Origin of the sequence: Mesorhizobium sp. B2-2-3, assembly GCF_006442405.1 — a bacterium.
Taxonomy (GTDB): Bacteria; Pseudomonadota; Alphaproteobacteria; order Rhizobiales; family Rhizobiaceae; genus Mesorhizobium.
This window is the reverse complement of record NZ_VFWC01000004.1, coordinates 228,882-433,806: the sequence shown is the minus strand read 5'-3', so window position 1 is coordinate 433,806 and position 204,925 is coordinate 228,882. Positions and strand designations below refer to the sequence as shown.

Below are 204,925 nucleotides of genomic sequence, written 5' to 3'. Positions count from 1 at the left end.
AATCCGTTGAGCTTTTTGGGAGCCTACGCCGTTCGGGACGAGGGGGTCGCAGGTTCAAATCCTGCCACTCCGACCAGAAAAACAAAGCGATACGCGTGTTTGTTGTTCCCGCTGCAGCGGCTCGATGTTTGATCGTCGCCTGCTCCAATTCATCGCTTTACGCAATTCCGGACGGAAAAAACCGCTGCGCAGTTTTCCTGGAATTGCTTTAGCTGACGCGTTCTATGAGTTCGATTGCCGCTTTTGTGACGTCGGCAGCGTCAAGCCGTTGAACGCAATAAACGCCCCCTGCATTGCCCGCCTTGCAGAGGCCCGGCGCTATGCACTTGCATGGCATCGGAGGCTGTAACGTACGGCTGGGAACGCCAAGGGGCCCCCAGATGTCGGGTTGGGTCAGACCGAACAGGCCAACGACGGGCGTTTTCATGGCCGCGGCCAGGTGCATGGGTCCGCTCTCGTTGCCAAGGAAGATCAGGGCCTCGCCCAGCAGGGGCAAAAGGGTGGTCAGGGGTGCCTGGCCAACGAGATTCACGATCGGCGATGTTGCCGCATCCAACACCTTGCCTGCGATACCTGCCTCGTCCGGACCGCCAACGATGACCGCCCGGAGACCCTTTCGACGGTAAATCTCTCCCAGGACCGAAGCGAAACGATCCGGCTGCCAGCAACGGCCTGGGAAACTGGCGCCGGCATGGACGGCGACAAACGACTTCGTTTCCAGTTCGTGTCGGGCAAGCAGCTGCTTTGCCTGGCGCGAACCGGATTCGGTTGGCTTGAGGGACGGAATAGGATCGGTCACAGGAATGCCAAGGGCAAACAGCGGCGAAAGGTACCGATGCAGATAATGCTCACCGCCATGGCCGTATGTGGCGGCAAAGATGTTGGCGCTTTGGCGCTCCCAGAATTTCAGGGGCTGCTCCGATGGAACATAGCCTACGCGAAAAGGCGCCTTGACGAAGCGCATCACAAGCCGTGATGTCTTGGAGTCGGACAGATCGATGATAAGATCATACTCCGACTTCCTCAGATCGTGCAGGAGCCTGGACATTCCGGACATGCGCTCGAAAGGGGAGCCGCGCATTTTGCCGCGATCGAGCGAAACCACGCTGTCGGCGATGCCTTGCTCCAGAACGAATTTCGCCAGCGCCGCCTGGCATAGCATGGTGATCGTCGCGTTCGGAAACTCTGCCCGCAGATGCCTGACCAGAACCGAGGTTAGAACGACATCCCCGATAAACTTCGTCTGATTTATGAGTATTGATTGTACGTTGCCAGCCTTCGGCAGCGCCTTTGCCGGCTCTTTTGAATTCTTGATCCAACTTTTCATGGAATGACTATTCCATTTCAGCCAAAAAGAATCCAAAATTTTCGACAAACGATCGATGTAGGCAATAGCCGCGCAATGACAAGCTCGTTCTGTCCGCTGATATAGGATATCGCCTCAGCCATCAACCAACCAGGAATATTTGTCAACGCAGATGGGGCTCGCAGGCTCTCTTTCAAGGGTTCCGCCGAGGTCGAACTCGTGTCCGTCGTGAATGTGAATGACCCCGGTTCGTTTCGGCGTACGCACGCATGCGGACATATCGGAGGGTGGCCATGGTCGCTTACGCTGGAGTAAGGTCGTGGACATGAAATTGCATTCGACCCCCAGCAGGCCGTTCATCCCCGTGCTCCTCCTCGCCCTTGTCGGAGGCTGCGCGTCGACCAGCGGATCGATCGATCCGGCGAATTACGACAAGATGACATGCGCCGAACTGAACAGCGCCATAGGCGAAGCCGCCAAAGGCATCTCGCAGACAGCCATCACGCGGGGCAAGGTCGCCAGCACCAGTGTTCCGAGATGGCTGCTGGGCGGCTCAAGCGTCAAGGCCGCCGTCGCCAATCGCGAAACGACCAGGATCGATCGGCTGAAGCAGCAGCAAGCGGCCATGGCCGCGGCCAGGGCGCGCAAATGCCCAGGGCTGGCGAATTGAGCTGAGGCGCCGCTGCCGGGCTCGCCTCACGCACTCAAACGAAACCGCGTGACATCGATTGCGGCGCTCATCAGCGTCTGCGTGTAGCCGGCCTGCGGATTGCTGAAAATGTCTTCCGTCGGCCCTTCCTCGACGATCTTGCCCTGCTTCATGACGATGATGTAGTCGGCCATGGCGCGCACCACGGCGAGATCGTGGCTGATGAACAGATAGGACAGCTCATGATCGGCCTGCAGCTTGCGCAGCAGTTCGACAATCTGTTTCTGCACCGAACGGTCGAGCGCCGAGGTCGGCTCGTCCAGCACCACCAGCTTGGGTTTGAGGATCATGGCGCGGGCAATTGCGATGCGCTGACGCTGGCCGCCTGAGAATTCGTGCGGATAGCGATTGCGCGAGTTGGGATCGAGGCCAACTTCGCGCAGCGCCTCGACGGCGCGCTGGTCGCGCTGCTTGCCCGAGAGGTTCGGTTCATGCACCAGCAGCCCTTCGGTAATGACCTGGCCGATGGTCATGCGTGGCGATAGCGAACCGAACGGATCCTGGAAGACCAGCTGCAATTGGCGCCGCAGCGGCCGCATCGTCTGGCGGTCGGCGGTCGAGATATCGCGGTCGCCGAAGCGGATCACGCCATCGCTCGGCAACAGCCGCAGCAAAGCGCGGCCAAGCGTCGATTTTCCAGAGCCTGATTCGCCGACGATGCCGATCGTCTGATTGCGCCTCAGCCTGATCGAGATGCGGTCGACGGCGCGCAGCATCAGCGGTTCGCCGGCCAGAAAGCCGCCGCCGATGCGGAAGGTGACCTCGACGTTTCTGCCTTCGAGCAGGACGGGCGCATTGGCCGGCGGCGGCGCCTTGGTCCCGGTCGGCTCGGCCGCCAGAAGCATCTTGGTGTAGGCATGCTGAGGACTGGCGAAGATGGCTTGCGCGTCCCCCTCCTCCACCACCTCACCGGAGCGCATGACATAGACCCGGTCGGCAAAGCGCCGGACGATGCCGAGATCGTGTGTGATGAAGACGATCGCCATGCCGAGCTTGCGCTGCAGCTCAGCCAGAAGCATGAGGATCTGCGCCTGGATGGTGACGTCGAGCGCAGTCGTCGGTTCGTCGGCAATCAGGATGTCGGGATCGTTTGCCAACGCCATGGCGATCATGACGCGCTGGCGCTGGCCACCCGACATTTCGTGCGGATAGGATTTCATGCGCCGTTCGGGATCGGGAATATGCACCAGCCTGAGCAGGTTGAGCGCCTCCTCGCGCGCTTGCGCCGCATTCAAGCCCCGGTGCCGGCGGATCGGTTCGATCAGCTGGTTGCCGATCGAATAGAGCGGATCGAGCGAGGTCATCGGCTCCTGGAAGATCATGCTGATCTTGCGGCCGCGGACCTTGTTCAGCTCGGATTTGCTTAGCGTCAGAAGATTGCGGCCGCGATAATCGACGCTGCCGGTGGCTTCTCCATTGGAGGCCAGCAGGCTCATCGCCGCCATCATCGTCTGGCTTTTGCCTGAGCCGGATTCGCCGACCACGGCGACGGTTTCGCCCGCCTTGACGTGGATGTTGATGCCTTTCACCGCCTCGACCGCGCCGTCGAGGGTGCGGAAGCGCACGCGAAGATCTTTTACGCTGAGGATGGTCTCTGCTGCGTCCATCTTAGCGGTCCTTGGGGTCGAGCGCATCGCGCAGGCCGTCGCCGACGAAGTTCAGGGCGAACAAGGTGGAGACCAGGAAGAAGGCAGGGAACAGAAGCAGCCAGTTTGCAGTGCCGATGTTCTTGGCGCCGACCGAGATCAGCACGCCCCAGCTGGTCATCGGCTCCTGAATGCCGAGCCCGAGGAACGACAGAAAACTCTCCAGGATAATGACCTGCGGCACCAGCAGCGTCATGTAGATCACCACCGGCCCGAGCAGGTTGGGAATGACGTGGCGCAAAAGGATGCCGCGCTGGCCGACGCCCATGGCCTCTGCCGCCTGGACATATTCCTGGCGGCGGATGGACAGCGCCTGGCCGCGCACGATGCGGGCCATGTCGAGCCACAGCACGGCGCCGACCGCCAGGAACATCAGCACGAAGTTGCGGCCGAAGAACACCACCAGCATGATGACGAAGAAGATGAAGGGCAGCGAATAAAGCACGTCGACGATGCGCATCATCACCTCGTCTACCCTGCCTCCGGCAAAGCCGGCAGTGGCGCCGTAGAGCACGCCGATGGCCACGGCCACGACGCCGGCGAGCAGACCGATGGCCAGCGAGACACGCCCGGCCATCAGCGTCCGCGACAACAGATCACGGCCGGTGTTGTCGGTGCCGAAAAGAAAATATTGCTGCTTGACCGAGGCGCTCATCGTCGCTTCGAGGCCGTCAGGCGACTTGCTTTCGATCCTGGTGTCGTCGAAGGCGTCGGACCGGTCGAGATAGCGGATGTTGCGGTCGTCGATCGCCTTGCTGGAGGTGACGGTGACGAAGACGCGATTGCCGTCCTGGCGCCAGTCCTTGATGTCGACACGCATGCGCTTGATCGCCTCATTAAGCGCGGTCTCGATCATGTCCGCCTTCGGATAGGCCGACAGGCTCGGCGGCGTACGCACATAATCACCATAGATGGTGGTGTATTGGTGCGGCACGAACCAGGGCCCGAACACGCTGATCACGGCGATCAGGATCAGATAGTAGAGGCTGAACATGGCAGCGCGGTTGGCCTTGAGGCGCGCCCAGGCATCGCCCCACAGCGAACGGCCGACGACCGGTGCGGCGATCGCGATATCAGTCATAGCGCACCCTCGGATCGACGACGGCGTACATGACGTCGACGATCAGGTTGAAGACGATGGTGAAGATGGCGATGACCACCACCGTCCCCATCACCAGCGTGTAGTCGCGGTTGAGCGCGGCATCGACGAAGTAGCGCCCGACGCCGGGAATGGAGAAGATCGTCTCGACGATGATCGAGCCGGTGAGCAGGGCGGCGGCAGCCGGACCGGTGAAGGAGACGATCGGCAGGACGGCGCCGCGCAGCGCGTGCTTGACCACCACCGACCAGTCGGACAGGCCGAGCGCGCGCGCCGTGCGGATGTGATGCGAGCGCAGCGATTCGATCATCGAGCCGCGCATCAGGCGGGCGACGATGGCGATCTGCGGCAGGGCAAGCGTCAGCACGGGACCGATCTTGTTGATAAGCGCGCCATCGCCCCAGCCGCCGATCGGCAATAGCTTCCAGGTCAATCCGAACACGAGCTGGATAATCGGCGCGATGACGAAGGTCGGGATGGTGCTGCCCGCGGTTGCCAGCGCAATCACCGTGTAGTCGCCAAGTTTGTTCTGGTTGAGCGCCGCAATGGTACCGAGCACGCTGCCGAGCAGCAGCGCCAAGATCAGCGCGGAGGCGCCGAGCTGAATGGAAATAGGCAAGCCCTTCGCGAAAAGCTCGGTGACGGTAAAGTCCGGCATATTGTAGCTCGGGCCGAAATTGCCGCGCAGGAGATTGCCGAGATAGTGGACATATTGCAGCCAGAGCGGGTCGGCGAGCCCGAACTGGGCTTCAAGATTGGCCCTGATCTCGGGGCTCAGGCCCCGCTCCTGGTTGAACGGGCCGCCCGGTGCGACGCGCATCAGGAAGAACGCCAAGGTCACGATGACGAATAGCGTTGGAATGGCGGTCAGAAGCCGCCTGAAAATGTAGCGTAGCATCGGCGGTGCCCTGCTTCGGCCAGGGTGATGGGCATCCAACCGGACGCCCGCAGCGCTCTGGCACCTCTCATCTTCGCACCATGGCCTGCGAAAATCGATTTCGACTTTCGGGCCCCATGCGACGACAGCTCGACCCGCCGTCCTGAACGGGCGGCGGGTCGATCAAGGTTTTCAATCCTTGGAGATGAAGCGGGACGGATGCACGTCCATGACGTTGTCGACGAAGCCATGGAGCTTCGGGGAAACGATATCGTGGTAGCTATAGTAGAGAAGCGGGATCTGGCCGACGTCGTCGACGAGGATACGCTCGGCGGCGGCGAGTTCCTTCATGCGCTCTTCCGGCTTGCCGCCGGCGGCGGCCGCCTTGTCCATGGCCGCCTCATATTGCGGGCTGTCATAGACCGAATAGTTGTTGCCGCTGGCCTTGCGCGAGATGCCCAGGAAGGTTTCGGGATCCTTGTAGTCGGCAATCCAGGCGGCGCGCGCAACGTCATAGTCACCCCTCTGCTCGAGGAAGGAGTAGTGGGTCTTGGTGTCGGTGTTGAGCAGCGTGACGTCGACGCCGAGCGGCTTCAGCTGTTCCTGGATGGCGACCGCAGTATTCTTGTGGTTCTCCGAGGTGTTGTATCGGATCTCCATCTTCAGCGGATGCTCCGGCGTGTAACCGAGTTTCTCGAGTATCTTCTTGGCTGCGTCCTCGCGGTCGATCTGCGACATGTCGGCATATTTGGCCATCGCCGGCGTGTAGCCCTCGATGCCCGGAGGGACCATCGAATAGCCTGGCAGCATTGAATTCTGCCAGACCTTTTCGGCAATGAAATCGCGGTCGATGGCCATCGAGATGGCATTGCGCAGCTCGACATTGTCCCAGGGCTTCTTGTCGGTCTTGATCGCGTAGTAATAGGTGCCGAGATACGGCCCCACCTTGATCTGATCACCGAACTTGGCCTTGAGGTCGGCGAGCTGCTCGGTCGGTAGATCGTCGTAGCTGTCGAGTTCGCCGGCCTCGAAGCGCTTCATCGCCGAGGAGCGATCCTCTGTCGGGATGTAGTTGACGACGTCGATCTTGACGCTTCCGGCATCCCAGAATTTCGGATTCTTGACCAGTTTCATATGATCGTTGGGAACCCACTCGGCCAGCGTATAGGCGCCGTTGGAAACGAGATTGCCCGGCTTGATCCAGTCGGCGCCGAGCTTGTCCATGGACGCCTTGTTGACCGGATAGGTCGCCTGGTGGGTCAGCATTTCGAGGAAATATGGCGTCGGCGCCTTCAGCGTCACTTCAAGGGTGGTCGCGTCGATGGCCTTGACGCCCATGTCCTCGGGCTTGCCCTTCTTGGTGTTGACTTCCTCGGCGTTCTTGACGGGATAGAGCATCGAGGCATATTCGGCGGCCGTCGCCGGGTCTTCGAGGCGGCGGAAAGCGAAGACGAAGTCTTCGGCCGTCACCGGGCTGCCGTCGGACCACTGGCCGTCCTTCCTGAGCTTGAAGGTGTAAACGGTACCGTCATCCGACACCGTCCAGCTCTCGGCGGCGCCGGGGATGACGTTGGCCTTCTCGTCCTGCATCACCAGACCTTGGAACAGGTCGCGCAAGACGTTGGCTTCATAAACCGTCGAGGTCTTATGCGGATCAACCGACTCGGATTCGGCAGCAGTGCCTCTGTTGTAGACGACCTCGGCAAAGGCCGGCGTGTAGAATGTTCCGGCGGCCAGCGCCATGGTTGTGGCGAATGCCGTCGCCTTCAGCATGTTTTTCAGCATGAAGTTTCTCCCTGTCGGCGCTGCCAACGGCGCGCCTTTGTGTGTTGACGCCCCGGGACCGATGTCTGGCCCCTTTGAGCGCGCCGCCGGTTCCCTCCGTCGGCTGGTGGCAGGAGACTAGACAGGCGGCAAGCTCTTTTCAACCGAGTACTGATTGACCCTAAGTCAATAGCCAGGAATCAAAGAAGCCGCGGCTAAATTAGCGTAGCTTTTCAATCATACACACTTCCAGGTTGCGCCTAGAGTTTTCGCTTTTTGCATGCGAACTTTGGCATGCTCGGCGGCATGGTTCAGAACCTCATTCGCCGGATCCAGGGGCGCCGATTCCAGACAGACACTTCGGCAACTTCGGCGGTTGAGTTCGCTCTGCTATCACCGATATTCATCCTTCTCCTGCTCGGAATGGTTGCATACGGTATCTATTTCGGCGCGGCCAATTCAATACAGCAGATCGCGGCGGACGCCGCCCGGACGGCCATCTCGGGGCTGAACCAGACCGAGCGGCAGACGCTCGTGGCCTCGTTTCTCGCCAATAACGCCGGTGGATATCCCTTCGTCGACGCCAGCAAGCTGACTTATCGGGCCAATGACAGCACGGCGGACGGCAATCAGTTCGTGGTGTCGATCCAGTACGATGCCCGAAACCTGCCGATCTGGAATCTCTTTCCGGGCATAGCCATGCCGGGTACCACGATCAAACGCCAATCAACGATCAGGGTGGGGGGCATCTGAATGCTGCTCAGTTCGCGCTTGAAGATCCGCAGGCTTGCACGCCTGATGCTTGGTGACCAACGAGCGAATTTCACGGTGATGACGGCGTTGAGCGCGCCGGTCGCGCTGGCGCTGGCAGCAGTGGCGATCGACGAGGCCTCCATTTACACCGAGCGCCGAGAAGCACAGGCGATGGTCGACCTGGCAGCGATCACCGCGGCTTCGAACATCAACAACGTCCAGACCGCGGTCTTGACCACGCTCACCGACAACGGGATGCCAGGTGTCGTCGTTCAGGGCTCGGGTCAAACCATTCCCGCGGCGGTGGGCAAAACCGTCGTGACGGTCACGCGGGGCCGATATGCAGGGGCATCCTCGGTCAATGTGGATCAACGCTTCCAAGCAGGCGTAACCCCTTACAACGCGGTTCATGTGACCCTGCGCAAGATCCCCAACCGCTATTTCGCAAGCTCGCTGATCCCAACGCCCATCATTGGCACCGAAGCCACCGCCAGCATGACGCCACAGGCCACTTTCTCGGTCGGATCGAGGTTGCTCAGCGTCAATACCAGCAACAGCCCCATCCTCAACGCGCTTCTCGGCGGCCTTCTAGGCGGCAACATCTCGCTCAGCGTCATGGACTACAACGGATTGATCTCCGCCGATGTCAGCGTGCTTTCCTTCGTCGATGCCCTGGCGGTGCAATTGAACCTGACGGGCGTGACCTATTCGGACGTTCTGGCCTCAAAGGCTGCAGTCGGCCAGATCGCCACCGCCATGGCCAATGTTCCCGGGCTCGGCAACACGGCCAAGGTCGCCTTGCAAACCATGGCAAGCAAATCGACTAACACGGTCAAGATTCCGCTCAGCCATCTCATCGACCTCGGCCCCCTCGGCAGACTTGGCCTCGGGCAGAGGCCAGCCGGCCTTGGCGTTGACGCCAGCGCGATGGGAATGCTGATGGCCGCCGCCGAACTGGCAAACGGTTCGAAGCAGATCGACCTCGGTCTCAGCACCGGCATACCGGGGGTGCTGTCGAGCACGCTCGCCATCGCCTTCGGCGAACCGCCGCAATCCTCGCCATGGCTGAAGGTTGGCGAAGTCGGCACCATTGTGCGGACGGCCCAGACCCGTATCAAGCTGGTGGTGAAGATCGGAGCCGGCAACAGCAATGTCGGAGGCGGTATCACCCTGGTGTCGTTCAGTCTGCCTCTGCATGTCGAAGTCGCCTATGCCGAGGCCAAGCTCACCGACATAAGTTGTCCGACAGGCCCCAGCAGCATCAAGGTGACCATCGCCACCCGTCCCGGTATCGTCGAAGGGCATCTCGGCGACAGCAGCAGCGCCGGCTTTGCCGATTTCACCAACAAGGAGACGTTTTCCAACACGGAAATCGCGAGCGTGAAACTTCTGATCATCCCGGTGCTGTCGGTGGTGGGCTCAGCGGCGTTCGACATGGCCAACAACACGCTAACGACGTTGACTTTCAACAAGGCCGATATCGATGCCAAGACGATAAGGACCGCTTACACCCAAAATTTTACCCAGTCGTTGACTACGTCGCTGGTCAGCGATTTGTCGCTGACGGCGAATTTACTCGGTCTGCCGCTGCTGAATCTGAACACGCTGATCGCAACCGTAAGCCCGCCAGTGGTGGCACTTCTGAACAGCGTAACAGCTCCGGTCGACACGTTGCTTACCAATCTGCTCGGAGCTCTTGGCGTGCGTCTCGGTGAAGCCGACGTCCGGGTCACCGGCGCAACGTGCGGACGTGCCGTGCTTGTCCAGTAAGATGGCCGGCACGCGCTGATCTAGGCAAGGTGTCCAAGAAAGCATCCGAGTGTCGGCAGCAAAAGCACGGCTTCTCCGGCGAGCGAGGCATCGCCGCCAAGTTTCGCAACCGCTCCTAAGTCTTGCGGCAGCGGCCAATTGGCCGGTTCCCCGGCGAAATTGAAGGCACAAAGCAGCCTCTCATCGCCATGCTCGCGGACAAAGGCCAGCACGTCGCCTTCGGCGTCGAGAAAGCGGATCGAACCGCCGACCAGCGCCGGATGCCGCTTGCGCAAAGCGAGTGCCGAACGGTAGGCGGAAAGTACCGATTGCTCATCGCCGCTCTGTACATCGACCGCGCGAGCGCGATGGCTTTCCGGCACCGGCAGCCAGGGTTTACCGGTGGAGAAGCCCGCATTATCGGCGCCGGACTCCCAGACCATGGGCGTGCGGCAGCCATCCCTTCCCTTCACACCGGGCCAGAAGCGGATGCCTACCGGATCGCGCAGGTCCTCATAGGCAAGTTCCGCCTCCGGCAAACCGAGTTCCTCGCCCTGGTAGAGGCAGATCGAGCCACGCAGGCAAGAGAGCAGCATGATCGAGAATTTGGCCACCACGTCAGGATCGCCGCCCGGCCGCGTCCAGCGGCTGACATGACGCATGACGTCATGGTTGGAAAACGCCCAGCAGACCCAGCCATCTACGACAGCGTTTTCGAAAGCCTCGACACAGCCGCGCACATGCGCCGCCGAAAATTGCGGGCCAAGCAGATCGAAGGTGTAGCACATCTGCAGCTTGTCGCCGCCGGAGGTGTAGGCGGCCAGCGTCTGTAGGGAGCGCCCCTCATCACCGATTTCGCCGACGGCGGCGCGATCCCCGTACTCGTCGAGCAGCGCCCGAAAGCGCCGCAGGAACGCTAGATTTTCCGGCTGCGTCTTGTCGAACAGGTGCTCCTGGTAGAGGTAGGTGTTGGTCTCGGTGTTGGTGCCTGCAACGCTCGACGCCAAGGGCGGGTTGCTGCGCAGCCAGCGGTCGTGGACGTAGTAGTTGACGGTGTCCAGCCGGAAGCCGTCGACGCCGCGCTCCAACCAGAACCGCACTGTATCCAGAAGCGCGTCCTGGACCTCCGGGTTGTGAAAGTTGAGATCCGGCTGCGAAGCGAGGAAATTGTGCAGATAGTACTGCCGGCGGGTCGCATCCCATTCCCACGAGGGGCCGCCGAAGACCGACAGCCAGTTGTTGGGCACACCACCATCCGGTCTGGCGTCGGCCCACACGTACCAATCGGCCTTTGGATTGTCGCGGCTGGCGCGGCTTTCGACGAACCATTCGTGCCTGTCGGAGGAGTGCGACAGCACCTGGTCGATGATGATTTTCAGGCCAAGCCGGTGCGCTTCGGCAACCAGTGTATCGAAATCCTCCAACGTGCCGAACATCGGATCGACGTCGCAATAATCCGACACGTCGTAGCCCATATCGGCCATCGGCGACTTGAAGAAAGGCGACAGCCAGACGGCATCGGCGCCGAGCGAGGCAATGTGGGCGAGCCTTGATGTGATGCCGGCGAGATCGCCGCTGCCGTCGCCGGTCGTGTCCTGGAAGGAACGCGGGTAGACCTGGTAAATGACGCAACCGCGCCACCAGTCGGCCGCTCGCTCGGCATTGTCGTCAGTCATCACGACCCTTTCCCTGTCTGGGCCCTTCCGTCCTGCGCTCGATCATGAAATTCACGCTGCGGCCCGGCAGCGCGCGAGAAAGATCAACTGCTTGCGCTTCGATGGCGGGATGCCATCGGAATCCGTCTCGCGCGGGCAATGTGAAGATGCATTGGCGGCGATCGCCATTGACCATGACGGCAAGCCGGCCATCCACGCCGCCGAGCAGCATGACGAGGCGATGCCGGGCGGGATCGTTCCACTCCGCCTCGCCGAGCAGCGCCCCCGTCTCGGTGAGCCAGGCGACGTCGGCAGTGTCCGACCCGGCCAGCGGCTGGCCGGTGAGGAAATCTGTATTAGAGAGCGCCGGCACCGCGCGGCGCAAGGCGGCCAGTGCACGCGCGTAGCCTTCCAGCGCCTGGTCACGCCCCTTCCAGTCGAGCCAGGTGATGTTGTTGTCCTGCGCATAAGCGTTGTTATTGCCTTGCTGGCTGCGGCTGAATTCGTCGCCGGCCGTCAGCATGATCGTGCCGCGCGAGGCGAACAGCGTGGCGAGCAGCGCACACTGGTCGCTGAAGCGCGCCTTCGCGATTGCCGCGTCGTCCGTCGCGCCCTCGACGCCGTTGTTCCAGGACAGGTTCTCGTTGTGGCCATCGCGATTTTGCTCACCATTGGCCTCGTTATGCTTCTCCTCATAAGCAACGATGTCGGCCAGCGTCATGCCGTCATGGGCCGCGATGAAATTCACCGTGCGGCTGGCGGGCTGGCCGCCCCTGCCGAAAATATCGGACGAACCGGCAAGTCGTGTCGCCAGCGTACCAACCATGCCGGCATCGCCGCGCCAGAAGCGCCTGGCATCGTCGCGATAACGATCGTTCCATTCCAGGAAGCGGGAGGGGAAGTTGCCGAGCTGATAGCCATCGAGACCGATGTCCCAGGGCTCGGCGATCAACACACGGCCGGCCAACAGCGCATCCTCGCGCATCGCCTCCAGCAACGGCGCTTGCGCTTCGAATGTGCCGTTGACGCGCCCCAGCACCGGCGCCAGGTCGAAACGAAAACCGTCGACGCCGGCATGGCGGACAAAATGGCGAAGCGTGTCGAGCACCATTTCCCGCACCGCCGGGTGATCGCCGGCGACCGTGTTGCCGGTACCAGTATCATTGACCTGCCTGCCATCCGGCTGGTGCCGGTAATAAGCCTGATTGTCGAGGCCGCGCAGCGACAATGTCGGACCGAGCCTGTCACTTTCGCCCGTGTGGTTGAAGACAAGGTCGAGAATGGTGCCGATGCCGGCCGCACGCAGCGCGGCAACGGTATCGCGCAATTCGGCCAGGCCGCCAGGGGCCAGGCGCGGGTCTAGTGCCATGAAGGTGACAGGGTTATAACCCCAGGCGTTGCTCAACCCGAGCGGCGGCAGATGCCGCTCGTCGATCGATGCCGTCACCGGCATCAGCTCGACGGCGGAGACGCCGAGCCTTCGCAGGTGCTCGACGATAGCCGGATGAGCAAGCGCGGCGGTCGTGCCGCGCTGTTTTTCCGGCACATCCGGATGCAGCTTGGTGAAGGCGCGCACCGGCACTTCGTAGATCAGGCCGCCCGGACGGAACAGCGGCGGCGGCACAGGCACAGCCGTGAGCAAGGCTTTCGCCACCGCCTTGGGCATCAGCGGCGCGGTGTCGGCACCTTCGTTGCGTCGCGCGGCGAGACGCCAGTGATAGGCATAGGGCCGATCGATCTCGACGGCGTAGGGATCGGTCAGCAGCTTGTCGGGGTCGAACCAAAATCCGCGCTCGGGCGCGTAATCGCCATCGGCGCGAAAGCCGTAGCGGGTGCCCTCGCCAAGGCCGGAGACGAAGAGGGCATGCACGCTGTCGCCTTCCGGTTTCAGCTCCAGCCTGTCGAGTTCGCGCTCACCCTGCTCATCGAAGATCGACACCCAGAGGCGGCGCGCCGACGAGGACCAGGCGGCAAAGCGGATGCCGTCGGGGGTGATGGTGGCGCCTGATGAGGTCATCGGCGCGTCCTCCACCCTCCCCCTTGTGGGAAGGGTCGCGAACGAAGTGAGCGGGGTGGGGGCTGACGCCGGCAAAGCCCTCTACGAGCACCCCCACCCCGACCCGCTACGCGGATCGACCCTCCCCACAAGGGGGAGGGTGAAGCCACCGCCACGCTCAAGTAATCACGCTCGGCTTGTCGCGGCCGGTGTGGCTCCTGATTCCCGCGATGTCATCCGCTGCCGCGATCAGATCGGCGAGCGCCTTCTGCGTATCGAGATCGTGCCTGGCCTTGTCCGGCTCGTAGCGCTCGATGTAGACGCGCAAGGTGGCGCCCGAGGTGCCCGTGCCGGAAAGCCGGAAGACGACGCGCGAGCCGCCTTCGAACAGCACCCTGATGCCTTGATGCTCGCTCACCGAACCGTCGACCGGATCGTGATAGGTGAAGTCGTCGGCATTGGCGATCTTCAGGCCGCGCACGCTGGTGCCCGGCAGCGAGCCAAGCTTTGCGCGCAGTTCATCGACCAGCGCATTGGCGCGCCCGCTCTCGACTTCCTCGTAATCATGGCGCGAATAATAGTTTCGGCCGTAGGTCGCCCAGTGCTCGGTGACGATCTGCTTACAGCTCTCGCCGCGCGCGGCGAGGATGTTGAGCCACAAAAGCACGGCCCACAGGCCGTCCTTCTCGCGCACATGGTTGGAGCCGGTGCCCGCACTTTCCTCGCCGCAGATCGTCGCCATGCCGGCGTCGAGCAAATTGCCGAAGAATTTCCAGCCGGTCGGCGTCTCATACATGCCAATGCCGAGTTTTTCGGCGACGCGGTCGGCGGCCCCACTGGTCGGCATCGAGCGCGCAATGCCCTTCAGGCCTTCCTTGTAGCCCGGCGCCAGGCGGGCGTTGGCGGCAAGCATGGCGACAGAATCCGACGGGGTGACGAAAATGCCCTTGCCGATGATCAAATTGCGGTCGCCGTCACCGTCGGAAGCGGCACCGAAATCCGGGGCGTCCGGTCCCATCATCTCGTCATAGAGATGTTTGGCATGGACCAGGTTCGGATCCGGATGGTGGCCGCCGAAATCCGGCAGCGGCTTGAAGTTGCGGCAGGTGCCGTCGGGCGCGCCAAGCCGGTGTTCGAGGATCTCCTTGGCGTAGGGGCCGGTCACCGCGTGCATGGCGTCGAAGCGCATGCGAAAGCCCGACTTGAACAGTTTGCGCAGCGCGTCGAAATCGAACAGGCTTTCCATCAGCTCGGCATAGTCGACGACCGGATCGATGATCTCGACCGTCATGCCGGCGGCCTTGACCGTGCCGATCGCGTCGATGTCGATCGGATCGATGTCGACGGTCTTGAAGCTGGAGATCGCCTTGGTCCTGGCGAAGATCGCATCGGTCAGCTTTTCCGGCGCCGGGCCGCCATTGCCGGCATTGTACTTGATGCCGAAATCCTCGTGCGGGCCGCCCGGATTGTGGCTGGCCGACAGGATGATGCCGCCGAACGTCTTGTATTTGCGGATGACATGCGAAGCGGCCGGCGTCGACAAGATGCCGCCCTGCCCGACCATCACCTTGCCAAACCCGTTGGCGGCGGCCATGGCGATGGCCTTCTGGATGACCTCGCGATTGTAGAAGCGGCCGTCGCCGCCGATCACCAGGGTCTCGCCCTTGAACCCGTCCAGCGCGTCGAAGATCGACTGGATGAAGTTCTCGGCATAGTGCTCCTGCTGGAATACAGGCACCTTCTTGCGCAGCCCCGAAGTGCCGGGCTTCTGGTCGGAATAGGGTTTGGTGGGAACGGTGCGTATCATGCTTCAAGCAACCCTTTTCGAAAGCAGCAGGCGATAGAGTTCAACGTATTTGTCAGCGCTTCGGTCCCAGGACAGGTCGGTCTTCATGCCCTGGCGCTGGATGGCCTCGAAGATCGCGGGGCTGGCATGGGCCTCGGCCAGGCGGCGGATGGCATGAAGCAGCGCGCCGCCGTCGCTGGGCGCGAACTGGAACCCGGTCGCCACGCCGGCGGCAATCGCCGCCTCGTTGGCGTCGATGATGGTGTCGGCGAGCCCCCCGGTGCGGGCGACCACCGGCACGCAGCCATAGCGCAGGCCATAAAGCTGCGTCAGTCCACAAGGCTCGAAGCGCGACGGGATGACGATGGCGTCGCAGCCGCCCTGCATGACGTGAGACAGGCCTTCGTCATACCCCACGACGACGCCTATGCGGCCGCGGTGGCGTGCGGCGGCGGCGAGCAGCGCGCCTTCGAGGCCGGCATCGCCCGAACCCAGAATAGCCAACCGCGCGCCCGTCGCAACGATGCCGTCGACCGCCGTCGCCAGTATGTCCATGCCCTTCTGCCAGGTCAGGCGGCTAACGACGCAGACGATCGGGCTACCGTCGCGATCGAGCCCGAAACGGCCCTCGACAGCGGCCCTGTTGGGCGCGCGCGCCTTGAGCGAGGCGGCTGTATAGTTCGACACCAGATGCTTGTCGGTCTCCGGGTTCCAGATGGCGGTGTCGATGCCGTTGACGATGCCATAGAGATCGCTGGAGCGCATGTTGATCAGGCCGTCGAGACCCATGCCGAATTCCGGTGAGCGGATTTCCTGCGCATAGGTCGGGCTGACGGTGGTGATTGCCCAGGCAGCCTGCAGGCCGGCCTTGAGGAAGCCGACGCCGCCATAATATTCCACGCCGTCAAGCGCCATCGCCGCCGTCGGCAGTCCGAGTTCGCCGAAGATGCCGGCGCCGAACTGCCCCTGGAAGGCGAGGTTGTGGACAGTCATCATCGACGGTGTGCCGACCGCCTTGCCATAGCGCATATAGGCCAGCGTCATCGCCGACTGCCAGTCATGGGCATGCACGATATCGGGCATGTAACCGGAGATGGCACCGCCGGCGATGTCGGCGCCGGCTTGGCTGAGCGCTGCGAAACGGCGCCAATTGTCCGGCCAATCGGCACCCGCGGCATTGCCATAAGGACCGCCGGGACGATCGAACAGATGCGGCGCATCGAGCACGAAAAGATCGAGCCCGGCAAGCTGGACAGAATGGACCGAAGCCTTGCCGCCCTGCAGCAGCGGATACTTGTAGACAGACTTTTTCTTCTTGAAGGCGTCCATCACCATGGGAAAACCGGGAATAAGCGTGCGCATCGTCACGCCTTTGGCGGCCAGCGCGACGGGCAGCGCGCCGGTCACATCGGCAAGCCCGCCGGTCTTGATCAGCGGAAAGATCTCTGGCGTGACCGACAGAACCTGCATGCGCTTACCGAACCGCTCCTGGTGCATGTAGCCCAAACCGTGCAGCGGTTCTGGGGCAAGGACATGCACAAACCACCCTAAAGTGACAGCTTGTTGATCAACCCGATCGGATTGACAACTTGTTGATCAAACTGATCAGGTTGACAACTTGTTGATCATGTCCTGCGTGATCAGGCAGATGCCCTTTTCCGAAACGCGGAAGCGCTTGGCGTCGAGCACGGGATCCTCACCGACCACCAGCCCTTCCGGTATCCTTACACCGTGGTCGATGACGACGCGCTTCAACGTTGCGTTCCGGCCGACATGGACGTCGGGCAGCATGACGACTTCTTCCAGCGTCGAATAGGAATTGATGCGCGCGCCGGTGAAAATCAGGCTTTTCCTGAGCGTCGCGCCCGAGACGATGCAGTCGCCCGATACCAGCGAGGACACGGCCGAACCGCGCCGTCCATCCTCGTCATGCACGAACTTCGCCGGCGGCTTCAACTCGGCATAGGTCCAGATCGGCCAGTCGCGATCGTAGAGGTCGAGTTCGGGCGTCACGTCGGTCAGGTCGATATTGGCTTCCCAATAGGCATCGACGGTGCCGACATCGCGCCAGTAGGCCTCATTTTCCGCGGTCGAGCGCACGCAGGACTTGGCGAAGCGGTGGGCGATCGCCTTACCGTGCTCGACGATATAGGGGATGATGTCCTTGCCGAAGTCGCGGCTTGAACCGGGCTCGGCCGCATCGCGGCGCAGCTGCTCCATCAGGAACTTGGTCTTGAACACGTAGATGCCCATCGAGGCCAGGGCAAACTCCGGTTTGTCTGGAATGCCGGGAGGGTCGGCCGGCTTTTCGACGAAGGCGATGATGTTGTCCTTGGCATCGACATGCATGACGCCGAAGCCCGTGGCCTCCATGCGCGGCACTTCGAGGCAGCCGACGGTGACATCGGCGCCGGCGTCGACATGCTGGCGCAGCATCAGCTCGTAGTCCATCTTGTAGATGTGATCGCCGGCGAGGATGACCATGTATTCGGGGCCATAGGCCTCGATGATGTCGATGTTCTGGTAGACCGCGTCGGCCGTGCCTTCATACCACTGGGTTTCCGACACGCGCTGGCTGGCCGGCAGGATATCGAAGCTTTCGTTTCGTTCGGGCCGCAGGAAGTTCCAGCCGCGCTGCAAATGGCGGATCAGCGAATGCGCCTTGTATTGGGTTGCAACCCCAAGGCGGCGGATGCCGGAGTTGAGGGCGTTGGAGAGCGCGAAATCGATGATGCGCGTCTTGCCGCCGAAATAGACCGCCGGCTTGGCGCGCCGGTCGGTCAGTTCCTTGAGGCGGCTGCCGCGCCCGCCGGCCAGCACATAGGCCATGGCGTCGCGGGCCAGCGGCTGGGTTCGTTTCGAGTTTGCCATTTTCTACCCTCCCAAGTTACCCGGTCTCGACATGGCTTGTTCCGCGACCAGTTCAAGCATGATCGTCGACAGCGGCGGCAAGAGCATCGTTGCGGAGATGCCCCCTTCCTCCGCCCGCGCTTCGACGGCGCCGCCATTGCCCTTGCCGGATCCGCCATATTCGGAAGCGTCCGTGTTGATGATCTCGCGCCATGTGCCGGCTTTCGGCAGCGGGACGCGGTAGTTGTCGCGCGGCACCGGCGTGAAATTGGAGATGATCGCGACCGGATTGCCTCCCGGCGCGCTGCGCAGCCAGGCGAAGACGGAATTCTGGCTGTCGTCGACGATCAGCCAGGAAAAGCCTTCCGGCTCGCAGTCGCGGCCGTGCAGGGCCGGTCGCGAGCGGTAGAGATAGTTGAGGTCGCGCACCACCTGCCAGACACCGCGATGCGAGCGGAAATCGAGAAGATTCCAGTCGAGCGCGCGCGCCTCGCTCCATTCGCGGCGCTGCGCGAACTCCTGGCCCATGAACAGCAGCTTCTTGCCGGGGTAGCCCCACATGAAAGCGTAGTAGGCGCGCAATGTCGCGAATTTCTGCCAGTCGTCGCCGGCCATCTTGCCAAGCAGCGTGCCTTTGCCGTGCACGACCTCGTCATGCGAGAGCGGCAGCACGAAATTCTCCGAGAAGGCATAGACCAGGCCGAAGGTAAGGTCGTTGTGGTGGTGTTTGCGGAAGATCGGCTCCTTGGAGAAATACTCCAGCGTGTCGTGCATGAAGCCCATGTTCCACTTGAAGCCGAAGCCCAGCCCGCCTTCATGGACCGGAGCCGAGACCTTCGGCCACGAGGTCGATTCCTCGGCGATGGTCATGACGCCCGGATGGTGGCCGTAGAGCTCCTTGTTCATCTTCTGCAGGAAGCTGACCGCCTCGAGGTTCTCGCGGCCGCCCTTCTCGTTAGGAATCCATTCGCCTGCCTTGCGCGAATAATCGAGGTAGAGCATCGAGGCGACCGCGTCGACGCGCAGGCCGTCGACATGATATTTTTCGGCCCAGAACAACGCGTTGTTGACCAGGAACGACACCACCTCGCGGCGGCCGAAATTGTAGATCGCGGTGTTCCAGTCGGGATGAAAGCCCTGGCGCGGATCGGCATGCTCGTAGAGCGCAGTGCCGTCGAAATGGACAAGGCCGTGCTCGTCGACCGGAAAATGCGCCGGCACCCAGTCGAGGATGACGCCGACGCCGGCACGGTGGGCGCCGTCGACAAAGCGGGCAAAGCCGGCCGGGTCGCCAAAGCGCGCCGATGGCGCATAGAGGCCTGTCGTCTGGTAGCCCCAGGAGGGATCATAGGGATGTTCGGAGATCGGCATGAACTCGATGTGGGTGAAGCCGGTCTCGACGACATAGGGGATCAGCCGGTCGGCCAGTTCATCCCATGACAGAAACGTTCCATCGTCGCGAAGCTGCCAGGAGCCGGCATGGACCTCGTAGATGGAGATGGCCTCGCGCCGGGGATCGGCATTGCGCCAGAAACTGCGATGCGCCTCGTCGCCCCATTGATGGGCGGGCGACGCAGCGGTCACCGACGCGGTCGCCGGGCGCAGTTCGGACTTGAAGGCAAACGGATCGGCCTTCAGCGGCAATCTCACGCCATCGGGGCCGATGATCTCGTACTTGTAGGGCCTGCCGGCGCCGATATCGGGGATGAATACCTCCCAGATGCCGGTGTCGCGGCGGTCGCGCATCGAATGGCGGCGGCCGTCCCAGTCGTTGAAATCGCCGACCACCGAGACGCGCCTTGCATTGGGGGCCCAGACGGCGAAATGCACTCCGGTGGCGCCTTCGTGCTCGATGACATGCGCGCCGAGCTTGTCGAACAGCCTCAGATGCGAGCCCTCGGCAATGTAGTAATCGTCCATCGGACCGAGCACCGGGCCAAAAGAATAGGGATCCGTCAACCACCAGTCGCCCCCGGCATTCCTGGCGTGATAGCGCAATGGCTGGCGCTTCTTGATCGACAGCTTGCCTTCGAAAAAGCCGCCATCGTCACGCCTGGACAGTTCACCAGCAATCATGCCGGTCAGCGTATAGGCGGTGACGAACTCCGCATGCGGAACGAAACAGCGGGCAAACAGGTTCTTGCCCACCTCATGGACGCCGAGGACCGCAAACGGATTGCCGTGCGTGCCGGCGACAATCGCCGCGACATCGCTGGCCGGGGCCGATCCGTCCGGCCCGCTTGTCGCAGCGGTCGCGCGCGGTTTCCTCATCGGGCAGTGTCCCTCCCCGGGCACCAAATGTTTGTTTTAAGGTATAAATTCGGCGTTTGAACTCACACCCCGGACTACATCGTTCGTGGCCTCATGCAATCACATCAGGCAGGTACGTTCCAGATGTCTTTCGCGTATTGGCGGATCGTGCGATCGGAAGAGAACCAGCCGACGCGCGCGACGTTGCGGATTGCCCTGGCGTACCAGTCCGGACTGTTGCGCCAGACGGCGTCGACGTCTCGCTGGCAAGTGGCATAGGCGTCGAAATCCGCCGCGACCATGAACCAGTCGCTGTCGTAGAGACCATTGATGAGATCGCGGTAGCGGTTGGGATCATCGGGCGAAAAGACGCCCGATGAAACGGCCGCGAGCGCCTGCGACAGTTCGGGCGATGCCTTGATGACGCCACGCGGATCGTAGCCATTGTTGCGGCGCTCGGCGACCTCCGCCGTGGTCAGGCCGAAGATGAAGATGTTGTCGTCGCCGACGCACTCCTTGATTTCGACATTGGCGCCGTCGAGCGTGCCAATGGTCAGCGCGCCGTTCAGCGCGAACTTCATGTTGCCGGTGCCCGAAGCCTCCATGCCGGCGGTCGATATCTGCTCGGAGAGGTCGGCGGCCGGCATCATGATCTCGGCGAGGCTGACATTGTAGTTCGGCACGAACACCACCTTGAGCAAGCCGCGAACGGCCGGATCGCGGTTGATGACCCTGGCAACGTCGTTGGCCAGTTTGATGATCAGCTTGGCATTGTGGTAGCTGGGCGCCGCCTTGCCGCCGAAGAATTTCACGCGCGGCATCCAGTCGCGCTCCGGGTGCGAGCGGATCTGGTCGTAGAGCGCGACCGCCTCGAGGATGTTCAGGAGTTGGCGCTTGTATTCGTGGATGCGCTTGACCTGGATGTCGAACAGCGCCGAGGGATCAAGCCTGATACCGAGCCGGTCGGCGACGAGATTGGCCAACTTCACCTTGTTCTGCCGCTTCACGCCGGCGAATTTTTCGCGGAAAGCGGTATCGTCGGCAAAGGCATCGAGCCCCTTGATGGCCTCGATGTCATCCAGGAAGCGGTCGCCGATCGCCTCGCGGGCGAGTGCGGTCAGACCTGGGTTGCACTGGATCAGCCAGCGCCGCGGCGTGATGCCGTTGGTCTTGTTGTTGATGCGGTCGGGGTAGAGCGTGTGCAGGTCGGCGAATACCGTTTCCTTCATCAGCTCGGTATGCAGCGCCGAGACGCCGTTGATCGAATGCGAACCGACGAAGGCGAGATTGCCCATGCGCACGCGGCGGTCGCCATTCTCCTGGATCAGCGAGATGCGGCTGATCTGCTCGCCGGAGAACTGATTGGTGGCGCGCGCCTCGAGCAGCACCTGCGCGTTGATGGCGTAGACGATCTGCATATGGCGCGGCAAAAGCCGCTCGAACAGCGGCACCGGCCAGCTTTCCAGCGCCTCCGGCAGCAGCGTGTGGTTGGTATAGCCGAAGGTGCGTTTGGTGGTGTCCCAGGCCCGGTCGAAATCCATGCCGTGGACGTCCATCAGGAGGCGCATCAGCTCCGGCACGGCGATCGCCGGATGGGTGTCGTTGAGGTGGATTGCCGCCTTGTCGGGCAGCGACTTCAGGTCGCCATATTGGCTGAGATGCCGCTGCACGATGTCCTGCAAAGAGGCGGTGGAGAAAAAATATTCCTGCCGCAGCCTGAGTTCCTGCCCTGCCATGTGGGAATCGGCGGGATAGAGTACGCGCGACAGCGCGTCGGCCTTGTTGCTTTCGGCGAGTGCGCCGATGTGGTCGCCAGCATTGAACTTGTCGAGCAGAATCGGATCGACCGGCATGCCCGACCAAAGCCGCAAGGTGTTGACGCGGTTCCCCCGCCAGCCCACGACGGGTGTGTCGTAGGCGACGGCCAGCACATGCTCGGTCGGCTTCCAGACATGGCGTTCCAGCCGGCCATCCCTGGTGGTGACCGATTCCACCGAGCCGCCGAACCCGACCTCGAACGACCGTTCGCGGCGTTCGAACTCCCAGGGATTGCCGTGATCGAGCCAGGTCTCGGGCAATTCCACCTGCCAGCCGTCATGGATCTCCTGGCGGAACATGCCGTTGGCGTAGCGGATACCGTAGCCATGCGCGGGAATATCGACGGTGGCCATGCTTTCCATGAAGCAGGCGGCGAGCCGGCCGAGGCCGCCATTGCCAAGTGCTGCATCCGGCTCAAGCGTGGCGATGAGGTCGAGTTCCACACCCAGCGACGACAACGCCTCGCGCATGTTCTCCATCAGGCCGAGATTGGAGAAGGCGTCACGCATCAGGCGGCCGATGAGGAACTCCAGCGAGAGGTAATAGACGCGCTTTTCTTGCTGGGCGTAGGCCTCTTTCGTCGCCTGCATCCAGCGATCGACGATGCGGTCGCGCACGACCTTGATCGAGGCGGTCAGCCAATCGTACTGGGTGGCGACGGTGGTGTCCTTGCCGACCCTGTATTTGAGGGCCATCAAGACTTCCCTTGCGAGCGTCTTGGGGTCGGGATTTTCAAGCAGTGGCGGGAGGGGGTCGGATGTCATCGTGCGCGTCATGCTGCCTCTCGTGCGGTTGCCACGATCATACCGGCTTTCATCATTCATCCCAGCCCATGCTACCGCATTGCAGCAAACGTTCAATCGATTTAAGTAAGCCCGAGGCGACTTACCCAGCGGCAATTTGGCAGTTCAGGCCGCCAGCGCCGCCTCCGGCGGCGTCTTTGCCCCAGTCATGAAGGCGACGGCATCGGACATTGTATGTTGTTTTGGATCGATGACGCACAGCCGACGACCCAGCCGATGGATGTGGATGCGGTCTGCCACTTCGAAGACATGCGGCATGTTGTGCGAGATCAGCACGATCGGCAGGCCCCGCTTCTTCACGTCGAGGATGAGTTCCAGCACGCGGCGGCTTTCCTTGACGCCAAGTGCTGCCGTCGGCTCGTCCATGATGACCATCTTGGAGCCGAAAGCGGCGGCGCGCGCCACTGCCACGCCCTGGCGCTGGCCGCCCGACAGCGTCTCCACCGCCTGGCTGATGTTCTGGATGGTCATCAGGCCGAGTTCAGTCAGCTTGTCGCGGGCGCGCTTTTCCATCGCCGGACGGTCGAGCATGCGAAGCCATTGGCCGACAAAGCCGGGCTTGCGGATCTCGCGGCCGAGAAACATGTTGTCGGCGATCGACAGCGCCGGCGACAGCGCCAGGTTCTGGTAGACGGTCTCGATGCCGGCTTCGCGGGCCTCCATGGGCGATTTGAAGGCGACCGGTTTGCCCTCAAGCCGGATTTCGCCTTCATCGGGCACCACAGCGCCTGAAATCGCCTTGATGAGCGACGACTTGCCGGCGCCGTTGTCACCGATAACAGCGAGGATTTCGCCGGGGTAGAGGTCGAAATCGGCATTGTCCAAGGCGGTGACGCGGCCGTAGCGCTTGACCAGTCCACGAGCGGTGAGGATAGGGTCCTGGGTCATGCCGAAACCTTTCTGATCCATTGATCGACCGCCACGGCGCCGATGATCAGCACGCCGGTGAGCAGCACCTTCCATTGCGGATCGGCGCCCAGCATGTTGAGGCCCATGGAGACGACACCGACGATCATCGCGCCGAACAGCGTGCCGAGGATCGAGCCGCGGCCGCCGAAAAGAGAAATACCGCCGATCACCGTGGCGGTGATCGCCTGCAGATTGTAGTCGGTCACGGCGGCCGACGGCGAGATCGACCCATTGCGACCGATGGAGACCCAGGCGGCGAAAGCGGCGATCAGCCCGGCCAGGGTATAGACCGTCATGAGCACCTTCTTGGTCTGGATACCCGACAGTTTCGCCGCCTCCTGGTCGTCGCCGACAGCGTAGACATGGCGGCCCCATGCCGTGTGATTGAGCACGTACCAAAGGAGCAGCACGAGCGCGACCATCGCAATCACGCCGGCCGTCAGCACAGCGGTGCCGACCTTGAAGCTGAGCGCGAACAGATGCAGCAGCGGTGCCTGAACGTCGACGTCGGTGTCGCGGATCGTCTCATTGGCCGAATAAATGAAGTTCGTCGCCATGACGATGTTCCAGGTGCCGAGTGTCACGATGAATGGCGGCAGTTTCATGTAGGCGACAAGCACCCCGTTGAGCAGCCCGCAGGCAGCACCCGCGGCAAGTCCGATCGCTACGGCAAGGACGCTCGGCAGGCCGTAGCTGACGGCGCAATTGCCCATGATCACGGCCGAAATCACCATGATGACGCCAATCGAAAGGTCGATGCCGGCGGTGAGGATGACCAGGGTCTGGGCGGCACCCAGAATGCCGACGATGGCGATCTGCTGCAGGATCAGCGTCAGCGTGTAGGACGAGAAGAAACGCCCGCCAATGGTGAGGCCGAACACGATGATCGCCAGGACCAGAACGATCAGCGGCACCGCGGCCGGCGTCGAATGCAGAAAATGCTGGATGCGTCTGACCGCCGATTTATGCTCGTCAAACGCGGCAACGCTCGTGTCGCTGCCTGAGAGAACCTTCTCGAATTCCTGAGCTTGAGACATGTTTCCTCCCCGTAGGGTATCAGCCACGCGGCGACACCCGTCCACGCCTTTCCGGTCTCCTGCCGGGATTGTTCGCGGTCACGCGACCATCGTCCACCCGAAGCGGCCGGGGATCAAGTCCGGCCGCTCCGTTTTTCGTTGCCAGTCAGACCGGCATCAGCCCCAGCACTTGGCGAGGCCTTCCTTGGTGTCGATGGACTTCACGCCATTGGCCGGCTTGTCGGTCACCAGATTGACGCCGGTGTCGAAGAAGTTCTTGCCTTCGGTCGGCTTCGGCTTGGTGCCGTCCTTGGCGAAGTTGGCGATGGCCTCGATGCCGAGCGCCGCCATCTGCAGCGGATATTGCTGCGATGTCGCGCCGATGACGCCTTCGGCCACCGACTTCACGCCGGGGCAGCCGCCATCAACGGAGACGATCAGCACCTGGCTTTCCAGGCCGACGGCCTTGAGCGCCTGATAGGCGCCGACCGCGGCCGGCTCGTTGATGGTGTGGATGACGTTGATGGTGTTGTCCTTCTGCAGAAGGTTCTCCATCGCCTTGCGGCCGCCCTCCTCATTGCCGTTGGTGACGTCATGGCCGACGATGCGCGCGTCATCCTCGTCGCCGATCTTGTTAGGATCCTTCACGTCGATGCCGTAGCCCATCATGAAGCCCTGGTCGCGCAGCACGTCCACGGTCGGTTGCGAGGGGGTCAGGTCGAGAAAGCCGATCTTGGCGTCCTTGGCCTTGTCGCCGAGCGTCGCGGCGGCCCAGGCGCCGATCAGCTTGCCGGCCTCCAAATTGTCGGTGGCAAAGGTCGCGTCGGCGGCGTCGATCGGATCGAGCGGCGTGTCGAGCGCGATCACCAGCAGGCCGGCGTCACGCGCCTTCTTCACGGTCGGCACGATGCCCTTGGTGTCGGACGCGGTAATGAGGATGCCCTTGGCGCCGTCGGCGATGCAGCTCTCGATCGCCGCGACCTGGCTTTCGCTGTCGCCGTCGATCTTGCCGGCATAAGTCTTGAGGTCGACACCAAGCTCCTTGGCCTTGGCGGTCGCACCCTCCTTCATCTTGACAAAGAAGGGATTGGTGTCGGTCTTGGTGATCAGGCAGGCGCCGACACCGGCCGCGGATGCGGACGAGGCGAATGCCATCAGGCCCAGAGCGGCCGCCGCAAAAACGGTGGACTTCAACAGTTTTGTATTGGTCACGATTTTCCTCCCAGTGGAACATTCCGGATGCCGGCCAACCGGCATCCGTACGGCATCCAAGCAACCTCTCCCGGTGGGGATGCCTGCCTCAAATGACACCAGACCAATCTCTCTGTCAATAATTAAATCACTCTTATTTATTATTGACAGCCTTGCGCCGTTCGCACATTCTGTTCCAAAAGCCTCGAGGGGAAATGACGGGAGGAACAGGGGTGGAGACGGCCACTGCCAGGCATGGTTCGCCCGAGGCGAATGAGAGCCTTATTCACCGTGGTACCAACCAGAGCGGCATGCGGGACCACAATGAGCGGCTGGTGCTGTCGCTGGTGCGCCAGCATGGCAGCCTGGCGAAGTCCGACATCGCCCGCATGACCGGACTGTCGGCGCAAACCGTCTCCGTCATCATGCGCGAGCTCGAGGAGGAAAGCCTGCTGCTGCGGCAGGCGCCGCTGCGCGGCAAGATCGGCCAGCCCTCCATCCCCATGGCGCTCAATCCCGAAGGCGCGTTCTTCATCGGCCTGAAGATCGGCCGCCGCAGCGCCGAACTCGTGCTGATCGATTTCCTCGGCAATGTACGTTCGATGCTGCAGCATTCCTACCGCTACCCTGCCCCGCGCGAGACGGTGGAATTCGTCACATCAGGCATGAAGAAGATGCGTGGCGAGCTTTCGCCCGCGCAGGACAAACGCATAGCGGGGCTCGGCATCGCCATGCCTTTCGAGCTCTGGAACTGGGCCGATACCGCCGGCGCGCCGCGCGACGTCATGGACGAATGGCGCCATCGCGATATCCGCGCCGACATCCAGGCGCAATGCGATTTTCCGGTCTATCTGCAGAACGACGCCACTTCGGCCTGCGGCGCGGAACTGGTCTTCGGCCAGGCAGGCGCCCCGCGTGATTTCGTCTATTTCTATATCGGCGCCTTTGCCGGCGGCGGCATCGTCCTCAACGGACGGCTCTTTGGCGGCCCGACCGGCAACGCCGGCGCGCTGGGCTCCATGCCGGTGCCCGGACCGGAGGGAAAGCCGACCCAATTGATCGACGTGGCCTCGATCGCCATGCTCGAAAAAGCGCTCAATGCGCGTGGCGTCGAGGCGTCGCATCTGTGGACGTCGCCCGACGACTGGGGCGAGATCGGCGCCGAGCTCGACGACTGGATCACAAACGCCTCGCGGGCGCTCGCTTATGCCATAGTCGCGGCGTCGTCCGTCATCGACTTCGAGGCGGCGGTGATCGACGGCTGGATGCCGACGCAGGTGCGCCGCAGGCTGGTCGACGCCGTCATCGCAACCATCGACACGATCGATGCCGAGGGATTGAAACTGCCAAACGTCCGCGAAGGCACCGTCGGTATTCACGCGCGCGCTCTCGGGGGCGCCAGCCTGCCACTATCCGAGCGCTTCCTGATCGGTTCGACGACGATTTCCAGGAGCATCTGAATGCTGATCGGAATTCCGGCGCTGCTCGGTCCGGAGCTTCTGGCGATCCTGCGTGCGATGGGGCATGGCGACGAAATCGCCCTGGTCGATGGAAACTACCCGGCCGAAGAGCAGGCAAAGCGGCTGGTGCGGGCCGACGGCCACCATCTCATTCCGGTGCTGGACGCCATATTGAGCGTGCTGCCCGTCGATGACGTCGTGCCGGAGGCGCTGTTTCGCGCCTCGGCCAAGGGCGACCCCTCGCTCGCCGATCCCGTGCATCATGAAATCGAAGTGCTGTGTGCAAAACGCGCGCCCGGGCGCAAGGTGGTTGCGCTGGCCGGCGCCGACTTCTATGCACGCGTCAGGGCCGCGCACGCCATCGTCGCGACCAGCGAACCCAGGCTCTACGCCAACATCATCATCCGCAAGGGCGTGATCCATCCGCCGGAGACGACAAGACAATGATCCTTTGCTGCGGCGAGGCCCTGATCGATATGCTGCCGCGCACGACGACGGAGGGAGAACGGGCCTTCGCACCCTATGTCGGCGGCGCGGTGTTCAACACCGCCATTGCGCTCGGCCGGCTGGGCGCTCCTGCCAGCTTCTTCTCGGGCCTGTCGTCGGACCTGTTCGGCGGCCAGCTCCGCGAAGCGCTCGGGGCGAGCAAGGTCAGTTCCACCTATGCGCACACTTCGCCCCGGCCGACGACGCTCGCCTTCGTGCGGCTGAACGATGGCCAGGCAACCTACACTTTCTACGACGAGAACACCGCCGGGCGCATGCTGACCGGCGAGGATCTGCCGCAACTTGGTCCGGAGATCGAGGCCATGCTGTTCGGCGCCATCAGCCTTATTTCGGACCCGGCGGGGGCCGCCTACGAGGAATTGATGAAGCGCGAGCATGGTCGTCGCGTCATGATGCTCGACCCCAACATCCGGCCGAACTTCATCCCGGACAAGGCAAAGCATCTGAAGCGTATCCGCGAGATGATGGCGATGGCCGATATCGTGAAACTCTCGGATGAAGATCTTCACTGGTTCGACGAAGCCGGCTCGCACGAGGACGTCGTGCGCAACTGGCTCGACCGCGGACCCAAGCTGATCGTCGTCACCCATGGCAGCGAAGGCGCCGTCGGCTACACCAGGGACCACACGGTCAGCGTAACGCCGCAAAAAGTCGAGGTGGTCGATACGGTCGGCGCCGGTGATACGTTCAATGCCGGCATCCTCGCCTCGCTGCATGAGCAGGGCCGGCTAACGAAAGCGGCGATTTCAGGCCTTTCCGAGGACGCCATCCGTGCGGCCCTGACACTCGGCGCCAAAGCGGCGGCGGTGACGGTATCGCGGGCCGGCGCCAATCCGCCCTGGCGCCATGAGATCGCCTGAGTGGCGCGCCATAGGAAACGAATCCAAATTAACAGGTTCCTTGGAACCTTCGCCGGCGCGCTGTTGATGAGGCAGTAAAGAAAACCCGCCTGTGCGGCGGGTCCTTGGCGCAACTCAGCACCATAGGCAGATATGTAGCATAGTTGCCTTCACCCCGTCAAGAAAAAATTCCTATCTTCGGATAGTTGCCGCACTGCGGACTGGCCGTTCTCAGGCCTTGGCTGACCCAAGTTCGGGCCGTGGTAAGGCCCAACATGGATTGAGCCGGCCGATCACTTTATGTTTAGCAGGGTCGACTCTGGGGTTATAAGGCCGTAATTGCGCCGCACGAATCCCGGATTTCCGGCGTCCGGCTGACCGACACCGAAAAATGCGGTAACAGACTGCCACGACCGGGCAATTTGTCGCTCCGCGCGCCCGGCTTTCTCGGCAGGCGCAATTCTGATACCAGCGGGTCGAGGCCAGACCGCCCGGTTAAAATCGTTTGAGGACGACATGCAGTTCATCGATCTTGGCGCACAGCGCGAACGAATCCGCGACCGGCTGAAGGCCGCGATCGACCATGTCGTCGAGGACGGCCGCTATATCCTCGGTCCCCAGGTAGCCGAATTCGAGAAAAAGCTCGCCGCCTATGTCGGCGTCAAGCACGTCGTGGCCTGCGCCAACGGCACCGACGCACTGCTTTTGCCGCTGTTCGCCGCCGGGATCGGCCCGGGCGATGCCGTGTTCGTTCCGAGCTTCACCTTTGCCGCCACGGCGGAAGTGGTGGCGCTGGCCAAGGCCGAGCCGGTTTTCGTCGACGTCGATCCCAAGACCTACAACATCGACATCGCCAGCCTCGAGGCGGCGATCACGATGATCAAGAAAGAAGGCCGGCTGAAGCCCAGGGCGATCATTCCGGTCGACCTCTTCGGCCTTGCCGCCGACTACGATGCCATCATGGCGATCGCCCACCGAGAAGGCCTGATGGTGATCGAGGATGCCGCCCAATCGATGGGCGGTTCGGCGGACGGCAAGATGTGCGGGTCGTTCGGCACGGTCGGCTCGACCAGTTTCTATCCGGCGAAGCCGCTCGGCTGCTACGGCGACGGCGGAGCGATGTTCACCAACGACGACGCCTTGGCCGACAAGCTGCGCTCCTTCGCCTTCCACGGCAAGGGCGAGACGCAATATGACAACATCCGGGTCGGCATCAATTCACGGCTCGACACGCTGCAGGCCGCGATCCTGATCGAAAAGCTCGCCATTCTCGAGGACGAGATGGTTGCCCGGCAAATGGTGGCGAACCGTTATGCCGAAGGGCTTGCTGATGTCGTCACGGCAGCCCGCAACCTGGACGGCAGCCGCTCGGCCTGGGCGCAATACGCCATCGAGACGCCCAAGCGCGACGGGCTGAAGGCGCATCTCGGCGAAAAAGGCATTCCGTCGGTCATCTACTATGTGAAGCCGCTGCACGAGCAGATCGCCTATCGCGACTATCCGAGAACGCCGACCGGCCTTGCCGTATCCGAGCAATTGCCCAAGCGCATCCTGTGCCTGCCGATGCATCCCTATCTCAGCGAAGCCGATCAGGACCGGATCATCGAGACGATCCGCAACTATATCGGATCGAACTCGGCGCAGGCCGCGGCCGAGTAACCAGCCGGCTTCAGGCGGAGCTTGCCCCTGCCCTGCCGCTGGCGATGAAATGCGGATTGGCAAAATCCGCATCGCCGCCCTGGTCTCGCTTGCCATACATCAAGGGCTGTCCATCCAACGTGCGCGTGATGCCGCCCGCGGCGCGCAGCACGGCATCGCCGGCTGCGGTATCCCACTCCATGGTACGACCGAAGCGCGGATAAATGTCCGCCTCGCCATTGGCGACCAGACAGAATTTCAGCGACGAGCCGACAGAGACGATCTCGGCGATGCCTAGGTCACGAATATAGGCTTCGGTTTCGGGCGTGTTGTGGGAGCGGCTCGCAACCACCGCCAGCGGCGTCGCAGCCGCCCTCACCGAAATCGGCCGGCGAGAGACGATGCGGAAGTCGCCATCTATTTCGAGGAATTCCGCCTTGCCCGGCAGCCCGGAAAAGAACCGGCCCGTGCAGGGCGCGAAAACGACGCCGACTTCCGGCACGCCGTGGCGGACAAGCGCGATGTTGACGGTGAAATCGGTGCGGCGATTGACGAATTCCTTGGTGCCGTCCAGCGGATCGATCAGGAAGAAAGCCCCGTCCAGGTCCGGCGGCACGATGCCGGCGGATGCTTCCTCCTCGGCCACGCAGGGAATGTCGGGAAAGGCCGCACGCAATCCGGCCAGAATGATCTTCTCGCTCTCGCGGTCCGCCTCGGTCACCGGCGAGGAATCTGATTTCTGGTCGACCGCGCAGCCGGCGTGGAACACACGCATGACCTCGCGGCCGGCCGCCAAAGCGAGCCCCTCGAAAATTTCGAGCATCGACCTGTAGTCAGATGCCGCCGCCATTGTCGTATTGGTCTTCGGCAATGTCACGCTCGTTCAGCCAGTGTTCCAGGGCATCTACCATCTCCTCGGCCGATTTGCCGAGCGTCTTCAGATGGATTTCCGGTTTTTCCGGCGCTTCGTAAGGCGAGTCGACACCGGTGAAATTCTTGATCTCGCCATTGAGCGCGCGGGCGTAGAGGCCTTTCGGGTCACGCCTGGCGCATTCCTCGAACGGCGTGTCGACGAACACTTCGACGAACTCGCCTTCGGCCATCAATTCGCGGGCCATGCGCCGCTCGGCGCTGAAGGGCGAAATGAAGGAAACGATGACGATCAGCCCTGCATCGGCCATGAGGCGGGCCACTTCGGCGACGCGGCGGATGTTTTCGACGCGGTCGGCGTCGGTAAAGCCGAGATCGCGGTTGAGGCCGTGGCGGACATTGTCGCCGTCGAGAATGTAGGTATGGCGCCCGGAGGCAAACAGCTTCTTCTCGAACAGGTTGGCGATGGTCGATTTGCCCGAGCCCGACAGCCCGGTGAACCAGAACACGGCGGGCCGCTGGTTCTTGATGTCGGCACGTACCCGCTTGCCGACATCGAGCGATTGCCAATGGATGTTCTCGGCACGGCGCAGCGAATGCAGGATCATGCCGGCGCCGACCGTGGCGTTGCTGATGCGGTCGATCAGGATGAACGCGCCGGTTGTACGGTTCTCGGCGAAGGTGTCGAAAGCGATCGGCGTGCGCGTCGAGATGTTGCAGATGCCCACTTCGTTCATCTCGAGCGACTTGGCAGCTTCACGGGCAAAGTCATTGACATTGACCCGGTATTTCAGGTCGGTGACGGTAGCGCTGGTCTGGTCGGTCTCGGTGCGCAGGATATAGGAGCGGCCCGGCAGCAGCGCATGTTCGTCGAACCAGACGATGTTGGCGGCGAACTGGTCGGCGACCTGCGGGCGTGCCGCAGGCGCCACCAGCATGTTGCCCCGGGAAATCTCGACCTCGTCATCGAGGACAAGCGTGATGGCCTGGCCGGCAACCGCCTGGGCGAGGTCGCCACCCTGCGCGACGATGCGCCTGACGCGGGAGGATTTGCCCGATTTGGCGACGACGACCTCGTCGCCTTGCGAGATCGCGCCCGAGGCGATCGTTCCGGCGAAGCCGCGAAAATCGAGATTGGGGCGGTTGACGTACTGCACCGGAAAACGGAACGGTAACTCGGCCGCGGCCTCGTCGACCGAAACGGTTTCGAGATGTTCGATCAGCGTCGGGCCGGAATACCATTCCATCCTGTCGGAGCGGCCGGTGACGTTGTCGCCGTAGCGCGCCGACATCGGGATCGGCACGATGGTCTCAAAGCCGAGATCGCGCGAAAACTGCTGATAGTCCTGCGTGATCCGGTCGAAGACCGCCTTATCGAAATCGACGAGATCGATCTTGTTGACGGCCAGCACGATATGGCGGATGCCGAGCAGCGAGGCGATGATCGAGTGGCGCCTGGTCTGGCGCAGCACGCCTTGCCGCGCATCGATCAGCACGATTGCCAGGTCGGCGGTGGACGCGCCGGTCGCCATGTTACGCGTGTACTGCTCGTGGCCGGGCGTGTCGGCGACAATGAATTTGCGCTTTGGCGTGGCGAAGAAGCGATAGGCGACGTCGATGGTGATGCCTTGCTCGCGCTCGGCTTCGAGACCGTCGACCAGCAGTGCGAAATCGATGTCGTCGCCGGTCGTGCCGTGCTTGCGCGAATCGCGTTCGAGCGCGGCAAGCTGGTCCTCGAAAATCTGCTTGGTGTCGGAGAGCAGACGGCCGATCAGCGTCGACTTGCCATCGTCGACGGAGCCGCAGGTGAGGAAGCGCAGCAGCGACTTCTTCTCCTGCGCCGCCAGATAATCGCGGACGCCGTCGGTAGGTGCGAGGCTCTTTGCCATGATGTGGCGCATGGTCAGAAATACCCCTCGCGCTTCTTCTTTTCCATCGAGCCGGCTTCGTCCCGGTCGATCAGGCGGCCCTGCCGTTCGGAGGTGCGCGCGGTCAGCATCTCGCCGACGATAGCTTCCAGCGTGTCTGCTTCCGATTCGATGGCGCCGGTCAGCGGGTAGCAGCCGAGCGTGCGGAAGCGCACCAGCCGATTCTCGATCGCCTCACCGGGGCGCAATTTCATGCGATCGTCGTCCTTGAGGATGAGCATGCCATCGCGTTCCACGACCGGCCGCTGCTTGGCGAAATAGAGCGGCACGATCGGGATGTTCTCCTGCAGGATGTACTGCCAGATGTCGAGCTCGGTCCAGTTGGACAGCGGAAAGACGCGGATCGATTCACCCGTGGCGATGCGGGTGTTGAAGATCTTCCACATTTCGGGACGCTGGTTCTTCGGATCCCAGACATGCTGGGCGTTGCGGAAGGAAAAGATGCGCTCCTTGGCGCGCGATTTTTCCTCGTCGCGGCGGGCGCCGCCAAAGGCGGCATCGAAACCGTATTTGTCGAGCGCCTGGCGCAGCGCCACGGTCTTCATCACATGGGTGTGCGTGTTCGAGCCATGATCGAAGGGATTGATGTTGTCGCGCACGCCATCCTGGTTGACGTGAACCAGGAGATCGAAACCGAGTTTTTGCGCCATCTGATCGCGAAAGGCGATCATCTCGCGAAATTTCCAGGTTGTGTCGACATGAAGGAACGGAAAGGGCGGCTTGGCGGGATAGAATGCCTTCATCGCCAGGTGCATCAGCACGGACGAATCCTTGCCTACGGAATAGAGCATGACCGGCTTGGCGAAGGCGGCCGCGACTTCACGGAATATGTGGATTGACTCGGCCTCAAGCCGCTGCAGGTGCGTAAGCGCTGTTGTCATGGCCTGTCTAGCGTTCTCTCGTGCCTTCCGACAGAAGACCTGGCATCAAATCATCGGGCTTCCCGCCCGGTTCAAGCTTGCTTCTGGACAATGTTATTCTTGCGGGCGTTCTAGCAGATCGCCGCTGCCCAGAACAATGCAAGACGCGCCTGGCAAGGAGTGGTTCGGGAATGAATTTTCCATCCATGCGTCAAAATGCGGAAATTCCTGCTTGTCACGCCGGCGGCTGAGAAAATGCGGGGGAAAAAATTGCTTGATGAAAAGCACGCAGTCTTCGCCGCGCCCAAATCCGATCGTCTGCCAGCGACTACCGATTTTCGGTGGCAATCGGCCTTGATGCACTTTCAGAAAAAGACCCAAGCCGCTATACCGGCCCCTGAAAGCGGGCAGATGCACGATGCGACACGGGCAATTTCGGCAGGGCTATGTTCGCCGCCGTCAGACAATCCGCCGTGTGAAGCGTCCGAGAATGGTGAGCCGCCCTTGAGCCAGCTTTCATCGATAAGACGGCAGTTCTCGCCCGCGCGGATCAATATCTATTTTTCCATCGCTTGCTTCTTTTTTCCACCGGTCCTGGGGTCTGTGGTGAGCTTCGTGTTCAACGGCGGCGGCCTGTGGTCGGTTCTTTTGATCGCCTCGAAAAAGAGGCGCTTCAACATCGACCGGGCGATGATGGCGCTCACGATCGCGATCTATGCCTATTGCGCGGCAAATCTCCTGGCTTCGCTCGCCAATAACGCAATTGTCAGGGATGCGCCGCATCTGATCCCGCTCGTCACCTTCCTGTTTTTCCCCCTCTCCTATTCAACCTGGAGCATTACGCAGAAAACAACCCTTGTCCGGATCATAATCCTCAGCAGCATGGCCGCCTGTTTCGTCGCGCTGCTGTTGGCGATCATCCAGCAATATTGGATCGGGATGAGGGCGGAGGGCGGAGCGGGAAATGCGATCGTGTTCGCCACGGTCGTCTGCCTTGCAGTGATGGCCTGCGTGGCCGGTGCCCTGTCGGGCATCGAAAGGCACAAGAGTGCGCTGATCTGCGCAGCGCTCGGCGGAACGATCGCCATCATCTATTCCGGCACGCGTATCATCTGGCTGGCGCTGCTGATTTCCGGCATTGCCGTGCTGTTGATCAACCAGCATTGGCTGAAAGGGAAGAATGCCGTCCGTCTGCTGCTTCTGATGGCGGCGATCGGCGTCGCGGTCGCCGCTATCGGATTCCATACGATATCCGACAGATTTGATTTTCTGCGCTCTGATTGGGACGCGCTTGGGGCGCACGGCAATTCCGACACCTCGCTTGGAATACGTGTTGCCCTCTGGGACATCGGCCTGAAGGCATTTCGCGACATGCCCTTGTTCGGACACGGAGTGGGCGCCAACCAGCTCTTGATCCGGCAGGGCTTCCAGGACCTGTTCGCGAAAACGGCAGGTTTCAATCATTTTCACAATGGTTTCCTGACGGCATTGGTACAGGCGGGCATCCTGGGCGCCGTGACTTTGGCGGCGATCTTTGTCGTCGCCGGCAGAAACGCCGCCCTGGTCCTGCGCAACAGCGCCGACCCGATCGAGCGCTTTGGCGCCACCATGGTCGTCGTCATGGTGATCACCTACCTGACGGCTGGGATGACAGGCATCCTGATCGGCCAAGACATCCTGGATTCGGTGTTCATGGTCTTCCTGGTATCCGGGACCTATCTTGCGTCGGGACGTCAGGCCCCGTTGCCGGAAGAGATGCCGCTTCCGCCAGTCACGCAATAGCGGCTCCGGGCAAGGCAATGAAGGTCTTGGTCACAGGCGCATCGGGCTTCATCGGACGCCTTGTCGTGCAAAGGCTTTGCGAGGCAGGGGTGGAGGTTCGCCTCGCCTCGCGCTACCCAGAAAGGCTCGCTTCGGGCAGCGACATCGTTGGCTTGCCGCGTTTCGATGCGCCGGCCAAGGACTTCCTTGCCGTCACCCGTGACATTACAGACGTCGTTCATTGCGCCGGGCTGAACAATGATCACGGCGGTGCCACCGAAGCCGACTACCGAGCGGCCAACGCGGAATTGAGCGCGCGGCTGGCGCATGCGGCTGCCACGCAGGCAAGCGGACGCTTCATCCAACTGTCATCGGTTCGGGCCGTGATCTGCGCCCGCGTCAGCGCAACGATCGACGAGCATACGGTCCCCGATCCGCAATGCGCCTACGGGCGCTCGAAACGCGAAGGCGAGATCAGGGTCCTGGACGCCTATGCATCGCACGGCCGCGCCGACGCCGCCGTGCTGCGCCTGCCTGCCGCCTACGCAAGCGGCATGAAGGGCAATCTGGCAATGCTGATGCGCCTGGCCGGTACGGGCCTGCCGCTGCCGACAGGTATTCTGACAGGAACCCGCTCGCTGGTGTCGGCCGACGCAGCGGCGCAAGCCGTGCGGCATTTGTTGGCTCATCCGGGGCCGCTTAGCCCTGCCTATATAGCCAGCGATGTGCCTCCGGTGTCGGTGGCAGCCGTCGTAAGCGCCTTCCGTAAGGGACTTGGGCGGCCGGTGCGCCTGGCTGCCGTACCGGCCAGCCTGATGCGGATGGCCGCGGTGGCGCTAGGCAAGCGGGCGTTTTGGGAAAGCATGACGGCGACACAGATATGCGACCCTTCCCTGCTCGTCTCGCAGGGCTGGCTGCCGGAAACAGCGACGCTTGATCGTCTAAGCGAAATCGCGGCGCGCAGCAGGCAAGCTCAACCTGGATAAATCGTCGCAAGCAGGATGCGAAGATCAAGGCCGATCGACGCGACCTTGAGATAGTCGGCATCGGTTTCGGCCAATAGGGCCGGGTCCGACATGTCGATGCCCTTGACCTGAGCCAGGCCGGTGATGCCGGGAAGCGCCGATGAAACGCCCAGCCGTCGGCGGCACTCGATCAGCTCGGTTTGCGTCGGCAGACAGGGACGCGGTCCGACCAAGCTCATCTCGCCCTTCAGAACATTCCAGAACTGCGGCAGCTCATCGAGCTTGAACTTCCGCAGGGTCTTTCCGGCCGGCGTCACGGCATTCGCCGGCGCCTCGTGCGAAGGCAAGGATGGCGTGCCGACATACATCGTGCGCAATTTGTGACAGCGAAAGAGCACGCCATCGCGGCCAACCCGCGTTTGAGAAAAGATGGCCGGACCGGGCGACGATATACGAACAGCCAGGACAGCGAGCGCCAGGACTGGGGACGTGACCAGCAGCAGCAGCGCCGCGCCGGCAAGATCGAAGATTTGCTTGGCTGTCTTCATGAACCGCCGATAGTGCTCGTTGCCAAAACCAAAGACGAAAATACGAATCCGCTCGACGTAGCATGAGGCTATCGCTCGACCAAGCTCGACCCCTCGCCTGCTCGGATGCGCCCGCAGAGGAATGCCAGCCAGCGCCCCAGGGTCCCGAAGGTCCGCCGATAAATGCCGCTCTTGCGCAGATTGCTCAAGCGCCGAAGAAGGCCAGGGTCTGTTGAAGCATCAGTTCGCCTGCCCGGCCGCTTTCGGGATCACGGCCTCAGGCACGTCCCCTCTTACCTTCTTGGTATGGTCAAGACCTGCAAGCACCGCGAGCGAGGATGCCTTGTCCTGGCTCTTCACGGATTGCTGCAGGGCCGCAAGCGCCGCCTGGACATCGGACCATTCCGCGACATCGGTGCTCAGGCCAAAAATCTTGGAAATGCCGAGTTCGACCAGCTCCTCATCCTCACCATGCAACGTTTCATGGAGTTTTTCACCGGGCCGGATTCCGGTGAAGCGAATGGGGATGTCCGTGTATGGGCTTTTTCCGGACATGCGGATCATCGTCTCGGCAACTTCGAGGATCGGCACCGGTTTGCCCATGTCGAGCATGTAGACGGCGTAGTCGTCGCCGGCTTTCCGCGAGGCGGCATCGGCAGCCGACATGATGACGAGGTCGACGGCTTCGGCCACGGTCATGAAATAGCGCGTCATGCGCCGGTCGGTTATGGTGACCGGACCTCCGGCCTCGATCTGCGCCTGGAATATGGTTGCGACCGAGCCATTGCTGCCAAAGACATTGCCGAACCGAACGGCTATGAACTTGGTGGCGGGGCGCCGCGCGCCGGGCTCGCCGGCGGGCGTTTCATGCAAGGCGCTGACGATCTGTTCGGCCGCCCGCTTCGTCAGGCCCAGCACGGATGTCGGGTCCACGGCCTTGTCGCTCGAAACAAGCACGAATTGCTTGACGCCGCATTTGGCGGCAACCTCGGCACAGACAAGCGTTCCGAAGACATTGGTCTGGATGGCCGAATCCCAGTTTTCCTCGAGCAAAGGCACATGCTTCAGTGCCGCGGCGTGGAAAACGATGTCCGGCTTGAACTCGGTGACGACACGCGTCATCTGGCGCCGGTCGGCGACATCGACAATGCGGACCTTGAGGCGGTCATGGTCCTTCTCTTCGACGTATTGGCTCAACTGGAAAATGCCGAACTCGGAATTGTCGGCAACCAGCACCGCCTCCGCGCCCAGTTCCAGTGACCTCTTGACCAGGGTGCGGCCGATGGAACCGGCGCCGCCGGTGACCAGGACGCGCTTGCCGCCGACGAAGGCCCCGATGCGTTCGATGTCGGACGGAACCGTGGGGCGGCGCAGGATCGTTTCCATCTCGACCTCGTCGAGAACGAGCTTTCCCTCCTGGCCGAGCTGCGAAAGCCCCGAGAACTGCACCACCGCTATGTCGCCTTGCCGGGCAACACGGACGAGCTCCGAATACTCCTCGATCTCATGTTCGGCGCCGCTGCCGAAAATCAGCAGGTCCAGGCTTGTCGTACCCTTGGCGTATTCTTCCAGCACCTCGATCAGGCGGGGGCGGGTGGCCACGACGGGAACGCCCTGGATCCGAGTGCCCTGCGGAACACCGTGCTCAATCGCCATAATCCCTGCAATTGAATACTCTACAGGCTGCGTCGTGCGCGTGAAACGGATGATTACGTCGGCCTCGCTCAGCTTGCCGACAAACACCGCTCTCTTGGTCGAAGCCTTGCCGCGACTCAGAATGCGCCAGCTCGCGCCGTCGCGAAAGAACCGGTAGAAAATCCGGGGCGCCGAGATGATCGTGAAAGAAACCAGGAAGAAGACGATGAACTGGCGCTCATTGAGGCCCGCCACCGGCTGAAAGGAACGAACAAAAAGCGAAACACAGTAAAGGACGATGGTCAGTATTGCGCAGCCCTTCAGGATGTTGAAGAAATCCGGCGTCGAGGCGAAGCGCCACACAGTATTGTAGAGGCCGCAATATCTGAATAACAGATGACTAAGAATAATGATGCTCGCCCAGCAAGCGAAACCCGCTGGAGAGAACGCTTCGAACGACAGCCTCGACTGCGATAAAGTCAGGCTAAGCGCCACCGCCACCAAAACCATGGCGATGTCTTGAATCATGATGATGGCGCGACGCATTGTGGGCCGGAGTCCGGGTACAGCTTCTACATAGGATTTCATCGGACGGTACTGAACTCCAGGCGCGAAGACTTCAATACTAAAGTGGCTCTAGAGCGAATACCATCCGTCACCGGCGGCTTCTTTTTAGTACCAAATCTTCGGCCCCCGCCGCGTGTATCGCATAGCGTGGACTTGAAATCATCGCCAGAGATTTTTTCATAGGTTGGCGGGTGAAGAGAAAGTCCGTTTGATCAAGATCTTGCACATCAACTGCAAAGAGCCCTAGAGTCCGACAGCAACTCAGGATAGAGAGAGGGGTCGGCCGGAGAGGTCAATCCTTGACTACTCTTTGCCCTGGTGCGGTCTGCTCTCGACCTATGGCCTATGGTTCCGCAGATATCAAGCGGTTCGAGAATGCCGGCAGCGCGATCGTGAGGCCATCGCTCGGTCCTTGACGCCAGACGGCTCTCACCCTGTCGACGCGGCTGGGAATGCAGTGTGGATAGCTGGAAGGAAAGGTGAACCGCCCGAAGCGATTTTGCGGTTGACAGCCAAGTCTGCTGCAATATGACGGTCTTCCCTTTACCAGCCAAAGCGAAGTGATGAAGTTTGGATCAAGTGGCCTGCGAGGGTTGGCTTCAGAATTAGTCGGGAAACCCAGCGGCCTTTATACGGAGGCTTTCGCTTGGCGTCTCGTTGCCGATGGGGTCCGATCGAAGGCCAAGGTGTTCGTTGGTCGCGACTTGCGCGATAGCAGTCCGACGATCGCCGCCAACTGCATGGCTGCCTTGGCGGCAAGTGGGTTTCAACCGATCGATTGCGGTGCCATTCCAACGCCAGCCTTGGCGTTGTATGCCGGGCAGCATGACGCAGCGGCGCTCATGGTTACGGGTTCGCACATCCCTGCGGACCGCAATGGCATCAAGTTCTATAGCCCGCGGGGCGAGATCACCAAGGCCGATGAAGCCGCTATGGCACACTATGCTGCCGAACGGCTAGACGCCTATTGCCCCCCGCCGCCAATAGGTACGGCTTTGCCGGGGCATCACGACAATGCGATCGCCGCCTATCGCGCGCGCGCTGATGACATCTTGGAGCCTGGGTCCCTTTCGGGCCTGAGGCTCGGCGTCTATCAGCACAGTTCGGTCGCGGCGGATCTTCTGGTGGAGGTTCTCCGATCCTTTGGCGCAGATGTGACACCTGTCGGGAAATCGGAGACCTTCGTACCCGTCGATACCGAAGCCGTTGACGAAACCACAATTGCAAAGTTCAAGGGTTGGGCGCGAGAATTCCACCTCGACGCCATCGTGTCGACCGATGCCGATGCTGATCGGCCACTGATTGCCGACGAGAATGGTGACCTGTTTCGCGGCGACCTGATCGGCCTCGCCACGGCTCTGTTCCTGCGGGCTGACATCGTGGTGACGCCCGTGACTTCCAATTCAGGTATTTCGAAAGCCTTCGGTTTTACGGTTCTGAGAACGAAGGTCGGATCTCCTTTCGTCGTCGAAGCCATGGAAGCCTCACACCACCCCGGGAAAATCGTTGTGGGCTTTGAAGCCAATGGTGGCGTTCTCTTGGGGTCGGACTGTTCGCTACACGGCAAGACATTGACGGCATTGCCGACACGGGATTCACTGCTCCCCATCCTGGCTGTCCTCGGGATGGTCGCATCGACAAGAAAATCGCTGTCAGGTCTGCGCGCGTTGTGGAATCTTCCGGCCTGTGCAAGCGAACGCCTTGAGAATTTTCCAGTGGAGAGTTCGCGCAGCTTGATGCGTCGGCTCGCGGATCGGCCTGCACTGCAGCGGTTTCTGGCCCCGTTCGGGACTGTTGCTGAAGTTGACGAGACCGACGGCCTAAGGACACAAATGCTGACTGGCGAGATCATCCATCTGCGGCCGTCCGGCAACGCGCCTGAACTTCGCTGTTATTCGGAGGCAGCAGACCCAGGCAGAGCGAGAGCGATTGTGGCGCTGACGCTCGACAGGGCGCGGGCAATCGCATCCACAAACGAAGCAGAGGTCATTTCATGAAAGTGGTTCCCGTCATCATCAGCGGTGGAGCCGGATCGCGACTATGGCCTGCCTCAAGGCAATCGCACCCCAAGCCTTTTCTTAAAGTGGCGGACGGGCATTCGCTTATTCAGCACACAGTGCTGCGCGCCGCGTCGATTGAGGGCGTGGTGGAACTCGTGGCTGTAACGTCCGGGGACCACCTTTTCCTCACGAAGGACGACTTCGACGAACTGGATTCGGTTGTGTTGCCACGTACGTTTCTGCTCGAGCCGGAAGGCCGGGATACGGCCGCTGCCGTGGCGGCAGCCACTGTCCATACCAAGGCAACGCAGGGCCCTGATGCGATTCTATGCGTCTTCCCGGCCGATCACATGATTGGCAACTTGCCTGCGTTTCTAGACGTTATGGGCCGGGCCATCGAATACGCAAAACTGGGGCGGATTGCCACATTGGGCATCAGCCCGACCAGACCGGACACGGCATTCGGCTACATCGAAGCCGATGGTGAGAAAGTCGTCCGTTTCGTTGAAAAACCGGATCTCGACACAGCCAAGGCCTATGTCGCCTCCAAACGCTTCTTCTGGAACGCGGGGATATTCTGCTTCAGCGCGCAACGCATGCTCGACGAGATGGCTTTGCATTGCCCCGAAGTGATCCAGGCGGTTTCCGACAGTTATGAGAACGGCCGATTCAGTCAAGGCGAAGGCTTTGCCAAAATCGAACTCGCGCCCGAGCATTTTGGCTCCGCTCCGCGTATCTCTCTCGATCATGCGGTTATGGAGAAGGCGAACAATCTTGCCGTGGTTCCTTGCGACATGGGTTGGAACGACATCGGATCTTGGAACGCAATGGCCGATTTGATCGCTCCTGACGAAAGCGGCAACAGGCTGCGCGGCGATGTTCATATGGTCGACACCACCGGCAGCTATGTAAGTTCCGACAAGCGCGTCATCGGCACGGTCGGGGTCAGCGATCTGGTGATCGTGGATTCTCCCGACGCATTGCTTGTCGCCTCCCGCGATCGCGTTCAGGACGTCAAGAAGTTGTTCGAGGGCCTCAAGGCTTCCGGGCATGAGGCACATTTGGTCCACAGCACCGTACATAGACCGTGGGGCACCTATACGGTTCTGGAGGAAGGCGAGCGCTTCAAAATCAAACGCATCGAGGTGAAACCCGGCAGACGTTTGAGCCTGCAAATGCACTACCATCGCTCCGAGCACTGGGTCGTGGTCAGCGGGTCCGCGAAAATAGTCAACGGCGACCAGGAGCTGTTCCTGGCGACAAACGAGTCGACCTACATCCCCTGCGGTCATAAACACAGGCTGGAGAACCCGGGCCGGATTGACCTGGTGATCATTGAAGTGCAAAGCGGCGATTATCTCGGCGAGGACGATATCGTGCGTTTTGACGACGTATACGGCCGCGCCTGACAATCCATTGGCTCACGGTGCTGGGCGACCAATCACCGGATAAACCGAGAACATCGATGAAAAAGACAGCTTTGATTACCGGCATCACCGGGCAGGACGGCGCCTACCTGGCGGAGCTTCTGCTTGCCAAAGGGTATGAGGTTCACGGACTTGCACGGCGTTCAAGCACTGCCGATGTGAACACCACGCGCCTGAAGTGGCTCGGCATCGAGAAAGACGTTCGGATCGTGGACGGAAACCTCACGGATTTGTCCGGTCTGGTTAGAACAATGCGCGATGTGAAGCCGGATGAAGTCTACAATCTTGCCGCCCAGTCTTTCGTCAAGTCATCGTGGCAGCAGCCGATCCTGACGGGCAACGTTACCGGCATAGGCGTGACCAATGTTCTTGAGGCAATCCGCCTGGAATCGCCGGAGGCCCGTTTCTATCAGGCATCATCCTCGGAAATGTACGGCCTTATCCAGGAGCCGATGCAATCGGAAACCACACCTTTCTACCCCCGTTCCCCTTATGCGGTGGCGAAGCTCTATGGTCACTGGATTACGGTCAATTATCGCGAAAGTTTCGGCCTGCATGCCTCAAGCGGCATCCTGTTCAATCATGAATCTCCGCTTCGCGGCATCGAGTTCGTCACCCGCAAAGTCACGGATGCGGTCGCGCGCATCAAGAAAGGCATGGCAAAGGAATTGCGTCTCGGCAACATCGACGCCAAGCGTGACTGGGGTCATTCCAAGGACTATGTCCGCGCCATGTGGCTGATGGTACAGCAGGACCAGCCGGACGATTACGTGGTCGCGACAGGCAGGACGACAACTGTGCGCGACATGTGCCGTATCGCATTCGACCATGTTGGGCTCAAGATGGATGACCATCTTGTGATCGATCCCGACCTATTCAGACCGGCCGAAGTCGAAATTCTGCTCGGAAATCCCGCCAAGGCAAAGCAGAAGCTGGGATGGGAGGCGACGACCTCGCTGGAAGCAATGATCTGCGAAATGGTGGACGCGGACCTCGACCGCCTTACCAACCCGCCGAGCCGCGGGTAATCGGAAAGCCCTCTTTGCCAACATGATCGGCACGTTGACGCATCGCATCCTGATAACCGGGGCCAGTGGGTTCGTCGGCACGACACTCTTGCAGTTGCTGGAGCGGGAGCACGGTTCCTGCGAGGTTTTTGCTTTTGGTCACGGCGAAGGGCAAAACCCGATCGATCTGCTGGACCAGGACGCGGTCGACACGGCCGTCCAGAAGGTACAGCCCACCGCGCTTATCCATCTGGCAGCAGTCGCCGCCCCTTCCGATGCACGCAATGCGCCGCGACATGCCTGGAACGTCAATGTTACAGGCACGATGAATCTTGCCGATTCCGTGATGCGCCACGCGCCACAGGCACGGTTCGTTTACGTTGGCAGCTCGGAAGCGTACGGCGCTTCCTTCCAAAGCGCCCGCGGCCCGGTGACGGAGAGTGCCCCGCTTCGGCCAATGACGATCTATGGCGCTACCAAGGCAGCAGCAGATCTGATGATCGGTCAAATGGCCTATGACGGCCTGCGCGCCATCCGCTTTCGCCCGTTCAACCATACCGGCCCGGGCCAGTCCGATGCCTACGTTGTCTCCGCCTTCGCACGCCAAATTGCAGAGATCATATCGGGCAAGAACAAGCCGGTCATTCATGTCGGCAATCTTGAAGCCGAGCGCGACTTCCTCGATGTTCGCGACGTGGTGCGCGCCTATGCGAGCGCCGCGACGATGGATTTGGATGACGGACCGGACCATGTCTACAACATCGCATCCGGGCAGCCCCGAAGAATCCACGACATATTGGATATGCTTGTCGCACAGGCAGGCATCGATATCGAAGTGCATACAGACCCCGAAAAATTTCGCCCAAACGATATCTCCTCGGCATGGGGTGATGCCTCAAAGGCACGCGACAAGCTGAATTGGAGTCCTCTAGTGCCATTCGAGCAGACACTCAGCGACGTTTTGGGGTATTGGCACCGGATATGTAGCGCGCGTTGACTGCGAGACGCGCGCAAAGGATTGATCACATGTTCCGAAGCCTATGGCAGTACCGCCATTTCATCATGTCCTCCATCAGAGGCGACCTAAAAGGGCGTTTCGTGCGGTCGCGCCTGGGCGGCCTGTGGTTCATCCTTCACCCGCTTGCGCAGGCAGTCATCTTCTCGATCGTTCTCTCGGAAGTTCTCAAGGCACGGCTTCCGGACACAGACAGTCCCGCCGCCTACCCGATCTATCTCCTGTCGGGCATGGCCGCATGGACGCTGTTCAGCGAGATTCTCATGCGCAGCATGACCGTCTTCATCGAGCAGGCGCCCGTGATGAAGAAGATTGCCTTTCCGCGTTTGTGCCTTCCCGTGATCGTCGGGGGCACGGCGCTGATCAATCACCTGCTGCTGCTCATCGCGCTCTTTATCATCTTCATTTTCCTCGGGCATATTCCGGGCCGTGCTTTGGTCTTGCTGCCGATTGGGATCATCTTGATTGCGGCGATCGGCTTCGGCCTTGGCGTGATCCTAGGCGTGATGAACGTGTTCATTCGAGATGTTGCGCAGATTATGATGATAGTGCTGCAGCTCTGGTACTGGCTGACGCCGATCGTGTATCCGGCTAACGTACTGCCGGAAGAATACAGCTTTATACTCCGGCTGAACCCGATCACCCCGATTGTGGCGCTGTATCAGGACGCACTGCTGTTCAACAAATGGCCAAGTCCTGAAGGCCTCATCATGCCGGCGGTTCTGGGATTTGTGAGTATGGCCTTCGCTATGATCTTCTTTCGGCGTGCAAGCCCCGAACTGGTCGACGTGCTATAAATCATGACCCTGCTTTCCGTCAGCCATCTGTCGAAGCGCTATGCAAACTATGCAAGCAACCTGGAAAGGTTTGCGGCGTGGTTCGGCGCGCCAATCAAGCCAACCGAGGAATTCTGGCCGGTAAGGGACATTTCCTTTTCCCTGGCGGCCGGAGAGGCACTCGGCCTGATCGGTCAGAACGGTGCCGGCAAGAGCACGCTTCTGAAGCTGATCACTGGGACGGTGCGGCCGACCGAAGGCACCACAAGTGTTGGTGGCCGCATCAGCGCCATCCTTGAACTCGGGCTCGGCTTCAACCCCGAGTTTACCGGGCGGCAGAACGCCTATCATGCCGGCGGATTAATGGGCCTTTCGCAAGTGCGCCTAGCCGAACTCATGCCGCATATTGAGGACTTTGCCGAGATCGGTGACTTCTTCGACCAGCCGCTGCGAACCTATTCGAGCGGCATGCAGGCGCGCCTGGCCTTTGCGCTAGCCACCGCGGAGCGACCGGAAGTGCTGATCGTCGACGAGGTGCTTTCGGTTGGCGACAGCTATTTCCAGCATAAGAGCTTCGACCGGATACGAAGCTTCAGGGCGGCGGGCACCTCGATCATTCTGGTTACCCACGGCTTGGGTGATGTCAGATCATTGTGCGATCGGGTGATTTTGCTGGACAAGGGCCAGGTGCTAAAGGACGGGCCACCCGACGAAGTCGTCGACTATTACAACGCTTTGATCGCAACCAAGGAGAACGCGAAGCTGACCATCGAGCAGCGGCGGGAAAAGGACAATTGGCTCTACAGCAGGAGCGGAACCAAGGCGGCCGCGGTGGAATCGGTCGCGCTGATTGACGGGGAAAGTGGGGAGCCGATCAAGGCCGCCGTTTCAGGACAAGACATGACAATTCGACTGCGGATAGTCGCGAAAGAGGATATTCCGGAACTTGTCATAGGGTTTATGCTAAAAGACCGCGGCGGCCACACTGTTTGGGGGACCAACACCTGGCATACAGGCCAGGTGCTTTCAAGCATTGCAGCCGGCGACAAGATCGACTGCAATCTGCGCCTTGTCTGCGCTCTTGGCCAGGGTTCCTACGGGCTTTCCGTTTCGCTCCATACAGGAGACGTTCACATCGATAACAATTTCGACTGGATCGAAAATGTCGAAGTTTTCGACGTCATCAATTTAGACCGTCCGTTCTTTGTTGGGACGAGCCGCCTCCAACACGCGTTCGACATCGTCAGATGAAAAAGAGCTTCGATGATCTGTACAAGGCCTTCGAAGACCGTTTCCGCGGTTCAAGGGAGCTCGTCAAGGACCGGCTCAGGATTTACCTACCCTTGCTAGCACAGGTGCCACGACAGGGCGAAGGGCCGAATCTAGCGATTGATCTTGGCTGCGGGCGTGGTGAATGGCTCGAAATACTTACGGAAGCTGGCTTTAACGCCGCGGGCGTGGACTTGAACAGAGGCATGGCGCGAGAGGCATTTGAACATGGGCTAAAGATCGAACTACACGACGCTATAGACTATCTAAAAGGACAACCAGACGATAGCGCGATCGTCATTTCGGCCTTCCATATGGTTGAGCATGTGCCGACGGAATATCTGATCGAGTTGCTCGATGAATGCCACCGGGTGATGGCGAAGGACGGTCTGCTTATTCTGGAAACCCCCAATCCAGAAAATGTCTCGGTCGGCGCGCACACCTTCCATCTCGATCCGACGCATAAGAGCCCCCTGCCCCCGAGTCTTTTGGAATTTCTGGTGGAGCAGGCTGGGTTCCCGGAAACCGCGATCCTGAGGCTGAACGGTGAGCCGATGATCGAAGCGGGGCCGATCGAGCGTGGCATCCATGTTATGTTCGACATGGCGCGAGATTACGCATGCCTAGCAAGAAAGCAAAATGGGGAGTCGAATAAAGAAATAGAATTACTTGGCGACTTCGTACAGGTCGCCTCGCAGCAAGCGCCTAACGATATGGCGAAAATAAAAGGCTGGCTTCACTCTGCTGACAACGAAATTGCCAGCAACCGTAGTACGGTTAGATCACAAATATTGCCCCAAATCGACCAGCTCCATCAGTTGATCGCATCCCTCACCGCGCAGTTGAATTCGACTCAAAAGGACACCGCGGAATTTCGAGGCACTATCGCCTTTCTTACGCAACAAATAGAGATGAACCACACCGAAATTTCCCTACTTCAAACGAAACTTTCTAGAATTGAATCCACGATTCTTCAAAAATTATTTAGGTGGGCATCGGCTTTGTTTTCTACGTCCGCCAAATAGGAATAGCCCACTGAAAACCTCAGGATCGACTTCGTGACAGCCGTTATGTCAAAATCTGCAACGACCAACTCCAAACCCGCCTCCACTTCACCTTCGCGGAGCCGCATTCTTGTTGATCTCAGCACCAGCTGGCGTCACCGGTCTTCTCCTCCAGTCGGTATAATTCGATGCGAACATGAGGTGGCGAGACATTTCCTATCCGAGTCTCCGGAGAATGTCATTTTTGGCTATTTTTCCGACGAAACTCAAGAATATAGCCAAATACCGCAAGAAACCGTCATACAGATGATCACGAACTCGGCCTCTTCGGGCAGTTCGTCGACATCCGGCAGAGACACTCCAAGCGAACAGAATTTGGATCACGATTCTTCTTCCGCTAAATCTTACGCCAAAACTTTCATGGCCGGGTTGTTGTTCGCAAATTATATGGTTGGACGAACCCTTGGCTTCAACAACTGGCGCCTCAAAGGAGCAACACGGGCTAAGCAATACGTGGCCGACCATCATGACGAAATTGATTTTGACACGTTGGGTAGATTAGCCAAATTCTGGACCTCTGGTCCTACTGTCGACCTGAAGGCACCCCTTGCCGGCCTTCGCATGACCTTGGTTCACAGCGCTCCTCCGCCCGGCTCATTGCCGGTACCGATGGATACCATCCGCGCGATACTATTGCCCGGAGTTTTCTGGGAGGGAAGCAAGGCGAAATGGCTTTGGAAAATAAAGTCACAGAAAAATATTCAAGTAAGTCTGCTTTTGTTCGATCTCATTCCGATTGTGGTTCGCCAGTTCTCGGAATCCGGAGCCGCCCAGAATTTTGCCGCGTGCCTCCACTATCTGCTTTGGGCTTGCGACCATTTCTTCTGCATCTCCGACAGCACGGCTTACGATCTCCGACGGTATGCTGATGCATGTGGCTACCCTCCGATTCCAGTCAGCAAAGCACAGATTTGCAGACTAGGGCCCGCGCGGTTTGTGCACGAGGCAACCTCTGATTTGGTTGAATATCCACGCATTTTTGGCTCACAGAGAATCGAGCCGGGGAGGTTTGTACTCTTTGTTAGTACGATTGAGTCGCGGAAAAACCATGACTTCGCGTACCATTTGTGGCGGCGCCTGGCACTGAAGCACGGCGCCAAGCTATTTCCTCTCGTTTTTGCCGGCAAGCAGGGTTGGGACACCGAGAGTCTCATGAGGAAAATCTCTCAGGATCCGGCCATCGACGGGCGTCATATCGTCCATTTCGACAATGTTAGCGATGACCAGTTGCGTTGGCTGTACACAAATTGCGCATTTACAATCTTTCCCTCTCACTACGAGGGTTTCGGCATGACCGTGGCTGAGAGCCTAGCTTTTGGAAAGCCGTGTATTGCATCAAAAGGGTCGTCCATAGAAGAGGCCGGCCAAGGGCTTGCAGATCATATCGATACGCTTGACGGAATTGGGTGGATTGAGGCGATTGAAAAGTATATGTTTGACAAAAATTCTCTAGAGACCAAAATTGACCAAATTAAGGTCAGCTACAAGCCTTATACTTGGGACGAATTTACGACGCCGATCGTTCGACACATGCTTCATACTTCGGATACCACGTCGATTAATGATTTCAATATTCGATAGTATCCAAGGAAGATACCATGAATTATGATATTTCATACATCGGCGTATATCCTATCAGCAAACCGTATCACGGCGGGCAACGAAGAGTTAGAGCATTTGTTGATGCGCTGATTGATAGCGGCATGCGAGTTGATTACGTGCCGATATTCTCCGCTGTTTCTTACCCCGAACATGACAGAGGTGAAAGCGAGTTTGCCTTCGGCAGAGAGTCGCATGCGGCGCTCGTTTCCGACGGACGAAAGTTGGATCTTCATGCGCACTCGATATTCGGTCTGGAGCCATCGTATAAAGAGAATCTCTTGGCGAGGATTAGGCGGTGCTCGCCGAAGGTAATCATTTTTGAACAACCTTGGCATGCAGCTTTGCTAGCAGACCTTAGAGAATACGGCCTAGAGGATGCGAAGATTGTCTATTCGAGCCAGAATGTTGAATCGCAGCTTATGGCTTCTGCCTTCGATCGAAGCGAATCGGAGAGGTTGGAGCGTGAGCTAGTCGAGGCATCGGACCTGGTAGTTGCTTGCACGGAACACGATGCCAAGGTCTACGCAGAGTGGGGAGCGAAGAAGATTTGCGTATTCGGCAACGGACACATCCGTCGCAACGCATCCGAAAGTTTATTGCGCTCTTGGCGGCACGAACTTAAATACCGGAAAGTTGCAGTCTTTACCGGTAGTGCGCACCCGCCAAATGCAGAAGGTTTCTTTGAATTGTTCCTTCCTGCTCCGGGATGCATTCCCCCTGACGCTAGGCTCGTGGTTGTAGGGGGAGTCTGCGACCTCATTACTTCATCGCCGCTATACGGATCGAATCGTTCGATATTTACTGAGACGACAATGCTCATCGGACGTCAGGAAGAGGATGCGCTGAACGCGCTATTCGAGTTAGCCGAAGTTGTCGTGTTGCCGGTAACCTCTGGTGGCGGGTCTAATTTGAAAACAGCCGAGGCGCTTCTTTCTTTAAAGCCAATCGTCGGCACCTCTAAAAGTTTCGTGGGGTTTGAGGATTACAGGTCGTTGGATGGCGTTACAATTACAGACGACCCTACTAAATTCAAACGTGCCGTTAGAGATATATTTTTGTTCGGAGAAAAATCTAAGAGACGTTTCGAAGATGTGTGTAATTTGACCTGGGAAAATGTTTTGCGTGATTACCCTTCCTACATAAAGGAACTTTTAGCCTGATTTACACACTGCTGATCTGATACTTCTTCGAAGTTCAGCTGCGCCGATGAAAAATAGCCATTGAAAGGCGGCAGAGCTTGACGTTTAGGGAACAACGTATTGGCGCTGGTAGCCCTCGCCCTGACAGGCCCATCGCTTGCCACTCAAGCCGCCACAGACAAGACCATGAGCGTAAGCTCCTGCTGGAAATTTTGGGCGCTATGGAGCCTGTCGTTTTTGTGACGAGAACGAGTTGCGCGCGCGATTGGGTGGCGTTATTCAAAAGAACGATATAGGTGGAGACTAACGTGTCAGACGCGTCTGCAAAAATCCGGCCGGAATTGTTTCATTATAAGAAGCTAAATTTAGGGTGTGGCTGGGATATCCGCGAGGGCTTCCTCAATGTTGACCTTCACGATTTTCACAAGCCGGACTATGTTGCCGATATTCTGGATCTGCATGAACTGCCGAGCGATCACTACAACGTGATTGTCGCGCAGGACGTACTTGAGCACATCGAACGAGCAAAGCAGGTGCCGGCCCTCAAAGAATGGGCAAGGCTCTTATCTGCCCATGGGCGCCTGAAGGTTCGACTCCCGAGCCTTTTCGACATGTTTCGGACAGGCACCGGATCGGGATGGTTCTCAGCCCAAGCGCATGCGCACTTGGTCAATATGGTCTACGGCACCCAAGCGTATAATGGCGACTACCATCTCGCCGGACATACCGCCTTGACCCTGGTGGACGCCGGAAAACAAGTGAGCTTGGTGATAAGCCAGGCTGCAATCAAGGATGGCTGGCTGTTCGACGTCGAGTTCGCCAGGAACACCGAGGAACTGTCCAAGGAAGAATTTGTTCACAACGTATATTTCGAGGAACTCGGCCGCCCGGTCGATCCGTCCGGCTTCAAGATGAGTCTGGACATCTTGGCCCGCAAGAGCCGCGACGCGCTTGTGGCGATCATCCGCGACTCTGCCGAGTGGAAGGCCCTTCGGACGTAGCTCTCGGCAATTTCCATATGTGTTGCCGCGCTTCACAGCTGAAGACAAGGCTCCTCAGGGTTGGTTAAGCAGATTGCTGCGATACCCAAACCAAGAGTGCGAGGATCGCCTGACACTCCGGCATCCTTTGGGGATCTGGCGTCAGGAATGAAGAATTCAATGTCCACGGTGCCAAGCCCTGGCGGCAACTCAAGCCGCTCTATCTTGCGTGACGACTGAGCAGTAAATTGCCAATCGTCTGACCTTTTGCCGTTGACGGTAATTTCGATCCTCTGACCTGCTAGGTTGCCGCCCACGAACCCTTGGGCATCAAATTCAAGAACTTTGCGTTCATCGTCGTCAGGAAGTTGGTAATGAAGGGTGGCGTGCTTGCCTGCCGTCCAGCGGCCCCACGTCTCGATGCCAGACCATCCGTTGCCACACACAGCGTTAGGATCGGAGAACTTGAATGGTGATGACAAAGCAAGGGGAACTCCGTCCTTGCAGAGATGAGCCGCGGCGAGCGCAGAGAGCCTGTCGCTGGGCAGACTGAGCAGATTGGGCTTAAGCCGGATAAAGGAGAAATTATCGGCGCGTGTGAGATCCACCATTCCCGACGATCGAAGTTCATCTATATAAGGCTGCATTTCGTCGAAGTACTCTTCAGCATGCGGCCATTCATGTGCCGCCCATAGGAGATCTATATAAGGTATCGCTACGACATCGGCGTCTTTTTGTGTGAGCAGCCAAAGAACTTTTCTCCCAAAATCGGGGCCAGTCTTACCGATCTCAAACGCAAGCATCGTATCAGGCCAACCCTGCATCGCGGTGGTGAGGTTCTTATCACCGCCAATGTTATACGCGTTAACATCTAATCTGCTCGCCATGTAATTCACGAAGAAGTCGTTTCGAAATGGCAGAAAAGCAACTTTTTCCGCCGGCCGAAAGATAGGCTTCAGACTCTCAACATAGCTATCGATTGCCGCGATCTCCTGCCGAGAGTGGGCATTGGCAACAATGATCGCGCGCGTCGGGACGTTGAAGGCAATTCCAGCCAATATGATTGCAATGGTAATGCCAGACTGCACACGATGGCTTGCCACATGTAGTGCGAGCAATGCCCACGATCCAAACAAGCCAAGCGCCACCCATCGGTAACTGGCGCGCATGTTATTAAACCCGGGCAAATATATGGAGAGGAATTCGGTCCCGGTCCGCCATGGCGCATACTGAAGTGGCATCAACATACTATCAGCGCCGTCCGGCTTCATTACATTCAATTTGAATGACGGACCTAAGGCCATATAAAAGCCACAGAGACCGACAAGCAGGAAAGCGACTTTCAGTCTGGCATCAAATGACTTCGTCATCGCCGAATAAATCCCGGCTACGATCAACATTAAGGCAAACGAGTCGCTAAACACAGACCGGTCACCGAAATAGTTATTCTCCAGGCGGGCCGCGCCGAACCCAAGTAAATCAGCAATCCAAACAATTCCCTTTGCTGGAACAAAAAAGAATTCTATATTTGACCCAAACGCCCTGAATAGAGATAAATCGTCCCTCTCGAAACTCGCCTTCCCAATATAACTAACGTATAATAAATATGAAATTGCGAATGACAACGCAATTGTCGGGGTGCATCTATACAACAGTTCACGGCGATCCGTCGGATTAAGTGCAAACTCAGCCGACAGCAGCACTGCCGTTCCCGTCGCGAACATCATGAAGCTATAACCGTCCATGAAGACGGCAGAAAGGGCGGCCGCAAAGAACAGAATGGATGAAGGCAAATCACGCCGGTAGCGCACCAGCCGCAATGCGGCATAAAAATAAAAAGGCAGAAGCGCCATCCCAAGGGACACCATGGAATATTCCGCGTGCTGCCAGATGACCGGCAGAGTGAGCCACAACAAGGCGCACAGCAAGGAAATCCCACGTTTGGCGCCAATAAGGCGCACAAACCTGTACGCGCCATAAAATGCGACAGTGAGCCACATCGCGAATGCCAGCGAATATGCGTCGGCCGGAGGGACGCCGATCTTCAGGAAGAATGCGGTTGGCAAGGCCGCAGCAAGTCCAAATGAGATCGCCGCGGGGTCCGGCATGCCAAAATTTGTCGCGTAAATCGAAAAGCCATTTGCAAAGGATTGCGCGAAGCCCAGCGTCCAGACAGCTTGACCAGTTGTGGGCACCATCAACCCAGGGAGAGCTCCATTTACAAGCAAGCCGATAAAAAGAGCGATCGCAGCGAGCAGGCTGAAGCCGACTTTGTAAGAAATGGTCCCATCAGTCTCGTTCATTGGTCGTCCCATACAGTCGACCGGCGATCAGCCCGCCAACAAAAAATAGAAGATCGCCCAGGACGGTGATCATTCGTCCGATCACCACCGCCAGGAGAATGATCGAGCTGGGGCTGAGCCCGTCGAGCAGAAAGAGCAGAACAGCTTCCCTGACGCCGATGCCTGCCGGCGCGCCTGGGGTTAAAAGTCCCGCAAGCCAGGCAATTACATATGCACCGGCTATGGCCGGATAGAGGCGAAGGTCGCTCGAACCACCGGCAAGGCTGTAGGCGGCAACGAAGATCGCGCCAGAAACAGCAAGATAAGAGGCATAGAACGCCGCTGACCTCGCGAGAGTCGATCCGAACAACCACCCTGTCAGCAGGAGAAGTGCTGCAGCAAGAATAAAGAATAAGGGTAAGCTAGTGGTCCAACCAACGTCTAGAAACACGAATGGTGACACGAGGGGGACAAACAAAATCGTAGACGCCGCGATTATCAGCAATTCCAAAACGGACGACTTTGCAAGCGGCGCGTTGCTGATACCGGCGGCGATCCCCAATGCCTGTCTGCCGACCAGTTGGAAAACATTACCTGGAACGTATTTCCCCAGTTGTGAAGTGGCGTAAGCCCACACTGCCCAACGAAATGGTCGCTCTACACCAACATAAACAAGAATTTCTCGCCAACCGGAAGCAAGTAGAATACTCGAAATTCCTGATATAAATGAGAGAGATATTAGAAATACTATATCCAGCGTGTCAAAGTTTCGGAAACTTATTTCACTCCCATACAATATTATCTTATTAAAAACGAAAAGCAGAGCCAGGAACGCCAAGAAGAACCCAAGCGCTTTAATATTATCTCTAACAAACCTGTCTATTGTTTTATAGATCATCATGCGTGAACGAGAACACCTGATTCGCTCCAAAAAGAAAGCGTCGGTAGGTAACCATCTTTAAACCTACCGAGCGTCCAGCATCCGACAGCTTCTTTTTATCCAACAGGTCTTCATGCTCTTCGTTCGCACTTCGACTGAAAACACCGATTCGAGAACCTACCCAATGGACCCAATCCATTGAGGGATGAGGCGTCGTACAGACAATTCGTGCCGCTGGGACACGCACTAGGTTCGACTTCAAAGTCGCCAAGAAAGTGCGAGGATCCTTTACGTGCTCGATTACCGCCAAAGCAGCAATGGTGTCGAACACCTCCACGGCCAGATGTTCCGCCTGGACAAATTTATGCGAAGGATATTTCTTTCTAGCAGCCGCGATCGATACCGGATCCAGGTCGATCCCTACATAGTTCCGGCTGTCAACAAGCTCCGCCAACGCACCATTGCCACAACCGACGTCCAATACGCGGCCTTTTATGTATTCTCTAACAGCGACAATTCGCTGCCGCTTCAAGAATGGGGAAAGCACTCCCTCGGTCGCTTGGTCAGCCAATTTCTATACCTTGGATGTTTTTCACAATGCAAAAAGGTACCGGTTCAGCCCGAACCCTGCATAAGGACGGACTGGCACTATCATTTTGCCTTCCTAGAGCGGCAATGAAGCATCGTCCAGGGCAATGGCGACAGAACCTCAACCACCTCGAAGAACCGCGACACCAGCGAAACGAAGCCGCGCTGCGACCAGTGCTGCAGATGGCCCGGTGTGTTTCCCAGGGCAGATACGTATTTTCCGCGCGCCAGGTTGAGTGCACGCCAAAGCGGCTCCCGAGGCACGCTGAGTATCAGGTCCGATCTTGCAATGCGCTGCAGTGCCTGCAAAGCCTTTTGCGGCTCCTCGAGGTGCTCCATCACCTCGCAACACACGATAAGATCGGCGCCATCTTGTTCGGGCATCACCTCGTAGATGCTGCGTACCTCAAAACGCTCGGGATCCATACCGCGCCCGCGGGCTTCTTCCTTTGCCATTCCGATAACCTGCGTGGAGAAATCGGTACCCCGCGCATCGATGGCCTGGTCAAGCCAGCGCATGACCCAATAGCCCTCTCCACATCCGACCTCGTGGATGGTGGTGGGGCTGACCTTTGCCACCAGGCCGGACAGGGCACCGTCGAATCCTGCGACCATCCGACGTGCGATCAGGTTCCGCGTGCCGTATTTGTCATAGGTGTTGCCTATGACGATGCCGTCCTCTGCCTGTCCGCCAGCTACCTTCATCCGTTCAGCCTGCTTTCCTGCCGCTTTGGGCGCAGTCGCGCGATCTCTCCTGGCGTGGCGCGCTGCGTATAGCGGATGTCTTCGAGAAGCTTGCGGTTGGCCGCTATCACATCGGCCAGAAAGGCGACCAGAAGTGCCTGGAAGCCCATCGACATGAGCGCACCCGCCAGGATCACCGACTGTATGTGGCCGCTACCTCCGTCAAACAGAAAGAAATAAAGAAAACGCAGGCCGATCAGAAAACCAACGCCGAAAAGAATGGCCGCGACCGTGCCGAAGAACCGGGCCGGCTGGTAGATAACGAAAATACGGATGATCGTGAAAATCGAGCGCTTCAGATAAGACGGAATGCTCTTCACCAGCCTCGACGGCCGCAGGTCGCCGTTGACGCGGACCGGCACCGAAACCACGCGCATATTCTTGCGACCGGCCTGAATGATGGTTTCCAGCGTGTAGGTGTAGTTGTTGAACACGGCGAGACGCTGGGCCGCGTTTCGCGAGATGGCGCGAAATCCGCTTGGGGCGTCCTGGACATCGGTGCCGCTGCTGACGCGAACCACCCAGCTGCCAATCTTCTGCAGAAGCTTCTTGACCGGCGAGAAATGCTCTATCTCCGATATCGGTCGGGCCCCGATGACCATATCCGCACGCCCTTGCAGAACCGGCCGGGTCAACGCCGGCAGGTCGGCCGCGTTATACTGATTGTCGGCATCGGTGTTGACGATGACATCCGCGCCCCGCGCGAGGCAGGCTTCAATGCCAGTCATGAAAGCATAGGCGAGACCGCGATTGCTGGTATGGCGCACAATGTGGTCGACGCCGTTTTCCTCGGCAACCCTCACCGTCTCGTCGCTGCTTCCATCGTCGATGATCAACCATTCGACGCAGTCAAAACCAGCAACGGTCCGCGGCAGATCATTCAGCGCTATCGCGAGCGTTTCCGCCTCGTTATAGCAAGGGATCTGGATAATCAGCTTTGGCAGCGGCGTACTCTCGAATTGGGACCCTGATACCCATGCATCTACCATTCTCAGACTGAGGCGCAAGCGGTTTTCCCCTGGCAGAAACCTCACCCACTATTGAGCAACGGAGTCGGCGAAATGTGTATTGGCGTTTTTTCATAATGAGTTGTCGCCTGATCGCTCCTCGAAGCGTTGTCTCTGCTACCACCGCAAAAATGTCCGGAATCCTTTGCCCAATTCGCTGCTCAATTCGCTTCCGGAGAGAAGATTGAGAATCGGGATCGATGGCAGGAATTTAGGATCGGCCTCCGACGGAATTGGGCGGTTCGTCCACAATGCCGTGAAAGCGCTGACGGCCCTCGGCGCTGATGTCTTTCTGTACGCACCGGGCAAGATCAATGCAGACTACGATATTCCGCATGGCGTTTCCGTGCGGACCGCCAACTTCAAGGGTTCTGTTGCCCGAACCTATTGGGGACAGGCCGTGGTGCCCTCCTGGGCCGCGCGCGACAAAGTAGAGATCTTCTGGGGCCCATCGCACCGCCTGCCCTTCCTGCTCGACCGCCACATCGGGCGGGTGGTCACCATCCATGACCTCGTCTGGTTGCACGCTGCGCAGACCATGCGAACCCGGACTTGGGTGGGTGATCGCCTGCTGATGAAGCCGGCGTTGAAGACCGCTGATGTCGTGGTCGCGGATTCGATGGCCACCGCCACTGCCTTGACGAACGAATTCCCCTGGCTGAAATCGCCGATCAAGACAGTTGCCCCCGGTACGGTGGCATTGCCGCCGCACGGTGATGTTGGGAGCCTGGAACCGCTCGGCATCGTCAAGCCCTATGCGCTTTTTGTCGGCACAATCGAGCCACGCAAGAACCTCAGCAACCTGATAAAGGCCTACGGTCTGTTGCCGGCCACTGTCCAATCCGGCTGCGACCTGGTCGTGGTCGGCGCGAAGGGCTGGAAACAAACGGGCTTGGCCGACCAGGTCCGCAGTAGCGGCCTCGAGACAAATATCAAATTTACCGGTTTCGTCGACGACGCGACGCTCGCCACGATCTATGCGAATTGCCTGTTTCTCGTGATGCCATCGCTTTATGAGGGGTTTGGTTTTCCGATCGTCGAGGCCCAATCTTTCGGCAAGCCAGTGCTGACGTCGAACACCTCGTCAATGCCCGAAGTCGCGGGGAACAATGCCGTGCTCGTCGATCCGAAGAATCCCTCGGCAATTGCTGATGCATTTCACCGGCTCTGTGTCGATGCGAAATTTCGAGACCGGATCGCTGCGGACGCGAAGAAAAATGCCGCGCGTTTCACCTGGGAGAATTACGCCAAGGGTATGCTTCAGATTTTTGAACTGGCCATCGAGCGAAGACGGAAGACCAACATTTGAAAGTGCTGCATTTCTTCAAGACATACTGGCCCGATACCTTTGGCGGGGTGGAGCGGACGATACACGCCATCGCTCAAAGCACCGCCAGCCACGGCATCGAAACCGAAGTGCTCTCGTTGAGCCGTGCTCCGAACGAGAACACGCAGCATCTCGACGGGCACATGGCCCGGAAAGCCAGGCTGGATTTCGAACTGGCGTCGACCGGGTTTTCGCTCGAGGTCTTTCGGAAGTTCGGGGCGCTCGCCGGGAAAGCCGACCTCATACACTACCATTTCCCATGGCCATTCATGGACATGGTGCATTTTCAATCCCGTCATGGCAAACCGACCGTCGTCACCTACCATTCCGACATCGTCAAACAGAGGCTTTTGCTGCCTCTTTATCGGCCGCTGATGCTGCGCTTCCTCAGGGATGTGGACGCTATCGTCGCGACATCTCCGGACTATTTGAAATCGAGCCCCGTTCTCAGAGCCTTGGAGGGCAAATCGGCGATCATCCCAATCGGCATCAATGAAACCGATTATCCCACGCCGACCGAAGCCGACAACAGATGGTGCCAAGCGGCGGTGACGGAGCCTTTCGTGCTCTTCGTCGGCGTCTTGCGCTACTACAAGGGGCTGGACGTGCTGATTCAGGCGGCCGACAAAGTCAGGTGCAAGATCGTTATTGCCGGATCAGGGCCTATCGAAGAGCGCCTGAAGCTTCAGGCCAAGACGTTGCGTCGCAACAATGTGATATTCCTCGGCGAGGTGGCCGAGCGGCACAAGATGGCGCTCCTCCACAACTGCCTGGGGTTCGTTTTTCCGTCAAACCAGAGGTCGGAAGCCTACGGGCTTTCTCTCGTCGAGGCTGCGATGTGCGGTAAACCGATGATCTCCTGCGAGATCGGAACGGGAACAAGTTATGTGAACAAAGCCGGCGAGACCGGGTTGGTCGTACCGCCTTCCGATCCAGCACGCCTTGCCGAAGCCATCAACCAGGTCGTCGATTCGCCGGTCGAGGCAGCGAACTGGGGGCGAGCTGCTCGCGATCGCTACGTTCGCCTCTTTACAGCTGACAGGATGGGAAAAACATACGCCGATCTCTATCACCAACTCGATAACCGCCGACGCTGAATACGGTTTCGCACTGTGGCAGCCGGTGAATCCCCGCGATTTGTTGGTTGTTGATGCAGTCAAATCCCCGTCAGGTCACCTGCTCAGGAGACGACGGACCACCTCTCGCGCCGATTTCTGCAGTACCGGCGCACTCCATCCAAACACGGAGGCAAACTTCGCGCTCGACAGCCGGGAATTGACGGGGCGGCGCGCCTTGGTCGGATAGTCCGTCGCAGCAATATCGCGCACCCGCGCGGAGGGGCCACCGAGCCCACCGCTTATGTCCAGGATATGGCGGGCGAAGCCGCTCCAGTTGGTCTCGCCCGTGCCGGCCAGATGATAGATGCCCCACGCGGCGAAATCCTCGTTGCGGTGCAGCCGTGCTGCCGCATGCAGGATCGCGTCAGCGATATCAAGCGCGGAAGTGGGATTTCCCCATTGGTCGGCCACAACCGGTATCTCGTCGCGGTCGCTGGCCAGCCTCAGCATGGTTTTGGCGAAATTCTTGCCGAACGGGCTGTAGACCCACGCCGTGCGCAAGATCAGGTGGCGCGAATTGGCTGATGCCACCGCCTGTTCGCCGGCAAGCTTGGAGGCGCCGTAGACGCCAATCGGCGCGGTCGCGTCGGTTTCCAGATAGGGACCGTCCTTGGTGCCGTCGAAGACATAGTCGGTCGACAGATGGATGACGGGCACGCCGAGCCGAGCCGCCGCCTGCGCCACCTCGCCGGCGCCGGCGGCGTTCACCGCAAAGGCGAGCTCAGGTTCGTCCTCGGCCTGGTCCACCGCCGTGTAGGCGGCTGCCGACACGACGACATCGGGCATGGCGGCCGCTATGGCGTCGATCACGGTCCCGGGCCGCGCGAGGTCAAGTTGCGGCCGGCCGATGGCGATGATCTCGACGCCTTCGCGCCCGCGCCCAGCCCCCAGAAGGCTTGCCGCGACCTGGCCCTCGCGTCCGGTGACAGCGAGCCTCACACGGCCGCCTTGCGGGCTTCGCCCAGCCTTTCGCCGGCATAGCGCTGTTCGCGGATCGGTCCCCACCACCATTTGTTGTCCAGGTACCAGTCGACCGTCCTTGCCAGGCCGCTGTCGAAATTCTCCCTCGGCGCCCAGCCGAGGTCGCGGCCGATCTTGGAGGCGTCGATGGCGTAGCGGCGATCATGGCCGGGACGGTCGGTGACGAAAGAGATCAGGTCGCGATGGCTTTTGCCGCCGGCCCGGGGGCGCCTGGCGTCGAGCAGATCGCAGATCGTCTCGACGACACCCAGATTGGTGCGTTCCGAATTGCCGCCGACATTGTAGCTCTCGCCCGGCTGCCCCTTGGTGGCGATCAGTTCCAGCGCGCGCGCATGGTCCTCGACGAACAGCCAGTCACGCACATTGGCGCCGGCGCCGTAGACCGGCAGCGGCTTCTCGTCGAGAGCGTTGAGGATGACCAGCGGGATCAGCTTTTCGGGAAAATGGTAGGGCCCGTAATTGTTCGAACAGTTGGACAGCACCACCGGCAGGCCATAGGTCTCGTGCCAGGCGCGCACCAGATGGTCGGAGGCCGCCTTGGAGGCGGAATAGGGCGAAGACGGCGCGTAAGGCGTCTCTTCCACGAACATGCCACCATCGAAGGGCAGGTCGCCGAACACCTCGTCGGTCGAGACGTGATGGAAGCGGAAACGGCCCTTCCTGTCGTCGGAAAGGCCGCGCCAGTACTCCAGCGCTGCGTTGAGTATCCGGTAGGTGCCGACGATGTTGGTCTCGATGAAGGCGCCCGGCCCATCGATCGAGCGGTCGACATGGCTCTCGGCGGCGAGGTTCATGACGATGTCGATATCGCCGCGGCGCAATATGTCGAGCACCGCCCGCTCGTCGCAGATGTCGGCCTGGGCGAAGCTGTAATTTCGTGCATTTTCGATCGGCCGCAGCGAGGCCAGGTTGCCGGCATAGGTCAGCTTGTCGAGATTGGTCACCCGGTAGGCCGGGTTGGTGCACAGATGCCGGCACACCGCCGAACCGATGAAGCCGGCCCCGCCCGTCACCAGAAAATTCATGCCGCTATCCCCGTGCATCTGGCAATGTTCATCAGGCAAACACCTCGGCGGCGGCGAGCAGCGGCGCCTTGAGGTCCTTGTCAGAAAGCTGGAAGCCGCCAGCCGGCGGCGGCCATTCGATGCCGATGGCCGGATCGTCGAAACGGATCGAGCGGTCGTGTTCGGGCGAATAGGTGTCGGTCACCTTGTACAGCACCTCGGTATGGGGCACGAGCGTCATGAAGCCGTGGGCGAAGCCCTTGGGCACCAGGATCTGGTTGCCCTTCTCGGCCGAGACCTCGAGGGCAACCCATTTTCCGAATGTCGGCGAGGAGCGGCGGATATCGACCGCGACATCCAGGACGCTGCCTCTGACAACGCGCAGCAGCTTGTCCTGGGCACGTGGCGGCAACTGATAGTGCAGCCCCCTGACGACACCGGCCGCGGCGGAATAGGAGTGATTGTCCTGGACGAAGGCGAGTTCGAGGCCGGCCTCGGCGAAGCGTGCGGCGTTCCAGGTTTCGGTGAAGTAGCCACGGGCATCGCCGTGCCGCTTCGGAATGATTTCGAGCAGACCTTCGATGCCAAGGGGTCTCACCTCCAGCATCTAGTCCTCCGACAACTCGACCACCCGGCGGCGCAGATAGGCGGCATATTCATTTTTTCCCAATCGGGTTGCGCGCTGCAACACTTCGTCAGCCCGCAGCCAGCCCTGTTCGAAGGCGATTTCCTCCGGACAGGCGACCTTGATGCCTTGGCGACGTTCGATTGTACGCACGAACGAAGAAGCATCATCCAGGCTGTCATGAGTGCCGGTATCGAGCCAGGCATAACCGCGCCCCAACCTATGCACCTGCAACTGGCCACGCTCGAGGTAGGCATTGTTGACCGCCGTGATTTCGAGCTCGCCTCGAGCCGAGGGCCGAATCCTTGAGGCGATATCGACAACCTGGTTGTCGTAGAAATAAAGGCCGGTGACGGCCCAGTTGGATTTCGGCTTCTGTGGTTTTTCCTCAATCGTGAGCGCGGTTCCAGTGGTCTTGTCGAAGGACACCACGCCATAGCGCTCCGGATCCTCGACATGGTAGGCGAACACCGAAGCGCCGCTTTCGCGCGATGCCGCGGTGCGGCAAAGCTTGGACAATCCGTCGCCAAAATAGATGTTGTCGCCCAGTATCATCGAAACGCTGTCCGCGCCGATGAAATCGCGGCCGATAATGAACGCTTCCGCAAGCCCGTTGGGCTGCGGCTGCTCGGCGTAGGACAACTCAAGCCCGAATTCCGATCCATCGCCCAACAGCTCGCGGAAAACCGGCAGGTCCCGCGGCGTGGATATGACCAGAATCTCTCGAATCCCCGCAAGCATCAAAACGCTCAGCGGGTAATAGATCATCGGTTTGTCGTATACCGGGAGGATTTGCTTGGAGACCGCCAACGTTAGCGGATAAAGGCGCGTTCCACTGCCCCCAGCAAGGATAATTCCTTTCAAGAAACTCTCCTTGACATGCCTAAGTCCCCTCCCCTGACACAAGCCGCCCGTGCTTAGGTTTCATGCCGTGGCTTGTCAATCTGGTGCCCGACGAAGGGGCCGAGCGAGTGTCCCCGGCCCCCGCCAACCGCCCTTGCCTTGCCGGGCCCGAGGTCCTGGCCGGGACAAGCAGATCGTCTTCATCGTGATGGCCTATCTCGCCCATCTCGCGCCTTTGGTTCAGCCGCTCGGCAAAACCCTTGTGAAAGACGATCGCATTCAAATAGGCAAACGTCATCGCGAGTGCTGCGGTTCGCAAGGGATAGTCGACAAGAGAGTGAACGAGCAAAAACGACACCGACAGAAATGCAGCCTTCTGTAACGGCTCCCGGCGAATCCGGACCGACGAGGCGAAAAGCAATATGGCATACACAATCATTAACAAAACGACCGGTATGCCGCCCTCAAGTGCCAATTCGAGGTAGTCATTGTGGGCATGATTTACATAAGTTCTGAAAATCATTCCGGCTTTTTCGTATATCTGATAAACCTTCGGAAAGCTGCCGAAACCAACGCCAGTCACCCAGTTCTCTTTCATTCCTTCGATCGTGGTGCGAGCAAACTCCGCCCTGCCGAAAGCCGGATCGACCACTTTCGCATCGATCTTCGCCCATGCGCCGATCGTGTAGACGGAAAGCCCGATGAAAACCGCAAGAATGCCATATCCGCCCGCCCTTGAGCGAGCGGACAGGAAGACAACTGATATCGCGGTGATCACCAGTCCGATCAGAATGCCGGCGCGCGAGCCGGCTGCCAGAAGAAGCAGCAAGAGCATCGTCAGCCCAAGCGATCCGGACAGAAAATGTCCACGGAACAAGCCATAATAGACCACGAATGGGATGGAGACGAAGAGCAAGGCCGAAAAGTGATTTTGATTGGCAAACAGGCCCGCATTGATCGTAAACGGCAGCAATCCTTCTATGGCGACGGTATCGGAGAGCGAATACTGGATCGCCGCGGCCAGGCCATTGCAGATGACGCCCATGAAAAAGAAGGGAACAAGGCCGTAGACCTCCTCGGTGCGCAGGCGGGTGACGCCGAGGAAAAATGCCGCGGCGGCGGCGAAATACAACATGCACTCGATCGTGCGCCCGACGCCGACGCTGACGAAGCGCGATTGCGTTTCACCATCCAGCCAGGGTCTGACAAGCAGCACCTCGGGCCGCAACCCGTCCAGCAAGGCCCCGGGCAGCGGAACGATCTGGAAGCAGAACACGGCTAGGCCGAGAGCAATCAGCCACAAGATCGCCCGGGGAATTGTTTGTCCGCTGGGCCGCGACAGGATGGCCGCGGCCGAGAGAATCGCCGCGATCTCGATCAGCGTTTCGGTGTAGAGGCTGCTCGCGGTGCCGCCGCCAATCAGCAGGGACAGGAAAAGAACCGACCCAAGCAGGTATTTGTCCCACTGCCCGGGCTGCCGTGACCGTGCTCTCACGACGACACCCTCTCGATGCTCAATCTGTGCATGACCAGCGTGCCGACGTATCGAAACCGCCAGCTCTCGGCAATTGCGGCTGTTTCCAGCCTCAGCAACTGTATCGGACACGCAGCCGGTCCGACGATGAAATCCAGGCCCAGGCTTCGCCGGTTGAATGTGCCTTCCGGTATGTTGAAGCGCGCTATCTCGCTTGACGGGTCCGCGCATCTGACGGACCAGAACAGCTGCTTTGGCAGTTTGAGATTTGTTGCGGACACGGTCATGGACATCCGGTAAGAACCGGGGGGCAATTCGACATATTGCTGAAGCGCAGCGTTCTTGACCGGCGTGTTTAGAAATCGAACCGTCGCCCCGCTGTTGCTGTCGCTTTCACTTTCACCCGCGCCCTGCGATCCGGCAAAGGTGATCTCCAGCCCAGATCGGTCGTGTATCACCCAGTCGAACGGCTTGCCGCTGAAGAGCGGCTCGAAGCCGCCATTGAAGATATAGCCGCCCAGCTTCCGCTCCCGATCGGACAGGCTGAAAAGAAACAGCCGATAGGCCGGGCCATAGTCCTTCTGCTTGATGTAACCGGTGATAACGGCGGACAATTCGCTGGATTTCGGGGGCGCATCCGTGCGTCCGAGATCGAGCAGCAGCTGGTTTGCAGGTCCCAGGCTTTGCGGGTTCTGGCCAAGGGCGAGAAAAAGCTTACCACGCCACGGCGCCTCTGCCTCCAGGGCTGCCAGCACGGCCTGATAGCCGTCGGAATTGGAAAGGATGGCAGGCCAGCCTGGGGCGATGGCCGAAAACTGGTCTGGCCACCGGCGCAGCAAGGTGTCGATCTCGCCCACGGCCCTCGCCAGATCGCCTGCCGCGATCGAGCGATCGATGGACCTCTGCAGCGCATGGATTTCAGTCTTGGACAGTTTTCGCGCCTGGTCGAAAAGTTCGAAAGCCTGGGCCTGTTCGCCTTGCCGATATCTGATCTCACCGATCAGGCTGTAGAGACGGGCGTCCGCGACATTGAAGCGAAGCGCATTCTTGGCCTTGGCGGCCAAGGCGCCGAGATCGGCGCTTGTTTCGTTCAGCTCGCCGGCAATTTCGTCTATCAAGGCATCTGCGTTCAGCGGGTCCAGTGCCAGAGACACGCTCGGCGTTTCCTCCTCAAGGAGCCGACTTAGCCCGATCGACGAAGCCATCAACACCAGAACGGAGGCGACGAACCAAACGCTTGAACGCAGGAGATTTTGCATGAGAGGGCTGGCCTGCTCCGTCATCGACTTTGCCCTCAATCTTCGGCGTGCCCGCGCCATGTTCGTAATATTGGTAGTTCATGTATTTATAGGCGTAGTTGTAGTCGAACTTGTTCACCGCGAATTTCGACATTGCCGCCCCGATCACGTTCGCTCCGGCTGCGCGCAGGCGTTTCAGCGCCGTCTTGGCCGCCTTGCGCGTCACCTGGTTCGTGGAAATGACCACCAGTGTGCCCTCGGCAAGCCGGCTGAGAATGGGCGCATCGGACAGGCCGACGATCGGCGGAGCGTCGATGATGACGAGATCGAAACGCTTGCCGAGATTGGTGACGATCAGCGCCATCTTCGGCGATGAAAGCAGATCCGCAGGGTTGGGCGGGATCGTTCCGGACGTCAGCACGGTCACGTTGGGATATTTGGTCGTCCTGAATATGCCCGCCACATCTTCCTTGCGCACGGTATTCGTCAGGAGATTGCTCAACCCGATCGTGTTGTCGAGACCGAACAGCCGATGAAGATTCGGTTTGCGCAGATCGCCGTCGATAAGCAAGACCTTCGCACCGAGGGCGGCGAAATCCTGGCCGAGCTTGAACGAGGTCGTCGACTTGCCTTCGGAAGGCTCGGAGCTGGTCACCAGCAGCGAACGCGGCGCGCCCTCCGCGCCGGAGAATTGCAGCGACGTTCGCAGCGAACGATAAGCTTCCGATAGCCCGGACTTCTGGTCGGCGATGCTGGCCGTCAGTTCGCGGTCATCGACGAGCGGCAGGATACCGAGCATGGCCAGCCCCAGCTCCCTTTCGACCTGCTCGGGGTTGGTGAAGGTGTTGTTCAGCAACTCGATGATGTAGATGATCGATGCAGTGAGAGCCATGAACAGCGCTAGCGCGATCGCCAGATTGATGATCAGGCGCGGAGAATAGGGACTTACGGGCAGGGTCGCGAAATCGACGATGGCTGCGCTTTGCGTCTTGAGCTCGGAGCTGACGCCTACTTCATTCAGCTTGGTGATGAGGCTGTCATATTGCGACCGGTTGGAATCGACCTCGCGCTTGAGGATGGTGTATTTTATATTTTTGTCATTGAAGACAACCTGCTGCTTTTCCATCTCGGCGAGCTTGGATTTGAGGTCGGCTTCCTTGTTCTGCGCTTCCTGGTACTTCAGGCGCAGCGAATCGGTTATCGCCAGGACGCCGTTGTTATAGAGCCGCGTCAGCTCCTTGATCTGCGACTGGAGTTGCTGCATCTCCGGAAAGCCAGGCTTCAGAATGCTCAGTTTCTGCTGATATTGGCTCTTGAGGTCCGCGAGTTTTTCGCTGAGTTTTTGTAAGCCATCACTCTCCAGAACCGGCGACAGGCTGGAGCCTCGCCCCTTGTCTATCTGGTCCACGACGCGACCGGCATCAAGACGATCCTGGATAGCGGTAGCGAGCGCTGTGTTCAGCGCCTCGATGTTCGATCCGATCAGCGATTTGTCGTCGCCGGTGACGGTGATGCCGGCATCCTTCGCATAGGTGACAAGCTCCTCCTCGGACTTCTGCAGCTTCTGCTTGACCTGCAGGACCTGTTCCTGGATGAACTGTCTCGCCAGATCGGACGTCTCGCTGGTCTGGTCGAGACGTTGATCGATAAAACTCTGCGCGACCTGGTTGGCGACGTCGCTTGCGTATCTGGGCTTCTGGTCGATGAAGGTGATCGACAGCAAGCTGGTGTTGGTCACAAGGTTGACCGTCAGATCCTTCAGAACGCGCTTGATCGCCATTGCCTCTCGCTCTTCGGGGGTCTTTTCCTGGATCGAAGGCGATTTGGAAATTCCGAATGCACGGTAGAGGATGTTGCTGAGCGAGAAGCTCGGGGTTGGGAATAGGAAATCCGGTTTTTCGGAGAGCCCCAACTGAAACACGACGCGCTGGGCCAGCGCACGGCTCTTCAGTTTCTCGCGAGCGGTCAGAAACGCGCGTAAGTCGCTGTTTTCGGAAACCACTTCGATGTCCTGAAAAACCTTTGCCGAAGGGACCAGGACTTCCAGCTGTGTCGTTGCCTGATATTTCGGCGTCTGCATCATTGTCACTATGATACCGGCAACTAGGCCAGCCACCGCCATCATGACAATCAGCCAGCGATATTGCACGACATAGAAAAGCAGCTTGAGCGGATTGAATCTCTCGTCGTGAGCGGCATAGTCTCGACCGTAAGGACTATAATTCTGCGCCCCGTCATAATAGAGGTCCGCGGACAAAGCCTGGCCATGTCGAGGACCGGCGATTTGGGGCTGCCTGTTGCGATCGAGCATGCGCGAGGTGATCCTGGTTGTCCGTACCCTGGCCGGCCAGGCCTCCCTTACGGAATGACCGCAATTCGGGCCGCGCTCGACGCGAGGCCCAGGGCATCCTTCAAATTGTTCATTGCGATTTTCGACTTCGAAGCGAAAACCACGACCACGTCGCCGCCATAGATACGCGGGTTGCGATTCTTGCCGGCGCGGATTTCCTCGACATTGTAGTTTGCGACCAGCTTGTTTTGACCGACATTGCGGTAGACGAAGACCTTGCCGGCATCGCCGATGGCGTTGAAGCCTCCGGCAAGGGCGATCGCATCCAGCAAGGAGGCGCTGCTGGACACCGGATAGATGCCGGCCCTGTTGACCTCACCGTCGACCGTGATGCGCTGGCCTATCGATTCCTTGACGAAAATTGTGACATCCGGCGATTGCAGATATTTTGCGCCATAGGCTGTCTCGATATCCTTTTCGAGCTGGCGGACCGTCTTGCCGGCCGCTGTCATCGTCCCGATAAGCGGAAGGGAAATCTGGCCGCCGGCATCCACCTGAACCGTCCTGTTCAGGTTGTCGACCTGGAATACGCTGACTTCGAGTACATCGTTGGCAGACAGCGGCTGCTCGCTGCCGTTTTGTGTATTCTGCGGTGCCGGCAGATCCGTCACCATCCGTAGCGCGCCGCCCCCGGCAAGCGCCGTTGAGGACGATGTCGGCTGCAGCGCATCGACAGAGCTCGTGGACGATGATGAACTGCTCGCGCAAGCAGAGAGGGCGAGCAATACAAGCAGTGCCGGCATTCCCACGCCACTTCCCCCGAGATCGAGAATGCCCATTACAGAGCCCCACTCTTGAACAGCTTGGGCAGTCCATCGAAATGGCCCGCACAGCTGGCTCCCGGCTTCTTCGCTCGTTTTTCCAATGGCGTGAGCAACTGGTTCTGCACTATCGCGCCCGAGCTTGCGCAAACCGGCGAGACCAGACCTTGGCTAGCGGCTGACTGCGTCGTCGTCATCCTGTAATCCAATAGCCAGTGCGGCACCGCCACCAACCGCGCCGGCGCCCAACAGCACCGGCAAAATGCCGGGCCCGGAATTGGCAGGTCCGGTAGCAGCTTCCTGCGCATCAAGCGAGACGCACATACCGCCTTGCACCGGATCGATGCTGACGGTCGCGTTGGCCGGAACATCAAGCGCGCAATTGGCGCCGATGGCCAAAGAAGCCGATGCTTGCGGCCCGGTCATGATGCGCGCGCCTGGATAAATCGGCGCTCCCGCGCCCACCCCGGCGTAACCGCCGGCCTGCGACATCTGCACATCACCCCGGACTTGGGTGAACTGGCCGACAATGCCAGACACGGGCGCAGCGGCCAGGCACGAACATGTCTGTGCCGACTGGGCAACAGCATCAGACGCTGTAAACCAGGCACCTCCCCCGGCGAGCGTGATAAAAGCGAAGACAACCCCAACCCGATGATGCCCGGTCATTTCTACCCCCCTTCGAACCAACGACCCGCCCCCGGAACGGATCGCTTACGCACCCCTTCGATCAACAACACTCAAAGAACTCACCAGCACTCACGGTGGTCCGCCCCTCAGCGACTGACCGCTTTGTCGTCATCCTGCGTCGCCGCCAACACACCGCTGGTGACAAGCGCACCGGCGAAAATCCCTTCGGGCAGGCCAAACCCACTTGTGCCACCGGACGGCTGGATGGCCGCCGTCCGTTCTGAACCCACGAGTTTCAGACAGATGTTGCCGCCCACGCGTGAAACATCCAGACTGGAATTCGCCGGTACATTCATGTTGCAGCCGCCAACAAGTACGGATGCCGAACCCTTGGTACCGACTACCACCCGACTGCCAAGGCCGAGAGTGCTCCCCGCCTTTGCAGGACCATAGCCGACCGACTGCGAGACCATCACCTCGCCATCGGCGGAACGAATGGATCCAATCGCACTCGCCGGGCCGCGATAGGCGGCAGCGCAGCTGCAGGATACGTCCTGGGCGAAAGATGAAACCGAAGTGAAACCGCTCGCGGCAACCAACGCGCTCACTGCGGTTCTAATGATGACATTCATCCGCTTCGCCTTTCCTTCAAATCATCCCGGATATGCCAGATCAAAAGGTGTGACATCAGCGCCTAACATTTTTTTGCCACAATTCCAACCCGTGTCGCACGATGCGGAGAAGTTTGACCTGAACAACACGTCATTTTAGCAATTACGTATAAATAATCCCGAGCTGTCGGCGATGGATGTCTGGCCCTCCAAAGAGAAGTTACGATTCCCTTTTCATGCTGATTACACCGAGCCAACTTGATCAAGGCCGAGCACCCTCGAAAGCTGAGTCCCGATCTGCAATGCAGCAAGACAAGCTTAGCGCCGCTCGAACTTCAACCGCGTTCAACTACACGCCGGCCCGGTTCATCGCCTGGCGAGGCATTGAGCTTCCCTATCTGCGTCATGTAGCACTCTATGACGATCCGTTCCGAAAACTGCCGCTCCACTTTGCTTCGGCTCTCCATGCCCATCCTGTTCCTGGATGCGGCGTCCATCGTTGCGAATTCGAGCATCTTGCTTGCCAGGTCGCCTGCGTCTTTCACCTTGCACAGCAGGCCGTTGACGCCGTGGTCCACCACCTCCCTGCAGCCGGGCACATCTGACGCGATCAGCGGCTTGCCCATCGCGGCTGCTTCCAGCAGCGAGCGCGGCGTTCCTTCCCTGTAGGAGGGCAAGACGACGCAATCGGCCGCGTCCAGGAAGGGACGGACGTCGTCGGTGGTTCCGAGATACTCGACCAGGCCTTCGCCTGCCCATCGCTCGACCTGCGCACGGCTGACCGCTGTGCGGTTCTCGACATCGAGGAATCCAAGAAGCTGGAAGCGCGCGCCAGGCATGTTGCGGCGCATCTGACGAGCTGCCTCGACGAACTCGCCCACGCCCTTGTCCCAGAGAAGCCTGGCCACCAGCAGAAAGACGATCGCGCCGGACGATTGGCTTTGGCGGGGCGCCGGAGAGAAGCGAATAAGGTCGACCCCGGAGCCCGGCAGCAGCGCGGTCAGTTCCTTGCGGACTAGGCGCTCGCTGACGAACAGCATCCTGTCGTCGTCATTCTGAAAGAAGACTATTTTCGAACGGGCCAGCGCCAGCCGGTACAGGACCTTGGCAATTTTCTGGAGAAGGCCGCCACGGACGAAAACCGTGCCGAGCCCTGAAACATTGTTTATGACCGGGATGCCATTGAGGTTTGCCGCCAGCGATCCGAACACGTTGGGCTTGATGGTGAAGCCGACAAACGCCAGCGGCCTCTCGCGGCGCAGCAGGCGCCAGTAGCGCCACAGAAGCACCATGTCGCGAAACGGCGAGGTGCCGGAATTATCCATCTCGATTTCGACATACCGGCAGCCCATCGGCGGGATCAGGCGCGAATACTCGTCCCTGGGCGCCGCAACCACCACTTCATAGCCCCGCCCTTGCAGCGCCTCGATGAGGCCTTTGCGGAAATTGACGACATTCCAGGACGTGTTGATGGAGATGATTATCTTTCTTCCGATCCCAAGCATCGTCCCCGCCTCCCCCAATGCCGTTTCGCTCACCGTCTTGTATGCAGTCGTGCCCTGCCCGGCCCAAAGGTCTCGAACAGCCGCAAGATCTCGTCGTCACTGGCGAGCGATGAGATGCGGGCGAAGCAGGCGTCCCTTGCAGGCCCCAGATCCTGTGGCCGAGCGATCAGCCTCGCGACCGCGCGTGCGATGTCTTGCGGATCGTCGGGGTTGAAATCGAAAGCTGCCCCCTCGGGCATGTAGTACCTCGTGCCGCTGTCTCGCGACATCAGCACGGCACATCCCGCCCAGGCCGCCTCGATGGGAGACACCGCCGCGGGTTCAGCCCGCGAGGGCAGTATCAAGAGATCATGACCGGAAAAGACCGAGATCATGTCGTCATGCGCAATGTTGTTTTGAAACCGAAGCCTGTCCGCCACGCCAAGCGCCTGAGCCTCGCGCCGCAAGGCCTGACAGAAAGCCGTGTCGGCGTTCGTTGCCTCCTCGCCGCAGAATGTCAGGGAGAAGGGCATGGATGAAATCGCGGACAACGCCCTCAGAAGCAAACTGTGCCCCTTGCGCTCCCGGTATTTTGCCACCATCAGGATTCGAGGCGGCCACTGCAATGGCCTGCTTTCCAGGCCTTCAGTCCGGGCCGGCTCGAAAGGGCTCCCGAATGGCAGGGACATGGCATCGCCGAGCTTGGCCGGGCCAAGATTTGGCGAAAGCCGTGAGGTGAAATGCGGGATGCCTAGGCCATGAAAGACGGCTCTTCGAACCCATGTGCCACTCCATGCGCTGGGCTTGGCGTCCTCCTGGTCGTAGATGACCAGCCTGCGCCCTTGCAGAATTGAACAGAGTGCCGCGACCCTGCAAAACCATCGCGTCACTCCGCGGATGATCACCACGTCGGGGTCTTCGGCCTGCAAACGCTTCCAGTAGGAAAAGACGCCGGGAAAGGAAAAAGGCGAATTCGGAATGTTGCTCGAGCGCCGACGCATGATCATCCGGGACAGCGCGGATGGAGCCATCACGTTGGGAGAAACAAGAGCGTGATTCTCCGTGACGCTCGTTTCGACTACGTCGACCGCAACATGGTGCCCCGCCGAAGTGAGAATGCGAACCCAAGGTACCGCATTGGTGTGGTATCTTGGCAGGCAAAACAAGTATCTCAAAACATCAGCCTTCAGATATCTTCCGCCAGGCGGATCCGCCTTTTCAACAATAAGTGCGAAACCACCATCATCGCCGCATAGACCGCCGCCGATACGAGCAAGCCGGCCCAGGCGATGCCTGAAATTCCGATCCATCCGGACAAAGCCAGGCAAAGCGGAACATAGATGGCGATCGCCAGCGCCGTGATTTTCAAAAGCGGCTTCGTCCCCGCCAGGACCTGGATCAACGGATTGAGATGCATTCCAGCCAGGCCGAAGCATTCTGAAGCGAACAAAATGGCAAAGAGCAGCGAAGCTTCGGCGTAGGCCGAACCGCCAGCCAGAAGGACGATGGGGTTTTCCAGCACCCCCCCCCCAACCGCCATGCCGGCGGCGGCGCATGCCGAAACCACGGTGATGCGGGCGTTCAAGCGGTATAGACGAGAAGAAGGCTCTTGCTTCGACAGTTTCGCGATTTCGGGAAAGATCACCTGGTTCAAGGGACCGGTCAGCCGGGAAACCATCGTCGCCAGGCGCGATGCGAGCGAATAAGAGCCCGCGGCGACCTCTCCCAGCAGGCCCGCGACAAGGAACAATGCGAGATGCCGCCTGGCACTTATCATTGTCGAGAGCAGACTCGTCCCCGTGGCCATGGCAAGAAATGCCCAGAAGAAACGGCGTTTGGACCGGGAACGGAGCGGGTTGAACAATTCGATATCTTCCCGCCCGGCATAGAGAAGCAGGCGTACGAACAGCGTCAGGTTGTAGAATGCGCCGACCGCTGCCAGCACGATTACATAATCCGGCAATGAGGCATCGAGGATCCAAAGGACGAGAGAGGCAACCACCACGGCAACCCCTTGCATGAGTTGATTGCCGGCAATGACGTGGTACCGGCCGTTCAGCCGAAGCACACCTTTCGGCGTACCCGAAAGACTCGCCAACAAGGTGAGGCTGTAGATAATCGCCAGAAGGCGATTATCCCGCGACACGCCAACAGCTTCTCCAAACAGCAAGATCCCGCCTATCGCCAGGACCGTGGCGAGAAGGGCGGCTGAAACATCGAGGGCAATTCCGCAAGATGCCGCCGGTCCCAGACGCAAAGGCGACCTCGCGCACAGCCTGATCACTAGCTGCCAGCTCTCGAACGTGCATAGGCCGGAAACGAACGCCACATAGGCCTGAATTACGGCGAGTGTGCCAAAATTCCCCGGACCAAGCGACCGTGCGTTGAGCGCCAGTGCAAGGATGGAGCACAACGCGGCCACTCCGCTTGCGGACGTCGTAAACGTAACGTCGCGGGCAACCCGCCGCGCGCGCATCCATCCGGAAGGCTTGGCGACCGCCGTCACGTCCTCAGCCATTGTCTCGGCGCAAGGCCCGCGCCCCCTGCGCCATCACCTCGGCGGAGGCCGGTGGAAAACACTTCCGGTGCACATAAACCAAGCCAAAAATGAAAAGCGCAACGAGAACGGCTCGCTTGGCGGAGATGAAGGCGCCAAGCAGCTCCTTGCGCTGGATGTAGAATGTGAGATGGACGATGGCCACGATCAGCCCGGCCTTGAGCGTCGCGCTGCGCACATTGCGGATTATCGCCTCGACGGCAACACACACGAGCGACAGAATGACAACGAGCAGCGGAAATCCGGCATACCCGAAATTGGCAAAGAACTCCGCCCAGATGTTTGCAGCGACGCCACCACTGTAACCCGGAAATAGGAACGGCTGAACCTGCTCGTTGTAGGTGCATCCGTCCTTGCCAAAGACCGTATCCGAGAACGGAAACAGAGAAAGAGGCACCAGCCAAAGATTCGAGCACGGCAAGGTGTAGTCATATTTCACGACCAGATCCAGGTGAGCCAATGTCACGAACTGCTCCAACCCCACGAGAGCGGAATCGGACAATTGGTCGAATTGTATTTTCTGACCTACAAGTTCAAAATTTCCTGCTTTTATTGCGGCATATACTGCCTTGTACACTGCAAGAAAAAAGAATGCGCCAATTCCTCCAATTATGTATCTTTTCCTGATCAAAAGCAGGGAAATGTTCCTGTACCTTATGTACAAACAAGCTAAAATCGCGATCGCAACCGAAGAGCGATGCCCGATATAGAGCGTAAGCATCAGTCCCAGGCAGCTCAAGATGATGACCAGCCTGGATTTCTTCCACCCCGACAGGGCTCCGAACACCATGCCGATGATGCAGCTGTTGTAAAATACATACTGGATCCGCCCGGTAGATGACAAAACATCGGCCTTTGAGGCCGAAAAAAGTGCCGGATTTGCTATCGAAATCCCACCGAACACCACCAGCATCACAATTATTACGATCGACTCTCCCCGAACGTCGCCTTCGACTTCGAAATCTTGACGCCTTGGCATGAAGACCAGCATCGCGGCAGCAATGCAAGAAAGAGAAAGCGCAATGGCATATCCAGTGCCCGCGTGATATATGAAATCATACTTCCTTCTGCCGACATCAACATACTGAAATCCCCCGGTGACGAATGGCACAAAGTAGACCAAGCTCGACAAAAGCAACAACATTTGCGGCGTGAGCGCAAATGGTGAAACAAAATAATCTCGTTTGAGGTGCTTCACTTTCGTTCCATCGCCATCTGAATATTCGAATTGTTCTCACCCCTTAGCGGCTCAGGGACGATTTCTCCCACAGCAAGCCATACGAGTGCGCCATCCGCTCAAGCGAGAAATCCGCAGCGATGCGGTCGCGACATGCTTGCCGCCTGCTCGCCCAAGACCGGGTATCCTGGATTTCCGAAGCCATGATCTCGATGGAACGCGATAACGCGTCAGGGTTCCGCGGCGGAACGATCAATCCCGTGTTGCCGACAAGCATCGCGATGTCCCCGACGTCCGTTCCCACGCATGGCGTGCCGCATGCCATCGCCTCGGCAACCACGTTCGGAAAGGCTTCGCTGCTGGAGGCCAGCACATGAATGTCGAATGCATTCATCAAACCGGCAATGTCGTCGCTCGGCCCGAGAAGCTTCACCTTGTGGCGAACATCATAGCGCTCCAACAGCACGGCAAGCGCAGTGTTTTCAGCCGTCATACCCGGGCCGGCAAGAACACATTTGAAGGGAAGGCTCTTGTGCATCGACAGCCTGGACAGGGCAGCGAAGAGATTCTGGTGGTCCTTGTCGGGATGCCAGCGAGCGACGTTTCCGATAACGAACTGGCCATCACCTATCGACCAATCCCGACGGAGCCGCGCGCGCGCCCGGTCGTCCGGCTCGAACACGGCCAGATCGTAGCCATTCGGTATGATCGTCCAGTTCGAGCTCGAATATCCTGCATGGATGTGGCACCGCGATGCATTTTGCGAGCAACTGACAATCCGAGCCGGGATGATACCGGATATGAGAGCGCATATCCTGTCCACTGTCCTGGTCGTAAAGGAGGCCGCCCGCGGATCCAGTCCGCAATTGTGCATCCCCCAAAGAACCGGGCTGATGCCGCCAAGCCGCGCCAGGACGCCTCCGACGAGGTTGGCGTGATACATCCAGCACTGAACCACGTCCGGCCGATAGGTCGAGAACACGCGCCTGAGCGAGGCGAGCCCCTTGAGACTCAACCTTCCCTTTGGCATCGCCAGGCAGGCGAGCGGTATTTTGGCCGCGCGAAGCAACGGGCCATATTTTCCGTCACCCGAAAGCGAGACGACAAAATGGGAATGGCTGCGCTCGGCCGTGCACAGGCGGTATAGCGCTGCCTCGGCGCCGCCGTTCTCAAGTCCGGTGATGACGTGCAGGATCTTAATACGACCGCTCCTTCCCCGCGGCGTTCGTGGGATCGACACCCATCGCGAGCAGATAGGCGTCGGCCACTTTTTTGACGCCGAAATCCCGCGCCCGACGCCTGACGTCTGGGGGATCAGTTTCATCAAGGGCGGCCATCACTTGTGCCGCGAAACCCTGGACATCGCCGACCGCGGCGAGGCGCCCCCACTTGCCGTCCTCGAGTATCTCGGCCGGACCGCTTTCGCAGTTGGTGCTCACCACATTGGTCCCGCAAGCCATTGCTTCGATGATCGTGTTTGGAAATCCCTCCCTGCGGGAGGATTGAAGAAACAACGCTGCCCGCCGCATCCACGGGTACGGATTTTTCGAAAAGCCGACCAGAGCGACTGAAGAATTCAGCTCGAGTTCGTCGATCAGTGTTTGAAGCGATCCCCGAAGCGGTCCTTCCCCGACAATGGCCAACTTGACGGGCCTCCTCGTCGCAATCCGCGAGAAGCTGCTTATAAGCGTGGCATGGTCCTTTGCAAAATCAAGCCGCCCAACGGCCACCAACAAAACCCTGCCATCCTCGACCGCGAAGGGGTGATCGAGCGGCTCATCCGCCTGCTCTTCAACATGTTTGATGTCCAGCGGATTGTAGATCGTTTTGACGGAACTCCGGTGGACCCCGATGCTCTGGATCAGGTCTTCCGCGACGCCATGCGATACAGTGATGATCGTGTCGGCACGACCATAGGTCAGCCGCATGAGGAATGGCAGGAACTTCTCACGAACCAGCTTCGTATCAGCGACGGTCCTGGAAAGATTGCTCCTTTCCGATATCACGATCGGTGTCCGGCGCAGCGAGAGCATGGACGAGACGATGCCAACGATATTTGCATGGGGTAACGCCGTCAGCATCACCCGCGGCTGCTCCCGCCTCAAATACCGGATCAAAGCCAATACGGAAAACAGCAACCGCGAGGCTCGGAGGTCCTGTATCCTTATCGTCTTCGGAACCAAAGTGAGATACTCGCCCGTCGCACACCCAAGCACCAGATCGATCGGCAAGCCGCGCCGGCCAAATTCGCTGGCCAGGGTGAGCATTGCCCGCTCGGTGCCGCCAGCACGAAGAGAGGGAATGAAGATAGCAATCCGAGCGTCTGGGCTGCCTGGTGATCTCTTGTCTTGGCGCGTGCACGTCACTCGGTTCGCCACCTTTCCTGGCCGGTCACGGCGAAAGCTTTTTGCTTGTGCCTGACCGTGCGCGATGAGCGATGCTCCACCCGGATACCAGGGAGACAGCCCGTCGCGTTCGGGTCCACCAAAGCGGAGAATATCCTCGGGTGATCAATGTCTTCGCCGAAAGACATAGGCGTAGGTTTCGGCCGCATCCTTCCCAATGAGAAGCGCCGAGAGACCTAGCCAGAGGCGCCAGACAAGGAAGGCCGGCACGAAAGCGTAGAAGTATGAACTCCTCCAGAACAGATGACGCTGGACAAGCTCCAGGCCATTTTGCGCTGCGATCCTTTCCACCTCGCTCGGCAGGCATCTGTCATAGAAGGCTGGGAAGCCGTCGTGCCCCCTGCCCTTGTCCGGATAGACCGCAAACAGCAGGCGACGCTTGATCGCCTCGGGCAAGACCCGATTGAGCCTGGCGAAAACGGCGTTGCGTGAAGGCGAGAAAATGGCGACCGTGCCGCCCGGCCTTACGCAGCTGGCAATGCCGCGAAATGCGCCTTCGCCGTCGCGGACGTGCTCCAGAGTGGCCTGGCATATGACCAGATCGGCATCTCCCTTCCCCCTGAACGAAGTAAGGTCCGCCTCGATCCGCTCGTCATAGATCTCGCCCGGAGCCTTCGACAGTTCCTTGGCATCGCGGTCCACCCCGACGACAACCAGCCCCAGACGACGCTTCTCGGCTAGGCTTACAAGCGGCCTTGCTCCTCCGCCCAGATCATAGACCAGTGCGTTAGGTGTAAAGAGCACCGGTGCGATTTCCGCAGCAAAGGCGTGGTTGCCATCCACGCGCAGCCGTAGCGGCAAGGCTCGGTCCAGACACTCTGAGACCGCCACGTTCGTGCGAACAAAACCCCGCAGCAAAGACGCTATCCCGTCATCGATTTCGTGGACAAGACGTGACCTCCCCCTACCTCCGCTCAAAATAGGCCTGGTACCATTCGACGAACCGCCCGACGCCCTCCGTCACGGACGTGCCGGGACGATAGCCGACCGCCGCCTGCAGCGCCGAAGTATCGGCGAAAGTGTCAGGCACGTCGCCGGCCTGCAGCGGCAAGAGCTCCACGATGGCCTTGCGGCCAAGCGCGTTTTCAAGCGCCTCGACATAGGCGGTCAGCTTCACCGGGTTGTTGTTGCCGATGTTGAAAATGCGCCAAGGCGCGCTGCTCGTCGCAGGATCCGGATGACCGGAATCCCAGGCGGGGTTAGCTGCGGCGGGGCTGTCGCTGGTGCGGATCACGCCTTCGGCGATGTCTTCGACGTAGGTGAAGTCGCGTGTGTGGTTGCCGTTGTTGAACAGCTTGATCGGCTCGCCGGCCAGGATGTTCCTGGTGAACAGGAACAGCGCCATGTCGGGACGCCCCCAAGGGCCGTACACTGTGAAGAAACGCAAGCCCGTGGTCGGCAGCCCGAATAGGTGGCTGTAGCTGTGCGCCATCAGCTCGTTGGCGCGCTTGGTTGCGGCGTAGAACTGCAGCGGATGGTCGGCCGGGCGATGCTCGGAAAACGGCATGTCGGTATTGGCGCCATAGACGCTCGACGTGCTGGCATAGGTCAGGTGGCCGACACGGCTGTTGCGGCAGGCCTCCAGCATGTTGGCGTAGGCGATAATGTTGCTCTCGACATAGGCGTGCGGGTTTTCAAGGCTGTAGCGGACGCCGGCCTGGGCGGCGAGATGAATCACCCTGTCGAAGGCGTGATCGGCAAAGCAGCCGTCCACCACGTTTCGCTCTGCGAGATTACCGTGGATGAAATGGTAGCCCGCATTGGTGTTGCGGCTTGCTTCGGCCAGAAGCCGCAGCCGCGCCTGCTTGATCTGCGGATCATAGTAGTCGTTGATGCTGTCTATGCCGACGACCTCGTCGCCGCGTTCGAGCAGCCGCCTGGCGACGTGATAGCCTATGAAGCCGGCAGCGCCGGTGACCAGAACCTTCATCAGAACCGCCCGTCCGTAACATCCCTGGGGAACAGACCCTTGATGTCGTAGACGACGCTAGGGTCCTTGCAAAGCGCCCGAAGACCGGCAACGCCCAGGGTGTGAAACTGCCCGTGCCCCACGGCGACGACAACGCCATCGTAACGCGCGGCGGGCATCTCTTTAACGCTCGTTACGCCAAAGGCGCGCGCGCATTCCTGCGCATCGACCCAAGGATCCCAGATATCGATGCCGGCATTGTACTGCCTCAGCTGCGCGACAATGTCGGCGACCTTGGAGTTTCTCAGGTCCGGACAGTTTTCCTTGAAGGCCGCGCCCATGACCAGAATCCGGCTGCCAACGACAGGTATGCCCTTGCGCATCATAAGGCGGGCCGTCTGGTCCGCTGCATGCCGGCCCATGCCGTCGTTGATGCGGCGACCGGCAAGAATCACCTCGGGATGATAGCCGAGTTCTTGAGCCTTGTGGGTCAGATAATAGGGATCGACGCCTATGCAGTGGCCGCCGACGAGACCAGGGCTGAAGCGCAGGAAATTCCATTTGGTGCCGGCCGCTTCCAGCACCTCCGACGTGTCGATGCCCAGTTTGCCGAAGATCAGCGACAATTCGTTCATCAAGGCGATATTGAGATCGCGTTGCGTGTTCTCGATGACCTTGGCTGCCTCGGCGACCGCGATGCTCGATGCACGATGCGTGCCGGCGGGAATGATCGAGGCATAGAGGGCGTCGATGGCGTCCGCCACCTCCGGCGTGGAGCCGCTGGTCACCTTGACGATCGTCTGAAGCCGGTGCTCGCGGTCGCCGGGGTTGATGCGCTCAGGGCTGTAGCCCAGGAAGAAGTCTTCGTTGTAGCGCAGCCCCGAATGTTTCTCGATCAGCGGAGCACACACCTCTTGCGTACAGCCGGGATAGACGGTCGATTCAAAGATTACCACCGCACCGGGGGAGATCACCTCGCCGACCGTGGCGGACGCCATGACAAGGGGCTTCAGGTCCGGCCGGTTGGCCCTGTCGATCGGAGTGGGGACAGTGACGATGAAAACTCCGCAATCCCGCAGATCGGCCTTGTCGCTGGTGAACCGCAGCCGCGTGGCGGCATCGATTTCATCTCTGCTGGCCTCAAGCGTGTGATCCTCGCCACGCCTCAGCGCATCCACGCGCGATTGGCTGATGTCGAAGCCGACGACGTCCCTGATCGCTCCGAGGGCCACCGCCAGCGGCAAACCCACATAGCCAAGCCCGATGACAGCTATTTTCCTGGAGCCGAGGTCCATTTGCTTCCTGTCCGGCAAGCCTTAATCAGCCACGGCCTCCGCTATCGCGCACCATGGCCGGTAATCATCGTCTTGATGGTTCTGAGGGTGATGAGAACATCAAGCCAAGGCGAGAAGTTCTTTATGTAGTAAAAATCGTAGTGTAATTTCTCCATCACATCGTCGACCGCCGCAACATGCCCCTGGTTTACTTGCGCCCACCCGCTCACACCTGGCCTGACGATGTGCCGGTAGCGATAGAACGGCAATTCCGCCTCATACCAGTGCGACAGGACGACAGCCTCGGGCCGTGGCCCGATCCAGCTCATTTCGCCGCGCAGGATGTTGATGGCCTGCGGCAGCTCGTCGATCCTGAACTTGCGTAAAAAACGCCCTATCCGGGTGATGCGATCGTCGTCACGTTTCGTGATCGCCTTGTCCTTGTCGCTGCCAATGCCGGCTTGCTGCCTCATCGAACGAAACTTGTAGACCGTGTAGATCCGGCCCCTGTAGCCAATGCGGGGCTGGCGAAACAGCACCGGGCCCTCCGAGTCCAGCCGGATCAGCAGCGCGATCAACACCACGAAAGGTGAAAGAGCCACGACCATGACAAGCGCGGAGATCCAGTCGATTGCCTGCTTGATCTTGAGATAGGCCTGGTTCGGATTGAGCGAGCCGAGAGTGTTTTCCGACAGGTGTTCGATCTCGACGCGGCCGGTCAGCGATTCGCTGACCTGCTTGACGTGGTAGACCGGCGTGCCCGAAAGGGCCCGGTCCGCGATGTATCGTTCCCATTCGGCGTCAAGGTCGGCCCGCAGATCGACAACCACGCCATTAGCCCGTTCGATGACGGTGCCAGGCGAAGTGATCCAGAACCAATGCACTCCCGGCAGTGTCCTTAGGCGCTCTACGTTCCCGCCGGGAATGACGACCAGCCGGTACGGTTCGAGATGCCGCGTTATGATGCTCAGGCCAAAATACCAGAGCGTGGACTGGGTGAAGCTGGCAGCCGCCTGAAACCGGCTGTACTCGAAACGAAAAAAGAAAATAGTCAGGAAAACAAGCCCGTAGGACAGCACAAATGTCGGCAGGATGTAGCTGGCAGCGGCCACGCCGGGGAAATTCCCGATACGCCGATAGGCAAGGAAGCCTGCTACATGCGCAATGACCGCGGCAGCGACGGTTACCTGGAGATTGGCGACGTAGACCGCATCGGGTTTGAAGGCGATCCGGATGAGGGCCGGCGCGACGATCGCGAACGTCAGTCCGCCAATAAGTTGAAAGCGAATTCTGAACAGGAAGTGCCGGCTTCCGACAAGAGTTGATGTTGCGACATTCAACTTCTTCCCCCCTCGAAGCTGCCATGTCGGCGATTGCCATTGCAATAATGCGCTTGGCTTGGCCGTTCATTCGCAAAGCGGAATCGGGCCTCTCGCTACTGGCTGTTCGACTCAGTCGAAGATCAAGAGCTACGACACTGTAACGATACCAGCAAGTATCTATTTACACTGTAGCAATCGGCAGGATTTTTTATCAATCGCGTCGCTGAATGCGGTTCAAAAGCTATCGCTAATAAATTGGCTTACTGCCCGCCATCGAGAATGTCTGGACGCATGAAGGTAAATGGATGTTCGTATCTCTGGTGACTGGCTGGCTGCTTGGCCAAGACCTCCCAGTCACATCCGTCCGACCTGGATGAACCAGGTTCTTCCCCGGAATGCCTCAGTGGATCGCTAGTTCAGTTGCGCTTCAGCAGCGACCAGACGGCGGGCACCAGGCTTGCGGCCAGGGCAACCTTGATCAGATCACCGACGATGAACGGCACGACCCCGAACTGCCAGGATTTTTCCGGACCGATGAGCATCGCCAGCCAGGCAAAACCCATGGCCATCATGACGAACTCGGCAACCAGCATCGCGTTGAAAAGCTTGATCGGATGGCGATCCCAGCCGCGATCGGCGGCCCAGCCGGCAATCGCCGCCATGACCACGAAGCCGGCGAGATAGCCGCCGGTCGAGCCGAGCATGTAGGCAATGCCAATTCCCTTTTCCGGCGTGCTCTGGAAGACCGGGAAGCCCATCGCGCCCTCGGCCATATAGAGCAGCAGGGTGGCGACGCCGAGCCGCAGGCCGAAAGCGGCCCCGATCAGCAGGACGGCGAGCGTCTGCATCGAAATATCGACTGGCCCCAGAACCACCTTGGTCTTGGCCGACAGGGTCAGGAGCAATGTCCCGGCTATCGCCAGGAAAAACTGCGTTGCCAGCCGCGCCGCGCCATCTTGCGGCAGAGCCAGAGAAACAAGCGGGCGCATCGTCGTTGCAGTTGCCATGGTCTTCCCCATCCGAGTGCCGCCATCCGATGATCGCGGTCTTGCGTTTTCCTATATTGGCTTGCGTGCTATGCGGCAATCGGTTTTGCCATTCCCGCAACAGGCATCGACACCGTCATGGCCCTCGAATTCGATACCAGCTTCGATCCCTGCTACGGCGGGGGCGTCAGCGTCGCGCCCGACGTGCAGCGCGTCACGGCCCGAAATCCAAGTCCCTTCACCTTTCACGGCACCAACAGCTACATCGTCGGACGCGATACGCTGGCAGTGATCGATCCGGGGCCGGATGACGAAGCTCACCTTCGCACCTTGCTCGACGTCATCGCCGGCAGGCCGGTCAGCCACATCTTCGTCAGCCACACGCATCGCGACCATTCCCCGCTGGCGGCACGGCTGAAGCAGGAGACCGGAGCCCAGGTGATGGCGGAAGGGCCGCACCGGCCGGCAAGGCCATTGCATATTGGCGAGATCAACGCGCTCGATGCCAGCGCCGATACCGCTTTCGTTCCCGATCTCGCGCTGCCGGACGGCGCGCTGGTCGCCGGCGACGGCTGGGCAATCCGCACGGTCCTGACCCCCGGCCATACCGCCAACCACGCGGCATTCGCGCTGGAGGGCACCGGCATCCTGTTTTCGGCCGACCACGCCATGGCGTGGGCGACCTCCATCGTCGCGCCGCCGGACGGGGCGATGGCGGACTACATGGCCTCGCTGGACCGGCTGATCGAACGCGGCGACCGCCTGCTGCTGCCCGGCCACGGCGGGCCGGTGACGGCACCGCGAGGCTTCATGCGCGGATTGAAGACCCATCGCAAAATGCGCGAACGGGCCATATTGGAGCGGATCCGCGCGGGCGACCGCACGATCGCAGACATGGTCAAGGCGATCTACAGGGATACCGACCCGCGGCTGCATGGCGCCGCCGGATTGTCGGTGCTTGCCCATCTGGAGGACCTGGTGGCGCGCGGCCTGGTCGCGACAGACGCCGCGCCGGCCATAGACGGCATTTTTACGCCGGCCGCTTAGGCTCGAGTATCTAGTCGGCCGGAGCCGCGCCGACCTGGCCGGCGACTTCCTGATCCAACTCCGCCAGAAAGTCGGTGATGCGCGCAGCGTTGTCGCCGAGGTCGTAGCGGCCGTAGCGGGAAGCCGACCGCATGTCGACGAGAACCGTATCCCCGTCGTCCGTGATGCGAATTGCCACGTCTGCGGGGAGGCCCAACACGAAGCTCCTGGCGACAGCGGTAATCGTCACGTCGCTTTGCCCGGCGAGTTCGGGATAGGGTCCGGTAAGATCCCAATTGCGGCGGTCGAGCACGGTTTCAACGGCAGTGACGACGGTCTCGAACGGCAGGTCGTAGCTGCGCGCGGTGACAAGCGGATAGCTGTCGGTCTGCAACCGCTGCTCGCCGGGCGTCGGCGGCGAGAGCACGTTCATGTCCTTCGTGCGACCGGTGACGTCGAGTGCCGGCGGTTCGTCGAAATCGGTCGAAATATCCCTGAGCGGCGGAAAGATTGTCGCCCAATAGGCGGCGATGCCATAGGGGGTCAGCACCAGCACTGCCAGCAAGACGCCGACCGTGATGTCGCGGCCGCCATAGTCGCCAAAATTCCACACCCTCGAGAAGGCAAATCCGGCGAACAGCAGCGCCAGCGCCGCCAACAGCGCGACGATAGCCAACACCCACAGGAACACCGGCGTTTCAACGAGGTTGAAATAATGGCCGACGAACACGGTCAGCAAAAGCACCGCCGAAAAAGCAGCGGTGCGCCGCGACCATCCGGCAGCCTTCGACGTTAGCCGTTCCGAAATGCTGACCATGTTTCTCTGCGTCATCCCAAGCCGAAGAAGACTTAGCGCATGGCCACCAAAATCGGAATCGATTTTCGAGGAGGATCGTGCGCCAGTTGGAAATGCTATCGTGCCCTGCCGGAAAGGTGCACGTCGCTGCACTGTCCTTTTACGACCGCATCAGGCCGAGACACGCAATATCCCGTCAATCCGTCGGCAAGCGGTAGTCCCTGAATTGCTGGCGCAAGGTGATCTTCTGGATCTTGCCGGTGGCGGTGTGCGGAATTTCGCCGACGAAAGCGACGTCGTCGGGCATCCACCATTTGGCCACCTTACCGTCGAGAAAACCAAGGATATCGGTTTTGGTCGGTTCCTTGCCCGGCTTGCGGACAACCACCAGCAATGGCCGCTCGCCCCATTTCGAATGAGGGACGCCAATGGCGGCTGCCTCGGCGACATCGGGATGGCCGACGGCCAGATTCTCCAGGTCGATGGTCGAAATCCATTCGCCGCCGGACTTGATGACGTCCTTGGCGCGATCGGTGATCTGCATATAGCCGCCAGCGTCGATGTGGGCGACATCCCCGGTATCGAACCAGCCGTCCTCGTCGAACTGCTCCGAGCCGGCGCCGCCGTAGTAGGCGCTGGCCACCGCGGGGCCGCGCACCTTCAGCCGCCCGAATGTCTTGCCGTCCCAAGGCAGCGCGTTGCCGTCGTCGTCCGTCACCTTCATCTCGACGCCGAAGGGCGGGTAACCCTGCTTGCCCTGGACATCGAGCCGGGCGTCACCCTGAAGGCTTTCATAGTCCGGCTTCAGCGTACACAGCGTGCCGAGCGGCGACATTTCGGTCATACCCCAGGCGTGGACGACCTGGACATCATAATTGTCCTGGAATTTCTTGGTGATGATCCGTGGGCATGACGAGCCGCCGATGACGACCTTGTTCAGGTAGGGCAGCTTCCTGTCGGTCTCCTCCAGATATTGCAGCAGCATCATCCACACGGTCGGCACGGCGGCACTGAAGGTTACTTTCTCGGTGTCGAGCAATTCATAGATGGAGGCGCCGTCCATCTTGCAGCCCGGCATGACAAGCTTGGCGCCGATCATCGGTGCGCTCTGGCCAAGGCCCCAGGCATTGGCGTGGAACATCGGAACCACCGGCAGGATCGTGTCGCGCGAAGACAGGCCCATCGCGTCGGGCATGGCGGCGATCATGGCGTGCAGGACATTCGAGCGGTGACTGTAGACGACGCCCTTTGGATCGCCAGTGGTTCCAGACGTATAGCACATGCCGGCGGCGGTGCCTTCGTCGAAGCTCTTCCAGGCGAAATCGCCATCGGCCTCGTCGAGCCATTCTTCGTAGGCGACGACGTTGGGCAGCGTGGTCTGCGGCAGATGCGCCCTGTCGGTCAGCACGATCACCTGTTTCAGGGACTTGACCGCGCCGGCGATCTTCTCGAGCAAAGGGAGGAAAGTCAGGTCGACAAAGACCGCCTTGTCTTCGGCATGGTTCATGATCCAGACGATCTGCTCGGGAAACAGCCGCGGGTTGAGCGTGTGATAGATCGCGCCGATGCCCATGATGCCATACCAGGCCTCGATGTGGCGCGCCGTGTTCCAGGCCAGCGTCGCAATGCGGTCGCCCAGCCGATAGCCGTCACGCTCCAGGCGCTGGGAGACCTTCAGGGCGCGACGATGGATGCTGGCGTAGGTTGTGCGCACGATCGGACCTTCGATCGAGCGCGATACGATCTCTCGCGCGCCATGCTGCCGCTCTGCGTTGTCGATAAGCTTATGGCAAAGAAGCGGCCATTCCTGCATCAGCCCCAGCATTCGTTCCTCCCTTACGCTCCTCGCTTTTGTTGCCATTGTGAAGCGAACCGGTGGATTGTCCAGCCACCGCCGGTGGCGAACGAAATCCGAATGCCGGTCGCGCAGGCAAGCGATCGAGTCGTGTCTTTTCTTGGAGGTCCGAATGCCTGGCGCTCATGTCATAGGACCGGCGGCCTTGAAATCCATTATATCAGAGAAGTCTAAATTACTCGACCGAGAGGAGAATCCGCCACAATCCGGCCATCGTCGGCATTAAGTTTCGTTAATGGGCAAAGGGGTGCGATTGGCGACTGAAAGAGGTTCGCATGGACACGCAGCTCGACGATAAGGCACTGGAAAGCACGCTTGCCGAAAGCCTGGGCGATCTGGTGCCGGACACAAAGACTGTTTCCGAAGATGAATTTGTTGAAGTTGTCGGCGGTGCGCTCGAAGCGGTGGGCGGCACGCTGCTGTTCAAGATGTGCGTCCAGAACGAAGGGGAAGGCGAGCACGTCGCCGCGGCATCCGTGGGCGATGGCGGCAGTCGTCAATTCCTGCTGCTAACCTTGCCGACCGGCGGCGGCCACTTGAAAGTCGAGACCGCATCCAGGAGCAGCAATCCCGTGGCCGGTATCGCGGCCGCCTATGCCGGCCTGATGGACGCGTTCAGAACCGCGGCCTGAGCCTCGCCGGACAAGGTCATCGCTAAAAATGCCGTCGGCAGCGCCCACGGCTGGAGATTGATTGCGGATTGCTGGCGACCGTCGGCCTTGCGCAAACCACCTCGTCGACACACTTAAAGCTGAGACGAGGAGAAACAGCATGGACAAGATCGCCAACCCGGCACCCGGCTTCCAGCGCAACCCCGATAAGGTCATCACCGTCGAACCGTATAAGGGCACCGTCACCGTGCGTGCAGGCGACACTGTTATCGCCTCATCGACGAACGCCAAGGTGCTGACGGAAGCGCCCTATCCGGCCGCCTTTTACATCCCGTTCGCAGACATCGATTTCAACAAGCTGAGCGGCACGCAATCCTCCACCCATTGTCCCTACAAGGGCGACGCAAGCTACTGGAGCGTGCTGCCTGCCGCCGAGGCAGGCAAGGATGCGATGTGGGCCTATGAGCAGCCTTTCGACGAAATGGCTGAAATCCGCAACCACGGCGCGTTCTACGCAAGCAAGGTCAGCATCGAAGCCAAGCCAGCTTGAACGGACGAACGAGGAGGCCGGACCTGCCGTCCTGCCGATCAGTCGGTGGTGCCGTTATTGCCGAAGCCTCCGGCATCATCGAGCCGCACGAAGGTCAGTCCCTTCTGCTTGAGCGCCAGCAGGCCCTGCACGACGCCCTCCCCGGCGGCATGGGTCGGCTGGTTGATATGGGCGATGATGACGTCGCCATCCTTGGCCGCTTCTATGCGCCTTGTGGTTTCCCTGGCGCCGAGCAGCGAACCGCCGTCGCCATTGATCGAGAAGCCGGCGATCTTGAAGCCCAGCTTGCGGATCATGGCGATCGCCGACGGACTATACTCCGCGGTCGCGCCACGAAACCATTTCGGCGCTGGCTCGCCAGTCCCGGCCAAGGCGACGGCGCCCGACTCGACCTCGGCCAGAACCGCTTCCGGACTGCCGGCGCTGCGTATGCCATAGATCTTCTGCGGCGTGTCGACGGCCGGGATGTGATGGCCGCCGTGGTTTTCCAGTTCGAACAGGTCGGGATGCGCCCGCATGATCTCGACGGCGGCGGCGTTCCGCTTCAGCCAGATGCCGGTGACGAAGATGGTCGCAGGTATCCTGTTTTCCACCAGCGCCGAGAGGATGCGGTTGTCGGTCCGTCCGCCGCAGGCATCGAGGGTCAAGGCAATGCGCCCGGTTCCACCTGCATCCGGCTTGATGTGCAGGATGGGTTCGACCAGCGATGCGGCATGGCCGCTGGACACGACGGCCAAAGACATGGCGACAATGCAGAGATTTTTTTGCAGCAGGCGCATCAAATCCAATTCCAATCGGGCGTTTCACGCAGGCATCCCAAGACCCGCATGAAGGCGAAAATCGGAGCTGGATAGCAGAAAAGCACCAGACGCGACAATCTGACCGTCTTGCGGCAGTTCCTCGTTCCGATCGGCGGCAGGCGCTCAGCCGCGGCCCGCCTTTGCCACCTGAACGGCCGCCTGCGCGGCCGCCAACCTGGCGATCGGCACGCGGTAGGGCGAACAGGACACATAGTCCAGTCCGACCTCCTCGCAGAAGCGGATGGAGGCCGGATCGCCGCCATGCTCACCACAAATGCCGAGCTTGATCCCTGGCCGCGCCGCCCTGCCCTTCTCGGCGGCCATGCGCACCAGTTCGCCGACGCCATGGATGTCCAGCGATACGAACGGATCCTGTTCGATGATGCCTTTCTGGCGATAGGTCTCCAGGAACGAGGCCGCGTCGTCGCGCGAGATGCCGAATGTCGTCTGGGTCAGGTCGTTGGTGCCGAAAGAGAAGAACTCGGCCGATTCAGCGATGACATGGGCGCGGATCGCCGCGCGGGGGAGCTCGATCATGGTTCCAGTCAGGTAGTCGATCTTGACGCCGCTTTCGTCCATGACGCTCTTGGCCACCGCATCGATGCGCGCCTTGACATAGTCGAGTTCCTTCACAAGCCCGACCAGCGGCACCATGATCTCGGGTACCACCAGCGCGCCGGCCTTGCGGCCGGCCTCGACGGCGGCCTCGAAAATGGCGCGCGCCTGCATCTCGGCGATCTCGGGATAGGACACCGCAAGCCGGCAGCCGCGATGACCGAGCATCGGGTTGAATTCGTGCAGCGCCTCGGTGCGCTGCCTGAGCTTGTCCGGCGCAACATTCATCGCCGCCGCGACTTCGGCTATCTCGGCCTCGGTCTTGGGCAGGAATTCGTGCAACGGCGGATCGAGCAGGCGGATGGTCACCGGCAGGCCGGCCATGATCTCGAACAGCTCCAGGAAATCCGCTCGCTGCATCGGCAGCAGCTTGGCAAGCGCGGCGCGCCGGTCCTTTTCGGTGTCGGCCAGGATCATCTCGCGCATGGCGATAATGCGGGCGCCATCGAAGAACATGTGTTCGGTGCGGCACAAGCCGATGCCTTCGGCACCGAAGGAGCGCGCCATGCGCGCATCGAGCGGGGTTTCGGCGTTGGTGCGCACTTTCATGCGCCGCACCGCATCCGCCCATTCCATGATGGCGGCGAAATCGCCGGAAAGCTCGGGCTGGAGCATCGCTACGGCGCCCTTGAGCACCTGCCCGTTGCCGCCGTCGATGGTGATGATGTCGCCCTTGCGGAAGGTCTGCCCCATCGACATCAGCGTAGCTGCCTTATAGTCGACGCGCAGCGAACCGGCGCCCGAAACGCACGGCTTGCCCATGCCGCGCGCCACGACGGCAGCATGGCTGGTCATGCCGCCGCGCGTGGTCAGGATGCCTTCCGCCGCATGCATGCCGTGGATGTCCTCGGGGCTGGTCTCCACACGCACCAGAATAGCCTTGCGCCCTTGCGCCTTGAGATCCTCGGCGTCCGCGGAGGAAAAGACGATCTCGCCGGTAGCGGCGCCTGGAGACGCCGGCAGGCCGACACCGATGACGTCGCGTGCGGCCTTCGGATCGATGGTGGGGTGCAGGAGCTGGTCGAGCGAGGCGGGATCGATGCGGGCGACCGCTTCCTCTTTCGAGATCAAGCCGTCCCTGGCCATCTCGACGGCGATCCTGAGCGCCGCCTTGGCGGTGCGCTTGCCGGACCTCGTCTGCAACATCCACAATTTGCCGCGCTCGATGGTGAATTCGAGGTCCTGCATGTCGCGGTAGTGCTTTTCCAGCCTGTCCGAGATGGTGACGAAGGACTGGAAGGCGTCCGGCATCAGTTTCTGCAATGACGGCTTGTCGGAGCCGGCGGCGATGCGGGCCGCCTCGGTGATGTTCTGCGGCGTGCGGATGCCGGCGACGACGTCCTCACCCTGCGCATTCACCAGGAACTCGCCATAGAGCTGCTTTTCGCCGGTCGACGGATTGCGAGTGAAGGCGACCCCGGTGGCCGAAGTTTCACCCATGTTGCCGAACACCATGGCCTGGACATTGACCGCCGTGCCCCAGCTTTCGGGAATATCGTGCAGGCGCCTGTAAGTGATGGCGCGGTTGTTCATCCAACTCGAGAACACGGCACCGATCGCCCCCCAGAGCTGTTCGTGCGGATCCTGCGGGAACGGCCTGCCGAGCTCCTCTTCGACCTTGGCCTTGTAGAGCGCGATGACGCCTTGCCACTCGATAGCTGTCAGTTCCGTGTCGAGTTCATGGCCGAGGCTGGCCTTCTGATCCTCGAGGATCTCCTCGAACACCTCGTGGTCGAGCCCCATGACGACATCGGAATACATCTGGATGAAGCGCCGGTAGCTGTCATAGGCAAAGCGCGCATCGCCGGAATCGGCGGCCAGCGCCTCGACGGTTTCGTCGTTGAGGCCGAGATTGAGCACGGTGTCCATCATGCCAGGCATCGAGGCGCGGGCGCCGGAGCGCACCGACACAAGCAGCAGTTTCGACGGATCGCCGAAACGGCGGCCGGTGAGCCGGCCGATATGGTCCAGCGCCACGGCGACGTCCGCTTCAAGCCCTGCCGGATAGGCGCGGCCGTTGGCATAGTAGGCGTTGCAGACCTCCGACGTGATGGTGAAGCCCGGCGGCACCGGCAGGCCAAGGCTACACATCTCGGCCAGATTGGCACCCTTGCCGCCCAACAGATTCTTGTCGCCAGCCCGGCCTTCGGCCGCACCATCGCCAAAGGTGAAAACCCACTTGGTCATGCTTTGCTCTCCGGTTGCAGGAGATTGGAAAGATTGACGAAACAGAAAGCCCCGCCATATCCCGACTTTGGACGGATATGATGCTGCAATGCGAAAGGCAAGGCGTCGGCAAAGCCGTTTGGCCGCTACAATCGATTAAGCAAAAGCTGCGGCAAAAGGACTTGCCAGTGCAACGGTCCAAGACTAGAACATACAGGGAACGAAGAGGTGCATCATGAAGCTCACCGGAAAACTCGACTATCTGGAACTGCCGGCAACCGGCGCGACGCTGGACAGTGTGAAAGCCTTCTACAGCGCCGCCTTTGCCTGGTCGTTCACCGACTATGGCCCGACCTATTCGGCCTTTAGCGAGGGACTGGACGGCGGTTTCCAGGCCGACAGCGGCGACGCCACCGCCAAGCCGTTGCCGGTGCTCTATTCCCAGGATCTGGAAGAGACGCTGGCAGCCGTCGAGAATGCCGGCGGCACGATCATCAAACCGATCTTTTCGTTTCCGGGCGGCAGGCGGTTCCACTTTGCCGACCCGGCTGGAAACGAGATGGCGGTGTGGGGAGAATAGGCGGCACGACCGGCGCATGAGACGACCGTCGCCAACGGAGTCGTGGATCAGCAGGAAAGTCGCAATCTCCAGGCATTGAGCTTTCCACCGGCACAGCCTATAAGGCCGCGCGCAGTCGACGCATGTCAGCTGCTGGGGCGTCGCCAAGTGGTAAGGCATCGGTTTTTGGTACCGACATTCCCAGGTTCGAATCCTGGCGCCCCAGCCAAGCGCGCAAGGTCCGTTCCGGACACATAGGTTACGGTTTATACCGGAGACATGTTGTTGGAGCAGAATGAGAATCTATTCCGTCGCCGAGCGGATTGCCTTTGTCGTCACGCTCCTGGCCGTCCTCGTTCTCGCGCTGCTGCCGGCACATCGCCTCAAGCAATTCGGAATCGATATCGGCTTCCATTATGACAAGCTCAATCACGCCAGCGCATTCGCCGTGCTGGCTTTCCTGGGCAGCCTCGGCTGGCCGCGGCACAAGCCGGCGCTGATCGTCTTCCTCGCCTTTGTCGGCGCTGCCATAGAAATTCTCCAGGGCACCACGGCGATAGGCCGCGATTTCGACGTGCTCGACTGGGTTGCCGATTGCATTGGCATTGCATGCGGTCTGCTGGCCGCGATCTGGGCGACCTGGATCGTGCAACGCGCAAGGTGAGAAGAAGCCGAACCGACTGCCTTACCGCGAAAGACAACGCTCAAAATCAGGCTTCAGCACGGCACGTTGAGGTGAAGTCAGCTTGCCTCGCGCATGGCTTCGGCTGCCTGCAGATCGACCGAAACGAGCTGGCTGACGCCCTGCTCGGCCATGGTCACCCCGAACAGCCGGTCCATGCGCGCCATGGTGATCGGATTGTGGGTGATGATGACGAAGCGCGTCTCGGTGGTCTTGGCCATCTCGTCCATCAGATTGCAGAAGCGTTCGACATTGTGGTCGTCGAGCGGCGCATCGACCTCGTCGAGCACGCAGATCGGCGCCGGGTTGGTGAGGAACACGGCGAAGATCAGCGACATCGCCGTAAGCGCCTGTTCGCCGCCGGACAGCAGCGTCATGGTCTGCGGCTTCTTGCCGGGCGGACGGGCAAGGATTTCAAGCCCCGCCTCAAGCGGATCCTCGGATTCGATCAGCTGCAATTCCGCCGTGCCGCCGCCGAAGAGATGCGAAAACAGCCGCTGGAAATGGCCGTTGACCACGTCGAAGGCCGCGAGAAGCCGCTCGCGGCCCTCGCGGTTGAGGCTCTGGATCGCTTGCCGGAGCTTGCGGATCGCCTCGATGATGTCCTCGCGCTCCGAGACGATGGTCTCCAGCCGGTCCGAAAGCTCCTTCTGCTCTTCCTCGGCGCGCAGGTTAACGGCGCCGAGCCGCTCGCGCTCGATCTTCAGCCTGTCGAGCTGGCGCTCGATCTCGGCCATTTCGGGCATCGGATCGTCCGCTTCCAGCCCGGTATGGCGGATGACCAGATGTGGCGGCGTGTTCAGCGTCTCCTGGATGCGCGCCTCGACCTCCAGCCGGCGCTCGTCGGCCGCGGTCAAGCGCTCCTCGGCGCGGACACGGGTCTCGCGCGCCTCGGCCAGCGACTGGATGGCGCCGGTGGCCGCCTTGTCCAGTTCGGCCTGCCTGTTCTCCGCTTCCTGCAGACGGTCGGCTGCCGCCTTGCGCAAGGTCTCGGCTTCGGTGAGCTGCGACAGCAAGGCGCGCCGCTTGGCATCGATCTCGTCGGGTGCGTCGGCCAATCTCTCGCGTTCGGCCTCGGCCTCTGCCTTGCGTTCGCCCAGCGAGGCGATCTGCGTCGAAGCGTTCTCGGCGCGCTCCAGCCAGTTGCTGCGCTCGGCGCCGATCGCATCGAGCCGGCGCGAACGCGCCTCGGCCTCCCGCCGCAACCCTTCATGGACGGCACGCGCATCGGCGAGCGTGGCGCGGTCGCGGGCGACATTGGCCGAGGATTGCTCGAGCTGTATCTGCAGGTCGCCGAGATCGGGCGCGTCCTGCAGCAGCATTTCCGCCTCGGCAAAGGCGGCCGAAGTTTCTTCATGACTGTCGACAATACGGGCGCGGGCCTCGTCCAGGGCGGCGCGCCGGCTCGCCAACTCGCCGCCGGCCTTTTCGGCTTCGGCCAGCGCGTTGCGGGCGGCGTCCAGCCCGTGCTGGGCGTCGCGTCCGGCCTGACGCGCGGCGCGCTCGGCCTCGCTGGCCTCGCGAAGCGACTGTTCGGCCTGTGCGAGCACTGCCTCGGCCTCGCGCAGCACAAGCGTCGCCTGCACCGCTTCGGCATCGAGCTCGGCCAGCCGGTTCTTTTGCGCCAGGCGTTGCGCGGCCGCGGTCGGCGCGTCGGCGCTGGCGGTCAGCCCGTCCCACCGCCACAGCGCGCCCTCAGGGCTGACCAGCCTCTGGCCGGGCGCGAGCAGCCCTTGCAGGCGGCGGCCGTCGGCGGCTTCGACAATGCCGATCTGCGCCAGCCGGCGGGCAAGCTGCGCCGGGGCACGTACCACGCTGGCCAGGCTCTTGATGCCTTCGGGAAGCGCGGCGTCACCGGTCTGGATCGCGCTCTCGCCCCAATGCACCGGGGCGCTGCGGTCGAGCGGCACGTCAAGGTCCTCGCCGAGGGCGGCGCCCAAGGCCGTCTCATAGCCGCGCTCGACGCTGATCTGTTCCAGCACGGACGGGAAGAGATCGCCGCTGGCTGCGTTCAGGATCTTGGCCAGCGTGCGGGCTTCGGTTTCGATGCGCGCCAGTTCGGCCCTGGCGTCCTGTAACGGCGGGCGGGCGGCATTTTCGGCGGCGCGCGCCTCGGCGACCGCCTGTTCGGCGGCAATCGCGCCGGCCTCGCTCTCTTCGAGCCGCGCCAGCGCGTCCTCGACCAGAAGTCGCTTCTCGGCCGGGTCGGGCAGGCCCGCGACTTTGGAGAGCATTTCCGACAATTCGCGGTCGACATCGGCGAGTTGGCGGGCGAAACGGTCCCGACGCTCGGCGGTCTCGCGCAGCGTCCGCTCGACCTGATTGCGCGAAGCGGCGGCCTCGGCCCGCTCGGCGGTAAGTGCTGCAAGCCTGGCTTCGCTCTGCGAGAGCGTCGCGGCTGCCTGTTCGAAGGCGGCGCGGGTGGTTGCTTCACGCTCGGCCGCGCCGCCATTTTCGGAGTTGAGCGCTGCTTCCTCGGCGCGCAGGCGTTCCAGGATATCCGCATTGTCGCGCACCATGCGCTCCTCGCGGGCGATGTCACCGTCGAGCTGCTGGAGCCGGCGCTCGAGTTCCGCCTGACGGGCGCGGATGCGGCCGGCTTCTTCCTCGATCTGCGATCTGGCGATCGACAGGCGCTGGAAGGCCGCGGCCGCCGCAGCTTCGGCGTCACGCAAATCGGGCAGCCGATGCGCGCCGATACCTTGCTCCCTGGCGGCCGCCATCTGGGCGGCGGCGCGGTCGCCAACCAGGGCGGTGGCGACGGCCAGCGCCGAACGTGCCTCGCCTTCCTGGGCCTTGGCCAGCGTCCAGCGCAGATGGAGCAGCGTCGCCTCGGCCTTGCGGATGTCGGCCGACAGGTTCTTGAAGCGGGAGGCCTGGCGTGCTTGGCGCTTCAGGCTTTCGATCTGGCTTTCCAGCTCGCCAACGACGTCATCCAGGCGCTCGAGGTTCTGCTCGGCGGCCTTGAGCCTGAGTTCGGCCTCGTGGCGGCGCGTATGCAGGCCGGAAATGCCGGCCGCTTCTTCCAGCAGGGCGCGGCGCGCCTGGGGCTTGGCCTGGATCAGCTCGCCGATGCGACCCTGGCCAACCATCGAGGGCGAACGCGCGCCGGTCGACTGGTCGGCGAACAGAAGCTGCACGTCCTTGGCGCGCGCTTCCTTGCCGTTGATACGGTAGAGCGAGCCCGCCTCACGCTCGATGCGGCGCGAGACCTGCAATTCGTCGGCGTCGTTGAAGGCTGCCGGCGCCGAGCGATCGCTGTTGTCGAGGAACAACGTGACCTCGGCGGTATTGCGTGCCGGGCGCGTGCCCGAGCCGGAAAAGATCACGTCGTCCATGCCGGACGCGCGCATGTTCTTGTAGGAGCTTTCGCCCATCACCCAGCGCAGCGCCTCGACAAGGTTAGACTTGCCGCAGCCGTTCGGCCCGACAATGCCCGTCAGGCCGCGTTCGATCACGAACTCGCCTGGTTCGACGAAGGATTTGAAACCGAGGAGGCGAAGGCGCGAAAACTTCATTCACGCCGCCCTGAAAGCGACTTTTGCGAAAACGCGCCGCGGGTTTGCGGCGGCGCGCAGCACGGCCAAAGGCCACGCATGCCGAAGCGCTGCCGCTTCGGCATCGCCAGGACGTCAGAGCTGAGGGTCGATGATGGCCGACATTTCCTCAATCGACATCGCCCCTTTGTAGGTCTTTCCGTTGATGAAGAAGGTCGGCGTCGAGTCGACCTTGAATTCGTCGGCGCCGCGTTTCTGGACCGCCCTCACATCGTCCAGAAGTTTCTGGTCCGTCAAGCAGGCTTCGAAGGACTCCTGTGTAAAACCGGCGAGCTTGGAGATTTGCAGCAGCGCATCCTTGGTGTTGGACACGCCCACCCAGTTCGCCTGCTGCTTGAACAGGACATCCACCATCGGGAAGTAGTTGTCCTTGGCGCAGCGCGCCAGCATGAAACCGGCCTCGGCGCTCGGATCGAACGGGAATTCGCGCAGAATATAGCGCGCCTTGCCGGTATCGATGTATTTCTTCTTCAATTCCGGAAAGGTGGTTTCGGCAAAATGCGCGCAATGCGGGCAGGTCATCGAGGCGTATTCGACGATCGTGACCTTGGCGTCGTCCTTGCCGAGTTGCTTGTCGGGCAATGCGCCGGGCTTAAGCAGTTCGGCCATGTCGACGGTGCCTTGAGCCTCCGGCGCCTTGACGGCGGCCGGCGTGGCCGATGTCGCGGGTGCGGCGGGAGCGGCAGGCTTCACATCGGCCGCCTTGGCTTCCTCACCAGAGTCGCTGCATGCCGCAAGCACGGCCACCACCGGAATGGCGGCCAGCGAAGACAGCAGGTTTCTGCGGGACAAGCTTTTGCCGAACGGAGGACGGTTCATACGAATCACCTGACAGGGGTTGGATTTTGCAACGCAAAGGCACGAAAAGGCGAGAGTTGGCGCGAATTAAGGCATCGCCGTCCCCAATCCAATCGTGAAACTTGAAGCTTATAATCACGAAATCGCGAGATTGGCGACGGTGCTATGACTTTCTTTGTCCCAGAATAGTGGCGCCGAGCCGCTCCAGAGAGGCACGCAGGCCATCGTCTTCTATCTTGCCGACGATGTGCGACAGTCTTGATTTTTCCGCCTCATTGAGAGGCCTGACGGGTGGTTTCGGCCGCGCCTTTTCACTTAGAACCGGCTTCTGCACTATCCTGATGCGGCCGATGGCCGTGAAGCCGAGAAATGCATTGACGCGATTGATGATCTCGCCGGCCTCATGCTGCAGATGGAGCGCCGCCATGCCCTCGCAGGCGATCACCAGCACGGCCGGCTCGAACGGGTCGTCTTCGTGCAGCCGCCGAGGCCACTGGATCTTTTCAGGGCGCGAATGGCCGGCCAGGCGCGAACCGGCAATCTCTTCCCACGACTGGACCAGGCTGACCGAAATGCCCGCCCGCTTGCGCAGCACCGGGTCGAGGATCGCGGTGGCGAGATCGCTCACCGGAACGGGATTGCCGAAGGGCTTTTTCCCTGCCATGTGCGTTCTCCAGCCACCCACCTCCACTCTTCCCGGCCGAGGCCGATACGAGATCAATGGCACCGCACGAGCAGACCCGCAAGGCCATATCAGAGGACAGCAGCAGCAAAGCTGCGTCTAGTGACAGCAGCAAAGCTGCGTCTAGTGACAGCAGCAGAGCTGCGTCCGGGGACAGCAGCAAAGCTGGCGATACCGCATCCCGCCTGCTCGCATGGTACGACGTGCATCATCGCGAGTTGCCGTGGCGCGTGACCCCGCGCGACCATGCCCGTGGCGTGCGGCCCGATCCTTACCGGATCTGGCTGTCGGAGGTCATGCTGCAGCAGACCACGGTTGAAGCCGTGAAGGCCTATTTTCGCGCCTTTGTCGAGAAATGGCCTGATGTCGCGGCGCTGGCGGCGGCGCCCGTCGAGGACGTGATGAAAGCCTGGGCAGGGCTCGGCTACTATTCCCGTGCCCGCAACCTCAAGGCCTGTGCCGATCTGGTGGCCGGGCGCGACGGCCGGTTTCCGGATACGGAAGCCGGCTTGAAGGAATTGCCGGGTATCGGCGCCTATACTTCGGCGGCGATCGCGGCGATCGCTTTCGACCGGCCGGCTGCCGTCGTCGATGGCAATGTCGAACGTGTCGTGACCCGCCTGTTCTCCATTGCCACGCCGCTCAGCGAAGCCAAGGCCGACATTCGCGCCCGTGTCGAGCGCATGGTTCCCACGACGAGGCCCGGCGATTTCGCTCAGGCGATGATGGACCTCGGCGCCACGATCTGTACCCCGCGCCGGCCGCGCTGCATGCTTTGCCCGCTGCGCGAGGGCTGCAGCGCGGTCGTTTCAGGCGATCCTGAACAATATCCCGTGCGCCTGCCCAAGGCCGACAAACCGCTGCGGCGCGGCGCAGCCTTCGTCGCCGTGCGAAGCGACGGTGCCATTCTTCTGCGCAAACGCGCCGACAAAGGGCTGCTCGGCGGCATGACCGAGGTGCCGACGACCGGCTGGACGGCGCGGCTGGACGGCGCGACCACAGCGGCGGCCGCACCCTTTCCCGGCGACTGGCGACAAGCCGGCCGGATCGCGCATGTCTTCACCCATTTTGCGCTCGAGCTCGAAATCTTCCTCGCCCGAAGCACCGGCGAGACGCCCGCCGGGCATTTCTGGTCGCTGCCGTCGGACATTTCGGGTGAAGCGCTGCCCACTGTCATGAAAAAGGCAATCGAGGCTGCGATACCCGGCGCGACGAAAAAAGCCGTCACCGAACAGTGCAGAGAGGCCCCATGACTGAAATCCGCCACATCGTGTTCGACATCGGCAAAGTGCTGATCCACTACGATCCGAACATCCCGTTCAGCCGGCTTATTCCCGATGCCGAGGAGAGAAAGTGGTTCTTCGACAATGTCTGCACGCATGACTGGAACATCGAGCAGGACCGCGGCCGGACATGGGAAGAGGCGGAAACGCTGCTGATCGCGGACCACCCGGATCACGCGGAAAACATCCGCAATTTTCGCCGCCACTGGCACGACATGGTGCCGCATGCCTATGACGACAGCGTCGCCATCATGGTCGGTCTGATCGACAGCGGCCACGATGTCACCATGCTGACCAACTTCGCCGCCGATACGCTGGCCGAAGCGCGCAAACGCTTCGATTTTCTCAATCGTCCGCGCGGTGTCACCATTTCGGGTGAGATCGGCAAGATCAAGCCGGATCGCGACATCTACGACCATCACGTCGCCGCGTTCGAGCTCGAACCGTCCGCGACGCTGTTCATCGACGACAGCCAGAAGAATGTCGACGGCGCCAAAGCGGCCGGCTGGCAGGCAGTGCTGTTCACCGATGCCAAGACACTTCAAGCAGACCTTGAGCGGCTCGGAATCAAGGCGTGATTTGAATCGCTTCCAGTACTTCGTTGAGACTTTGAACCAACGCCAAGGCCGCGGCAATCGGCAGGGTCAGCCCCCTGCCCTTTCCATGCCGAGACGCGCGATGCGACGCAGTTCGTCGATCGGGGTCAGGCCGCCGCTGCGCTCATAGTGCCAGAAGGTCCAGCCGTTGCAGGCATCCAGGCCCTGAACTTCGGCGCCGATCTTGTGGATCGATCCGGCACTGTCGCCGATCGCCACCGTGCCGTCGGCGCGGACCTTGGCCGCCCAGCGCTTCTTGGCGTCGTAGAGCGTCGCGCCGGGCGTCACCAGCCCCGTGTCGATCAGGCTGACGAAGGCGACGCGCGGCTCGGCGCGCTTGCCGGTGAGCACGGTCAGGTCCGCGCCGTCGAGCGGCCGCACCGCGTCGATGCGCTCATTGGCGGCGTCGATATAGGCCTGCTCGCGCTCTATGCCGACAAAATGCCTGCCGAGGCGCTTCGCCACCGCGCCTGTCGTGCCGGAGCCGAAGAAGGGATCGAGCACGACGTCGCCGGGCTTGGTCGAGGCCATCATGACGCGGGCGAGCAGCGCCTCCGGCTTCTGCGTCGGGTGCAGTTTATCGCCATTGTCGTTCTTCAGACGCTCGCCACCGGTGCAGATCGGGAACAGCCAGTCGGAACGCATCTGTATGTCGTCGTTCGACGCCTTCAACGCTTCGTAGTTGAAGGTATAGCCCTTGCCCTTCTGGTCGCGGGAGGCCCAGATCATCGTCTCATGCGCGTTCTGGAAGCGGCGGCCGCGAAAATTCGGCATCGGGTTGGTCTTGCGCCATACGACGTCGTTGAGGATCCAGAAGCCGAGGTCCTGCATCTTGGCCCCGACCCGGAAGATGTTGTGATAGGAGCCGATGACCCAGATGGTGCCGTTGGGCTTCAGCACCCGGCGCGCGGCCAGCAGCCAGGCGCGCGTGAAGGCATCGTAGGCCTCGAAGCTCTCGAACCGGTCCCAGTCGTCGTCCACCGCATCGACCTTGGATTGGTCGGGCCGGTGCAGGTCGCCGTCGAGCTGCAGATTGTAGGGTGGATCGGCGAAGATGACGTCGATGCATTTTTCGGGCAGCCGGTCGAGCGCCGCGACGCAGTCGCCCTTCAGGATCGTGTCCAGCCATTCGGATTGCTGGGGAGCATGGGAAAGCTCGTCGACAAGACGCACGGCTGACATTTTTACACCCAAGGCACGCGTTACTGTTTACTCCCGGTTATGGTTACCGATCAGCGTAAATATTCGGTGAAGGGCAGCGATCGGACGCCGCCGGTTTGCGCCGACGTGCCCGTTGGTGTATGCCGCGCCGCCTGAAGCCTGCCCGTTCTCATTGCCCGGATCACCATGCCCCAGCCAGACCTTGTCATCTTCGATTGCGACGGCGTGCTCGTCGATTCCGAAATCATCGCCGCGCGCGTCGAGGCCGAGCTCCTGACCTTGTCCGGATACGAAATCTCGGCCGAGGAGATTGCCGAGACTTATGCGGGGCTGACGTTCAAGGACATTCTGATGCGGGTTGAGGAGAAGTCCAACATCCCGTTCCAGGTTTCGCTGATCGATCGCGCCGAAGAGCTGGTCGACCGGAAACTGCGCAGCGACGTTCGTGCCATCGAGGGCGTGCGCGAAGCGGTCGCCTCGGTGACGGCGCAACGTTGCATCTGCTCCAACTCACGCTCGGAGCGGATAGAATTCATGCTGGAGAAGGTGCATCTGCTGCCATTCTTTGCCGGGCGCATCTTCTCCGCGATGGAGACGCCGACCGGAAAAACCAAACCGGCTCCCGACGTGTTCCTGTTCGCCGCCGAAAAGCTCGGCGCCCATCCGGCAAACACTTTCGTCATCGAGGATTCCGTGCACGGCGTGACCGGCGCAAGGTCGGCAGGAATGCGTGTCATCGGGTTCACCGGCGCCGCCCATAGCTATCCCGGCCATGCCGATGCGCTGACGGAGGCGGGCGCCGAGACGGTGATCCGCCGCTGGGCGGATCTGAGCGGCACGCTGGCCGCCCTATCAGAATGGTCGGCGGACGCGTGAGCGTCCGCTAGGCCCCGACGAGCACCCCCGCGGATTTAGTTGGTCGCGGCGGCTTTCTTCCTGCTCTTCTTCGGTTTGTCGGTCGCGGCCTTCGGCGCATTTTCATCATAGCCGGCATAGGCCTGATAATCCTGCGCCGTCGGCGCCGGCACGACGACGTTGGAATCGGTGAAGACGAACTGCGTGGCGACCGAGGGGTCGGTAACCTGGACCTGGTATTGGTGGATCTGGGAATAAAGCACCTCAGTGCCATGCATTACCGCGGTGCGGATCGGCATGGTGATGGTGCCGGGCGTGAATTTCGGTCCCGGCACGATCTTGCCGGCGACGGCGATCTTCATCGTCAGCTGTCCGTCGGCGCGGCTGCAATCGCGGGTCACGTCGCTGATCGAGGCCTGATAAATGACCCTCGCCGAATCGTCCGGCGGAGTAGCAGCGGCAGCATCCGCCGCAGCCTGGGCCGCGGCATCCTGCGCGGCGTCGCCGGTCTTCTTGAGCTTGGGCCTGGGCTTCCGGGCTTCGTTGGCGTAGGTGTTGAAGAATGCCGTGCCGTCGCGAAGCATCACCCTCGGGCAATAGGCATTCAACTGGCTGGCCAAAATCTTGGGGTCCTGCGGCGGCGGTGGCGCGGTCGGGTCCTTCTTGCCAAAACCCAGGTTCAGCATACCGTTGTCGCCTGATTGGCAGCCGGCGGCGGCAAGCATAAAGCCGGTGAGCGCAAGACCCGCGAAAAAGCGACCGCTGAATGTATGAAACGCCATGAAACTGCACTTCCCTCTCGCAAAGCTGGTGACGTATATCAACCGCGCGGCAAAAATGCGACTGAGCCAGCGTAGAAATTAACCACCTTGCGTGGGTCGAAAACCCAAGGCAGTAACGGAATTGTGACGATGCAATATGTGAGTACCCGCGGCGAGGCGCCCGCGCTTGGGTTTTGCGATGCCGTCCTGACAGGCCTGGCACGCGACGGCGGGCTCTATGTGCCGCGCCAGTGGCCGCAATTCTCGATGGCCGAGATCCGCGCCATGCGCGGCCTGGCCTATCCCGAACTGGCCATCCGGGTGCTGTCGCCGTTCCTTGGCGACGAAATCCCGGCCCCCGTGTTCGAGCGCCTGGTGCGGGAGGCCTATGCCACCTTCCGCCACGAGGCTGTCTGCCCGCTGGTCCAGACCGGCCCCAACGCTTTTGTCCTCGAACTCTTCCATGGACCTACGCTCGCCTTCAAGGACGTGGCGATGCAGTTGCTCGCCCGGCTGATGGACCATGTGCTCGCCGAACGCAACCAGAATGCCACCATCGTCGGCGCCACATCGGGCGACACCGGCGGAGCAGCGATAGACGCCTTCGCCGGGCGCAGCCGCACCGACATCTTCATTCTCTTCCCGCATGGCCGCGTGTCGCCGGTGCAGCAACGGCAGATGACGACATCGAAGGCTGAGAACGTGCATGCCCTGGCGATCGAAGGCAATTTCGACGATTGCCAGGGCATGCTCAAGGACATGTTCAACGATCACGTCTTTCGCGACCGTGTCTCGCTGTCGGGGGTGAATTCGATCAACTGGGCCCGCATCATGGCCCAGATCGTCTATTATTTCTCCTCGGCCCTGTCGCTCGGCGCGCCCGATCGCCCCGTCTCCTTCACCGTGCCCACAGGGAATTTCGGCGATATCTTTGCCGGTTACGCCGCCAAAAAAATGGGCCTGCCGATCGATCGGCTGGTCATCGCCACCAACGACAACGACATACTGGCACGCACTTTCGCGACCGGCGAATACCGCACCAAGGGCGTGTTCGCGACCACCTCGCCTTCCATGGACATCCAGGTGTCGTCGAATTTCGAGCGCCTGCTGTTTGAGGCGTCGGGCCGCGACCCGGCGACCGTGCGGCGCTACATGGCCGGGCTCAAACAATCCGGCGCCTTCACCATAGAAGCCGCGGAAATCGCGGGGATGCGGGCCGAATTCGATGCCGGCCGCGCAGCTATGGACGAGGTCGCCGCGACGATACGCTCGACGCTCGCGGCTAGCAACTACCTGCTTGATCCGCATACCGCGGCAGCCGTGCATGTCGCGGCCGGCAAGGCTTCGAATGCCGTGCCGATGGTGGTGCTGGGCACTGCGCACCCAGCAAAATTCCCGGCCGCCGTCGAGGCCGCCAGCGGCGTGTCACCCGCACTGCCCGCATGGCTAGGTGGATTGATGACATCGGAGGAAAAATACACGGTACTTCCATCCGACCTGAAAATGGTGGAAGATTACGTCAGCCGCCGTGCGCGAGCGGCGCGTTAAGGAGTACGAACCATATGGGTGTTGAGGTAAGCCGTCTGTCGAACGGCCTGACAGTCGCCACCGAAACCCTTCCAAGCATCGAATCGGTTGCCCTGGGTGCCTGGGTCAAGTCGGGTGCCCGCAATGAGCGTGATGAAGAGCATGGCATGGCCCATCTGCTCGAGCACATGGCGTTCAAGGGCACAAAGCGGCGAACAGCCTTCGAGATCGCCTCGGAAATCGAGGACGTCGGCGGCGAGATCAACGCCGCCACCAGCGTCGAGACCACATCCTACTATGCCAGGGTGCTCTCCGACGACGTGCCGCTGGCCGTCGACATTCTTGCCGACATCCTGCAGGAATCGGAATTCGATCCGCAGGAGCTCGAACGCGAGCAACACGTGATCCTGCAGGAAATCGGCGCCGCGCACGACACGCCCGATGACATCGTGTTCGACCGGTTCACCGAGACCGCCTTTCGCCACCAGACCATCGGCCGCTCGATTCTGGGCACGCCGGAGACCGTCAAATCCTTTACCTCGAAGCAATTGCACGATTTCATCGAGCGCCAATACGGCGCCGAACGCATGGTGATCGTGGCCGCCGGCGACATCAAGCACGACAATTTCGTGCGCGAGGTGGAAAAGCAGCTCGGCGGTTTCCGCACCAAGGCCGACAACACCATCCCGCAATATGCGCAATATGTTGGCGGCGATTTCCGCGAGGACCGCGACCTGATGGACGCGCAGATCGTGCTGGGCTTCGAAGGCCGCGCCTACCATGTGCGCGATTTCTACGCCTCGCAGGTGCTGTCGATGATCCTCGGCGGCGGCATGTCGTCCAGGCTGTTCCAGGAAGTCCGCGAAAAGCGTGGCCTGTGCTATTCGGTCTATGCCTTCCACTGGGGCTTTTCCGACACCGGCATATTCGGCGTCCATGCCGCGACCGGGCAGAGCGACATCGCCGAACTGGTGCCCGTCATCATCGAGGAATTGCAGAAGGCCGGCGAGAACATCCTGCAGGAAGAGCTCGACCGGGCGCGCGCGCAATACCGCGCAGGTCTGATCATGTCGGCGGAAAGCCCGGCCAGCCGCGCCTCGCAGATCGCGAGACAGCTGCTCTTGTTCGGCCGGCCGATCGCCAAGGAGGAACTGATGGAGCGGCTGTCGGCGCTGACGGTCGATCGTTTGACCGACCTGTCGTCACGGCTGTTCTCGACCAAACCGACGCTTACCGCTGTAGGGCCCGTGGGTACGCTGGCGCCATACGAAGCGATCCTCGATTCGCTTCCGGGCACGCCCACCACGGCCCGCAAGCTCGCCGTCTAAGCCCGCACAAGCGCCGTGTTCGCGCTCCCTTTCTTTCGCCGCGACCTGCCGGCACTGAAGGGCGACCGCGTGACGCTGCGCGTGCCGTTCACCAATGACTACCGGGAGTGGTCGACTGTGCGCGGCGAGAGCCGGGCATTCCTCGAACCATGGGAGCCGCGCTGGGCGCCGGACGAGCTTGATCGGGCGGCATGGCGACTGCGCATCAGCCGCTACCGCGAGGACTATGCGCAAGGGACGGCGATCGCCTTCTTCATATTCGAGAAATCGAGCGGCAGGTTGGCTGGCGGAATTACGCTCGGCAACATACGCCACGGGGTCTCGCAAAGCGGGCATGTCGGCTACTGGATCGGCGAGCGCTTCGGCGGCCGTGGCCTGATGACCGACGCCGTCAAGGTCGTGACCCGCTTCGCCTTCGATACGCTGAGGTTGCACCGGATCGAAGCGGCCTGTATTCCCGACAATATCAGGTCGATCCGTGTGCTTGAAAAAGCCGGATTCCGGCGCGAAGGACTTCTGCGATCCTACCTCAGGATCAATGGCATCTGGCAGGACCACTACCTCTACGCCCGGATCGCGGACGATCCGCCAGGCGCTGGAACGAAGGACTGATTTTTGACGAAATTCCTGCGCAACGGGCCGCTGTTCGCCTTTGTCCTCGCGACGATCCTGACGCTGTGCGCGGCGTCCTCGGCCTTTGCCGTCGAACCGATCAAGATCGCTCGCGACGATGTCGCGCTCGATCTGTCCGGCGCCGTGGAAATCTACCGCAACCAGGGCGAAAACTTCCAGGTTTCGACCGCGCCCGGGCCCGACGGCATCGTACGACGCATCGAGGTCGAGGCCAATGACGCCCGTTCCACCGGCGACTGGGCCGTGTTCGCGCTTGCCAACACCACCGACCAGCAACTCGATCGGCTGATCGTGGCGCCGCATTTCCGACTGGTCAATTCCGGCATCTTCTGGCCGGATCTCGGCTCGACCCGTATCGCCGCCATCACGCCCAGCGAAGGCTTTGCGCTCGACCGCCAGAGCAGCCCGGACGCCGACGTCTTCCGGGTGACGCTGAACCCGGGAACGGTGATCACCTTCATCGCCGAACTCGCCTCGCCCAAGCTGCCGCAGGTCTATCTCTGGGACCCGGAATCCTACAAGGACTCAGTCAATTCCTACACGTTGTTCCGCGGCATCGTCATCGGCATCGCCGGGCTTCTCGCGCTGTTCCTGACCATCCTGTTCGTGGTCAAGGGAACCTCCATGTTCCCTGCGACCGCAGCACTCGCCTGGGCCGTGCTTGCCTATATCTGCGTCGATTTCGGCTTCCTCAACAAGATCATCGAGATATCGCCCGGCAACGAGCAGATGTGGCGGGCGGGAACGGAGGTGGCCCTGGCGGCGACCTTCGTGGTGTTCCTGTTCGCCTATCTCAACCTCAACCGATGGCACGGCCATTTCAGCTATGGGGCGCTGGTCTGGATCCTCGGGCTGCTCTTGATCGCCGGCGTCGCCATCGTCGACCCGGCGGTCGCCGCGGGCATCGCCAGGCTGTCCTTCGCCGCCACCGCGCTGACCGGGCTCGGCCTGATCATCTTCCTCGGCATACGCGGCTATGACCGTGCCATCATGCTGGTGCCCAGTTGGGTGATGGTGCTGTTGTGGCTATGCGGATCGTGGATGGCGATAACCGGCATGCTCGACAACGACATCGCCCAGCCGGCGCTTGGCGGCGGTCTGATCCTCATCATCCTGCTGATCGGCTTCACCGTCATGCAGCATGCCTTTGCCGGCGGCGCGCTGCACCAGGGTCTGTTCTCCGACCTCGAGCGGCAGGCGCTGGCGGTGGCCGGCTCGGGCGACACGGTGTGGGACTGGGACGTGCTGCGCGACCGCGTCGTCACCAAGCCCGACGTCAGCATCCAGCTCGGCCTCGCCCCTAACAGCCTGGGGGGTGCAGCCCGCAACTGGCTGCCGGTGCTGCATGTCGATGACCGCGACACGTTCCGCACCACGCTCGACGTGGTGCTCGAGCACCGGCGCGGCAAGGTGGCGCAGAACTTCCGGCTGCGCGGCGCCGACGGCCATTATCACTGGTTTGCGCTGCGCGCGCGCCCGGTTATCGGATCGGACGGCGAGGTCATCCGCTGTGTCGGCACCATGGTAGACGTCACCGAGCAGAAAAAATCCGAGGAGAGGCTGCTGCACGACGCGGTGCACGACAACCTCACCGGCCTGCCCAATCGCGAATTGTTCATGAACCGCCTCGAGGCGATCATCTCGATCGCACGGACCGAAGAGAAGGTGCGCCCGACCGTCTTCGTCATCGACATCGACCGCTTCAAGCAGGTCAATGACGGGCTCGGCATCTCGGCCGGCGACACCATCCTGCTCACCATCGCGCGACGCCTGCACCGGCTCTTGAAGCCGAAGGACTCGCTGTCACGCTTCGCCGGCGACCAGTTCGCCTTGATGCTGCTTTCCGAGCAGGACCCGGCCCGCATCGCGGCGGTGGCGGACGCCATCAAGCATGCCATCAACGCCCCGATCACCTTTGCCAAGCGCGAGATCGTGCTGACCGCCTCGATCGGGCTGATCACCTGGACCTCGGCGCAGACCTCGGCCGAGGACATGGTCAAGGACGCCGAGCTTGCCATGCATCAGGCCAAGCGCTTCGGCGGCGACAGGATCGAACCGTTCCGCCCGGCCTTCCGCACCGTCGGCACCGATCGGCTGCAGTTCGAATCCGACCTGCGCCGTGCCATCGAACGGCGCGAATTCACGCTTGCCTACCAGCCGATCGTTCGGCTGGAAGATGGCAGCGTCGCCGGCTTCGAGGCATTGCTGCGCTGGGACCATCCGCGCCGCGGCATGATCCCGCCGGCGGATTTCATTCCGGTCGCCGAAAGCTGCGGGCTGATCGTACAGCTTGGGCTGTTCGCCATGCAGCAGGCCGCCGAGGATCTGGCGGCATGGCAAAAGCAGATCGGCGACGCGCCGCTGTCGGTTTCGGTCAACCTTTCCAGCCGCCAGCTCATCCGCCGCGACCTGGTCAGCGACGTCCGCTCCGTGATTGCGCGGGCCAATCTGAAGCCGCGCTGCTTCCGGCTCGAGCTCACGGAATCGCTGGTTATGGACAATCCCGAGCAGACTGCCCATGTGCTGACCAAGCTGAAGCAGCTCGGCATCGGCCTGTCGCTGGACGATTTCGGTACCGGCTATTCTTCGCTCGCCTATCTGACGCGCTTTCCCTTCGACACGATCAAGATCGACAAGAGTTTCGTGGACGACAGCACGCCCAAACGCGCCGTGCTGCTCAAATCCATGGTCAGCATGGCGCATGAGCTCGGCCTGTCGGTGGTCGCCGAAGGCATTTCGGACGAGCGCGACGCGCTAGAGCTGCGCCAGATGGGCTGCGAATATGTGCAGAGCTTCATGTTCGGCGCCCCGATGCCCGGGGATCAGGTGCTGAAGACGCTGAAGGAACAGTATCCGCTGACGCAGGCGTAGTTGGCTTTCACGCCGCTGGAGCTCAGGCGTGGCCGGCCGCTACACTCAAATGCGCGAGGTCGATGCCGATCGAGGCGAGAATCCGGTCGTATTTGCGCTCGATGTCGGTATCGAACAGAAGCTCCGGAGTGGCCGGACAGGTCAGCCAGCCGTTTTCGGCTATCTCGGTTTCCAACTGGCCGGCGCCCCAACCCGAATAGCCCAGCGCCATCAGCGCGTGACGGGGTCCCCGGCCCGACGATATAGCGCGCAATATGTCGACGGTCGCGGTCAGGCAGACATCGTCGGAAACGGTCAACGAAGACTCCACCCGGTAATCGCCCGTATGCAGCACGAAGCCGCGGCTGCGGTCGACGGGCCCGCCATTGCGAACGACGAAATCACGGGTACGGGCGGGCAACCGGATCGCCTCGTGCTCGTTCATGATGCCAAGTTGCACCAAAAGGTCCGGAAACAGCATCTGCTGCGTCTGGTTGATGATCAGGCCCATCGCGCCCTCATCGCTGTGGGCGCAAATGTAGATGACCGAGCGCGTGAAACGGTCGTCCTTCATGCCAGGCATGGCGATGAGGAACTGATCGTCGAGAAAGCCACTGCCGGCGGCCGTCTTCTTGTGGCGCAACAAGTCCATGATCAGAGGGTAACGCGTTTCCCGGGCGCCGAAAAGATGTACCGCGCCGGTTTTCGACCAAGCCCGTGCCGCAGGCCGATCATTACCTGCGGCAAAGGTCACGCAAATATGATACCGGCAAGACCATGAAATCATTGCACGGCCATGAACGGACGATCAAATCATCCCCATGCAAAGCTTGAAAATCCTGTTGCTCGGCGCCGTTATCGGATCGGCAATCACACTCCCAGCCGCCGCCTCTTCGTCCGCCTGGTACAACAGCGAAGGCGGCAAGGTACGGCTGGTGACGAGCGGCAAGCCCGACGATGCCGGCCGCATTCGGGGCGTTCTCGACATAGCGCTCAAGCCTGGCTGGAAGACTTATTGGCGCGACCCGGGCGACGCGGGCGTGCCGCCGCAACTCGATATCTCGGCCAGCACCAACATTTCCGATGCCAGCCTTTCCTTCCCGGCGCCGAAGCGTCATGACGACGGCTACGGCAAATGGGCGGGCTACGACTATCCGGTCTCGCTGCCGGTGACGTTCACGCTGTCGGCCGCGAAGGATCCGTCCGTCATCGACGCCGACATTTTCCTCGGCATTTGCGAGACGATATGCATCCCTGTGCAGACGCGGCTGACCGTCGACCCCGGCTCCGACCCGGACAATGCCGAGGACGCGGAGCTGGTCAAGGCGAGCTTCGCCGCCTTGCCCGCGCCGGCAAGATCCGACTTCGGCATCAACGTGCTGCCGGGCGACCATGAAACGCTGGTTGTGGAGGCGAGCTTTCCCGGCGATCCGGAAGCGGCGGACTTCTTCGTCGCAGGAGACCGCGACTACATGTTCGGTTCGCCGGCGCGCAGCCAGAAGGACGGCAAGCTGGTCTTCACTGTGCCGATCCTCGACCGGCCATCGACGACCCCCACGGATGGCGGACTTCACTATACACTGACGAGTTCGGCAGGCGCGGTCGAAGGGCTCTTGCCTTTCCCTTGATCCAGCCCTCCGCGATGGTTGCGGGAAACCGCATAGTTCGCTACCCAAGGCTACGTCCTTCCCCATTCTCCCAAGCGAGGAACTCATGACCATTTCCGCTGGCGACAGACTGCCCGATACGACGTTCAAGACGATGACTGCCGACGGTCCCAAGCCGATCACGACGGCCGAGATTTTTGCGGGAAAGAAGGTCGTGCTGTTTGCTGTGCCTGGCGCCTTCACGCCGACCTGCAGCAACAATCATTTGCCCGGCTACCTGGAGAACCGCGACGCCATCCTGGCGCGCGGTGTCGATACGGTCGCGGTGGTTTCGGTCAACGACGTCCATGTCATGGGCGCCTGGGCACGCTTCACCGGCGGTGAAGGCAAGATCCTGTTCCTCGCCGACGGCAATGGCGACTTCGCCAAGGCGATCGGCCTCGACGCCGACTTCTCCGGCGGAGGCATGGGTCTTCGGTCGAAGCGGTTTTCAATGATCGTCGATGACGGCAAGGTCACCGCCCTCAATGTCGAGACCAAGCCCGGCGTCGATGAATCCGGCGCCGCCAAGATCCTCGAACTGCTCTGACCATGACGTTCGACATCGTCTGGCGTAGCGTGGCGATCGGCATCGGCGCCACGCTGTTGATGGATATCTGGGCCTTTCTTCTCTACAAGATGTTCGGTCAAGCACGGCCGAACTGGGCCCCCGTTGGCCGCTGGGTCTGGCATTTACGGGAAAAAGTGTTTCACGACGATATTGGCGATGCGACGCCCTATGTACACGAATCGGCTTTGGGCTGGGCCTTTCACTATGTTGTCGGCATCGTCTACGGCATCATCCTTGTCGTGGTGGCCGGAGCGGGCTGGCTTGTCGCGCCGATTTTCCTGCCGGCTTTCATCCTTGGCATGGTCACAGTCGGCGCCGGCTGGTTCCTGCTGGCGCCCGGCATGGGCGCGGGCTGGGCAGCGTCGAAGCGGCCCAACACGATGAAGGTACGGGCGCTGAACCTGGTGTCACACACCGTGTTCGCCCTCGGGCTTTGGGGCACGGCGCTGTTGATCCGCTGAGGATCTGCGGCTGTGCCGGCCTGCCGATCGGCCGCCACCCATGGACAATTCGGCGCGCGTCGTCCCATTCCGGCACCGGAATCTTGGCGTCCACCTGAACCTGGGGATGCGTCACATAGTGCAGGCCCGGCATGACAGAGATCCCAGCCTGGGATGGTGCCGCCCCGGAATTCAATAGCTTTGGGTCGAACGCCGCGCCTTTGCCACCGCCGGCTGTTTGGACTGCGAGACCGGCTTGGGTGGGGTAGAAACAAGCCTGACCGGGCCCTTCTTGAACGGCGCCATGCCCTCACGAGCGAGTTCGTCGGCGCGTTCGTTCTCGCTATGGCCGGCATGGCCCTTGACCCAGATCCAGGTGACCTTGTGACGCCGATTGGCTTCATCCAGCGCCTGCCAGAGCTCACCATTCTTGACCGGCTTCTTGTCGGCGGTCTTCCAGCCGTTCTTCTTCCAGCCATGGATCCACTTTGAAATGCCGTCCATGACATATTTGCTGTCGGTGTGAAGATCGACCGTGCAAGGTTCCTTGAGCGCGTTCAGCGCCGAGATGGCGGCAAGCAATTCCATGCGGTTGTTGGTCGTCTCGGCCTCGCCACCCGATAGTTCCTTGGTGGCGCCGTTGAAGCGCAGGATCGCGCCCCAGCCGCCCGGGCCGGGATTGCCCGAACAGGCGCCATCGGTGAAGATCTCAACGTGTTTGCTCATGCCAGCCCATATTCCGAAGCAGATTTGATCGTCCGATGAAACCGCATTCTCCTGATGTATTCGGTCGGATCGCGTTTCATCACCAGCCCGCCATCGGGAACGGTCAGCCAGTCATACAGTCGGGTCAGCATGAAACGCAGCGCCGAGCCCCGTGCCAGCATCGGAAGTGCTGCCTTTTCCTGATTGCTCAGAGGCCGCACACCTTGGTAGCCGGCAAGCAACGCCTTGCCCTTGGTGAGATTGAAGGAAAAATCCTTCTCGAAGCACCAGGCGTTCAGGCATGTGGCGACGTCATAGGCGTAGAGGTCGTTGCAAGCGAAATAAAAATCAATCAAGCCGGAGAGCTTCTCGCCGAGAAAGAACACATTGTCCGGGAAAAGATCGGCATGGATGATGCCTTCCGGGAGACCCTTCGGCCAATTCCGCTCGAAGTCGGCGAAGTCGGCGTCGACTTCGGCCGCAAGGCCCGGCTCGACCTCATCGGCACGGTCGCGAGCTGCCGACCAGAGCTTGCGCCAGCCGTCGATGGCGAGCGCATTGGGGCGGGTCATCGGAAAGTCGGCACCGGCCAGATGCAGGGAGGCCAGCGCCTTGCCGACCTCGGCGCAATGGATCGATGTCGGCCGCCGGAGCGAGAGACCCTCGAGGAAAGTGATGATGACGGCCGGCCGGCCCGCCAGCGTGCCGATGACGCTGCCGTCATGCGCGGTTACCGGCAGCGGGCAGGACACGCCCTTTTTGGCGAGATGGCCCATCAACCCGAGGAAAAACGGCAGATCCGCCTTTTCGACCCGTCTTTCATAGAGCGTCAGGATGTAGGAGCCGCTGGAGGTGTGCAGCAAAAAATTCGAGTTCTCGGTGCCCTCCGCGATCCCCTTGTAGGAGAGGAGATCGCCGACTGGGTAGTGCTTCAGGAATGCGCCGAGTTCGCCTTCCGCAACGTCGGTGTAGACCGCCATGTGCCTTACGGCGCCCCGTTGACGAAAGCCATGTCGGCCGCCGTCAGTTCGACATCGCGCAGTACCCGCATGACGGGAAAATCCTCCGTTTCGGTGGCCGTGATGGCCAGGTCGATCGTGACATCGAAGCGCTGGCGGAATGCATCGATGATCTCGTCGACGATGATCTCCGGGGCGGATGCCCCCGCCGACAGACCGAGCGTCGAGATGTCTCCGATGTCGTCCCACGGAATCTCGGCGGCGCGCTGCACGAGAAGCGACATGGTGGCGCCGGCACGCTCAGCCACTTCGACAAGACGCCGCGAATTGGAGGAATTGGGCGCGCCGACGATCAGGTAGAGATCGGCGCCAGCGGCGGTATCCTTGACCGCTTCCTGGCGGTTCGTGGTGGCATAGCAGATCGATTCCGCCGCCGGCGCCTGCAAATCGGGAAATCGGTCCTGCAGCGCGCGGATGATGCCGGCCGTGTCCTCGACCGATAGCGTGGTCTGGGTGACGAAGCCGAGCGCCTTCGGGTCCGTCGGCGCAAGCCTCGCGGCATCGGCTTCGGTCTCGATCAGCGTTACCGCGCCCTCCGGCAATTGTCCCATCGTGCCGATGACCTCGGGGTGTCCGGCATGGCCGATCAGGAGCACGTGGCGGCCGAGCCGCTGGTGGCGCATCGCCTGCTTGTGGACCTTGGAGACCAGCGGACAGGTGGCGTCGAGATAGAACAAATTGCGCGCCTGGGCATCCGCCGGTACCGACTTCGGCACGCCATGCGCGGAAAAGACGACCGGCGACTGCCGATGTTCGGCCGGAATCTCGGAAAGTTCCTCGATGAAGACGGCGCCAAGGCTTTGCAGACCCTCGACGACATAGCGGTTGTGCACGATCTCGTGGCGGACATAGACCGGCGCGCCATATTTCTTCAGCGCCAGCACGACGATCTGGATAGCACGGTCGACGCCGGCGCAAAAACCGCGCGGCTGGCAGAGGCGGATCGTCAGAGGAGGCTTTGTCTTGGTCTGAAGCATGAATCCGGGCCGTTTGATCAGAGCCGAAATGAGGTGCCTACCCCCGTCCTGTCAAGGGCGATGGCCCTTCAAGCGGGTCGGTCGCGCTCATTCCTCTTTCGCTGGCCTGCGAAGCCGCAGGATGAGAACGGCGGCAAGTGCCGCGGCAAGCCCATACCAGGTCATAGCATATTGCAGATGGCTGTTCGGCAGGTCGATGATGGTGACACCGCCGATGGGCAAACCGCCCGGATTCGGCGTCTTGTCGGCGTCGATGAAGATTGGCACCAGCTTGGCGCTCGCCGGCAAGCCAGCGCTCGCCGCCATCACGTCACGGTCCTTCCAGTAGAAGATGTTCTTTGCTACGTCGTTGTCGGGAAGCATCATCGACGGCTTCGCCGGCAGCGGATTGCGCGCGAGGCCCGTGACCGTCACCTTGCCCCCGACCTGTCCCTTGGCGCGCTTGGCGGCATCCTTCAGATCGTATGGCACGAAACCGCGATTGATCAGCACGAAGCGGCCATCGTCGAGGGCCAGCGGCGTGTAGACGTTGAAGCCGGCTTCGCCTTCCCATGTTGCGTAGAAATGCCGCTCGCCGGAATGCAGGAACGTGCCGGTCACCGTCACCGGCGTGTAGTCGACGTCCCCAGTCGAGGCGAATTGTTTCTCCACCTCGGCCAGCGGGAGCGGCCGCGAGTGGGTGCGCTGGTCGATGGTCTGGAGAAGACCTTCCTTCCAGTGCAGGCGCTGGACTTGCCAAGTGCCGAGCGCCAGCAGGATCAGGAGCAGGACGACGCCAATGCCGAGCAGCAATACCGATCCTGGCCGCGAACGACCGCCGTCTTTGGCGGACATGTCGGTCATTCGCCGCGATCCAGCCGGCCCTCGGCCGCCTTGTTGCGGTACTGTAGCGTAAGCAGCACCCCCTTGATCAGCCGGAGCGCCGTCAGGCACAGCACCAGCGCCAGCGGGATCCAGACCAGCAGATGCAGCCAGAGCGGCGGGCTCAGCGTCACTTCGACCCAGAGCGCCAGGCCGACGATGATGAAGCCGATGATCAGGATGACGAAAACCGCGGGCCCGTCGCCGGCATCGGCATAGGAATAATCAAGGCCGCAATTGGTGCAGCGTTTGCCTACGGTGAGAAAGCCGGAAAACAGCCGCCCCTCGCCGCAGCGCGGGCAGCGTCCATGCAAGCCCGCCGAAATAGGGTCGATCGGAGGCCAGATCGCCTTGTCGTCGCTCATTGCTTTACCGCTCAATCCTGATGGGTGTTCCGATGGGTGTTCCATCGACCACCACTGCCCAGACTTCGTCCATGCCGGAGTCCGTAACGGCAATGCCGCCGTCGGTCCAGCCGACCAATTGAAGCAGCCGCCGAATCCGTTCGGCTGGCCGTGGATCATGATCATGCCGCCGGCATCGACACTGCGCGCCCTCGCAGCCGGATCTTATTGCACCGAAAAGAAGAAGGCGGCCACGTTGCCGCAGCCGCCCCTTCAAAGTCATCAGACCGGTATCAATGGGCTTCGATTACCGCGCCGACCGATCCCCAGACATAGATCGAGGCGAACAGGAACAGCCAGACCACGTCGACGAAATGCCAGTACCATGCGGCAGCCTCGAAACCGAAATGCTGCTTGGGCGTGAAATCGCCCTTCATGGCCCGGATCAGGCAGACGGCCAAGAAGATGGTGCCGATGATGACATGGAAGCCGTGGAAGCCGGTCGCCATGAAGAAGGTGGCGCCATAGATGGAATCCTTGAAGGCGAACGGAGCATGCATGTACTCGTAGGCCTGCACCATGGTAAACAGCATGCCGAGGCCGACGGTCAGCACCAGCCCGTTGATCAGGCCCTTGCGATCACCGTGGATAAGGGAGTGGTGCGCCCAGGTGACCGTGGTGCCCGACAACAGCAGGATCACGGTGTTGTAGAGCGGCAGATGGAAAGGATCGAGAACCTCCATGCCCTTCGGCGGCCAGACGCCGCCGGTGAACGCGGTGCGGGCATATTGATGGGCTTCGCTCGGAAACAGGCTGGCATCGAAATAGGCCCAGAACCACGCGACGAAGAACATCACCTCGGAGGCGATGAACATGATCATGCCATAGCGCAGATGCAACGACACGACCCGCGTATGATGGCCCTCATGCGCTTCCTTGATCGTGTCCGACCACCAGGCGAACATGGTGTAGAGGACGATCGCGAGGCCGATGAAGAACAGCCACGGATTGGCGATGTTGAAGCCGAAGATCGGGAACGAGCCGCCCTTCAGGTATTCCATGAGGCAAACGCCGCCAAAGGCGGTGACGAGCGCCCCTATCGATCCCAGGAAAGGCCACGGGCTCGGGTCGACGAGATGATAGTCGTGATGTTTTGCGTGCGCGTCTGCCATATCAACCCCCGAGATTTCCTTCGGTATTTGAAATTGTCTTGCTGTTGCCCTGGACCGGCTCCGACGATGCGACCGGCTTGTTCTTCTCGACCGGAAACATCGTGTAGGACAGGGTGATCGTCTTCACGTCCTTCAGTTCCGGCACGTTGACGATATCGGGGTCCACGTAGAACAGGACCGGCATGTCAAGCGTTTCGCCGGGCTTCAGCGTGGTGTCGGTGAAGCAGAAGCATTCGACCTTGTTGAAATAGGGACCCGCCAGTTCAGGCTGGACATTGAAGGTGGCGCGGCCGGTGATGGGGCGATCGAACTTGTTGGTCGCCTGATAGTGCGCCTGCACCGTCTCGCCGATCTTCATGGTCATCGAGCGCTGGACCGGCTGGAAATCCCACGGCACGCCGGCGATATTGGCATCAAAGCGGACGGTGATCTCGCGATCGAGCACGCGGCCGGCATACTGCTTCTCGACGCGTTGCGTCGTGCCGCCATAGCCTGTCGCCTGGCAGAACATCTTGTACAGCGGCACCGCGGCATAGGCCATGCCGATCATGCCGGTGAAGAAGGCAAGGCAGACGGCCGCAACAAGGCGGTTGCTGTTGTGCCCGGCCGGTTTGGCGCTCGTGTCGACACCCATCTCCCGCCTCACATCGTGCCAGAGAGGTTATGACCGAACTTCACGATCGTCGCGATATAGAAGATAACGACCAGCACGGCCAAGGCTACGCCGATGGCGACCGAGCGGTTGCGCCGGGCCTTCCGCTGGCGTTCGGTCAAGGTGACCGTTTCGAGCTTGTCTTCGATCATGCTCATGCTCCACCCACCGCAAGTGCACGTTCGACGACGCTGTCGGCGAGATAGACGGCGAAGATGGCGAAGAGATAGAGCAGCGAATAGCCGAACAACGCCTTGGCTGGCTTCATCGCGCGATCGTCGTCGGACATGCCAAGCACTTTCCACGCATACCAGACAAAGCCGAGCCCGAGCAGCAGGGCAGCCACGCCATAGAACGGCGTGGTGTAGCCAAGCAGCCACGGCAGCACACCGACCGGGGCCAGCACCAGAGCATAGGCGAAGATCTGATGGCGGGTCGACGCCGGGCCGGCGACATTGGGCATCATCGGGATGCCGGCGCGTTCATAATCCTGCGACTTGAACAGCGCCAGCGCCCAGAAATGCGGCGGCGTCCACAGGAAGATGATAAGGAACAGGACGACGCTCTCCAGGCTGACCGTGCCGGTCACCGCGGCCCAGCCGATGACGGGCGGAATGGCGCCGGCAGCACCGCCGATGACGATGTTCTGCGGCGTCCAGCGCTTCAGCCACATTGTGTAGACGACGGCATAGAAGAAGATGGTGAAGGCCAGCAGCGCCGCCGACAGCCAGTTGACCAGCACGCCGAGCGTCATCACCGACAAAACCGAAAGCACCAACCCAAAGCTCAACGCCTCGTGGGGCTGGATGCGGCCGGCCGGCACCGGGCGGGTGGCGGTGCGTGTCATCACCGCGTCGATATCCGCATCGTACCACATATTGAGCGCGCCGGAGGCACCAGCCCCGATGGCAATAGCCAGGATCGCGATCACCGCCAGCAGCGGATTGATGGTCACGGGTGCCGCGACCAATCCGACAAAGGCGGTGAACACCACCAGCGACATGACGCGTGGCTTTAGGAGGGCGAAGAAATCACCCGCCGTCGCTTCCGACATGCGGAAGCCCGCTTCGTCAATGCTGGTTTCGTCGACAAGGGCCATGCGTACTCAAATCCATATTCCGTTTGGCCGAAACCGCCGGCGAACCGGCGGTTTCGATTCCGGGCTGCCGCCTTATTTGATCTTCGGCAGCTGCTCCCACTGGTGGAACGGCGGCGGTGAAGGCAGCTGCCATTCCAGCGTCGTTGCGCCCTCGCCCCATGGATTGGCGCCAGCGATCCGCTTCTTCTGGAAGGCTTCGAACACGCCATAGAGGAAGATCACCACGCCGACGGCCGAAATGTACGAACCGTAGGACGACACCATGTTCCAGCCCGCAAACGCGTCCGGATAGTCGATGGTGCGGCGCGGCATGCCGGCAAGGCCGAGGAAGTGCTGCGGGAAGAAGACAAGGTTGACGCCGACGAACATGACCCAGAAATGGGTGTTGGCGATGACAGGCGAATACATGTAGCCGGTCATCTTCGGGAACCAGTAGTACCAGCCGGCGAAGATGGCGAACACCGCCCCCAGCGACAGCACGTAGTGGAAATGCGCGATCACGAAATAGGTGTCGTGCAGCGACCGGTCGAGACCGGCATTGGCCAGTTGAACCCCGGTGACGCCACCGATCGTGAACAGGAAGATGAAGCCCAGCGCCCACAGCATCGGCGGCTTGAACGATATCGATCCGCCCCACATCGTCGCGATCCAGGAGAAGATCTTTACGCCCGTCGGCACCGCGATGACCATGGTGGCGAAGACGAAGTAGCGCTGCGTGTCGAGCGACAGGCCGGTCGTGTACATGTGGTGCGCCCAGACGATGAAGCCGACCGCGCCGATCGCGACCATGGCGTAGGCCATGCCGAGATAGCCAAACACCGGCTTACGCGAGAAGGTCGAGACGATATGGCTGATGATGCCGAAGCCCGGCAGGATCAGGATATACACTTCCGGATGGCCGAAGAACCAGAACAGGTGCTGGAACAGCAGCGGATCGCCGCCGCCGTCGGGAGCGAAAAAGGTCGTGCCGAAATTGCGGTCGGTAAGCAGCATGGTGATGCCGCCGGCAAGAACCGGAAGCGACAACAGCAGCAGGAATGCGGTGACCAGCACCGACCAGGCAAACAGCGGCATCTTGTGCAGCGTCATGCCTGGCGCGCGCATGTTGAAGATGGTGGTGATGAAGTTGATGGCACCCAGGATCGAGGACGCGCCGGCGATGTGGATCGACAGGATCGCCAGATCCATGGCCGGACCGGGCTGACCGGAGGTCGAAAGCGGCGGATAGAGCGTCCAGCCGCCGCCGACGCCGTAGGCGCCAGGCGCGCTCGGCACGAACATCGAGATAAGCAGCAGGATGAAAGCCGGCGGCAGCAGCCAGAACGAGATGTTGTTCATGCGCGGGAACGCCATGTCCGGGGCGCCGATCATGATCGGCACCATCCAGTTGGCAAAACCGCCGATCAGGGCCGGCATGACCATGAAGAAGATCATGATCAGCGCGTGCGCCGTGGCGAAGGCGTTGTACATGCTCTTGCCGCCGTCGATCGCGGCGTCACCGTTCATGCCGTAGACCATCTGCGCCAGACCGCTGAAGATCTGGATGCCAGGCTCCTGCAACTCCATGCGGATGGCGACCGACAGCGCGCCGCCGATGATGCCGGCCATGATCGCGAAGATCAGGTAGAGCGTACCGATGTCCTTGTGGTTGGTCGAATAAACCCAGCGCACCCAACCATGATAAGGCTTGTGGTCGTGCCCGTCGTGAGCTGCAGCGTCTGCCATGTTCCGCTCCGTTCCCTAAATCTTGCTAACCCGCGGCATCAGTTGCCGGCGGCCGCTACCTTGTTCTGGCCATCGACCTCGGCCATCAGCGTCTTGTTGGCGCCGGGCAGATCGGTCTTGGCCGCAGCCAGCCAGGTCTTGAACTGCGCGTCGGAGACGACGCGGATGGCGATCGGCATGAAGGCATGGTCCTTGCCGCAGAGCTGCGAGCACTGGCCGTAGTAGAGGCCTTCCTTCTCCGCCTTGAACCAGGTCTCGTTGGTGCGGCCGGGAATGGCATCGATCTTGATGCCGAAGGACGGCATGGCGAAGGAATGGATCACGTCGGTCGCGGTGACGAGCACCCGGGTCATCGTGTGGACGGGCACCACCATCTCGTTGTCGACGGCAAGCAGGCGCGGATAGACCTTGCGATCTTCCTTGCCGGCGGCGGCACGGTCGCCATCCTGGAGGATCGCCGAGTTGAACGAGAGCGTGTTGTCGGTCTGGTATTCGTAATCCCAGTTCCACTGGTTGCCCGTCGCCTTGACGGTGAGCTTAGCTTCTTCCGGCGGCGTGTACTGCGCGGTCAAGAGCTGGAACGAGGGGATGGCGAGGCAGAGCAGGACGACGACAGGACCGACAGTCCAGATCACCTCGATGAGCGTGTTGTGGCTGGTCTTGGACGGAACCGGGTTGGCGCTCGCGCGGAATTTCACGATGCAGTAGATCAGAAGGACCAATACCAGGGCGGTGATCGGGATGATGAACCACATCGTGTAGTTTCCGAACCACTCGATCTGGCGCATCATGTCGGTTGCCGGCGCCTGGAAGGTCGTCTCCCACTCGACGGGCTGATCGGCATGGGCGGCCGTGCCGGCGAAAAACGTGGTAACGGCACAAGCGCTTAGAAACTTGGCACTTGCTGGAAACTTGGCGTTTGCCAGGAAATTTCTCATCGCCCTCTTCGTCTCCCAGTTCCTCGCGGCTGTGTCCACGAGAATAACGAACAATGCCGGGACGGGAATCCCGACTGTCTCAAGCTGGTTCAAACCATACTCTTTTTCCCTCCGCAAGAAAGGAGCGGAGGAAACCGTGCGGCATTTTTGCGCGCAAGCCGGAATGCATCTTTGAAGGCGGCGGCCGCCATGGCGAATCGGCTATGTTCGACGGATCGGCTGCTTGCTGCCGGCCGGCGCGCCTGGCGTCGTAATTCGGGCGAAATTGGCTAGGAAAAGCGCCGCATGGGCATTTTCGTGGCGGCTCGGCCGCTGTCTCGTCCTTTACTTGGCTTTGGCGCGGCTTAAAGTGCCGTGATTCGCAATGGAGCCGTCATGAACTCTTGGCTGTCGGGATTTGGGCTTTCGAGCCCCTTGGCGAAGGTCATCTTTCTCGCCGCCTTGTCCGTCGCCGGCTTGTCGGCCGCCGGCCAGGCCAACGCGGCCCAGCCGAGCGGCACGGTGCGCTCGACCCATGGCGCGTGGTCGATCATCTGCGACACGCCGGCCGGCGCCACGTCGGAACAATGCGTGATGATGCAGAACGTCGTCGCCGAGGACCGCCCCGAGATGGGGCTGTCGGTCGTGGTGCTGCGCACCGCCGACAACAAGGCGGAGATCCTGCGCGTGCTGGCGCCGCTCGGCGTGCTCTTGCCCAACGGGCTCGGCCTCAATGTCGACGGCAAGGATATCGGCCGCGCTTATTTCGTGCGCTGCTTCCAGGACGGCTGCTACGCTGAGGTCATTCTCGAGAAGCCGCTGCTCGATACGCTGAAGACCGGCACGTCGGCCACGTTCATCGTCTTCCAGACGCCAGAAGAAGGCATCGGCATCCCGGTGGACCTCAAGGGTTTTGCCGACGGATTTGCGGCCCTGCCGTAGACTCCCGCGCCTCGACCCGGGAGCTGCCGATCAACGATAGGTTTTCCGGACCTGGGATAGATCCGGGACGCCGCCGCCCTGCATTTGAATGACGATTGGCGATTGTCTGGGCGCGGCTTCGCGCCTACATCCCGGATATAACCATTCATCCACGGACATACGCCATGAACAGCCTTATCGGCCAATTCGATATTTCCGACGATCGCGTCAAGGAGATCGTCGCAGAGACCATCAACGGCGCCGACGATGGCGAGTTGTTCGTCGAATACAGCGAGAGCGAAGCGCTGATGTTCGACAACGGTCGGCTGAAGACAGCCAATTTCAACACCGACCAGGGTTTCGGCCTGCGCGCGGTTGCCGGCGAAGCCAGCGGCTATGCCCACTCCAGCGACCTGTCCGAGGCTTCGCTGCGACGCGCGGCTGACGCCGTCTCGACCGTCAAGGGCGGTTATTCCGGAACGCTTGCCGCCGCGCCCGCCCGCACCAACCGCCATCTCTATGGCGATGAGAACCCGATCCCCTCCCCTTCCTTCGAGGCCAAGGCGAAGCTGTTGCAGGAAGTCGATGCATGGCTGCGCGCCGAGGATCCGCGCGTGCGCCAGGTCTCGGCATCGCTGACCTCGTCCTGGCAGCATGTCGAGATCGTGCGCGCCGACGGCCAGGTGGTGCGCGACATCCGGCCGCTGGTCAGGGTGAACGTGTCGGTGGTGGTCGGCGACGGCGACCGCCAGGAAAGCGGCTCCTACGGCATGGGCGGACGCAAGGCGTTCGGCGACTTCCTCGTCGAGGACAGCTGGAAGCACGCCGCCAAGGAGGCGCTGCGTCAGGCGCTGGTCAATCTCGAAGCCGTACCGGCGCCGGCCGGCACTTTCGACATCGTGCTCTCCAGCGGCTGGCCCGGCGTCATGCTGCACGAGGCCGTCGGCCACGGGCTGGAAGGCGACTTCAACCGCAAGAAGACATCCGCTTTCGCCGGCCTGATGGGCCAGCAGGTGGCGGCAAAGGGCGTCACCGTCGTCGATGACGGCACGATCGCGGAACGACGCGGGTCGCTCACCGTCGACGATGAAGGCACGCCTTCGGCGCGCAACGTGCTGATCGAGGACGGCAAGCTGGTCGGTTACATGCAGGACCGCCAGAACGCCCGGCTGATGGGCATGCGGGCCACCGGCAACGGAAGGCGCGAGGGCTACGCGCACCAGCCGATGCCGCGCATGACCAACACCTACATGACATCGGGCGACATGGAGCCGGACGAGATCATCGCCTCGGTCAGGAACGGCATCTATGCCGTCTCCTTCGGCGGCGGCCAGGTCGACATCACCTCCGGAAAGTTCGTGTTCGGCTGCACCGAAGCCTACATGATCGAGAACGGCAAGGTGACGCAGCCGATCAAGGGCGCAATGCTGATCGGCAACGGGCCCGACGCCATGCACCGCGTTTCGATGATCGGCAATGACATGAAGCTCGACAACGGCATCGGCATGTGCGGCAAGGCTGGACAGGGCGTGCCGGTCGGCGTCGGCCAGCCGCACCTCAGAATGGACCAGATGACGGTCGGCGGCACAAGGGTTTGAAGCCGCCTCGTGGCCAGTCTGCTAGGTCTTGCTCACAGACCGGCGCGACGTGGCATACAGGATCAGGAAGCCGATAACGCCGCCGATCGCGTACTGGGTCCATGCACTCAGGTAGTCGACGGTCCCATCATGGCCCGAGACATAGAGCGCAGCGCCGACAAACGTCATGACCGCGACGCCAAGCGCATAGGATGGCACCAGCCCCACACGCGTGAATTTTCTCAAGATCCAAGCGAGCACCGCACCGGTGAGCGCCATGATGAGAGCCGAACCAAAAATCTCGGCAACAAAACCTGGTGAAATCATCTTCTCCCCCTTATCCCAACTTGGATTATGCCTTTTTCGAGGGCAGATTCAACTGCAGTGGCGATGATCCACAACTTTAGCGATAAATCTGGCTGGGATTTCGGGGCAGACTGCATGACGCGACCAGTCTCGCTGAGCAGGGCTAAGCGCCTAACGTCTTTTCCGCGGCTTCTCCAGCAAGGCAACAGCCTCGACATGGGGCGACCACAGAAACTGATCGATCGGCGTCACGCTTTTCACCGCGTAGCCGCCGTCGATGAGGATGCGCAAATCCCGCGCGAGCGTCACCGGGTTGCAGGAGACCGCGGCAACGAATGGAACATCCGAGCGGGCGATCTGCTTCGACTGATCCTCCGCGCCCGCGCGGGGCGGATCGAAGACAACGCCATCAAAGGCGTTTAACTCCTTGAACGTCAGCGGACGGCGGAACAGGTCTCGGCGCTCGCCGGTCACGCGTTTCAGGCCGGTGGCGAAGCGTGAACCCCGATCGAGCGCCGAAAGTGCGGCCGCATCGCCCTCCACCGCATGCACTTCCGATCTCGCGGCCAACCGCAGGGCGAAGCTGCCGCAGCCGGCGAAGAGATCGGCAATTTTTTTGGCACGTTTCAGATGTCCGCCGACGATATCGGCCATGGTCCGTTCGGCTGCCTCCGTCGCCTGCAGGAAGGCGCCCGGCGGCACCGCGACGGCAACGCTGCCGAACATGACGACAGGCTTCTTCGGCTCGATGATGATCTCGTCATCGATGGACAGTCTGGCAAAGCCCTGCGCAATGACAAAATTGGTGGCGATGCGGCGCTGGTTTTCGCCGAGCTTGCCCGATTCATGCACCGCCACGTCGAGGCCGGAACCCGTCACTGTGACTGCCATGCGAAACGATTTCGGGGTGGCGCAGATCAATTCGGCGAGTGCCCTCAAGCTGTCGAGCGCGTTGACGATCCCAGGCAGCGAGATCGGGCATTCGGAGATGGAAATGATTTCCGGCGACAGATGGCGATTGAAGCCGAGCAGCATGCCTGTTTCGGTGCGCCTGGCGGCGAGCACGACGCGGCGGCGCGTGTGCGGCGCGCAGGCGACCAGACCGCCTATTTCGCAATCGATGCCTCTCAGCGCATGCACGACCTTCTCGCGCTTCCACTGCTGATAGGCTTGCGCCTCCAAATGCTGGAGGGCGCAGCCGCCGCACTCGCCGAAATGGCGGCAGGCGGGTTCGATGCGCAGGGGCGAGGCCTCGATCAGCGCCATCAGCGTGGCGCGATCCCTTTCACGCGCCGCGGTGACGACCTCGCCTGGCAGCGTGAAAGGAATGAACAGATCGCCGCTTTCGGTGTCGGCGATGCCATCTCCCTGGGCGCCAAGCTTTTTGATGGTGAAGCGTGCGCTCATCGGTCCTTGACCCCACCAAGCAGGAATTCGCGATTGCCGTCACCGCCCTCGATCGGCGACAGATGCAAGCCGAGCGAGCGCCAGCCGGGCACGGCATCCAGCCAATCCTGCAACAAGCCAGCGACACGGGCGGCATGATAGGGGTCTTTCAGCAGGCCGCCCTTGCCGATCGCCTCGCGACCCGCCTCGAACTGCGGCTTGACCAGAAACATCGCTGCGGCACCGGGCTTGGCGATGGCAAGCGCAGGCGGCAGGGCCAGTTTCAGTGAAATGAAACTGACGTCGGAGACTATGAAGTCCGGACTGCGGCCGCCAAGATCGGCGGTTGAGAGATCGCGGGCGTTCAGCCCCTCGATGACCGTCACGCGCGCGTCCTTGCCGATATCAGCATGCATCTGTCCGTGACCGACATCGATCGCCGTGACATGGGTCGCGCCGCGTTCGAGCAGGACCTGGGTGAATCCGCCGGTCGAGGCGCCGATGTCGAGCGCCTCACAGCCGGCCGGATCGAGGCCGAAATGGTCGAGCCCGGCGATCAGCTTCAGCGCCGCGCGTGAGACATAGCCTTGGGCCGGGTCATCAACGGCGATGACGCATTCCGGTTGCACGGCCTGACCCGGCTTGCGGCCAATGACGCCATCAACCGTTACCGTACCACGTTCGATCGCGTCACGTGCACGCGAGCGGCTGGAAAACAGCCCACGCGCTACGAGCAGATCGTCGAGCCGCTGGCGCGTGCTGGCTGGCCGGGGAAAATTCATCGGTCTTCCTTGGCGAAAGCCGGCGGCGAAGGCAAGGAGATTGGAGCAGGAGAAGCAACATCGCCGCAGGGCAGCGACCGCAGAGAGCCGCTCGCGGCCAGTCGCATATCGCATCAGGTCGGCCACGATGATAAGGAAGAAACGCCGTTTTGCTGCCGAAGGCGAAGGAGGACGGATGCTTACGGGAACCTGCCATTGCGGTGCGGCCCACTGGACCTTGAAGGGCGATCCCGGGCCGATCACCGCTTGCAACTGCACGCTGTGCCGACGTTACGGCACGCTCTGGGCCTACGACTTTGTCGATGAACGTATCCGCGTCGTGGGGCCGATAAAAAGCTATAAACGTGCCGGCAAGGCCGAACCCACGCTCGAGATCCTGTTCTGCCCGACATGTGCGTGCGTGCTTGCCTGGCGCGGTTTGCGCCCAGCCGAGTCCGGCCGCACGCGGATCGCCGTCAATGTAAGGCTTGCGCCGCCGGAAGCCGTGGCCGACCTGCCGATCGACCATTTCGACGGTCTCGAGACCTACGACGATCTGCCGCGCGATGGCCGCTGCGTGCGCGACATGTGGTTTTGATTTGGGTGGTTTGATTTGGGCGAGATCAGAAGATGGTGCGGGGAGCCTGCCGTTCGACGGCGGGAGACAGGCCGTCATCCCGATCGCGGGCAACTTCCCTGCGCGGGCGCTCGACTGGCGCGGCGGATGCCGATGCGGCGTCCGGCGGGACAATAAGCTGCGGCAGCTGCTTGTAGGAGAAGCCGCCCCTGATATGCCCCATCCTGCTGGCGACTATATCCGCGGCCGCCTTCTCGAGATTGCGGTCGTAGCGCGTTCCGGCGATGGCCGGCGCTGCGATGGCGGTCAGGATCGCCATACCGCATAGAAGCGTCTTCACTTTTGTTGTCTCCCTGCCTGGCCAGAACCTAGCAGCGTGCCGTTGAAAAACGGGCAAGAGACACGGTAAGCAAAACGCCAAACAGCAATGTCAACAATGCGTTACGACATCGAGCCGGCAAACCGATTCAAAACGCTTGATGTGTCGAGTCAGGCGCGCTGGGCGTGGGCCGCCTGCCCGAGGGCGGTGAAAACCGTATGGACGATGCCGGCGGCATCGAGACCGGCATCGGCATACATCTTTTCCGGCTTGGCGTGGTCGGCAAACATGTCCGGCAGCACAAGCGGGCGCACTTTCAGGCCGCTTTCCAGCAGGCCCTCATGGGCGAGGAACTGCAAAACGTGACTGGCGAAGCCGCCGATGGCGCCCTCCTCCACCGTGACCAGAACCTCGTGCGAGCGGGCCAGCCGCCGGATCAGATCCTCGTCGAGCGGCTTCGCGAAGCGCGCATCGGCGACGGTGGTCGAAAGCCCGGACGCGCCCAGCTCCTCGGCCGCGATCAGGCAATCCTGCAAGCGCGTGCCGAAGGAGAGGAGTGCCACCTTGCCGCCTTCCCTGATGATGCGGCCCTTGCCGATTTCGAGCACCGAGCCGCGATCGGGCATGTCGACGCCGACGCCATTGCCGCGCGGATAGCGGAAGGCGATCGGGCCGTCATCGTAGGTTGCCGCGGTGCGCACCATGTGGCGCAGTTCCGCCTCGTCGGCCGCCGCCATGACGACGAAGCCCGGCAGGGAGGCCAGGAAGGTGGTGTCGAAGGCGCCGCAATGGGTGGCGCCGTCGGCTCCGACGAAGCCGGCGCGATCGATGGGGAAGCGCACCGGCAATTTCTGGATCGCCACGTCGTGCACGACCTGATCGTAGGCACGTTGCAAGAAGGTCGAATAGATCGCCGCGAACGGCTTGTAGCCTTCGGTCGCGAGGCCGGCCGCGAACGTCACCGCATGCTGTTCGGCGATGCCGACGTCGAAGGTCCTGGCCGGAAACACTTCGCCGAACAGGTCAAGCCCGGTGCCGCCCGGCATGGCGGCGGTGACGGCGACGATGCGCTCGTCCTCCTGGGCCTCCCGGATCAGGCTTTCGGCGAACACCTTGGTATAGGCCGGCGCGTTGGCCGGGGCCTTGGCCTGAGCGCCGGTGATGACGTCGAACTTGTTGACGCCGTGATATTTGTCGGCCGCGGCCTCGGCCGGCGCGTAGCCCTTGCCCTTCTGGGTGACGACATGGATCAGCACGGGGCCCTTGCCATTGTCACGGACATTTTTCAGCACCGGGATCAGATGGTCCAGATTGTGGCCGTCGATCGGACCGATATGGTAGAAGCCGAGCTCCTCGAACAGCGTGCCGCCGGTGACGTAGCCGCGCGCATGCTCGACCGCCCTGGTGATGGCACGGTCGGCACGCTTGCCAAGATACGAGGTCAGTTTCTTGCCGAAGTCGCGCAGGCCGACATAGGCCTTGCCAGAGGCCAGGCGCGCCAGATAGGCGCTCATGGCGCCGGTCGGCGGGGCGATCGACATGTCGTTGTCGTTGAGGATGACGATCAGGCGGGCATCGAGCGCGCCGGCATTGTTCATCGCCTCGTAGGCCATGCCGGCCGACATGGCGCCGTCGCCGATGACAGCGACGACATTGTTGCGGCCGCCGGCAAGATCGCGGGCCGCCGCCATGCCGAGGCCGGCCGATATCGACGTCGAGGAGTGGGCGGCGCCAAACGGATCGTATTCGCTTTCGGTGCGGCGGGTGAAGCCGGAGAGGCCGCCCTCCTGCCGCAGGGTGCGGATGCGATCGCGGCGCCCGGTCAGGATCTTGTGCGGATAGGCCTGGTGGCCGACATCCCAGATCAACCGGTCATCGGGCGTGTTGAAGACATAGTGCAGCGCCACGGTCAGTTCGACCACGCCAAGCCCGGCGCCGAGATGACCGCCGGTGCGCGACACCGCGTCGATCAGTTCGAGGCGAAGCTCCGATGCCAGTTGCGGCAATTCGCTTTCGGAAAGCGTGCGCAGCTCGGCCGGGATGCGGACCTTGTCGAGAAGCGGCGTATGCGGCGTTGCGTTCACGGGTAGGCCCAAGCTTCTGTTCATGCGCGGGATAGGCCGCCGGCAGGCGAAAGTAAATGCCTGCCAAATGACGCGAAAGGCACGCCCCGTCGTCGACTTCCTCAGCCTTCCGGCAGTGGAATGAACTCTTCCTCATCGCCGGGAACGATGTCGAAGCGGCCGGTCTTCCATTCTTGCTTGGCCTGTTCGATGCGCTCCTTGGAGGACGAGACAAAATTCCACCAGATGTAGCGCTTCGAGCCCAGCGAGGCACCGCCGAAAAGCATGAAATGGGCACCAGCCTGTGAGGATACGACGATCTCGTCGCCGGGCCGGAACACCAGAAGCCGTTCCGCCGGAAACACGTCGCCGGAAATCGAGACCTCGCCTTCCAGCGTATAGATGGCGCGTTCTTCCGCGTCAGCAGGGATTTTCACGCTGGCGCCGGGCGCCAGCCTGAGGTCGGCGTAGAGCGTCTCGGAATCGGCTCGCACCGGGGAACGCAGCCCCTGGAAATCGCCTATAACGATGCGGCCGCTGACGCCTTCCGCGTCGATGTCGGGAAGCCGCGCGACAGCGGTGTTTTCGAAAACCGGCGCCACTTCCTCCTTGCCGTCCGGCAGCGCCAACCATGTCTGCAGCCCCGAGATCGACATCGGCGCGCCGCGCAGTTCTTCCGGCGTGCGCTCCGAATGGACGATGCCGCGGCCGGCGGTCATCAGGTTCACGTCACCCGGCTCGATCACCATCTCGGTGCCGAGCGAATCGCGATGCCTGATCCTGCCGTCGAACAGGTAGGTGACCGTCGACAGGCCGATATGAGGATGCGGCCGGACGTCGAGCGCCTGACCGGCACGCAGGATGGCCGGGCCCATGCGGTCGAAGAAGATGAAGGGACCGACCAGCCGCCTTTTGGCAGTCGGCAAGGCGCGGCGAACCTGAAAACCGCCAATGTCCTTGGCGTTCGGAATGACCATCAATTCGATCTGGTCGCTGGCAAAGGCATCGCCGGCTTCAGGATCCTTCCCGGGAAAGAAGCTCATGAACTCTCCTTGTCAGCGGCCGATGGCTGCTTTGGCCAGATCAGGCAAAGCGGATCGCCGCCTTCGCCCGCAGCTTGGCCGCAACCTCCTCGCGATTGCGCGGATGCTGGTTGGTTTCAAGCGAATCGAGAAGCTCGCGCGCCGACGCCGCGATGGCCTCGACGGCATGGTCGAATGCGTGCTGGTTCTGCTTCGAAGGCCGCGTCGTTCCGCTCAGCTTGCGAACGAATTGAAGGGCTGCATCGCGCACCTCGTCGTTGGTCGCCGGCGGATCAAAATTGAACAGGGTCTTGATGTTTCTGCACATCGCTTCCGTATCTCCTCTTGTCCTGGAGCCGTTTCAATCGGGACGCGTTCTATCCTCAATCATGATCGTGTCAAAAACCAGAGAGACGGCTGCGTGCCTCAATCCGCGTCCAGCGGCTCCGTCCCGACCGGCTTGCCGTCGCGGGACAGCCTGATCTTCTCCACCTTGTCCTCGGCCGCCTTGAGCAGCCGGTCGCAATGCACCTTCAGCGCCTCGCCGCGCTCGTAGATCCTAATGGACTGGTCGAGCGGCACATCGCCACGCTCCAGATCATCGACGATCTTCTCCAGCGCGTCGAGAGCCTGTTCGAAGCTCATCGCCTTGACGTCTTCGTTGGTTTCACCAGCCATCATTCATCCTTTCATCAGTCGCCCGACATGGGCGGCGACCGAAAATGCCAATCCTTGCAGATCGTAGCCGCCCTCGAGCAGGCTGACGAGCCGGTTGCCGCTGTGGCGCGCCGCGCGCTGCATGAGTTGGCCGGTCGCCCAGTCGAAATCATCCTCGGTCAGGTTGATCTCGGCCAGCGGGTCGCGATGATGCGCATCGAAGCCGGCCGAAATGATGATCAGGTCGGGTGCAAAATTGTCGAGCGAGGGCAGCACGCGCGACAGGAAGGCATCGCGGAACGCCTCGCTGCCGGTCTGCGGCGCAAGCGGCGCGTTGACGATGTTGCCGGCGCCGGTTTCGTTCTTTGCTCCGGTGCCGGGGTAGAGCGGCATCTGGTGCGTCGAGCAATAAAGCACGGACGGATCGTCCCAGAAAACATCCTGCGTGCCGTTGCCGTGATGCACGTCCCAGTCGACGATGGCGACACGTTCGATATCGTGTTTGCGCTGTGCATAACGTGCGGCGATGGCCGCCGTGTTGAACAGGCAGAAGCCCATCGCGGTCGCTTTCTCGGCATGATGGCCGGGCGGCCGGGCGGCGACGAAAACGTTGTCTGCCCTGCCGGCAAAGACGTCGTCGACGGCGGCGTTGGCGGCTCCGATCGCGGTGATCGCCGCCTGCCAGCTCTTCGGGCTGGCCGTTGTGTCGGCATCGATGCGGGCGATGCCCGTCTCGGGAATGGCGGCGCGTACCCGCTCGACGAAATCCTCGGGATGCGCGTAGAGAATGGTGGCCTCGTCGCCTTGTGGCGCCTCGAGGCGGTCGAGCGCGGCAAAAGCCTCGTCGTCGAGCACGCGCTCGATGGCGCGCAAGCGGTCCGGCCGCTCCGGATGGCCGGGTGGCGTGATGTGCTCGAGGAAGATCGGATGGGTGTAGAGACGAGTGGCCATGCTCCCTATCTAGTGCCCCGGCGCGGCGATGGCCATGCGTTGCGGCCTGATGGTTGGGGAAAATCGCGCTTGCGTCCGTTCGCGTCGCCGCGGGGATTGGCGGCGCAGGGGCTTCGTCGTAAAGTCCCCGCCACTGCCTGGTGCCCGCCGCGAGCGGGAGAATCGGGAACACGGTTTGATACCGTGGCGTGCCCAACGCTGTAAGGGGGACCGCGCCGGTAAATGCCACTGTCGATGACGGGAAGGCGCCGGATGCGGGTTGATCCCGAGCCAGAAGACCGGCCTGGCAGGCATCGTCATCCGCATGGTCAGGCGGACGGCAGTTGATTGCAATCGCAAGGGGACAAGCGATGCCGGACAATATGACCATCCCCGTGGGTGACGGATTCGACCAGATGGCGCGCGATGCGGTCTACCGCGCCATGTTCACGCGGCGCGATGTCCGCAGCCATTTTACATCAGAGGCCGTCGACGACGAGGTCTTGGCGCGGCTGCTGCTTGCCGCCCATCACGCGCCATCGGTCGGCTTCATGCAGCCATGGAATTTCATCGTCATTCGTGGCACCGAACGACGGGAACAGGTGCGCGACCTGTTCCTCGCTGCGCGCGAGCAGGAATTGCCGGCGATCGAGGAAGAGCGGCGGGCACTCTACCGCAAGCTCAAGCTGGAAGGCATCTGCGAAAGCGCGCTCAATATCTGTATCACCTGCGACCGCCGACGCTCACAGGGTTCGCCGCTGGGACGCTGGCACAATCTCGAGATGGATCTCTACAGCACGGTCTGCGCGGTGCAGAATTTCTGGCTGGCGGCGCGCGCCGAAGGCGTCGGCGTTGGCTGGGTCAGCATTATCGAGGCGCAGGCGTTGAAAGGCCTTCTGTCGATTCCCGAGCATGTGACGCCGGTGGCCTATCTCTGTGTCGGCCGTGTCTCGGAGTTCGCGCCGAAACCGGACCTCGAAACACATGGCTGGGGGCGGCGGCTGCCGCTGCCCGAGCTGATCATGAGCGAGACGTTTTGCGGACAGGGCGAAGTTCCGCTCAAATCAACGATCGCACGCCTCAAGGCGGCAACATGCGAAAAGTCTGACAAACCCTTGATTTGATTGCGGATACGGCATGCCCAGAGCTGCCGGCGGCCTGCCGTCGTCAGGCGGCTCCGGCATCCTTCCTCAACAATCCTTCGAGCAGTTGCTTGAATGCCGCCACCACGGTCTTTGATGTCGCTTCCGGGTCGTTCGAATTGGCGATCCGCTGCGCCGCCTGGCTGCTCGCCCCGTTGATCAGCCGTGCCGCGGTCTCGGGGTCTACGCCCGGGACAACTACCCCGTCGCCCTGCAGCGTCGTCAGGTGATCGGTCATCGACGCGACGCAGGCATTGGCGTTCGGCCATTGCGCGGGATCCCCCAGCACGGCCGGACCGTCCCGAAACATGATGCGCTGGATTTCCGGCTCCAGCGCCATTTCGATGTAGCTCGTGCATTCGTCGACGAAGCTTTGCCAGCGGGTCGGTGCTTTCGCTGCAACCTCATTCACCCGTGCCGCCATCTCGGCGTCTATCTCGGCGATAACCGCCTGCAAAAGCCCCTTCTTGTCCCCGAAATGATGATAGAGCGCACCGCGCGTCAGCCCGGCCGATGCGGTGAAATCATCCATCGATGCCTCGGCATAACCGATCGTTCCGAACGCATGCCGGGCCGCGGCAATCAATTTGGCGCGCGTTTCGGCGATCATTTCCCTGCGGGGCTTGTGCATCTCTTCTGGCCTTATCCACATACGTCACGTATGCCAATTGACATACGCGACGTATGATCTATTTAGTTCATACGCATCGTATGTAATTTCCGAATCGCCTTTTGTCGAGGAACGGACCATGCAGAACCCCTATTCCGAGATCTTTCGAGCCCCTGGCGCCAAGGGCTTTGCCGCTGCAGGCTTCATGGCGCGCCTGCCGATCGCCATGGCGCCGATCGGCATCGTGGCGATGCTGTCGCAGACGCGTGGCGAATACTGGCTGGCGGGTGCCGTCTCGGCGACATTCGCGCTGGCCAACGCTTTCCTGGCGCCGCAGATCTCCAGGCTGGTCGACCGCCTCGGCCAGACATGGATCGTCGTGCCCACCACCATCATCTCCGTGCTGGCATTCCTGCTGCTGATTGCGTCGGCCAACCAGGATTGGCCGGTATGGACAATGTTCGTGTCGGCGCTGCTGGCAGCGGCCATGCCCAGCATGCCGGCAATGGTGCGCGCGCGCTGGACCGAGCTTTTTCGCGGCCGGCCGGAGATGAACACCGCCTTCGCCTTCGAATCGGCGGCCGACGAACTGGTCTATATCGCCGGCGCGTCGCTGTCGGTGGGCCTCAGTGCGGCGCTGTTTCCGGAAGCAGGCATGCTGGCGAGCACGTTGTTTCTCGCTTTGGGCTCGATAGCATTCATCCTGCAGCGATCGACCGAGCCGAAAGTGCGGCCGGTGGACCATGGTTCGACTGGCTCGGCAATCCGCCTGCGGCCGGTACAGATCATCACCTTCACCCTGATCTTCATCGGCGCGACCTTCGCGACGACGGAAGTGAGCACCGTGGCGATCACCAAGGAGTTCGGCCAAGCCGGTGCCGCAAGCCTGGTGATCGGCGTCTATGCGCTGGGATCGTTCGTGTTGGGCATCGTGGTCGGCGCGCTCAACCTCAAGACGCCGCTACAGCGCCAGCTGACCGTCGCGGTCGCCATCATCGCAGTCAGCACGATTTTGCCGCTCACCGCCGACAGCGTGCCGATTTTGGCGCTGACCGTCTTCATCAGCGGCGTGGCGATCTCGCCGACTTTCATCACGGCATTCGGCCTGATCGAACGGCATGTGCCGGAAGCGATGCTGACCGAGGGCATTACCTGGGTGACAACGGGAATCGGCATCGGCATGGCGCTGGGCTCTTTCGCCGCCGGCGCGGTGGTGGATGCGTTCGGCGCCCAGAACGGGTTCTGGGTCTCGGTGGTCGCGGGCGGCATCGCGCTGGTCACGGTGCTGCTCGGCCAGCGCAGTCTTGCCACTCACAAATGCGAGTTGGATGGGTGTGAAGCGGCCGTCGCTGCCGCGGAATGAACCATGACGCGTCCGGTTCAGCGGGTCGGACGCTATTGCCGCCGTCGAACCTAGAGAATCTCGGTCTTGGCGATGTGGATGCCAAAACCTTCGAGGCCGACATAGTGGCGCTCGCGCGAGGCGATCAAATTGATCGAGGAAATGCCGAGATCCTTCAGGATCTGAGCACCGAGCCCGATCTCGCGCCATTCATTCTCGCGACGGCGCGCCTCTTCGTGGTCCTCCCGGTCGCCGCTCGCCGGCCGGTTGCGCTCCTGGTGGGCGACACCGACCGAGCCCTCGCGCAGATAGACGATGACGCCGCGCTTGCGCTCGCCCATCGCCTTCATGATGGCGTCCAGCCGGTGGCTGGTGCCGAAGACGTCGGTCACCACGTCCTCGGAGTGCAGACGCACAGGCACCTCTTCTCCGTCGCGGATGTCGCCGAAGACGACGGCGACATGGTGCATGGAATCCCAGGGCAGCGTGTAAGTGAAGACCTGCGCCTTGCCGCCGAGCGTGTCGATCTCGGAGCATGCCACGCGTTCGACCAGCGTTTCCTTGCGTTGTCGGTAAGCAATGAGGTCGGCGACAGAAACCTGCTTGAGGCCGTGCTCCTCGGCAAAAGCCGCGACCTGCGGGCCGCGCTTGACGGTGCCGTCGTCATTGACCAGTTCCGAGATCACGCCGATCGGCGGCAGGCCGGCGAGCTTGCACAGATCGACGGCCGCCTCGGTATGGCCCGAACGCATCAGCACGCCGCCTTCGCGCGCGATGAGCGGGAAGATGTGGCCGGGGCGGACGAAATCGGAGGCGCCGACATTGCCGTTGGCGAGATTGCGCACGGTCAGCGTGCGGTCGTCAGCTGAAATGCCAGTCGTGGTGCCGTGCTTGAAATCGACGCTAACCGTGAAGGCGGTGGTGTGCGCCGAATCATTGTCGGCGACCATCGGCGCAAGGTTGAGGCGCTTGGCCTCCTCGCGCGGCATCGGCGTGCAGACGATGCCCGAAGTGTTGCGCACGATGAAGGCCATCTTTTCCGGCGTGCAATGGACGGCGGCGACGATCAGGTCGCCCTCGTTCTCGCGCCCGTCATCATCCATGACGACGACGATCTCGCCGCGCTCGAAGGCCCGGATTGCTTCGACGATCTTCTTCTGGTCGTAAGACATGGAATGCTCGCTTCGCTCGCAAGGGAGTAGGGGAATAGGGCAGTAAGGGAGTAGGGGAAAGGAAAAATTGCTCGTCTCGCGGGCAGCTTAACAGACTGCCCTACTGCCCTACTGCCCTACTGCCTTCCTTGCCTGTCTGTCCTCGGTGCCGCAGATAATGGTCGGCGATTGCGCAGGCAACCATCGCCTCGCCGATCGGTACGGCGCGAATGCCCACACACGGATCATGGCGACCCTTGGTCATCACTTCGACGTCGTTGCCGTCCTTGTCGATCGACTTCCGGGGCGTCAGGATTGAAGACGTCGGCTTGACGGCGAAGCGGGCGATGATCGCCTGGCCGGTCGAGATACCGCCAAGGATGCCGCCGGCATTGTTGGACAGGAACACCGGCTGGCCGTCATTGCCGATGCGCATCTCGTCGGCATTCTGTTCGCCGGTGATGCGGGCGGCCTCGAAGCCGTTGCCGATCTCGACGCCCTTGACGGCGTTGATCGACATCAGGCCTGACGCGATATCCTGGTCGAGCTTTGCGTAGATCGGCGCGCCGAGGCCGGCCGGAACGCCGTCGGCGACGATCTCGATCACGGCGCCGACGGAGGAACCCGCCTTGCGGATGCCGTCGAGATAGCTCGTGAAAACGGGAACGGACGCCGGATCCGGCGTGAAGAACGGATTGTCCGCGTCGCCAATGAAATTCCAGTTCCAGTTGGCGCGGTCGATCGACTTCTCGCCCATCGATACCAGTGCACCGCGCACCACCATGCCCGGCACGACCTTGCGGGCGAGGGCTCCGGCGGCGACCCGAGCCGCGGTCTCGCGCGCCGAGGATCGGCCGCCGCCGCGATAGTCGCGCACGCCGTATTTGACGTCATAGGTGTAGTCCGCATGGCCCGGCCTGTACTGGCGGGCGATCTCTCCATAGTCCTTCGAGCGCTGGTCGACATTCTCGATCAGCATGGAGATCGGCGTACCTGTCGCGATCATCGTCTCGCCGTCATCGTCAAGGATGAAGCCCGACAGCACCTTCACTTCGTCAGGCTCACGGCGCTGCGTGACGAAGCGCGACTGGCCGGGCCGGCGCTTGTCGAGTTCGGCCTGGATTTCGTCACGCGTGAAGCGGATGCCGGGTGGGCAGCCGTCGACCACGCAGCCCAATGCGGCCCCATGGCTTTCGCCCCAGGTGGTGACGCGGAAAAGATGGCCGAACGTGTTGTGAGACATCGCAAAGTGCCCTGCCCGGCATCGGAGCCGACTGAAGCCTGCCTTCTATTGGCGTTTTCCACAGGGGTCAAACCGTGATCTTCGGATTTAGTTTTGACACATTCGATTGGTTTCTGCTCTGCTCCATTCGCCGTTGAGGATCCGCCGCTACCCATGCCGGCGCAATACCAAAGAGGACGATGATGCGTACCCTGATTGGCGCTGTTGCCGCCACATTCCTGCTTTGCATCGCCGCTTTCGCCGGGCAGACCGAAGGCCTGATCAAGAAGATCGACAAGGACGCGCTGACCCTGACGCTGGACGACGGCAAATCCTACAAGCTGAACGCGGAAACCGATCTCGACGCGCTGAAGCCGGGCATGGACATCGTCATCGCCTATGACGTGACCAATGGCGAAAACGTCGTCACCGATATGCAGTTGCCTGACAGCGACTCCGACTAGGCTTCCAATGCAAATCGGCTGTTCGGCGTTTGTTGAGCCGTTACAGCCGTTTTATGCACCTGCGCCGGCAGCCTGCATGAGCCTTCCTGGATCGTGCCAGGTGCCTAAAGCCACCCCAGGCTGTCGCCTTCCAGCTTGAGCACGCGGTCCTGCGGTATCGCCAGCTTCGCCGCATCGTCCTCGGCCATGTCAAGCACGAAGCGAAACAAGGTGCGCATGACGCCGCCATGCGTCACGCAGACTGTCTGGCGCTCGAGCGCGTCGAACCACGGCTTTACCCGTTCTAGCAGCATCTGGTAGCTCTCGGCATCTTTGCCCGGTGGCTGAAAGTTCCATTTGTCCAGCGCACGCGTCCTGCTCGCACCCGGAAATTGCGTCTCCAGCTCGGCAAAGGTGAAACCCTGCCAGTCGCCGAAATTCACTTCAACAAGGCGGGGATCGGTCCCGTAGGCAGCCGGGTCGAGCTTCATGGCGGCGCGAATGCGCTCCATGGTCTCGCGCGTGCGCCGCATCGGGCTGGCAACGAAATCGAACTCTGCGGGATTGGAGATCAGGTCAGCCAGCCGATGCCCGTTTGCGCTCGCCTGCTCGCGGCCGAGCGCGTTGATGTCGGTATCGGCCTGCCCCTGAAGCCGGAATTCGGCATTCCACGCGGTCTGGCCGTGGCGCACGATATAAACCAGCGGGTACATCAGGTCTTCCGGAGGTCGGGCCAGGGCCTGGGCGGAGGATAGGCGGAGGAGTTAATCCTTGACTGTCGAAATGTCAGGTGCGTCGACCGCCTTCATGCCGACGACGTGATAGCCGGAATCGACATGATGCACTTCGCCGGTGACGCCGCGCGACAGGTCGGACAGGAAATAGACGCCGGAATCGCCGACCTCTTCCTGGGTGACCGTCTGCTTCAGCGGCGAATTGTACTCGTTCCACTTCAGGATGTAGCGGAAGTCACCAATGCCGGAAGCGGCCAGCGTCTTGATCGGGCCCGCCGAGATCGCGTTGACGCGGATCTTCTTGGCGCCGAGATCGACGGCGAGGTAACGCACGCTGGCCTCGAGTGCGGCCTTGGCGACGCCCATGACGTTGTAATGCGGCATCACCTTTTCGGCGCCGTAATAGGTCAGCGTCAAAAGCGAACCGCCATCGGTCATCAGCGCCTCGGCGCGCTTGGCGATGGTGGTGAAGGAATAGACCGAAATATCCATCGTGCGCAGGAAATTATCGCGCGTCGTCTCGACATAGCGGCCGGTCAGTTCGTCCTTGTCGGAAAAAGCGATGGCATGGACGAGGAAGTCGAGCTTGCCCCAATGATTGGCGACATTTGCGAAAACGTCGTCGAGGCTCGCCGGATCGGTCACATCGCAATGGCCGGCGACAAAGGCGCCGAGTTCCGCAGCCAGTGGCTCGACCCGCTTCTTGAACGCTTCACCCTGATAGGTCAGCGCGATCTCGGCGCCGTGGTCGACGCATGCCTTGGCGATGCCGTAGGCGATCGACCTGTTGTTGGCGACGCCGAGGATCAGGCCGCGTTTGCCGGCCATCAGGCCCTGTCCACCCGCCATATGCGTGCTCTCCGCAAGATTTCTTATTTGTGGAGAGCCCTATCGCACAGGCACAGAGCCCCTTCAAGCGCTCAAACGGGACAGTTCGGGGACAAGAGCCGCCAATCAGCCTTTTTGGCTGCGCAACAGCCCTTCGAGCGCGCTGTCGCCGCCTTCTGGCAGCATGATGCGCACATGGGCGTAGAGATCACCGTGGCCGCCGGCCTTTTCCGGCAGGCCCCTGCCCTTCAGGCGCAGGACCTTGTCCGAGCTCGACCAGGCGGGAACGTTGACCGCGAGCTTGCCGGTCGGCGTTTCTACGGCCACCTTGGCGCCAAGCACGGCATCGGCCAGCCCCACCGGCAAATCGGCATGCAGGTCGCGGCCCTCCAGGCGGTAGCGCGGATGCCGGCGGAAGCGGATCTTGACCAACGCGTCGCCGGGCTGGCCCGGCCCTTGCTCGCCCTGCCCCTTCAGCCGGATGGTCTGCCCGTCCTCGACATAGGCCGGCAGCTTGACCGCCACCTTGCGGCCGTCAGGGAACATCGCCGTGACCTTTTCAGCGTTCGCCGCTTCCTCGATGGTGATGTCGAGCGTGACATTCAGGTCGGCGGCAGTTGCCGGCTGGCGGCGGTCACCCATTCCTGCCCCGCTTTGGCCGGGGCCGCGCGAGCCGGAGAAGACGTCGCCAAAAATCTGGCTGAAGATATCGCTGTTGCCGTCGAACGGATCGCCGCCCGGGCGTCCGGAGCGGAACTCGAATCGCGAACCGCCGGCTCCCTGCTGCTGGCGGCGAAAACCGGCGAAGGGGTCACCGCCACCGGGGGCGCCCTCGAAGCCCTGGAAACGCGGCTTGCCGTCGGCGTCGATCTCGCCCCGATCGAAAGCGGCGCGGGTCTTCTCGTCCCCGACGATCTCATAGGCCTGATTGGCCGCGGCAAAACGGTCCTTCGCCCTGGGATCATTCGGATTCTGGTCCGGATGATGCTTCTTGGCGAGTTTGCGGTACGCCGATTTTATGTCCTTGGCCGATGCGTTCTTTGCAACGCCCAGCACCTCATAGGGGTCGCGCATGCTTCCTGCCCTGGAGAAAGAGTGAGTCCATAGTCGCCTCTTATATGCGCTCGCATAGGAAGAAATTCCAGTGCTGGACGTTATTTCAAAGGTGGAAGCTCAAAGCGCCCTGAAGTCCTGCATGCGCCAGCCGCCGGCGCTGGCCAGGCAAAGTTCGCCCGCGAACATGGCAACGCCGTCAAAGCTTTCGCGCGAAGCCTTGAAGCGGCGGCAGGTCTGGCCCCCGTCCTTCAATTCCGCCAGTTCGGTAATTGAGCCGCGCGAACCCGTACCGGCATTGGCCCACGGCACGGCTTGACCGCCGAGCTGCTCGATGTCGGCGGAGGACACCGCGTTGCCGATCGTCGTCTGGTCGGAATCGCGGTCCGAATCGGCCGGCGCGGCTGGAGCCGAAATGCTGCCGGTCAGGATCGAGCGATCGACCTCGGCCTTTTGCAGGCTGAAGCCGCCCGCGCCACATGCGGCAAGCGGCAAGGCAATCATCATGATCGCGGCTTTGGCGCTGGCTGAAGCAAATAGGCTGCCTTGCCTGCTGTCAAAAGCTTGCGCGATACGCGACAATCGGCAACCTCCCCTGTTTGATGAAAATTTGAGAAAAACTATGAGTGAGACTGAGTTAACAAGCGGTGACTTTACCGAGGCCGCCGAGCCGTTTCGCCTTTTTGCCGCATGGCTGGACGACGCCACCAAAAGCGAAATGAACGACCCCAACGGCGTGGCGTTGGCAACCGTCGATGCCGAGGGCATGCCGGATGTGCGGATGGTGCTGCTCAAGGGGTTCGATGAGAGCGGCTTTGTGTTCTACACGAATTTCGAAAGCGCCAAGGGCCGGGAGATCCTAGGCAGTATGAAGGCGGCGATGTGCTTCCACTGGAAATCGCTGCGCCGCCAGGTGCGCGTGCGCGGGCCGGTGGAGATCGTCAGCGATGCCGAAGCCGACGCCTATTACGCGACACGGCCGCGCGGCAGCCGCATCGGCGCCTGGGCCTCGAAACAGTCGCGGCCGCTGGAAAGCCGGTTCGCGCTGGAAAAGGCGGTGGCCGAATACACGGCCCGCTACGCCATCGGCGAGATTCCGCGCCCAAAACACTGGTCGGGTTTCCGCATCGTGCCGAAGACGATCGAGTTCTGGCACGACAGACCGTTTCGGCTGCATGACCGCGTGGTGTTTTCGCGCAATGCCGGGGGCGGTTGGGAGAAGACGCGGCTTTATCCCTGAGTTTGTAAACTAGCGCCGACATCCTCACTGCGCCTAGCCGGGGCTGGCCAGTGGCGACCGAGGCACGCGGGATAGGTCGGCGCTCCACCCACCCCGACCCTGCGGGCCGACCTCCCCATCTAAGGGAGGCGGGGGCCGAACTATTTTTTTCTGGTCATGAATGCCGTCAGTGCAGCGCGGGCTTCGTCCGATTTCAGCCGCTCGCGAAAATGCTCGCTTTCCACGTTGATGCGGGCGACGAGGTCCTCGCGAGAGCCGCGCATCAGGTCGCGCGCGATCCTGAGCGCCTGCGGCGGCTTGGCGGCGATCTGGCCGGCGGCCGCCAGAACCGACGCCTCCAGCGCTCCTTCCTCGACAACTTCGTAGATCAGACCAGCGGCCTTGGCGCGTTCGGCCGAGAAGCCTTCGCCAAGGCCGAGCAGCGCGAACGCGCCCTGCTGGCCCAGGATGCGCGGCGCCAGCAGGCTCGATCCCGCTTCGGGCACAAGGCCGAGGTCGACGAAGGGTGTCCTGAACACGGTGCGCGGCGTGGCGAAGGTCAGGTCGCAGTGCAAATTGAGCGTGGTGCCGATGCCGACCGCGATGCCGTCGACACCGGAGACGATGGGTTTTTCGACCCTGGCCAGCGCCATCAGGAAATCCCAGACTTCCGTGCCGCCTTCGCCGCCAGTCGCGACGACCATGAAATCGGCGAGGTCGTTGCCGGAGGAGAAGGCACCGGGCACGCCGAGAAAGACATGGACGCGAATTGCCGGATCCACATCCCCTTCGGCCAAGGTTTGCGACATCTTGGCGTACATGGCGCGCGTCAGCGCGTTCTTCTTGTCCGGGCGGTTTATGCGGATGATCTGCATGGCGCCCTGGCGCTCGACGAGGATATGGTCTGTCACGGTTCTTTCCTTGTGAACGTCAGGCGGAAATCAATGTCTTGCCGGCAGCGGCGAGGCTTGCGGCGCCGTCGACAACGCGCTCCTTCAAGGCACTTGTCTCGCCGAGCAGGTTTTCGGCGAAAAAGCGGCAAAGGGCGACGCGGCCGTGATCGGCAAGGGCGCCCCGCGCCAAGTAGGCGCCGCCGGCTGCAAGCGAGACCAGCCGGAGATAGGGTGTCGCGCCGGCAAGCGCCTCGCCAGTCCGGCCATCGGCCGACAGTTTTTGCAGGAAACGTGTCGCTTGCGTCAGATCGTCGAGCCCGCGGTCGAGAGCATCGGCCGTATGGCCAAACCCTTCGAGATTTGATGTCCGCACGGCGCTGGCGACAGCGGCAAGCTCGGCGATGAAGCCGTGCACATGCTCGCCGCCGCCGAGCGGCAGTTTTCGGGTCACCAGATCGATCGCCTGGATGCCGTTGGTGCCCTCGTAGATCGGCGCGATGCGGGCGTCGCGATAGAGTGCCGCAGCCCCCGTCTCCTCGATGAAACCCATGCCGCCATGGACCTGGACGCCAAGCGAGGCGACCTCGACGCCGATATCGGTCGAAAAAGCCTTGGCAAGCGGCGTCAACAGGTTGGCCCGGTCGCGCCAATGCGCCGCCTGGTCACCAGACGATACGCGCGCCAGGTCGATGGCATGGGCACAGGAATAGCTGATCGCCCGCGCGATCTGCGTCAGCGCCTTCATGGTCAGGAGATTGCGCTGCACGTCGGGGTGATGGACGATCGGCGCCATGCCGGCGCCGGCGTAATCCGCCGCCTTGCCCTGGCGGCGCTCATTGGCATAGGCGATCGCCTTCTGGGTCGCGGCTTCCGCGACCGCCACGCCCTGCATCCCGACGGCGAGGCGGGCATTGTTCATCATGGTGAACATGCAGGCCAGCCCCTTGTTCTCCTCGCCGATCAGCCATCCGATGGCGCCGGGCTTGGCGCCCTGAAAACCGTCGCCATAGATCATGGTGCAGGTCGGCGAGGCATGGATGCCGAGCTTGTGCTCGAGGCCCGAACAGAAGACGTCGTTGCGTGCGCCAGGCGAGCCGTCCGCGCCGACCAGGAATTTCGGCACCAGGAAGAGCGAGATGCCGCGCGTGCCCGCAGGCGCGTCAGGCAGCCGCGCCAGTACCAGATGGACGATATTGTCGGTGAGATCATGCTCGCCATAGGTGATGAATATCTTCTGGCCGAAGATGCGGTAGGTGCCGTCGCGGGCCGGTTCGGCGCGCGTGCGCAAGGCAGCGAGGTCCGAGCCGGCCTGCGGCTCAGTCAGGTTCATCGTGCCCATCCACTCGCCGGAGACGAGCTTTGCGAGATACTTGGCCTTGAGCTCTTCCGAAGCGTGCTTGTCGAGCGCCTCGACCGCACCCATGGTCAGCGTCGGGCCAATGCCGAAGGCCATGGCGGCGGAATTCCACATTTCGAGCGCGGCGACGCCGAGCATGGTCGGAAGCGCCTGCCCGCCATATCCTTCCGGGCCGGAGAGCGCGTTCCAGCCGCCGTCGATCCAGCGGCGATAAAGTTCCTTCCAGCCCGGCGGCATGGTCACTGCCGCGTCCTTCAGCACCGCGCCATGCTCGTCGCCAATCTTGTAGAGCGGCGCGACCTCTTCGGTGGCGAAGCGGCCGGCCTCGCTAAGAACGGCGTCGACGAGATCCTCGCCGAGATCGCCGAACGTGCCGTCATCGAGGGCAGGCTTCAGGCCGGCCACATGCTTGAGGGTGAACGCGATGTCCTCGACCGGTGCCAGATACATGCCGCTCGCTCCTCCTGATGCATCGGCCAGGCTGATCCTAGGACCTGAGTGGGACCTGCTTGCCACACACCGTATTTCGCCTTTGGGCGATCGCCCATCTTCTTTTTACGTAAACGTCAAATTTTGTCACGCTGATTTTGCAATCGCGCCGGCTCGTATTAAATGCGATGGACGCCGGGTCAAAATCGACCGGCAACAGACCAGAACCAGCCGACTGGAAACCAACTCATGCTTGCCAGACCTGACGCCTACCGTTGTATCGAGTGCGGCCTGCCCTACCGGGCGGCGGGGTTCTCATATTATCACGGTGAATTGGAAAACGGCGCCGCCTATTGGTCGGATCGCGGTATATTGTGCTCGCCGAAATGCTCGATCGCCCATCATCGCAAACGCGCGGCCGAAGGCACGCTGCCGCAACAGCCCGCGCCGGATCCGTTTGAAGTTCAGCCATTCGGCCGCGCTGACCGTCGCACTTGATATGTATTCCCGTACATACCGTGCTAGAGGTGATCGAAATGACAAACCAACTGACCCGTACCTCCCGTCTCGAAGCTCGGATATCCCCGGATATGCTGAGTGTGATGAAACGTGCCGCCGAAATCCAGGGCCGCAGCGTCAGCGACTTCGTGGTCTCCGCAGCGCAGGAAGCTGCACAACGCACCATTGAGGAGATCGCTATCATCCGCCTGTCCATCGAGGATCAGCTCGCTCTGGTAGAGGCCATTCTCAATCCGCCCGAACCTAATGAAGCGCTGCGCAAAGCCGCCGACGCCTACAAGCGAGTTGTCGTCGAATCCCGGTGAGTCTAGGCTTGATCATCGAGCCGCTGGGCGGATCGTATGATCGTAAGACATTCAGCTGTGGCGTGCTGGCACTCGGCCAATATCTACACGAGTTGGCAAGCCAGGACGTCAAACGCCGAGTTAGCAACTGCTTTGTCGCCGCGGACCGTGATGTCGATCTCATTGCCGGATACTACACTCTTGCAGCGTCAAATGTGCCCATCACTTCTCTGCCGGAAGACCTGACAAGACGCCTACCGCGTTACCCGGTCCTGCCCGCCATATTGATCGGAAGGTTGGCAGTTGATACCCGATATCAGGGAAAAAGAGTAGGATCGATACTGATCGTGGATGCACTTCGGCGCTGCGCCCAAGCTGCTCCTGCTTCCTTCGCACTGATCGTCGACGCAAAGGACGACATGGCCGCCGCCTTCTATTGCAAATATGGTTTCAGGCCATTTCAAGACCGGCGGTTGTCGCTGTTCCTATCAGTAGCGACGGCGTTGAAGCTGTTCGGCTGACGGACCGCATTGCCTTGAAAGCGAATCCTTAACCATAGCGGTCCAGGATTTGCCTTTGATCAACGGGGATTCCTGTTTGAAGAGAACGGCGCATCTTCTTCGCCGCCCAGCGATCGCTCTCGCGGCGATGATGGCGCTGACACCGGCGGCAAGGGCCTCGGATTTCTCCGAGCCGTGGAAAAGTGCCGACCGGGCGCTTGTCGTCGATGCCTACGAATACAATTCCATCGACTGGGCGCAGCTTGCCACGGACAAGCGCGTCGTCGGCTTCATCAACAAAGCCTCCGACGGCATGTCGCCGCCCTATTCCTGCTCCGGAGACGATACCGAGGTCAAACTCTGCAAGGCACTGTGGAAACGCCATGCGGTGACGCGCGAACTGTTCCAGACGCGCAAGGTGGTCGCCAAGGCGCTCGGCCTGAAATGGGGCGCCTATCACCTCGCCCGCCCCGGCAATCCGGTCGAGCAGGCCAATAATTTCCTCGATTTCGCCGATCCCGCGCCGGACGACCTCATGGCCCTCGACATCGAAGGCATCGATCCCGCGCAATGGATGTCGCTCGACGACGCCGAGGCGTTCGTGCGCCAGGTGCATCGGCGCATCGGCCGCTTCCCGGTACTCTACACCAATGGCAAGACCGCCCAGTATATCGCCGACAACAGCTACAAATACCGGCTGCTGTCGCGGCTGCCGCTTTGGTACGCGCGCTACAAGCCTGACATCGACGTGCATTTTCCCATCGGCAACTGGCAAGGCTATGCGCTCTGGCAGTTTTCCGCGCAGGCCAATTGCGGCCGCTTCCGTTGCCCCTACAGGGTAGCCGGGACGCCGGACGACATCGACGTCAACGTCGCGCCGACAGATGCCGCCACGCTGCGCCAGCAATGGCCGTTCGGCGGGCTGATCGACGTGCCCGCGGATTATCTCGCCAGCGTACCGGTGCCGCTCTCGCGCGAAGCCGCTTTGGCCGGCAAGACCACCCTCATCTACGCCGATGTGGCGACGCCGCCGAGTTTCGGGGAAATGGTCGCGGTGCTTGGTTCGCGCTGGTCGAAATTCCGCGACGGGTTCCGCATGCCTGTCGTGAAGACGGTGCCGCGGCGGCCGATCTTCGGCATCGTCCAATATGTCTCCTGGAAGCGCACCGGGCAGCGTACCCCAGCGCAACTCGACGCCGCCTTCGCTGCGGCGGCCGACCCGGTGAGCACCGCTTCTACCGAACCCGACCGCGGCAAACGCTGAATTTGTGCGACCGGATGCTTGCGGTCAGCTTGCTCCTGCCGCTTCGCGCGCCACGGCCTGCCAGCCAATGTCGCGGCGGCAGAAGCCCTGCGGCCAGTCGATACGGTCGAGCGCGGCATAGGCCTTCTCCTGCGCCTCGCCGACAGTCGCGCCGACCGCGGTGACGTTCAAGACGCGACCGCCATTGGCGACCAGCGCACCGCCATTGATGGCGGTGCCGGCATGGAAAATCTGGGCGCCCTGGCTGGCAGCCTCATCGAGCCCGCGAATGACCGAGCCTTTTTCGGGCGTCCCGGGATAGCCCCTCGCGGCCATGACGACGGTCAGTGCCGCCTCGTCGCTCCAGCGCGCCGATATGTGCGCGAGCTGGCCATCGACGGCGGCATTGAGCAGCACCAGCAGGTCGTCCTTCAGCCGCATCATCAGCACCTGGCATTCGGGGTCGCCGAAGCGGGTGTTGTATTCGATCAGCTTCGGCCCTTCGTCCGTTATCATCAGCCCGGCGAAGAGAATGCCGGCGAAGGATGCACCCGTTAAAGCCATGCCACGCATGGTCGGTTCGATGATCTCGCGCATGGTGCGCTCTACCATCTGCGGCGTCATTACCGGGGCCGGCGAATAGGCGCCCATGCCGCCGGTGTTGGGGCCGACATCACCGTCGCCGACGCGTTTGTGATCCTGCGCGGTGCCGAAGGGCAGTGCTGTAGTGCCGTCGCACAGGCAGAAGAAGCTGGCCTCCTCGCCGGTCAGAAACTCCTCGATCACCACTTCCGCGCCGGCCGTGCCGAAAGAGCCGTCGAAACAGGCGTCGAGCGCGGCCAGCGCCTCATCCATCGTCATTGCGACCGTGACGCCCTTGCCCGCGGCAAGGCCATCGGCCTTGATGACAATCGGCGTGCCCATCTTCTCGACATAGGCCTTGGCCGATGCCAGGTCTGAGAAACGGCCATAGGTGGCGGTGGGGATGTCATATCTGGCGCAGAGATCCTTGGTGAAGCCCTTCGATCCTTCGAGCCGCGCCGCCGCACGCGACGGGCCAAAGACGCGGATGCCCCAGCCACGCAGATCGTCGGCGATGCCGGCCACCAGCGGCCCTTCCGGCCCAACCACTACGAGGTCGATCTGCTTGTCCTTGCAGAAGGCGGCGACAGCGGAATGATCGGCGATGTCGAGCTTGACCAGCTCCGCCTCGCGGCCGATGCCAGGATTGCCGGGCGCAGCATAGAGCTTGGTCAGCAACGGCGACGCGGCGATCTTCCAGGCGAGCGCATGTTCGCGGCCGCCGGAGCCGAGAAGAAGAACGTTCATGGCCACCTCTTGATGCCTGTAATCTTCCAGAGAACCCGCTATTGCTCTCTGGACGACGGGTCAAGGCATCCGGGCGCTTTGATCGGAATTGCGCACGGGAACGTTACCCCCGCCCGAAATCGGCGGCGTACTCCGCCGCCGATTTCGGGCAAGCGCCTCAGCCCTGGAAGACGACCGGGAACCAGTCCTCGCGCAGCTTCTGCCCCGGCTGCATGCCATGGCCATGATAGGGCGGGGAGGTGCGCCCCGGCCGTTCGACATAGTGGGCGTCGTCGCCGACCCAGCGCAGCGAAAGCGCCCGCCGCCGCGCCGCGGTCAGGTTGCCGCGCGCGCCATGCGCTGTCCTGAAATCGAACAGGATGGCATCGCCCGGCTCCATTTCCCATTCAAGCACCTCCAGCGAGGGGTCCGTGTCTGGATCCGGCACCGGCAGGTAGTCGCCCTCGTCGGCATAGAAATTGCTGTCGTCGAGCCAACGCACCGGCAGGATCATCTTGTCCCATTTGTGCGAGCCGGCAATCAGCCGCAGCGTTGCCTCCTTTACAGGGTCGATAGGGATCCAGAAGCTCACCGTCTGCCGGCCGTCGACGAAGTAGTAAGGGATATCCTGATGCCAGGGCGTCGGCTTCTGGGTGCCCGGTTCCTTGACAAGGACATGATCGTGGAAGAACTGCGCCGTGCGCGACCGCATCACCGCGGCCGCCAGTTCGGCCGCCGGCGATTCGCGCACCAGCTTGACGAATTCGGGAATGCGTTCCCAGTTGCAGTAGTCGTCGAAGAAGCTGCCGCGGCCGTTGGCGATGTCCGAGGCGGTGGCGCTGCGGTTTTGCATGTTGCGCTCGATGCCGGCGGCGATCGTTTCGACCCAGTCCTTGAAAGCGCCGCGGATGCAGACAGCGCCGTCGCGCTGGTAATCCGCTATTGTCCGCGCATCGATCAAGCCTGTGTCGATCGCGCGAGGTGCGGTCCGGGAAGCCATGGCATTCTCCTTTCAGGGATCGATGCCACTATCGCAACCCTCTTTCATTCAGTAAAATAATAACTTCTGATCCGTCATATAGTTATATTCTATGAGCCCTACCCTCACGCAATTGCGCTATCTGGTTGCCGTCGCTCGCCATGGCAGCGTTACCCGCGCGGCCAGGGCGTTGAACGTTTCACAGCCGTCCATTTCGGTGGCCATCGACGCGGTCGAACAGGATTTCGGCCAGAAACTCTTCGTGCGCCAGCGCGGAAGCGGCGTTTCGCTGACATCCTTCGGCCGCGCCGTGGTGGCCAAGGCGAAACAGGTCCTTGCCGAGACGGACGAGCTCATCGGTCTCGGCTCGCGCAAGTCGGCGCTCGGGGGCGAACTGGTGCTCGGATGCTTCGAAGATCTGGCGCCTTATTTCGCGCCGGCCCTGATCCGCGCCTTCTCGGAACGCCATCCTGAGGTTGCAGTGATCGTGCGCGACGAGACCTTCGAGACGCTCGGGCGGCGCCTCGGCGATGCCGCCGTCGACCTCGGGCTCACCTATGATCTTGGGCTGCCTTCGCATTTCGCCCGCATCCTGCTGCATGAGCTCAGGCCGCACGCGCTTTTGCCGGCTGGACACGCGCTGGCGGATCGTCCCGATGTCAGCCTGGCCGATCTGGCCGCCTATCCGCTGATCACGACGGACCAGCCGCATAGCTGGCAGCACATGCTGGACCTGTTCCGCAGCCGTGGCCTGTTGCCGGTCGCCGACAGGCAGACAAGCTCGTTCGAACTCCAGCGCAGCATGGTGGCCAACGGCTTCGGCGTCGCCGTCAGCTACACGAGGCCGCATGGCGACCGCAGCTATGACGGCTTGCCTCTCGTCTGCAAACCGCTTTCCGATCCGCTGCCCATGCAGCGCATCATCCTCACCCATGACACGCATCAGCGCCTGCCCAATGCCGTGCTGGCCTTCATCGACGTGGCAAAGGGCTGGTTCTCCACCCGCGACATCTTCGCCTCCTGAAGCGCTGACGAATGCCACTGCCCTGCTCGCCGCTTGACGGTTTGCGCGGCTGCTGCCACTCCATCGTCATGGAAACGGTTCAGTCGAAAGCAGCCCAGGGCCGCGTCGCCGACGCGCCGAACGGCCATTGGGTCTACCGCGTGCTGCCGCGGCCGATATGGCCCTACGCACAGCTTGCCCGATGGGACCGGCCGATCGGCTGGCAGTTGCTTTTGTGGCCGTGCTGGTGGTCCGCGGCTCTCGCGGCCAGCGCCTACCCGCGCCCGGGCGATCCGCTGCTTTCACTGCTGCCGGCGCCCTTGTATCTCGTGCTGTTCCTGGCCGGCGCCATCGCCATGCGCGGCGCCGGCTGCACCTACAACGACTTGGCTGACGAAGACATCGACAATCAGGTCGAGCGCACGCGCTCGCGGCCGCTTCCGTCGGGCAAGGTCACGCGGCGTGGGGCGTGGCTGTTTGTCATCCTGCAGGCACTGGTCGGACTTGCCGTGCTCTTGCAGTTCAACAGCTTCGCCGTCCTGCTCGGCGTCTGCTCGCTGGCCATCGTCGCCATCTATCCATTCATGAAGCGGATCACCAACTGGCCGCAACTGGTTCTCGGCCTTGCCTTTTCCTGGGGCGCGCTGATGGGATGGGCGGTTGAGTTCGGCGACCTCGACGGGCCGGCCGTCATGCTCTATCTCGGCTCGATCCTGTGGGTGATCGGCTACGACACGATCTATGCGCACCAGGACAAGGAAGACGACGCCATCGTCGGCGTACGCTCGACCGCGCGCCTGTTCGGCGACAATACCAAGTCGTGGCTGGCCGGGCTTTACGGCGGCGCGCTTGTCTGCTTCGCCATCGCCATCGCGTCAGCGCAGGCCCCTGTCGTGGCTCTGGCCGGACTTATCGCCGCCGGCGCCCACATGGCGCGGCAGATCCTGGTGCTGGATATCGACAATCCGGATCAATGCCTGCGGCTGTTCAGGTCGAACAACCAGGTCGGCTGGCTGATCTTCCTCGGCCTCATCGGCGGCGCGCTGTGGGTGGCGCTGAAGCCACTGGTGTAGTTTTCTTTTCCTTCTCCCCGTTTACGGAGAGAAGGTGGCGCTAGCCGGCGCCAGCCTTCCAGACAGAATTTCAGCCTATTCGCGCGCGATGATCTCCTCGCCGCCGATCACCAGCCTGAGACCGAGGTCACCCGCCCTGCGGCGGGCGAGGAAGCGCGGGCGGCGCATGGTCGAAACGCGGCCCTTGCGGCGGTCCTGCGGCGGCAGCGTCTTGATGGCGGCGCCGAGCGATTCCTCCAGCGTGCGGGCGATGCCGTCCGATTCGATCAACAGCATCGGCAGGCGATAGGCGTCGGCCCAGGCGCGCCAGTCGGCGGCGACGTCGTCGAGATCGTCGGCCACCAGCAGCGGCACCGACAGCATCGGATCATTGTGCAGGAGTTCCAAAGTCACCGTGACGTTACCTTCCGGGTCCTCCATCGCGCGGGCGGCAACGCCGCGGAACGCATTGGCGGGCAGAGCGATGATCGCCGGTACGCCGCTCATCTCGAGCAGGCGGCGGATCACGGCGCCACGGTGGTCGATGGTGAAGGTCACGTCGCCATAGTCGTCGCGCGTGGCGTAGCTTACCACCTGCGGCAGGCGGAATGGGTCGAGGCGCATGTTGCGTCCCGCCCAGACTGGCTTCAGTCCAGTGTTCATTGAATGCCTTCCTGTTTCTCCTGAGAGCCGGTGTCCGGTTCTCTCCGGGCCAGTTTTCCCGGCCTCGTTATGGGGAAACAGTAGCGCGGCCTCCTTACCGCCGCGCTTAAGAAAGTCGGTTAAATTTTGCTGATCACGGGGATGGTTATCGGAATGCGACCGAGCGCTTGAATCCGAAAGGATCAGATAACCTTACCAGGATTCATGATGCCGGCCGGGTCGAAGGCCTGCTTGACCCTGCGCATCAGGTCGATCGCCATCGGCGGGGCGGTGGCGATCAGTTCGTCCCGCTTCAACTGGCCGATGCCGTGCTCGGCCGAGATCGAGCCGTGGAAGGAGCGCACGACGTCGTGCACGGCCTTGTTCATGGGGTGGTAGAGATCGAGAAACGCCTGGTCGTCGCCGTCGATGGGCCGCGAGATGTTATAGTGGAGATTGCCGTCGCCCATATGGCCGAAGCAGACCACGCGCGCTCCGGGGCTGACCGAAGCCACCGCGCCGGCGGCCTCTTCGATGAAACGTGGGATCGATGCCACCGGGACCGAAATGTCATGCTTGATCGAGGCGCCCTCGGGCTTCTGCGCGTCGGGCAGCACCTCGCGAAAATTCCAGAAGGCATCGCCTTGCGCAAGGCTGGCCGCGATCACCGCATCGCCGACGATTTCCTGTTCCAGCCCGGCCCCGAGCACGTCCTCGATCAAGGCCCTGGCATCTTCTGGTGAACGGCCGGACGAGATCTGCATCAGCACATACCACGGCCAATCCTGCGCCAGCGGCCGCACCACGCCCTGGGCATGCGCCAGCGTGAAATCGTAGGGCCGCTTGCCGATCAGTTCGAAGGCGGTGAGCGCGGCGCCGGCGCGGTCCGTCGCCAGGCTGAACAGCGACAGCGCCGCCTCGGCCGACGGCAGGCCGACGAACGCGACCTCGCGACCTTTCGGCTTCGGGAACAGTTTCAGCACGGCGGCGGTGATGATGCCGAGCGTGCCTTCGGCGCCGACGAACAGGTTCTTGAGGTCGTAGCCGGTATTGTCCTTCTTCAGCTTGCGCAGATCGTCGAACACTTCGCCGGTCGGCAACACCACCTCGACGCCGAGGCAGAGCTCGCGTGCATTGCCATAGGCCAGCACGCCGGTGCCGCCGGCATTGGAGGAAAGATTGCCGCCGATCTGGCAGGAGCCCTGCGCGGCCAGCGACAGCGGAAACAGCCGGTCTGCGGCATCGGCCGCTTCCTGCAACGTCTGCAAGATGACGCCGGCCTCCGCCGTCACGGTGTTGGACAAGACATCGATCTCGCGGATGCGGTTCAGCCGCGACAGGGACAGCACGATTTCGCGGCCGGACCTGTCCGGCACCTGGGCGCCGACCAACCCGGTATTGCCGCTTTGCGGCACGATTGGCGTTGCCGTCTCGGTCGCCAGCCGCAGGATCCGGCTGACCTCCTCGACGCTGCCTGGCCGCAGCACGAGCGATGTCGCGCCATGCCATAGCCCGCGCCGTTCGGTGATGTAGGGTGCTATATCGCGCTGGTCGCGCAACGCGTATTTTTCGCCTACGATCGCCGCGAAGCGGTCGATGAGAGCGGTGTCGGGAATCTCGGCGATGTCGGTCATGTGCGCGAAACTAGGTTGGCGGCAAGCTATTGTCACGCGGCGCGGCGGCCCGTGAAAGCCGATCGTTGATCGCTTCGCCGAGCCCGTCGAAGGGAACGGGTTCCACGGCGATGGTCCGCGCGCCGCTGCGATCGAGTTGCTGCATGTAGGCGAAAAGATTGCTCGCCGCTTCGCGCAGGTCACCGGCCTCGGACAGATTGAGGCAGGCGGCCGCCTTTTGCCAGCCTTCGGCGCGACGTTTGCCGAAGGCCAGCAGCGCCTCGCCTTCGCCGACGGTCCCGGCGTTGAGCCGCACCGCGGCGTCAGGCGCATAGTGCGAGGCAAGCATGCCCGGCGCCTCGACACCGGCGTTGGCGCCGCGCAACAGGTCCATGCCGACGACCGCCTCGATTTCCTGGGCGGCAATGCCGCCGGGCCTCAGCAGACGCAATTTTCCCTCTTCGGCCTTGACGATGGTCGATTCCAGCCCGACCGGCGTCGCGCCGCCATCGACGACCAGCTTTATGCGTGCGCCGAGATCAGCCGCCACGGCCTGCGCCGTCGTCGCGCTGATCCTGCCGGAGGAATTGGCGCTGGGAGCCGCAAGCGGCCGGCCAAGCCTTGCAATCAGGTCGCCGCCAAAGCCCCTCGGCATGCGCAAGGCGATCGTGTCGAGCCCGGCGCTGACCAGCGGATGAATGCCGTTGCCGGGCCGCTGCGGCAGCACCAGCGTCAAAGGACCCGGCCAGAACGCAAGCGCCAATTTCCTCGACAGCGGATCGAACAAAGCAATGCGCTCGGCCATCGCCATATCGGCGATATGGGCGATCAGAGGGTTGAAGCGCGGCCGCCCCTTGGCCTCGAAGATGCGCGCCACGCCGATGCCGTTGGTGGCGTCGCCGGCGAGCCCATAGACGGTCTCGGTCGGAATGGCGACCACCTCGCCGCTTTCAAGCAGCGCCAATGCCCGTTCCATCGCCTCGCCGACGGCAAGAATTTCAGCCACTCTGGTCACCTCACGAATGTCGGCTGCGTAGTACGATGGCGTCCAAGGGGCAAGCCCGGCCCTTGGCGATTTAACAATCCCTAAAATGCTACGGTTCCGCGAAAGCCGGCATCAATTCCGACCCGCTATCGTGGGGCTTCCGGGTAATGGGGAGCTTTCATCGTGTCTGTGCGTATTTGGGGAACGCTGGGTGTCACTCTGGCGGCGATGGCCGGCGGGGCCCAGGCCTCGTCACTGGTCTTTCCCGGAGCGCCGTCCGCAACGCCGTCCATTGTCACGCTGGAGGCAGCCGACGCTGCCCAGGCAGGCGATACGCGGTCGGTCACCGCACTCGGCGACCCTGACGTCACCTATGAAAAGGTGGCGGCGATCCCGAACGCGCCTGAGGCGCGGCACGGCTTCCTGCAAAACCCGATGATCATTCGCGGCGGTATCGTCGGCAGCGCCTTCTCGACGCCCACGCAGGCCAAGGCGCCGGCCACTGCCCCTGCAACCGCCACCGCTTCGGCGGCACCGGCGGCGAATGGGCAGAAGACCCCGGCGACATCACCGGCAGCCGCGCCGGCGGCGGCAGCGCAGCAGCCCGTCCCTGGGGTCGGCAAGCTCAAGTAGCGGCTGTCTTGACGTCGATCCGGCGTCCGGCACCATTGCCGGACAGGCCGCTTTTGCCGCCGTGGACGAGCGTCGCCGCCTGAAGTCCTCTAGCCCGCGATCTTGGAGAAATCCGCGACCTGGTCGGTGGCCGCGCGGATGCGGGCGAGCAGCGCCAATCGATTGGCGCGCACGGCCTGATCCTCATCATTCACGAGAACGCGTTCAAAGAATGAATCAACCGGTTCGCGCAAAACGCTAAGCGCCAGCATGGCGGCGGAAAAGTCTTCGTTTTGAATCGCTTCGCCGGCTTGCTTCTCGGCCTGATTCACCGCCGCGAACAGCGATTTCTCGGCATCCTCGCGGAACAGCGCGGGCTCGACGGTTTCGGCGATCGCCGTTTTCTTCTTCTCCTCGGCAGCCAAAATATTGGCCGCGCGCTTGGTGCCGGCAAGCAGGTTCTTGCCGTTCTCGGTGTCGAGGAAAGTGCCGAGCGCCTCGACGCGGCGTACGATCTGCAGCAGGTCATCCGACTGCGGCGTGATGACAGCGTCGATCAGGTCGTGGCGAGCGCCCTGATCGCGCAGGTAGACTTTCAGGCGGTCGTGGAAGAAGGCGAGAAGGTCTCGGACCTGATCTATGTTGCCAACCGTGTAGTTCGTGGAAGCGCTGCCGAAGATCATCGTCAGCCCCAGTCGAATGCGGTTCTCGACCAAAATCCTCACCACGCCGAGCGCAGCGCGACGCAGCGCGTAAGGATCCTTCGAGCCGGTCGGTTTTTCATCGATGGCCCAGAAGCCGACAAGCGTGTCCAGCTTGTCGGCGAGCGCGACGGCGATCGACACCGGATCGCTCGGCACGTAATCGGACGGCCCCTGCGGTTTGTAGTGCTCTTCGATGGCTGCCGCCACGGACGGATGCTCACGCTGGAGCAGCGCGTATTTGCGGCCCATGGCGCCCTGCAATTCCGGGAACTCGCCGACGACTTCGGTGGTCAGATCGGCCTTGGCGAGAACCGCGGCGCGAGCGGCGAGCGCGGGATCGGCGCCGACGGTCGGCGCCAGTTCCTGCGCCGATCGCCTGATCCGCTCCACGCGCGCGCCCTGCGTGCCAAGCTTGGCATGGAAGGTCACATTGAGGTGGTCGAGGCGCGCGATGCGCTGGTCGAGAGGCTTCTTCAGGTCAAGCCCGAACTTTTTCGCCGACCCCTCGAGCTCAGCGAGATCAGGCAGATCGCCCTGGTCGGTCGTCCAGAAATAGAGCGCGTCGGAGAGGCGCGCGCGCACCACCTTGCCGTTGCCGTGGGCGATCTCCTTGCCGCCGTCACTAGCCTCGATATTGGCGGTGAGGATGAAGCGGTTGGAAAGTTCGCTGATCTCCCCCCTTGAGGGGGAGATGCCCGGCAGGGCAGAGGGGGTCGTCTCACGTGGAGCGCCAGCGTCCTCTGTGTGCGAAAGGGAGTCGCGTCCCGTCGTGCCGACCCCCTCTGTCGGCTTCGCCGACATCTCCCCCTCGAGGGGGGAGATTGGGCGCGATGTCACAAAGCACTTCTGGTTGGCGCGGATGGTCAGCCGGATCACCTCGGCCGGAATGGCCAGGAAAGCGTCTTCGAACGCGCCCATCAGCACCACGGGCCATTCCACCAGCCCGGACACCTCTTCCAAAAGCCCCTCGTCCTCGACCAGATCCAGCCCGTTGGCGAAAGCGAGGTTGCGGGCATCGGCAAGGATGATCTCCTTGCGCCGGTCGGCGTCGAGCACGACCTTGGCCGCTTCCAGCTTGCTTACATAATCGTCGAAGCGGCGCACGGTGATTTCGCCGGGCGCGTGAAAGCGGTGGCCGTAAGTGACATTGCCCGAACGGATGCCGTCGATCTCGAAATCGACCACGACCGGCTCCTCGGTTTCCGGACCGAAGGTGCACAGGATCGATTGCAGCGGCCGTACCCAGCGCAGCGAGCCGGGCTTGGCCGAGGCCGGCCCCCAACGCATCGATTTCGGCCACGGGAAATTGCGGATGATGTCAGGCACCAGCCCGGCGATGATCTCTTCCGCCGCCCTGCCCGGCTTCGAGACATGGGCGACGTAGAAATCGCCTTTCTTCGGGTCGGAATGGACGTGTGCCTCGGCGACCGAGGAAAGCCCGGCCTTGCGCAGGAAGCCCTGGACCGCCTGTTCCGGCGCCGTCGTCGACGGCCCCTTGATCTCCTCGCGGATATCCTTCGAGCGCGCGGTCAGGCCCCTGATGTCGAGCGCCAGTCGCCGCGGTGTCCAGTACTCGCGCGCCGCCTCGTAGGTCAGCCCTGCCTCGACCAGGCCGTCGGTCAGCATCTTCCTCAGATCGCCCGCCGCCTTGCGCTGCATGCGGGCCGGGATTTCCTCGGAGCGAAGTTCGAGCAAAAGATCCGGCATCAGAGTGTCTCCGCCCGCATGCCATTTTCCTGTTCGCGCGTCCTCGTGCCTCCGGCGCTGCGGGCGCGCGGCTGGGCCGGGATTTCCTCGGAGCGAAGTTCTAGAAGCAGGTCAGGCATGGATAGCTCCTCACCCTCCCCTCGATGGGGAGGGTCGGCGCGTCAGCGCCGGGGTGGGGTGGCGGCGTCTCAATCTCAAGCGCCTTCGGCGTCTGACGGGCGAAGGTCTGATTTTCGTTCTTCCACCGCCGCATAGATCGTATCGAGCACGGAATCCAGTTCGTTTTTGATTTCGTGGTTCCAGAAACGGATGACACGATAGCCCTGACTTTCGAACCATTTTGTCCGAATTTCGTCGTGTCGTTGCTGACGATCGAAACTGTGGTGAGCGCCGTCCACCTCGACGATCAGCTTCAGGCGGTGCGAGATGAAATCAGGGAAGTAAATACCGACCGACGCCTGCTTGCGAAATGAGTGCCTTTCCACCGGGATGCGCCATAGGTGCCGCCACAAGATGCGTTCTTCGTCGGTCATCGCCGCACGAAGCCGTTGCACCGACCGCAGTTTGAACCGATCGAGTTTCGGCATGAGAAGTCGCGCTGTCACCCCCACCCGCCGCTTCGCGGCGACCTCCCCCATCCAGGGGGAGGTAAAGAGGCCATAGCAACTCGGCTGGCCGCTGTCACCCTTTCCAGAAATTTTGGGCGTCCTGTCGGGACGGGATGATCCCACCCGTCCTTGGATCAAAGATTTCCATGAACCGAACGCAGCGCTGAAGCGACCCACGCTCAGGCAGAGAGCTATTGGCTGAACGACCATGAAAACGGTATCCAGACTTTTGCAAATCCTGGCGCTCAGCGCCTGCTTCACCGCTCAGGCCCATGGCGCCTTCTCGATGCCGGGCGTGCGCCAAGCATTGCGCATAATAGCCGGCCCGAGCGGCCAGATTCTATCGCCGATCAACGCTTCCCTCGATTTGATGAGGGAGGGTGCCTGAGATCAGGCCGCCAATCCGCCGGCCTGCGTCTTCAAGAACGCCTCGCCACAGGCTTTCGCCAGATTGCGCACGCGCAGGATGTAGCTCTGCCGCTCGGTGACGGAGATCACGCCGCGCGCGTCGAGCAGGTTGAAGACGTGACTGGCCTTGATGCACTGGTCGTAGGCGGGAAACACCATGCGGTGCACAGGCAGATTGTCGTTCGATGCGGGCGCACCGGCATCGAGCAGTGCCTTGCATTCGGCCTCGGCATCGTCGAAGTGGCGCAGCAGCATCGTCGTGTCGGCGTATTCGAAATTGTGACGCGAATATTCCTGCTCGGCCTGCAGGAAGACATCGCCGTAGGTGACCTTGTCGGCGCCGTCGCGGCCGTTGAAATTGAGGTCGTAGACATTGTCGACGCCCTGCACATACATGGCCAGCCGTTCCAGACCATAAGTGAGCTCGCCCGCAACCGGCGCGCATTCGATGCCGCAGACCTGCTGGAAGTAGGTGAACTGCGACACCTCCATGCCGTCGCACCAGCATTCCCAGCCAAGGCCCCAGGCGCCCAGCGTCGGGCTTTCCCAATCGTCTTCGACAAAGCGGATGTCATGCAGCAGCGGGTCGATGCCGATCGCCGCCAAAGAGCCGAGATAGAGCTCCTGCAGATTGGGCGGATTGGGCTTCAGGATCACCTGATACTGGTAGTAGTGCTGCAGCCGGTTCGGATTCTCTCCGTAGCGGCCGTCCTTGGGGCGGCGCGAAGGCTGGACGTAGGCGGCGTTCCAGCGCCTCGGTCCAAGCGCCCGCAGCGTCGTGGCCGGATGGAAGGTGCCGGCACCGACCTCCATGTCGTAGGGCTGGAGGATCACGCAGCCATAGTCCGCCCAGTAATTGTGCAGAGTCAGGATCAGCCCCTGAAAGGAGCGGCTGGGATGCATATGGGCGGGGATTTCAATCGTCACGGTGGCCTCGGCTGCAAGGGCTGACTTGCGGCCCCGTCCTAGAGACACGGCGGCGAAGCGTCAAGCAAGGCGCGGGCGTCGCGAGGCATGTCGAAAGCTTTGCGAGCGGCTGGCCCATTGCCGGCGATGAGCACGTGCCTTCTGGTGAACGCTCACAACTCCGTCTCGCCAGACAACAGGTCAGCCATGCCCAACTTCATCACCGTCCGCCCGGTCACGCGCCAGGATTTCGCGCAATGGCTGCCGCTGTGGGACGGCTACAACGCGTTTTACGGGCGCTCGGGCGAGACGGCGCTGGCAAGCGAGATCACCGCCATGACATGGTCGCGCTTCTTCGACGCCTATGAGCCGGTGCATGCGCTGGTTGCCGAAAGTGAAGGACGGCTCGTCGGCCTCGTGCACTACCTCTTCCATCGCAGCACCACGGCGATCGCGCCAAACTGCTACCTGCAGGATCTTTTCACCGACGAGACCTTGCGCGGCAAGGGCATCGGCCGGGCTCTCATCGAGGGCGTCTACGAGCGGGCGCAGGCGGCCGGTTCGGGCCGGGTGTACTGGCTGACGCACGAGACCAATCACACCGCCATGAAGCTCTACGACAGGATCGGCGAACGCTCGGGCTTCGTCGTCTACCGCAAGCTGTTCTGACGTGGCTGCCAACGAAAACGGAGCCCGACAAGGGCCCCGTTCGCGAGCAACATCATTTCATCTTAGCCCTTCGGCGCAGCCGGTGCCGGCTTGACCTTGGGGGTTTCCTGCGCCGTGTTGGACTCGATCGGCGGCAGGCCCTTCATCAGCTTCTGCTGCAAGGCGGCAAGCACGTCGGGATCCGGCTTCAGGTCGCGCGCCTGGTTCCACTGGAAGGTGGCTTCCAGCTTGCGGCCGACGCGCCAATAGGCGTCGCCGAGATGGTCGTTCAGCACCGGATCTTCCGGCTTCAGCGACACCGCGCGTTCCATTTCGCGCACCGCGTCATCGTACCTGCCGAGGCGGAAATAGGCCCAGCCCAGCGAGTCGACGATGTAACCGTCGCTCGGCCTGAGATCGACGGCCTTCTGTATCATCGCCAGGCCTTCCTTCAGGTTCATATTCATGTCGACCCAGGAATAGCCGAGATAGTTCAGCACCTGCGGCTGGTCGGGCTGCAATTCCAGCGCCTTGCGGAAATTCGGCTCGGCCTTCGGCCATTCCTTCAGCCGCTCATAGGCGATGCCCCGCTGGTAGAAGATATTCCAGTTGGCGGCGGTCGGCGTCTTCAGCGCCTCGACGGCCTTGTCGTAGAGATTGGCGGCGGAACGGAAATCCTCCTTCGACGAATAGACCCCACCAAGCGCCAGATAGGCGCGCATGTCGTTGGGATGCTTATCGACGAAGGCCTTCAGATGCGTGATCGCCTCGTCATGGCGATCGAGATCGGCCAGGTTGAGGCCAAGCTGTAAGTCCGAAAGCTCCTTCAGCGGCGAGGTATCCGGTATCCGTCGGTAGAGCGCGATGGCCCCCTCGCCGTCCTTCAGCTGTTCGGAAACGGCGGCAAGCTGCACCAGGGCGGCATCGCTGTCGGGTTTCAGCGCCAGCGCATATTGCAGATAGAGCCTGACGAAAGGCTCACCGCCGCCGCGATTGAGCGCGGTTGCCAGATCGAGCAATATCTCGGAGGCGCCGTCGGATGGGCCGGCTATGAAGGGCGGGATCTTGTCGCCCTTGCTGATCCTGTCGCGCAAGGCGACAATTTCCAGCTTGCCCGGCGAAAACGCCTCGGCCTGATCGAGCACCGATACCGCCTTGGCCGTGTCGCCCTTGCGGGCCAGGAACGAGGCATAGGCCTGCGCATTGCGCATCCATGTTTCGGGAGCCGCGCTGCCGGCGGCGGTGTCCTGCATGGTCGCGGCATAGATCGCGTCGGCCTTCTCAGGCATGTTGGACGCGTCGGCGATCAGCGCGCGGTGGAAGGATTTGAACAGGCCGAACCAGTCCGGCCCCTGCAGCTTGTCGATGGATGCCATCGCCTCGCTGGGGTCGCCGGCGCCCTCTTGGGCCCAGCCGGACATGACGCCGGAGATCAGCCGGTCGAGATCGGATTCCAGCGACAGCTTCAACCAATACTGCGCCTTGGAAAAATCCTTCTTGTGGAAGGAATCGACCGCCAGCGCCAGGCGCGAGAACCGTTCGACGTCGGGAACTTCCTTGAGCTTGTCGGCATAGACAAGGGATTCGTCGAAGCGGCCTTGCGCGATCAGCGACAGCATCAGGCTCTGCTGCAGGCCCGTATCGCTTGGATCGAAGGCCAGGGCCTGCTTGTAGTAGGCAATGGCATTATCCAGGTCGTTGTCACCCTCGGCGATCCGGGCAGCCAGATAGGCTCCCGAGAAAGATGTGATCTTCACCGGTTCGGTGGTCTGCTTGGCATAGGCCGGCAGCGCCGAAATCGCCATGCCCGTCACAAGTGCCAGCCTTGTCAGCCAGCGCGCACGTCCCTGCTGCATCGTATCCCTTTCAGCCAGGCGCCATCTCCGCGTCAGCGGGATCGACGTAGATTCGATCTTTCGGAGAAAAGCATGGCCTTTTTGGGGTCACGCTTCAATCCGCCTCGAATTCACAATCGGGTCACCCGATTAACAAACCATGCCGGCAAAGAACGGCTTTCAGCCCGAAACCGGCGCATCGGCGTCAGGAGTGCCCGAAGACCGGAGGGCCGCAGGCGCGCGCCCTGATATCCGCCTGACGCCACCGCGCTGCACAGGCCGCTCCATTCGCAGCCCTGGCAGGCTCCGCGCGTGAGGCCGGCCGAGAAGGCCTGCCGCATCCGCGCCAGCATGTCCGCACCGCGATCGAGGCGCGCACCGGCCCGGATTGGTCGCCCGAGCAAGGCGCCGACATCGTGGGCGGCAAGCCGGTCCCGCTCGGCGGCGCTGTCCCGCAGGCAATGTGGCTCCTGTTCATCCAGCAACGGTGCGCAGATGTCGTCCGGGCCGGACACGACCAGTATGTCCTCGCCCCGGCCAAGGGGCTGCGCGATGCCGTCGTAGTTGGCCGTGAATGCGGGGCTGTATCCCTTGCCCACATAGGTGAGCAGGCAAAAGAGGTGATGAGCGCGCAGCCTTATCGTCACGGCTGGCGCTATTTCGCCTTGCCGCGCGGGAGCGCCATCAGCGTGGCGGCGCCAAGCGCCGACTTGAGCAGGCCACCGAGGACAAACGGCAGGAAGCCGAAGGCAACAGCCTTCTCGGCGCCGATGATGACGGCGAGCCACGCCGTGCCAAGGGCTAGGCACAGCAGGTTGCCGAGCAGCATGGCGGCAAAGGCAAGCACGACCCTGCCGCCGTTCCAACCGCGCTCCGCCAGCCAGCCGACCAGTGCGCCGACAACCGGGAAGGCGAAGAGGTAGCCGCCCGTCGGACCAATGAAATGTTGTACGCCGGCAGCCCCGCCGGCCAGAACCGGGAAGCCGACCGCACCCTCGGCCAGCCAGGCGGCGATGGTGATCGCGCCCAGCCGCCAGCCGTAGAGCGCGCCGACCAGCGTCACGGCAAAGGTCTGCATCGTCACCGGAACCGGCACCATCGGCACCTCGATGTAGGAGGACAGCGCCAGGAACAGGGTGCCGAGCACGACGGCGCCCGCCTGCCAGCCGAGCGATCGCTCCTGAAGCCGGAGCGGGCTGAAGGACGGTTTTGCGGACGAGAACGCGATCTCGGTCATAGGGGCTCCCTTGGTCGATCCAAAATTATAGATAATTTTTGCCTTCGATCTATTATCGAAGCCACAATTTTCGGACGATGGCAAGGCATGCCTTGCGCAAGGCGGTTAGCCCACGATCGCGAAGGCCTCTCGCGTGGTGCCGGAGGCTGTCCTGACCGGCTTGCGGCCAATCCATTGCACGTGCCGCCCCAATGTCGCCGCGGCCGATTCGGTGTTGCCCTGCCGCAAGGCGGCCAATATCGCCCGGTGGTCCTGGTCGGTACGGGTCTCCCATTCCGAACGCCATGCGGCGAACAGGAAACGGGCGCTTGCGGCGTGCAGGTCATCGATGGTGGCGAGAAGACGCGACATGCCGCATGGCGTCAGGATCAACCGGTGAAAGGCGCGGTTGGCTTCTTCCCACGACCTGACGTCCCGGGATTTGTCGCCGGCCTTGCTGGCCTCCTCGGCCCGATCGAGAATAGCGGAGGTCAGATGCGGCGCCGCGTGGCGCAGCGCCAGCACTTCGAGCGCCGCCCGCATTTCGGCGACCTCCTTGACCTCGCCGAGGTCGAAAGCCGCCACGCGCACGCCGCGGCGCGGTTCGCTGACGGCGAGGCCTTGCGCCTCGAGGCGGCGAAAGGCCTCGCGCACGGGCACATGGCTGGTGTTAAACTCCTCGGCGACATGGTCCTGCCGCAACCGGGCGCCCGGCTCGATCGCGCCCGAGATGATGCGATCCGCCAGAACCTTGCCGATGCGCACCGCGATGGTGTCGTCCGTCCCCTTTGCCATGTTTTATAGATAATTTGCAGCTGGGCAGCTTGTCGAGGCGGCGGAGACGGATTCACGGATTTCTCCCCAGCACGAGCCAAAGGAGAGCTGCGTGAAAGGCAGCGGCTCAGTTCACCCGGCTGATGCAGAAGTCGATGACGTCGATCAGCGCCGATTTCTGCGGCGTCGCCTCCAGCGGCGCCAGCGCGTCGCGGGCGATCTCGCCGAAATGACGGGCGCGCCCGATCGTGTCGGCGATCGCGCCGTGGTGGGTCATCAGCCCGATCGCCTTTTCGAGGCCGGCGTCATCGGTGACATTGTCCTCGATGGCCCGCTTCCAGAAGGTGCGCTCGGCCTTGCTGCCGCGCCGGTAGGCGAGAATGACCGGCAGCGTCACCTTGCCCTCGCGAAAATCGTCGCCGACATTCTTGCCCAGATCCTTGCTGGTGCCGCCATAGTCCAGCGCATCGTCGATCAGCTGGAAGGCGAGCCCGAGATTCATGCCGTAGGAGCGCAAGGCAGCGCGGTCGTTGCGCGTCGCCTGGGCGATGACGGGGCCGACCTCGGCGGCAGCCGAGAACAAGGCCGCGGTCTTGGCCTTGATGACGGCGAAATGCTCGTCCTCGGTGGTCTCCAGGTTCTTGGCGGCGGCAAGCTGCATGACCTCGCCCTCGGCGATGATCGAGGCCGCGCTCGACAGGATGTCGAGCGCCTCCAGCGAACCGACATCGACCATCATGCGGAATGCCTGGCCAAGCAGGAAGTCGCCGACCAGCACGCTCGCCTGGTTGCCCCAGATCATGCGGGCCGTCTTCTTGCCGCGTCGCATGCCGCTCTCGTCGACGACGTCGTCGTGGAGCAGCGTCGCCGTGTGCATGAACTCGACCGATGTGGCGAGCTTGACGTGGCCCTCGCCGGCATAGCCGAACATCTGTGCGGCGGCGAGCGTCAGCATTGGCCTGAGCCGCTTGCCGCCCGACGAGATCAAGTGGTTGGCGACCTCCGGGATCATCTCGACATCGGATCCGGCCTTCGACAGGATCAATTCGTTGACGCGCCCCATGTCGGCCGCCGTCAGGTCGATCAGATCCTTGATGGAGGCGGGTTCCCGCTTTCCGTTTTCGATGTTGAGAACGACACCCACGACAAACTCTCCCGTCTGATGTAACGCGTGCGACGGCACCCTTAGTTCCGTTACGGACTCTAGGGCGGCGAACGCGGCCACGGCAAGTGGCGAATTGGCGCGGCTTCTCTGGTTTCGGGCCTCGCATGCGTTTACATGAACGCGGCAAACTGAGAGTTTCGTCAGATGATAGAGCTCATTCGCACCAACGACGCGGTCATCATCTCCTTCGTCGAATCGCTGATGCGCGATGCCGGCATCGGCTGCTTCGTGGCCGACCAGAATATGAGCGTGCTCGACGGCTCGCTCGGCATCCTGCCGCGGCGCGTCATGGTCGACGCCGACAAGGCCGACGCGGCGCGGCGCATCCTGACGGATGCCGGCATCGCCAACGAGATCCGCCAAAAATAATGTCCGCCGCGCCAGCCGCCCTCGCCCCGGACACGCCAGCCCACACGGTCGATGCCTTCCATCGCGGCCGGTTCTGGCTGGTGCAGCCCAAGCATGGCGGCCATCGCGCCGGCATGGACGCCATGATGCTGGCGGCTGCCGTGCCGTCCTCCTTCGGCGGGCGTCTCGCCGATTTCGGCGCCGGCGCCGGTGCCGCGGCACTTGCCGTTCTGGCGCGCTGCCCGACGGCCCGGGCCGTGCTGGTCGAACGCGCGCCGGAAATGGCGGCTTTCGCCGCGGCCACGCTCGCGCATCCCGGCAACGCTCACCTCGTCGACCGCGCTTCGGTGCTCGTCGCCAATGTCGCGCTTTCGGGCCGCGCCAGGACGGCGGCCGGCCTCGGCGACAATGATTTCGATTTCGTCATCATGAATCCGCCCTTCAACGCCGCGCAGGACCGCGCCACGCCCGAGCGCTTGAGAAAGGAAGCGCATGTCATGGAGGACGGGCTGTTAGAGGGCTGGATCCGCAGCGCCGCAGCAGTGGTCAGGCCGCGCGGCGGGCTTGCCGTCATCGCGCGGCCCGAGCAACTCGGTTCGCTTCTCGATGCGATCGCGGGCCGTTTCGGCGACGCCGAGATGCTGGCCGTGCATCCCCGCCCCGATGCCGCGGCGATCCGCATCATCGTCAGGGCAACGCTCGGGGCGCGCGGCAAACTCGCTATTCGGCCGCCTTTGATGCTTCACGCGCAGACGGGCGACGGCCCGTCGGAACGGACGGAGATGATCAACAACGGCCTCGCCTCCTTGTTCGGAGATTGAACACAACCTGGCCGCGATGGCCGCGGCATTGCCGTTGGCCTTGAAATTCCTACATGCTGGCAACCCATCGAGCGGAGATCGACCTCAGTGAAACGCCTTTTCAACCGCCTGCTGCCGAAATCCTGGCGTTCCACGGTCGTCACCATTCCGGTTATCCGGTTGCACGGCACCATCCTGGCGGGCGGCGGCCCGTTCCGTCCCAGCCTGTCGCTTGCCTCCACCGCCGGGCTGATCGAAAAGGCGTTTTCCTTCGATGCGCCTGCCATCGCCATCTCCATCAATTCGCCCGGCGGCTCGCCGGTGCAGTCGCGGCTGATCTTCAAGCGTATCCGCGACCTGGCGACCGAGAAGAACAGAAAGGTGCTGGTCTTCGTCGAGGACGTCGCTGCCTCGGGCGGCTACATGATCGCGGTCGCCGGCGATGAGATTTTCGCCGACCCGTCGTCCATCGTCGGCTCGATCGGCGTGGTCTCGGCTTCGTTCGGCTTCCCGGAGCTGATGAAGAAGATCGGCGTCGAGCGCCGCGTCCACACCGCTGGCCAGAACAAGTCGGTGCTTGATCCATTCAAGCCCGAGAAAAAGGAAGACATCGAACGGCTGAAGGCGCTGCAGCTCGAAGTGCACGAAACCTTCATCGATCTGGTCAAGGAGCGGCGCGGCACCAAGCTCAAGGACGATCCCGACCTGTTCACGGGCCTGTTCTGGACCGGCAAGCGCGGCCTGGAGCTTGGGCTTGTCGATGCGCTCGGCGACATGCGATCCGTGCTCAAGACGCGGTTCGGGGCGAAAACCCAACTCAAGCTGATCTCGGCGCCGCGCGGTTTGTTCGGCCGCTTCGGGCTGTTCGGCTCGAGCAAGGGATTTTCGGCGCCCGATATTGCCGCCGCTGCCACCGGGGGCGTGATCGATGCGGCGCAAGAGCGCGCTTTGTGGGCGCGCTTCGGGCTTTGAAAACCCGGCAAAACCGTCTAGCATGAACCTCGAAGTTCCATGCATGTCGTTTTTCTCCAGAAACCGCCTTTGGACGACATGCGCCAACCGACCCGACCGGCCGCCCTTCGCCGGCCCAGCGTGGGAGGAGTTTTGATATGCCGCAGATCATTTTCTTCGCCGTCGTCGGGATCGCCGCTTATTTTGGCTACCGCACCTTCATCCGCGAGGCCGAGCGCGTAACCGCCAAGGTGCGGCGCACCGAAAAGCAGACGGCAAACGGCGCGATGGGAACGCTGGTGAAGGATCCGAAGACCGGCGAGTACCGGCTGGCCAAGGACTGATCCTCATTTCACTCGCAATCGAGAGCCTGGAATCCGGCCAGCGCGTCCGGATGTGGCCGGCGCCCGCCAAGATAAACCTCGCTCTGCATGTCACCGGCAGGCGCGATGACGGGTATCATCTGATCGAAAGCCTGGCGGTGTTCACGCGCTTTGGTGACAGGATCGAGATCGCGCGTGCCGAGCGAGACGATTTCAGCGTGTCCGGCCGCTACGCTCCGGATGTTCCCGTCGATGGCAGCAATCTGGTGCTCAGGGCGCGTGACGCGCTGCGGCAGGCGGCCGGTCCTCGCGGCACGCCGCCGGTCTCCATCAAGCTCGAAAAGAACCTGCCCGTCGCTTCCGGCGTCGGCGGCGGGTCGAGCGATGCGGCAGCAGTTCTGCGCGGGCTTGCGGCAAGCTGGCAACTCGACATCGACGATGCCGCGCTGGCGCGGATCGGGCTTTCGCTCGGCGCCGACATTCCCATGTGCCTGGCAGCCAGGCCGCTGATTGCACGCGGCATCGGCGAGGAGCTGTCGATCGTGCCGGATTTCTCGGCGCTCGGACTGGTGCTGGTCAATCCCGGCAAGGCGGTCTCGACGGCCGACGTATTCAACGCGCTGTCGCGGCGCGACAATGATGCGCTGCCGCCGCTGCCGCATGTGGTTGACTTCCACGGCCTGCGCAACTGGCTGGAGATTACGCGCAACGACCTCGAGCCGGCGGCCCGCGCCATCGAGCCCGCCATCGGCAAGGCACTTTCTGTGCTGAACAAGGCCGGAGCCGGTTTTGTCCGCATGTCGGGTTCCGGCGCCACCTGCTTCGGCCTGTTCGAGACCGGCAACGTCGCCAAGCGCGCGGCCGCGGACATCCGCGCCCGGCAACCCGACTGGTTCGTCGCCGCGACGCGCAGCATGACGACGGAGGCAGATGCCCATGGCCAGGACTGACGAGAGCCGTTCCTTCATCCCCGTGCGCATCGCGGTGCTGACCGTTTCCGACACGCGCAGCCTTGCCGACGACAGGTCCGGCCAGACGCTGGCCGACCGCATCGCGGATGCCGGCCACATCCTTGCCGCGCGCGATATCGTCACCGACGATGGAGACAAGATCCGCAACAAGGTGCTCGGCTGGTCGAAGGATGATGGGATCGATGTGGTCATCACCACCGGCGGCACCGGCTTCACCGGGCGCGACGTGACGCCGGACGCGCTGGAGCCGATCTTCGAAAAGCGCATGGATGGTTTTTCCGAGGTGTTCCACCGCATTTCCTACGACAAGATCGGCACCTCCACGATCCAGAGCCGGGCGACCGGCGGCGTCGTCAACGCCACCTTCGTCTTCGTGCTGCCGGGCTCGCCCGGCGCCTGCAAGGATGCCTGGGACGGCATCTTGAAGGCGCAGCTCGACTACCGGCACATGCCCTGCAACTTCGTCGAGATCATGCCGCGCCTGAACGAGCACCTGCGGCGCGGCATGTCGGCTCCGTGAAAGCCGAGGCAAGGCGCTGGTTTCACGCCGCGTTTGCCAGGCAGAACACCGCCTTCGCCTTCGAAAGACCATTCCAAACCGGATGCGGCAGGACGTATCGTCTCGCGGCGGCGGCCATCGCCGTTGAAGACGGGCGGACACGATGACAGTGCATAATGGCGGGTGCCATTGCGGCAACATACGCCTTCGATTTTCAACCGAGCTCGATCCATCGAAAATCGAGGTTCGCGCCTGCCAGTGCTCGTTCTGTACCAAGCATGGCTCGCGCGCCGTCGCCGATCCGGACGGCAGACTGGTCATCTCAGTCAAGGACATCCAGCGATTGAAGAAATATCGTTTTGGATTGGGGACGGCCGACTACCTGATCTGCGGTGAATGCGGTGTCTATACCGCCGCAATCGCCGGAGAGGACGATGCCAGGGCAATCGTCATCATCAACGCCCTGGACGATCAAAGGTCGTTCAGTCAGGAACCGATCCCGGTCGACTACGACGCTGAAAGCAAGGCACAGCGTCAAGCCAGACGTCGTCTTCGCTGGATGCCTGTGGAGATGCGTTTTAGCGAATGACCGGCTCGCCGTGGAAGCGCCGGCGCGAGGACCGCGAGACACCGAAACCACTTCCATCATCAGCCGCGGCATGCGCGCCGGCACCCGCGTGATCGGAAGCTAGCTGCGCGTCACATGCGCAACGCACGTAGACAGAGCAGCTGCAAAATCATTTGGACGGGCGGTGCTCTTGTTTTGCCGGAGCGGCCCAGATTTCGGCATCCAGCCGCTTGGTCGCCAGGCCGCGAGCGAGAGCCTCGGCGCTGCCGGCTCTTTTCGACAAGGATGTGGCCTGGCGCTTGCTGATCAGCAGCCCGTCGGCCAAGGCACGGTTTCCCGAGAAGATACGGGCCAGGAATGGCGCGCGGCCGGCGCGTGTGCGTGAAAACCGCGCCGCCATGGTTTGCCTCGCTGTATGCGCAACGACCTCGTCGATCCATCCGTCGACCAGCCGCGCGCCCGGTTCCAGCAGCAACAGCCAATCGCCTTTCGCGTGCCGGATGGCCGCCGCGACGCCGTCGGTCGCATACTGGCACCCGGCATGCTCGGCGACGCGATGGGTCTGGTCGGTGGAACCGGTGTCGCAGACGATGACCTCGCGCACCACGCCCTCGACCGCGCCGCCGATCAGCGTCGCCAGGGTGCGAGCGAGGCCCTCCTCGTCATTGTGGGTCTCTATGAGAACGGTGAGCATCATTTGCCGAATAGCGGAAAGCGGAACGCAGCGCCAGTTTTTGCGGCGCACCATAGAAAGTTCTTGCTTTGTTCTCGTTTGGCAAATAGGATTAAATTCATGAGCAGAGCGATTCGAAACAACATGGACAGTCCCTGGGAGCGGGCGAAGATGGAACCGATCATGCGCGCCGACATTGCCGCCTTCGGAGCAGGACGAGCCGAAATGGCCAACGCGATGATCGAGCAGAGCGGCATGCGCGTGCGTCCGGACCGCAACCGCGGCCGGTCGGCAGGCATCAACCCGTCCGGCCGGTTCGAGCCGGTCAGCCGGCATGTCTTCGACGATGGCTGGAACTCGCTGGAGGAACTGCCTCCCTTCAAGACCGAGGTGCAGGTCGAGAAGCCGCGTACCATAATCACCCGCAATGAATCGCCCGACATCTCCTTCGACCGCTCGATCAATCCCTATCGCGGCTGCGAGCATGGCTGCGTCTATTGCTTTGCGCGGCCGACGCACAGTTTCATGGGCCTGTCGCCGGGGCTGGATTTCGAATCCAAACTGTTCGCCAAGCCCGACGCGGCGCGCCTGCTCGACAAGGAACTGTCGAAGGACGGTTACCAGCCGCGAACCATCGCCATCGGCACCAATACCGATCCCTACCAGCCGATCGAGAAGCAGTATCGGATCATGCGCGAGATCCTCGAAGTGCTGGAGGCGCGCGGCCACCCGGTCGGCATCGTCACCAAATCCGCCCTGGTGACGCGCGATATCGACATCTTGTCACGCATGGCCGAACGGGGCCTCGCCAAGGTGGCGTTGTCGGTGACGACGCTCGACCGCATGCTGGCGCGCACCATGGAGCCACGCGCCTCGACGCCGGCCAAGCGGCTGGAGGCGATCAGGCAGCTTGCGGATGCCGGCATCCCTGCTTCGGTCATGGTGGCGCCGATCATCCCCGGGCTGACCGACCAGGAGATGGAACGCATCCTCGATTCGGCGCACCATGCCGGCGCACGCGAGGCGGGCTATGTCGTGCTGCGCCTGCCGCTCGAGGTCAGCCCGATCTTCAAGGACTGGCTGCTGCGCCACTATCCCGACCGCTATCGCCATGTGATGTCGCTGATCCGCTCGATGCGCGAGGGCAAGGATTACGATTCGGAATGGGGCAAGCGCATGAAGGGCGCGGGTCCTTACGCCTGGCAGATCGGCCGGCGCTTCGAAATCACCGCCAAGCGGCTCGGTCTCAATGCCGAGCGGCGCACGCTGCGGACCGACCAGTTCGTCGCCGCCGGCAAGGACCAGGAGCAGTTGATGCTGCTTTGAACGACCGCGGCTGTTTGCCGCCGTGGCGAAAAAATCCCGTCCGGCCTGCCCCGGCCTGCAGACGGTGCCCTCCCGGTCCGGCGCCCCACCCGACCCGGAGGGACTTGCGGAGAATCAGAGCCGATGCGAACCTCGCCGCAACATGGCTCGCGCGCGTTCTGATTCTCCGCCTCTCTTCGAAATCGTCGAGAAACCCGATTTCTCCTTCGAGACGAAGGCGATGGCCGAAGGCCTGTGGCCGGTCGCGGGGATGGACGAGGCCGGACGCGGCCCGCTGGCCGGACCGGTGGTGGCGGCTGCGGTCGTGCTCGACCCTGCCAACATCCCCGACGGCCTCGACGATTCCAAACGGCTCAGCCATTTGCAACGCGAGGCGCTGTTCGTGCGCATCATCGGCTCCGCGCTCGGCGTGTCGATGGCCTCGGTCAGCGCCGAGGGCATTGACGGCAGTAACATCCTCAAGGCGAGCCTGGAGGCGATGCGCCGTGCGGTCGCCGGCCTGCCGGTGCAGCCGAAGCTCGCGCTTGCCGATGGGCGCGACGTGCCGCCGGGCCTGCCTTGCACGGGGCGCGCGCTGATCAAGGGCGACCAGCGCTCGCAATCCATCGCCGCCGCCTCGATCGTCGCCAAGGTGATGCGCGACCGCATGATGTGCGGCTGCGGCAGCCATCACCAGCACTATGGCTTCGAAGTGCATATGGGCTATGCCACGGTCCGCCATCGCACCGCGATCGAGACGCACGGGCCGGTGGCGCGGCTGCACCGCGTGTCGTTCGCGCCATTCAGGCTTGAAGGTGCCGAGGTGGTGGAAGAAGAGAGCTTCGCCGGGCTGGATTAGGGCGGCTCGATCTATCTTGCGTTGGTAGGATTGGCGAAAGCGGCGGTGACAGCCAATCTCCCCCCTCGTGGGGGAGACGTCCGGCAGGACAGAGGGGGGCGCTGTCCCTCCAGCCTATCAGTTAGTCTTGCCCAGGTTCCCTGCACTATCGGCACCCAATTCAGCTGATTTTGAATCGAGCGCTGGCGTTCCTTCGCGCCCCCCTCTGCCCTGCCGGGCATCTCCCCCACGAGAGGGGAGATCGGCAGCGTTGACCTCCGCGCCACAACAAAAAAGCCGCCGGGTTTCCCAGGCGGCTTCTTTCATTTCTGTTGTTTTCAACTCAGTTCAGCTTCGCCTTCACATCGGCGAGCGAGGTCTTGAACAGGTCGGCTCCCGCCTTGGCGTCGATCTTGCCGGCGAGCAGCGTGCGAGCGGCTTCGACGGCGATGTCGACGGCGCTGGCGCGCACTTCGCCGATCGCCTCGCGCTCGGCCTGGCCGATCTTCTGTTCGGCAAGAGCGGTGCGCCGCGCGACGTAGTCCTCGGTCTTCTTGTGCGCCTCGGCGGCGAGCAGTTCGGCTTCGCGCTTGGCCGCGGCGACGATGTCCGCGGCCTCCTGCTCGGCTTCCTTGCGCTTGCGCTGGTATTGGCCAAGCAACTGCTGGGCCTCCTCGCGCAGCCTGCGCGCCTCGTCAAGCTCGCTGCTGATCCTGGCGGCGCGGGCATCGAGCGCCTTGGCGATCAGGCGGGGCACCTTGATGTAGATGGCGATACCCAAAAAGATGACCAGGGCGATCGTGGCCCAGAGCGTTGCAAGAGATGTGGCGTCCATGATGCGCTCCTCACCCGGCCACGGACTTGACCGCGGCCGCAATCTCGGCCTTGCTGGCTTTGCCGCCGACCAGCGCCTCGACGATCGTCGAGGCAGTGTCCTCGGCGATGCTGCCGACTTCCTTCATGGCGTTGGCCTTGATGGAAGAAATGCGCGCCTCGGCCTCGCCGAGCTTCTCGTCGAGCGCGGCCTCGATCTTCTTGCGCGCGGTCTCGGCTTCCGCCTTGGCCGCGTCATTGGCCTGCTGGCCGATGGCGTTGGCGTTTTTCTTGGCTTCCGCCAGCTCCTGCTCGTAAGCAGCAACGGCGGCGTCGGCCTCGCCCTTCAACTTCGCGGCCTGATCGAGATCCTGGCTGATACGGTCGTTGCGGACATCGATGATGCCGCCGACGCGCGGCACCACCACCCTCTTCAGGAAGAGGTAGAAGAGCCCGAACGTGATCGCCAGCCAAAGAAGCTGCGACGGAAACGTCGCCGGATCGAATGGCGGAAACATGCCATGAGCCTCGGCAGGCACGCTGGTGCCGGAATGCGTGTCGCCTTCCGTCGCAGCGTGGCCAGCCTCGGTGGCAGGCGCGGACTCTTGCGCAAAGGCAGATGTCACGAACATGGACTATCCCCTGATATCAGACCCGCCGCTCTCGCGGCCGGCCTGTCCAATCTTCCCATAGCTTAGCCAAATAGCGGCTCAGCCAAACAGGGGCTCAGCCGAACAGGGCCAGCAGCGCGATGAGAAGCGAGAAGATGCCCAGAGCTTCGGTCACGGCGAAGCCGAAGATCAGACGGCCGAACTGGCCATCGGCGGCCGACGGGTTGCGCAGCGCGCCCGAGAGATAGCTGCCGAAGATGTTGCCGAGGCCAATGCCCGCGCCGCCCATGCCGAGGCAAGCGATGCCGGCGCCGATGTACTTTGCTGCTTCTACGTCCATTTGTTCAACTCCTTTGGATCTGAAATTCCGTTGCGATTCCATTCCGGCGGCAATGTTGAAAACTCTTGCGCCGGAAATTTTTTATCAGTGCCCCGGGTGCAGGGCGTCGTTGAGGTACATGCAGGTCAGCACCGCGAAGACATAGGCCTGAAGGAAGGCGACCAGCAGTTCGAGCGCGGTCAACGCCACGGCCATCGCCAGCGGCAGCACCGAGCCAGCGACGCCGACCGCGCCCAGCGCCGAGAGGCTGACCACGAAGCCGGAGAAGACCTTCAGCGTGATGTGCCCGGCGAGCATGTTGGCGAACAGACGAACCGAGAGGCTGACGGGGCGCGAGACGAAGGAGATCACTTCGATCAGCACCACCAGCGGCAGCAGGAACACCGGCACGCCTTGCGGCACGAACAGCTTGAGGAAACCAAGGCCGTGCTTGCCGAAACCGTAGACAATCACGGTGCCGATAACCAAGACGGCGAGGCCGAAGGTGACGATGATGTGGCTGGTGACGGTGAAGAAATACGGGAACAGGCCAAGCAGGTTGGCGACCAGCACGAACATGAACAGGGAAAACACGAAGGGAAAGAACTTCATGCCCTGCGTGCCGGCGGCGTCGCGCAACATGTTGCCGACGAATTCATAGGCCATTTCGGAGATCGATTGCAGCCGGCCGGGAACGAGGCTGCGGCTCGACGTCGTCAGAAACAGGAATGCCGCAGCGACGACAACGGTCGCGACCATGAACAGCGCCGAATTGGTAAAGGACAAGTCGTAGCCACCGATATCGATCGGTATCAGCTTGTTGATATGGAACTGGTGGATCGGATCGACCTTGTCAGCTGCCACGTTCAAACCCCGTCAGTGCCGCATGCGGCCTTGTTACCATGCCGCCCGTCGAAAGGCGGCTATTTCCAAATGCCGCCTGAAGAGCGGTCACTTGCTGTCGTCGCGGCCAGAGCGCGATTTGTCGCCCTGTCCGAATTCCGCCACAACGCCTGCCGAACGCATGACATTGAGCACGCCCGCGCCAAAACCAAGCAGCAGAAACACGATCAGACCCCATGGCGATGTCCCCGCCAGACGGTCGATGATCCAGCCGATGGCGGCACCGACCACCACCCCGGCGATGAACTCGCTGGACAGCTTGAGTGCCTGACCGTACCCGGTCACTGGTTTCGCATCTTTCCCCTCGAGCCGGTCCGGCCGCCTTGTCGCAAGCGATGCTTCAAGTTCACGCCGGCGGCGCTCAAGTTCGTCGTCGCGGATGGCGGCTTCGTGCTGCTTGCCGCGGCCGGTTTCTCCGGTTCCGCCTGGCCCAGTTTCATCGGCCATCGCAACCCCCCTGCCCGGGCAGACCGTCACCGTCCGTCCGCTTCTAAAGTCGCCGGCAACATAGTTAGAGGGTTTGCGCCCGTCAAGCCACGGGCGGAAGTTCGTTACCATGTATTTTATACAATGAAATCAATGCAGTATAGAGGTGCGACATCGTGCCCGGCATGGCGACGCGGACGCCTTGCGCGAATCCTCCGCGCGACGGCTCTTCGAGAGACCGCGCAGCCGCGCAAAAATATGGACGCCTATCGGGCGTTCAGCTCCAGCCGCCGCCATAGGTGCGATAGAAGATATGCAGGCCGATCTTGGTCATCTTCTGCATCGTACGCGCCCAGTTGGGATGGACGTAATTGGCATAGTAATGGGTCGACGATCCGACTTCGGGAATGAAGACCTTGCCGGCGGTCACCGCCATGCCGACGTCCTGCGCAGTCTTGTAGGCGACCGGGTTGTCGATGCGCTTCTTCCTGCCGTCGCAGGCGAAGGAGAACTGGCAACGGTTGAACCAGCTGTCGTTCTGGTAGACGACGCCGCAGATCGAATTGGGATAGGCCGGATTGCGGACACGGTTGAGGATGACCTGGGCGACGGCGGCCTGGCCGCGCACGGATTCGCCCCGCGCCTCGAAATAGATGCCGTTGGCCAGGCATTTCTGCTCGGGCTTGGAGAAGACGCTCGCCGGAAGTGGATTCTGGATCCACGAATGGTCGCCCTTGGCCATCGGCGGGATGAAACGGCCGTTGTTGGGCTCCTCGTCCTGGAGCAGGGCCTCGAAGGGCGACGCCTTGGCATAATCGGGCGCGGCCTGCGCATAGGCCGTCGCCAGCACATCCGGATGATCGTTGTTGACCAGGGCGGCAAGCATGGGCGACACGCCGGGATCCGGCTTCTTGTCCTCACGCGCGTGGAATGCCGCGGCGATCTGGATTTCCTTGCCTTTGATCTGGGGTTTGGCGAAAGCCATCTTCAGGCCGCTGTCCATGCTGGGCCGCAGCAGGGATGAGGTGCGCTCGAAGATCGAGCCGGCGTTGAAGTTCTTCGGCGGGGCGACGGGAGAGATCTGGACGATGCGGCCCTTCTTGTCGGCGCGCACAATGCGGTCCTCATCGGGCGTCGTGCTGACCTTGCCGCCCTTGCCGCGAAAGGAGACGGCGCCGACGCCGGGCAGGCGCACCCCCGATCCGGAGAGCGAACCCGTCACAGCGTCGTCGACAAACGGCATCTCGGCGGCATGGACCGATCCGGCGACGGATTTCTCGACATAGGAATTCCAGCGGGTCGGCGCCTCGAGGCCGGAAACGAGGCTCGTCATATCCTGGTAGGCGGAAACCGTCGGAAATCCGATCCAGATGCCGAGGCCGACGATGAAAGGTGCCACGAGGCTGCGTTTCTTCTCACCGGCGACGGCAACAAGGCGCGTCAAGACACGTCGATGCACGGAACTCTCTCCAGGAACGCTACTGACCCCACTGGAGAGCAAAATGATGCATTAACCTTGATGGGACGTTAACAGCTTCGATCGGGTTTTCCCGGTCGGCTCAGGCTCGTGGTTGCGAAGTGGGGCGGTTTTGCGGCGGGACGGACATGGAGGCCGGCCGCAGGAAGATGGGCCACGCGATCAACGCGCACGCCGCCGCCGACAACCAAACGCCGGGCCAGGACCAGAGATGCAAGAGCCCCGGAATGGCCACCGGAACCAGGAAGAAGCCTATGAAAACGAAGCTGTTGGCCAGGCTGAGCGCGGTGCCGACATGGCCGGCGCCGGCAAGCGTGGCAAGCTCGGTGTAGGCGACGCCATGCCAGGCGGAGACCAGGATGCCTGCGACAATCAGCAACACGGGAAGCGTGGCCATCACGACGGGTTGGCCGCCCAATATGGTCGGGCCGGCCAGGACCAGCAGCCAGAGCAGCGTGAAGGCAAGCGCGCTGAGCGCACTGCACAGGCGCAGGAACGGCCGGCGGTTGCCGTGGCGGTCGGTGAAGCGGCCGCTCCAGACGCGCATCGCCATGGCGCCGGTCTGCACGGCGGCGAGGCTTGCGCTGGTGGCCAGGGTCCCCATGCCGGCGAAGTCGTGCAGGAAGACCGATGCGAAGGTGAGTACGGCCACTTGCGGAAAGCACAGCAGGCCGATGGCCGCTGCGATGCGCCAGACCTCGACATTGCGCAGCGGCGGGGGCCCGGCCAGAACGGTCGGCGCGGCCGAACCCTGCGTCGGCGGTTCGTGCAGCCAGCGCCAGGCAAAGAAGGCGGAGATCACGGAGAAGGCGGCGAGCAGGCCATAGACCGCCGCGAAGCCATGCCTGGCGGCAAGCGAGGGCAGGACAAGAGCGCCCAGCCCGCCGCCAAGCGGCACCGCCGTCTGCCGGATGCTCATGGCGAATCCGCGCTCGCCTTCGCGGAACCAGCCCATGATGGCGCGGCCGCTCGAACCGTTGACGCTGCCGCCGAGCAGGCCGGTGACGAGCAAGGCAGCGGCCAGGACATGAACGCCCGGCTCGCCGGACGAGGATGGAACGATGAGCAACGCCATCAGGAACAGCCACGCCGCCGTGGCGCCGAGCCCGGTCAAAAGCACACGGCGATCGCCCCAGCGATCGGTGAGCAGGCCCCAGGGCAGTTCGCTGAGCGCAACGCCCAGACCGAGAAGGCCAAGCGCCAGGCCGAGCTGAGCATTGCCGAGATGATAGCCCTGCCGCATCAGCACCGCGGTTGCCGGTATGCCGGAGAAAGTAGCGGAAAAACCGGCATTGGCGGCGACGCCGATGCCCAGCACCTTCCAGCGGTGGTTGGGCGCGAAGGTCCTGGAGCCGGAGCCTTCGGCCCGTGGCGTCGACTGACAATCGGTGCGGGTGACGATGGCGGACATGGTTTCATTCCCGTTTGCGGCCCGGTGACCGGCCTTGACGGCGCATGTCTATCGCCATAGCTTTGTCCATAAAATCAGGAAGTTTTTGACGCACAATCCTAAAAAACGGGATTATCATGCGACGCGTGACATTCGACCTCGACGTCCTCAGAAGCTTCGTCACCGGAATGGAGCTTGGCAGCTTCGCCAAGGCGGCCGACCGGCTTGGCCGCTCGACCTCGGCGGTCAGCGCGCAGTTGAAGAAACTGGAGGAGCAGGCGGCGACGCCTATCTTCCGCAAGTCGGGACGCGGGCTGGCACTGACGGAAGCCGGCGAGACCATGCTCGGCTATGCGCGGCGGCTGGTCGAGCTCAATGACGAGGCGGCCGCCGCCATCCATGATGTCGAGCTGGAAGGCTGGGTGCGGCTCGGCCTGCAGGAAGATTTTGGCGAGGCGGTGCTACCTGACGTGCTCGGCCGCTTCGCCCGTGCCCATCCCAAAGTCAAGATCGAGGCCCGCATCGCGCGCAGCCATGAGCTCGCGGAGCGGATCATCTCGGGCAGCCTGGACATCGCACTTGCCTGGCACAGCGGCGCGACGCTGCCATTCAGCCAGCATGTCGCCGACGTGCAGATGCGCTGGATCGGCCCGGCAAAGCGCATCGAGACCAGCCTGCGCCATGGCGAGCCGCTGCCGCTGGTGGCGCTGGAAGCACCTTGCCTGTTGCGCACGGTCGCAACCGAAACGCTCGACCGCGCCGGCCTGCCCTGGCGCATGGCCTTCTCCAGCCCGAGCCTTGGTGGCATCTGGGCGGCTGTTGCAGCCGGGCTCGGGCTGACGATCCGCACCGACATCGGCCTGCCGGCCAGCGTCAGCGCGATGACGCCGGAGATTGCCGGTCTGCCGGCGCTGCCCAGGATGGCGCTGTTCCTGCACCGCAGGGACGCCGAACCCGAACCGGTGGCCGCCCGCCTCGCCGATATCCTGCTGGAAGCGGCGCGGCAGGCGCTACCGGAGGGCGCGCGGACGGATGAGAACCTGCTGAAGGTCGCCTAGGCCCTGGTCGCAACCCCTCTTCGTCATTCCAGGGTCTACACCGCGTCGAAGGGTTGGCACCCTTCCCCCGGACGTCAGCGCTTCTTGGCCCTGCCGGCAAAGGGATTGTCCGAAGTCCTCAACGCCATGCGGATCGGCACGCCCGGCATGTCGAAGGCTTCGCGCAGGCTGTTGGTGAGATAGCGGACATAGGATTGCGGCATCGCATCCGGGCGCGAGCACGAGACGACGAAGCCCGGCGGGCGCGTCTTGGCCTGCGTGACATATTTGACCTTCAGCCGGCGAGCGGCAACCGCGGGCGGCGGATGATGCGCAAGAATGCCTTCCAGCCAGCGATTGAGCCTGCCGGTCGAGACGCGGCTGTTCCAGACCTTGTGCGTGCGGATGACGGCTTCCATGAGCTTGTCGAGGCCCCGTCCGGTCTCGGCCGAAACCGTCACCGCCTGCATGCCGCGCGCCTGCGGCAAAAGCCGTTCGGTTTTCTCGCGCAGTTCTGCCAACAGTTCCTGCGGATTGTCGATCAGGTCCCATTTGTTGAAGGCGATCACCGGCGCGCGGCCCTCGCGGATGATCAGGTCGGCGATCTGGAGATCCTGCTTCTCGAAAGGGATGGTGGCGTCGAGCACGATGATGACGATCTCGGCGAAGCGGATGGCGCGCAGGCCATCCTGCACCGACATGACCTCGAGCTTTTCATGGATCCTGGCCTTGCGGCGCATGCCGGCGGTGTCGAACAATTTTATACGGCGGCCGCGCCAGTCCCAATCGACCGAGATGGAATCGCGGGTGATGCCGGCTTCCGGTCCGGTCAAAAGCCGCTCCTCGCCGATCAGCGCGTTGATCAGCGTCGACTTGCCGGCATTGGGGCGGCCGACGACGGCAATGCGCATCGGCTTGGTGTCGTCATAGGCCGGCACCTCGTCGGCGTCGGGATCGGCGATATCCTCGCCGATCAGCACCTCGCTGGAGGCGATCTCCTCGTCGTCGTCCTCATCCTCGCCAAAGGCTCTCGCCTCGCCAAGTGCGGCGATCACCGCGTCGCGCAGGTCGGGCATGCCTTGGCCGTGTTCGGCCGAGACCGGAACCGGCTCGCCAAGCCCGAGCTCCCAGGCCTCCAGCATGCCGCCCTGCGCGCCCTTCGCCTCGGCCTTGTTGGCGACCAGCACGACCGGCTTGCCGGATTTGCGCACGATCTCGGCAAAGGTCCGGTCGTCCGGCAACAGGCCGGATTTGGCGTCGACGGTGAAGAAGATCAGGTCGGCCTCACGGATAGCGATCTCGGTCTGCGCACGCATGCGGCCGGGCAGCGTCGAGGCGGCGGCGTCCTCGAAACCCGCAGTGTCGATGACGTCGAAATGCAGGTCGTAAAGCTTTGCCGCATGGACGCGGCGGTCGCGGGTGACGCCCGGCGTGTCATCGACAAGCGCCAGCTTCCTTCCCACCAGCCGATTGAAAAGAGTCGATTTGCCGACGTTAGGCCGGCCGATGATGGCGACTTTGAAGCTCATATGTCACGACGCGCTGCCCGAGCCGCGGATCAGCTCGGACATCAGGGTCGCCCGTTCCCGGGTGTTGCGCGGGGCACCGTCATCGGCGGCGATCTGGTCGAACAGCTTCAGCGCATCCTGGGTCTTGCCTTCCTTCCAGGCGGCCAGCCCGAGCGCCTCGCGCGCGGTGTGGCGCAGCGTGTTGGTGTCCGAGGTCAGGGCCTCGACGCGGCTCGACACATCGGCGAAGGAGCCGTGATCGACCAGCAGCAGCGCCGCCCTCAACCGCGCCATGTCGCGAATGCCCTGGGGAATGGCGGCGTCGGCCGCCACCTCGTCGAAATCCTTGACGGCGGCATCGACGTCGCCCTTGTCGGCCTTGACGGTGGCAGCGCGCATGCGGGCGAGCAGCGGATAGGCGCCGTAGCCATCCTTCTCCAATTGATCGAGCGCGGCCAGCGCCTCGTCGTTCTTGCCGTCATTGGCCAGCTTCAACGCTTGCGAGAAGGCATCGCCCGAACGGTTGGCGCGGGTCTCGTCCCAGTAGCGGTAGCCGACGAAGGCGGCGGTGCCGAGCACGACCAGCACCGCGACCACAAGCAGGGCCGGGCCGAAACGGTCCCACAGCTTCTGCGCCTGTTCGCGACGGATCTCGTCGTTGACTTCACGGATAAAACTGTCGTCGGACATCAATAAAACCATTCCTGCCCCGGGCCGGAGCGTTCGCGAGCCCGCGTTTTAGCGAAATTTTGTCGGCATGGAAGGGGTTCGACCGGAAAATCACCTATTCGCGGGGCAAACGGACGAAAAGGCCACCGCACCCACGCCACATTTGCGCTATAGCGGGGCCAAAACCGCCCCGGGGTCAGTAGCTGTTGCCAATATCCTTTTCGTCTCGCGTTGCCGCGTTCTGTCTCGCTTCGCTTGCCACGGCCGGTGCGGCTTTCGCCGATCCACCCGGCTCGCGGGCGCCTTTGCCGGCAAGGCCGAAGCAGGTCGTCATCATCTCCTTCGACAGCGCCCGCGACATCTCGCAATGGAAGCGCAGCCGGGCGCTGGCGAAGCGCACCGGAGCGCATTTCACCTATTTCCTCTCCTGTGTCTTCCTGCTGTCACCCGAAACGCGCAGCCAATACACCGCGCCGGGCAAGACATCGGGCAAATCCAACATCGGCTTCGCCGCCTCGACGCAGGAAGTGAGCCAGCGGCTGGAGCAGATCGGGCTTGCGGCATCGGAAGGCCATGACATCGCCAGTCATGGCTGCGGCCATTTCGACGGCAAGGACTGGAGCAAGGCCGACTGGCTGAAGGAGTTCGCCTCGTTCGAGCACATCCTCGAAAACGCCTATGCGATCAACGGCATCGAGCCCGAGCCGACCGGCTGGCGCGATTTCGCGCGGCATGCGGTGGTTGGCTTCCGCGCGCCCTATCTGTCGACGAGCAAGGCGCTCTACGAGGCGCTGCCCGCCGCCGGTTACCGGTTCGACGCCAGCGGCGTCTCGCGCGGCCCGGTCCAGCCGCCGACCACCGCCGGCCTCGCGCGCTTTTCACTGCCGCAGATCCCGGAAGGACCGAAATCGCGGCCGGTGATCGCCATGGACTACAATCTCTATGTCAGGCATTCCGGCGGCTTCGAGCGGCCGAGCAAGGCAGGCGAGTTCGCGGACCGCACCTACCAGGCTTTCCGCGCCGCCTTCGAGGATCAATACCGGGGCAAGCGCGTTCCGCTGCAACTCGGCTTCCATTTCGCGCTGATGAATGACGGCGCCTACTGGAACGCGCTGGAGCGTTTTGCCGGCGAGGTCTGCGTCAAATCAGACGTCGAATGCATCAGTTTTCGCGATTACATCTCGCGGCAGGGTTCTGGCCAGAAGCAGGCTTCCGTCGGCGGCTGAGCCGCCGACCCGTTTCGCACCCAGGTCTTTCCTGACTTAAGCGGGATCCTCGGCGCCTTGCCGCGCCAGATAGCGCTGGTCGATTTCCGGCAGCGGCTCGCCCTGCAGCGTCGCCTCGAAGGCGCGCAGGCGCTTATGCACCGATTGCAGTTCGACGATGGTCGACCAGGAGGTGAGCAGGAACTGCAAGGAACCTGTCACCTTGCCGAATGCATTCGAAATCTGGTTCAGCGCGCCGAACGTTATCTTGTGGGCGACCAGCGACGGCCCGAGGATCAGCAGCGAGAAAATATTGTCGGCCTGCAGGTAGGTGTACCGGACGACATTGAAATAGATGTAGTGGAAATACAGCCGGAAATAATTGTGGCGAACATTGGCGAACAGCGCGGCGGTGGTGGCGGGCTGGGCCCGGTCGGCATGATCCTCGCCGTAAACGAGCTCCTTGCGGTAGGCCGCCTCCACGCGCTGGTTGCGGAACTGCAGCCCTGGAAGCTTCATGCCGGCGATCATGACCGAAATCGTTCCGAACAGACACCAGGCCAGTGCCGCGACTACCAATGGCTGGGGGATCGCGCCGATGATCGGCAACTCGGTTATATGGGCCTGCAACTGGATCATGACCGGCAGGAAGGCGATCAGCGTCATGATCGACTGGACGAAGCTGGAACCCAGATCTTCCATGATCTGGGAAAACCGCATCGTGTCCTCCTGGATACGTTGCGAGGCGCCCTCGATGTGGCGCAGCCTGCCCCAGTTCTCGACGAAATAGTTGTTCATCGCCGTGCGCCAGCGGAAGATCCAGTGGCTGACGATGAAGGCGTTGACCACCTGCACGTTCATGCCGACCAGCGCAAGCCACGAGAAATCGGCCAGCCCAATGTAGAATTCGGCGTTGGTCGATTTTCCGGTGCCCGACATCAGCCCCTGCACATAGTCGAAAAAGGGGCCGTACCAGGCATTGACGGCGACGCTGACCTGCACATTGAAATAGATGAAGAACAGGATGACCGCCGTCATCAGGATCGACCAGCGTTGCCACGGATGCGGCGAATACCAGCTCCAGAACGCATAGAAAGCGACCACGCAAAACGCGAAGTAGATGTAGAACCAGAGAAACGGCTTCGAGACGAGGACGGCGATGCCGATAATGGGCGGTGCACCGGCTGCTGCCGGCGGCAGGCCGAAGACGGCGCCCAGTTGCTCACCCCCGAAAAACCAGAACAGGATCGCCGCAAGGCTCCAGACGGCGGCCGAAGAGAAAAACAGCTTCGGCTGCGGGAAGAAGGATACGAACACTGTGGCGAATTCCTCGGTTTTTGCGCAAATCAGCTGAGTTCAGCGGGCATAAAGTCACACATTAGGGGGAAAGAAAATGCCCATGCCCGATGCCCGGCACCGAGCAAACCCACAATCATGGCGATTTTGGCGCGGCCGACCATATGATGACGCCGGAGGCGACCAGAACGGCCGCGGCGGCGATCGAGGCAAGGAAGAAATCGCCCGACGCCTGCGCCAGGAGCCCGGCGGCAATCGGGCCGATGATCTGGCCAAGACCGAACGAAGCCGTCATCAAGGCGAAGGTCCGCCGGGGGGCCTGTGGCGCCAGTTGCCGCGCGGTCTGCAGGCCAAGCGCGGTGATGGCGATGAACGTGCCGCCAACGAGCAGGCCGCCGAGCAGCGGCCCGGTGCGCCCGCCCACCGCGACGCTTGCGACAATGCCGACGACCTCGACGAAACATCCCAGCGCATAGGTCGCGTATAGGCCGATCCGCGCCGATATCTTCTGCCAGAGCCAGACCGAGGGAAAGCCGGCAAGACCGGTGACCATCCAGACCACCGCCTCGAACACGCGTCCGCCGCCGCCTTGCCGGACAATGGCGACAAGGAAGGTAGCCGTTACCACGTAGCCGAAGCCGAACAAGCCGTAAGCGACGATCACCTTGGTCAGCGAGCGGTCTTTTGGCAGCGCCGGCTCGCGGCCGGTATCGCCGCTGGCCAGCGGACCGCTGTCCACCAACAGCGCCACGACGACGAAGCCACAAGCCGAGATCGCCGCCGACCACAGCCAGCCCGCCGCCCAGCCGGCATGTTCGCTGACCAGGGCCGCCATCAGCACCGAGGACAGGGCGATGCCGAGGCCGACGCCGCCGAAATGCCACGCCTGCAGATCGCTGCGGCCGGCCGCGGCAAGATGGCTGAAAACAATGCTGGCCAGGAACACCATGACAAAGGCGCTGGCCAGGCCTGCAAGAAAGCGGATGACGAGAAACGCGGCGATCGTATCCGACAGCCCCATCAGCGCGGCAAGCAAGGCGCTGGCGCCGAGGCCGGCCAGCATCAGCAGGCGCTCGCGCCCATGCGCCCAGCCGCCCGCCGCGGCAAAGGCGCCGGCGAGGTAGCCGAGATAATTGGCCGACGCGATCCAGCCCGCATCGGCCGCCGACAGATGGAGTTCTTCCATCATGCCGGGCAGGATCGGCGTATAGACGAAACGACCAATGCCCATGGCGACAGCCATGGCGATCATGCCGGCGAAAGCGAACCGCAGCGCTGTTGAGGTGGCGGATGTCATCGCGGTGCACAATAAGTGCGAAGACCGGCGACACAACGTGCTTGCGTTGGGCCAGGCGCCGGACCGTCAGCACCAATCAGCGGCAGCCCGCTTGCGCCGTCTCGTGGGCGGTGCGTCGCGCCGTCAGCCGGAACGGTATGTCGCCGAGCTCACGCTCCGACATGGCGTCGAGCACGGGATGCGCAAGCGGATCGGCCAGCCAGGCGACCGCTTCGCCACCGTATGGCGGCTCGTGCACAGGGAATACTATCTTGAGCGACGATAACAGCCTCAACATGTCAGCCTCCGCAGGCCTGTCCCGTGAATAAAGTCTGCGTTTTCGGCATCACTTTCAATTGAGATTTCAGCCCCGCTGGTTTAGAAAAACTCAATGGCCATGCTCAACCGCGTCCACCTCAACGGCCTTCGCGCCGTGGAGACCGTCGCCCGTCTCGGCTCGCTCGCCGCGGCCGCCGGCGAACTCAACGTTTCGGCCAGCGCCGTTAGCCAGCAGATAAAGCGCGTGGAGCAGCAGCTCGGCCAGGCCGTGTTCGAGCGAACGACCAAGGGGCTGGTCCTGACCGAATTCGGCGCCATGTTCGCGATGCGCCTCGGCGCGGGTTTCCGCGAGCTCACCCAGGCCGTGGCGCTGGCCGACGAGGCGCGACAATGCACGCTGGTGGTTTCCGTGGCGCCGGCATTCGCCTCGAAATGGCTGCTGCCGCGGCTGTCGCATCACTTCACCCGGCATCCCAACGTGCTGTTGCGCATCGACGCCTCGGTGCGGCTGGCCGACCTCGACCATTCCGATATCGATATCGCCATCCGGCTTGGCGACGGCACATGGCCGGGCGGCAAGGCGGAGTTGCTTTTGGCACAAGAGGTGTTCCCGGTCTGCGCGCCCTCGATAGCGAAGAAACTGAAATCGATCGAAGACCTTGCCCAGACCTGCGCGATCACCGACGAACGGGCGATGATCAACTGGGAAAGCTGGTTCGACGCCGCCGGTGTCGAACCCGTCACCTTCCTGAAGGGCGCGCGCTTCACCGATCCGATGCTTTGCCTGGAATCGGCGATTGCCGGCCATGGCGTGATGCTGGGCTGGCAGTTGCTCGCCGCCGACGCGCTGGCCGACGGGCGGCTCGTCGCGCCGTTCGGGATCCGCGCCCAGAGCGGGCTTGGCTATTGGCTGGTGACCTCCGCCGCCAAGGCCGAAAGCCGCAAGGTCCGGGATTTCAAGCTCTGGATCAGGGAAGAGATCGAGGCGACGATGGCGCGGTTCGGCTCCGCGAAGACGGGCACGAGCGATGCGATCACGGTGGAAAGCACCGTGGCGCCGGTCTATGTAGAGTCCGACATCAAACTACGGCAGGCAGGATCATGACCACACATTCGCGCGGCGTTTCCGCAACGATCGACCCGGTGAAGCTCGACAGGCTGGCCGAAGTCGCCATCAAAGTGGGGCTGCAATTGCAGCCCGGGCAGGACCTGGTGCTGACCTCCTCCATCGCCGCGCTGCCGCTGACCCGGCGCATCGTCGAGCATGCCTACAAGGCCGGCGCGGGGCTGGTGACGCCGATCTTCAACGATGACGAGATCACGCTGGCGCGCTTTCGTTATGGCGCGGACGCCGGCTTCGACCGCGCCGCCGGCTGGCTCTATGAAGGCATGGCCAAAGCCTTCTCCAACAATGCGGCGCGACTTGCCGTGCGCGGCGAAGATCCTTCGCTCCTGTCGGCGCAGGACCCGGCGAACGTGGCGCGCGCCAACAAGGCCAATTCGATGGCCTACCAGCCGGCGCTGGAAAAGATCACCGGCTTCGACATCAACTGGAACATCGTCGCCTATCCCGATCTCGCCTGGGCCAAGCAGGTCTTCCCCGATGATGCCGACGACGTTGCGGTGGCCAAGCTCGCCGACGCCATCTTTGCCGCCTCGCGGGTGGACGTGGAAGATCCGATCGGCAACTGGAAGGCGCACAATGCCGCCCTTCGCAGCCGCACCGAATGGCTCAACGGCCATGCTTTCCATGCGCTTCATTTCACCGGGCCGGGCACCGACCTGACGGTCGGGCTGGCCGACGGCCATGAGTGGATGGGCGGCGCCTCCACCGCCAAGAACGGCGTCACCTGCAATCCCAACATCCCGACCGAGGAGGTCTTCACCACGCCGCATGCGCGGCGGGTTGAAGGCCATGTTTCATCGACCAAGCCGCTCTCCTACCAGGGCACGCTGATCGACGAGATCTCGGTGCGTTTCGAGGGCGGCAGGATCGTCGAGGCGAAGGCTTCGAAGGGCGAGGACGTGCTGAAGAAAGTGCTGGACACCGACGAGGGCGCACGCCGGCTTGGCGAAGTGGCGCTGGTGCCGCATTCCTCGCCGATCTCGGCGAGCGGCCTGTTGTTCTTCAACACGCTGTTCGACGAAAACGCCGCCTGCCACATCGCGCTCGGCCAGTGCTATTCGAAGTGCTTCGTCGACGGCGCCTCGCTCAGCCAGGCCGAGATCGCGGAGCGCGGCGGCAACAAGAGCTTCATCCACATCGACTGGATGATCGGCTCGGACAAGATCGACATCGACGGCGTCGGCAGGGACGGCAGTCGCGTGCCGGTCATGCGCAAGGGCGAGTGGGCCTGACGAGAGCGCACGAAGGAGAGCGGATGGCCTTCGAGATCGCGGTCAAGCGGGTGTATGAACCACCCTCGTTCGATGACGGGCAGCGGGTCCTGGTCGATCGAGTCTGGCCACGTGGCGTCAGCAAGGAGCATGCCGCGCTGGCGCTATGGCTGAAGGACATCGCGCCGAGCACCGACTTGCGCAAGTGGTTCGGGCACGAGCCCGAACGATGGGCCGAGTTCCAGAAGCGGTATCGTGCCGAACTGGAAGGCAATGGCGAGGCCGTGGCGCAACTGCGCGCCCTGCTCCGCGACGGCAAGGTGACGCTGCTCTACGGCGCCCATGACGAGGCGCACAACAATGCCGTGGCACTGGCGGGGTATCTGAGAGGACAGTGACCTGTCCCTTAGTCATCCTCGGGCTTGACCCGAGGATCCATGCCGTGACGTCCGTCCGGAAATGCAACGGAGCAGAATCAGCACGGCTGCGACGCCCAAAAGTAACGGCATGGATCCTAGGGTCTGCGCCGCGTCGCTTCGCTCCTTGCTCCGCCCTAGGATGACGAATTGAGAGTGTACCGCGCCCTACTTCCCGACCACCGCCGCCTCATAAACATCCGGCTTGAACCCGACCAGGATGCGGTCGCCAACCTCGAGCACAGGCCGTTTGATCATCGTCGGCTTGGCCAGCATCAGTGCCTTGGCCTTCCTTTCATCCAGGCCCTGCTTATCCTTGTCCGGCAACTCGCGGAACGTGGTGCTGCCCTTATTGAGCAGCTTTTCCCAGCCGACCTTGCGGACCCAGCCATCCAGCCTGCCCGCCTCGATGCCTTCGGCCCGATAGTCGTGGAACCGGTAAGGCACGTCGTGGCCATCCAGCCAGACGCGGGCCTTCCTGATCGTGTCGCAGGTGGTGATGCCGTACATGGTGATCGTCAAAACAGGTGCCTTCCGGACTTCGAATCTGGCCGCAGATTAAGCAGCCCCGGCGCGCTTTGCCAGCGGCCCGGCAGAACCGTCGAAGAGTAAGTTTCTTCAATGGCGGGCGCGCGGTCGCCGATCCGTGACGACGATGTGCATCAGGTCGGATAGCGGCCAGGACATGATCCTGGCCGCTCAGGATGCGGCGAAATGTGCCGACAGCCGAAAACCCGTCTCAATAATAGAAGCGCTCTTCGGCAATCTTGCCGTTCTTGACCGTGTACAGGCCAACCTCGTCCATGGTGACACGCTGGCCCGTGGCCTTGGGCGTTATGTCAAATGTAAAGCGCACGGCGAACTGGTCGCCGTTGACATAAGGGCCCTCGACCGAGCCGCCATGGACTTCGTTGTTTTCCTGCCACCACTGGCCTTTCTGCTTGACGGCGTCCTTGCCGCGGCAGACGGCCATCGGCCCCTCCATGGCCTCATAGCTGACGATGTCGTCGGCGTTGTATTTCTCGGCAGCACTTTCGTAGTCACCGCGCTTGAGAAGCTCCGTGAAATCCTTGGCAATTTCCGTGTTGGTCATGTGTTCCTCCTGTTCAGACGCATTGCAAATAGGGAAAGGTTGGCGGCCTGCCATCGTCGTGCCGTCTGGTAGCTGACATGCCATGTCAGGATGATGGACCGCGCGGACTATGCGAGGACGATTCCAGGCTCTCACATGGCGGGCAGTGCATCGTCCTGGCCGGTCAGCCGCCAACGTCCGGGTTGCTTGTAGGCGCCCTTCCCAATGAGACTGTGGATCAGCACAAAATCCCGGACAGTCCAGCCGATCGGATCGATCGACCGCTCGCGAATGCTGGGAACGCCCACTTCATCACGAAGCAATGTAACATGCGGTTCGATGGACCTGGTGAGAAAGGGTTTTAGCGGGCTGTCCGAGATCACCGCCGTGAGGTCACGCCAGAACTTCTGCAGCGGCGGATTGCCATCGCTGCCGCGCAGGACCAGTGCACCACCGCCAAAAGCCGACAGGCGATCGAACGAGACCTCGAAGGGCTTCGCAACGATCATCGATCCGATATGACAGGCGGCCTCTGCCAGCTCCTGCGGGTACTCCTCATGGTCGCCGAGCCCGACAAGCGAGATGTGGATGTGATTTTCCGGAACCAGCCAGCCTTGCAATCCGAACTCACGGTTCAAGGCAATGGCCTTTCGCGCGAGACGACCAGCAATCGCGCTGCCGACGAGGATGGCAAAGAACAGCCGGTGGAAATGCTTCCCGGCCTGTTCCCATCGGAAAAAGGCCTGGCCGTTCTTCGCGGTTCCGAATGCGGGTTGCCCACTCATACTGATCTCGTCCGCCAATTGACTCAGGTTGGGCATATTAGAACAAAACGAGAACAACCGCAAGCCGAAAAATGACGCAGGCGTTGGGGCTCCCGCACCGCCGCATGCATCCAACCCCTGAAGGAGTGCTTCCTTGCGGTACGCCAATCGCCGACGACGCCGGCAGATATGGCGCCTGGCTCACCACAAACGGGATAGACCTTTGACAGGAATCCGGTGAAAGTGCCGCGCCGAACCAGCGAGCCGCATTTTTGATGATCAGAGGACCGTACGCATGACAAACCCGATGCATCTGCCCGCCGAAGGCCTTTTTGTCGGGCGCGCCAGAAGCAGCGACGCCTCGCATCCCCTGGTGGTCACGGTGCGTGATGGCACCGTCTTCGACATCACGTCGAGCACGGCGCCGACCGTGCGCGATATCTGCGAGATGGCCGATCCGGCCGGTTATGTGCGCTCGGCCAAGGGCAAGCCGATCGGCTCGCTCGACGGCATCGCGGCCAACAGTTTCGAAGCCACGCGTGATCCGGCAAGGCCCTATCTCATCTCCCCCGTCGACCTGCAGGCGATCAAGGCCTCGGGCGTCACCTTCGTCGTCAGCCTTTTGGAACGCGTCATCGAGGAACAGGCGCGCGGTTCGGCGGAAAAGGCCGACGCCATCCGCGCCGACATTGCCGGGCTGATCGGCCACGATCTGTCCAAGCTCAAGCCCGGTTCGCCGGAAGCGATGGAGATCAAGGCCAAGCTCATCGCACGCGGCGCCTGGTCGCAATATCTGGAAGTGGGCATCGGCCCCGACGCCGAGATCTTCACCAAATGCCAGCCGATGGCCTCGGTCGGCTTCGGCGCCGATGTCGGCCTGCATCCCGTCTCGACCTGGAACAATCCGGAGCCGGAGATCGCCATGATCGCCGCCTCAAGCGGCAGGATCGTCGGCGCCACCATCGGCAACGACGTAAATCTGCGCGATGTCGAAGGGCGCTCCGCGCTGCTGCTCGGCAAGGCCAAGGACAACAACGCCTCCGCCTCGCTCGGCCCCTTCATCCGCCTGTTCGACGGCACGTTCTCCATCGACGACGTAAAGCGGGCCGTGGTCCGGCTGAAAGTGGAAGGTGAGGACGGGTTCTCGCTGGAGGGCGCGAGCTCGATGGCCGAGATCAGCCGCTCTCCCGAAGAGCTCGTAGCGGCTGCCATGGGCCCGCATCACCAGTACCCGGACGGCCTGGCGCTCTATCTCGGCACCATGTTCGTGCCTTCGAAGGACCGCGGCGAGAAGGGCAAGGGTTTCACCCATAAGGTCGGCGACATCGTCACCATCTCGTCGGAGAAATTCGGCGCGCTGGTCAACCGGGTGCGACTGTCGCCGGACTGCCCGCACTGGACCTACGGCGCCAGCCATCTGATGCGCGATCTTGCCATGGCCGGCCTCCTCTAGCTCTGGGTTCACCCGAGGGCGGTCAATCATCGCTCCGGCGACCCTTGAGGCCGGTATCGCCTGCCGCGAAAATCATCCGAACTGATGCAATCTGATGGGACCGCTGATGGCGCCCCGTCAGGCGCCGACTACGACTGACAGGCGGAGGCTTGCCATTTGTCGAAAAAGAGGATGCTCTGATCATCCAACACGACGTTGGCGGGGAGGACGCGGTCTTGCCCGATCAAGAGGGCGGTTTCGAACTGATCAGTTTCAAACGGGAGGAAATCAAATGCTGACACGGCTAAGAGTGGTTCTATACGGCCTGCTGGTCGCGCTGACGGTCATTCCGGCGGCGGCGCAGGCCAAGACGTTCTACTGGATTTCACATGGCGGCCCGGCCGATCCGGTCTGGACATACTTCCTTGCCGGCGCCAAGCAATGGGCCAAGGACACCGGCAATACCGTCAACACCTCGTTCCACAATGGCGACGTCGCCTCGCAGCAGGAGGCGGTGCGGGCCGCGATCTCGGCCAAGGCCGACGGCATCACCACCACCAGCCCCGATCCGGGCAGCCTTGTCGAGATCGTCAAGGAAGCCCGCGCGGCCAACATTCCGATCATCAATTTCAACACGCCCGATCCCAAGGCCAATTTCAACGCCTATGTCGGCGGCGACAATGTCACCTTCGGCAAGCACTGGGCGCAGTATCTGGTCGACAAGGGCCTGGTGAAGAAGGGCGACTTCGTCTGGATGCCTGTCGAGATTCCCGGCGCCACCTACGGCGTGCAGGAAGAGGAAGGCATCAAGAGCGTGTTCGAGCCGCTCGGCATCACCTATGAGGTGACCGAGGCGACGCTCGACCAGGCCGAGGTGATCAACCGCATGGTCGACTATCTCACCGCCAACAAGGCTAAGGTGAAGGCGATCATCGGCCTTGGCGACCTCGTCACCGGCTCGATCAAACGCGTGTTCGACCAGGTCGGCGTCAAGCCCGGCGAAATCCCCGTCGTCGGCTGGGGCAACTCGCTCGACACCACCCAGGAAGTGCTGAACGGCTACGTCAATGCCGGCCAGTGGCAGGATCCGCAAGCGACCAGCTATGTCGCGCTGTCGCTCGCCAACATGGCCGCAAGCGGCATTCCCCCGGGCTTCAACGTCATCACCGGCGCGCTCTATGAGAAAGACACCGCCGAGATCTACGACAAGATCCTGTCCGGCAAATAGCCCCTGATCTCCAGCGCCGCGCGTCCACCGGGCGTGCGGCGTCCCGCCCTTTCGCCTGGTATCGAGCCGTTTGATGCGGCCCGATGGTCCGGCCCATTCCAACCAGTCGCGGGTTACACGTGGAAAATCGTTCGCTTGTCCAAGGCCTGATCGCGCGGCCGGAATTCGGCCCCTTCGTGCTGCTCGTCGTCGAGATCGCCGTCTTCTGGGGTTTCAACCACGACTTCCTGTCACCCCAGAACATCTCCAACACGTTGGCCTTCACGGTCGAGCTCGGGCTGATCGCGCTGGCGATGACGTTGCTGATGACGTCGGGCGAATTCGACCTTTCCGTCGGCTCGCTGTTCGGCTTCTCGCCGGTGCTGATGTGGACGCTGTTCAACAGCGGCCTCACCTCGCTGGAGATGGGCTTCGTCCTCGCGCTGCTGGTCGCCGCCTTCATCGGCCTAGTCAATGGCTGGTTCGTCACGCAGCTCAAGATCCCGTCCTTTCTGGTCACGCTCGGCATGCTCCTGGTGGTGCGCGGCACCGCGCTGTTCGTCACCGACGGCTTTCCGCAGCGCACCTGGAGCGCCGAGGGCAGTTGGCTGGCGGAGGCGCTGGTCGGCGATTTCTTCATCGGCCCGTTCCGCATCTACATGTCGCTGTTCTGGTTCATCGCCGCGGCCATCGCGCTGGGCTATGTGCTGACGCAAAGCCGCACCGGCAACTGGATCCAGGCCGCCGGCGGCAACCCGAACGCTGCGAGGGCGCGCGGCGTCAATGTCAGCCGCGTCAAGATCGGCCTGTTCGTGCTGTCCTCGGTCATGGCCTCGCTTGCCGGCGTCATCTCCTCGCTGCGCACCTCGGCGGCCAACCCCAACAGCGGCACCGGCTACGAACTCGAGGTCATCGCCATGGTGGTGATCGGCGGCACGGCGCTGACGGGCGGGCGCGGCACCATCATCGGCACCGTGCTCGGCATCCTTATCCTGCGCGTCATGCGCAACGGCATCGTGCTGATCGGCGTGCCCGGCCTTGCCTACAACATCTTCATCGGCGCGATCATCCTTGGCATGATGGCGCTTCATTCATGGCTGGAACGCCGGCATCAGGCAGGGACGTGAACCATGGCCGAGCCACTGATCCGCATGCAGAACATCCGCAAGTCCTACGGGCGCGTGCAGGCGCTGGTGGACGCCAATTTCCATGTCAACGAGCGCGAGATCGTCGGCCTGCTCGGCGACAATGGCGCCGGCAAGTCGACGCTGATCAAAGTGCTGTCGGGCGCGGTGCCGCTGACCAGCGGCGACATCTTCATCCGCGGCAAGAAGGTGAACCTGCGCAACACCAGCGACGCCATCGCCAACGGCATAGAGACCATCTACCAGGACTCGGCGCTGGTCACGCAGCTGTCGATCGCCCGCAATCTGTTCCTCGGGCGCGAGCCGATCAAGCCGCCGCGCTTCCTCAACCGCATGGACCAGGAGGCGATGAACACGGTCGCCCGCGACCTACTCAAGCAGGTCGGCATTTCCAAGAACATTCCGCCGACGACGCCGATCGGCTCGCTCTCCGGCGGCGAGCGCCAGGCGGTGGCGATAGCGCGCGCCATGCATTTCGACAGCGATCTCATCATCCTCGACGAACCGACCAACAATCTCGGCGTCGCCGAAACCCAGGGCGTGCTGAGCTTCGTGCGCAGCGCGCGCGATTCCGGCCATTCCTGCATCTTCATCGCGCACAACATCCACCATGTCTTCCAGGTGGTGGACCGCATCGTCGTCATGCGGCGCGGCAAGGTGGTGGCCGGGGACATCGACCCCAAGACGACCAGCGTGGCGGAGGTTGAACGCGTCATCACCGGCATGTCGGACAAGGAGATCCGCGACGCCATCGCCGATGGCAAGGGGTCGCATTGAGGACGAGCGCAACATCCCTGGCGAAACAGCAGAATGGGCATCCGGGCGATGGGCGCGATCGGCGCCGCTCAAATCGCCCGTCTGGCGTGCCATCGCATCGGCAATAGGGTTGCGGCATGAAAGCCACCGTCTCTGACATCGCCAGGAACTGCGAACTGTCGACGGCGACGGTCGACAGGGTGCTCAACAACCGGAAGGGGGTCAGCGCGGCCAACCGGCAGCGCGTCATGGAGGCCGCCAAGCAGCTCGGCTATCTGCCGGTCGCCGATCAGGTAACGCTCCCCTCGCGGCCGGCCAATCTGGAATTCTTCCTGCCGATCGGCAGCAACGCCTTCATGCAGGATTTGGCCAGGCATATCGAGGATTATGCCTCGCGCCTGCCGCTCGTTGCCTCGTGCCGGATCCACAACCTCGCCGGAATCTCGCCGAACGCTTTGCAGACCGCCGTCGAAAACCTGTCGCTGAAAGCCAACGGCGTCGGCGTCATCGCCGTCGATCATCCCAGGACGCGCAACATCCTGCGCGACATCGTCGAGGCCGGCATTCGCCTGGTGACGCTGGTGTCCGATATTCCGGCCGCACCACGCTCGGCCTATGTCGGCATAGACAACCGGGTGGCGGGACGGACCGCCGCACTCCTGATGGGGCGCTTCCTCGCCGACCGCGAGGGCCAGTTGGCGATGGTGGTCGGCTCGCGCTCCTATCGCGGCCATGAGGAACGTGAGATGGGTTTCCGCTCCGTGCTCGGCGAGGAGTTCCCCAACCTGAGCGTCAGCAGCGCCGTCGAGATCAACGACGAGACCGGTGCCAGCTATGCCGAAACCATGAAGGCGCTGCGCAACGAGCCGGAACTGCTCGGCATCTATTGCATTGGAGCCGGACGCTCCGGCGTTGCCAAGGCCATCCGGGAGGCCAGGCCCAACCGCAAGCCGGTATTCATCTGTCACGACCTGACGAGGGAAACGCGCGGCTATCTCGTCGACGATCTCGCCGACGTCGTCATCGACCAGAATGCCAGGCTGATCGCCGAGCAATCGGTCATCCGCCTGCTTGGCTCGATCGCATCATCGGCGCCCTACCTGACGCGGAAATTCATCGAGCCGCGGCTGATCTTCCGGGAAAACGTCCCGGTGCAGTGACGCGGGCCGCGAGGCCTTCCGATCACGTCGCGAGCGATACGGCGAATCTGCACAGCTGCTATGCACGATTCACGATTGCCGAATCATTGGGCAACTCATAGCTTTTGGTTGTCGGCCATCTACTCCTCCCAGATGCGATGCCGGCGCTGAGTGGGGTGCACCTCCTCCCGCACCACATTCGAAATCGAGCCCGCTGCCACCTCCTCCCGGCAGCGGGCTTTTTTATTGCATGCCGGACATTTCCGGGAACGGCAGGGAATCCACGCAACATCAAAGCCACGGCAAACCGGAAGCGCACGCGCTGTCCGGCGCCAATGAGCCTTGCCGATGGATCAGCCCGCGGCGGCTCCGCCCCTGAAGGACTGGATCAACCCTTCCGCCATGCGCACCAATTGCGCGCTGGGACCTTCGGTGCCAACGGTCTGCACGCTCACGCGCGCGCCTTCGCACAGCAGCGAAAGCGTATCGGCCAGAAGTTCGGCCTGGCCGATGCCGGCGCCCCGGCAGAGCGCCACCAGGCGCTCGCGCTGGGCTTCCTTGAGTTCCTTGATCACGCGCCTGGCCGGATGGTCGGGTTCAGTCAGCTCAACCGCGGCGTTGGCCATGTCGCAGCCGCGGCAATCGGCCGTAAGCATCTCGGCCGCCTTGCGAACCCAGGCATGCAGTTGCGCGAGCTTGTCGCCCGGGTGCTCGGCTTCGAATGCGTCCCACATCGCGCCGGCCTTTGATGCGGTGGCGCGCAGGCATTCGATGATCAGATCGTCCTTGGATTCGAAATGACGGTAGAGCGTCATCTTGTTCGTGCCGGCAGCCTCGGTGATGGCGTCGACGCCGACGCCCTTGATGCCGTGCTTGTGGAACATGTCGCGCGCCGTCTCCAGGATCCGATCCCGGGGACGAGGACGCTCCACGACGCCGTCTGTCATCATTGATCTCCTTCGTTTCCAAAAATCCCTCGGCCACCTCTTGACTAGGGTGTTACCGGTCTGTAACTTCCAGAATGTTACTTACTGGTAACACCTATGGCGTCCGCCGTCAATAACAAGACCGTGATCTGGTCCGGCCAGATCGGGGCGGGCGAAAAATTGCATTTCATGCGGCTCCGGCCGGTGAAGAGATGAAAAACGGTTCGCGAGCATGGGCTGCGAATCGACAGACAAGGAGCCGGCCAATGCCACAGCGCCGCGATCTTACCATAGATGAAGCCGTCCGGGATCCGATGATCCGGCTGGTCATGAAAGCCGACGGGGTCGATCCGCGCGCTTTCGAAACAATGCTGCGCACGCTTGCCGGTTCGCAGCGCGGCGAGGTGCCGTTGCTCCGTTCGTCGGAAGAGTTCGGACGCGGCCAGAGGCTGTCCAGGGTTGCCACTGCGTTCGGCAGGGCAAGAGCAGCCGGAGAGGCGTGCGTGTCGTGGTAAACTTCTTCATTCACCGCCCGATCTTCGCCTCGGCGATCGCCATCATCATGGTGCTCGCCGGGACGATTTGTTATTTCCTGCTGCCCGTCTCGCAGTTTCCCGACATCACACCGCCGCAGGTCGTGGTCAGCGCCCACTATCCGGGAGCCAGCGCGCAGGTGGTCGCCGACACGGTGACGACGCCGCTGGAGCAGCAGATCAACGGCGTGCAAGGCATGACCTACATGTCGTCGACCAGCTCCAACGACGGCTCCTCGACGATCACCATCACCTTCGATGTCGGCTATTCCCTGAGCACCGCCGCCGTCGACGTCCAGAACCGCGTCTCGCAGGCTGCCTCGTCGCTGCCGGCGATCGTCAATCAGGGCGGCGTGACGATCAAGAAGCAGAATCCGAACTTTGTCCTCATCGTCAACCTCACCTCGCCCGACGGTTCCGTCGATCCGGTGGCACTGTCGAACCTTGCCTATCTGCAAGTGGTCGACCCGCTGAAGCGGCTGCCCGGTGTCGGTGACGTGCAGATCTTCGGCGAGCGGCGCTATTCGATGCGCGTCTGGCTCGATCCGGACAAGCTCGCCAATCTCGGCATCACCGCCGTCGACGTCCAGAACGCCATTGCCGAGCAGAACGTCCAGGTGGCCGCCGGCAAGATCGGCCAGTCTCCGGCGCCTGCCGGCACCGCTTTCGAGATGCAGGTCAATGCCGTTGGCCGGTTGAGCGATCCCAAGGAGTTCGGCGACATCGTCGTGCGCGCCAACACCACCACCGGTTCGCTGGTGCGGCTGCGCGACGTCGCCCGCATCGAGCTCGGCGCCCTGCAATATTCGTCGTCGGCCTTCTTCGGCAAGGACCCGACCGTGGTGCTCGCCGTCTATCAGATGCCCGGCTCCAACGCGCTCGATCTGCAGCAGCGCGTCAAGGACAAGATGCAGGAGCTGTCCGCCCGCTTCCCCAAGGGCGTCAGCTATGCCATGCACTACGACACGACGCGCTTCGTCTCGGCCTCCATGCATGACGTGCTGATCACGCTCGGCGAGGCTCTGGTTCTCGTCGTCGCCGTGGTGTTCATCTTCCTGCAAAGCTGGCGCACCACAATTATCCCGACGATCGCCATCCCGGTGTCGCTGGTGGCGACGCTCGTCGTCATGGAGATGATGGGCTTCTCGCTCAACATGCTCTCCCTGCTCGGCATGGTGCTGGCGATCGGCCTTGTCGTCGATGATGCCATCGTGGTGGTCGAGAATGTCGAACGACAGCTCGAGGCCGGGCTGAAACCGCTGGCAGCGACGAAAGCCGCCATGGCCGAGGTCACCGGTCCGATCATCGCCACCACAGCCGTGCTGATGGCCGTCTTCGTGCCGGTCGCCTTCATCCCCGGCGTTTCGGGACGCCTCTACAACCAGTTCGCGCTGACGGTGGCGATCTCGGTCGGCATTTCCGCCTTCAATTCGCTGACGCTGAGCCCGGCGCTGAGCGCCGCCTTCCTGCGCCATCGCCAAGGCACGCAATTCGTGCTGTTCCGCTGGTTCAATACGGGCTTCGACAGGCTGTCGCATGCCTATGCCAATGGCGTGCGCATCCTCATCCGTTTGCGCTGGATCATGCTCGGCCTGTTCGCGGCCGGGCTGGTCGCCACCTATTTCGTCTGGGCGAAGCTTCCCTCGACCTTCCTTCCGGTCGAGGACCAGGGCTATTTCTTCGTCGTCATCCAGTTGCCCGACGGCGCTTCACTGGAACGCACCGACGCGGTGGCGCAGAAGGCGCGCGACATCCTGCAATCGACGCCCGGCGTCGACATCGTCGGCTCGATCAGCGGCCTGAACTTCCTGACCAGCGCTGCGCAGTCGAATTCCGCGGTCGAATTCGCCATCCTCAAGCCGTGGGAGGAGCGCGGTCCCGACCAGAGCGCCTCCAAGCTCGTCGCCGACGTGCGCGGCAAGCTGATGCAGATCCCGGAGGCGTTCGCGCTCTCCTTCGATCCGCCCTCGATCCCGGGTATCGGCACCACGGGCGGCTTCGAATTCGTCGTCGAGGACCTTACCGGCCGCGGCAGCACCGCGCTCAACGACGCGACGCAAGCCGTGATCGCCGAGGCGCGCAAGCAGCCGGAAATCAACCCGCAGCAGCTTTTCTCGCCATTCTCGACCTCGACGCCGCAGTTCAACTACGACCTCGACCGCGCCAAGGCGAAGCTGCTCGGGCTCAACCTGCCGGACGTCTTCAACACGCTGCAGATCTATCTCGGCTCGCTCTACGTCAACGACTTCAACCTGTTCGGCCGCACCTTCCGGGTGACCATCCAGGCCGACAAGGATGCACGCGCGGGTGCGGCCGACATTTCGCGGCTCTATGTGCGCAATGCCTCCGGCGGCATGGTGCCGCTCAGCACGCTGGGCAAGCTGGTGCCGTTCGTCGGCCCGGAAACGGTGCCGCACTACAACAACAACGCCTCGGCCTCGATCAATGGCGGCGCCGCGCCCGGCTATTCGTCGGGCCAGGCGGTCGCCGCCATGGAGCGGGCCGCCGCCACGGCTCTGCCAAGGGATTTCGGCTTCGAATGGACCGGCATCACCTTCCAGGAGCTCAAGGCGGGATCGATCGCGTCGGTCGTCTTCGGCCTCGCCATCGTCTTCGTCTTCCTGATCCTGGCGGCGCAATATGAGAGCTGGGCGATGCCGTTCATGGTGCTGCTGGCAGTGCCGCTCGCCTTGTTCGGCGCGTTCGTGGTGCTGTGGGTGCGCGGCATGCAGATCGACGTCTACTCGCAGATCGGCTTCGTCATGCTGATCGGCCTGGCGGCGAAGAACGCCATCCTGATCGTCGAGTTCGCCCGGCGACGGCGCGAAGAAGGCCTCAGCATCGTCGAAGCGGCGATGGAAGCGGCACGGCTGAGGCTGCGGCCGATCCTGATGACGGCCTTCGCCTTCATCCTGGGCGTGCTGCCGCTGATGTTCGCGACCGGCGCCGGTGCTGCCAGCCGTCAATCGATCGGCACCACCGTCTTCGGCGGCATGGTGGCGGCGACCATCCTGTCGCTGGTGTTCGTGCCGGTCTTCTATGCGGTCATCGAACAGCTGCGCGAACGGCGCGGCGGCGACGAGCCCGCTTCCCTGCATTCCGAACCAACTGCCGAACCCGCCTTGCCGCCCATGGCGCAAGCGGCCGAATAAGATTGGAGACTGAACATGCGTAAATGGAAAATCGCTTTGGGCGCCGCTGTCGCGCTGGGCGCAATCTCGGTGGCGAGCGTTCACCTGCTCGATATGGGCAGCCTCAGCCTCAATGCCGGCACGGCCGGAGCGGCAACGCCCGCTCCCGCGGCATTCGTCATGCCGGTGCCGGTGACCAGCGTGGTGAAGAAGACGATCCCGATCTATCTCGACTATGCCGCTCGCACCGAACCGATCCGCAGCGTCACGCTGCAGGCCAGAGTGCCGGGCTACCTGGAAGAGCAAGCCGCCGAAGACGGCGCCGACGTCAGGAAAGGCGACCTCCTCTACAGGATCGCGCCGCAGGACTTCCAGGCGGCGCTCGACCAGGCGAAGGCGCAGGTGCAGCGTGATACAGCGACGCTCGACTATGCCCGCTCCAATCTCGGCCGCGGCACCGAGCTCGCCAAGAGCGGCTATCTGGCCAAGGACAGCTTCGACCAGCGCACCAGCACCTTGCGCGAGGCGCAGGCGTCGCTGGCGCTCAACCAGGCGGCGGTCCGCTCGGCCGAGCTCAATTTGAGCTATTCGGAGATTCGCGCTCCCTTCGCAGGCCGCATCGGCCGTAACCAGGCCTCGATCGGCACGCTGGTCAGCGTCGCCGGCACGGTGCTCAACACGCTGGTGCAGCTCGACCCGATCTATGTAACCTTCAATCCGAGCGAGAGCGATCTGGCGCAGATCGAGGAAGCTCGTGCCGCCGGCCCGATCGAGGTCGAGGTGCTGCTCCCGGGCGAGACCGAAGCCCATCAGAAGGGTGAACTCACCTTCATCGACAACACGATCGACCATTCGACCGGCACCATCACCGCGCGCGCCACCATCGGCAACGCCAAGTTCGCGCTGCTGCCTGGCCAATATGTCCGCGTCCGGCTGCACGTCAAACAGCAGCCCGATGCGCTGATGGTGCCGCAGGTGGCACTGGGTTCGAGCCAGCTCGGCAAATATCTCTACGTCGTCGGCAAGGGCAACACGGTCGACCAGCGGCTGGTCTCGACCGGGCCGACCAGCGGCGACCTGGTGGCCATCCTGAGCGGAGTCACGGAAGGCGACCAGGTGATAACAGGCAATCTGCAGAAGATCGGCCCTGGAATGCCGATTTCGCCACTGCCACAGAAACCGGCCACCTGACTCCCCCGCAGGCCCGGTTTCAGCGCGGCGCCCCGGCCTTCCCACAGGTCGCGGGCGCCGCTTTTGCGAGCAGCTCCGCCCGACCAGTACCGGCCATGTGAAAAAAGCCGCAAAAGTCCTTGTTAGATTGTCGACAATCTGCTTGTCTTGCCCTTGTTTCGTCGGGAGTGGCCGGGATGGCAAAGGCGGATTTCAGTCCAATCGCGGATACGACCCGACGCGCGGAGATCGTGGCGCTGCTGCGACGGGCAATCCTGACCGGCCAGTTGGAGCCGGGCCAGAAGCTCAACGAGCTGCGGATTTCCGAGCAGATGCGCGTCAGCCGCGCGCCTTTGCGCGAAGCGATGCGCGAGCTGGTGCAGGAAGGCATCCTGACCAGCATCCCCTATGCCGGCACCTTCGTCATCAATGTCACCGCCAAGGACATCGACGATGTCTACTCGCTCAACAAGGTGCTCGACGAATTCGCCATCGAGCGGACATGGGAGCTGCGCGATCGGCGCTTTTTCGATGAGCTCGACCGGCGCCATGAGGCGGTGAAGCAGGCGACGCGCGACCGCGACACCACAAGGCAGATCGAAACCGCGCTGCAACTGCATGGCCTGATTCACGAATGGGCCGACAATTCCGTTCTTTTGGAAACATGGCAACGGCTGACCAGCCGGTTGCAGATGTATTTTGCCCTGCACCAGCAGGCACGCAACGAAGCGGTGCCTGCCGAGAACGTTCACGAGACTTACGTGCGGCTGCTCAAGGGCGACGACATGCGCGCTGCCCAGCGCCACGCCCGCGAGCATATAGACCACGACTTCGAAGAGCTTCTTGCCTACGCGCGCGCTCTCGAACGGCGCCCGTCGAAAGGCGCCTGATCCTTCCCCAGCGGACAACGGACATTAACGTGCAGATCGCAACCATCAAAGCCTACCATGTCGTGCAGCCCTTCGTGGACGGGCCCTACCGCATGTCGAAGGGGCGCGTCGCCGACGCCTTCGACGCAGTGATCGTATCGATCACCTCCGATGACGGCATCACCGGCTGGGGCGAGATGGCGCCGCTCGGCAATTTCTATTCGGCCGCCTTCCCGGCGGGCGCCCGTGCCGGCGTTATGGAGATCGCCCCGCACCTCATCGGCCACGACCCACGCGGCCTCGCCGGCATCGGCCGCCTGATGGACACCGTCTTCAAGGGCCATCCCTATATCAAGTCGGCGCTCGACATGGCCTGCTGGGATCTCGCCGCGCGTGCCGCCGACGTGCCGCTGGTGACGATGCTGGGCGGCAAGGAGAGCGATACGGCCGAGCTTTACAAGGTCGTCACCCATGGCAGCGTCGATGCCATGGCCGCACTGGCCGAGCGCATCGTCCAGGACGGCTTCCACCGGCTGCAGGTCAAGGTCGGCGGCAACGTTCGCGACGACATCGAACGCGTCACGGCGGTCGCCGCCTCAGTGCCGAAAGACACTGTCATCTTCTGCGACGCCAATGCCGGCTGGACGCCCTACCAGGCGCGCCAGTTCGCTGATGCGACGCGCTCGATCGATTACACATTCGAGCAACCCTGCACGACGATCGAGGAAAACATGTCGGTGCGCCGCATGCTCGACAAGCCGATGGTGCTCGACGAATCCGTCACCTCGCTCGAGGACATGCTGGAAATCCATCGCCGAGGCGCGGCCGACGGGCTGACGCTGAAGATCTCGCGGCTCGGCGGCGTCAGCAGGACCCGGCTGATCCGCGATGTCGCCGTCGACCTCGGCTTCATGATCACCGTCGAGGATACCGGCGGCGCCGAGATCGACACGGCAGCCATGGCGCATCTGTCGCTGTCGACGCCGCAGGAGCGCCGCCTGCACGCCATCGCGTTCCACGAATGGGTGACGGTGCGCACGGCGTCGAACAAGCCGCCGGTCACGGGCAGCCGCATGGGCGTTCCGGATGGTCCAGGCCTGGGCATCGACGTGGTCCCGGATCTTCTCGGCAAACCCTTCTTCGAGGTCGGCCGGTGAAAATCCGCGGCATCAAGGCGACGCCGATCAACCTCAGGCTCGAGGCGCCTTACGCCTGGGTGTTCGGTGAACTCGACGGCTTCTCGCCGACCATTGTCGAAGTGGAGACCGAAGATGGCCTGATCGGCCTCGGCGAAGCACCGATACCGGCGGCAGCCGCGATCATCAACGACATCCTGGCACCGCGGCTCGTGGGCCGCGACGCCTTCGACATCGCCGGCGCCGAGCATGTCTGCCTCCCCTACTGGACCGGCGTGCAGTCGATCAACGACCGCACCCGCATCATGGCCTTCGGCGCGATCGAGATGGCGCTCTGGGACCTGCGCGGCAAGGTGTGGAACCAGCCGCTCTACCAACTGCTCGGCGGCGCCGTGCGCAAGGAGATCCCGTTCACCGATTACTTTTCGCTGCGCGGCGACGGGCCAAGCGTGAAAGGCGAGACGACAGCGGAGGAAGTCGCCGACTACTGCGTCGAGCTTCATGAGACCCACGGAACGACCTTCTTCGAAGGGAAGTTCTCGACGCAGGATCCAAAAATCTCGCTGAAGATGATCGAATTGATCCGCAGGAAGCTCGGCGACGATGCAATGATCCGCATCGATTCCAACCAGGCCTATTCGCTCAGCACCGCCCGGCGACTGACGCGGCCGCTGGAAGAGCTTAGCGTGCGCAATTGGGAGGATCCAGTGGCGACGATCGAGGAGATGCGCGAACTCAGGCGCCATTGCTCGATCCCGTTCTCGACCCACAACATCGACATCGCCCGCGCCATGGACCTCAAGGTGCCCGACGCCTTTGTCGGCAATCCAACCGCGCATGGCGGCATCGGCCGCATGCTGCGCTTCGTCGGCGCCTGCGAGCACGCCGGCATCGATTTCTGGTGCTACAGCGGCGACAGCGGCATCGGCAGCGCCGCCTACCTGCATCTATGCGCGGCGCTCGGCTGGATACGGGAACCGAACCAGTCGCTGTTTCGCATGCAACCGACCGACATCACCGAGGAAGGACCGTTTTGCCCGAGGAACAATGTCGTGCCTGTGCCGGAGGGGCCCGGTCTCGGCATCACATTGTCGCGAGAACGGCTCGCTGCCTGCCATCGCGACTTCGCCGAGAACGGGCCCTGCAACAAATATCACGATCCGGCAAAGCCCGGAACTTACCGTCGTTTGCCGCTGAACTAGATGAGGGCGGCCGGCCAAAACAGAAGAAGCCAGCCACCGCGATCCCGATCGGAAAGGGTGGCCACGGACCAGAGGAAGCAGTGCAGCCCAGAAACCGGCACGTCCACGCCAAGGACTGGATGGACCGGACAAAACCGCGTGCT

191 protein-coding genes, 1 tRNA gene, 1 pseudogene and 1 riboswitch are annotated in these 204,925 nt (G+C 62.1%); of the genes and pseudogenes, 77 read left to right on the top strand and 116 right to left on the bottom strand.

Annotated elements, in window-relative coordinates; translation table 11 throughout:
• Positions 1–208: 208 nt before the first annotated feature.
• On the bottom strand, positions 209–1,327 hold the full coding sequence (locus FJ951_RS10610) for a glycosyltransferase family 9 protein (RefSeq protein WP_140514929.1): 1,119 nt from the start codon (positions 1,325–1,327) through the stop codon (positions 209–211).
• Positions 1,328–1,631: 304 nt separating this feature from the next.
• Here FJ951_RS10610 and FJ951_RS10605 point away from each other — a divergent pair, with 304 nt between their 5' ends.
• Positions 1,632–1,976, top strand: coding sequence for a hypothetical protein (locus FJ951_RS10605; protein WP_140514927.1), 345 nt, complete (start codon positions 1,632–1,634; stop codon positions 1,974–1,976).
• A 26-nt stretch (positions 1,977–2,002) separates the two neighbouring features.
• Here FJ951_RS10605 and FJ951_RS10600 read toward each other — a convergent pair whose 3' ends face one another.
• From FJ951_RS10600 to FJ951_RS10585, 4 genes are all read right to left on the bottom strand, one after another.
• The gene (locus FJ951_RS10600) at positions 2,003–3,622 is read right to left on the bottom strand and encodes an ABC transporter ATP-binding protein (protein ID WP_140514926.1); all 1,620 of its coding nucleotides are present in this window, start codon (positions 3,620–3,622) and stop codon (positions 2,003–2,005) included.
• A 1-nt stretch (position 3,623) separates the two neighbouring features.
• Positions 3,624–4,742 (bottom strand): ABC transporter permease subunit, encoded by a 1,119-nt coding sequence (locus FJ951_RS10595; RefSeq protein ID WP_140494797.1) that lies wholly within the window; start codon positions 4,740–4,742, stop codon positions 3,624–3,626.
• Positions 4,735–5,658 carry an ABC transporter permease subunit gene (locus FJ951_RS10590; protein ID WP_140494801.1) on the bottom strand — a complete coding sequence of 308 codons (924 nt, stop codon included), beginning with the start codon at positions 5,656–5,658 and terminating at the stop codon, positions 4,735–4,737. Before FJ951_RS10590 ends, FJ951_RS10595 begins: the two co-directional genes overlap by 8 nt.
• Positions 5,659–5,829: 171 nt before the next feature.
• Positions 5,830–7,422 (bottom strand): peptide ABC transporter substrate-binding protein, encoded by a 1,593-nt coding sequence (locus FJ951_RS10585; RefSeq protein WP_140514924.1) that lies wholly within the window; start codon positions 7,420–7,422, stop codon positions 5,830–5,832.
• Between the two features lie 285 nt (positions 7,423–7,707).
• Here FJ951_RS10585 and FJ951_RS10580 point away from each other — a divergent pair, with 285 nt between their 5' ends.
• Together FJ951_RS10580 and FJ951_RS10575 are read left to right on the top strand one after the other, a co-directional pair.
• Positions 7,708–8,154, top strand: a complete 447-nt coding sequence (locus tag FJ951_RS10580) for a TadE/TadG family type IV pilus assembly protein (RefSeq protein ID WP_140495051.1) — start codon at positions 7,708–7,710, stop codon at positions 8,152–8,154.
• Positions 8,155–9,924 carry a TadG family pilus assembly protein gene (locus FJ951_RS10575; protein ID WP_140514922.1) on the top strand — a complete coding sequence of 590 codons (1,770 nt, stop codon included), beginning with the start codon at positions 8,155–8,157 and terminating at the stop codon, positions 9,922–9,924.
• Between the two features lie 20 nt (positions 9,925–9,944).
• Here the strand turns inward: FJ951_RS10575 and FJ951_RS10570 are convergent, their stop codons facing one another.
• From FJ951_RS10570 to FJ951_RS10525, 10 genes are all read right to left on the bottom strand, one after another.
• Positions 9,945–11,579, bottom strand: a complete 1,635-nt coding sequence (locus FJ951_RS10570; protein ID WP_140494807.1) for an alpha-glucosidase family protein — start codon at positions 11,577–11,579, stop codon at positions 9,945–9,947.
• The gene (gene glgX / locus FJ951_RS10565; RefSeq protein WP_140514920.1) at positions 11,572–13,575 is read right to left on the bottom strand and encodes a glycogen debranching protein GlgX; all 2,004 of its coding nucleotides are present in this window, start codon (positions 13,573–13,575) and stop codon (positions 11,572–11,574) included. Before glgX ends, FJ951_RS10570 begins: the two co-directional genes overlap by 8 nt.
• A 157-nt stretch (positions 13,576–13,732) precedes the next feature.
• Complete coding sequence (locus FJ951_RS10560; protein ID WP_140514918.1) at positions 13,733–15,361, bottom strand: alpha-D-glucose phosphate-specific phosphoglucomutase; 1,629 nt, start codon at positions 15,359–15,361, stop codon at positions 13,733–13,735.
• A 3-nt stretch (positions 15,362–15,364) separates the two neighbouring features.
• Positions 15,365–16,810, bottom strand: coding sequence for a glycogen synthase GlgA (gene glgA, locus FJ951_RS10555; RefSeq protein ID WP_140494814.1), 1,446 nt, complete (start codon positions 16,808–16,810; stop codon positions 15,365–15,367).
• A gap of 135 nt (positions 16,811–16,945) precedes the next feature.
• On the bottom strand, positions 16,946–18,211 hold the full coding sequence (gene glgC, locus FJ951_RS10550) for a glucose-1-phosphate adenylyltransferase (RefSeq protein WP_140494816.1): 1,266 nt from the start codon (positions 18,209–18,211) through the stop codon (positions 16,946–16,948).
• Between the two features lie 3 nt (positions 18,212–18,214).
• Positions 18,215–20,461, bottom strand: a complete 2,247-nt coding sequence (gene glgB, locus FJ951_RS10545; RefSeq protein ID WP_140494818.1) for a 1,4-alpha-glucan branching protein GlgB — start codon at positions 20,459–20,461, stop codon at positions 18,215–18,217.
• 104 nt (positions 20,462–20,565) lie between these two features.
• Positions 20,566–23,034, bottom strand: a complete 2,469-nt coding sequence (locus FJ951_RS10540) for a glycogen/starch/alpha-glucan phosphorylase (protein WP_140514917.1) — start codon at positions 23,032–23,034, stop codon at positions 20,566–20,568.
• A gap of 132 nt (positions 23,035–23,166) precedes the next feature.
• Entirely contained in the window at positions 23,167–23,949 is a 783-nt protein-coding gene (locus FJ951_RS10535; protein WP_140495053.1) for an ATP-binding cassette domain-containing protein, read from the bottom strand.
• Positions 23,946–25,007, bottom strand: a complete 1,062-nt coding sequence (locus tag FJ951_RS10530; RefSeq protein ID WP_140494823.1) for an ABC transporter permease — start codon at positions 25,005–25,007, stop codon at positions 23,946–23,948. The genes FJ951_RS10535 and FJ951_RS10530 overlap by 4 nt, the downstream gene beginning before the upstream one ends.
• Positions 25,008–25,163: 156 nt before the next feature.
• Positions 25,164–26,180, bottom strand: coding sequence for a sugar ABC transporter substrate-binding protein (locus FJ951_RS10525; protein WP_181165177.1), 1,017 nt, complete (start codon positions 26,178–26,180; stop codon positions 25,164–25,166).
• A 230-nt stretch (positions 26,181–26,410) separates the two neighbouring features.
• Here FJ951_RS10525 and FJ951_RS10520 point away from each other — a divergent pair, with 230 nt between their 5' ends.
• The 4 genes from FJ951_RS10520 (at position 26,411) to FJ951_RS10505 (ending at position 30,642) form a co-directional block, all read left to right on the top strand.
• Positions 26,411–27,637 carry an ROK family protein gene (locus FJ951_RS10520; protein WP_140514915.1) on the top strand — a complete coding sequence of 409 codons (1,227 nt, stop codon included), beginning with the start codon at positions 26,411–26,413 and terminating at the stop codon, positions 27,635–27,637.
• A complete protein-coding gene (locus FJ951_RS10515) occupies positions 27,638–28,084 on the top strand; it encodes an RbsD/FucU domain-containing protein (protein WP_140514913.1) in 447 nt (148 codons plus the stop codon). It begins immediately after the preceding gene.
• Positions 28,081–29,004 carry a carbohydrate kinase gene (locus tag FJ951_RS10510; RefSeq protein ID WP_140514911.1) on the top strand — a complete coding sequence of 308 codons (924 nt, stop codon included), beginning with the start codon at positions 28,081–28,083 and terminating at the stop codon, positions 29,002–29,004. The genes FJ951_RS10515 and FJ951_RS10510 overlap by 4 nt, the downstream gene beginning before the upstream one ends.
• A gap of 495 nt (positions 29,005–29,499) precedes the next feature.
• Positions 29,500–30,642 (top strand): DegT/DnrJ/EryC1/StrS aminotransferase family protein, encoded by a 1,143-nt coding sequence (locus FJ951_RS10505; RefSeq protein WP_140514910.1) that lies wholly within the window; start codon positions 29,500–29,502, stop codon positions 30,640–30,642.
• A 10-nt stretch (positions 30,643–30,652) separates the two neighbouring features.
• Here the strand turns inward: FJ951_RS10505 and cysQ are convergent, their stop codons facing one another.
• The 3 genes from cysQ to cysD are packed head-to-tail and all read right to left on the bottom strand — an operon-like array spanning position 30,653 to position 34,300.
• A complete protein-coding gene (cysQ, locus tag FJ951_RS10500; protein WP_181165144.1) occupies positions 30,653–31,444 on the bottom strand; it encodes a 3'(2'),5'-bisphosphate nucleotidase CysQ in 792 nt (263 codons plus the stop codon).
• A gap of 10 nt (positions 31,445–31,454) precedes the next feature.
• Complete coding sequence (gene cysN / locus FJ951_RS10495) at positions 31,455–33,392, bottom strand: sulfate adenylyltransferase subunit CysN (protein ID WP_181172223.1); 1,938 nt, start codon at positions 33,390–33,392, stop codon at positions 31,455–31,457.
• 2 nt (positions 33,393–33,394) lie between these two features.
• Positions 33,395–34,300 (bottom strand): sulfate adenylyltransferase subunit CysD, encoded by a 906-nt coding sequence (gene cysD, locus FJ951_RS10490; protein WP_140494839.1) that lies wholly within the window; start codon positions 34,298–34,300, stop codon positions 33,395–33,397.
• A 483-nt stretch (positions 34,301–34,783) separates the two neighbouring features.
• Between cysD and FJ951_RS10485 the strand changes: the two genes are divergently transcribed.
• Positions 34,784–36,061, top strand: coding sequence for an O-antigen ligase (locus FJ951_RS10485; RefSeq protein ID WP_140514968.1), 1,278 nt, complete (start codon positions 34,784–34,786; stop codon positions 36,059–36,061).
• A gap of 17 nt (positions 36,062–36,078) precedes the next feature.
• The gene (locus FJ951_RS10480; protein WP_140514905.1) at positions 36,079–37,026 is read left to right on the top strand and encodes an NAD-dependent epimerase/dehydratase family protein; all 948 of its coding nucleotides are present in this window, start codon (positions 36,079–36,081) and stop codon (positions 37,024–37,026) included.
• Here the strand turns inward: FJ951_RS10480 and FJ951_RS10475 are convergent.
• Both FJ951_RS10475 and FJ951_RS10470 read right to left on the bottom strand, forming a co-directional pair.
• Complete coding sequence (locus FJ951_RS10475) at positions 37,014–37,553, bottom strand: sugar transferase (RefSeq protein ID WP_140494844.1); 540 nt, start codon at positions 37,551–37,553, stop codon at positions 37,014–37,016. The genes FJ951_RS10480 and FJ951_RS10475 overlap by 13 nt on opposite strands.
• A 219-nt stretch (positions 37,554–37,772) precedes the next feature.
• Positions 37,773–39,755, bottom strand: coding sequence for a nucleoside-diphosphate sugar epimerase/dehydratase (locus FJ951_RS10470; protein WP_181165146.1), 1,983 nt, complete (start codon positions 39,753–39,755; stop codon positions 37,773–37,775).
• A gap of 542 nt (positions 39,756–40,297) precedes the next feature.
• Between FJ951_RS10470 and FJ951_RS10465 the strand changes: the two genes are divergently transcribed.
• The 10 genes from FJ951_RS10465 to FJ951_RS10420 all read left to right on the top strand — a co-directional run bounded on the left by FJ951_RS10465 (position 40,298) and on the right by FJ951_RS10420 (position 52,034).
• Complete coding sequence (locus tag FJ951_RS10465) at positions 40,298–41,731, top strand: phosphomannomutase (protein WP_140514903.1); 1,434 nt, start codon at positions 40,298–40,300, stop codon at positions 41,729–41,731.
• Positions 41,728–43,143: a mannose-1-phosphate guanylyltransferase/mannose-6-phosphate isomerase gene (locus FJ951_RS10460; protein ID WP_140514901.1), complete on the top strand. Its 1,416-nt coding sequence runs from the start codon at positions 41,728–41,730 to the stop codon at positions 43,141–43,143. The genes FJ951_RS10465 and FJ951_RS10460 overlap by 4 nt, the downstream gene beginning before the upstream one ends.
• Before the next feature lie 56 nt (positions 43,144–43,199).
• On the top strand, positions 43,200–44,189 hold the full coding sequence (gmd, locus tag FJ951_RS10455; protein WP_140514900.1) for a GDP-mannose 4,6-dehydratase: 990 nt from the start codon (positions 43,200–43,202) through the stop codon (positions 44,187–44,189).
• A 34-nt stretch (positions 44,190–44,223) separates the two neighbouring features.
• A complete protein-coding gene (locus tag FJ951_RS10450; RefSeq protein WP_246671700.1) occupies positions 44,224–45,165 on the top strand; it encodes a GDP-mannose 4,6-dehydratase in 942 nt (313 codons plus the stop codon).
• A 29-nt stretch (positions 45,166–45,194) separates the two neighbouring features.
• Entirely contained in the window at positions 45,195–45,980 is a 786-nt protein-coding gene (locus tag FJ951_RS10445) for an ABC transporter permease (protein ID WP_140514897.1), read from the top strand.
• A 3-nt stretch (positions 45,981–45,983) separates the two neighbouring features.
• Positions 45,984–47,210 (top strand): ABC transporter ATP-binding protein, encoded by a 1,227-nt coding sequence (locus tag FJ951_RS10440; RefSeq protein WP_140514895.1) that lies wholly within the window; start codon positions 45,984–45,986, stop codon positions 47,208–47,210.
• A complete protein-coding gene (locus FJ951_RS10435) occupies positions 47,207–48,253 on the top strand; it encodes a methyltransferase domain-containing protein (RefSeq protein WP_140514893.1) in 1,047 nt (348 codons plus the stop codon). Before FJ951_RS10440 ends, FJ951_RS10435 begins: the two co-directional genes overlap by 4 nt.
• 33 nt (positions 48,254–48,286) lie before the next feature.
• Positions 48,287–49,873 carry a glycosyltransferase family 1 protein gene (locus FJ951_RS10430; RefSeq protein WP_140514892.1) on the top strand — a complete coding sequence of 529 codons (1,587 nt, stop codon included), beginning with the start codon at positions 48,287–48,289 and terminating at the stop codon, positions 49,871–49,873.
• Positions 49,874–49,890: 17 nt separating this feature from the next.
• Complete coding sequence (locus FJ951_RS10425) at positions 49,891–51,054, top strand: glycosyltransferase (protein ID WP_140514890.1); 1,164 nt, start codon at positions 49,891–49,893, stop codon at positions 51,052–51,054.
• A 287-nt stretch (positions 51,055–51,341) separates the two neighbouring features.
• Positions 51,342–52,034 carry a methyltransferase domain-containing protein gene (locus tag FJ951_RS10420; protein WP_140514889.1) on the top strand — a complete coding sequence of 231 codons (693 nt, stop codon included), beginning with the start codon at positions 51,342–51,344 and terminating at the stop codon, positions 52,032–52,034.
• Positions 52,035–52,066: 32 nt separating this feature from the next.
• On the opposite strand, the gene FJ951_RS10415 is transcribed toward FJ951_RS10420, so the two are convergent.
• From FJ951_RS10415 to FJ951_RS10395, 5 genes are all read right to left on the bottom strand, one after another.
• Entirely contained in the window at positions 52,067–54,316 is a 2,250-nt protein-coding gene (locus FJ951_RS10415; RefSeq protein ID WP_140514887.1) for a hypothetical protein, read from the bottom strand.
• Positions 54,303–55,196 carry a hypothetical protein gene (locus FJ951_RS10410; protein ID WP_140514885.1) on the bottom strand — a complete coding sequence of 298 codons (894 nt, stop codon included), beginning with the start codon at positions 55,194–55,196 and terminating at the stop codon, positions 54,303–54,305. Before FJ951_RS10410 ends, FJ951_RS10415 begins: the two co-directional genes overlap by 14 nt.
• On the bottom strand, positions 55,183–55,746 hold the full coding sequence (locus FJ951_RS10405; RefSeq protein WP_140514883.1) for a class I SAM-dependent methyltransferase: 564 nt from the start codon (positions 55,744–55,746) through the stop codon (positions 55,183–55,185). The genes FJ951_RS10410 and FJ951_RS10405 overlap by 14 nt, the downstream gene beginning before the upstream one ends.
• A gap of 80 nt (positions 55,747–55,826) precedes the next feature.
• Positions 55,827–56,468, bottom strand: coding sequence for a class I SAM-dependent methyltransferase (locus FJ951_RS10400; protein WP_140514882.1), 642 nt, complete (start codon positions 56,466–56,468; stop codon positions 55,827–55,829).
• The gene (locus FJ951_RS10395; RefSeq protein WP_140514966.1) at positions 56,465–57,496 is read right to left on the bottom strand and encodes a glycosyltransferase family 2 protein; all 1,032 of its coding nucleotides are present in this window, start codon (positions 57,494–57,496) and stop codon (positions 56,465–56,467) included. The genes FJ951_RS10400 and FJ951_RS10395 overlap by 4 nt, the downstream gene beginning before the upstream one ends.
• 202 nt (positions 57,497–57,698) lie before the next feature.
• Here FJ951_RS10395 and FJ951_RS10390 point away from each other — a divergent pair, with 202 nt between their 5' ends.
• Both FJ951_RS10390 and FJ951_RS10385 read left to right on the top strand, forming a co-directional pair.
• Complete coding sequence (locus tag FJ951_RS10390) at positions 57,699–58,823, top strand: glycosyltransferase family 1 protein (RefSeq protein ID WP_140514880.1); 1,125 nt, start codon at positions 57,699–57,701, stop codon at positions 58,821–58,823.
• Complete coding sequence (locus FJ951_RS10385; RefSeq protein ID WP_140514878.1) at positions 58,820–59,938, top strand: glycosyltransferase; 1,119 nt, start codon at positions 58,820–58,822, stop codon at positions 59,936–59,938. Before FJ951_RS10390 ends, FJ951_RS10385 begins: the two co-directional genes overlap by 4 nt.
• Before the next feature lie 75 nt (positions 59,939–60,013).
• Here FJ951_RS10385 and rfbD read toward each other — a convergent pair whose 3' ends face one another.
• From rfbD to FJ951_RS10280, 21 genes are all read right to left on the bottom strand, one after another.
• Complete coding sequence (gene rfbD, locus FJ951_RS10380) at positions 60,014–60,898, bottom strand: dTDP-4-dehydrorhamnose reductase (RefSeq protein WP_140514876.1); 885 nt, start codon at positions 60,896–60,898, stop codon at positions 60,014–60,016.
• Entirely contained in the window at positions 60,895–61,965 is a 1,071-nt protein-coding gene (gene rfbB, locus FJ951_RS10375) for a dTDP-glucose 4,6-dehydratase (protein WP_140514874.1), read from the bottom strand. Before rfbB ends, rfbD begins: the two co-directional genes overlap by 4 nt.
• A 31-nt stretch (positions 61,966–61,996) precedes the next feature.
• The gene (gene rfbC, locus FJ951_RS10370; protein ID WP_140514872.1) at positions 61,997–62,551 is read right to left on the bottom strand and encodes a dTDP-4-dehydrorhamnose 3,5-epimerase; all 555 of its coding nucleotides are present in this window, start codon (positions 62,549–62,551) and stop codon (positions 61,997–61,999) included.
• Positions 62,552–63,433, bottom strand: a complete 882-nt coding sequence (gene rfbA, locus FJ951_RS10365) for a glucose-1-phosphate thymidylyltransferase RfbA (protein ID WP_140514965.1) — start codon at positions 63,431–63,433, stop codon at positions 62,552–62,554. It lies immediately after the preceding gene.
• Positions 63,434–63,452: 19 nt separating this feature from the next.
• Positions 63,453–64,907: an O-antigen ligase family protein gene (locus tag FJ951_RS10360; protein WP_140514870.1), complete on the bottom strand. Its 1,455-nt coding sequence runs from the start codon at positions 64,905–64,907 to the stop codon at positions 63,453–63,455.
• A complete protein-coding gene (locus FJ951_RS10355; RefSeq protein ID WP_181172222.1) occupies positions 64,904–66,169 on the bottom strand; it encodes a hypothetical protein in 1,266 nt (421 codons plus the stop codon). The genes FJ951_RS10360 and FJ951_RS10355 overlap by 4 nt, the downstream gene beginning before the upstream one ends.
• Positions 66,057–68,435, bottom strand: coding sequence for a polysaccharide biosynthesis tyrosine autokinase (locus FJ951_RS10350; RefSeq protein WP_140494876.1), 2,379 nt, complete (start codon positions 68,433–68,435; stop codon positions 66,057–66,059). Before FJ951_RS10350 ends, FJ951_RS10355 begins: the two co-directional genes overlap by 113 nt.
• Positions 68,436–68,482: 47 nt before the next feature.
• Positions 68,483–69,385, bottom strand: coding sequence for a polysaccharide biosynthesis/export family protein (locus FJ951_RS10345; RefSeq protein ID WP_246671699.1), 903 nt, complete (start codon positions 69,383–69,385; stop codon positions 68,483–68,485).
• Positions 69,386–69,406: 21 nt separating this feature from the next.
• A complete protein-coding gene (locus FJ951_RS10340) occupies positions 69,407–69,904 on the bottom strand; it encodes a hypothetical protein (RefSeq protein ID WP_140514868.1) in 498 nt (165 codons plus the stop codon).
• 107 nt (positions 69,905–70,011) lie between these two features.
• Entirely contained in the window at positions 70,012–70,497 is a 486-nt protein-coding gene (locus tag FJ951_RS10335; RefSeq protein WP_140514866.1) for a hypothetical protein, read from the bottom strand.
• 314 nt (positions 70,498–70,811) lie between these two features.
• Positions 70,812–71,981 (bottom strand): glycosyltransferase family 4 protein, encoded by a 1,170-nt coding sequence (locus FJ951_RS10330; protein ID WP_140514864.1) that lies wholly within the window; start codon positions 71,979–71,981, stop codon positions 70,812–70,814.
• A 29-nt stretch (positions 71,982–72,010) separates the two neighbouring features.
• Entirely contained in the window at positions 72,011–73,126 is a 1,116-nt protein-coding gene (locus FJ951_RS10325) for a glycosyltransferase family 4 protein (RefSeq protein ID WP_181172221.1), read from the bottom strand.
• 20 nt (positions 73,127–73,146) lie between these two features.
• Positions 73,147–74,478, bottom strand: coding sequence for a lipopolysaccharide biosynthesis protein (locus FJ951_RS10320; protein WP_140514861.1), 1,332 nt, complete (start codon positions 74,476–74,478; stop codon positions 73,147–73,149).
• Positions 74,471–75,715, bottom strand: coding sequence for a hypothetical protein (locus FJ951_RS10315; protein WP_140514859.1), 1,245 nt, complete (start codon positions 75,713–75,715; stop codon positions 74,471–74,473). The genes FJ951_RS10320 and FJ951_RS10315 overlap by 8 nt, the downstream gene beginning before the upstream one ends.
• A 43-nt stretch (positions 75,716–75,758) precedes the next feature.
• Positions 75,759–77,009 (bottom strand): glycosyltransferase, encoded by a 1,251-nt coding sequence (locus tag FJ951_RS28720; protein WP_246671705.1) that lies wholly within the window; start codon positions 77,007–77,009, stop codon positions 75,759–75,761.
• Positions 76,891–78,060 (bottom strand): glycosyltransferase, encoded by a 1,170-nt coding sequence (locus FJ951_RS10305; RefSeq protein ID WP_224705029.1) that lies wholly within the window; start codon positions 78,058–78,060, stop codon positions 76,891–76,893. The genes FJ951_RS28720 and FJ951_RS10305 overlap by 119 nt, the downstream gene beginning before the upstream one ends.
• A 144-nt stretch (positions 78,061–78,204) precedes the next feature.
• Positions 78,205–78,957, bottom strand: a complete 753-nt coding sequence (locus tag FJ951_RS10300) for a methyltransferase domain-containing protein (RefSeq protein WP_181167188.1) — start codon at positions 78,955–78,957, stop codon at positions 78,205–78,207.
• A 46-nt stretch (positions 78,958–79,003) separates the two neighbouring features.
• A complete protein-coding gene (locus FJ951_RS10295) occupies positions 79,004–80,029 on the bottom strand; it encodes an NAD-dependent epimerase (protein ID WP_140514855.1) in 1,026 nt (341 codons plus the stop codon).
• The gene (locus FJ951_RS10290) at positions 80,029–81,303 is read right to left on the bottom strand and encodes a nucleotide sugar dehydrogenase (protein WP_140494898.1); all 1,275 of its coding nucleotides are present in this window, start codon (positions 81,301–81,303) and stop codon (positions 80,029–80,031) included. The genes FJ951_RS10295 and FJ951_RS10290 overlap by 1 nt, the downstream gene beginning before the upstream one ends.
• A 41-nt stretch (positions 81,304–81,344) precedes the next feature.
• A complete protein-coding gene (locus FJ951_RS10285; RefSeq protein WP_140520791.1) occupies positions 81,345–82,622 on the bottom strand; it encodes a sugar transferase in 1,278 nt (425 codons plus the stop codon).
• A gap of 398 nt (positions 82,623–83,020) precedes the next feature.
• Complete coding sequence (locus FJ951_RS10280; RefSeq protein WP_140494902.1) at positions 83,021–83,611, bottom strand: biotin transporter BioY; 591 nt, start codon at positions 83,609–83,611, stop codon at positions 83,021–83,023.
• Between the two features lie 117 nt (positions 83,612–83,728).
• On the opposite strand from FJ951_RS10280, the gene FJ951_RS10275 reads away from it, so the two are divergent.
• Complete coding sequence (locus FJ951_RS10275) at positions 83,729–84,637, top strand: MBL fold metallo-hydrolase (protein ID WP_140514853.1); 909 nt, start codon at positions 83,729–83,731, stop codon at positions 84,635–84,637.
• 10 nt (positions 84,638–84,647) lie between these two features.
• Here the strand turns inward: FJ951_RS10275 and FJ951_RS10270 are convergent, their stop codons facing one another.
• Positions 84,648–85,433, bottom strand: coding sequence for a DUF1499 domain-containing protein (locus FJ951_RS10270; RefSeq protein WP_140514851.1), 786 nt, complete (start codon positions 85,431–85,433; stop codon positions 84,648–84,650).
• Between the two features lie 175 nt (positions 85,434–85,608).
• Positions 85,609–87,237, bottom strand: coding sequence for a fatty-acid--CoA ligase (locus FJ951_RS10265; RefSeq protein WP_140514850.1), 1,629 nt, complete (start codon positions 87,235–87,237; stop codon positions 85,609–85,611).
• Between the two features lie 305 nt (positions 87,238–87,542).
• On the opposite strand from FJ951_RS10265, the gene FJ951_RS10260 reads away from it, so the two are divergent.
• The gene (locus tag FJ951_RS10260) at positions 87,543–87,899 is read left to right on the top strand and encodes a hypothetical protein (RefSeq protein ID WP_140514848.1); all 357 of its coding nucleotides are present in this window, start codon (positions 87,543–87,545) and stop codon (positions 87,897–87,899) included.
• A 139-nt stretch (positions 87,900–88,038) separates the two neighbouring features.
• Complete coding sequence (locus tag FJ951_RS10255) at positions 88,039–88,428, top strand: DUF427 domain-containing protein (protein WP_140494914.1); 390 nt, start codon at positions 88,039–88,041, stop codon at positions 88,426–88,428.
• Positions 88,429–88,466: 38 nt separating this feature from the next.
• Here FJ951_RS10255 and FJ951_RS10250 read toward each other — a convergent pair whose 3' ends face one another.
• On the bottom strand, positions 88,467–89,207 hold the full coding sequence (locus tag FJ951_RS10250) for a polysaccharide deacetylase family protein (protein ID WP_140494917.1): 741 nt from the start codon (positions 89,205–89,207) through the stop codon (positions 88,467–88,469).
• Positions 89,208–89,351: 144 nt separating this feature from the next.
• Complete coding sequence (gene ppdK, locus FJ951_RS10245) at positions 89,352–92,030, bottom strand: pyruvate, phosphate dikinase (protein WP_140514847.1); 2,679 nt, start codon at positions 92,028–92,030, stop codon at positions 89,352–89,354.
• Between the two features lie 214 nt (positions 92,031–92,244).
• Between ppdK and FJ951_RS10240 the strand changes: the two genes are divergently transcribed.
• The 3 genes from FJ951_RS10240 to FJ951_RS10230 all read left to right on the top strand — a co-directional run bounded on the left by FJ951_RS10240 (position 92,245) and on the right by FJ951_RS10230 (position 93,232).
• Positions 92,245–92,589, top strand: coding sequence for a VOC family protein (locus FJ951_RS10240; RefSeq protein WP_140494922.1), 345 nt, complete (start codon positions 92,245–92,247; stop codon positions 92,587–92,589).
• Between the two features lie 133 nt (positions 92,590–92,722).
• Positions 92,723–92,797 (top strand) — tRNA-Gln (locus tag FJ951_RS10235).
• A gap of 66 nt (positions 92,798–92,863) precedes the next feature.
• Complete coding sequence (locus FJ951_RS10230; protein WP_140494924.1) at positions 92,864–93,232, top strand: VanZ family protein; 369 nt, start codon at positions 92,864–92,866, stop codon at positions 93,230–93,232.
• 77 nt (positions 93,233–93,309) lie between these two features.
• Here FJ951_RS10230 and smc read toward each other — a convergent pair whose 3' ends face one another.
• The 3 genes from smc to FJ951_RS10215 form a co-directional block, all read right to left on the bottom strand.
• Positions 93,310–96,768 carry a chromosome segregation protein SMC gene (gene smc, locus FJ951_RS10225; RefSeq protein ID WP_140514845.1) on the bottom strand — a complete coding sequence of 1,153 codons (3,459 nt, stop codon included), beginning with the start codon at positions 96,766–96,768 and terminating at the stop codon, positions 93,310–93,312.
• Positions 96,769–96,882: 114 nt separating this feature from the next.
• Positions 96,883–97,626, bottom strand: a complete 744-nt coding sequence (locus FJ951_RS10220) for a DsbA family protein (RefSeq protein WP_140494928.1) — start codon at positions 97,624–97,626, stop codon at positions 96,883–96,885.
• A gap of 142 nt (positions 97,627–97,768) precedes the next feature.
• Positions 97,769–98,269 (bottom strand): DUF721 domain-containing protein, encoded by a 501-nt coding sequence (locus FJ951_RS10215; protein ID WP_140494930.1) that lies wholly within the window; start codon positions 98,267–98,269, stop codon positions 97,769–97,771.
• A 56-nt stretch (positions 98,270–98,325) separates the two neighbouring features.
• Here FJ951_RS10215 and mutY point away from each other — a divergent pair, with 56 nt between their 5' ends.
• Together mutY and FJ951_RS10205 are read left to right on the top strand one after the other, a co-directional pair.
• Positions 98,326–99,540, top strand: coding sequence for an A/G-specific adenine glycosylase (mutY, locus tag FJ951_RS10210; protein ID WP_140494932.1), 1,215 nt, complete (start codon positions 98,326–98,328; stop codon positions 99,538–99,540).
• Entirely contained in the window at positions 99,537–100,148 is a 612-nt protein-coding gene (locus tag FJ951_RS10205) for an HAD family phosphatase (RefSeq protein ID WP_140494934.1), read from the top strand. Before mutY ends, FJ951_RS10205 begins: the two co-directional genes overlap by 4 nt.
• A gap of 66 nt (positions 100,149–100,214) precedes the next feature.
• Here the strand turns inward: FJ951_RS10205 and FJ951_RS10200 are convergent, their stop codons facing one another.
• Positions 100,215–101,348, bottom strand: a complete 1,134-nt coding sequence (locus FJ951_RS10200) for a site-specific DNA-methyltransferase (protein ID WP_140514844.1) — start codon at positions 101,346–101,348, stop codon at positions 100,215–100,217.
• 165 nt (positions 101,349–101,513) lie between these two features.
• Here FJ951_RS10200 and FJ951_RS10195 point away from each other — a divergent pair, with 165 nt between their 5' ends.
• Positions 101,514–102,203, top strand: coding sequence for an HAD family phosphatase (locus FJ951_RS10195; RefSeq protein ID WP_140514843.1), 690 nt, complete (start codon positions 101,514–101,516; stop codon positions 102,201–102,203).
• A gap of 35 nt (positions 102,204–102,238) precedes the next feature.
• Here FJ951_RS10195 and FJ951_RS10190 read toward each other — a convergent pair whose 3' ends face one another.
• Positions 102,239–102,964: a hypothetical protein gene (locus FJ951_RS10190; protein WP_140514841.1), complete on the bottom strand. Its 726-nt coding sequence runs from the start codon at positions 102,962–102,964 to the stop codon at positions 102,239–102,241.
• Between the two features lie 129 nt (positions 102,965–103,093).
• On the opposite strand from FJ951_RS10190, the gene thrC reads away from it, so the two are divergent.
• Genes thrC through FJ951_RS10170 form a run of 4 tightly spaced genes read left to right on the top strand, consistent with a single transcriptional unit; the run spans position 103,094 to position 109,302 of the window.
• Complete coding sequence (thrC, locus tag FJ951_RS10185; RefSeq protein ID WP_140514840.1) at positions 103,094–104,491, top strand: threonine synthase; 1,398 nt, start codon at positions 103,094–103,096, stop codon at positions 104,489–104,491.
• Positions 104,492–104,505: 14 nt separating this feature from the next.
• A complete protein-coding gene (locus FJ951_RS10180; protein WP_140494943.1) occupies positions 104,506–105,798 on the top strand; it encodes a pitrilysin family protein in 1,293 nt (430 codons plus the stop codon).
• Between the two features lie 15 nt (positions 105,799–105,813).
• A complete protein-coding gene (locus FJ951_RS10175; RefSeq protein WP_140494945.1) occupies positions 105,814–106,410 on the top strand; it encodes a GNAT family protein in 597 nt (198 codons plus the stop codon).
• 3 nt (positions 106,411–106,413) lie between these two features.
• On the top strand, positions 106,414–109,302 hold the full coding sequence (locus FJ951_RS10170; protein WP_140514838.1) for an EAL domain-containing protein: 2,889 nt from the start codon (positions 106,414–106,416) through the stop codon (positions 109,300–109,302).
• Between the two features lie 22 nt (positions 109,303–109,324).
• Here FJ951_RS10170 and FJ951_RS10165 read toward each other — a convergent pair whose 3' ends face one another.
• A complete protein-coding gene (locus tag FJ951_RS10165) occupies positions 109,325–109,933 on the bottom strand; it encodes a YqgE/AlgH family protein (protein ID WP_140494949.1) in 609 nt (202 codons plus the stop codon).
• A 169-nt stretch (positions 109,934–110,102) separates the two neighbouring features.
• Here FJ951_RS10165 and FJ951_RS10160 point away from each other — a divergent pair, with 169 nt between their 5' ends.
• The 3 genes from FJ951_RS10160 (at position 110,103) to FJ951_RS10150 (ending at position 111,959) form a co-directional block, all read left to right on the top strand.
• Positions 110,103–110,909 carry a protein-disulfide reductase DsbD domain-containing protein gene (locus tag FJ951_RS10160; protein ID WP_140514836.1) on the top strand — a complete coding sequence of 269 codons (807 nt, stop codon included), beginning with the start codon at positions 110,103–110,105 and terminating at the stop codon, positions 110,907–110,909.
• Between the two features lie 85 nt (positions 110,910–110,994).
• A complete protein-coding gene (locus FJ951_RS10155) occupies positions 110,995–111,477 on the top strand; it encodes a peroxiredoxin (RefSeq protein WP_140514835.1) in 483 nt (160 codons plus the stop codon).
• A 2-nt stretch (positions 111,478–111,479) separates the two neighbouring features.
• Entirely contained in the window at positions 111,480–111,959 is a 480-nt protein-coding gene (locus tag FJ951_RS10150) for a DUF2938 domain-containing protein (protein WP_140514833.1), read from the top strand.
• Between the two features lie 171 nt (positions 111,960–112,130).
• On the opposite strand, the gene rnhA is transcribed toward FJ951_RS10150, so the two are convergent.
• The 12 genes and pseudogenes from rnhA to coxB all read right to left on the bottom strand — a co-directional run bounded on the left by rnhA (position 112,131) and on the right by coxB (position 121,547).
• Positions 112,131–112,664 carry a ribonuclease HI gene (gene rnhA / locus FJ951_RS10145; RefSeq protein ID WP_140514831.1) on the bottom strand — a complete coding sequence of 178 codons (534 nt, stop codon included), beginning with the start codon at positions 112,662–112,664 and terminating at the stop codon, positions 112,131–112,133.
• Positions 112,661–113,623: a homoserine kinase gene (locus FJ951_RS10140; RefSeq protein ID WP_140494958.1), complete on the bottom strand. Its 963-nt coding sequence runs from the start codon at positions 113,621–113,623 to the stop codon at positions 112,661–112,663. The genes rnhA and FJ951_RS10140 overlap by 4 nt, the downstream gene beginning before the upstream one ends.
• 5 nt (positions 113,624–113,628) lie before the next feature.
• The gene (gene ispH, locus FJ951_RS10135; protein ID WP_140514830.1) at positions 113,629–114,639 is read right to left on the bottom strand and encodes a 4-hydroxy-3-methylbut-2-enyl diphosphate reductase; all 1,011 of its coding nucleotides are present in this window, start codon (positions 114,637–114,639) and stop codon (positions 113,629–113,631) included.
• Between the two features lie 87 nt (positions 114,640–114,726).
• Positions 114,727–115,482 carry an SURF1 family protein gene (locus FJ951_RS10130; protein WP_181172220.1) on the bottom strand — a complete coding sequence of 252 codons (756 nt, stop codon included), beginning with the start codon at positions 115,480–115,482 and terminating at the stop codon, positions 114,727–114,729.
• Entirely contained in the window at positions 115,479–115,865 is a 387-nt protein-coding gene (locus FJ951_RS10125) for a DUF983 domain-containing protein (RefSeq protein ID WP_140494962.1), read from the bottom strand. The genes FJ951_RS10130 and FJ951_RS10125 overlap by 4 nt, the downstream gene beginning before the upstream one ends.
• 4 nt (positions 115,866–115,869) lie before the next feature.
• A pseudogene (locus FJ951_RS28715) lies at positions 115,870–116,063 on the bottom strand (hypothetical protein); the annotation flags it as partial.
• A gap of 74 nt (positions 116,064–116,137) precedes the next feature.
• On the bottom strand, positions 116,138–117,016 hold the full coding sequence (locus FJ951_RS10115) for a cytochrome c oxidase subunit 3 (protein WP_140494964.1): 879 nt from the start codon (positions 117,014–117,016) through the stop codon (positions 116,138–116,140).
• 1 nt (position 117,017) lies between these two features.
• The gene (locus FJ951_RS10110; protein ID WP_140514826.1) at positions 117,018–117,650 is read right to left on the bottom strand and encodes a cytochrome c oxidase assembly protein; all 633 of its coding nucleotides are present in this window, start codon (positions 117,648–117,650) and stop codon (positions 117,018–117,020) included.
• An 8-nt stretch (positions 117,651–117,658) separates the two neighbouring features.
• Positions 117,659–117,820: a hypothetical protein gene (locus FJ951_RS10105; protein ID WP_140494968.1), complete on the bottom strand. Its 162-nt coding sequence runs from the start codon at positions 117,818–117,820 to the stop codon at positions 117,659–117,661.
• 2 nt (positions 117,821–117,822) lie between these two features.
• On the bottom strand, positions 117,823–118,767 hold the full coding sequence (locus tag FJ951_RS10100) for a heme o synthase (protein ID WP_140514824.1): 945 nt from the start codon (positions 118,765–118,767) through the stop codon (positions 117,823–117,825).
• Between the two features lie 72 nt (positions 118,768–118,839).
• The gene (gene ctaD / locus FJ951_RS10095) at positions 118,840–120,492 is read right to left on the bottom strand and encodes a cytochrome c oxidase subunit I (protein ID WP_140494972.1); all 1,653 of its coding nucleotides are present in this window, start codon (positions 120,490–120,492) and stop codon (positions 118,840–118,842) included.
• A 38-nt stretch (positions 120,493–120,530) separates the two neighbouring features.
• Positions 120,531–121,547, bottom strand: coding sequence for a cytochrome c oxidase subunit II (gene coxB, locus FJ951_RS10090; RefSeq protein WP_181171573.1), 1,017 nt, complete (start codon positions 121,545–121,547; stop codon positions 120,531–120,533).
• 258 nt (positions 121,548–121,805) lie between these two features.
• Between coxB and FJ951_RS10085 the strand changes: the two genes are divergently transcribed.
• Together FJ951_RS10085 and tldD are read left to right on the top strand one after the other, a co-directional pair.
• Positions 121,806–122,351 (top strand): invasion associated locus B family protein, encoded by a 546-nt coding sequence (locus tag FJ951_RS10085; RefSeq protein WP_140494976.1) that lies wholly within the window; start codon positions 121,806–121,808, stop codon positions 122,349–122,351.
• Between the two features lie 164 nt (positions 122,352–122,515).
• A complete protein-coding gene (gene tldD, locus FJ951_RS10080) occupies positions 122,516–123,928 on the top strand; it encodes a metalloprotease TldD (protein WP_140514821.1) in 1,413 nt (470 codons plus the stop codon).
• Positions 123,929–123,949: 21 nt separating this feature from the next.
• On the opposite strand, the gene FJ951_RS10075 is transcribed toward tldD, so the two are convergent.
• The 3 genes from FJ951_RS10075 to FJ951_RS10065 all read right to left on the bottom strand — a co-directional run bounded on the left by FJ951_RS10075 (position 123,950) and on the right by FJ951_RS10065 (position 126,381).
• A complete protein-coding gene (locus FJ951_RS10075; protein ID WP_140494980.1) occupies positions 123,950–124,234 on the bottom strand; it encodes a hypothetical protein in 285 nt (94 codons plus the stop codon).
• A gap of 150 nt (positions 124,235–124,384) precedes the next feature.
• Positions 124,385–125,620 (bottom strand): class I SAM-dependent RNA methyltransferase, encoded by a 1,236-nt coding sequence (locus tag FJ951_RS10070; RefSeq protein WP_140514819.1) that lies wholly within the window; start codon positions 125,618–125,620, stop codon positions 124,385–124,387.
• Positions 125,617–126,381, bottom strand: coding sequence for a TlyA family RNA methyltransferase (locus tag FJ951_RS10065; protein WP_140514818.1), 765 nt, complete (start codon positions 126,379–126,381; stop codon positions 125,617–125,619). The genes FJ951_RS10070 and FJ951_RS10065 overlap by 4 nt, the downstream gene beginning before the upstream one ends.
• Before the next feature lie 175 nt (positions 126,382–126,556).
• On the opposite strand from FJ951_RS10065, the gene FJ951_RS10060 reads away from it, so the two are divergent.
• Positions 126,557–126,958, top strand: a complete 402-nt coding sequence (locus FJ951_RS10060) for a GFA family protein (RefSeq protein WP_140514816.1) — start codon at positions 126,557–126,559, stop codon at positions 126,956–126,958.
• Between the two features lie 25 nt (positions 126,959–126,983).
• On the opposite strand, the gene FJ951_RS10055 is transcribed toward FJ951_RS10060, so the two are convergent.
• From FJ951_RS10055 to FJ951_RS10030, 6 genes are all read right to left on the bottom strand, one after another.
• On the bottom strand, positions 126,984–127,277 hold the full coding sequence (locus tag FJ951_RS10055) for a hypothetical protein (RefSeq protein ID WP_140514815.1): 294 nt from the start codon (positions 127,275–127,277) through the stop codon (positions 126,984–126,986).
• A gap of 149 nt (positions 127,278–127,426) precedes the next feature.
• Positions 127,427–129,364, bottom strand: a complete 1,938-nt coding sequence (gene dxs, locus FJ951_RS10050; RefSeq protein ID WP_181172219.1) for a 1-deoxy-D-xylulose-5-phosphate synthase — start codon at positions 129,362–129,364, stop codon at positions 127,427–127,429.
• Positions 129,365–129,441: 77 nt separating this feature from the next.
• Positions 129,442–130,362 (bottom strand): pirin family protein, encoded by a 921-nt coding sequence (locus FJ951_RS10045; protein WP_140498066.1) that lies wholly within the window; start codon positions 130,360–130,362, stop codon positions 129,442–129,444.
• Between the two features lie 40 nt (positions 130,363–130,402).
• Positions 130,403–130,669 (bottom strand): DUF2277 domain-containing protein, encoded by a 267-nt coding sequence (locus tag FJ951_RS10040; RefSeq protein ID WP_010914875.1) that lies wholly within the window; start codon positions 130,667–130,669, stop codon positions 130,403–130,405.
• 98 nt (positions 130,670–130,767) lie between these two features.
• Positions 130,768–131,019: an exodeoxyribonuclease VII small subunit gene (locus FJ951_RS10035; protein WP_140498064.1), complete on the bottom strand. Its 252-nt coding sequence runs from the start codon at positions 131,017–131,019 to the stop codon at positions 130,768–130,770.
• 3 nt (positions 131,020–131,022) lie between these two features.
• On the bottom strand, positions 131,023–131,949 hold the full coding sequence (locus FJ951_RS10030; RefSeq protein ID WP_140514813.1) for a histone deacetylase family protein: 927 nt from the start codon (positions 131,947–131,949) through the stop codon (positions 131,023–131,025).
• Between the two features lie 121 nt (positions 131,950–132,070).
• A riboswitch (cobalamin riboswitch) is annotated at positions 132,071–132,251 on the top strand.
• A 48-nt stretch (positions 132,252–132,299) separates the two neighbouring features.
• Here FJ951_RS10030 and bluB point away from each other — a divergent pair.
• The gene (gene bluB / locus FJ951_RS10025; RefSeq protein WP_140514812.1) at positions 132,300–133,052 is read left to right on the top strand and encodes a 5,6-dimethylbenzimidazole synthase; all 753 of its coding nucleotides are present in this window, start codon (positions 132,300–132,302) and stop codon (positions 133,050–133,052) included.
• A gap of 43 nt (positions 133,053–133,095) precedes the next feature.
• Here the strand turns inward: bluB and FJ951_RS10020 are convergent, their stop codons facing one another.
• Entirely contained in the window at positions 133,096–133,701 is a 606-nt protein-coding gene (locus tag FJ951_RS10020) for a TetR/AcrR family transcriptional regulator (RefSeq protein ID WP_140498058.1), read from the bottom strand.
• 118 nt (positions 133,702–133,819) lie between these two features.
• Here FJ951_RS10020 and FJ951_RS10015 point away from each other — a divergent pair, with 118 nt between their 5' ends.
• Positions 133,820–135,043 (top strand): MFS transporter, encoded by a 1,224-nt coding sequence (locus tag FJ951_RS10015; RefSeq protein ID WP_140514810.1) that lies wholly within the window; start codon positions 133,820–133,822, stop codon positions 135,041–135,043.
• A 50-nt stretch (positions 135,044–135,093) separates the two neighbouring features.
• On the opposite strand, the gene ribB is transcribed toward FJ951_RS10015, so the two are convergent.
• Both ribB and aroC read right to left on the bottom strand, forming a co-directional pair.
• Positions 135,094–136,194: a 3,4-dihydroxy-2-butanone-4-phosphate synthase gene (ribB, locus tag FJ951_RS10010; protein WP_140514808.1), complete on the bottom strand. Its 1,101-nt coding sequence runs from the start codon at positions 136,192–136,194 to the stop codon at positions 135,094–135,096.
• 100 nt (positions 136,195–136,294) lie between these two features.
• Positions 136,295–137,416 (bottom strand): chorismate synthase, encoded by a 1,122-nt coding sequence (aroC, locus tag FJ951_RS10005; protein WP_140514806.1) that lies wholly within the window; start codon positions 137,414–137,416, stop codon positions 136,295–136,297.
• Positions 137,417–137,598: 182 nt separating this feature from the next.
• Here aroC and FJ951_RS10000 point away from each other — a divergent pair, with 182 nt between their 5' ends.
• A complete protein-coding gene (locus FJ951_RS10000; RefSeq protein ID WP_140514804.1) occupies positions 137,599–137,859 on the top strand; it encodes a DUF1344 domain-containing protein in 261 nt (86 codons plus the stop codon).
• A 104-nt stretch (positions 137,860–137,963) separates the two neighbouring features.
• On the opposite strand, the gene FJ951_RS09995 is transcribed toward FJ951_RS10000, so the two are convergent.
• From FJ951_RS09995 to FJ951_RS09980, 4 genes are all read right to left on the bottom strand, one after another.
• Positions 137,964–138,551 carry a histidine phosphatase family protein gene (locus tag FJ951_RS09995; protein ID WP_140498047.1) on the bottom strand — a complete coding sequence of 196 codons (588 nt, stop codon included), beginning with the start codon at positions 138,549–138,551 and terminating at the stop codon, positions 137,964–137,966.
• A 51-nt stretch (positions 138,552–138,602) separates the two neighbouring features.
• On the bottom strand, positions 138,603–139,421 hold the full coding sequence (gene fabI / locus FJ951_RS09990) for an enoyl-ACP reductase FabI (protein ID WP_140514802.1): 819 nt from the start codon (positions 139,419–139,421) through the stop codon (positions 138,603–138,605).
• A gap of 105 nt (positions 139,422–139,526) precedes the next feature.
• A complete protein-coding gene (locus tag FJ951_RS09985) occupies positions 139,527–140,474 on the bottom strand; it encodes a DnaJ C-terminal domain-containing protein (RefSeq protein WP_140514800.1) in 948 nt (315 codons plus the stop codon).
• A gap of 99 nt (positions 140,475–140,573) precedes the next feature.
• Complete coding sequence (locus FJ951_RS09980; protein ID WP_140514798.1) at positions 140,574–141,035, bottom strand: RT0821/Lpp0805 family surface protein; 462 nt, start codon at positions 141,033–141,035, stop codon at positions 140,574–140,576.
• A gap of 40 nt (positions 141,036–141,075) precedes the next feature.
• On the opposite strand from FJ951_RS09980, the gene pdxH reads away from it, so the two are divergent.
• Complete coding sequence (gene pdxH / locus FJ951_RS09975) at positions 141,076–141,693, top strand: pyridoxamine 5'-phosphate oxidase (RefSeq protein WP_140498039.1); 618 nt, start codon at positions 141,076–141,078, stop codon at positions 141,691–141,693.
• Positions 141,694–141,833: 140 nt separating this feature from the next.
• On the opposite strand, the gene FJ951_RS09970 is transcribed toward pdxH, so the two are convergent.
• Together FJ951_RS09970 and FJ951_RS09965 are read right to left on the bottom strand one after the other, a co-directional pair.
• The gene (locus FJ951_RS09970) at positions 141,834–142,583 is read right to left on the bottom strand and encodes a crotonase/enoyl-CoA hydratase family protein (protein ID WP_140514796.1); all 750 of its coding nucleotides are present in this window, start codon (positions 142,581–142,583) and stop codon (positions 141,834–141,836) included.
• 19 nt (positions 142,584–142,602) lie between these two features.
• Positions 142,603–144,372, bottom strand: a complete 1,770-nt coding sequence (locus FJ951_RS09965; RefSeq protein WP_140514795.1) for an acyl-CoA dehydrogenase — start codon at positions 144,370–144,372, stop codon at positions 142,603–142,605.
• A 228-nt stretch (positions 144,373–144,600) separates the two neighbouring features.
• On the opposite strand from FJ951_RS09965, the gene FJ951_RS28710 reads away from it, so the two are divergent.
• The 4 genes from FJ951_RS28710 (at position 144,601) to FJ951_RS09945 (ending at position 146,918) form a co-directional block, all read left to right on the top strand.
• Positions 144,601–144,849, top strand: a complete 249-nt coding sequence (locus FJ951_RS28710) for a hypothetical protein (RefSeq protein WP_140514793.1) — start codon at positions 144,601–144,603, stop codon at positions 144,847–144,849.
• A 38-nt stretch (positions 144,850–144,887) separates the two neighbouring features.
• Positions 144,888–145,175 carry a DUF1778 domain-containing protein gene (locus FJ951_RS09955; RefSeq protein WP_140514791.1) on the top strand — a complete coding sequence of 96 codons (288 nt, stop codon included), beginning with the start codon at positions 144,888–144,890 and terminating at the stop codon, positions 145,173–145,175.
• 8 nt (positions 145,176–145,183) lie between these two features.
• The gene (locus FJ951_RS09950) at positions 145,184–145,675 is read left to right on the top strand and encodes a GNAT family N-acetyltransferase (protein WP_224684799.1); all 492 of its coding nucleotides are present in this window, start codon (positions 145,184–145,186) and stop codon (positions 145,673–145,675) included.
• Positions 145,676–145,802: 127 nt separating this feature from the next.
• Entirely contained in the window at positions 145,803–146,918 is a 1,116-nt protein-coding gene (locus FJ951_RS09945; RefSeq protein ID WP_140514956.1) for a glycoside hydrolase family 25 protein, read from the top strand.
• Positions 146,919–146,942: 24 nt separating this feature from the next.
• On the opposite strand, the gene purD is transcribed toward FJ951_RS09945, so the two are convergent.
• Positions 146,943–148,226: a phosphoribosylamine--glycine ligase gene (purD, locus tag FJ951_RS09940; protein ID WP_140514787.1), complete on the bottom strand. Its 1,284-nt coding sequence runs from the start codon at positions 148,224–148,226 to the stop codon at positions 146,943–146,945.
• Positions 148,227–148,383: 157 nt separating this feature from the next.
• Positions 148,384–149,205 carry a phytanoyl-CoA dioxygenase family protein gene (locus FJ951_RS09935; protein ID WP_140498025.1) on the bottom strand — a complete coding sequence of 274 codons (822 nt, stop codon included), beginning with the start codon at positions 149,203–149,205 and terminating at the stop codon, positions 148,384–148,386.
• A gap of 91 nt (positions 149,206–149,296) precedes the next feature.
• On the opposite strand from FJ951_RS09935, the gene FJ951_RS09930 reads away from it, so the two are divergent.
• Positions 149,297–150,208, top strand: coding sequence for a LysR family transcriptional regulator (locus tag FJ951_RS09930; RefSeq protein ID WP_140514785.1), 912 nt, complete (start codon positions 149,297–149,299; stop codon positions 150,206–150,208).
• 68 nt (positions 150,209–150,276) lie between these two features.
• Positions 150,277–151,260, top strand: a complete 984-nt coding sequence (gene ubiA, locus FJ951_RS09925) for a 4-hydroxybenzoate octaprenyltransferase (protein ID WP_181172225.1) — start codon at positions 150,277–150,279, stop codon at positions 151,258–151,260.
• 75 nt (positions 151,261–151,335) lie between these two features.
• Here the strand turns inward: ubiA and FJ951_RS09920 are convergent, their stop codons facing one another.
• The 3 genes from FJ951_RS09920 to FJ951_RS09910 all read right to left on the bottom strand — a co-directional run bounded on the left by FJ951_RS09920 (position 151,336) and on the right by FJ951_RS09910 (position 154,500).
• Positions 151,336–151,902 (bottom strand): DUF6101 family protein, encoded by a 567-nt coding sequence (locus tag FJ951_RS09920; RefSeq protein ID WP_140498020.1) that lies wholly within the window; start codon positions 151,900–151,902, stop codon positions 151,336–151,338.
• A gap of 182 nt (positions 151,903–152,084) precedes the next feature.
• Positions 152,085–153,515 carry an FAD-binding oxidoreductase gene (locus FJ951_RS09915; protein ID WP_140498017.1) on the bottom strand — a complete coding sequence of 477 codons (1,431 nt, stop codon included), beginning with the start codon at positions 153,513–153,515 and terminating at the stop codon, positions 152,085–152,087.
• Between the two features lie 10 nt (positions 153,516–153,525).
• Positions 153,526–154,500 (bottom strand): L-threonylcarbamoyladenylate synthase, encoded by a 975-nt coding sequence (locus tag FJ951_RS09910; RefSeq protein WP_181169775.1) that lies wholly within the window; start codon positions 154,498–154,500, stop codon positions 153,526–153,528.
• A 162-nt stretch (positions 154,501–154,662) separates the two neighbouring features.
• Between FJ951_RS09910 and FJ951_RS09905 the strand changes: the two genes are divergently transcribed.
• Positions 154,663–155,112, top strand: coding sequence for a hypothetical protein (locus FJ951_RS09905; RefSeq protein ID WP_140514781.1), 450 nt, complete (start codon positions 154,663–154,665; stop codon positions 155,110–155,112).
• A gap of 89 nt (positions 155,113–155,201) precedes the next feature.
• Here FJ951_RS09905 and glyS read toward each other — a convergent pair whose 3' ends face one another.
• The 3 genes from glyS to FJ951_RS09885 all read right to left on the bottom strand — a co-directional run bounded on the left by glyS (position 155,202) and on the right by FJ951_RS09885 (position 159,421).
• Positions 155,202–157,502 (bottom strand): glycine--tRNA ligase subunit beta, encoded by a 2,301-nt coding sequence (glyS, locus tag FJ951_RS09900; RefSeq protein ID WP_140514779.1) that lies wholly within the window; start codon positions 157,500–157,502, stop codon positions 155,202–155,204.
• 194 nt (positions 157,503–157,696) lie between these two features.
• Entirely contained in the window at positions 157,697–158,371 is a 675-nt protein-coding gene (locus tag FJ951_RS28705) for a DUF559 domain-containing protein (RefSeq protein ID WP_224617678.1), read from the bottom strand.
• Between the two features lie 129 nt (positions 158,372–158,500).
• Positions 158,501–159,421, bottom strand: coding sequence for a glycine--tRNA ligase subunit alpha (locus FJ951_RS09885; protein ID WP_181165179.1), 921 nt, complete (start codon positions 159,419–159,421; stop codon positions 158,501–158,503).
• Positions 159,422–159,631: 210 nt separating this feature from the next.
• On the opposite strand from FJ951_RS09885, the gene FJ951_RS09880 reads away from it, so the two are divergent.
• Positions 159,632–160,093, top strand: coding sequence for a GNAT family N-acetyltransferase (locus FJ951_RS09880; RefSeq protein WP_140514776.1), 462 nt, complete (start codon positions 159,632–159,634; stop codon positions 160,091–160,093).
• Between the two features lie 62 nt (positions 160,094–160,155).
• On the opposite strand, the gene FJ951_RS09875 is transcribed toward FJ951_RS09880, so the two are convergent.
• The 5 genes from FJ951_RS09875 to FJ951_RS09855 all read right to left on the bottom strand — a co-directional run bounded on the left by FJ951_RS09875 (position 160,156) and on the right by FJ951_RS09855 (position 165,041).
• The gene (locus tag FJ951_RS09875; RefSeq protein ID WP_140514774.1) at positions 160,156–161,928 is read right to left on the bottom strand and encodes a tetratricopeptide repeat protein; all 1,773 of its coding nucleotides are present in this window, start codon (positions 161,926–161,928) and stop codon (positions 160,156–160,158) included.
• A 110-nt stretch (positions 161,929–162,038) separates the two neighbouring features.
• Positions 162,039–162,554 (bottom strand): DUF1284 domain-containing protein, encoded by a 516-nt coding sequence (locus FJ951_RS09870; protein WP_140514773.1) that lies wholly within the window; start codon positions 162,552–162,554, stop codon positions 162,039–162,041.
• Positions 162,555–162,562: 8 nt separating this feature from the next.
• Positions 162,563–163,144 (bottom strand): biotin transporter BioY, encoded by a 582-nt coding sequence (locus FJ951_RS09865; protein WP_140514771.1) that lies wholly within the window; start codon positions 163,142–163,144, stop codon positions 162,563–162,565.
• A 105-nt stretch (positions 163,145–163,249) separates the two neighbouring features.
• Complete coding sequence (locus tag FJ951_RS09860; protein ID WP_140497988.1) at positions 163,250–163,918, bottom strand: GntR family transcriptional regulator; 669 nt, start codon at positions 163,916–163,918, stop codon at positions 163,250–163,252.
• 106 nt (positions 163,919–164,024) lie between these two features.
• Positions 164,025–165,041, bottom strand: a complete 1,017-nt coding sequence (locus tag FJ951_RS09855) for a polyprenyl synthetase family protein (RefSeq protein ID WP_140514769.1) — start codon at positions 165,039–165,041, stop codon at positions 164,025–164,027.
• Between the two features lie 165 nt (positions 165,042–165,206).
• Between FJ951_RS09855 and FJ951_RS09850 the strand changes: the two genes are divergently transcribed.
• From FJ951_RS09850 to FJ951_RS09820, 7 genes are all read left to right on the top strand, one after another.
• Positions 165,207–165,431, top strand: a complete 225-nt coding sequence (locus FJ951_RS09850) for a DUF2007 domain-containing protein (protein ID WP_135901951.1) — start codon at positions 165,207–165,209, stop codon at positions 165,429–165,431.
• A complete protein-coding gene (locus tag FJ951_RS09845) occupies positions 165,431–166,231 on the top strand; it encodes a methyltransferase (RefSeq protein WP_140514767.1) in 801 nt (266 codons plus the stop codon). Before FJ951_RS09850 ends, FJ951_RS09845 begins: the two co-directional genes overlap by 1 nt.
• An 87-nt stretch (positions 166,232–166,318) precedes the next feature.
• Positions 166,319–167,182: a S49 family peptidase gene (locus FJ951_RS09840; protein ID WP_140514766.1), complete on the top strand. Its 864-nt coding sequence runs from the start codon at positions 166,319–166,321 to the stop codon at positions 167,180–167,182.
• A gap of 137 nt (positions 167,183–167,319) precedes the next feature.
• On the top strand, positions 167,320–167,505 hold the full coding sequence (locus FJ951_RS09835; RefSeq protein WP_140497980.1) for a hypothetical protein: 186 nt from the start codon (positions 167,320–167,322) through the stop codon (positions 167,503–167,505).
• A 50-nt stretch (positions 167,506–167,555) separates the two neighbouring features.
• A complete protein-coding gene (locus tag FJ951_RS09830) occupies positions 167,556–168,434 on the top strand; it encodes a 4-(cytidine 5'-diphospho)-2-C-methyl-D-erythritol kinase (RefSeq protein WP_140514764.1) in 879 nt (292 codons plus the stop codon).
• Complete coding sequence (moaB, locus tag FJ951_RS09825) at positions 168,421–168,975, top strand: molybdenum cofactor biosynthesis protein B (protein ID WP_140514762.1); 555 nt, start codon at positions 168,421–168,423, stop codon at positions 168,973–168,975. Before FJ951_RS09830 ends, moaB begins: the two co-directional genes overlap by 14 nt.
• A 148-nt stretch (positions 168,976–169,123) precedes the next feature.
• Positions 169,124–169,543 (top strand): hypothetical protein, encoded by a 420-nt coding sequence (locus FJ951_RS09820; RefSeq protein WP_140514761.1) that lies wholly within the window; start codon positions 169,124–169,126, stop codon positions 169,541–169,543.
• A 148-nt stretch (positions 169,544–169,691) separates the two neighbouring features.
• Here FJ951_RS09820 and FJ951_RS09815 read toward each other — a convergent pair whose 3' ends face one another.
• Positions 169,692–170,216: a glycosyltransferase gene (locus FJ951_RS09815; RefSeq protein WP_140514953.1), complete on the bottom strand. Its 525-nt coding sequence runs from the start codon at positions 170,214–170,216 to the stop codon at positions 169,692–169,694.
• Positions 170,217–170,366: 150 nt separating this feature from the next.
• On the opposite strand from FJ951_RS09815, the gene FJ951_RS09810 reads away from it, so the two are divergent.
• The gene (locus FJ951_RS09810; RefSeq protein ID WP_140514951.1) at positions 170,367–171,521 is read left to right on the top strand and encodes a PA0069 family radical SAM protein; all 1,155 of its coding nucleotides are present in this window, start codon (positions 170,367–170,369) and stop codon (positions 171,519–171,521) included.
• A 142-nt stretch (positions 171,522–171,663) separates the two neighbouring features.
• A complete protein-coding gene (locus tag FJ951_RS09805; protein ID WP_140514759.1) occupies positions 171,664–172,359 on the top strand; it encodes a ribonuclease HII in 696 nt (231 codons plus the stop codon).
• Positions 172,360–172,681: 322 nt separating this feature from the next.
• On the opposite strand, the gene FJ951_RS09800 is transcribed toward FJ951_RS09805, so the two are convergent.
• The 7 genes from FJ951_RS09800 to FJ951_RS09770 all read right to left on the bottom strand — a co-directional run bounded on the left by FJ951_RS09800 (position 172,682) and on the right by FJ951_RS09770 (position 178,298).
• Positions 172,682–173,173: a F0F1 ATP synthase subunit B gene (locus FJ951_RS09800; protein ID WP_140514758.1), complete on the bottom strand. Its 492-nt coding sequence runs from the start codon at positions 173,171–173,173 to the stop codon at positions 172,682–172,684.
• A 10-nt stretch (positions 173,174–173,183) separates the two neighbouring features.
• Positions 173,184–173,783, bottom strand: coding sequence for a F0F1 ATP synthase subunit B (locus FJ951_RS09795; RefSeq protein WP_140514756.1), 600 nt, complete (start codon positions 173,781–173,783; stop codon positions 173,184–173,186).
• 94 nt (positions 173,784–173,877) lie between these two features.
• A complete protein-coding gene (locus FJ951_RS09790) occupies positions 173,878–174,102 on the bottom strand; it encodes a F0F1 ATP synthase subunit C (RefSeq protein WP_140497964.1) in 225 nt (74 codons plus the stop codon).
• An 84-nt stretch (positions 174,103–174,186) separates the two neighbouring features.
• On the bottom strand, positions 174,187–174,945 hold the full coding sequence (locus FJ951_RS09785; protein ID WP_140497962.1) for a F0F1 ATP synthase subunit A: 759 nt from the start codon (positions 174,943–174,945) through the stop codon (positions 174,187–174,189).
• 87 nt (positions 174,946–175,032) lie between these two features.
• Positions 175,033–175,431 (bottom strand): AtpZ/AtpI family protein, encoded by a 399-nt coding sequence (locus FJ951_RS09780; protein ID WP_140498124.1) that lies wholly within the window; start codon positions 175,429–175,431, stop codon positions 175,033–175,035.
• 256 nt (positions 175,432–175,687) lie between these two features.
• Positions 175,688–176,869: a cell wall hydrolase gene (locus FJ951_RS09775; RefSeq protein WP_140514754.1), complete on the bottom strand. Its 1,182-nt coding sequence runs from the start codon at positions 176,867–176,869 to the stop codon at positions 175,688–175,690.
• Positions 176,870–176,969: 100 nt separating this feature from the next.
• Positions 176,970–178,298: an MFS transporter gene (locus FJ951_RS09770; RefSeq protein ID WP_140514752.1), complete on the bottom strand. Its 1,329-nt coding sequence runs from the start codon at positions 178,296–178,298 to the stop codon at positions 176,970–176,972.
• Positions 178,299–178,414: 116 nt separating this feature from the next.
• On the opposite strand from FJ951_RS09770, the gene FJ951_RS09765 reads away from it, so the two are divergent.
• Entirely contained in the window at positions 178,415–179,335 is a 921-nt protein-coding gene (locus FJ951_RS09765; protein WP_140514750.1) for a LysR substrate-binding domain-containing protein, read from the top strand.
• A 74-nt stretch (positions 179,336–179,409) separates the two neighbouring features.
• Here the strand turns inward: FJ951_RS09765 and der are convergent, their stop codons facing one another.
• Both der and FJ951_RS09755 read right to left on the bottom strand, forming a co-directional pair.
• The gene (der, locus tag FJ951_RS09760; RefSeq protein WP_140514748.1) at positions 179,410–180,843 is read right to left on the bottom strand and encodes a ribosome biogenesis GTPase Der; all 1,434 of its coding nucleotides are present in this window, start codon (positions 180,841–180,843) and stop codon (positions 179,410–179,412) included.
• 3 nt (positions 180,844–180,846) lie between these two features.
• Positions 180,847–181,512, bottom strand: a complete 666-nt coding sequence (locus FJ951_RS09755; protein ID WP_140514747.1) for a tetratricopeptide repeat protein — start codon at positions 181,510–181,512, stop codon at positions 180,847–180,849.
• Between the two features lie 191 nt (positions 181,513–181,703).
• On the opposite strand from FJ951_RS09755, the gene FJ951_RS09750 reads away from it, so the two are divergent.
• The gene (locus FJ951_RS09750; RefSeq protein ID WP_140514949.1) at positions 181,704–182,717 is read left to right on the top strand and encodes a polysaccharide deacetylase; all 1,014 of its coding nucleotides are present in this window, start codon (positions 181,704–181,706) and stop codon (positions 182,715–182,717) included.
• A gap of 36 nt (positions 182,718–182,753) precedes the next feature.
• On the opposite strand, the gene sbmA is transcribed toward FJ951_RS09750, so the two are convergent.
• The 3 genes from sbmA to FJ951_RS09735 form a co-directional block, all read right to left on the bottom strand.
• Complete coding sequence (gene sbmA, locus FJ951_RS09745; RefSeq protein WP_140497950.1) at positions 182,754–184,013, bottom strand: peptide antibiotic transporter SbmA; 1,260 nt, start codon at positions 184,011–184,013, stop codon at positions 182,754–182,756.
• Positions 184,014–184,128: 115 nt separating this feature from the next.
• Complete coding sequence (locus FJ951_RS09740; protein WP_140514745.1) at positions 184,129–185,289, bottom strand: YbfB/YjiJ family MFS transporter; 1,161 nt, start codon at positions 185,287–185,289, stop codon at positions 184,129–184,131.
• A gap of 76 nt (positions 185,290–185,365) precedes the next feature.
• A complete protein-coding gene (locus FJ951_RS09735) occupies positions 185,366–185,566 on the bottom strand; it encodes a hypothetical protein (protein WP_140497946.1) in 201 nt (66 codons plus the stop codon).
• Between the two features lie 93 nt (positions 185,567–185,659).
• Between FJ951_RS09735 and FJ951_RS09730 the strand changes: the two genes are divergently transcribed.
• Genes FJ951_RS09730 through FJ951_RS09720 form a run of 3 tightly spaced genes read left to right on the top strand, consistent with a single transcriptional unit; the run spans position 185,660 to position 188,282 of the window.
• Complete coding sequence (locus FJ951_RS09730) at positions 185,660–186,652, top strand: LysR substrate-binding domain-containing protein (RefSeq protein WP_140514743.1); 993 nt, start codon at positions 185,660–185,662, stop codon at positions 186,650–186,652.
• The gene (locus FJ951_RS09725; RefSeq protein WP_140514741.1) at positions 186,649–187,905 is read left to right on the top strand and encodes an aminopeptidase; all 1,257 of its coding nucleotides are present in this window, start codon (positions 186,649–186,651) and stop codon (positions 187,903–187,905) included. Before FJ951_RS09730 ends, FJ951_RS09725 begins: the two co-directional genes overlap by 4 nt.
• 23 nt (positions 187,906–187,928) lie before the next feature.
• Positions 187,929–188,282 (top strand): DUF488 domain-containing protein, encoded by a 354-nt coding sequence (locus FJ951_RS09720; RefSeq protein WP_140514740.1) that lies wholly within the window; start codon positions 187,929–187,931, stop codon positions 188,280–188,282.
• 186 nt (positions 188,283–188,468) lie between these two features.
• Here the strand turns inward: FJ951_RS09720 and FJ951_RS09715 are convergent, their stop codons facing one another.
• From FJ951_RS09715 to FJ951_RS09705, 3 genes are all read right to left on the bottom strand, one after another.
• Entirely contained in the window at positions 188,469–188,822 is a 354-nt protein-coding gene (locus tag FJ951_RS09715) for an ArsC family reductase (protein WP_140514738.1), read from the bottom strand.
• Positions 188,823–189,039: 217 nt separating this feature from the next.
• Entirely contained in the window at positions 189,040–189,393 is a 354-nt protein-coding gene (locus FJ951_RS09710; RefSeq protein WP_140497937.1) for a nuclear transport factor 2 family protein, read from the bottom strand.
• A gap of 131 nt (positions 189,394–189,524) precedes the next feature.
• Positions 189,525–190,157 carry a 2'-5' RNA ligase family protein gene (locus tag FJ951_RS09705; protein ID WP_140514736.1) on the bottom strand — a complete coding sequence of 211 codons (633 nt, stop codon included), beginning with the start codon at positions 190,155–190,157 and terminating at the stop codon, positions 189,525–189,527.
• Between the two features lie 274 nt (positions 190,158–190,431).
• On the opposite strand from FJ951_RS09705, the gene FJ951_RS09700 reads away from it, so the two are divergent.
• The 5 genes from FJ951_RS09700 to FJ951_RS09680 all read left to right on the top strand — a co-directional run bounded on the left by FJ951_RS09700 (position 190,432) and on the right by FJ951_RS09680 (position 195,836).
• Positions 190,432–191,589 carry a fumarylacetoacetate hydrolase family protein gene (locus FJ951_RS09700; RefSeq protein ID WP_140514735.1) on the top strand — a complete coding sequence of 386 codons (1,158 nt, stop codon included), beginning with the start codon at positions 190,432–190,434 and terminating at the stop codon, positions 191,587–191,589.
• A 271-nt stretch (positions 191,590–191,860) separates the two neighbouring features.
• Positions 191,861–192,796 (top strand): substrate-binding domain-containing protein, encoded by a 936-nt coding sequence (locus tag FJ951_RS09695; RefSeq protein ID WP_140497931.1) that lies wholly within the window; start codon positions 191,861–191,863, stop codon positions 192,794–192,796.
• 119 nt (positions 192,797–192,915) lie between these two features.
• Positions 192,916–193,902, top strand: a complete 987-nt coding sequence (locus tag FJ951_RS09690; RefSeq protein WP_140497929.1) for an ABC transporter permease — start codon at positions 192,916–192,918, stop codon at positions 193,900–193,902.
• A gap of 3 nt (positions 193,903–193,905) precedes the next feature.
• Positions 193,906–194,697, top strand: coding sequence for an ATP-binding cassette domain-containing protein (locus tag FJ951_RS09685; RefSeq protein WP_140497927.1), 792 nt, complete (start codon positions 193,906–193,908; stop codon positions 194,695–194,697).
• 116 nt (positions 194,698–194,813) lie between these two features.
• Complete coding sequence (locus tag FJ951_RS09680) at positions 194,814–195,836, top strand: LacI family DNA-binding transcriptional regulator (protein WP_140514733.1); 1,023 nt, start codon at positions 194,814–194,816, stop codon at positions 195,834–195,836.
• A 332-nt stretch (positions 195,837–196,168) separates the two neighbouring features.
• On the opposite strand, the gene FJ951_RS09670 is transcribed toward FJ951_RS09680, so the two are convergent.
• Positions 196,169–196,762, bottom strand: coding sequence for a TetR/AcrR family transcriptional regulator (locus FJ951_RS09670; protein WP_140497923.1), 594 nt, complete (start codon positions 196,760–196,762; stop codon positions 196,169–196,171).
• Between the two features lie 245 nt (positions 196,763–197,007).
• Here FJ951_RS09670 and FJ951_RS09665 point away from each other — a divergent pair, with 245 nt between their 5' ends.
• From FJ951_RS09665 to FJ951_RS09640, 6 genes are all read left to right on the top strand, one after another.
• Complete coding sequence (locus FJ951_RS09665; RefSeq protein WP_140497921.1) at positions 197,008–197,256, top strand: hypothetical protein; 249 nt, start codon at positions 197,008–197,010, stop codon at positions 197,254–197,256.
• Positions 197,250–200,426: a multidrug efflux RND transporter permease subunit gene (locus tag FJ951_RS09660; protein ID WP_140514947.1), complete on the top strand. Its 3,177-nt coding sequence runs from the start codon at positions 197,250–197,252 to the stop codon at positions 200,424–200,426. The genes FJ951_RS09665 and FJ951_RS09660 overlap by 7 nt, the downstream gene beginning before the upstream one ends.
• Before the next feature lie 15 nt (positions 200,427–200,441).
• Positions 200,442–201,596, top strand: coding sequence for an efflux RND transporter periplasmic adaptor subunit (locus tag FJ951_RS09655; protein ID WP_140514731.1), 1,155 nt, complete (start codon positions 200,442–200,444; stop codon positions 201,594–201,596).
• Between the two features lie 176 nt (positions 201,597–201,772).
• Positions 201,773–202,465, top strand: coding sequence for a GntR family transcriptional regulator (locus tag FJ951_RS09650; protein WP_140497917.1), 693 nt, complete (start codon positions 201,773–201,775; stop codon positions 202,463–202,465).
• Between the two features lie 29 nt (positions 202,466–202,494).
• Complete coding sequence (locus tag FJ951_RS09645) at positions 202,495–203,601, top strand: mandelate racemase/muconate lactonizing enzyme family protein (RefSeq protein WP_140514729.1); 1,107 nt, start codon at positions 202,495–202,497, stop codon at positions 203,599–203,601.
• The gene (locus FJ951_RS09640; protein ID WP_140514728.1) at positions 203,598–204,782 is read left to right on the top strand and encodes a mandelate racemase/muconate lactonizing enzyme family protein; all 1,185 of its coding nucleotides are present in this window, start codon (positions 203,598–203,600) and stop codon (positions 204,780–204,782) included. The genes FJ951_RS09645 and FJ951_RS09640 overlap by 4 nt, the downstream gene beginning before the upstream one ends.
• The last annotated feature ends 143 nt before the right edge of the window (positions 204,783–204,925 follow it).

Bases quoted from the DNA above. Each gene is read 5' to 3' on its own strand.
- FJ951_RS10610 (WP_140514929.1), bottom strand. From the start codon at position 1,327: ATGAAAAGTTGGATCAAGAATTCAAAAGAGCCGGCAAAGGCGCTGCCG.
- FJ951_RS10605 (WP_140514927.1), top strand. From the start codon at position 1,632: ATGAAATTGCATTCGACCCCCAGCAGGCCGTTCATCCCCGTGCTCCTC.
- FJ951_RS10600 (WP_140514926.1), bottom strand. From the start codon at position 3,622: ATGGACGCAGCAGAGACCATCCTCAGCGTAAAAGATCTTCGCGTGCGC.
- FJ951_RS10595 (WP_140494797.1), bottom strand. From the start codon at position 4,742: ATGACTGATATCGCGATCGCCGCACCGGTCGTCGGCCGTTCGCTGTGG.
- FJ951_RS10590 (WP_140494801.1), bottom strand. From the start codon at position 5,658: ATGCTACGCTACATTTTCAGGCGGCTTCTGACCGCCATTCCAACGCTA.
- FJ951_RS10585 (WP_140514924.1), bottom strand. From the start codon at position 7,422: ATGCTGAAAAACATGCTGAAGGCGACGGCATTCGCCACAACCATGGCG.
- FJ951_RS10580 (WP_140495051.1), top strand. From the start codon at position 7,708: ATGGTTCAGAACCTCATTCGCCGGATCCAGGGGCGCCGATTCCAGACA.
- FJ951_RS10575 (WP_140514922.1), top strand. From the start codon at position 8,155: ATGCTGCTCAGTTCGCGCTTGAAGATCCGCAGGCTTGCACGCCTGATG.
- FJ951_RS10570 (WP_140494807.1), bottom strand. From the start codon at position 11,579: ATGACTGACGACAATGCCGAGCGAGCGGCCGACTGGTGGCGCGGTTGC.
- glgX (WP_140514920.1), bottom strand. From the start codon at position 13,575: ATGACCTCATCAGGCGCCACCATCACCCCCGACGGCATCCGCTTTGCC.
- FJ951_RS10560 (WP_140514918.1), bottom strand. From the start codon at position 15,361: ATGATACGCACCGTTCCCACCAAACCCTATTCCGACCAGAAGCCCGGC.
- glgA (WP_140494814.1), bottom strand. From the start codon at position 16,810: ATGCAGGTTCTGTCGGTCACGCCAGAGATCTTTCCGCTGATCAAGACC.
- glgC (WP_140494816.1), bottom strand. From the start codon at position 18,211: ATGGCAAACTCGAAACGAACCCAGCCGCTGGCCCGCGACGCCATGGCC.
- glgB (WP_140494818.1), bottom strand. From the start codon at position 20,461: ATGAGGAAACCGCGCGCGACCGCTGCGACAAGCGGGCCGGACGGATCG.
- FJ951_RS10540 (WP_140514917.1), bottom strand. From the start codon at position 23,034: ATGACGCGCACGATGACATCCGACCCCCTCCCGCCACTGCTTGAAAAT.
- FJ951_RS10535 (WP_140495053.1), bottom strand. From the start codon at position 23,949: ATGACCCAGGACCCTATCCTCACCGCTCGTGGACTGGTCAAGCGCTAC.
- FJ951_RS10530 (WP_140494823.1), bottom strand. From the start codon at position 25,007: ATGTCTCAAGCTCAGGAATTCGAGAAGGTTCTCTCAGGCAGCGACACG.
- FJ951_RS10515 (WP_140514913.1), top strand. From the start codon at position 27,638: ATGCTGATCGGAATTCCGGCGCTGCTCGGTCCGGAGCTTCTGGCGATC.
- FJ951_RS10510 (WP_140514911.1), top strand. From the start codon at position 28,081: ATGATCCTTTGCTGCGGCGAGGCCCTGATCGATATGCTGCCGCGCACG.
- FJ951_RS10505 (WP_140514910.1), top strand. From the start codon at position 29,500: ATGCAGTTCATCGATCTTGGCGCACAGCGCGAACGAATCCGCGACCGG.
- cysQ (WP_181165144.1), bottom strand. From the start codon at position 31,444: ATGCTCGAAATTTTCGAGGGGCTCGCTTTGGCGGCCGGCCGCGAGGTC.
- cysN (WP_181172223.1), bottom strand. From the start codon at position 33,392: ATGCGCCACATCATGGCAAAGAGCCTCGCACCTACCGACGGCGTCCGC.
- cysD (WP_140494839.1), bottom strand. From the start codon at position 34,300: ATGACAACAGCGCTTACGCACCTGCAGCGGCTTGAGGCCGAGTCAATC.
- FJ951_RS10480 (WP_140514905.1), top strand. From the start codon at position 36,079: ATGAAGGTCTTGGTCACAGGCGCATCGGGCTTCATCGGACGCCTTGTC.
- FJ951_RS10475 (WP_140494844.1), bottom strand. From the start codon at position 37,553: ATGAAGACAGCCAAGCAAATCTTCGATCTTGCCGGCGCGGCGCTGCTG.
- FJ951_RS10470 (WP_181165146.1), bottom strand. From the start codon at position 39,755: ATGAAATCCTATGTAGAAGCTGTACCCGGACTCCGGCCCACAATGCGT.
- FJ951_RS10465 (WP_140514903.1), top strand. From the start codon at position 40,298: ATGAAGTTTGGATCAAGTGGCCTGCGAGGGTTGGCTTCAGAATTAGTC.
- FJ951_RS10460 (WP_140514901.1), top strand. From the start codon at position 41,728: ATGAAAGTGGTTCCCGTCATCATCAGCGGTGGAGCCGGATCGCGACTA.
- gmd (WP_140514900.1), top strand. From the start codon at position 43,200: ATGAAAAAGACAGCTTTGATTACCGGCATCACCGGGCAGGACGGCGCC.
- FJ951_RS10445 (WP_140514897.1), top strand. From the start codon at position 45,195: ATGTTCCGAAGCCTATGGCAGTACCGCCATTTCATCATGTCCTCCATC.
- FJ951_RS10440 (WP_140514895.1), top strand. From the start codon at position 45,984: ATGACCCTGCTTTCCGTCAGCCATCTGTCGAAGCGCTATGCAAACTAT.
- FJ951_RS10435 (WP_140514893.1), top strand. From the start codon at position 47,207: ATGAAAAAGAGCTTCGATGATCTGTACAAGGCCTTCGAAGACCGTTTC.
- FJ951_RS10425 (WP_140514890.1), top strand. From the start codon at position 49,891: ATGAATTATGATATTTCATACATCGGCGTATATCCTATCAGCAAACCG.
- FJ951_RS10415 (WP_140514887.1), bottom strand. From the start codon at position 54,316: ATGAACGAGACTGATGGGACCATTTCTTACAAAGTCGGCTTCAGCCTG.
- FJ951_RS10410 (WP_140514885.1), bottom strand. From the start codon at position 55,196: ATGATGATCTATAAAACAATAGACAGGTTTGTTAGAGATAATATTAAA.
- FJ951_RS10400 (WP_140514882.1), bottom strand. From the start codon at position 56,468: ATGAAGGTAGCTGGCGGACAGGCAGAGGACGGCATCGTCATAGGCAAC.
- FJ951_RS10395 (WP_140514966.1), bottom strand. From the start codon at position 57,496: ATGGTAGATGCATGGGTATCAGGGTCCCAATTCGAGAGTACGCCGCTG.
- rfbB (WP_140514874.1), bottom strand. From the start codon at position 61,965: ATGAATTTTCTGGTGACGGGCGGGGCCGGCTTCATCGGTTCGGCGGTG.
- rfbC (WP_140514872.1), bottom strand. From the start codon at position 62,551: ATGCTGGAGGTGAGACCCCTTGGCATCGAAGGTCTGCTCGAAATCATT.
- FJ951_RS10355 (WP_181172222.1), bottom strand. From the start codon at position 66,169: ATGACGGAGCAGGCCAGCCCTCTCATGCAAAATCTCCTGCGTTCAAGC.
- FJ951_RS10350 (WP_140494876.1), bottom strand. From the start codon at position 68,435: ATGCTCGATCGCAACAGGCAGCCCCAAATCGCCGGTCCTCGACATGGC.
- FJ951_RS10340 (WP_140514868.1), bottom strand. From the start codon at position 69,904: ATGACCGGGCATCATCGGGTTGGGGTTGTCTTCGCTTTTATCACGCTC.
- FJ951_RS10335 (WP_140514866.1), bottom strand. From the start codon at position 70,497: ATGAATGTCATCATTAGAACCGCAGTGAGCGCGTTGGTTGCCGCGAGC.
- FJ951_RS10330 (WP_140514864.1), bottom strand. From the start codon at position 71,981: ATGCTTGGGATCGGAAGAAAGATAATCATCTCCATCAACACGTCCTGG.
- FJ951_RS10320 (WP_140514861.1), bottom strand. From the start codon at position 74,478: ATGGCTGAGGACGTGACGGCGGTCGCCAAGCCTTCCGGATGGATGCGC.
- FJ951_RS10295 (WP_140514855.1), bottom strand. From the start codon at position 80,029: ATGAAGGTTCTGGTCACCGGCGCTGCCGGCTTCATAGGCTATCACGTC.
- FJ951_RS10290 (WP_140494898.1), bottom strand. From the start codon at position 81,303: ATGGACCTCGGCTCCAGGAAAATAGCTGTCATCGGGCTTGGCTATGTG.
- FJ951_RS10280 (WP_140494902.1), bottom strand. From the start codon at position 83,611: ATGGCAACTGCAACGACGATGCGCCCGCTTGTTTCTCTGGCTCTGCCG.
- FJ951_RS10275 (WP_140514853.1), top strand. From the start codon at position 83,729: ATGGCCCTCGAATTCGATACCAGCTTCGATCCCTGCTACGGCGGGGGC.
- FJ951_RS10270 (WP_140514851.1), bottom strand. From the start codon at position 85,433: ATGGTCAGCATTTCGGAACGGCTAACGTCGAAGGCTGCCGGATGGTCG.
- FJ951_RS10265 (WP_140514850.1), bottom strand. From the start codon at position 87,237: ATGCTGGGGCTGATGCAGGAATGGCCGCTTCTTTGCCATAAGCTTATC.
- FJ951_RS10260 (WP_140514848.1), top strand. From the start codon at position 87,543: ATGGACACGCAGCTCGACGATAAGGCACTGGAAAGCACGCTTGCCGAA.
- FJ951_RS10255 (WP_140494914.1), top strand. From the start codon at position 88,039: ATGGACAAGATCGCCAACCCGGCACCCGGCTTCCAGCGCAACCCCGAT.
- FJ951_RS10250 (WP_140494917.1), bottom strand. From the start codon at position 89,207: ATGCGCCTGCTGCAAAAAAATCTCTGCATTGTCGCCATGTCTTTGGCC.
- ppdK (WP_140514847.1), bottom strand. From the start codon at position 92,030: ATGACCAAGTGGGTTTTCACCTTTGGCGATGGTGCGGCCGAAGGCCGG.
- FJ951_RS10240 (WP_140494922.1), top strand. From the start codon at position 92,245: ATGAAGCTCACCGGAAAACTCGACTATCTGGAACTGCCGGCAACCGGC.
- FJ951_RS10230 (WP_140494924.1), top strand. From the start codon at position 92,864: ATGAGAATCTATTCCGTCGCCGAGCGGATTGCCTTTGTCGTCACGCTC.
- smc (WP_140514845.1), bottom strand. From the start codon at position 96,768: ATGAAGTTTTCGCGCCTTCGCCTCCTCGGTTTCAAATCCTTCGTCGAA.
- FJ951_RS10220 (WP_140494928.1), bottom strand. From the start codon at position 97,626: ATGAACCGTCCTCCGTTCGGCAAAAGCTTGTCCCGCAGAAACCTGCTG.
- FJ951_RS10215 (WP_140494930.1), bottom strand. From the start codon at position 98,269: ATGGCAGGGAAAAAGCCCTTCGGCAATCCCGTTCCGGTGAGCGATCTC.
- mutY (WP_140494932.1), top strand. From the start codon at position 98,326: ATGGCACCGCACGAGCAGACCCGCAAGGCCATATCAGAGGACAGCAGC.
- FJ951_RS10205 (WP_140494934.1), top strand. From the start codon at position 99,537: ATGACTGAAATCCGCCACATCGTGTTCGACATCGGCAAAGTGCTGATC.
- FJ951_RS10200 (WP_140514844.1), bottom strand. From the start codon at position 101,348: ATGTCAGCCGTGCGTCTTGTCGACGAGCTTTCCCATGCTCCCCAGCAA.
- FJ951_RS10195 (WP_140514843.1), top strand. From the start codon at position 101,514: ATGCCCCAGCCAGACCTTGTCATCTTCGATTGCGACGGCGTGCTCGTC.
- FJ951_RS10190 (WP_140514841.1), bottom strand. From the start codon at position 102,964: ATGGCGTTTCATACATTCAGCGGTCGCTTTTTCGCGGGTCTTGCGCTC.
- thrC (WP_140514840.1), top strand. From the start codon at position 103,094: ATGCAATATGTGAGTACCCGCGGCGAGGCGCCCGCGCTTGGGTTTTGC.
- FJ951_RS10180 (WP_140494943.1), top strand. From the start codon at position 104,506: ATGGGTGTTGAGGTAAGCCGTCTGTCGAACGGCCTGACAGTCGCCACC.
- FJ951_RS10165 (WP_140494949.1), bottom strand. From the start codon at position 109,933: ATGGACTTGTTGCGCCACAAGAAGACGGCCGCCGGCAGTGGCTTTCTC.
- FJ951_RS10160 (WP_140514836.1), top strand. From the start codon at position 110,103: ATGCAAAGCTTGAAAATCCTGTTGCTCGGCGCCGTTATCGGATCGGCA.
- FJ951_RS10155 (WP_140514835.1), top strand. From the start codon at position 110,995: ATGACCATTTCCGCTGGCGACAGACTGCCCGATACGACGTTCAAGACG.
- FJ951_RS10150 (WP_140514833.1), top strand. From the start codon at position 111,480: ATGACGTTCGACATCGTCTGGCGTAGCGTGGCGATCGGCATCGGCGCC.
- rnhA (WP_140514831.1), bottom strand. From the start codon at position 112,664: ATGAGCAAACACGTTGAGATCTTCACCGATGGCGCCTGTTCGGGCAAT.
- FJ951_RS10140 (WP_140494958.1), bottom strand. From the start codon at position 113,623: ATGGCGGTCTACACCGACGTTGCGGAAGGCGAACTCGGCGCATTCCTG.
- ispH (WP_140514830.1), bottom strand. From the start codon at position 114,639: ATGCTTCAGACCAAGACAAAGCCTCCTCTGACGATCCGCCTCTGCCAG.
- FJ951_RS10130 (WP_181172220.1), bottom strand. From the start codon at position 115,482: ATGACCGACATGTCCGCCAAAGACGGCGGTCGTTCGCGGCCAGGATCG.
- FJ951_RS10125 (WP_140494962.1), bottom strand. From the start codon at position 115,865: ATGAGCGACGACAAGGCGATCTGGCCTCCGATCGACCCTATTTCGGCG.
- FJ951_RS10115 (WP_140494964.1), bottom strand. From the start codon at position 117,016: ATGGCAGACGCGCACGCAAAACATCACGACTATCATCTCGTCGACCCG.
- FJ951_RS10110 (WP_140514826.1), bottom strand. From the start codon at position 117,650: ATGGGTGTCGACACGAGCGCCAAACCGGCCGGGCACAACAGCAACCGC.
- FJ951_RS10105 (WP_140494968.1), bottom strand. From the start codon at position 117,820: ATGATCGAAGACAAGCTCGAAACGGTCACCTTGACCGAACGCCAGCGG.
- FJ951_RS10100 (WP_140514824.1), bottom strand. From the start codon at position 118,767: ATGGCCCTTGTCGACGAAACCAGCATTGACGAAGCGGGCTTCCGCATG.
- ctaD (WP_140494972.1), bottom strand. From the start codon at position 120,492: ATGGCAGACGCTGCAGCTCACGACGGGCACGACCACAAGCCTTATCAT.
- FJ951_RS10085 (WP_140494976.1), top strand. From the start codon at position 121,806: ATGAACTCTTGGCTGTCGGGATTTGGGCTTTCGAGCCCCTTGGCGAAG.
- tldD (WP_140514821.1), top strand. From the start codon at position 122,516: ATGAACAGCCTTATCGGCCAATTCGATATTTCCGACGATCGCGTCAAG.
- FJ951_RS10075 (WP_140494980.1), bottom strand. From the start codon at position 124,234: ATGATTTCACCAGGTTTTGTTGCCGAGATTTTTGGTTCGGCTCTCATC.
- FJ951_RS10070 (WP_140514819.1), bottom strand. From the start codon at position 125,620: ATGAGCGCACGCTTCACCATCAAAAAGCTTGGCGCCCAGGGAGATGGC.
- FJ951_RS10065 (WP_140514818.1), bottom strand. From the start codon at position 126,381: ATGAATTTTCCCCGGCCAGCCAGCACGCGCCAGCGGCTCGACGATCTG.
- FJ951_RS10060 (WP_140514816.1), top strand. From the start codon at position 126,557: ATGCTTACGGGAACCTGCCATTGCGGTGCGGCCCACTGGACCTTGAAG.
- dxs (WP_181172219.1), bottom strand. From the start codon at position 129,364: ATGAACAGAAGCTTGGGCCTACCCGTGAACGCAACGCCGCATACGCCG.
- FJ951_RS10045 (WP_140498066.1), bottom strand. From the start codon at position 130,362: ATGAGCTTCTTTCCCGGGAAGGATCCTGAAGCCGGCGATGCCTTTGCC.
- FJ951_RS10040 (WP_010914875.1), bottom strand. From the start codon at position 130,669: ATGTGCAGAAACATCAAGACCCTGTTCAATTTTGATCCGCCGGCGACC.
- FJ951_RS10035 (WP_140498064.1), bottom strand. From the start codon at position 131,019: ATGGCTGGTGAAACCAACGAAGACGTCAAGGCGATGAGCTTCGAACAG.
- FJ951_RS10030 (WP_140514813.1), bottom strand. From the start codon at position 131,949: ATGGCCACTCGTCTCTACACCCATCCGATCTTCCTCGAGCACATCACG.
- bluB (WP_140514812.1), top strand. From the start codon at position 132,300: ATGCCGGACAATATGACCATCCCCGTGGGTGACGGATTCGACCAGATG.
- FJ951_RS10020 (WP_140498058.1), bottom strand. From the start codon at position 133,701: ATGCACAAGCCCCGCAGGGAAATGATCGCCGAAACGCGCGCCAAATTG.
- FJ951_RS10015 (WP_140514810.1), top strand. From the start codon at position 133,820: ATGCAGAACCCCTATTCCGAGATCTTTCGAGCCCCTGGCGCCAAGGGC.
- ribB (WP_140514808.1), bottom strand. From the start codon at position 136,194: ATGTCTTACGACCAGAAGAAGATCGTCGAAGCAATCCGGGCCTTCGAG.
- aroC (WP_140514806.1), bottom strand. From the start codon at position 137,416: ATGTCTCACAACACGTTCGGCCATCTTTTCCGCGTCACCACCTGGGGC.
- FJ951_RS10000 (WP_140514804.1), top strand. From the start codon at position 137,599: ATGCGTACCCTGATTGGCGCTGTTGCCGCCACATTCCTGCTTTGCATC.
- FJ951_RS09995 (WP_140498047.1), bottom strand. From the start codon at position 138,551: ATGTACCCGCTGGTTTATATCGTGCGCCACGGCCAGACCGCGTGGAAT.
- fabI (WP_140514802.1), bottom strand. From the start codon at position 139,421: ATGGCGGGTGGACAGGGCCTGATGGCCGGCAAACGCGGCCTGATCCTC.
- FJ951_RS09985 (WP_140514800.1), bottom strand. From the start codon at position 140,474: ATGCGCGACCCCTATGAGGTGCTGGGCGTTGCAAAGAACGCATCGGCC.
- pdxH (WP_140498039.1), top strand. From the start codon at position 141,076: ATGAGTGAGACTGAGTTAACAAGCGGTGACTTTACCGAGGCCGCCGAG.
- FJ951_RS09965 (WP_140514795.1), bottom strand. From the start codon at position 144,372: ATGTATCTGGCACCGGTCGAGGACATCGCGTTCACCCTCAAGCATGTG.
- FJ951_RS28710 (WP_140514793.1), top strand. From the start codon at position 144,601: ATGCTTGCCAGACCTGACGCCTACCGTTGTATCGAGTGCGGCCTGCCC.
- FJ951_RS09955 (WP_140514791.1), top strand. From the start codon at position 144,888: ATGACAAACCAACTGACCCGTACCTCCCGTCTCGAAGCTCGGATATCC.
- FJ951_RS09945 (WP_140514956.1), top strand. From the start codon at position 145,803: ATGATGGCGCTGACACCGGCGGCAAGGGCCTCGGATTTCTCCGAGCCG.
- purD (WP_140514787.1), bottom strand. From the start codon at position 148,226: ATGAACGTTCTTCTTCTCGGCTCCGGCGGCCGCGAACATGCGCTCGCC.
- FJ951_RS09935 (WP_140498025.1), bottom strand. From the start codon at position 149,205: ATGGCTTCCCGGACCGCACCTCGCGCGATCGACACAGGCTTGATCGAT.
- FJ951_RS09930 (WP_140514785.1), top strand. From the start codon at position 149,297: ATGAGCCCTACCCTCACGCAATTGCGCTATCTGGTTGCCGTCGCTCGC.
- ubiA (WP_181172225.1), top strand. From the start codon at position 150,277: ATGGAAACGGTTCAGTCGAAAGCAGCCCAGGGCCGCGTCGCCGACGCG.
- FJ951_RS09920 (WP_140498020.1), bottom strand. From the start codon at position 151,902: ATGAACACTGGACTGAAGCCAGTCTGGGCGGGACGCAACATGCGCCTC.
- FJ951_RS09915 (WP_140498017.1), bottom strand. From the start codon at position 153,515: ATGACCGACATCGCCGAGATTCCCGACACCGCTCTCATCGACCGCTTC.
- glyS (WP_140514779.1), bottom strand. From the start codon at position 157,502: ATGCCGGATCTTTTGCTCGAACTTCGCTCCGAGGAAATCCCGGCCCGC.
- FJ951_RS09885 (WP_181165179.1), bottom strand. From the start codon at position 159,421: ATGCATCCCAGCCGCTCCTTTCAGGGGCTGATCCTGACTCTGCACAAT.
- FJ951_RS09880 (WP_140514776.1), top strand. From the start codon at position 159,632: ATGCCCAACTTCATCACCGTCCGCCCGGTCACGCGCCAGGATTTCGCG.
- FJ951_RS09875 (WP_140514774.1), bottom strand. From the start codon at position 161,928: ATGCAGCAGGGACGTGCGCGCTGGCTGACAAGGCTGGCACTTGTGACG.
- FJ951_RS09865 (WP_140514771.1), bottom strand. From the start codon at position 163,144: ATGACCGAGATCGCGTTCTCGTCCGCAAAACCGTCCTTCAGCCCGCTC.
- FJ951_RS09860 (WP_140497988.1), bottom strand. From the start codon at position 163,918: ATGGCAAAGGGGACGGACGACACCATCGCGGTGCGCATCGGCAAGGTT.
- FJ951_RS09850 (WP_135901951.1), top strand. From the start codon at position 165,207: ATGATAGAGCTCATTCGCACCAACGACGCGGTCATCATCTCCTTCGTC.
- FJ951_RS09845 (WP_140514767.1), top strand. From the start codon at position 165,431: ATGTCCGCCGCGCCAGCCGCCCTCGCCCCGGACACGCCAGCCCACACG.
- FJ951_RS09835 (WP_140497980.1), top strand. From the start codon at position 167,320: ATGCCGCAGATCATTTTCTTCGCCGTCGTCGGGATCGCCGCTTATTTT.
- FJ951_RS09830 (WP_140514764.1), top strand. From the start codon at position 167,556: ATGTGGCCGGCGCCCGCCAAGATAAACCTCGCTCTGCATGTCACCGGC.
- moaB (WP_140514762.1), top strand. From the start codon at position 168,421: ATGGCCAGGACTGACGAGAGCCGTTCCTTCATCCCCGTGCGCATCGCG.
- FJ951_RS09815 (WP_140514953.1), bottom strand. From the start codon at position 170,216: ATGCTCACCGTTCTCATAGAGACCCACAATGACGAGGAGGGCCTCGCT.
- FJ951_RS09810 (WP_140514951.1), top strand. From the start codon at position 170,367: ATGGAACCGATCATGCGCGCCGACATTGCCGCCTTCGGAGCAGGACGA.
- FJ951_RS09805 (WP_140514759.1), top strand. From the start codon at position 171,664: ATGGCTCGCGCGCGTTCTGATTCTCCGCCTCTCTTCGAAATCGTCGAG.
- FJ951_RS09800 (WP_140514758.1), bottom strand. From the start codon at position 173,173: ATGGACGCCACATCTCTTGCAACGCTCTGGGCCACGATCGCCCTGGTC.
- FJ951_RS09795 (WP_140514756.1), bottom strand. From the start codon at position 173,783: ATGTTCGTGACATCTGCCTTTGCGCAAGAGTCCGCGCCTGCCACCGAG.
- FJ951_RS09790 (WP_140497964.1), bottom strand. From the start codon at position 174,102: ATGGACGTAGAAGCAGCAAAGTACATCGGCGCCGGCATCGCTTGCCTC.
- FJ951_RS09780 (WP_140498124.1), bottom strand. From the start codon at position 175,431: ATGGCCGATGAAACTGGGCCAGGCGGAACCGGAGAAACCGGCCGCGGC.
- FJ951_RS09770 (WP_140514752.1), bottom strand. From the start codon at position 178,298: ATGTCCGCCATCGTCACCCGCACCGATTGTCAGTCGACGCCACGGGCC.
- FJ951_RS09765 (WP_140514750.1), top strand. From the start codon at position 178,415: ATGCGACGCGTGACATTCGACCTCGACGTCCTCAGAAGCTTCGTCACC.
- der (WP_140514748.1), bottom strand. From the start codon at position 180,843: ATGAGCTTCAAAGTCGCCATCATCGGCCGGCCTAACGTCGGCAAATCG.
- FJ951_RS09755 (WP_140514747.1), bottom strand. From the start codon at position 181,512: ATGTCCGACGACAGTTTTATCCGTGAAGTCAACGACGAGATCCGTCGC.
- FJ951_RS09740 (WP_140514745.1), bottom strand. From the start codon at position 185,289: ATGACATCCGCCACCTCAACAGCGCTGCGGTTCGCTTTCGCCGGCATG.
- FJ951_RS09735 (WP_140497946.1), bottom strand. From the start codon at position 185,566: ATGTTGAGGCTGTTATCGTCGCTCAAGATAGTATTCCCTGTGCACGAG.
- FJ951_RS09730 (WP_140514743.1), top strand. From the start codon at position 185,660: ATGGCCATGCTCAACCGCGTCCACCTCAACGGCCTTCGCGCCGTGGAG.
- FJ951_RS09725 (WP_140514741.1), top strand. From the start codon at position 186,649: ATGACCACACATTCGCGCGGCGTTTCCGCAACGATCGACCCGGTGAAG.
- FJ951_RS09720 (WP_140514740.1), top strand. From the start codon at position 187,929: ATGGCCTTCGAGATCGCGGTCAAGCGGGTGTATGAACCACCCTCGTTC.
- FJ951_RS09710 (WP_140497937.1), bottom strand. From the start codon at position 189,393: ATGACCAACACGGAAATTGCCAAGGATTTCACGGAGCTTCTCAAGCGC.
- FJ951_RS09705 (WP_140514736.1), bottom strand. From the start codon at position 190,157: ATGAGTGGGCAACCCGCATTCGGAACCGCGAAGAACGGCCAGGCCTTT.
- FJ951_RS09700 (WP_140514735.1), top strand. From the start codon at position 190,432: ATGACAAACCCGATGCATCTGCCCGCCGAAGGCCTTTTTGTCGGGCGC.
- FJ951_RS09695 (WP_140497931.1), top strand. From the start codon at position 191,861: ATGCTGACACGGCTAAGAGTGGTTCTATACGGCCTGCTGGTCGCGCTG.
- FJ951_RS09685 (WP_140497927.1), top strand. From the start codon at position 193,906: ATGGCCGAGCCACTGATCCGCATGCAGAACATCCGCAAGTCCTACGGG.
- FJ951_RS09680 (WP_140514733.1), top strand. From the start codon at position 194,814: ATGAAAGCCACCGTCTCTGACATCGCCAGGAACTGCGAACTGTCGACG.
- FJ951_RS09670 (WP_140497923.1), bottom strand. From the start codon at position 196,762: ATGACAGACGGCGTCGTGGAGCGTCCTCGTCCCCGGGATCGGATCCTG.
- FJ951_RS09665 (WP_140497921.1), top strand. From the start codon at position 197,008: ATGCCACAGCGCCGCGATCTTACCATAGATGAAGCCGTCCGGGATCCG.
- FJ951_RS09655 (WP_140514731.1), top strand. From the start codon at position 200,442: ATGCGTAAATGGAAAATCGCTTTGGGCGCCGCTGTCGCGCTGGGCGCA.
- FJ951_RS09650 (WP_140497917.1), top strand. From the start codon at position 201,773: ATGGCAAAGGCGGATTTCAGTCCAATCGCGGATACGACCCGACGCGCG.